General features: G+C 70.7%; 198 protein-coding genes, 5 tRNA genes, 3 pseudogenes and 1 riboswitch (1 of these 207 cut by a window edge). Of the genes and pseudogenes, 113 read left to right on the top strand and 93 right to left on the bottom strand.

The window, feature by feature from the left end; all coding sequences use genetic code 11:
* Together ABH927_RS09660 and cutA are read left to right on the top strand one after the other, a co-directional pair.
* Nucleotides 1-152, top strand: partial view of a (2Fe-2S)-binding protein gene (locus ABH927_RS09660; protein WP_370020012.1) — the final stretch only. 328 nt of this gene lie to the left of the window's left edge; 152 of the gene's 480 nt are visible here — the last part of the coding sequence; the start codon falls outside the window, past its left edge; the stop codon is at nt 150-152.
* Nucleotides 149-2,563: an aerobic carbon-monoxide dehydrogenase large subunit gene (gene cutA, locus ABH927_RS09655; RefSeq protein ID WP_370020010.1), complete on the top strand. Its 2,415-nt coding sequence runs from the start codon at nt 149-151 to the stop codon at nt 2,561-2,563. Before ABH927_RS09660 ends, cutA begins: the two co-directional genes overlap by 4 nt.
* 3 nt (nt 2,564-2,566) lie before the next feature.
* On the opposite strand, the gene ABH927_RS09650 is transcribed toward cutA, so the two are convergent.
* From ABH927_RS09650 to ABH927_RS09635, 4 genes are all read right to left on the bottom strand, one after another.
* On the bottom strand, nt 2,567-2,845 hold the full coding sequence (locus ABH927_RS09650) for a hypothetical protein (RefSeq protein WP_370020008.1): 279 nt from the start codon (nt 2,843-2,845) through the stop codon (nt 2,567-2,569).
* Nucleotides 2,842-3,084 carry a DUF6364 family protein gene (locus ABH927_RS09645; RefSeq protein ID WP_370020006.1) on the bottom strand — a complete coding sequence of 81 codons (243 nt, stop codon included), beginning with the start codon at nt 3,082-3,084 and terminating at the stop codon, nt 2,842-2,844. Before ABH927_RS09645 ends, ABH927_RS09650 begins: the two co-directional genes overlap by 4 nt.
* A 93-nt stretch (nt 3,085-3,177) precedes the next feature.
* The gene (gene cydB, locus ABH927_RS09640; RefSeq protein WP_370020004.1) at nt 3,178-4,113 is read right to left on the bottom strand and encodes a cytochrome d ubiquinol oxidase subunit II; all 936 of its coding nucleotides are present in this window, start codon (nt 4,111-4,113) and stop codon (nt 3,178-3,180) included.
* An 11-nt stretch (nt 4,114-4,124) separates the two neighbouring features.
* Nucleotides 4,125-5,588: a cytochrome ubiquinol oxidase subunit I gene (locus ABH927_RS09635; protein WP_370020002.1), complete on the bottom strand. Its 1,464-nt coding sequence runs from the start codon at nt 5,586-5,588 to the stop codon at nt 4,125-4,127.
* 564 nt (nt 5,589-6,152) lie between these two features.
* Here ABH927_RS09635 and ABH927_RS09630 point away from each other — a divergent pair.
* Entirely contained in the window at nt 6,153-6,812 is a 660-nt protein-coding gene (locus ABH927_RS09630) for a carbon monoxide dehydrogenase subunit G (RefSeq protein WP_370020001.1), read from the top strand.
* 25 nt (nt 6,813-6,837) lie between these two features.
* Nucleotides 6,838-7,740, top strand: a complete 903-nt coding sequence (locus ABH927_RS09625; protein ID WP_370019999.1) for a hypothetical protein — start codon at nt 6,838-6,840, stop codon at nt 7,738-7,740.
* A gap of 52 nt (nt 7,741-7,792) precedes the next feature.
* Here the strand turns inward: ABH927_RS09625 and ABH927_RS09620 are convergent, their stop codons facing one another.
* Nucleotides 7,793-8,512 (bottom strand): thymidine kinase, encoded by a 720-nt coding sequence (locus ABH927_RS09620; protein ID WP_370019997.1) that lies wholly within the window; start codon nt 8,510-8,512, stop codon nt 7,793-7,795.
* Between the two features lie 160 nt (nt 8,513-8,672).
* Here ABH927_RS09620 and ABH927_RS09615 point away from each other — a divergent pair, with 160 nt between their 5' ends.
* Both ABH927_RS09615 and ABH927_RS09610 read left to right on the top strand, forming a co-directional pair.
* The gene (locus tag ABH927_RS09615; protein ID WP_370019996.1) at nt 8,673-10,715 is read left to right on the top strand and encodes a hydantoinase/oxoprolinase family protein; all 2,043 of its coding nucleotides are present in this window, start codon (nt 8,673-8,675) and stop codon (nt 10,713-10,715) included.
* 26 nt (nt 10,716-10,741) lie between these two features.
* Nucleotides 10,742-12,565, top strand: coding sequence for a hydantoinase B/oxoprolinase family protein (locus tag ABH927_RS09610; protein ID WP_370019994.1), 1,824 nt, complete (start codon nt 10,742-10,744; stop codon nt 12,563-12,565).
* A 276-nt stretch (nt 12,566-12,841) separates the two neighbouring features.
* Here ABH927_RS09610 and ABH927_RS09605 read toward each other — a convergent pair whose 3' ends face one another.
* On the bottom strand, nt 12,842-13,771 hold the full coding sequence (locus ABH927_RS09605; RefSeq protein ID WP_370019992.1) for a glycoside hydrolase family protein: 930 nt from the start codon (nt 13,769-13,771) through the stop codon (nt 12,842-12,844).
* A gap of 105 nt (nt 13,772-13,876) precedes the next feature.
* Between ABH927_RS09605 and ABH927_RS09600 the strand changes: the two genes are divergently transcribed.
* Nucleotides 13,877-14,950, top strand: coding sequence for a LuxR C-terminal-related transcriptional regulator (locus ABH927_RS09600; RefSeq protein ID WP_370019990.1), 1,074 nt, complete (start codon nt 13,877-13,879; stop codon nt 14,948-14,950).
* 45 nt (nt 14,951-14,995) lie between these two features.
* Here the strand turns inward: ABH927_RS09600 and ABH927_RS09595 are convergent, their stop codons facing one another.
* The gene (locus tag ABH927_RS09595) at nt 14,996-15,406 is read right to left on the bottom strand and encodes an ATP-binding protein (RefSeq protein ID WP_370019989.1); all 411 of its coding nucleotides are present in this window, start codon (nt 15,404-15,406) and stop codon (nt 14,996-14,998) included.
* 226 nt (nt 15,407-15,632) lie between these two features.
* Here ABH927_RS09595 and ABH927_RS09590 point away from each other — a divergent pair, with 226 nt between their 5' ends.
* A complete protein-coding gene (locus ABH927_RS09590; protein ID WP_370019987.1) occupies nt 15,633-16,970 on the top strand; it encodes a hypothetical protein in 1,338 nt (445 codons plus the stop codon).
* Nucleotides 16,971-17,068: 98 nt separating this feature from the next.
* Here the strand turns inward: ABH927_RS09590 and ABH927_RS09585 are convergent, their stop codons facing one another.
* Entirely contained in the window at nt 17,069-17,371 is a 303-nt protein-coding gene (locus ABH927_RS09585; RefSeq protein ID WP_370019986.1) for a hypothetical protein, read from the bottom strand.
* A 165-nt stretch (nt 17,372-17,536) separates the two neighbouring features.
* Between ABH927_RS09585 and ABH927_RS09580 the strand changes: the two genes are divergently transcribed.
* Entirely contained in the window at nt 17,537-17,953 is a 417-nt protein-coding gene (locus ABH927_RS09580) for a hypothetical protein (RefSeq protein WP_370019984.1), read from the top strand.
* 1 nt (nt 17,954) lies between these two features.
* Here the strand turns inward: ABH927_RS09580 and ABH927_RS09575 are convergent, their stop codons facing one another.
* Nucleotides 17,955-19,970, bottom strand: coding sequence for a DUF6571 family protein (locus ABH927_RS09575; protein ID WP_370019982.1), 2,016 nt, complete (start codon nt 19,968-19,970; stop codon nt 17,955-17,957).
* 437 nt (nt 19,971-20,407) lie between these two features.
* Here ABH927_RS09575 and ABH927_RS09570 point away from each other — a divergent pair, with 437 nt between their 5' ends.
* Together ABH927_RS09570 and ABH927_RS09565 are read left to right on the top strand one after the other, a co-directional pair.
* The gene (locus ABH927_RS09570) at nt 20,408-21,562 is read left to right on the top strand and encodes a CaiB/BaiF CoA transferase family protein (RefSeq protein ID WP_370019981.1); all 1,155 of its coding nucleotides are present in this window, start codon (nt 20,408-20,410) and stop codon (nt 21,560-21,562) included.
* On the top strand, nt 21,559-23,079 hold the full coding sequence (locus tag ABH927_RS09565) for a carboxyl transferase domain-containing protein (RefSeq protein ID WP_370019979.1): 1,521 nt from the start codon (nt 21,559-21,561) through the stop codon (nt 23,077-23,079). The genes ABH927_RS09570 and ABH927_RS09565 overlap by 4 nt, the downstream gene beginning before the upstream one ends.
* On the opposite strand, the gene ABH927_RS09560 is transcribed toward ABH927_RS09565, so the two are convergent.
* From ABH927_RS09560 to ABH927_RS09545, 4 genes are read right to left on the bottom strand one after another with little or no spacing between them, the layout of a single operon-like run.
* On the bottom strand, nt 23,058-23,531 hold the full coding sequence (locus tag ABH927_RS09560) for a hypothetical protein (protein WP_370019978.1): 474 nt from the start codon (nt 23,529-23,531) through the stop codon (nt 23,058-23,060). The two genes, ABH927_RS09565 and ABH927_RS09560, sit on opposite strands and share 22 nt — an antisense overlap.
* A complete protein-coding gene (locus ABH927_RS09555) occupies nt 23,528-23,986 on the bottom strand; it encodes a hypothetical protein (RefSeq protein ID WP_261582035.1) in 459 nt (152 codons plus the stop codon). The genes ABH927_RS09560 and ABH927_RS09555 overlap by 4 nt, the downstream gene beginning before the upstream one ends.
* Before the next feature lie 10 nt (nt 23,987-23,996).
* Nucleotides 23,997-24,788, bottom strand: a complete 792-nt coding sequence (locus ABH927_RS09550) for a carbon-nitrogen hydrolase family protein (protein ID WP_370019977.1) — start codon at nt 24,786-24,788, stop codon at nt 23,997-23,999.
* Nucleotides 24,730-25,176 (bottom strand): DUF418 domain-containing protein, encoded by a 447-nt coding sequence (locus tag ABH927_RS09545; protein WP_370020229.1) that lies wholly within the window; start codon nt 25,174-25,176, stop codon nt 24,730-24,732. The genes ABH927_RS09550 and ABH927_RS09545 overlap by 59 nt, the downstream gene beginning before the upstream one ends.
* A 331-nt stretch (nt 25,177-25,507) precedes the next feature.
* On the opposite strand from ABH927_RS09545, the gene ABH927_RS09540 reads away from it, so the two are divergent.
* The 4 genes from ABH927_RS09540 to ABH927_RS09525 all read left to right on the top strand — a co-directional run bounded on the left by ABH927_RS09540 (nt 25,508) and on the right by ABH927_RS09525 (nt 27,682).
* Nucleotides 25,508-25,603: a pentapeptide repeat-containing protein gene (locus ABH927_RS09540; RefSeq protein WP_370019976.1), complete on the top strand. Its 96-nt coding sequence runs from the start codon at nt 25,508-25,510 to the stop codon at nt 25,601-25,603.
* Nucleotides 25,604-25,847: 244 nt separating this feature from the next.
* Entirely contained in the window at nt 25,848-27,032 is a 1,185-nt protein-coding gene (locus ABH927_RS09535; RefSeq protein ID WP_370019974.1) for a pyridoxal phosphate-dependent aminotransferase, read from the top strand.
* Nucleotides 27,033-27,110: 78 nt separating this feature from the next.
* Complete coding sequence (locus tag ABH927_RS09530) at nt 27,111-27,308, top strand: FitA-like ribbon-helix-helix domain-containing protein (protein WP_370019972.1); 198 nt, start codon at nt 27,111-27,113, stop codon at nt 27,306-27,308.
* Nucleotides 27,305-27,682, top strand: coding sequence for a type II toxin-antitoxin system death-on-curing family toxin (locus ABH927_RS09525; RefSeq protein ID WP_370019970.1), 378 nt, complete (start codon nt 27,305-27,307; stop codon nt 27,680-27,682). Before ABH927_RS09530 ends, ABH927_RS09525 begins: the two co-directional genes overlap by 4 nt.
* 37 nt (nt 27,683-27,719) lie before the next feature.
* Here ABH927_RS09525 and ABH927_RS09520 read toward each other — a convergent pair whose 3' ends face one another.
* The gene (locus ABH927_RS09520; protein ID WP_370019968.1) at nt 27,720-28,058 is read right to left on the bottom strand and encodes a hypothetical protein; all 339 of its coding nucleotides are present in this window, start codon (nt 28,056-28,058) and stop codon (nt 27,720-27,722) included.
* 134 nt (nt 28,059-28,192) lie between these two features.
* On the opposite strand from ABH927_RS09520, the gene ABH927_RS09515 reads away from it, so the two are divergent.
* The 9 genes from ABH927_RS09515 to ABH927_RS09475 all read left to right on the top strand — a co-directional run bounded on the left by ABH927_RS09515 (nt 28,193) and on the right by ABH927_RS09475 (nt 35,641).
* The gene (locus ABH927_RS09515) at nt 28,193-29,134 is read left to right on the top strand and encodes a carbamate kinase (protein ID WP_370019966.1); all 942 of its coding nucleotides are present in this window, start codon (nt 28,193-28,195) and stop codon (nt 29,132-29,134) included.
* Nucleotides 29,135-30,250 carry a ring-opening amidohydrolase gene (locus ABH927_RS09510; RefSeq protein WP_370019964.1) on the top strand — a complete coding sequence of 372 codons (1,116 nt, stop codon included), beginning with the start codon at nt 29,135-29,137 and terminating at the stop codon, nt 30,248-30,250. It abuts the gene before it with no gap.
* A 42-nt stretch (nt 30,251-30,292) separates the two neighbouring features.
* Complete coding sequence (locus ABH927_RS09505) at nt 30,293-30,850, top strand: SseB family protein (RefSeq protein ID WP_370019962.1); 558 nt, start codon at nt 30,293-30,295, stop codon at nt 30,848-30,850.
* Nucleotides 30,851-30,922: 72 nt separating this feature from the next.
* Nucleotides 30,923-31,606: an A24 family peptidase gene (locus ABH927_RS09500; protein ID WP_370019961.1), complete on the top strand. Its 684-nt coding sequence runs from the start codon at nt 30,923-30,925 to the stop codon at nt 31,604-31,606.
* 20 nt (nt 31,607-31,626) lie between these two features.
* Nucleotides 31,627-32,805 carry a chorismate synthase gene (gene aroC / locus ABH927_RS09495; protein WP_370019960.1) on the top strand — a complete coding sequence of 393 codons (1,179 nt, stop codon included), beginning with the start codon at nt 31,627-31,629 and terminating at the stop codon, nt 32,803-32,805.
* Nucleotides 32,806-32,807: 2 nt separating this feature from the next.
* Complete coding sequence (locus ABH927_RS09490; protein WP_370019958.1) at nt 32,808-33,329, top strand: shikimate kinase; 522 nt, start codon at nt 32,808-32,810, stop codon at nt 33,327-33,329.
* Complete coding sequence (gene aroB, locus ABH927_RS09485; RefSeq protein WP_370019957.1) at nt 33,326-34,402, top strand: 3-dehydroquinate synthase; 1,077 nt, start codon at nt 33,326-33,328, stop codon at nt 34,400-34,402. The genes ABH927_RS09490 and aroB overlap by 4 nt, the downstream gene beginning before the upstream one ends.
* Nucleotides 34,399-34,833 carry a type II 3-dehydroquinate dehydratase gene (aroQ, locus tag ABH927_RS09480; RefSeq protein WP_370019956.1) on the top strand — a complete coding sequence of 145 codons (435 nt, stop codon included), beginning with the start codon at nt 34,399-34,401 and terminating at the stop codon, nt 34,831-34,833. Before aroB ends, aroQ begins: the two co-directional genes overlap by 4 nt.
* A gap of 28 nt (nt 34,834-34,861) precedes the next feature.
* Nucleotides 34,862-35,641, top strand: coding sequence for an SGNH/GDSL hydrolase family protein (locus tag ABH927_RS09475; RefSeq protein ID WP_370019955.1), 780 nt, complete (start codon nt 34,862-34,864; stop codon nt 35,639-35,641).
* 7 nt (nt 35,642-35,648) lie between these two features.
* Here the strand turns inward: ABH927_RS09475 and ABH927_RS09470 are convergent, their stop codons facing one another.
* Entirely contained in the window at nt 35,649-37,622 is a 1,974-nt protein-coding gene (locus ABH927_RS09470) for an ATP-dependent DNA helicase (RefSeq protein WP_370019953.1), read from the bottom strand.
* Nucleotides 37,623-37,844: 222 nt separating this feature from the next.
* On the opposite strand from ABH927_RS09470, the gene ABH927_RS09465 reads away from it, so the two are divergent.
* The 4 genes from ABH927_RS09465 (at nt 37,845) to ABH927_RS09450 (ending at nt 42,533) form a co-directional block, all read left to right on the top strand.
* Entirely contained in the window at nt 37,845-39,029 is a 1,185-nt protein-coding gene (locus tag ABH927_RS09465; protein WP_370019952.1) for a hypothetical protein, read from the top strand.
* Nucleotides 39,030-39,089: 60 nt separating this feature from the next.
* Complete coding sequence (locus ABH927_RS09460) at nt 39,090-40,679, top strand: Na+/H+ antiporter (RefSeq protein ID WP_370020227.1); 1,590 nt, start codon at nt 39,090-39,092, stop codon at nt 40,677-40,679.
* Between the two features lie 417 nt (nt 40,680-41,096).
* Nucleotides 41,097-41,804, top strand: a complete 708-nt coding sequence (locus ABH927_RS09455) for a hypothetical protein (protein ID WP_370019950.1) — start codon at nt 41,097-41,099, stop codon at nt 41,802-41,804.
* Nucleotides 41,805-41,891: 87 nt separating this feature from the next.
* The gene (locus tag ABH927_RS09450; RefSeq protein ID WP_370019948.1) at nt 41,892-42,533 is read left to right on the top strand and encodes a hypothetical protein; all 642 of its coding nucleotides are present in this window, start codon (nt 41,892-41,894) and stop codon (nt 42,531-42,533) included.
* A 127-nt stretch (nt 42,534-42,660) separates the two neighbouring features.
* On the opposite strand, the gene ABH927_RS09445 is transcribed toward ABH927_RS09450, so the two are convergent.
* Complete coding sequence (locus ABH927_RS09445) at nt 42,661-42,918, bottom strand: UBP-type zinc finger domain-containing protein (RefSeq protein WP_370019946.1); 258 nt, start codon at nt 42,916-42,918, stop codon at nt 42,661-42,663.
* Between the two features lie 52 nt (nt 42,919-42,970).
* On the opposite strand from ABH927_RS09445, the gene ABH927_RS09440 reads away from it, so the two are divergent.
* From ABH927_RS09440 to ABH927_RS09430, 3 genes are read left to right on the top strand one after another with little or no spacing between them, the layout of a single operon-like run.
* Entirely contained in the window at nt 42,971-43,336 is a 366-nt protein-coding gene (locus ABH927_RS09440) for a hypothetical protein (protein ID WP_370019944.1), read from the top strand.
* A 60-nt stretch (nt 43,337-43,396) separates the two neighbouring features.
* Nucleotides 43,397-43,732, top strand: coding sequence for a YidH family protein (locus ABH927_RS09435; RefSeq protein ID WP_370019942.1), 336 nt, complete (start codon nt 43,397-43,399; stop codon nt 43,730-43,732).
* Between the two features lie 38 nt (nt 43,733-43,770).
* Nucleotides 43,771-44,088 carry a DUF202 domain-containing protein gene (locus ABH927_RS09430; RefSeq protein ID WP_370019940.1) on the top strand — a complete coding sequence of 106 codons (318 nt, stop codon included), beginning with the start codon at nt 43,771-43,773 and terminating at the stop codon, nt 44,086-44,088.
* Nucleotides 44,089-44,130: 42 nt separating this feature from the next.
* On the opposite strand, the gene ABH927_RS09425 is transcribed toward ABH927_RS09430, so the two are convergent.
* Nucleotides 44,131-45,243: a ferritin-like domain-containing protein gene (locus tag ABH927_RS09425; RefSeq protein ID WP_370019939.1), complete on the bottom strand. Its 1,113-nt coding sequence runs from the start codon at nt 45,241-45,243 to the stop codon at nt 44,131-44,133.
* Between the two features lie 89 nt (nt 45,244-45,332).
* Here ABH927_RS09425 and ABH927_RS09420 point away from each other — a divergent pair, with 89 nt between their 5' ends.
* On the top strand, nt 45,333-46,025 hold the full coding sequence (locus ABH927_RS09420; protein ID WP_370019937.1) for a TetR/AcrR family transcriptional regulator: 693 nt from the start codon (nt 45,333-45,335) through the stop codon (nt 46,023-46,025).
* Between the two features lie 45 nt (nt 46,026-46,070).
* Here ABH927_RS09420 and ABH927_RS09415 read toward each other — a convergent pair whose 3' ends face one another.
* Nucleotides 46,071-46,544, bottom strand: a complete 474-nt coding sequence (locus ABH927_RS09415; protein ID WP_370019935.1) for a lytic transglycosylase domain-containing protein — start codon at nt 46,542-46,544, stop codon at nt 46,071-46,073.
* 411 nt (nt 46,545-46,955) lie between these two features.
* On the opposite strand from ABH927_RS09415, the gene ABH927_RS09410 reads away from it, so the two are divergent.
* Nucleotides 46,956-47,444 (top strand): glutathione peroxidase, encoded by a 489-nt coding sequence (locus tag ABH927_RS09410; protein ID WP_370019933.1) that lies wholly within the window; start codon nt 46,956-46,958, stop codon nt 47,442-47,444.
* On the opposite strand, the gene ABH927_RS09405 is transcribed toward ABH927_RS09410, so the two are convergent.
* Nucleotides 47,434-48,429, bottom strand: a complete 996-nt coding sequence (locus ABH927_RS09405; protein ID WP_370019931.1) for a LacI family DNA-binding transcriptional regulator — start codon at nt 48,427-48,429, stop codon at nt 47,434-47,436. The two genes, ABH927_RS09410 and ABH927_RS09405, sit on opposite strands and share 11 nt — an antisense overlap.
* A 135-nt stretch (nt 48,430-48,564) precedes the next feature.
* On the opposite strand from ABH927_RS09405, the gene ABH927_RS09400 reads away from it, so the two are divergent.
* The gene (locus ABH927_RS09400; protein ID WP_370019929.1) at nt 48,565-49,785 is read left to right on the top strand and encodes an ABC transporter ATP-binding protein; all 1,221 of its coding nucleotides are present in this window, start codon (nt 48,565-48,567) and stop codon (nt 49,783-49,785) included.
* Between the two features lie 174 nt (nt 49,786-49,959).
* Here the strand turns inward: ABH927_RS09400 and ABH927_RS09395 are convergent, their stop codons facing one another.
* From ABH927_RS09395 to ABH927_RS09385, 3 genes and pseudogenes are all read right to left on the bottom strand, one after another.
* Nucleotides 49,960-51,114 carry a glycosyltransferase gene (locus tag ABH927_RS09395; protein ID WP_370019927.1) on the bottom strand — a complete coding sequence of 385 codons (1,155 nt, stop codon included), beginning with the start codon at nt 51,112-51,114 and terminating at the stop codon, nt 49,960-49,962.
* A gap of 70 nt (nt 51,115-51,184) precedes the next feature.
* Nucleotides 51,185-51,946: a class I SAM-dependent methyltransferase gene (locus ABH927_RS09390; protein WP_370020225.1), complete on the bottom strand. Its 762-nt coding sequence runs from the start codon at nt 51,944-51,946 to the stop codon at nt 51,185-51,187.
* Between the two features lie 24 nt (nt 51,947-51,970).
* A pseudogene (locus ABH927_RS09385) lies at nt 51,971-52,108 on the bottom strand (Trm112 family protein); the annotation flags it as partial.
* A 113-nt stretch (nt 52,109-52,221) separates the two neighbouring features.
* Here ABH927_RS09385 and ABH927_RS09380 point away from each other — a divergent pair.
* Nucleotides 52,222-53,481 carry a nucleotide sugar dehydrogenase gene (locus ABH927_RS09380; protein WP_370019926.1) on the top strand — a complete coding sequence of 420 codons (1,260 nt, stop codon included), beginning with the start codon at nt 52,222-52,224 and terminating at the stop codon, nt 53,479-53,481.
* A 2-nt stretch (nt 53,482-53,483) separates the two neighbouring features.
* Here ABH927_RS09380 and ABH927_RS09375 read toward each other — a convergent pair whose 3' ends face one another.
* The 3 genes from ABH927_RS09375 to ABH927_RS09365 all read right to left on the bottom strand — a co-directional run bounded on the left by ABH927_RS09375 (nt 53,484) and on the right by ABH927_RS09365 (nt 55,766).
* A complete protein-coding gene (locus ABH927_RS09375) occupies nt 53,484-54,236 on the bottom strand; it encodes an SDR family NAD(P)-dependent oxidoreductase (RefSeq protein WP_370019924.1) in 753 nt (250 codons plus the stop codon).
* Nucleotides 54,237-54,278: 42 nt separating this feature from the next.
* The gene (locus ABH927_RS09370) at nt 54,279-54,602 is read right to left on the bottom strand and encodes a carboxymuconolactone decarboxylase family protein (protein ID WP_370019922.1); all 324 of its coding nucleotides are present in this window, start codon (nt 54,600-54,602) and stop codon (nt 54,279-54,281) included.
* 162 nt (nt 54,603-54,764) lie between these two features.
* Nucleotides 54,765-55,766, bottom strand: coding sequence for a pirin family protein (locus ABH927_RS09365; protein WP_370019920.1), 1,002 nt, complete (start codon nt 55,764-55,766; stop codon nt 54,765-54,767).
* A 212-nt stretch (nt 55,767-55,978) separates the two neighbouring features.
* Here ABH927_RS09365 and ABH927_RS09360 point away from each other — a divergent pair, with 212 nt between their 5' ends.
* Together ABH927_RS09360 and ABH927_RS09355 are read left to right on the top strand one after the other, a co-directional pair.
* A complete protein-coding gene (locus ABH927_RS09360) occupies nt 55,979-56,668 on the top strand; it encodes a hypothetical protein (protein ID WP_370019919.1) in 690 nt (229 codons plus the stop codon).
* 13 nt (nt 56,669-56,681) lie between these two features.
* Complete coding sequence (locus ABH927_RS09355; RefSeq protein WP_370019917.1) at nt 56,682-59,675, top strand: AAA family ATPase; 2,994 nt, start codon at nt 56,682-56,684, stop codon at nt 59,673-59,675.
* On the opposite strand, the gene ABH927_RS09350 is transcribed toward ABH927_RS09355, so the two are convergent.
* From ABH927_RS09350 to ABH927_RS09340, 3 genes are read right to left on the bottom strand one after another with little or no spacing between them, the layout of a single operon-like run.
* Nucleotides 59,672-61,177: an aldehyde dehydrogenase family protein gene (locus ABH927_RS09350; RefSeq protein ID WP_370019915.1), complete on the bottom strand. Its 1,506-nt coding sequence runs from the start codon at nt 61,175-61,177 to the stop codon at nt 59,672-59,674. The genes ABH927_RS09355 and ABH927_RS09350 overlap by 4 nt on opposite strands.
* A gap of 37 nt (nt 61,178-61,214) precedes the next feature.
* Nucleotides 61,215-61,847, bottom strand: a complete 633-nt coding sequence (locus ABH927_RS09345) for a cupin domain-containing protein (RefSeq protein ID WP_370019913.1) — start codon at nt 61,845-61,847, stop codon at nt 61,215-61,217.
* On the bottom strand, nt 61,837-64,707 hold the full coding sequence (locus ABH927_RS09340; RefSeq protein WP_370019911.1) for a helix-turn-helix transcriptional regulator: 2,871 nt from the start codon (nt 64,705-64,707) through the stop codon (nt 61,837-61,839). The genes ABH927_RS09345 and ABH927_RS09340 overlap by 11 nt, the downstream gene beginning before the upstream one ends.
* Before the next feature lie 236 nt (nt 64,708-64,943).
* On the opposite strand from ABH927_RS09340, the gene ABH927_RS09335 reads away from it, so the two are divergent.
* Genes ABH927_RS09335 through ABH927_RS09305 form a run of 7 tightly spaced genes read left to right on the top strand, consistent with a single transcriptional unit; the run spans nt 64,944 to nt 74,519 of the window.
* Nucleotides 64,944-66,284, top strand: coding sequence for an SWIM zinc finger family protein (locus ABH927_RS09335; RefSeq protein WP_370019909.1), 1,341 nt, complete (start codon nt 64,944-64,946; stop codon nt 66,282-66,284).
* Nucleotides 66,281-67,621: a DUF5691 domain-containing protein gene (locus tag ABH927_RS09330; protein WP_370019907.1), complete on the top strand. Its 1,341-nt coding sequence runs from the start codon at nt 66,281-66,283 to the stop codon at nt 67,619-67,621. Before ABH927_RS09335 ends, ABH927_RS09330 begins: the two co-directional genes overlap by 4 nt.
* Before the next feature lie 50 nt (nt 67,622-67,671).
* Nucleotides 67,672-68,685 (top strand): AAA family ATPase, encoded by a 1,014-nt coding sequence (locus ABH927_RS09325; protein ID WP_370020223.1) that lies wholly within the window; start codon nt 67,672-67,674, stop codon nt 68,683-68,685.
* Complete coding sequence (locus ABH927_RS09320) at nt 68,675-70,999, top strand: DUF5682 family protein (protein ID WP_370019905.1); 2,325 nt, start codon at nt 68,675-68,677, stop codon at nt 70,997-70,999. Before ABH927_RS09325 ends, ABH927_RS09320 begins: the two co-directional genes overlap by 11 nt.
* Nucleotides 70,999-72,129 (top strand): VWA domain-containing protein, encoded by a 1,131-nt coding sequence (locus tag ABH927_RS09315; RefSeq protein WP_370019903.1) that lies wholly within the window; start codon nt 70,999-71,001, stop codon nt 72,127-72,129. The genes ABH927_RS09320 and ABH927_RS09315 overlap by 1 nt, the downstream gene beginning before the upstream one ends.
* A 10-nt stretch (nt 72,130-72,139) precedes the next feature.
* Nucleotides 72,140-73,507, top strand: coding sequence for an MFS transporter (locus ABH927_RS09310; RefSeq protein WP_370019901.1), 1,368 nt, complete (start codon nt 72,140-72,142; stop codon nt 73,505-73,507).
* A gap of 16 nt (nt 73,508-73,523) precedes the next feature.
* On the top strand, nt 73,524-74,519 hold the full coding sequence (locus ABH927_RS09305; RefSeq protein ID WP_370019899.1) for an enolase C-terminal domain-like protein: 996 nt from the start codon (nt 73,524-73,526) through the stop codon (nt 74,517-74,519).
* Between the two features lie 18 nt (nt 74,520-74,537).
* On the opposite strand, the gene ABH927_RS09300 is transcribed toward ABH927_RS09305, so the two are convergent.
* Both ABH927_RS09300 and ABH927_RS09295 read right to left on the bottom strand, forming a co-directional pair.
* On the bottom strand, nt 74,538-75,905 hold the full coding sequence (locus ABH927_RS09300) for an LCP family protein (protein ID WP_370019897.1): 1,368 nt from the start codon (nt 75,903-75,905) through the stop codon (nt 74,538-74,540).
* A gap of 123 nt (nt 75,906-76,028) precedes the next feature.
* Nucleotides 76,029-77,519, bottom strand: coding sequence for an alpha/beta hydrolase family protein (locus ABH927_RS09295; RefSeq protein ID WP_370019895.1), 1,491 nt, complete (start codon nt 77,517-77,519; stop codon nt 76,029-76,031).
* Nucleotides 77,520-77,634: 115 nt separating this feature from the next.
* Between ABH927_RS09295 and ABH927_RS09290 the strand changes: the two genes are divergently transcribed.
* Complete coding sequence (locus ABH927_RS09290; protein WP_370019893.1) at nt 77,635-78,762, top strand: exonuclease SbcCD subunit D; 1,128 nt, start codon at nt 77,635-77,637, stop codon at nt 78,760-78,762.
* The gene (locus ABH927_RS09285) at nt 78,759-82,190 is read left to right on the top strand and encodes an AAA family ATPase (protein ID WP_370019891.1); all 3,432 of its coding nucleotides are present in this window, start codon (nt 78,759-78,761) and stop codon (nt 82,188-82,190) included. The genes ABH927_RS09290 and ABH927_RS09285 overlap by 4 nt, the downstream gene beginning before the upstream one ends.
* Here ABH927_RS09285 and ABH927_RS09280 read toward each other — a convergent pair.
* On the bottom strand, nt 82,159-82,878 hold the full coding sequence (locus ABH927_RS09280) for a M50 family metallopeptidase (RefSeq protein WP_370020221.1): 720 nt from the start codon (nt 82,876-82,878) through the stop codon (nt 82,159-82,161). The genes ABH927_RS09285 and ABH927_RS09280 overlap by 32 nt on opposite strands.
* 74 nt (nt 82,879-82,952) lie before the next feature.
* Between ABH927_RS09280 and ABH927_RS09275 the strand changes: the two genes are divergently transcribed.
* From ABH927_RS09275 to ABH927_RS09260, 4 genes are all read left to right on the top strand, one after another.
* Nucleotides 82,953-84,023 (top strand): magnesium and cobalt transport protein CorA, encoded by a 1,071-nt coding sequence (locus ABH927_RS09275; RefSeq protein ID WP_370019889.1) that lies wholly within the window; start codon nt 82,953-82,955, stop codon nt 84,021-84,023.
* Nucleotides 84,024-84,344: 321 nt separating this feature from the next.
* Nucleotides 84,345-84,764, top strand: a complete 420-nt coding sequence (locus tag ABH927_RS09270) for a PadR family transcriptional regulator (RefSeq protein ID WP_370019888.1) — start codon at nt 84,345-84,347, stop codon at nt 84,762-84,764.
* Entirely contained in the window at nt 84,761-85,732 is a 972-nt protein-coding gene (locus tag ABH927_RS09265; protein WP_370019886.1) for an ATP-binding cassette domain-containing protein, read from the top strand. Before ABH927_RS09270 ends, ABH927_RS09265 begins: the two co-directional genes overlap by 4 nt.
* Before the next feature lie 5 nt (nt 85,733-85,737).
* A complete protein-coding gene (locus ABH927_RS09260; RefSeq protein WP_370019884.1) occupies nt 85,738-86,592 on the top strand; it encodes an ABC transporter permease in 855 nt (284 codons plus the stop codon).
* 66 nt (nt 86,593-86,658) lie between these two features.
* On the opposite strand, the gene ABH927_RS09255 is transcribed toward ABH927_RS09260, so the two are convergent.
* The gene (locus ABH927_RS09255; protein WP_370019882.1) at nt 86,659-87,732 is read right to left on the bottom strand and encodes a hypothetical protein; all 1,074 of its coding nucleotides are present in this window, start codon (nt 87,730-87,732) and stop codon (nt 86,659-86,661) included.
* A 230-nt stretch (nt 87,733-87,962) separates the two neighbouring features.
* On the opposite strand from ABH927_RS09255, the gene ABH927_RS09250 reads away from it, so the two are divergent.
* Nucleotides 87,963-90,176 (top strand): thiamine pyrophosphate-dependent enzyme, encoded by a 2,214-nt coding sequence (locus ABH927_RS09250; RefSeq protein WP_370019881.1) that lies wholly within the window; start codon nt 87,963-87,965, stop codon nt 90,174-90,176.
* 27 nt (nt 90,177-90,203) lie between these two features.
* On the opposite strand, the gene ABH927_RS09245 is transcribed toward ABH927_RS09250, so the two are convergent.
* Nucleotides 90,204-90,833 carry a TetR/AcrR family transcriptional regulator gene (locus ABH927_RS09245; RefSeq protein WP_370019879.1) on the bottom strand — a complete coding sequence of 210 codons (630 nt, stop codon included), beginning with the start codon at nt 90,831-90,833 and terminating at the stop codon, nt 90,204-90,206.
* Nucleotides 90,834-90,839: 6 nt separating this feature from the next.
* On the opposite strand from ABH927_RS09245, the gene ABH927_RS09240 reads away from it, so the two are divergent.
* The 4 genes from ABH927_RS09240 (at nt 90,840) to ABH927_RS09225 (ending at nt 96,641) form a co-directional block, all read left to right on the top strand.
* Nucleotides 90,840-92,441 (top strand): carboxyl transferase domain-containing protein, encoded by a 1,602-nt coding sequence (locus ABH927_RS09240; protein ID WP_370019877.1) that lies wholly within the window; start codon nt 90,840-90,842, stop codon nt 92,439-92,441.
* Nucleotides 92,442-92,553: 112 nt separating this feature from the next.
* On the top strand, nt 92,554-94,593 hold the full coding sequence (locus ABH927_RS09235; RefSeq protein WP_370019876.1) for a biotin carboxylase N-terminal domain-containing protein: 2,040 nt from the start codon (nt 92,554-92,556) through the stop codon (nt 94,591-94,593).
* Entirely contained in the window at nt 94,590-95,483 is an 894-nt protein-coding gene (locus ABH927_RS09230; protein ID WP_370019874.1) for a hydroxymethylglutaryl-CoA lyase, read from the top strand. The genes ABH927_RS09235 and ABH927_RS09230 overlap by 4 nt, the downstream gene beginning before the upstream one ends.
* Nucleotides 95,484-96,641 carry an acyl-CoA dehydrogenase family protein gene (locus ABH927_RS09225; protein WP_370019872.1) on the top strand — a complete coding sequence of 386 codons (1,158 nt, stop codon included), beginning with the start codon at nt 95,484-95,486 and terminating at the stop codon, nt 96,639-96,641. It begins immediately after the preceding gene.
* A 259-nt stretch (nt 96,642-96,900) separates the two neighbouring features.
* On the opposite strand, the pseudogene ABH927_RS09220 reads toward ABH927_RS09225, so the two are convergent.
* Nucleotides 96,901-97,383: pseudogene (locus ABH927_RS09220) on the bottom strand (short-chain dehydrogenase); the annotation flags it as partial.
* 378 nt (nt 97,384-97,761) lie between these two features.
* On the opposite strand from ABH927_RS09220, the gene ABH927_RS09215 reads away from it, so the two are divergent.
* Both ABH927_RS09215 and ABH927_RS09210 read left to right on the top strand, forming a co-directional pair.
* Nucleotides 97,762-98,907, top strand: a complete 1,146-nt coding sequence (locus ABH927_RS09215; RefSeq protein WP_370019871.1) for a hypothetical protein — start codon at nt 97,762-97,764, stop codon at nt 98,905-98,907.
* A gap of 324 nt (nt 98,908-99,231) precedes the next feature.
* Nucleotides 99,232-99,675, top strand: a complete 444-nt coding sequence (locus ABH927_RS09210) for a GNAT family N-acetyltransferase (protein ID WP_370019869.1) — start codon at nt 99,232-99,234, stop codon at nt 99,673-99,675.
* On the opposite strand, the gene ABH927_RS09205 is transcribed toward ABH927_RS09210, so the two are convergent.
* Both ABH927_RS09205 and ABH927_RS09200 read right to left on the bottom strand, forming a co-directional pair.
* Complete coding sequence (locus ABH927_RS09205) at nt 99,665-101,482, bottom strand: hypothetical protein (RefSeq protein WP_370019867.1); 1,818 nt, start codon at nt 101,480-101,482, stop codon at nt 99,665-99,667. The two genes, ABH927_RS09210 and ABH927_RS09205, sit on opposite strands and share 11 nt — an antisense overlap.
* Before the next feature lie 208 nt (nt 101,483-101,690).
* The gene (locus ABH927_RS09200) at nt 101,691-102,596 is read right to left on the bottom strand and encodes a pseudouridine-5'-phosphate glycosidase (RefSeq protein ID WP_370019865.1); all 906 of its coding nucleotides are present in this window, start codon (nt 102,594-102,596) and stop codon (nt 101,691-101,693) included.
* 184 nt (nt 102,597-102,780) lie between these two features.
* On the opposite strand from ABH927_RS09200, the gene ABH927_RS09195 reads away from it, so the two are divergent.
* On the top strand, nt 102,781-104,301 hold the full coding sequence (locus ABH927_RS09195) for a phytoene desaturase family protein (protein WP_370019864.1): 1,521 nt from the start codon (nt 102,781-102,783) through the stop codon (nt 104,299-104,301).
* A 64-nt stretch (nt 104,302-104,365) separates the two neighbouring features.
* Entirely contained in the window at nt 104,366-104,782 is a 417-nt protein-coding gene (locus tag ABH927_RS09190) for a ferritin-like domain-containing protein (RefSeq protein ID WP_370019863.1), read from the top strand.
* A 49-nt stretch (nt 104,783-104,831) separates the two neighbouring features.
* Here the strand turns inward: ABH927_RS09190 and ABH927_RS09185 are convergent, their stop codons facing one another.
* The 10 genes from ABH927_RS09185 to ABH927_RS09140 all read right to left on the bottom strand — a co-directional run bounded on the left by ABH927_RS09185 (nt 104,832) and on the right by ABH927_RS09140 (nt 116,805).
* Nucleotides 104,832-105,089, bottom strand: coding sequence for a hypothetical protein (locus ABH927_RS09185; RefSeq protein WP_370019861.1), 258 nt, complete (start codon nt 105,087-105,089; stop codon nt 104,832-104,834).
* A gap of 69 nt (nt 105,090-105,158) precedes the next feature.
* Nucleotides 105,159-106,010 (bottom strand): helix-turn-helix domain-containing protein, encoded by an 852-nt coding sequence (locus ABH927_RS09180; protein ID WP_370019860.1) that lies wholly within the window; start codon nt 106,008-106,010, stop codon nt 105,159-105,161.
* A 79-nt stretch (nt 106,011-106,089) separates the two neighbouring features.
* Nucleotides 106,090-106,296 carry a hypothetical protein gene (locus ABH927_RS09175; protein WP_370019859.1) on the bottom strand — a complete coding sequence of 69 codons (207 nt, stop codon included), beginning with the start codon at nt 106,294-106,296 and terminating at the stop codon, nt 106,090-106,092.
* A gap of 60 nt (nt 106,297-106,356) precedes the next feature.
* Nucleotides 106,357-108,315 (bottom strand): acyclic terpene utilization AtuA family protein, encoded by a 1,959-nt coding sequence (locus ABH927_RS09170; protein WP_370019858.1) that lies wholly within the window; start codon nt 108,313-108,315, stop codon nt 106,357-106,359.
* Nucleotides 108,312-109,097 (bottom strand): enoyl-CoA hydratase-related protein, encoded by a 786-nt coding sequence (locus ABH927_RS09165; RefSeq protein ID WP_370019856.1) that lies wholly within the window; start codon nt 109,095-109,097, stop codon nt 108,312-108,314. Before ABH927_RS09165 ends, ABH927_RS09170 begins: the two co-directional genes overlap by 4 nt.
* Nucleotides 109,094-111,217, bottom strand: coding sequence for a biotin carboxylase N-terminal domain-containing protein (locus tag ABH927_RS09160; RefSeq protein WP_370019855.1), 2,124 nt, complete (start codon nt 111,215-111,217; stop codon nt 109,094-109,096). Before ABH927_RS09160 ends, ABH927_RS09165 begins: the two co-directional genes overlap by 4 nt.
* A gap of 131 nt (nt 111,218-111,348) precedes the next feature.
* Nucleotides 111,349-112,944: an acyl-CoA carboxylase subunit beta gene (locus ABH927_RS09155; RefSeq protein ID WP_370019853.1), complete on the bottom strand. Its 1,596-nt coding sequence runs from the start codon at nt 112,942-112,944 to the stop codon at nt 111,349-111,351.
* Nucleotides 112,941-113,552, bottom strand: coding sequence for a TetR/AcrR family transcriptional regulator (locus ABH927_RS09150; protein ID WP_370019852.1), 612 nt, complete (start codon nt 113,550-113,552; stop codon nt 112,941-112,943). Before ABH927_RS09150 ends, ABH927_RS09155 begins: the two co-directional genes overlap by 4 nt.
* 19 nt (nt 113,553-113,571) lie before the next feature.
* The gene (locus ABH927_RS09145; protein WP_370019850.1) at nt 113,572-115,212 is read right to left on the bottom strand and encodes a serine/threonine-protein kinase; all 1,641 of its coding nucleotides are present in this window, start codon (nt 115,210-115,212) and stop codon (nt 113,572-113,574) included.
* 258 nt (nt 115,213-115,470) lie between these two features.
* Nucleotides 115,471-116,805 carry an FAD-binding oxidoreductase gene (locus ABH927_RS09140; RefSeq protein WP_370019848.1) on the bottom strand — a complete coding sequence of 445 codons (1,335 nt, stop codon included), beginning with the start codon at nt 116,803-116,805 and terminating at the stop codon, nt 115,471-115,473.
* Nucleotides 116,806-117,000: 195 nt separating this feature from the next.
* Here ABH927_RS09140 and ABH927_RS09135 point away from each other — a divergent pair, with 195 nt between their 5' ends.
* Nucleotides 117,001-119,751, top strand: coding sequence for an immune inhibitor A domain-containing protein (locus ABH927_RS09135; RefSeq protein WP_370019846.1), 2,751 nt, complete (start codon nt 117,001-117,003; stop codon nt 119,749-119,751).
* 97 nt (nt 119,752-119,848) lie between these two features.
* Entirely contained in the window at nt 119,849-120,778 is a 930-nt protein-coding gene (locus ABH927_RS09130; RefSeq protein ID WP_370019844.1) for a diacylglycerol kinase family protein, read from the top strand.
* Here ABH927_RS09130 and ABH927_RS09125 read toward each other — a convergent pair.
* Both ABH927_RS09125 and ABH927_RS09120 read right to left on the bottom strand, forming a co-directional pair.
* On the bottom strand, nt 120,741-121,562 hold the full coding sequence (locus tag ABH927_RS09125) for an SWIM zinc finger family protein (RefSeq protein ID WP_370019843.1): 822 nt from the start codon (nt 121,560-121,562) through the stop codon (nt 120,741-120,743). The genes ABH927_RS09130 and ABH927_RS09125 overlap by 38 nt on opposite strands.
* A complete protein-coding gene (locus tag ABH927_RS09120; protein ID WP_370019842.1) occupies nt 121,562-124,699 on the bottom strand; it encodes an SNF2-related protein in 3,138 nt (1,045 codons plus the stop codon). The genes ABH927_RS09125 and ABH927_RS09120 overlap by 1 nt, the downstream gene beginning before the upstream one ends.
* Before the next feature lie 181 nt (nt 124,700-124,880).
* On the opposite strand from ABH927_RS09120, the gene ABH927_RS09115 reads away from it, so the two are divergent.
* The 4 genes from ABH927_RS09115 to ABH927_RS09100 all read left to right on the top strand — a co-directional run bounded on the left by ABH927_RS09115 (nt 124,881) and on the right by ABH927_RS09100 (nt 127,510).
* Nucleotides 124,881-125,327 carry a phage holin family protein gene (locus ABH927_RS09115; protein ID WP_370019840.1) on the top strand — a complete coding sequence of 149 codons (447 nt, stop codon included), beginning with the start codon at nt 124,881-124,883 and terminating at the stop codon, nt 125,325-125,327.
* Complete coding sequence (locus tag ABH927_RS09110; RefSeq protein WP_370019839.1) at nt 125,324-125,875, top strand: DUF3618 domain-containing protein; 552 nt, start codon at nt 125,324-125,326, stop codon at nt 125,873-125,875. Before ABH927_RS09115 ends, ABH927_RS09110 begins: the two co-directional genes overlap by 4 nt.
* Before the next feature lie 20 nt (nt 125,876-125,895).
* Nucleotides 125,896-126,855 carry a YihY/virulence factor BrkB family protein gene (locus ABH927_RS09105; protein ID WP_370019837.1) on the top strand — a complete coding sequence of 320 codons (960 nt, stop codon included), beginning with the start codon at nt 125,896-125,898 and terminating at the stop codon, nt 126,853-126,855.
* A 70-nt stretch (nt 126,856-126,925) separates the two neighbouring features.
* Nucleotides 126,926-127,510, top strand: a complete 585-nt coding sequence (locus tag ABH927_RS09100) for a restriction endonuclease (protein ID WP_370019836.1) — start codon at nt 126,926-126,928, stop codon at nt 127,508-127,510.
* Here ABH927_RS09100 and ABH927_RS09095 read toward each other — a convergent pair whose 3' ends face one another.
* Nucleotides 127,511-131,431 (bottom strand): CHAT domain-containing protein, encoded by a 3,921-nt coding sequence (locus ABH927_RS09095; RefSeq protein ID WP_370019835.1) that lies wholly within the window; start codon nt 131,429-131,431, stop codon nt 127,511-127,513.
* A gap of 231 nt (nt 131,432-131,662) precedes the next feature.
* On the opposite strand from ABH927_RS09095, the gene ABH927_RS09090 reads away from it, so the two are divergent.
* The 4 genes from ABH927_RS09090 (at nt 131,663) to ABH927_RS09075 (ending at nt 134,091) form a co-directional block, all read left to right on the top strand.
* Complete coding sequence (locus ABH927_RS09090; RefSeq protein ID WP_370019833.1) at nt 131,663-132,013, top strand: acyl-CoA dehydrogenase family protein; 351 nt, start codon at nt 131,663-131,665, stop codon at nt 132,011-132,013.
* Entirely contained in the window at nt 131,983-132,300 is a 318-nt protein-coding gene (locus ABH927_RS09085; RefSeq protein ID WP_370019831.1) for an acyl-CoA dehydrogenase family protein, read from the top strand. Before ABH927_RS09090 ends, ABH927_RS09085 begins: the two co-directional genes overlap by 31 nt.
* Before the next feature lie 116 nt (nt 132,301-132,416).
* Complete coding sequence (locus ABH927_RS09080; protein WP_370019829.1) at nt 132,417-132,881, top strand: HIT family protein; 465 nt, start codon at nt 132,417-132,419, stop codon at nt 132,879-132,881.
* Between the two features lie 28 nt (nt 132,882-132,909).
* The gene (locus tag ABH927_RS09075; protein ID WP_370019827.1) at nt 132,910-134,091 is read left to right on the top strand and encodes a sensor histidine kinase; all 1,182 of its coding nucleotides are present in this window, start codon (nt 132,910-132,912) and stop codon (nt 134,089-134,091) included.
* A gap of 78 nt (nt 134,092-134,169) precedes the next feature.
* On the opposite strand, the gene ABH927_RS09070 is transcribed toward ABH927_RS09075, so the two are convergent.
* A complete protein-coding gene (locus ABH927_RS09070; protein ID WP_370019825.1) occupies nt 134,170-134,421 on the bottom strand; it encodes a hypothetical protein in 252 nt (83 codons plus the stop codon).
* Nucleotides 134,422-134,941: 520 nt separating this feature from the next.
* Between ABH927_RS09070 and ABH927_RS09065 the strand changes: the two genes are divergently transcribed.
* From ABH927_RS09065 to ABH927_RS09035, 7 genes are all read left to right on the top strand, one after another.
* Nucleotides 134,942-136,063 (top strand): hypothetical protein, encoded by a 1,122-nt coding sequence (locus tag ABH927_RS09065; RefSeq protein WP_370019823.1) that lies wholly within the window; start codon nt 134,942-134,944, stop codon nt 136,061-136,063.
* 327 nt (nt 136,064-136,390) lie between these two features.
* The gene (locus tag ABH927_RS09060) at nt 136,391-137,143 is read left to right on the top strand and encodes a LytR/AlgR family response regulator transcription factor (RefSeq protein WP_370019821.1); all 753 of its coding nucleotides are present in this window, start codon (nt 136,391-136,393) and stop codon (nt 137,141-137,143) included.
* 3 nt (nt 137,144-137,146) lie between these two features.
* On the top strand, nt 137,147-137,518 hold the full coding sequence (locus tag ABH927_RS09055; RefSeq protein ID WP_370019820.1) for a hypothetical protein: 372 nt from the start codon (nt 137,147-137,149) through the stop codon (nt 137,516-137,518).
* A 13-nt stretch (nt 137,519-137,531) separates the two neighbouring features.
* A complete protein-coding gene (locus ABH927_RS09050) occupies nt 137,532-139,007 on the top strand; it encodes a cation acetate symporter (RefSeq protein ID WP_370019818.1) in 1,476 nt (491 codons plus the stop codon).
* Between the two features lie 166 nt (nt 139,008-139,173).
* The gene (locus ABH927_RS09045) at nt 139,174-139,500 is read left to right on the top strand and encodes a DUF485 domain-containing protein (protein WP_370019817.1); all 327 of its coding nucleotides are present in this window, start codon (nt 139,174-139,176) and stop codon (nt 139,498-139,500) included.
* On the top strand, nt 139,497-141,107 hold the full coding sequence (locus ABH927_RS09040) for a cation acetate symporter (protein WP_370019816.1): 1,611 nt from the start codon (nt 139,497-139,499) through the stop codon (nt 141,105-141,107). Before ABH927_RS09045 ends, ABH927_RS09040 begins: the two co-directional genes overlap by 4 nt.
* A gap of 85 nt (nt 141,108-141,192) precedes the next feature.
* Nucleotides 141,193-141,747 carry a TetR/AcrR family transcriptional regulator gene (locus ABH927_RS09035; protein WP_370019814.1) on the top strand — a complete coding sequence of 185 codons (555 nt, stop codon included), beginning with the start codon at nt 141,193-141,195 and terminating at the stop codon, nt 141,745-141,747.
* On the opposite strand, the gene ABH927_RS09030 is transcribed toward ABH927_RS09035, so the two are convergent.
* From ABH927_RS09030 to polX, 4 genes are all read right to left on the bottom strand, one after another.
* Nucleotides 141,744-143,234, bottom strand: coding sequence for a wax ester/triacylglycerol synthase family O-acyltransferase (locus tag ABH927_RS09030; protein ID WP_370019812.1), 1,491 nt, complete (start codon nt 143,232-143,234; stop codon nt 141,744-141,746). The two genes, ABH927_RS09035 and ABH927_RS09030, sit on opposite strands and share 4 nt — an antisense overlap.
* A gap of 162 nt (nt 143,235-143,396) precedes the next feature.
* Nucleotides 143,397-144,515, bottom strand: coding sequence for a sulfite oxidase (locus ABH927_RS09025; protein ID WP_370019810.1), 1,119 nt, complete (start codon nt 144,513-144,515; stop codon nt 143,397-143,399).
* A gap of 62 nt (nt 144,516-144,577) precedes the next feature.
* Complete coding sequence (locus tag ABH927_RS09020) at nt 144,578-145,519, bottom strand: hypothetical protein (RefSeq protein ID WP_370019809.1); 942 nt, start codon at nt 145,517-145,519, stop codon at nt 144,578-144,580.
* A 122-nt stretch (nt 145,520-145,641) separates the two neighbouring features.
* The gene (gene polX, locus ABH927_RS09015; protein WP_370019808.1) at nt 145,642-147,330 is read right to left on the bottom strand and encodes a DNA polymerase/3'-5' exonuclease PolX; all 1,689 of its coding nucleotides are present in this window, start codon (nt 147,328-147,330) and stop codon (nt 145,642-145,644) included.
* 107 nt (nt 147,331-147,437) lie between these two features.
* On the opposite strand from polX, the gene ABH927_RS09010 reads away from it, so the two are divergent.
* On the top strand, nt 147,438-147,863 hold the full coding sequence (locus ABH927_RS09010; RefSeq protein WP_370019806.1) for a type II toxin-antitoxin system VapC family toxin: 426 nt from the start codon (nt 147,438-147,440) through the stop codon (nt 147,861-147,863).
* Between the two features lie 17 nt (nt 147,864-147,880).
* Here the strand turns inward: ABH927_RS09010 and ABH927_RS09005 are convergent, their stop codons facing one another.
* From ABH927_RS09005 to ABH927_RS08990, 4 genes are all read right to left on the bottom strand, one after another.
* The gene (locus ABH927_RS09005; RefSeq protein WP_370019804.1) at nt 147,881-149,254 is read right to left on the bottom strand and encodes a phenylacetate--CoA ligase family protein; all 1,374 of its coding nucleotides are present in this window, start codon (nt 149,252-149,254) and stop codon (nt 147,881-147,883) included.
* 33 nt (nt 149,255-149,287) lie between these two features.
* Nucleotides 149,288-149,458, bottom strand: coding sequence for a hypothetical protein (locus ABH927_RS09000; protein ID WP_370019802.1), 171 nt, complete (start codon nt 149,456-149,458; stop codon nt 149,288-149,290).
* A 5-nt stretch (nt 149,459-149,463) separates the two neighbouring features.
* Nucleotides 149,464-150,438 carry an aldo/keto reductase gene (locus ABH927_RS08995; protein ID WP_370019800.1) on the bottom strand — a complete coding sequence of 325 codons (975 nt, stop codon included), beginning with the start codon at nt 150,436-150,438 and terminating at the stop codon, nt 149,464-149,466.
* Nucleotides 150,439-150,746: 308 nt separating this feature from the next.
* Entirely contained in the window at nt 150,747-151,061 is a 315-nt protein-coding gene (locus ABH927_RS08990) for a hypothetical protein (protein ID WP_370019798.1), read from the bottom strand.
* A gap of 336 nt (nt 151,062-151,397) precedes the next feature.
* Here ABH927_RS08990 and ABH927_RS08985 point away from each other — a divergent pair, with 336 nt between their 5' ends.
* Nucleotides 151,398-152,318 (top strand): GNAT family N-acetyltransferase, encoded by a 921-nt coding sequence (locus tag ABH927_RS08985; protein ID WP_370019797.1) that lies wholly within the window; start codon nt 151,398-151,400, stop codon nt 152,316-152,318.
* 226 nt (nt 152,319-152,544) lie between these two features.
* Here ABH927_RS08985 and ABH927_RS08980 read toward each other — a convergent pair whose 3' ends face one another.
* The 9 genes from ABH927_RS08980 to ABH927_RS08940 form a co-directional block, all read right to left on the bottom strand.
* Nucleotides 152,545-154,236: a PHP domain-containing protein gene (locus ABH927_RS08980; protein ID WP_370019796.1), complete on the bottom strand. Its 1,692-nt coding sequence runs from the start codon at nt 154,234-154,236 to the stop codon at nt 152,545-152,547.
* Nucleotides 154,237-154,410: 174 nt separating this feature from the next.
* Nucleotides 154,411-155,409, bottom strand: a complete 999-nt coding sequence (locus ABH927_RS08975) for a Gfo/Idh/MocA family protein (protein ID WP_370019795.1) — start codon at nt 155,407-155,409, stop codon at nt 154,411-154,413.
* Nucleotides 155,406-156,569 (bottom strand): acyl-CoA dehydrogenase family protein, encoded by a 1,164-nt coding sequence (locus tag ABH927_RS08970; protein ID WP_370019793.1) that lies wholly within the window; start codon nt 156,567-156,569, stop codon nt 155,406-155,408. The genes ABH927_RS08975 and ABH927_RS08970 overlap by 4 nt, the downstream gene beginning before the upstream one ends.
* 2 nt (nt 156,570-156,571) lie before the next feature.
* Entirely contained in the window at nt 156,572-158,023 is a 1,452-nt protein-coding gene (locus ABH927_RS08965; RefSeq protein WP_370019791.1) for a CoA-transferase, read from the bottom strand.
* Between the two features lie 107 nt (nt 158,024-158,130).
* Entirely contained in the window at nt 158,131-159,120 is a 990-nt protein-coding gene (locus ABH927_RS08960) for a LacI family DNA-binding transcriptional regulator (RefSeq protein WP_370019789.1), read from the bottom strand.
* Nucleotides 159,121-159,139: 19 nt separating this feature from the next.
* Nucleotides 159,140-160,327, bottom strand: coding sequence for an ABC transporter substrate-binding protein (locus tag ABH927_RS08955; RefSeq protein WP_370019787.1), 1,188 nt, complete (start codon nt 160,325-160,327; stop codon nt 159,140-159,142).
* Nucleotides 160,327-161,262, bottom strand: coding sequence for an ABC transporter permease (locus ABH927_RS08950; protein ID WP_370019785.1), 936 nt, complete (start codon nt 161,260-161,262; stop codon nt 160,327-160,329). Before ABH927_RS08950 ends, ABH927_RS08955 begins: the two co-directional genes overlap by 1 nt.
* Nucleotides 161,259-162,167 (bottom strand): ABC transporter permease, encoded by a 909-nt coding sequence (locus ABH927_RS08945; protein WP_370019783.1) that lies wholly within the window; start codon nt 162,165-162,167, stop codon nt 161,259-161,261. Before ABH927_RS08945 ends, ABH927_RS08950 begins: the two co-directional genes overlap by 4 nt.
* A gap of 80 nt (nt 162,168-162,247) precedes the next feature.
* Entirely contained in the window at nt 162,248-163,714 is a 1,467-nt protein-coding gene (locus tag ABH927_RS08940; protein WP_370019781.1) for a sugar ABC transporter ATP-binding protein, read from the bottom strand.
* 238 nt (nt 163,715-163,952) lie between these two features.
* Here ABH927_RS08940 and ABH927_RS08935 point away from each other — a divergent pair, with 238 nt between their 5' ends.
* The 7 genes from ABH927_RS08935 to ABH927_RS08905 all read left to right on the top strand — a co-directional run bounded on the left by ABH927_RS08935 (nt 163,953) and on the right by ABH927_RS08905 (nt 170,995).
* On the top strand, nt 163,953-165,020 hold the full coding sequence (locus ABH927_RS08935) for a Gfo/Idh/MocA family protein (protein ID WP_370019779.1): 1,068 nt from the start codon (nt 163,953-163,955) through the stop codon (nt 165,018-165,020).
* Nucleotides 165,020-166,282 (top strand): ABC transporter substrate-binding protein, encoded by a 1,263-nt coding sequence (locus ABH927_RS08930; RefSeq protein WP_370019777.1) that lies wholly within the window; start codon nt 165,020-165,022, stop codon nt 166,280-166,282. Before ABH927_RS08935 ends, ABH927_RS08930 begins: the two co-directional genes overlap by 1 nt.
* Nucleotides 166,283-166,312: 30 nt before the next feature.
* Entirely contained in the window at nt 166,313-167,299 is a 987-nt protein-coding gene (locus ABH927_RS08925) for a carbohydrate ABC transporter permease (RefSeq protein WP_370019775.1), read from the top strand.
* Nucleotides 167,289-168,149, top strand: coding sequence for a carbohydrate ABC transporter permease (locus ABH927_RS08920; protein ID WP_370019773.1), 861 nt, complete (start codon nt 167,289-167,291; stop codon nt 168,147-168,149). The genes ABH927_RS08925 and ABH927_RS08920 overlap by 11 nt, the downstream gene beginning before the upstream one ends.
* A complete protein-coding gene (locus ABH927_RS08915) occupies nt 168,150-169,547 on the top strand; it encodes an aldehyde dehydrogenase family protein (protein WP_370019771.1) in 1,398 nt (465 codons plus the stop codon).
* Nucleotides 169,544-170,566, top strand: a complete 1,023-nt coding sequence (locus ABH927_RS08910) for an NAD(P)-dependent alcohol dehydrogenase (protein WP_370019769.1) — start codon at nt 169,544-169,546, stop codon at nt 170,564-170,566. The genes ABH927_RS08915 and ABH927_RS08910 overlap by 4 nt, the downstream gene beginning before the upstream one ends.
* A 66-nt stretch (nt 170,567-170,632) precedes the next feature.
* Nucleotides 170,633-170,995 (top strand): DUF2203 domain-containing protein, encoded by a 363-nt coding sequence (locus tag ABH927_RS08905; RefSeq protein ID WP_370019767.1) that lies wholly within the window; start codon nt 170,633-170,635, stop codon nt 170,993-170,995.
* Between the two features lie 166 nt (nt 170,996-171,161).
* Here ABH927_RS08905 and ABH927_RS08900 read toward each other — a convergent pair whose 3' ends face one another.
* Nucleotides 171,162-172,016: a sirohydrochlorin chelatase gene (locus ABH927_RS08900; protein WP_370019765.1), complete on the bottom strand. Its 855-nt coding sequence runs from the start codon at nt 172,014-172,016 to the stop codon at nt 171,162-171,164.
* Between the two features lie 191 nt (nt 172,017-172,207).
* On the opposite strand from ABH927_RS08900, the gene rbsK reads away from it, so the two are divergent.
* Entirely contained in the window at nt 172,208-173,092 is an 885-nt protein-coding gene (rbsK, locus tag ABH927_RS08895) for a ribokinase (RefSeq protein WP_370019763.1), read from the top strand.
* 163 nt (nt 173,093-173,255) lie between these two features.
* On the opposite strand, the gene ABH927_RS08890 is transcribed toward rbsK, so the two are convergent.
* Nucleotides 173,256-174,779, bottom strand: a complete 1,524-nt coding sequence (locus ABH927_RS08890) for an APC family permease (protein ID WP_370019762.1) — start codon at nt 174,777-174,779, stop codon at nt 173,256-173,258.
* Between the two features lie 341 nt (nt 174,780-175,120).
* Between ABH927_RS08890 and ABH927_RS08885 the strand changes: the two genes are divergently transcribed.
* The gene (locus tag ABH927_RS08885) at nt 175,121-176,122 is read left to right on the top strand and encodes a phosphotransferase enzyme family protein (protein ID WP_370019760.1); all 1,002 of its coding nucleotides are present in this window, start codon (nt 175,121-175,123) and stop codon (nt 176,120-176,122) included.
* Nucleotides 176,123-176,329: 207 nt separating this feature from the next.
* Here ABH927_RS08885 and ABH927_RS08880 read toward each other — a convergent pair whose 3' ends face one another.
* Nucleotides 176,330-178,981, bottom strand: coding sequence for a glycosyl hydrolase family 28 protein (locus ABH927_RS08880; protein WP_370019758.1), 2,652 nt, complete (start codon nt 178,979-178,981; stop codon nt 176,330-176,332).
* A 226-nt stretch (nt 178,982-179,207) separates the two neighbouring features.
* On the opposite strand from ABH927_RS08880, the gene ligD reads away from it, so the two are divergent.
* Nucleotides 179,208-180,386 (top strand): non-homologous end-joining DNA ligase, encoded by a 1,179-nt coding sequence (gene ligD, locus ABH927_RS08875; protein WP_370019756.1) that lies wholly within the window; start codon nt 179,208-179,210, stop codon nt 180,384-180,386.
* On the opposite strand, the gene ABH927_RS08870 is transcribed toward ligD, so the two are convergent.
* The 3 genes from ABH927_RS08870 to ABH927_RS08860 form a co-directional block, all read right to left on the bottom strand.
* A complete protein-coding gene (locus ABH927_RS08870; protein ID WP_370019754.1) occupies nt 180,362-182,668 on the bottom strand; it encodes an FAD-dependent oxidoreductase in 2,307 nt (768 codons plus the stop codon). The two genes, ligD and ABH927_RS08870, sit on opposite strands and share 25 nt — an antisense overlap.
* Before the next feature lie 13 nt (nt 182,669-182,681).
* Entirely contained in the window at nt 182,682-183,794 is a 1,113-nt protein-coding gene (locus tag ABH927_RS08865; protein ID WP_370019752.1) for an alpha/beta fold hydrolase, read from the bottom strand.
* 94 nt (nt 183,795-183,888) lie between these two features.
* Nucleotides 183,889-186,714, bottom strand: coding sequence for an AAA family ATPase (locus ABH927_RS08860; protein ID WP_370019750.1), 2,826 nt, complete (start codon nt 186,712-186,714; stop codon nt 183,889-183,891).
* A gap of 215 nt (nt 186,715-186,929) precedes the next feature.
* Between ABH927_RS08860 and ABH927_RS08855 the strand changes: the two genes are divergently transcribed.
* The 4 genes from ABH927_RS08855 (at nt 186,930) to ABH927_RS08840 (ending at nt 191,496) form a co-directional block, all read left to right on the top strand.
* A complete protein-coding gene (locus tag ABH927_RS08855) occupies nt 186,930-189,335 on the top strand; it encodes a molybdopterin oxidoreductase family protein (RefSeq protein WP_370019749.1) in 2,406 nt (801 codons plus the stop codon).
* A gap of 3 nt (nt 189,336-189,338) precedes the next feature.
* Complete coding sequence (locus ABH927_RS08850) at nt 189,339-189,797, top strand: hypothetical protein (protein WP_370019747.1); 459 nt, start codon at nt 189,339-189,341, stop codon at nt 189,795-189,797.
* Between the two features lie 283 nt (nt 189,798-190,080).
* On the top strand, nt 190,081-190,578 hold the full coding sequence (locus ABH927_RS08845) for a hypothetical protein (RefSeq protein WP_370019745.1): 498 nt from the start codon (nt 190,081-190,083) through the stop codon (nt 190,576-190,578).
* A 114-nt stretch (nt 190,579-190,692) separates the two neighbouring features.
* The gene (locus tag ABH927_RS08840) at nt 190,693-191,496 is read left to right on the top strand and encodes an MFS transporter (RefSeq protein ID WP_370019743.1); all 804 of its coding nucleotides are present in this window, start codon (nt 190,693-190,695) and stop codon (nt 191,494-191,496) included.
* Between the two features lie 385 nt (nt 191,497-191,881).
* On the opposite strand, the gene ABH927_RS08835 is transcribed toward ABH927_RS08840, so the two are convergent.
* The 4 genes from ABH927_RS08835 to ABH927_RS08820 all read right to left on the bottom strand — a co-directional run bounded on the left by ABH927_RS08835 (nt 191,882) and on the right by ABH927_RS08820 (nt 193,216).
* On the bottom strand, nt 191,882-192,670 hold the full coding sequence (locus ABH927_RS08835) for a class I SAM-dependent methyltransferase (RefSeq protein WP_370019742.1): 789 nt from the start codon (nt 192,668-192,670) through the stop codon (nt 191,882-191,884).
* Nucleotides 192,671-192,890: 220 nt separating this feature from the next.
* A tRNA-Val gene (locus tag ABH927_RS08830) sits at nt 192,891-192,962 on the bottom strand.
* Nucleotides 192,963-192,995: 33 nt separating this feature from the next.
* Nucleotides 192,996-193,067: transfer RNA gene (locus ABH927_RS08825), tRNA-Gly, on the bottom strand.
* Between the two features lie 78 nt (nt 193,068-193,145).
* Nucleotides 193,146-193,216, bottom strand: a tRNA-Cys gene (locus ABH927_RS08820).
* A gap of 236 nt (nt 193,217-193,452) precedes the next feature.
* Between ABH927_RS08820 and ABH927_RS08815 the strand changes: the two genes are divergently transcribed.
* Together ABH927_RS08815 and glmS are read left to right on the top strand one after the other, a co-directional pair.
* A complete protein-coding gene (locus ABH927_RS08815) occupies nt 193,453-193,671 on the top strand; it encodes a hypothetical protein (protein ID WP_370020220.1) in 219 nt (72 codons plus the stop codon).
* Between the two features lie 8 nt (nt 193,672-193,679).
* The gene (gene glmS / locus ABH927_RS08810) at nt 193,680-195,497 is read left to right on the top strand and encodes a glutamine--fructose-6-phosphate transaminase (isomerizing) (RefSeq protein ID WP_370019740.1); all 1,818 of its coding nucleotides are present in this window, start codon (nt 193,680-193,682) and stop codon (nt 195,495-195,497) included.
* A gap of 105 nt (nt 195,498-195,602) precedes the next feature.
* Here glmS and ABH927_RS08805 read toward each other — a convergent pair whose 3' ends face one another.
* A complete protein-coding gene (locus ABH927_RS08805; protein WP_370019738.1) occupies nt 195,603-196,025 on the bottom strand; it encodes a hypothetical protein in 423 nt (140 codons plus the stop codon).
* 191 nt (nt 196,026-196,216) lie between these two features.
* Here ABH927_RS08805 and ABH927_RS08800 point away from each other — a divergent pair, with 191 nt between their 5' ends.
* The 6 genes and pseudogenes from ABH927_RS08800 to ABH927_RS08775 all read left to right on the top strand — a co-directional run.
* A complete protein-coding gene (locus tag ABH927_RS08800; protein ID WP_370019736.1) occupies nt 196,217-197,911 on the top strand; it encodes a helix-turn-helix domain-containing protein in 1,695 nt (564 codons plus the stop codon).
* Between the two features lie 92 nt (nt 197,912-198,003).
* Nucleotides 198,004-198,969: a Bug family tripartite tricarboxylate transporter substrate binding protein gene (locus ABH927_RS08795; protein ID WP_370019735.1), complete on the top strand. Its 966-nt coding sequence runs from the start codon at nt 198,004-198,006 to the stop codon at nt 198,967-198,969.
* Nucleotides 198,970-199,013: 44 nt separating this feature from the next.
* Nucleotides 199,014-199,231, top strand: a riboswitch (cobalamin riboswitch).
* 118 nt (nt 199,232-199,349) lie between these two features.
* Nucleotides 199,350-201,578, top strand: coding sequence for a ribonucleoside-diphosphate reductase subunit alpha (locus ABH927_RS08790; protein WP_370019733.1), 2,229 nt, complete (start codon nt 199,350-199,352; stop codon nt 201,576-201,578).
* 273 nt (nt 201,579-201,851) lie between these two features.
* Nucleotides 201,852-202,850 (top strand): ribonucleotide-diphosphate reductase subunit beta, encoded by a 999-nt coding sequence (locus tag ABH927_RS08785; protein ID WP_370019731.1) that lies wholly within the window; start codon nt 201,852-201,854, stop codon nt 202,848-202,850.
* A 28-nt stretch (nt 202,851-202,878) separates the two neighbouring features.
* On the top strand, nt 202,879-204,000 hold the full coding sequence (locus tag ABH927_RS08780) for a mechanosensitive ion channel family protein (RefSeq protein ID WP_370019729.1): 1,122 nt from the start codon (nt 202,879-202,881) through the stop codon (nt 203,998-204,000).
* Nucleotides 203,991-204,140: pseudogene (locus tag ABH927_RS08775) on the top strand (IS5/IS1182 family transposase); the annotation flags it as partial. The gene ABH927_RS08780 and the pseudogene ABH927_RS08775, both read left to right, overlap by 10 nt.
* A gap of 90 nt (nt 204,141-204,230) precedes the next feature.
* Here ABH927_RS08775 and ABH927_RS08770 read toward each other — a convergent pair.
* Together ABH927_RS08770 and ABH927_RS08765 are read right to left on the bottom strand one after the other, a co-directional pair.
* Nucleotides 204,231-204,707, bottom strand: a complete 477-nt coding sequence (locus ABH927_RS08770) for an iron chaperone (RefSeq protein ID WP_370019727.1) — start codon at nt 204,705-204,707, stop codon at nt 204,231-204,233.
* 154 nt (nt 204,708-204,861) lie between these two features.
* Nucleotides 204,862-205,317 carry a carboxymuconolactone decarboxylase family protein gene (locus ABH927_RS08765; RefSeq protein WP_370019725.1) on the bottom strand — a complete coding sequence of 152 codons (456 nt, stop codon included), beginning with the start codon at nt 205,315-205,317 and terminating at the stop codon, nt 204,862-204,864.
* 182 nt (nt 205,318-205,499) lie between these two features.
* Here ABH927_RS08765 and ABH927_RS08760 point away from each other — a divergent pair, with 182 nt between their 5' ends.
* Nucleotides 205,500-207,977, top strand: a complete 2,478-nt coding sequence (locus tag ABH927_RS08760; RefSeq protein ID WP_370019723.1) for a tetratricopeptide repeat protein — start codon at nt 205,500-205,502, stop codon at nt 207,975-207,977.
* Nucleotides 207,978-208,028: 51 nt separating this feature from the next.
* Here ABH927_RS08760 and ABH927_RS08755 read toward each other — a convergent pair whose 3' ends face one another.
* Genes ABH927_RS08755 through ABH927_RS08745 form a run of 3 tightly spaced genes read right to left on the bottom strand, consistent with a single transcriptional unit; the run spans nt 208,029 to nt 211,387 of the window.
* On the bottom strand, nt 208,029-209,555 hold the full coding sequence (locus ABH927_RS08755; RefSeq protein ID WP_370019721.1) for a hypothetical protein: 1,527 nt from the start codon (nt 209,553-209,555) through the stop codon (nt 208,029-208,031).
* Nucleotides 209,556-209,570: 15 nt separating this feature from the next.
* Nucleotides 209,571-210,236, bottom strand: coding sequence for a hypothetical protein (locus tag ABH927_RS08750; protein ID WP_370019720.1), 666 nt, complete (start codon nt 210,234-210,236; stop codon nt 209,571-209,573).
* Between the two features lie 44 nt (nt 210,237-210,280).
* Nucleotides 210,281-211,387 carry a DUF5685 family protein gene (locus ABH927_RS08745; protein WP_370019719.1) on the bottom strand — a complete coding sequence of 369 codons (1,107 nt, stop codon included), beginning with the start codon at nt 211,385-211,387 and terminating at the stop codon, nt 210,281-210,283.
* Between the two features lie 72 nt (nt 211,388-211,459).
* Here ABH927_RS08745 and ABH927_RS08740 point away from each other — a divergent pair, with 72 nt between their 5' ends.
* Complete coding sequence (locus ABH927_RS08740) at nt 211,460-212,224, top strand: enoyl-CoA hydratase/isomerase family protein (protein ID WP_370019717.1); 765 nt, start codon at nt 211,460-211,462, stop codon at nt 212,222-212,224.
* 44 nt (nt 212,225-212,268) lie between these two features.
* A complete protein-coding gene (locus tag ABH927_RS08735) occupies nt 212,269-212,859 on the top strand; it encodes a hypothetical protein (protein ID WP_370019715.1) in 591 nt (196 codons plus the stop codon).
* Here the strand turns inward: ABH927_RS08735 and glgC are convergent.
* Nucleotides 212,846-214,105, bottom strand: a complete 1,260-nt coding sequence (gene glgC, locus ABH927_RS08730) for a glucose-1-phosphate adenylyltransferase (protein ID WP_370019713.1) — start codon at nt 214,103-214,105, stop codon at nt 212,846-212,848. The genes ABH927_RS08735 and glgC overlap by 14 nt on opposite strands.
* Nucleotides 214,106-214,142: 37 nt before the next feature.
* Between glgC and glgA the strand changes: the two genes are divergently transcribed.
* Nucleotides 214,143-215,318 carry a glycogen synthase gene (gene glgA / locus ABH927_RS08725; protein WP_370019711.1) on the top strand — a complete coding sequence of 392 codons (1,176 nt, stop codon included), beginning with the start codon at nt 214,143-214,145 and terminating at the stop codon, nt 215,316-215,318.
* On the opposite strand, the gene ABH927_RS08720 is transcribed toward glgA, so the two are convergent.
* A complete protein-coding gene (locus ABH927_RS08720; RefSeq protein WP_370019710.1) occupies nt 215,315-216,355 on the bottom strand; it encodes a zinc-dependent alcohol dehydrogenase family protein in 1,041 nt (346 codons plus the stop codon). The genes glgA and ABH927_RS08720 overlap by 4 nt on opposite strands.
* Before the next feature lie 80 nt (nt 216,356-216,435).
* Between ABH927_RS08720 and pgeF the strand changes: the two genes are divergently transcribed.
* From pgeF to ABH927_RS08690, 6 genes are all read left to right on the top strand, one after another.
* On the top strand, nt 216,436-217,122 hold the full coding sequence (pgeF, locus tag ABH927_RS08715) for a peptidoglycan editing factor PgeF (RefSeq protein WP_370020218.1): 687 nt from the start codon (nt 216,436-216,438) through the stop codon (nt 217,120-217,122).
* Between the two features lie 50 nt (nt 217,123-217,172).
* Nucleotides 217,173-218,264 carry a calcium/proton exchanger gene (gene cax / locus ABH927_RS08710; protein ID WP_370019708.1) on the top strand — a complete coding sequence of 364 codons (1,092 nt, stop codon included), beginning with the start codon at nt 217,173-217,175 and terminating at the stop codon, nt 218,262-218,264.
* A gap of 304 nt (nt 218,265-218,568) precedes the next feature.
* Nucleotides 218,569-219,324 (top strand): hypothetical protein, encoded by a 756-nt coding sequence (locus ABH927_RS08705; RefSeq protein WP_370019707.1) that lies wholly within the window; start codon nt 218,569-218,571, stop codon nt 219,322-219,324.
* A gap of 224 nt (nt 219,325-219,548) precedes the next feature.
* On the top strand, nt 219,549-220,541 hold the full coding sequence (locus tag ABH927_RS08700) for a YihY/virulence factor BrkB family protein (RefSeq protein WP_370019705.1): 993 nt from the start codon (nt 219,549-219,551) through the stop codon (nt 220,539-220,541).
* Nucleotides 220,538-221,287, top strand: coding sequence for a phosphatase PAP2 family protein (locus ABH927_RS08695; protein WP_370019704.1), 750 nt, complete (start codon nt 220,538-220,540; stop codon nt 221,285-221,287). Before ABH927_RS08700 ends, ABH927_RS08695 begins: the two co-directional genes overlap by 4 nt.
* On the top strand, nt 221,271-222,002 hold the full coding sequence (locus tag ABH927_RS08690; protein WP_370019703.1) for a phosphatase PAP2 family protein: 732 nt from the start codon (nt 221,271-221,273) through the stop codon (nt 222,000-222,002). The genes ABH927_RS08695 and ABH927_RS08690 overlap by 17 nt, the downstream gene beginning before the upstream one ends.
* A gap of 8 nt (nt 222,003-222,010) precedes the next feature.
* On the opposite strand, the gene ABH927_RS08685 is transcribed toward ABH927_RS08690, so the two are convergent.
* The 6 genes from ABH927_RS08685 to ABH927_RS08660 all read right to left on the bottom strand — a co-directional run bounded on the left by ABH927_RS08685 (nt 222,011) and on the right by ABH927_RS08660 (nt 224,702).
* Entirely contained in the window at nt 222,011-222,664 is a 654-nt protein-coding gene (locus ABH927_RS08685) for a hypothetical protein (protein ID WP_370019701.1), read from the bottom strand.
* Nucleotides 222,665-222,787: 123 nt separating this feature from the next.
* The gene (locus ABH927_RS08680) at nt 222,788-223,030 is read right to left on the bottom strand and encodes a DUF5302 domain-containing protein (RefSeq protein WP_370019700.1); all 243 of its coding nucleotides are present in this window, start codon (nt 223,028-223,030) and stop codon (nt 222,788-222,790) included.
* Between the two features lie 406 nt (nt 223,031-223,436).
* On the bottom strand, nt 223,437-223,712 hold the full coding sequence (locus tag ABH927_RS08675) for a hypothetical protein (RefSeq protein WP_370019698.1): 276 nt from the start codon (nt 223,710-223,712) through the stop codon (nt 223,437-223,439).
* 97 nt (nt 223,713-223,809) lie between these two features.
* Nucleotides 223,810-223,883, bottom strand: a tRNA-Cys gene (locus ABH927_RS08670).
* A 30-nt stretch (nt 223,884-223,913) separates the two neighbouring features.
* Nucleotides 223,914-223,985: transfer RNA gene (locus ABH927_RS08665), tRNA-Gly, on the bottom strand.
* Nucleotides 223,986-224,039: 54 nt separating this feature from the next.
* Nucleotides 224,040-224,702, bottom strand: a complete 663-nt coding sequence (locus ABH927_RS08660; protein WP_370019697.1) for an amino acid-binding protein — start codon at nt 224,700-224,702, stop codon at nt 224,040-224,042.
* A 92-nt stretch (nt 224,703-224,794) separates the two neighbouring features.
* On the opposite strand from ABH927_RS08660, the gene dusB reads away from it, so the two are divergent.
* A complete protein-coding gene (gene dusB / locus ABH927_RS08655) occupies nt 224,795-225,901 on the top strand; it encodes a tRNA dihydrouridine synthase DusB (protein ID WP_370019696.1) in 1,107 nt (368 codons plus the stop codon).
* Here the strand turns inward: dusB and ABH927_RS08650 are convergent.
* Nucleotides 225,898-228,387, bottom strand: a complete 2,490-nt coding sequence (locus tag ABH927_RS08650) for a DEAD/DEAH box helicase (protein ID WP_370020216.1) — start codon at nt 228,385-228,387, stop codon at nt 225,898-225,900. The genes dusB and ABH927_RS08650 overlap by 4 nt on opposite strands.
* Nucleotides 228,388-228,500: 113 nt before the next feature.
* Between ABH927_RS08650 and ABH927_RS08645 the strand changes: the two genes are divergently transcribed.
* The gene (locus ABH927_RS08645; protein WP_370019695.1) at nt 228,501-229,646 is read left to right on the top strand and encodes a sensor histidine kinase; all 1,146 of its coding nucleotides are present in this window, start codon (nt 228,501-228,503) and stop codon (nt 229,644-229,646) included.
* Here the strand turns inward: ABH927_RS08645 and ABH927_RS08640 are convergent.
* The gene (locus ABH927_RS08640; RefSeq protein WP_370020215.1) at nt 229,622-229,927 is read right to left on the bottom strand and encodes a hypothetical protein; all 306 of its coding nucleotides are present in this window, start codon (nt 229,925-229,927) and stop codon (nt 229,622-229,624) included. The genes ABH927_RS08645 and ABH927_RS08640 overlap by 25 nt on opposite strands.
* Here ABH927_RS08640 and ABH927_RS08635 point away from each other — a divergent pair.
* On the top strand, nt 229,823-230,527 hold the full coding sequence (locus tag ABH927_RS08635; protein WP_370020213.1) for an SDR family NAD(P)-dependent oxidoreductase: 705 nt from the start codon (nt 229,823-229,825) through the stop codon (nt 230,525-230,527). The genes ABH927_RS08640 and ABH927_RS08635 overlap by 105 nt on opposite strands.
* Nucleotides 230,528-230,686: the final 159 nt, after the last annotated feature.

Below are 230,686 nucleotides of genomic sequence, written 5' to 3'. Positions count from 1 at the left end.
CGGCCACGGCGTTCCTGCGGGACAACCCGGCGCCGGACGACGAGGAGGTGCTGGAGGCGATCTCGGGCAACCTCTGCCGGTGCACGGGCTACCAGAACATCATCAAGGCGGTCCACCGCGCCGCGGAGATCCAGGCCGAGGAGGCCGGATGAGCGAGCGAAGCGAACCGACGAGAGAGCACGTGACGGGGGTGTTCGGGGAGCGGGTCCAGCGGCGCGAGGACGCCCGGCTCATCACGGGCCGGGGGCGCTTCCTCGACGACCTGGGCGGGAACGCGCTGGCGGCGGCCTTCGTGAGGTCGCCGCACGCCCACGCGAGGATCAGGGACATCGACGTCGCCGCCGCCCTGGACGTGGACGGGCTCGTCGCCATCTACACGTGGGAGGACCTGCCGGGCGTCCTGGCCGAGCCGCTGCCGCTGCTGATCCCGCATCCCGCGCTCACGCACGGCCGGACGGCCTACCCGCTGGCGCGGGAGGTCGTGCGGCACGTCGGCGAGCCCGTCGTCATGGTCGTCGCCCGCGACCGCTATGTGGCCGAGGACGCCTGCTCGCTCATCGAGGTCGACTACGAGATCCTCAAGCCGGTCGTCGGCGTGGAGGAGGCGGCGCAGGCCGCGCACCTGGTCCATGAGGACGTGCCCGGCAACGTCGCGGCGCACATGGTGCAGGAGGTCCCGGCGCCGGACGGGCGGTCGGCCCGCGAGGCCATCGAGGCCGCTCCGCACACGCTCGCGTTCCGGCTGGACATCGAGCGCAGCGCCTGCACGCCCCTGGAGGGGAAGGGCGTCTACGCCCGCTGGGACGCCGACGACGAGTCGCTGCGGGTCTACTCCTCCACGCAGACGTCCACCAGCGTGCGGATGGCGATCGCGGCCAAGTTCGGGCTCCCGCTGCCCAAGGTGGAGGTCATCGCGCCCGACGTGGGCGGCGGCTTCGGCGTCAAGATCGTCCACCCCTGGCCGGAGGAGATCCTCGTCCCGTGGGCGGCCCGTCTGCTGGATCGCGAGATCAAGTGGACGGAGGACCGGCGCGAGCACTTCATCTCCTCGGCGCACGAGCGGGCCCAGGTGCAGTACGTCCGGGTGGGCTTCGACGACGACGGACGGGTCCTCGGCCTCGACGTCAACATCCTGCACGACAACGGCGCCTACACGCCGTACGGGATCATCGTGCCCATCGTCACCTCGACCCAGCTGCTCGGGCCGTACAAGATCGGCGCCTACCGGGTGGAGTTCTCCTCGATCTACACCAACACCGTGCAGGTCACGCCGTACCGCGGCGCGGGTCGCCCGCAGGGCGTGTTCTGCATGGAGCGGACGATGGACCGCATCGCGGCCCACCTCGGCCGGGACAGGACCGACGTGCGGGCGGCGAACTTCATCCAGCCGGACGAGTTCCCCTACGACCAGGGCATGACCTTCCAGGACGGCAGGCCGCTGATCTACGACAGCGGGGACTACCCCGAGTCGCTGCGGATGCTCAAGGAGCTGATCGGCTGGGACTCCTTCCCGGCCATGCGGGCCCAGGCGGCCGCCGAGGGGCGGACGATCGGCATCGGCGTCGGCTGCTATGTCGAGGGCACCGGAGTCGGGCCTTACGAGGGCGGCCACGTGCAGGTCACCTCCGACGGGCGGGTGCACGTCTCGACCGGCCTCACCTCGCAGGGGCAGGGCCACGAGACGGTCTTCGCCCAGATCGTCGCGACCGAGCTCGGCGTGCCGTTCGAGAAGGTGTCCGTCGTGACCGGCGACACGCGGCGGTTCGGGTACGCCGTAGGGACCTTCGCCTCGCGGGCGGCGGTCGTCAGCGGCAACGCCATCGCGCTCGCCTGCCGCAAGGTCAGGGAGAAGGCCCTGAGGATCGCGGCGGACGCGCTTGAGGCCGACCCGCGCGACCTGGAGATCACCGACGGCGTCGTCCACGTGGTCGGCGCGCCGTCGGCGTCGATCCCGCTCTCGACGATCGCGGTCCTGTCGAACCCCCTGCGATACGCGTTCGACGACGAGACGCGGCGGGCCACCCAGTTCGCCTCCTCGCCCTCGCCCGATCGGCCGCCGGTCGGCGAAGGAGAGGAGCCGGGCCTGGAGGGCAGGGACTACTACTCGCCGATCCGGTCGACCTTCGCCTCCGGCATGCACGCCGCGATAGTCGAGACCGACCCGCTGACCGCCGAGATCAAGATCCTCCGGTACGCCGTCGTGCACGACTGCGGCAAGCTCATCAACCCGATGATCGTCGAGGGGCAGATCCACGGGGGAGTGGCCCAGGGCGTCGGCGGCGCGCTCTACGAGAAGATGGTCTACGACCAGCACGGACAGCTGCTGAACGCCTCGTTCATGGACTTCCTGATGCCTTACGCCACCGAGGTGCCGCGGATCGAGACGGCCCACCTGGAGACGCCCTCACCGCTGAACCCGCTCGGGGTCAAGGGCGCGGGGGAGGCGGGGGTCATCCCGGTCTCCGCCGTCATCGCCGCCGCCATCGAGGACGCCGAGGGCATTCCCATCGACCGGATGCCCATCTCCCCCTCCGACCTCCACGCCCTCCGCCTCGCGCGGTGATATTCAGAATCCCAGCACAAGCCGGAGCCCGTCCAGCACAGTGCGGAACTCGGCGTCGCGGGCCTCGCCGGTCTTGCGGGTGAACTCCGCCTTGCTGACCACCGAGAGCAGCGCGCAGTGCGCCAAGCGGTCGCCCACTTTCGGCAAGGTCGCGGCGGTCAGCCCGATGTCGGGAATCAGAGGTACGACCGCGATGTCCTCGCGGACGTCGTATACCTCGGTCGCGCCGACGGCCAGGACGTGATACTCGCCGAGCGCCTGCCAGATTTCGCCACGCCTCACGCTGCGCCTTCCAACGCTCGCGCCAAGGCTGCGCGGCTCGCGGCCCGATGCTGGTCGAGCAGCTCCCGCATCCGCGGCTCCGCCGCCACCACGGCGGCCGCCTCGGCGGCGAGCGCCTCACGCTTCATCGTCCGGGTGACCCAGGCCGACAAGGAGAGCCCTTCGCGAGAGGCCGCCGCGCGGGCCTGCTCGACGACCGTCTCCTCCACCGAAAGCGTGATCTTCTTCGTGCGTTCCATACTGTCAGTATGGAACGTTGGTATGGCCTCTCTCAATGACATCCTCATGCGAGAAAGGTAGCCATTTCTTATGGCAGTTCTCAGTGGAAAGATCTAATGAACGGATATGTCCGAGACCGCTGAGGTCAGGCGCTTGCGGAAGACCCAGTAGGTCCAGGACTGGTAGGCGATGACGCCGGGCAGGGCGATGAGGCCGATCCACGTCAGGACGGTCAGGGTGTAGGGCGCCGACGCCGCCTCGGCGACCGTCAGGCCGGGCAGCGGAGCCGGCCACAGGGCGCCGAACAGCGCGGCGGTGGTCGCCGCGATGGCTGTCGCGGTCGCGGTGAACGCCATGCCCTCGCGCCGCCGCCAGACCAGCGCCACCCCGGCCGCCAGGGCCGACACGGCCACCAGCGCGGCGGCCCACATCCACGCCGACCCGTGGTCGGCCGGGATGGCGGACAGCGCCGCGATCGCCGCCGGGACCGCGCCCACCGAGGCCAGCAGGGCGGCCATGCGGGCGCGGGCGCGGACCGGCCCGGTGGTCTTGAGGGCCACGAAGACCGCGCCGTGGAGCACCGCCAGGGTCAGGGAGAGCGCGCCGCCCAGGATGGTCGCGAAGGCCGTGCCGTACAGCAGGTTGCCGAAGATCGCGCCCCACAGGAAGGCGGTCAGCACGCTGCCGGTCACGATCCCGGCGTCGCAGAGCGCCAGCTCCCTCCGGGAGGAGACCTTGCCGCGCCACTCCAGGCCGACACCGCGGACGATCAGACCGGCGACGATGAGGAAGAGCGGGAGGTAGAAGCTGCTCAGCAGGCCCGAGTACCAGGCCGGGAAGGCGGCGAACATCGCGCCCACGGCCGTGATCAGCCAGACCTCGTTGCCGTCCCAGACCGGGCCTATCGTGCCGATCACCTGCTTGCGGTCGGCCTCGTTCCGGGAGAGCAGCGGCATCAGCGCGCCCACGCCGAAGTCGAACCCCTCCAGCACGAAGTAGCCCGTCCAGAGGAACGCGATCACTGTGAACCAGAACGTCGTCAACGTCATCGGGGGGCTCCTCAGTACATGAGGGTGGGCGTGAGCCGCACCACGTCGGGGTCGGAGTGCACCGGCTCGGCCGGCGCGGGCTCGGGCCCGGCCTTGATGTGGCGGAGCATCAGCGCGCCCTCGGCCAGGGCCAGCACGCCGTACAGGACCGTGAAGGCGGCCAGGGTGATCGCCACCTCGGCGAGGCTGACGCCGGGCGACACGCTGGCCGCCGTCATCAGCTCACCCTGGACGGTCCACGGCTGGCGGCCGATCTCGCTGAGCAGCCAGCCCGCGATGATCGCGATCGTGGGAAGGGGGAGCGCCAGCACGCACAGGCGGGCGAACCAGCTCGGAACCGGCCTTTCCGTACGGCTCCCGCGACGCTTCTTCGGACGCCGAGTGAGCCACAGCCCGAGCACCGACAGGCCGACCGTGGCCATGCCGAAACCGACCATCACGCGGAACGACCAGAAGACGACCGGCAGGTTGGGGGTGTAGTCGGCGGGGCCGAAGGACGTGGCGTACCGCCGCTGGATGTCGTCGATGCCCTGGACCCGCGCGTCCGGGTCGTGCGCGGCCAGGATGCTGAGGAGGCCGGGGATCTCCACGCCGGGCACGGGGCTGAAGGGCGCGGCGGCGGTGTCGTGCCGCAGGCCCTCGGCCGCGGCCAGCTTCATCGGCTGCTGCTCGCGCAGGAGCTGCCCGGACAGGTCGCCGCTTCCGGCCACCACGACGCCCGCGATCGCCGTCATGACGAGCGCGCCGCGCAGGGCGGTCCGCCACATGCCGGGCGGCCGGCGAAGCGGCACGGTCGCGTCCGGGTCGGCCATGCCGGCGGGGACACGGCGGTGGGGCGTCAGCGGGAGCCCACGCTCGCGCAGGATCCGATAGCCGCTGACCGCGATCACGAAGCCGCCGGCCACCACGAAGGCCGCGGCGACCACGTGGGGGACCTGGGCGAGGGCCGTCGAGTTCGTCAGCACCGCCCACAGGTCGGTCATGCGGGCACGGCCGCCGACGACCTCGTATCCCACCGGATGCTTCATCCAGGCGTTGGCCGCGAGGATGAAGTACGCCGAGAGGTTGGACCCGATGACGGCGGCCCACAGGCAGGCGAGGTGCGCCTTCTTGGGCAGCCGGTCCCAGCCGAAGATCCACAGGCCGAGGAAGGTCGACTCCAGGAAGAACGCCAGCAGCGCCTCCATCGCCAGCGGCGCCCCGAAGACGTCGCCCACGAAGGTCGAGTACTCGCTCCAGTTCATGCCGAACTGGAACTCCTGCACGAGTCCGGTGACCACGCCCATGGCGAAGTTGATCAGGAAGAGCTTCCCGAAGAACTTGGTGAGCCGCAGGTAGTGATCTTTGCCCGTGCGGAGCCACGCGGTCTGCAGCCCGGCGACGAACACGCCGAGCCCGATCGTCAGGGGTACGAAAAGAAAGTGGTAAACGGTGGTGACCCCGAACTGCCACCGTGCCAGGTCCAACGCGTCCATGTCCCCCTCGCGGGTGCCGGAGCTCTACAGCGCGTAGTTCTACTTCCAGTAGTACTACGAGTTGTAGAGCAATGGGAGAGTGCGGTGCCGCGAGGGAGTGCGATTTCGGTCACAGGACGTCGTCGCGGAGCCGGGAAGCCCCCAGGTCCCCGGCTCGCGGCACCGGAGGTGCTCAAGCGTGCGGTGCTCAGAATGCGGGTCGAGCGGTCCCGGCCGCCAGGGACCGTCGCCCCGTCCCGCCGGGAGTGCCCTTCGCGAGCACGCCACCAATAGTGGGCGGATCTCATCGAATCTTCGTCCGTCGCTCGGCTGATTCCCCGGTACGCCGCGCGATTGACGGAGCGAGCACTCGACGTCCTCCGCGCAGGGCCCGTGTCCTTCCGCGCCGTGCCCGTGGGTGACGACGACATGACCCTGGAGGAGACCGTCGACCTGTTCTGAAGGGAGCGTCCGCCCGATGAACGGCTGTGGACTCTGCACGACCGCGACGGAAGCGGGAGGCAGATGTTGCCGTTCTCGCCGGTCTCCGTGATTGTCTAGTGTGCTCGGCATCGGAGGTGGCCCATGAAGGTCGTTGGCAGTGCGCTGCTCGGGGTGGAGCGCGATCGGGTCTGGAACGCCCTGCAGGACCCCGGCGTCCTGGTCCGGACGATCCCCGGCTGCGAGCGCCTGGAGGAGGTCGGGGACGACGTCTACAAAATGACGGTGACCGCCGGGGTCGCGTCGATCAAGGGCGTCTACCAGGGCGAGGTCGCGCTCGCCGACCCGGAGGAGCCCGAGCGGTTCGTGCTCAGGGCGCACGGGCAGGGCGCCCCGGGCACCGTCGAGGCCACCGTCCTCGTGCGGCTGAGTGAGGTGGACGGCGGCACCCGCGTGGATTACGACGCCGAGGCGGTCGTGGGCGGCATGATCGGCGGGGTGGGCCAGCGCATGCTCGGCTCGGTGGCCAAGAAGACGGCGGGCGAGTTCTTCTCCGCCGTCGAGCGGCATCTTCTCTCCGCCCCGGCGACGGCGGCCGGGGATCTGACTCCGGAGCTCGCCGGGCCCGCCGCCATTGACCAGGCCGCCCCTCAGGTCTTCGTCCGTCCCGGCGAGACGCTTACCCGTGTCCGGCAGGGCGTGCCGGCCTGGTCGCTGCTGGCCGCCTTCGGGATGGGCGCGGGCATCTCACTCGGCAGCGCCGTCATCGGCTGGGTCCTCGGACGCCAAAGGTCTCGCCGTTAGCGATCTAGCGGCGTACCTTGACCGTATGCGCGAGGCTCATGCGGAGGACGCTCGATCCCAGGCCAGACGGCTGATACGTGACCTTCTGGGCGAGGACCGGCCCACGGCGGCGAGGCTGCTCGGCCAGGCCCGTGCCGTACTGGGCGGTGACCGCGCGGAGCGCGCCGCCGGGCTGGCCCGCGAGGCTCCGCTGACGCGGCGGTCGTCCGAGCTGGCCGCCGTGGCCGCGCTGCACGTCGGGACGGCCGACCTCGGCGGCGAGTGGTGGACGAGGAGCCGGGGAGGGAAGCAGCCGCCGCCGGACGAGGTGCTCGCCACCGCCATGGCCGTCGAGCCGTGGAGCGACCTGACCGTGCTGGAGATGCTGGCCGCCTGGATCTCCGACGACGTGGCCGACGCGTTGTGGGGTCCCCCCGCCGGCTCGGCGGACCTGAACTCCTGGCAGGCCGAGGACCGCGTCGAGGTCCCCGGCGACGCGCGGGCCGGTGAGCGCCTGGTCGTGGCGTTCGATGCCGGGGGCCGCCTGGACGCCGTGGTCGTCGCCCGCGGGGACGGCCGGCTCGGGTCCAACCTCGACTTCGGCTCCCTGCGCTACTCCCGCCCCGCCGAGGCCCAGTGGAGCTGGGGCGTGGCCGCCGGGCTCGGCCCCCACCCGCTTCCGGGGGAGAACCCCGACCCCTACGCCGAGCCCGTGGACGCCGCCGTCTCCGCCGCCCTGCGCGACTGGGCCGTACGGCACGGCGCCACCGGGGAGATCGCCGGGCCGGATTGGGAGGTGCGCGGCGACGTGGTCGCCGCCGTGGAGCGGGTGGACTGGATGTGGCGCAGCGCCGAGTGGTTCGCCTGGTGGCGGGTGGCCGCCGCGCTGATCGACGGGGACGAGGAGCACCTCACCGCACGCCTCATGGACCTCGCCTCCGCTCCGTAACCGCCGGGGCCCGTAAGCGGCGGGTTCCGGCTTCTTTCCGGGTCTTTCCGGCTCAGGGCATGGACAGGAGCTGCGCCGGTTCCGAGGCGCCGAGGTCGCCGCTGCGGTGGTGGCGGCGGCACAGAACGCGGTAGTGCACCTCGGAACCGTCGGTGTCGGCGATCATGACCTGCTCACCGGTCCGCGCCATGACCCCGTTGACGACGCGGGCGTTCAGCCTGCCCTGGCGCCCGCACCAGCACAGCACCTCCACCTGCAGCCGGAGCACCTCGTCGGCCAGCTCGAACAGCCGCTGCGCCGCGGGGAACATCTGGGACCGGAAGTCCGAGGCGAGGCCGAAGGCGTAGACGTCCACGCCGTGGTCGTCGACCAGATCGGCGAGCTGCTCGATCTGCGCCACGGTGTAGAAGCACGCCTCGTCGCAGATGAGGTAGTCGATTTGGTCGTGGGCGCGGACCAGGTCGAGCAGGTTCAGCTCGTCCACGACCTCGATCGCGTCGAGGCCCAGGCCGATGCGGCTGGTGACCTGCGGCCCGCCCGAGCGGTCGTGCTTCGTGAGCACCAGACCGCGCCTGCCCTGACGGCCGTGGTTGTAGTTCATCTGGAGCGCCAGCGTGGATTTGCCGCAGTCCATGGGCCCGTGGAAGAACCGCAGCACGCCGTCCCGGCGGGGATGCGCGGGCGCGCCGAGCAAAGCATGGGACAAACCCACGGACACGGCGCTGGGCGTGGCGTCGGACAGGGCGTCGGACAGGGCGGGCGTTTCAGTCACGGCGGGTCAGCATACAGTTCGACCCCCTTGGTGACCTCGCGGACGGAATTCGGCGACCTTCGTCCGGGAGTGGGGAGCACCACACCTGCCGACTAATCACCGATACGTTGGCGAACGTTGCTGGTTCCGAGGACCGGAGGTGTTGAGTAGACACTGGAACATGCCCAACGTCCGCATCGGGGTCGACACCGGAGGCACGTTCACCGACGTTGTCCTGGTCGACGAGGAAACCGGTCAGATCATCACGACCAAGACTCCCTCGACACCTGCCAATCCGGCAGACGGTTTCATGGCAGGAGTTCACAAGGCGCTGGAGACGCACAGCGGCTCCCGTGACCTGGGCGGAGTGTCCGCGCTCGTCCACGGCACGACGGTCGCCACCAACCAGCTGCTCGAGGACCGGCCGGACGGCACGTCACACCTCGGCTTCGTCACCACCGAGGGCTTCGAGTTCATCCTGGAGATCGCCCGGCAGAGCGTCCCGGACGGCTACGGCAACTCCTACTTCTGGGTGAAGCCGCCGAGGATCGTCCCCGTGCACCGGGTGAAAACGGTCGGCGGGCGGCTCGACCACCTGGGGCAGGAGGTCCGGCCGTTCGACGAGGCCCAGGCCGTCGAGGCGGCGCGGTGGTTCCGGGCGCGGGGCGTCACCGCGATCGGCGTCTGCTTCCTGCACTCCTACGCCAATCCCGCCCACGAACTGCGCATGCGGGAGGTGCTCGAACGCGAGCATCCCGGCGCCGTCGTGTCGCTGTCGAGCGACGTGCTCCGGGAGTACCGCGAGTACGAGCGCTCGGTCACCACACTCGTGGACGCGGCCGTCAAGCCGATCATGCGGCGGTACATCGGCAACCTCTCCGACAGGCTCGGCCGCCAGTTCTCGGTCATGAAGAGCAACGGCGGCGTGCTGTCGGCCTCAGAGGTGGTCCACCAGCCGATCACCACGGTCCTGTCCGGACCGGCGGCGGGCGCGCTGGGGGCCGCGCTCATCTCGGGCACCGCCGGGCACCCGAGCGTGATCACCCTCGACGGCGGCGGCACCTCCACCGACGTCGCGGTGGTCGTCGACGGGGAGCCCTCGCTGACCACCGAGGGCAGCATCGGCCGCTACCCGTGCAAGATCCCGATGATCGACATCGTCACCGTGGGAGCGGGTGGCGGCTCGATCGCGTGGATCTCCCCGGAGGGGACGCTGAAGGTCGGCCCCCGGTCCGCCGGAGCCGACCCCGGGCCGCTCTGCTACGGCAGGGGCGGCACGGAGGTCACCGTGACCGACGCCCACGTGTTCCTCGGCCGCGTCCCACCGCACCTGCTGGGCGGCGAGATCCCGCTCGACGTCGCCGCCGCGCGGGCGGGCATCGAGGCGCTCGCGGGCAAGCTGGGCTTGACCCCGGAGCGCTGCGCCACCGGCATCCTGGAGATCAGCGCGTTCAACCAGTCGAACGCGATCCGCCAGATCACCGTCAAGCGCGGCCTCGACGTGCGGGACTTCCCGATGGTGGCGTTCGGCGGCTCGGGCCCGCTGCTGGTCTGCCGGCTGATCGACATCCTGGGCCTGCCCGCCGCGATCGTCCCGCCGAACCCTGGCAACGTCTCGGCGTTCGGCCTGCTCACGGTCGATGTGAAGAACGACTACGTCCGCACGCACGTCTCCCGCGACCCCTCGCTTGAGACCCTCGGGGAGATCTTCGCCGAGCTGGAGGGCCAGGCCGCCGCCGCGCTCGACCGTGAGGGCTTCACCGACCATGTCTACGCCCGGAGTGCCGACCTGCGTTATTACGGCCAGGCGTACGAGGTCCGGGTGCCCGCTCCGGCCGGCCCTCTGGACGGCGGGTGGCGGGCGGCCGTCCTCGACCGGTTCCACGAGGCCCACGAGAAGCTCTACGGGTACGGCTACCGCGACGATCCCCGCCACGCCGTCGAATGGGTGAACCTGCGGGTCTCCGGCATCGGCCCGATCACCCGTCCCTCGATCGCGCCCCTGCCGTACCAGGAGGTCGAGCCCAGCCCGGTGGCCAACCGCGACGTCTTCTACGAGCAGTGGGGGAGAACGGTGATCTACCGCCGGGGCGATCTCGGCGCGGGCGCCGTGGTCACCGGCCCGGCGGTCATCGAGGAGTACGGCTCGACCCTCCCCGTGCATCCCGGCTTCACGGCGACCGTGGACGACTACGGCAACCTCGTGGTGGTGAGCGACCTGTGACGCGGAGCGAGGTGGTGAGCAACCGAATGAGCACCGTTGATCCGGTTCTGGTGGAGATCGTGGAGGGGACGCTCGCGTCGGTCGAGATGGAGGTGGAGACCGCGATCGCCCGCACGGCCCGCTCTCCGATGATCCGCGACGCGCACGACTTCCGTGCCGGCATCCACGACGTACGGCTGCGCAAGCTGACGGGAAGGTCCTACTCGGCGCTGGTCCAGCCGATCGTGCGGGACTTCCCGATCGAGACGATGCGGCCGGGCGACGTCTTCTTCCACAACGACGTCTACCTGTCCGAGGGCGGGATCGGCCACCTGCCCGACCTGTGCGTCACCGTGCCGGTGTTCCATGGCGGCGAGGTGGTGGCCTTCGTCCAGGCGTTCGGTCACCACGACGACATCGGCGGCGCCGTACCGGGCTCGATGCCGTCGCACGCGCGCAGCGCCTTCGAGGAGGGACTGATGGTCCCTCCGATCAAGCTGTGGGACCAGGGCGTGCCGAACCGGGCCGCCTTGACGATCATGACACGCAACTCCCGGATGCCCGACTCACTGGCCGGAGACCTCGACGCGGAGTGCTCGGCCTGCCTGATGGGGGCGCGGAGGCTGGGCGAGCTCTTCGGCCGCTATGGGCGGGAGGCCGTCGAGGCCTGCTTCGACGCGATCATCTCCAAGACGACGGAGACCTTCCGGCGGGAGCTGCTCGCGAAGATCCCCGAGGGGGTCCACGTCTGGGAGGACTACGCCGAGCACGACGGCGTGGACGAGCCCCGGCTGCACGCCCAGCGGATCACGCTCACCGTGGACCACTCCGCCGACGCGCCGCTGACCATCGACTTCACCGGCACATCCCCGCAGGCCAAGGGGCCGATCAATCACGCGGGCGACTACGCCGACGGGGTCTTCCTGAAGAAGTGGCTCGCCCCGATCCTGCGCAACCTCGCCGACACCCCGGACCGGATGGCCGAGCTCGACGTCAACGAGGGCGTCGTCCCGCTGATCAGAATGGTCTTCCCGGAGAAGGGCACGCTGCTCACGCCCGTCTTCCCGGCGCCGACCAACGCCCGGACGTTCGTGATCCTGCGTCTTCTCGGCGTGCTGGCGGGCGTGCTGGCCAAGGCCACAGGGGGCCGCATGCCGGCCGACCAGGAGACCATCCGCTACACCGGCGTCTACGGCGAGTCGGACGACGGTCCGTACCTCATGCGCGAAGTCCTCGGCGGAGGCTCCGGCGGCCGCTGGTACGCCGACGGCGAGGACACCATCCATGTCGTGCCCGACTCGCGCAACATCCCGGTGGAGTTCGCCGAGGCCCGCTGGCCGTTCCGGGTCGAACGGCTCGGCCTGGCCGTCGACAGCGGCGGCCCGGGGCAGTTCCGGGGCGGGTTGGGTTACGACAAGCACATCCGGATGCTGCGCGACGCCTCGTTCATGTCCATCGCGGACCGGTCGATCCTGGCCTGCTGGGGTGTGAACGGCGGCCGGGCGGGCCGTCCCTTCCTCGTCACGGTGGACGGCGAGGAGATGGAGGGCCTGGTCGACGACTTCCCGGTGAGGGCCGGTGAGGTCGTCAGGGTGCGGACGACCGGGGGCGGCGGCTGGGGCTCGCCGTACGACCGCGACCCCGCGCTGGTGGCGGCCGACGTCCGCGACGGCAAGGTCTCGCCTGAGGCGGCGCGCGAGGCCTACGGCGTCGTCCTGTACGGCTCCCGCGACGACCTCCAGATCGACGTGGCCGCGACCGAGCGGCTGCGGGAGAGCCCGCGGCCCGCCGCGGAGGCGTTCTTCGACCGCGGCCCCGGATACCCGAAGCTCTCCGGCGGCCTGCCGTACGCCGAGGTCGACCGCGCCTAACTAGGGCCGGTCAGGCAACCGCCGCCGTGATCATGCAGGGTTTCCCGGGAAGCTCGGGGACGTGGGATTTCCCGGGTCGTGATCATGCATGGATTCCGCCGTACGCGGTCTGATCAGGGCCGACACTGTCTGTGATCATGCGCGAGCACCAGGTGCTGCTCTGTCGCGGGCATTCCCGCCACCGCACCGGTGTGCGGCGGCGGGTGACCCGCCGCCGCACACCCGGACTTCAGCGGTCCGTTTTCATGGCGTCTTCGGAGACTGTGTAGCCCACCTTTAGTCGCTGTAGCAGACGGTGTTGCTCCCGTAGACGGTGACGCCGTTCGGGCCGCTGGTGCTGACAGTCGTGGTGACGCAGTAAATGGTCTCGGTGTAGATGAAGTTGGATATCCCTCCGCCGCCTGAGAAGGGCGATCCCACGACGACGACGCCGTTGGGGTAGGTCGCACCGCCGCCACCGCCGCTGGGCGTGGGCACGCCCTTCGGCACGTCCTTGGGATCGCACACCGCGCCCTGTTGCATCAGGTTGGCGTCCCGAGTGGCCCGACCCTTGACCTGCGTCGCCCAGGTCGAGTTCTTCATCTCCAACCCGGCACGGTAGAAGTCGCCGACGTTCACGGCGCCGATCATGCGAGTGAACTGCCGGAACTTGCCCGGGCCCATGTTGTACATCATGTCGATCAGAACGACCTGCCTCGACGACGTCAGACGGTCGAAGTTGTAGATCACCGTCTTGACGTTCGCGATGGCGGCGTAGAAGTCGCCCTCGAACAGGGTGGTGATCTGGAGGGGAGTCAGGTTCTGGGTTCCGGCCCGGACCGCGGCGTAGTTGGCGCCGACACTCTGCAGGAGGGCCGGCGCGTCGGCGCGGTCGAGGTTGAAGCCGACGCCCACTGTGGGGTGACCCTTGCTGTCGGGGTATACGTGCGGATCGCCGGCGAGCCCATGGGTGCTCTCGTTGTTGGCGACGTACGCCTTCATCTCGAGGGGCGTGAGCTGCGGCCCCTGCTCGGCGGGGTCGGGCGCCTCGGGGTCGTAGCCCCCGCCACCGGGACTGCCGCCACTGCCGGGGACGGTGGCGCAGGGGTCGGTGGCGTAGGCGGGGGTGGAGGTGAGCGTGACGGTGGCGAAGGAAGACAGGGTGAGCGACACCGTGAGGAGCGCGGTGCCGAACAGCTTGCGCCGCAGGGTTCTGCGAGTGGTCATGAACTTCCCTTGTGCTTGGATGACCAGCACATGATCACTTCGCGGGAGGTGCCGTGATAACCCCAGATATCTGGGATATTCCGTGCATGCGGTTAGGCTGCCGCGGTGACATCCCGCCGGGAAGCGGAGCGCCGCGCGATCTCCGATCTCCAGGACTTGGCCAATGCCGGGCTGACCGCCTCAGACGTGTTCAGGCAGGCCGATCCGGTGCTGCGTGACCTGCTCGGATTCGACGCGGTGTGCTGGCACGCGAACGATCCCGCGACCGGCCTCGTCACGTCGGTGCTGACCGACGACCTGGAGCTGGACGACTTCCGCCAGGCGGTGCAGCTTGAGATCTGGGGCGACGACGTGGCGAGGTTCCCCGAGATCCGGCTCAGCGGCCGTGGCGCGGACACGCTGAGCCGTGCCACCGGCGGCGTTCTCCACCGCAGCCTCCGCTTCCGGGAGCAGATCGCCCCGGCGGGTTTCGGTGACGAGCTCCGTGCCGTGTTCGACGCCGGAGGCGGGATGTGGGGCTGCGCGGCGTTCATGCGGGCACCCGACCGGGGCCCGTACCGGCCGGGCGAACTGGCCCTGGCCCGGCGCGCCGCCCGGCACGTCGGGGTCGCGTTGCAGCGCAGCCAGCATCTGGAAGCGCAGGCCGCACAGAAGCCTCTCCCGCCCGCCGTGGTCCTGCTGGGGCCGGACAACCACCTGCTCAGCGCGGACGAACGGGCGGAAGGGCTGCTCGACGAGTTCGCCGACGACTCGACCGCCATCTTCAGCGTGCCGACGCCGTTCGTCATGGCGGCCGAGCAGGCCAGGGCCGCGGTGTCCGGCTCCCGGACCCCCGCTCCGCTGCGGGTGCGCGGGCGCGGCGGGCGATGGTTCGTGCTGCACGCCTCATTACTGAGGGGGCGGCCGGAGGGGCCCGCCGCGGTGGTGATCACCTCGGCCTCGCCCGCCGAGATCATGCCCGTCGTGTTCGCTTCCTACGGACTCACCCACCGGGAGCGCGAGGTCGCTCTGCGGGTCGTCCAGGGAAACGGCACCGGCGACATCGCCCAGGCGCTCTGCATGACGCCGCTGACCGTTCAGGATCACCTCAAGTCGATCTTCACGAAGGCCGGCGTGCGGAGCCGCCGCGAGTTCGTCGCCCAGCTTCTCGTGGTGCACCCCCCAGAGGTGTGGACCTGAATCTCAGGGCCCTGGGACCGGGACATCCCGCGTTGGACATGATCCCTATGGAGCGAGAGCGAACCACACGACGCAGTGCGGGCTTTCTTCGATGAACCCCCACTGGCTGGACAGGGCCCGGAGCAGACGAATGCCGCGTCCGTACTCCGCCAGGTCGTCACGAGGATGACCGCACACTGAGGGCAATGTCTCCGATCCCTCATCGATGACCTCGACTTGCACGCGGCCGTCCCGCTCGACGAGGACGACGGCCCCGATCGCGGCCGATCGGGTGTGGACCACGGCGTTGGTCATGGTCTCGGACAGCAACAGCACGGCGTCGTCGCGGCGTGGATGGCCGTCGAGCAGCTTCCGGACCCATCGCCGGGCCTTGCCGACCGACGCTTCGGTGGCCGGAAAGGTGGCTCTTTCGAGAAGCAGGATCTCCGGCACTGTGGTCATCGTGTCGTCGCGCATGGATTTCAGGTGTCCTTCTCGGAACGGCGGCTCAGAGCGGCGACATTAAGCGGAGGGGCATGTCCTCAGGCAGAGGGCCGGTGTGTCACGCCAGGTCGCGTTCCTGCCGCGTGCCTGTCGTCCCGGCGTCATAGAGGCGTCGTTGAGCGAAAGGCCAATCCTGGGAGCGCCGAGGCGTCTAATTTACCGAGGGTAACCATGGTGATTCGAGGAGTGAGTCGGATACGTGTCGAGCCAGCCGACGTTGTTGAAGGCGCTGCTGCTCAAGCGCCACCAGGAGACGCACAGGGCATTCTGCGCCGAGTACGACAAGGTGGCGCGGAGCATCGACCGGAGCCTCATTGGTTCGTCTCCCAGTCGCGAGGCGTTCGGCCGGTGGCTCAAAGGACACCTGAAGACCAAACCCCAGGCGCACCACTGCCGTGTCCTGGAGCGCATGTTCCCGGGCCATACCGTTGCGGAACTGCTCGCCCCGTATGACCCTGTGACCAAGGACTCCGGCGTTCCCCAGACGCGCCCCGAGCACCGGGAGGCGGCGACGAACAGGCGAGAAGTGTTCCACCTCGGCGCGGCGACCATGGCCGTAGGCCTGGCCGAAGCCGTCTGCCGCGGCCCTGACCTGCTTGAGCAGGTTCTGGACTCCGGCAGCGTCAGCGAAGCGCGGCTGCTGTTCCTGGAGGCGGAAGCCGACCGGCTCGGCCGGAAGGTGCCACCGGCCAGGTTGCTGCCCGAAGCCCTCACGCACATGGCCAGCGTCCGTGAGTTGCTGACACAGAGGCAGCCGATCGAAGCCCAACGCCGGTTGGCAAGAGTCGGCGCGAAGCTGTCAATCGTCGTGGGCGAGATCATGTTCTGCGCGAACCATTTCCCGCTTGCTCGCAGGTGGTACGCCGCTGCGGCGAGAGCAGCGGACGAGGCCGGAGACCGCTGCCTCGCCGATCTCACGCTGGCCAGCGCCGCTCTCATGCCCGCCTATTCGGGAGACCCTCGCGGCGTACTGGCTCTGGTCACGTCCCGGCTGGAGCAGGCCGTGGGTGCCACTCCAGCGATCGCGTGGATGTGGGGGCTCGCCGCAGTCGCGTACGCCTCCCTCGCTGACCGGACTGCTTTCGAACGTGCCATCAACAGGTCTCGCACCACCCTGGAGCGATGCCCGTCCGAAAGTGTGGTCCCGGGAATCTTGTCCTTTCAGCCAGAGAGGCAAGCCTTCTATGAAGCGCGCGGGCGAGCCGATCTCGGCGATCTGCATGGTACGGCCAAGGCGGTGGCCAGGACTCTGGAGGCGTCTCAGGCGGACGATTCCAACGACCCGGTGCTGGCACGGCTCGCGTACGCGAGCGCATTGGCCAAATCAGGCGACGTCGACGAGGCATGCGGAAACGCCATCGCCGCCATTCGAGGGGCACGCACCTTCCGTAGCATCACCGTCGTCATACGCGCTCACGAGTTCGATGCGTTGCTCGGGTCCGGCGGCGCGGCGACGCGCGACTGGCGAGAGGCGCTCGCCGAAGTTCGCGCACCCGACCCGGCAGCACTTTTCGCCCCGGCGGGCAGGACGGTGTGAGGTTCAGGGCGCGTAGTGAGAAGGACACGGAGGCTTGCTCCGCCGCCGCAGGGCCGCACCGGCCGGCCTGCAGGGCGCAATCCTGCTGGCCGACTGCGCTATCCCCAGCCGCTCATGGCGGAGGCGGCCGTCCGGGAGACCTTGGTAGGCGTGGCGCGAAGCTCGGCTTCCAGCTCTGCGAGCACGTGCTGGGCGGCCATCTTCATGCGGGCCCGGCGGCCGTTGAGCTCCTCGCCGAAGGCCCGGGCGGTCGGTCCTACCCACACGGCCTGGCCGCCGAACTGCGCGCATGCCGGGTCGAGCGCGGTCTCCAGCACATGAATGTGGGCACGCACGGCCGCGAGCGCCGTTTCCAGATCCCGATACCGGGGATTCGGCACCAGATCGTCGTTGACGGACAACGCAGGACTCCTGCTGCGGTGAAAGCCTTAATGGCCATGTGGATACTGGGGTGGCGCAGCGGTTCTCATTGAGATTATGTGGGCTGAAAGTGATTCCGGCCAGACGCGGAGGCGAAGACGATGCTCGGTCAGCCCAGTCCTGTACGGCTTCGCAGCACTCTAGCCGTGCTGGCGCTCGCTGCACTCGCCCTGACTGGCTGCACTTCCGACAAAGGCCCCACCGCTGCCCAAGCAGGTCAAACCCTCAAAAACCATATCCTCCAGCTACTCAAAGAGCGTAACGCCCAGGACATCACCATCACCGACCCCGGGGGCAGAAACATCCCCTGCCCAGACGGCAAAGCAAAACAGACTTTCGCCGCCACCGGCAAGGATCTTCCTCAACGGCGGCCAGATGTTCTGGTCGATTCCCTGGTCGGTGCATTGAAGCGGGTCGCGCCATACGAAATCGTGTCCGTCGCCGACCCCGGGGGATCTGTGCGGGTCCGGAACACGGCCGCTCAGACCATCCTGCTTCTCGGTTCGCCCGCCAATGGTCAGTACTCAGTCAGCGGTGAAACCCAATGTCTGGCGGCTGGCTGAATTAGTCCGGATACAAAGGCGCGCGGCGCGACGCCACATCTTTACGGCCGTCAAAGCTGTCGGCGAAGAAGCGGGAGAGATCGCCGATAGAGTTCTTGTCCGAGCCAAGGCCGTTAAGTGTGAACCACTGGTCCAGGGCTGCCATACCGCTCTCGCCGGACTGCAGAATGTCCGGGAAAGGGCGGAGTCGGCCGTTGCCGTCGGCGATGGCGACGCCGGGCGGGCAAGTCGCCAGGTATTCGCGGAGTGGGACCTTGGGAGTAAAACCGGCGTCCATCATGGCTTGGGTGATGGTGTGCTGGCGTCCCAGCGTTTCCAGGGTATTCGCACGATCCTCCTTGTCTTCTTCTGCCTCCGGTTCGTCCTTGTACGTGTCGTAGAAAGACCAGGTACTGCTCAACGCCGTCCAAAATATAGCACCGCCTGTGCCGGGAATGGCGAGGCCGGCCACGCCCAGCACGGTCCCGAAACCAAAACTCCACGCGCTGCGTGCGTCCTCCGCGGCCTCGTCTATGACTTTGCCGAGCGCTTTCGCAGCGCCCAGTTCGAGGCCGCGGACATTTCCGAGGGCGGCGAAGACGTCGTCCAAGCGGGTGGAATCCTGGCTCTTGATCATCGCAGGGACACCTTCGTTTATCAGGCGTCGGGCGAGGGTGCCCATGCCGTCCTGAAACGGTCTCCGGTTGGCGGGGCTGTCGGCGAAGGCCTTGATGAAGCGATAGGTGTCCGCCGGGCTGAGCCGGAAGACGGACTTCAAACCCAGAATGCGGCTGTTGACGACCTCGAACGCGCTTGGGAGGAGATGGTTGGCGTCGGCAAGGTTGGCGCCCTCGGTCATCTCCATTGCATAGGCCCCCGCGATTTCGGACAGATGGACTCGTGTCGGTTCGGCGATCGTGAATTCGTCAACTGCCGTGATGACGGTGAAGGCGAACCGAGCGGCGGCGTCGCCGTGTTCGCCGTCCCTTTCGTCATAGGCGCCCGAGGCGGAGGCGAGGAGCTTTCCGAACGCGTCGGCCGACGAGTCGTCCACTGACGCTCGGCTGCTCAGGTTCTTTAGAAAAAGCACCAGATCAGGCCGCCGGTCCACCTTGTCGTATGGCAGTGCGAGCGACAGGTGGAAGGCGTCGGCCAGTCTGTTTCTGACCAGGGGGCTGCCTCGTGTCACGAGGCTTACGGCCAGCCGTGCCGCGGCAGAATCGTGGGCGAGCGCGTTGAGATACGGCGTCAGCGACGCGCCTCTGAGCGTGTTCCCGGGCGTGAAGACACGCATGGCTACGAGTTGGGCGAGCCACTCGGTGGGGAATCGGCCTGCCGATATCAGATTTCCGATGCCCTCCACTTCGTCGGCATCCATCGCCTCATCCTTCACGGCTTTCTTGATCGCCCCGAAACCGGCTGCGGGTGAACTCCCGCTGACCGCAGTGCCGAACGCTCGGCTCACGGTCTCGATGGCTGACTGCACGCCCTCCTCCAGGCCACGCCGGAGCCTTTTTGGTAGCGCGAGGGTCCGCCGCAATCCCAGACCCGCGAAGAACGCGGCGGTGAATTCCGGGTCTTGGGTGTGCGCGGCCAGCGTTTCCACGATCTCCTGATACTTCTCGTCGAGGCCCGGGTCGAAGAAGGCGTCCGGATCGATTTCCTTGTACTTGTCCGCCAGGTCGGTGCCCAGGCGGCGGGCCTCTGCTGGGGGGAGGATCTTCTTCTCGTCGTACGGCACCAGTGCGCTCGCTGCCGCGGGGGTCCAGGTCGGGAGCTTCGCCATGTTGCGGGCGATCTGGGTACGGCGTCGCAGGTCAGGGAGGCGTTCGTCGATCCATTGTTCGACCTCGCCGATGGGGGCCAGGGAGGCCGCGGGGATGCCGTTGGCGGCGAACACGCGCCGGATCGACTCGGCGTGTTCGCCGATCATTTCCCGAGCGTGCTGCATCTGGGCGACGAAGCCGTCCATCAGACCCGGATCGATTCCCGTGAACTCCGGCGAAAGCGGTCCCGTCCCCGGCGGCACAGTTCCCATGCGTTATCGCCCCTCCGACGCCCCTGTTTGCCGGATCACCAACGTAACTCCCTACAGCCGTGCGTGCGGAGATACCGCTGGGTACCGTCCGCCTCCACCATCACGATTGGCTGTAATGCCTCGGGGTAGGCGTCGTAGGGACAAAGGAAACCAAAACGGGCGGTGAGTGGACAGATGGCTTCCATGGTTGAGCGAATCAAGGAGTTCTTCCGGAGCCCGCAGGGAAAGCGGGCCGTCGGCAGGGCCAGAACGATGGCCCGCGACCCGAGGAATCAGCAGAGGGTGCGGCAGTTTCTGGACCGGTGGCGCCGCCACGGGACCCCACACTAGCGGCCACAGGACCCACTACTAGGGAGGCGCCTCCCCGGTGGAAAGCGGGAGGGCCACCTGGCAGGCTTGCCGGTGAAGACCCGACCTATCGCCGGTGGAGGCCGACCTTGCAGGGACCTCTCAGTGACATCGTCGTTCTCGACCTGTCCCGGGCGCTCGCCGGGCCGCATGGGGCGCAGATGCTGGCCGACCTCGGCGCCCATGTCATCAAGGTGGAGCACCCATCGGGGGACGAGTCACGAGGGTGGGGCCCGCCGTTCGTCGGCCCTGATCACGATATTTCCACCTACTTTCTGGCGGCGAACCGCAACAAGCGGTCCATCACCGTCGACATGAAGTCGGACGAGGGCCGGGACCTCATCGAGCGGCTCGTACGGCAGAGCGACGTGCTGATCGAGAACTTCCGCACGGGTGTTCTCGACCGGCTGGGCTTGTCCACCGAGCGGCTGCACGAGCTGAATCCTCGCCTGGTCGTCCTGTCGATCACGGGGTTCGGCCACGACGGGCCCGAGGGCGGCAGGCCGGGTTACGACCAGATCGCCCAGGGCGAGGCCGGCCTGATGTCGCTCACCGGGCCGTCGCCAGACGAGCCGTACCGCGTGGGGGCCTCGATCGCCGACCTGCTCGCGGGCATCCACGGGGCGTACGGCGTCGTGGCGGCGCTCTACGAACGGGAGAGGACCGGCCGCGGAAAGGTCGTCAGGACGTCGCTGCTCGCCTCGGCCGTGGGCGTGCACTCCTACCACGGCACGGCCTGGACGGTCGGCGGCAAGGTGCCGAGGGCGGCCGGCAACCACCACGCCTCCATCGCGCCCTATGGGGCCTTCCGCTGCGCCGACGGAATGATCCAGATCGCCGTGGCCAACGAGGGTCAGTGGCGCAAGGTCGCCCACCTCTTGGACATCGACCCAGATATCCCGAAATATGCGACAAATGGGGAGAGATTCGCCCATCGGGAGGAGTTGATCTCCGACATGGAGAAGGCTCTGGCCCGACACGACCGGGCGCACTGGCTGGCCGCGCTCGGCGGTCTCGGCGTGCCCGCCGGGGCCATCCGGTCGATCGACGAGGTCTACGCCTGGGACCAGGTGCGTTCCCAGGGACTTGTGGTGACCGTGGATCACCCTGCCCTCGGCCCCATCGAACTGCCCGGCCCGCCCCTGCGCTTTGACGGCGATGTCCCCGCGAATCACACCGCGCCGCCCGCGCTGGGACAGGACAACGACGCCGTCCTCGACTGGCTGAGCGAGCGCGAACGATGACCCCGCGCCCGGACGCGCGGGCCCTCATCGGGCGGGTGCTCGACGCCCATTCCTGGAAGCCCTGGGACGAGCCGCCGGTCGACCGGGCCTCCCCGGGATCCGAGTACGCCGAAGAGCTGGCCGCCGCCCGGGCCAAGACCGGTTACGACGAGTCGGTGATCACGGGGGAGGGGACGCTCGCCGGACGCCGGGTCGCGGTCGTCGCCTGCGAGTTCTCGTTCCTCGCGGGGTCGATCGGGGTGGCGGCCGCCGAGCGCCTGACGCGAGCGGTCGAGCGGGCCACCGCCGAGGGGCTGCCCCTGCTCGCCGCCCCGGCCAGCGGCGGCACCCGCATGCAGGAAGGCGCGCTGGCCTTCACCCAGATGGTCAAGATCACCGCCGCGGTGGCGGCCCATCGCGCCGCGGGCCTGCCGTACGTCGTCTATCTGCGCCACCCGACCACGGGCGGAGTGTTCGCGTCGTGGGGCTCGCTCGGCCACGTGACGGCGGCGGAGCCGGACGCGCTGATCGGCTTCCTCGGGCCGAGGGTCTTCGAGGCGCTGCACGGCTACCCCTTCCCCAAAAGCGTGCAGGTCTCGGAGAACCTCTTCGCCCACGGCCTGGTCGACGCCGTCGTCTCCGCCGAGGACGCCAGAGAGATCGCCATCCGGGCGCTCGCCGTCCTCTGTGCTCCGAGAAGCCTGGCCCGCGAGCTTGCGGAGTCCGGGGGGAATCCGGATCGCGGTCCCGAGCCGGAGGAGGCCGACGCGACCGTCGAAGCGTGGGAGGCCATCACGCGCTCCCGCCGGGACGACCGCCCCGGCGTGCGGAGCCTGCTCAAGTTCGGCGCCTCCGACGTCACCCCGCTGAACGGCACCGGCACGGGCGAGAGCGACCCCGGTCTGCTGCTCGCCCTCGCCCGGTTCGGTACGGCTCCCGCCGTCGTTCTGGGCCAGGACCGGCGGCGGCAGCGGGCCGATGGGGCGCTCGGCCCGGCCGGGCTCCGGGTGGCGCGGCGCGGCATGCGGCTCGCGTCCGAGCTGGGCCTTCCCCTGGTGACCGTCATCGACACGGCCGGGGCGGCCCTGTCGAAGGCGGCCGAGGAGGGCGGCCTGGCCGCCGAGATCGCCCGTTCGCTGGCCGACCTGGTCATGCTCGACGCGCCGACCGTGTGCCTGCTGCTCGGTGAGGGGGCCGGCGGCGGGGCTCTCGCCCTGCTGCCCGCGGACCGGGTCGTCTGCGCGCAGCACGGCTGGCTGTCGCCGCTCCCGCCGGAGGGCGCCTCGGCGATCGTTTACCGTACGGTCGACTTCGCCCCGGAGATCGCCCGGTCCCAGGGCGTACGGGCGGCCGATCTGAAGCGGGACGGCATCGTGGACCGCATCGTCCCGGAGCGTCCCGACGCGGCCTACGAACCGGCCGCGTTCTGCCGGCGTGTGGCCGAGACGCTCGAATACGAGATCATGGGCCTGCTCGGCCGGGCCTCAGGCGAACGGCTCGCCGCCCGCTTCGCGCGTTACAGGTCGCTGGGCTCCTGATCGCGGGTGGTCGGGACCGGCACACGCTCGACCCGGATGGAATGGACCTCGTCGCGGGGCACCACGACCTCGTAGGCGCCGTGGTCGACGAGCCAGTAGCCGAGGGCCTCCGCCTTCATGCCGCTGTGGCCGGTGTAGGCGATGTGCAGCCCGCCCCCCTCGTCGTCCTTCCCGCCGTCCGAGCCTTCCCCGCCGTTGTCCCCGCCGTTGTCTTCGTCCAGCACGAGGCACGGCTCGCCGCCGAAGGCGCCCACGGTGCGCAGCAGCGTCAGCCACTCGAGGTCGTAACGGCTCACGCGGAGCCGCCAGTAGCCTCCCGCCTTCGTGAAGCCCTCGTCCGGGGACTCGCTGAAGAGGATGACGTCGTCGCTGTCGGGCCCGATGGCCGCGGCGTAGGTCTGGTCGCGGTAGCGGGCGATGAACCCCAGCCCCACCGGCTCGATGCCGGTCATGATGCCGGCCGCCAGGTCAGGCCGTCGTACCCGGCGAAGGGCCGCTCTCCGGCCTTCGTGAGATGGACGATCTCCGCGCCCGCCGGGATCGGCATGGGCATCGTGTGGAACTGGGGCACGACGTGCTCACGGGACGCGGTGAACCCGTTCCCGGTGAACGGCGGTGAATCGCTCCAATCCCCGCCCATGTGCGGGCCGTACGGGACGACATAGGTGTCGATGTCCCGCGCGAACCACCGCATGATGTACAGCTCGGGCACTTTGGCTGTCAGCTCCGATCCTTCGAACCCCAGGTCGAGCGCCTCGACGAGCGACCCGGGGGTGGTGAGACGGCCACAGTCCTGCACGCGGTAGACGTACCCCGAGATGATCGTCCGCTTGCCTGCGAGGTAGGGCACGAGCAGCCTCGGCGGGATCACCTTCTGCATCTGCGTCCTGCGTCCCGGCTCACTCATGGGGCCAAGTTTACGATCTGGTGACTCCAAGCCGTCGATGTTCCAGTGACGGAAGGGTCGTCCGCACGATTTCCGTGAGGCTGGAGTCGATCTCTCCGACCTGTACGGCAGGCCCGGGGCCGAGATCGTGCCGGACGACGCCCATGGGGTCGATGAGCATGCTGCGGCCCACGCCGAAACCGTCCTGGACGGCCGGGTTGGGCGCCTGGCCGACCGCGATCGTCCAGGTCGTGTTCTCGATCGCCCTGGCCTTGACCAGCGTCGCCCAGTGCTCCTCCTTCATCGGGCCGGAGCCCCAGGCCGCGATGACGGCGAACACGTCGGCCCCCTCGTCCACCAGCGCGCGCGCCAACTCGGGGAAGCGGACGTCGTAGCAGGTGATCAGCCCGACCCGGAGCCCGGCGAGCCGTACGACCGCCGGAGCGTCGCCGGGGGCGACGAGCTCGGACTCGCGGGCGCCGAACGAGTCGAACAGGTGGATCTTCCGATAGGCCGCGACCAGCTCGCCCGCCTCGTCGATGGCGACGGCCGTGTTGTGGACCCGGCCGCCCTCGGCGGGCTCGAAGACGCCCGCGATCACCGCGGTGCCGTGCTCCCGCGCCGCCTGCGCCAGCCCCGTCACGAACGGCCCGTCGAGGGGTTCGGCCGTCTCGATGACACCTCTGCCGAAGCGGGTGAGCGTGGCCTCCGGGAACACGGCGAGCCGCGCGCCCTCCGCACGCGCGAGGGCGTCACGAACGCTCTCAAGGTTCGTCTTCGGATCGTGGGCGACGGGGATCTGGCAGAGGGCTACGCGTGTCACGGGTCCCAGTCTGCCGGTTGCGGACCGGTTCCCACCAGGTGAGGCTCCGCCAGACCCATTCAAGGGGCCCGTAGCGGTAGCGGGCCAGCCACCACCGGCTGAACGCCGCCTGGGCCGCGAGCGCGACGGCGCTGAGGCCCACGATGGCGGCTCCCGTGTCGTCGGCGGCGAGCAGTGGCGTCGCCGCCAGGATGACCGCCGTGCTGGTCAGGTAGTTGGTCAACGCCATCCGGCCGAGCGCCTCGAAGATCGCGGTCTTCCGGGTGAACAACAGGAAGCCGGTGCCGTACGCGGCGGCGCCGCAGAGGGCGGCCGCCTGGTAGACCCCGCCGCTCGGCGGAGAGTGATTCCACCACCACGTCAGCACGATCGTCAGCGCCGCGCTCACCCCGAACGTGACCGGTCCGGCGAGTCGGTCCGCCCTGCCGTACCGGACCGTGGCCAGGCCGAGCAGGAACAGCGCGGCGATCAGCACGTACGGCTTGCCGGTGAGCAGGGCGGCGACCGTGGTCCCCGTCCCGAGGAGCAGCACCAGCGGCGCGGGAAGGAAGCTCGCCGGGAGGAGGACGGTCGCGCCCAGCAGGGCGTACGGCAGGAGCACGTCGCCGGGATAGAACGACCAGTGGGCGACGCCGAGCAGCGCGAGCACGGCGAGCCGCCTGAGCAGCACCAGCCGCGGACGCGCCGTCCGGGCCCGCGCCGACCGCGCGGCCGCCGATTTGAGGAACGCCGATTTGAGGAACGCCGATTTGAGGAACGCCGATCTGAGGAACAGCGCGAAGCCCATGCCGAAGAGGAACGAGAAGATCGGATAGAAGCGGCTCTGGAAGAGGTTCGTCATCACCCAGTCGATCTGGGTGGACTTCCGCTGCGCGAGCGTGTGCTGCCAGGTGTTGACCAGCATGATCCCGCAGATGGCCAGCCCGCGCAGGGCGTCGAGCGCCCGGATGCGGCCGACCGCGGGAGAGCCGTCCATGACGGCTATTCCATCAGGGCCCGTGCCGATCACCAAACCTCCACGCGCGGGCCCTGTCATACGGGCCGGATATGGTGGCCGCTGTGAGTGAGCCGCTGGTGGAACGGATGCGCGAGTTCGGCACGACCGTCTTCGCGACGATGACGAAGCTCGCCGTGGAGACCGGTTCGATCAACCTCGGCCAGGGCTTCCCGGACACCGACGGGCCGGAGCGGATGCTGGAGCGCGCCGTCGAGGCCATCCGGAGCGGGGCGAACCAGTACCCGCCGGGACCGGGCGTCCCCGAGCTCCGCCAGGCGGTGTCCGAGCACCGCAAGGAGTGGTACGGCCTGGCCTACGACGCCGACGGCGAGGTGCTCGTCACGGTCGGTGCCACCGAGGCCATCACGGCGACCGTCCTCGCCCTCTGCGAGCCGGGCGACGAGGTGATCGTCTTCGAGCCTTACTACGACTCCTACTCGGCCGCCATCGCGCTGGCCGGAGCCGTGCGGAAGCCGGTCACCCTGCGCGTCGACGACGGCCGGTTCACGTTCGACCCGGCCGAGCTGGCCGCCGCGGTCGGCCCCCGGAGCAGGGCGATCCTGGTGAACTCCCCGCACAACCCCACGGGGACCGTCTTCACCCGCGCGGAGCTGGAGGCCATCGCCGCGCTCTGCCGGGAGCGCGACCTCATCGCGATCACCGACGAGGTCTACGAGCATCTGACCTTCGACGACGTGGAGCACATCCCGCTCGCCACGCTGCCCGGCATGCGCGAGCGCACCGTGATGATCTCCTCGGCGGGCAAGACGCTCAGCGTGACCGGCTGGAAGACCGGCTGGATCTGCGCGCCGCCGTCGCTGGTGCGGGCCGTGCAGACGGTCAAGCAGTTCCTCACGTTCACCTCCGGCGCCCCCTGGCAGCTCGCCGTGGCGTACGGCCTGCGCGAGGAGATGGGCTGGGTGGCCGCGCAGCGGGCGGCACTGGAGGCCAAGCGCGACCGGCTCATGGCCGGTCTCGAGGCGGCCGGTTTCGACGTCCTCCGTCCTGCGGGCACCTACTTCGTCCAGACCGACATCCGGCCACTGGGCTTCTCGGACGGCCTCGACCTGTGCCTCCGGCTGCCCGAGCTCGCGGGCGTCGTCGCCATCCCGACGCAGGTCTTCTACGACCATCCCGCCCGTGGCAGCCATTTCGTCCGGTTCGCATTCTGCAAGAAGGACGACGTCATCGACGACGCCGTCACCCGACTCCACCGCCTGTCCGGCCTCGGCGGAAAAATCACCTGACGACTTACGGTGACTGACCTTGTACTTCTCGTCACTGGTATCACTCTGATACTAGTCGCGTAGTATGGAGGTATGGCCATGACGCTTCGCTTGAGTGACGAGCAGACTGAGGCCCTTCGCCGGCGCGCCGAGGAGGAAGGCCGTAGCATGCAGCAGGTCGTCCTCGCTGCCGTGGAGGAGTACCTTGCCCGGCACAGTGCCGACAAGGAGGTCCACCGGCTGGGAGTGGACGCGGTTCGCCGGTGGAAGCCCGTTCTCGACCGTCTCGCCCAGTGATCCGCTACCTGACGGTCGAGCAGGTTCTTGATCTGGCCGAGCTGGCCATCGAGGGAACCCCGCAGCTACGTGATTTGGGACTGCTCGACTCGGCCGTGCATCGTCCCCAGGCGCGGATGTTCGGCCATGAGGCGTACCCGGATCTCATCACTAAGGGCGCTGCGCTGCTGCACTCGCTGGCGGTCAACCACCCATTCCTCGACGGCAACAAGCGGGTGGCCTGGGTGTCCACCGTGGTGTTCCTCGCTTACAACGGCGTGGAGATGGACACGGACGATGACTCGGCCTATGACCTGGTGATCGCCGTCGCGTCGGGCAAGCTCGACGACGTGGGTGAGATCGCAGAGGTCCTGGCGACATTCGTGCGCGCCTGAGCCTCCTATCAGGCTGATCAGCCTGGTTCTGGTGGCGTCAGTCGCGGCGGTGGTGGAGGGCGCGGCTCAGCACGTAGGCCAGGTTGACGAACGCGACGACGCCGAAGACGAGGATGAGGCCGACAGTGCCGCCGCCCTGGGTGATTGTGACAGCCGACAGGGGGACGGACAGCGCCAGCGAGCCGAGCCCGAGGGCCATCTGCGCCCAGTCGAGCGGCGGACGCCTGTTCCTCTGTACGGCCAGCCGCGAGTCGATCACGGCGTTGACCCGGTCGACGAGGGACTCGGCGAGCTCAAGCTCGTACTGGGGGCCGAGTTCGCGGTGGGCTGCGAAGGCCGCGCCGACTTCGTTGGGTTCCAGCTTCTCGGGGGGCACGTCCCCGATTCTGCCGCCAATCGGCCCGGTATGGACACATCCGCCGAACCGAGGGGAAGGCTTGCCGAAGTATGGGTGGCTGATAGGCGACATTCGCCAATGAAGGGCCGGGACCCTGTGGATAGTTTCGCGATGTGGGCGGACGCGTACTGATCGCATTGGGCGGCAACGCCATGACGGCTCCGGACGGGAGCGCGTCGCCGGCCGACCAGCGGCGTGCCATCGGGCGGGCCATGACCCATGTCGCGAGCCTCATCAGGGCCGGGCACGAGGTGATGCTCACCCACGGCAACGGCCCGCAGGTCGGGAACATTCTTCTGAAGAACCAGCTGGCCGCCCATGTGCTGGCGCCCGTCCCGCTGGACTGGTGCGTCGCCCAGACGCAGGGCACGCTCGGCACCCTCATCATGAACGCCCTGGAGCGGGCGCTGGCGCCCGAGCCCGTGCGGGTCGCCACCGTCGTGACGCGGACGCTCGTCGATCCGGACGATCCCGCGTTCCGCGAGCCGGTGAAGCCCATCGGGCAGTACTTCGGGGAGGACGAGGCCCGCCGGTTCGAGCGCCACGGCCAGACCTGGCGTCGGTTCGAGCGCGGCTGGCGCCGGGTGGTCGCCTCCCCGTGGCCGGTCGAGATTCTCGACGCGCCCGCCGCGATCGCCCTCATGGAGGCCGGGTACACCGTGGTCGCCGCCGGAGGCGGGGGAGTGCCCGTCGTCCGGGCGGAGGACGGCACGCTGAGCGGGGTCGAGGCCGTCATCGACAAGGACCTGGCGGCAGCCGCGCTCGCGAGAGCCGTACAGGCGACCGAGCTGGTGATCGCGACCGACGTGCCGCACGCGCTCGTCGGGTACGGCACGGCCGCCGCCCGGCCGATCGAGGAGATCACCGTGGCCGAGCTGCGGGTGCTGCAGGCGGCGGGCCACTTCGCGAGCGGCAGCATGGGCCCCAAGGTCGAGGCGGCGCTGCGCTTCGCCGAAGACGGCGGAAACAGAGCCGTGATCACCTCGCTGGAGCACATCGGCGAGGCGCTATCAGGAAATATCGGTACAAGGGTGTCCAGAGGGGTGGAGAGATAGATGCCGTATCCGATCGAGGTGCGGAAGGTCGCCATCGAGAGCGTCACGGACGCGTCCGGGCTCGCGCGGCTGATCGACGACGGAGTGATCGAGGCCGACCGCGTGCTCGCGGTGATCGGCAAGACCGAGGGCAACGGCGGCGTGAACGACTACACGCGGATCCTCGCCGACCGGGCGTTCCGCGAGGTCCTTGTGGCCAAGGGCACCCGGACGGAGGAGGAGGTCAAGCAGGTGCCCCTCGTCTGGTCCGGCGGCACCGACGGCGTGCTGAGCCCGCACGCCACGATCTTCGCCACCCTCGACCCGGCGAAGGCCGTACAGACCGACGAGCCGCGGGTGAGCGTCGGCGTGGCGATGAGCGAGGTGATCCTCCCCGAGGACATCGGGCGACCGGCGATGGTGGAGAAGGTCGCCGCCGGGGTGCTGGAGGCCATGAAGATCGCCGGCATCGACGACCCGGCCGACGTCCACTACGTGCAGACCAAGACGCCGCTGCTCACGCTGTCCACGATCACCGACGCCAAGGAGCGCGGCCAGACCGTCGTCACCGAGGACACGCTCAAGTCGATGGACATCTCCAACTCCACGACCGCCCTGGGAGTCGCCGTGGCGCTCGGGGAGATCGAGATGCCGTCGGCCGAGCAGATCCACAAGGACCTGTCGCTCTACTCGTCGGTGGCCTCGTGTTCGAGTGGCGTCGAGCTCGACCGGGCCCAGATCGTGGTGGTCGGCAACGTCCGGGGGATCGGCGGCCGCTACCGGGCCGGCCACTCGATCATGAAGGACGCCCTGGACGCCGACGGCATCTGGGAGGCGATCCGCGACGCGGGCATCGAGCTGCCCGAGCGCCCCCATCCGAGCGACCTCGGCGACCGGCTGGTCAACGTGTTCATGAAGTGCGAGGCCGACCCCTCGGGGCGGGTCCGCGGGCGCCGCAACATCATGCTCGACGACTCCGACGTCCACTGGCACCGGCAGATCAAGGCCACCGTGGGCGGCGTCGCGGCCGGCGTGACCGGCGACCCGGCGGTGTTCGTGTCGGTGGCGGCCGTTCACCAGGGCCCCTCCGGCGGCGGCCCCGTCATCGCTATCGCCGACCTCTCCCCCCGTGCATGATCACGCGGGATTGGGGTGGGGCACCGGGTAGGCTCGTGGAACGTGCCCGCGATTCCACAGCCTCTGCGCCCTGATGACGACGGCGGCGTCGACACCGCCGTGGGGTCGGCCCTGTCGGCCTTCCACGCCGGTACGGCCACCGCCGCCGACGTGCTGACGGCCCTCGGCCAGGCCAGGCTCCTGGTGCCCGTGGTCGCGCTCCTCACCGAGTCCGAGGTGGGCGAGCACGGGCTCAAGCAGGAGAAGGAGAGCGAGATGGCGCTCCCCAAGCTCGTCGGCAAGGACGGGCGGGAGGCCGTTCTCGCCTTCACCGGCGTGGAGCCGATGCGGATGTGGCGCCCCGACGCCCGGCCCGTCCAGGCCACGGGCCCCCAGGTCTGCCAGGCGGCCAAGCACGAGCGGGCCGCGGCCGTGGTGATCGACGTGGCCGGGCCGATCCCGTTCGTGATCGAGGGGGGCATGCTGCAGGCCCTCGCGACGGTCGAGGAGGCCAAGCGCGACGCCTCGGCCCTCGACCGGCTGGCGGAAGCCGTACCGGACCTGACGGTGGCGCGCCTGCGGGAGCGCCCCCGGCGCTGGTGGGACAGGCGGCGTCGCTGACCCCTGCGGCGACGGTTCGCTAACACCACCGCGATGGTCAGGTGAGGGCGCCACCGCCGCTAGGGTCTGCGCGTGGCCCTCCTCCTAGCCGTGATCCTCGGTTTGATCGCGGGATCGTACGTCCGTGAGCTCGCGGGTGGTTTCGGAATCGACCCGGAAGACACCCGTAAGGAGGCCAGAGAGGCGTACGCGCACGCGATCCGGATCGTGCCCGTGCCCCGCCCGCCGTACCTGATAGAAGCCGCCACCGCCATCGCCGCCGGGCTCGTGACCTGGGGGCTGCACAGCCACTGGTCTCAGAGCGACGGGCCGCACAACGGCTGGCTGCTGGCGGCCTGGCTCTACGCGGCGGTCGCGGGCGTGACGCTCGCGGTGATCGACTGGCGGACCTGGCGGCTCCCCGACGCGATCGTCGTGCCGTCGTACCCGATCGTCCTGGCCCTCCTCGCGCCCTCGGGGCATCTCCTGGGCGCGGTGACGGCCGGGTGCGCCATCGGGGGCGTGTACGCGCTGCTGTGGTTCGGGCGTCCGGCGGCGCTCGGCTTCGGCGACGTCAAGCTCGCCGGGCTCATCGGCCTGCTCACGGGCGCGCTGGGAGTCGAGGCCGCGCTGGTCGCCGGGCTCGGCGGCCACTTCCTCGGCGCTCTGTACGCCGTCGGCCTCTTGATCACCAAGCGGGCGACCCGGAAGAGCGAGTTCCCGTTCGGGCCGTTCATGCTCGTGGCGGCCCTCGTGGCGGTGCTCGTGCACGCCTGACACATGGAAGACTTGTCACCATGTTGCGTTGGTTGACCGCCGGGGAGTCCCATGGCCCCGAGCTCCTCGCGATCCTGGAAGGCCTGCCCGCGGGCGTGGAGGTGACCACCGCCCAGCTCGACGAGGCCCTGCGCCGCCGTCGCCTCGGTTACGGCCGCGGCGCGCGGATGAAGTTCGAGCAGGACGTGGTGACGATCTCCGGTGGCGTACGGCACGGCCGCACCCTCGGCTCGCCCGTCGCCATCCGCATCGGCAACACCGAATGGCCCAAGTGGGAGACGGTGATGGCCGCCGACCCGGTGGACCCCGCCATCCTGGAGGGGCAGGCCCGCAACGCCCCCAGGTCGCGGCCCCGGCCCGGCCACGCGGATCTGGCCGGCATGCAGAAGTACGGCTTCGACGACGCGCGGCCGGTGCTCGACCGGGCCAGCGCCCGGGAGACCGCCGCCCGCGTGGCGCTCGGCCAGGTCGCCCGGAGCTTCCTCAAGCAGGCCCTCGGCGTCGACATCGTGAGCCATGTCGTCTCCATCGGCGAGGCCACGGCCCCGAGTGACGTGCTCCCCGGCCCCGGCGGCATGGCGGCGGTGGACGCCGACCCGGTGCGCTGCGTGGACCCGGCGGCGAGCGCGGCCATGGTCGCCGAGATCGACAAGGCCCACAAGGACGGCGACACGCTCGGCGGGGTCGTCGAGGTCGTCGCGTACGGCCTGCCGCCCGGCCTCGGCAGCTACACCCATTGGGACCGGCGGCTGGATTCCCGCCTCGCCGGCGCGCTGATGGGCATCCAGGCCATCAAGGGCGTGGCGGTCGGCGACGGGTTCGAGACGGCCCGCCGCCCCGGCTCCCGGGCTCACGACGAGATCGAGAACACGCCCGAGGGCGTCCGCAGGATCACCAACCGGGCCGGCGGCGTCGAGGGAGGCATGACCAACGGCGAGCCGCTGCGGGTCAGCGCGGCGATGAAGCCGATCTCCACCGTGCCCCGCGCGCTCGCCACCGTCGACGTCCTGACGGGGGAGGCCGCCAAGGCCCACCACGAGCGTTCGGACGTCTGCGCGGTGCCGGCCGCCGCGATCGTCGCCGAGGCGATGGTCGCGCTGGTGCTGGCCGACGCGGTGATCGAGAAGTTCGGCGGTGACTCCGTCGAGGAGGTCGCGCGCAACCTGTCCGGTTACCTCTCCTCCCTGGTGATCAAGTGATCGTGAACTCGGCATCTCAGGGGTCTGAACGGCCCGCCGCGGTCCTCATCGGCCCGCCGGGCTCCGGCAAGTCGACGATCGGCCATCTGCTCGCCGAGCGGCTCGGCGTGTCCTTCCGCGACACCGACGCCGACGTCGAGGCCGTCGCCGGAAAGCCCGTGAGCGACGTGTTCGTCGAGGACGGGGAGGCCAGGTTCCGCGAGCTGGAGGCGGAAGCCGTACGGGCCGCGCTGGAGAGCCACGGCGGCGTGCTGTCGCTGGGCGGCGGCGCGATCCTGTACGAGCCCACTCAGGAGCTGCTCGCCGGCCACCGGGTCGTCTACCTGCAGGTCGGGCTCGACCAGGCGGTCAGGCGGGTCGGGCTCGCCTCCGCGAGGCCGCTGCTCGTGCTCAACCCGCGCAGCCAGCTCAGGAAGCTGATGGAGGAGCGCCGCCCGGTGTACGAGCGGCTGGCCGTGATCACGGTCAGCACCGACGACCGGGAGCCCGCCGACATCGTGGACCAGATCGCGGTGGAGCTATGACGGCGACGCGCATCACCGTGCGGGGCGACAGCCCCTATGACGTCGTGGTCGGCACCGGCGTGCTGGGCGAGCTGCCGGGCCTGCTGAGCGCCGGGGTGCGGACCGTGGCCGTGATCCACCCGGCGAGCCTGCCCGAGATCGCCCGGCCGGTGTGCGGGGTGCTGGAGACGGCGGGCTACGAGGTGATCTCCCTGCCCGTGCCCGACGGCGAGGAGGCCAAGACGGTCCACGTCGCGGCCGAGTTGTGGTCGGCGCTCGGGCGGTACGGCGTGACCAGGTCGGACGCGGTCGTCGGCGTCGGCGGGGGAGCCACCACTGACCTGGCCGGGTTCGTGGCCGCGACCTGGCTGCGCGGCGTCCAGGTGGTGCAGGTCCCGACGACGCTGCTGGCCATGGTCGACGCGGCCGTCGGCGGCAAGACCGGCATCAACACCCCCGAGGGCAAGAACCTCGTCGGCTCGTTCCACCCGCCGAAGGGCGTCCTGTGCGACCTCGCCACGCTGGTGAGCGTGCCCCGCGAGGACTACGTCGCCGGGCTCGCGGAGATCATCAAGGGCGGTTTCATCGCCGACCCGACGATCCTCATGCTGATCGAGGACGACCCGGCCGCAGCCTGCACGCCGGAGGGTGAGCACACCCGCGAGCTGATCGAGCGGAAGATCCGCGTCAAGGCCGACGTCGTGGGGGCCGACCTGCGCGAGAGCGGCCTGCGGGAGATCCTCAACTACGGCCACACGCTGGCCCACGCGATCGAGCGGGTGGAGGACTACCGCATCAGGCACGGCGAGGCCGTGGCGATCGGCCTGGTCTACGCCGCCGAGCTGTCCCGCCTCGACGGCCGGATCGGCCGGGACATCGTCGACCGGACGCGCTCCATCCTGACGTCGGTCGGCCTGCCCACGGCGTACCGCCGGGAGGCGTGGCCCGCGCTCCGTGACCACATGCGGGTCGACAAGAAGAGCCGGGGCGCCACGCTGCGCTTCGTGGTGCTGGACGACATCGCCAAAGTGTCCCGCCTCGAGAACCCCGCCGAGGAGCTGCTCGAGGCCGCCTACCAGGAGGTCGGCCGATGAGGCCCGTTCTCGTCCTCAACGGGCCCAACCTCGGGCGGCTCGGCGTCCGGGAGCCCGACGTCTACGGCGCGCAGACGTTCGAGGACCTGGCGGCGCTGTGCCGCGAGACCGGCCGGGAGCTGGGCCTGTCCGTTGAGGTCAGGCAGACCGACGACGAGGCCGAGCTGGTCGGCTGGATCCACGAGGCGGCCGACGCCCGGACGCCCGTCGTGCTCAACCCGGCCGCGTTCACGCACTACTCCTACGCGCTGCGCGACGCCATCGCGCAGCGGACGGCGCCCCTGATCGAGGTGCACATCTCCAACCCGAACGCCCGGGAGGAGTTCCGCCACACCTCGGTCGTGGCGGCCGTCGCGACGGGCACCATAGCCGGGTTCGGCATGCGGTCCTACGAGCTGGCACTGCGGGCCATCGCGGATACTGGTCAGTAATCAGTAAAAGCGGAGCAAGGCAGGGCTCATGGGATACACGTCGTACGTCGCGGTTGGGGACAGTTTCACCGAAGGTCTCAATGATCCGGTCGTGAACGGCCCGGCGGTTGGAGAGGTCCCGCGGTACCGGGGATGGGCCGACCGGGTCGCGGAGCGGCTGGCCCAGTTGGAGCCGGAGTTCCGGTACGCGAATCTGGCGGTGCGCGGCAAGCTGATCGACCAGATCGCCGAGGAGCAGGTGCCCCGCGCGGTCGAGCTGAAGCCCGACCTGATCAGTTTCTGCGCGGGAGGCAACGACCTGCTGCGGCCGGGCAGCGACCCCGACCGGATGGCCAAGAAGCTGGCGGGAGCCGTACGGCAGTTGCGGAGCACCGGAGCGGACGTCGTGCTGTTCACCGGCATGGACCCGCGCGACACCCCGATCATGCGCAGGGTGCGGGGCAAGTTCGCCATCTTCTTCATGCACGTCCGCTCGATCTCCGACCTGTACGGTTGCCACCTCGTGGACATCTGGTCGATGCAGAGCCTGCGGGACTGGCGGGCGTGGAGCGAGGACCGGCTGCACCTCAACGCGGACGGCCACCGCCTCGTCGCGGCGAGGATGCTCGACGTGCTGGCCGTGCCGTCCGACGACGACTGGCGGATGGCGTGGCCGCCCCGTGAGCGGGTGGACCCGAGGATCAAGCGCCGCGAGGACGCGCAATGGCTGCGCGAGCACCTCGGCCCGTGGATCGGCCGCCGCATCCGGGGCCGGTCCTCCGGCGACGGCCTCGATCCCAAGCGCCCGGACCTCACCCGCCTGCCGTGAGGCGCCCTTACGCGTCAGCTGTGAGACGTCGCAGGGCGTCGCGGACCTTGGCGGGGTCGGTGGTGCGCCAGAACGGCGGGAGGGAGCTCACCAGGAACCCGCCGTAGCGAGCCGTCGCGAGCCGGGGGTCGAGGACGGCCACCACGCCCCGGTCGTTCATCGACCGCAGCAGGCGGCCTGCGCCCTGGGCCAGGAGCAGCGCGGCGTGGGTGGCGGCGACGGTCATGAAGCCGTTGCCGCCGGTGGCCGCGACATGCCGCTGCCGCGCCGAGGCCAGTGGGTCGTCGGGACGCGGGAACGGGATCCGATCGATGATCACGAGCGTCAGCGACGGCCCGGGAACGTCGACGCCCTGCCAGAGCGACAGCGTGCCGAACAGGCACGTGGCCGGGTCGGCGGCGAACTGCTTCACGAGCTGTGAGGTGGAGTCGTCGCCCTGGCAGAGCAGGGGCACGTCCAGCCGCTCCCGCAGCGCCTCGGTGGCGGCCTTGGCGGCCCGCATCGAGGAGAACAGGCCCAGCGTGCGCCCGCCCGCCGCCTCGATCAGCTCGATGATCTCGGTCAGATACGCCTCGGGGAGGCCGTCGCGGCCCGGCTGCGGCAGATGCTTGGCCACGTAGAGGATCCCGCTGCGCGGGTGGTCGAACGGCGAGCCGACGTCGAGACCTGTCCATTCCTCGCGGCCGAGCCCCCACTGCCGGGCCAGGCCGTCGAACGAGCCGCCGAGCGCCAGCGTGGCGCTGGTCAGGACGACCGTGCGGTCCCCGAAGAGCTTGTCGCGGAGCATGCCGCCCACCGACAGCGGCGCGACCCGGAGGGTCGGCGGGATGCGCCCGCGCCCCTCCTCCAGCCACACGACCTCCGCCCGGTCGGCTTCGGACGCGGCGCCGAACGCGTCGAGCATGCGCTGGGCCGTGTCGTGCACCTCGTCGAGCATCGTGAACGCGGCCTTCCGCAGGCCGGCGTTCTCGGGATCTTCCTTGTCCTTGTTGCGGGGGCCGAGCGCGGTGACGCACGCGAAGGCGGCGTCCCGCACCAGCGCGAGAGTGAGCCCCAGCGACTGGGGCAGGTCGTCGATCCGGCCGGCCGGGGCCGCGGCGAGCAGGGCCTTCAGGTCCTCGCCGGCCTCCTGCAGCCGGTCGGCCACCCCCTGCTCGATCAGCCTCCCGGCGCGGCGGACGGCGATGCCCACGGTGCTCTCCGACAGCTCGCCGGTGACCACCGAGGTCACCCTGTCGACCAGTTCGTGCGCCTCGTCCACGATGACGACGTCGTGCTCCGGGAGGACCGCGAAGTCCTCCATGGCGTCGATGGCCAGCAGAGCGTGGTTGGTGACCACGACGTCGGCCTCTCCCGCGCGCTCCCGGGCCAGCTCGGCGAAGCACTCGGCGCCGCTCGGGCACCGCTGCGCGCCGAGACACTCCCTGGCGGTCACGGAGAACTGCCGCCACGCCTGCTCGTTGACGCCGGGGACCAGCTCGTCGCGGTCGCCCGTCTCGGTCTCGTTGGCCCACTCCTGGATCCGCTGGACCATCCGGCCGGTGGCGCTCACCTCGCGGGGGTCGAAGAGCTGGTCGTCCTCGTCGTCGGGCATCCCGGCGCCCATCTTGTAGCGGCACAGGTAGTTGCGGCGGCCCTTGAGGATCGCGAACGCCGGCCGGCTTGGCAGCGCGCCTTCCAGCGCGTCGGCGAGCCGGGGCAGGTCGCGGTCCACGAGCTGGCGCTGGAGCGCGATCGTCGCGGTGGAGACCACGATGGCGTTGCCGGTCTCGGCGGCGTGCCTGACCGCGGGCACCAGATAGGCGAGCGACTTGCCCGTGCCGGTGCCGGCCTGGACCGCGAGATGCTCGTCGCTCTCCACGGCCTGCTGCACCGCCTGGGCCATCTTGACCTGGCCCGGGCGCTCACTGCCCCCCAGCTCCGCCACCACGGTGGTGAGCAGTTCTTCGACGGGCGGAAGGTCGGGACGGTCCTTGGGCACGGGAGAACGCTACCCGCTGCCGCCGACATTCGGTGCGTGACCGGATTGACACATCCTGGCGTTCCAGGAGCCGGATTCGATCCCGCATGGCAGACTAGGGCTCACGCGCTCAAGGTCAACGGTGATCTACCGAGTGAGGTCAAGAAGGACGAAACGAACGTTTCGGTAGGGTTCCCGAGGTCGAGTGGACGGATAAGGGCAGGTAAAGGCACTATGTCTGCCATGTCGGAAGTTGTCCCATTGCCATCGTTCGGTGAGGTGTTCTTCGACGCCCGAGGGCAGGACCGGGTTCTCCGGGTCACCTGGCACGAGGGCACTCTGGTGCTGAGCCTGTGGCGGGGCGAGATGTGCACGGCCAGTTTCCGGATGCCGATGGGCGACGTGGAGCGCCTCATCGACACCCTCGACGAGGGCTTCGCCGAGGCGGGCGGCCAGTACGCCGAGGACGACGCGGGAACGGGACCGTTCCCGATGCCGGACACCGGCGAGCCCGGCGTCCGGGATCAGGCGCCCGACTACCAGGACTATCCCGACCAGTCCGACTACCCGGACTATCCGGAATACCCGGACTACCCCGGCACGGGCCAGTATGCCAGGCCCGCCCCGGCGGCGCTGGGGCCCAACGACGTGCTGGTCGCCCGGGGCGCTCCCTCCCGGGACCGGCTGGTCGCCGCCAACCACGAGCCGCCGCCCGCCGAGCCGGTGTACCAGTTCCCCTCGCCGATCCCCGGACGGCCCGCCTACCAGTTCGACCCGGAAGAGCCGGCGTACGCGCAGGAACCGGCCTACCCCCAGCAGCCCGCATACACCGGGGACCCGGCGTATCAGCAGGACCCGCAGTATCTGCAGGACCCGCAGTATCTGCAGGACCCGCAGTATCTGCAGGACCCGCAGTATCTGCGGGAACCGCAGTATCAGCAGGACCTTCAGTATCAGCAGGACCCGGCGCAGGACCTCGGGTACCAGCAGGAGCCGTCGTACCAGCGCGAGCCGGCCTACCAGCAGCAACCGGCCTACCAGCAGCAACCGGCGTACGGGCAGGAGCCGGCGTACGCGCAGGAGCGGGCGCGGGCCTACCCTCAGGAGCCGGGCTACCCTCAGGAACCGGCCTATCAGCAGGAGCCGGCCTACTCGAACGACCCCGCCTACGAGCACGACGCCGCCTACTCGAACGACCCTGGGGCGTATCAGCAGGAGCCGGCGTATCCGCCGCAGCCCGGCGTGGTCGACGTCGACCCGAACGACCCTCTCGGCCTCGGTCAGGTCCGGCCGTACGTTCCGGAGCCGATCTACACGACGGGGGAGCGGCTGCGGCCGGATCAGCACTCAGATCATCACTCGGACCAGCCCGCAGATCACCGCACCGGACGCCGGTCGGAACACCGGGAGGACCAGCGCGGCTGGTAGCCATAGGGATGCACGTGGCCGGTCATCAGCGGTCCCAGCCATAAGTACGCTCGTCGATTGATGGACACCTCGACGGCATTGCAGTTTCTTTTCCTCCCGGCGGGCGCGCTCGCGGTGGCCGCCTTCGCGAGATGGCGAGGGTGGTCGGCGCCCCTGCTGCTGGTCCTCGCCGGGCTGGTGGCCTCCTACGTGCCCGGCATGCCCAGCTACGAGCTGGACCCGCAGGTCGTCTTGTCGATCTTCCTGCCGCCGATGCTCTACTCGGCCGCGCTCGACAGTTCCTACCTGCGGTTACGTGACGCCAAACGGCCGGTGGGCCTGCTGGCCGTCGGGCTCGTCCTGGTCAACACGATCGTGATCGGCTTCGTCGCGCACGCCCTGATCCCGCACCTCCCGCTCGCCGCGGCGTTCGCGCTCGGCGCGATCGTGGCCCCCACCGACGCCGTGTCCGCCGTCGCCGTCGGCCGCAAGCTGGGCCTGCCGAGGCGCGCGATCACCATCCTGATCGGGGAGGGGCTGTTCAACGACGCCACCGCGCTCACCGCCTACCGGGTCGCGGTCGGCGCGGTCCTCGGCACCGCGGTCAGCCTGGTCGACGCCGGGACGCAGTTCCTCTTCGCCGCCGGCGGCGGCATCGTCATCGGCCTCGCCCTGGCGTACGTCACGGGGCTGCTGCTGCGGCGGCTCACCGACCCGCTGATCGCCAACGGGGTCTCGCTGCTCGTGCCGTACGCCGCCTACATCGCGGCCGAGGCGGTCCACGCCTCCGGCGTGATCTCCGTCGTGATCGTCGGGATCTACCTGGGCCACCAGCTCAGCCGCACGTCGTACGGCACGCGGCTGCTGTCGAGCGCCGTCTGGCAGGTCGTCGACCTCGTGCTCGAGTCGATCGTGTTCGCCCTCATCGGCCTGCAGGTGCGCCCGATCATCGTGGGCCTGCACGGCGAGGACCCCGGACGGGTCGCCGTCTACGCGGTCGCCCTCTTCCTGGTCGCCGTGGGGGTCCGGGCCTTCTGGGTGCCGCTCGCCAGCTACGTCCCGCGGATGCTCTCCAAGAGGATCCGCGAGCGCGAGCCGAAGAAGCCGCCGTGGCGGAGCTCCATGCTGGTGAGCTGGGCGGGGATGCGCGGCGTCGTCTCGCTGGCCGCCGCCTTCGGACTCCCGGAGGACTTCCCCGAGCGCAACCTCCTGCTTTTTCTCACCTTCGCCGTCGTGATCGGGACCCTGGTCGTCCAGGGCCTGTCGTTCCCGTGGCTGATCAGGAAGCTGGGCGTCTCCACCGAGAAGGAGGAGTACGCCGACGATCTCGCCGAGGCCGCCGCCCAGCAGGCGGCGGCCGCGGCCGCGGTGGCACGGCTCGACGAGCTGGTCGCCGACGGCGTCCTCGACGTGCACGAGGAGGTCGTCCAGCGGCTGCGCGACCGATCCGAGCGGAGGGCGCTGCACGCCTGGGAGCGGCTCGGCGGCGGCACCGGCCCGGACGGGGAGGAGACCCCCGGGACCATCTACCGCCGCCTCCGCAGGGAGATGCTTGCGGCCGAGCGTGACGTGTTCGTACGGCTCCGCGACGAGCGGCGGATCGACGACGAGGTCCTCCACCGGGTGATGCAGGAGCTCGACTTCGAGGAGGCCACCCTGGAGCGCGGCTAGGGAGCCGGCCAGCCACGCCGTGATCATGCAGGGTTTCCCGGGAAGCTCGGGGACGTGGGGTTCCCCGGGGCGTGATCATGCATGGATTCCGCCGTACGCGGTCTGATCAGTGTCGGCACTGTTTGTGATCATGCGGTGTCCGTCCGTCGGGCGCGCCCTCGTCATGCGTGATCACGCTGCGCAAAGCGCCAGGTAAGACGGTGCGTGCGGGAACACGTGCATGATCACGCCGCACAAAGCGCCAGGGAGGACGGTGTGTGCGGGAGCATGTGCATGATCACGCGGCAAGGGCGGGGGTCGGGTCAAGCTCGCCGCCGCCATGGCGCAGCGCCAGGAGCCCCAGCCCGGCAACTCCAATGAGGCGCCCTTCTAACCGGCGCACACATGTCGTCGGTGGGAGTCACTAGGGTCACCACCATGCGAAGCAGCTATCTATCCTGGGCCGCGGCAGTGGAGTTGTTCGAGCGGCGGGGCCTTCCCAGAGAGACCTACGGGAACCTGTACGAGGAGCAGTACATCCTGCACTCCGGCAGCGCCTCGATCACCGGGGAGCTCTCCCTCAACGAGCACGAGAACCGCTCTCCGTGGCGCTACGACACGCCGGAGGGGGCGACGGGCTACATCGTGGACGGTGATCTGAGCGTCGAAGGCAACATCGTCAACGACGACGACGGAGCCGCCGCGCTGGTGGTCCTGGGAGATCTGCGCGCCGCCAACATCATCCTGGAGGGGGATGCCAAGCTCCTGGTGCGAGGCGACGTCGAGGTCGAGACCTTCGTGGGCAACTGGACCGACAAACTCGTGATGATCCACGGTGATCTGCGCGCGGCGGTGACGATCTTCTGGAACGAGTTCTACCCCGACCTGATCACCGGCACCCTCCGCGGCAGGGCGCTCGCCCCCCGCTATCTGGACTTCTCCGGCCTGGACATCGGCCGGCTGGAGGACCCCGCCCCCAGCACCCCACTCGCCGATCTCCTGGTGCCGGAAGTCCTCACGAACGGCGCTCCCGAGCCGGACGACTTCACCGAGATCGGGGTTCGCGCCGAACCGCTGCGCGAGCGTCTGCGCGGTGGTCTCCCCCTGATCCGGAACGGACGCACGGTCCCCACACTGTCCCCCTGAGCCGCGCAGCGGAGCTGAGGGTCGACGGGTCGGAGGAGTGTGGTGATCGCGGCGGAATGTCCGTGGCGGCTGTTAGCTTCTGGAGGCATGACTGAAGAGGCGGGGAGCGCGGAGCACGGAGCGGCGCTCGCGGAGCGGGTGGTCGAGACGGTACGGCGGGAGCCGGGTCGGTCGATGCTCAGCTACCAGCACGTCCCGTGGGTGGCGGGGACCTCCGGGCCGATGCCGGCGGACGCGCTGGCGGAGGCGGTCTTCCCCTCAGGCCGCCCGTTGCCGCCCAGCCTGCGGGCGTGGCTGGGGTTCGACACGAGCCTGCTGGAGCGCTTCGGGTGGTTCGCCCCCGGCGGGGGTTTCTCACCCCGGCCGCTGGACCGGCTCGTAGGCGAGGAGATGGGCGGCCATTGGGGTGAGTTCTTCGCGCCGCTGGCGGACCGGTTCGCCGAGTGCTTCCTGCTGCCCGGCGGATCGGACTCCCGCCGGGTCCTGGCGGTGGGCGAGCCGGACTCCCGGGGCGAGTACCCGGTGCTCGCCGTCGATGTGGACGACCTGCCGTTCGTGGGCCTGATGTACCCGGGCTTCGACGTCTACCTGGCCCACACGGCGGGGCTCGTCCACCGCGACTTCCCGTCCTATACGGCCCTGGCCGGGGACGCGGTGTACGGCCCCCGCATGCGCGAGCACTGCGCCCACTGGTTCGCGGGGGATGTCTGCGCGGAGTTTCCCTTCTGACCCACCCCGCGCGGCACCTCCCCTCGCGCAGCATTCAACCTCGCCCCGGCACCCCACCCGCGCCGCATATCACCCCGCGCAGCGGCCGACCGCTGGCGCCAGCGGTGCTGAGGAGTGTCAAGCACTCCTAGCCCAGCGTCTGGTCCACGTAGCACCAGCGCCACTCTTCACCCGGCTCGAACGAGCGGACGGCCGGATGCCCGATGTGCTGGTAGTGGCCGGTGGCGTGGCGGCCGGGTGAGGAGTCGCAGCACCCCACGTGGCCGCATTCGAGACACTTGCGCAGGTGGACCCAGCGCGTGCCGAGTTCGAGGCACTCCTCGCAGCCCTCCGGCGTGCGCGGCTCGGCCTCGACCGGGCTGAGCAGATGTTCACAGATACCCATGAGGCAGATGCTACGGCCCACGGCAAATCAGGAATTGGGTAGGGTTTCGGCCATGCGACTCCTCCCGCTCGCTGCCGTCGCGGCGGCCGCCGTCCTGCTGGCCTCCGGATGCTCCGCCGCCGACAAGGCGCAGTCGTGCGTCGAGGCGCCGAAACTGATCGGCGAGACGATCAGCAAGATCGGCGCGGTCGCCAACGACCCCGAGGCGATGCGGAAGGAGCTCTCCGACGGCGCGGCCAAGCTGGACGATCTCGCCCAGAAGGCGGGGGACACCACGCTGAAGCAGGCGCTCCAGGGCCTGGCCGACAGCTTCCAGAAGCTGAACGTCGACGACGCCAACGCGGCGGTGGACGCGGCGCAGAAGGTCGCCACCGACGGAGCCGCCTACCTGAAGCGCGTCAGCGAGGCGTGCCTCTGACCCCGGCCTGCCGCTAACCCGGCAAATCTAGGGGAAATGGGGCAAAATTACCCTGTTTTCATGCAAGGGAACGAGCCTGACCCGCGGTTCACATTGGCCAACGAGCGGACGTTCCTCACCTGGCTCAGCACGTCTCTGGCCCTCAGCGCGGGCGGCATCGCGATGGCCGTGGTGCCGGAGAGCGTCTTCGTGCCCTGGGTCCGCACGGCGCTCGCCCTGATCCTCGTGCTGCTGTCCGCGGTCGCCGCCGTCACGGCCTACCCTCGCTGGCGGCGCATCCAGCGGGCGCTCCGCCTGGACGAGCCGCTGCCGCCGCCCGCGCTCGCCCCGCTTTTCGGGTACGGCGTGGCCATGGTGGCGATCCTCGCGCTCGTCCTCATCCTCCTGTCGCCGTGAACCCAGAGCCGTGAGCCCAGAGCCGTGAGCACAGAACCATGAGTCCCGGCCTGCACAGCGAGCGGACCCGGCTGGCGTGGGTGCGCCTGGGCACCGTACTGGCCGCGGCGGGGCTCGGCGCGGCGGGGGTGGGGCTGCGTCACCACGCCGGCGAGGGGGTGACCGTGCTGTTCGCGTTCGCCGCGCTGAGCGGCGCGCTGCTCCTGCTGCGCACCGGGATCCGGTTCAGGCGGGTCGAGCGGGCGCTCCGGGACGGGCGCCCGCTGGACGACACGCTGGACGCGCGGGTGGCGTGGCTCGGCGTCCTTCTGCTGGTCGCCGGGGCGCTGTCGCTGGTCCTGACGCTGGCGTCCTGACGGGTTCGGCGGCAGGTTCAGGCAGCAGGGTCGGGCGGCGGGTCACTCGCCCGCGGAGCGGATCGTCTCGGCGACCTCGGCGTGCCGCTCGGCCTCCTCGAGCGCGAAGCGGTCGGCGTCGAGCTTGTCCGCGATGTCCTCGTCCTGCTTCATCAGCGCGTCGAGGTTCTGCCCTGCCATGTCCAGCACCCCCATGTCGGCGTAGGCCTTCTGGAGGCGGGGGCTCCACAGGCCGATGTCCTTGACGCAGGGGACGATCCGGCTGAAGAGCAGAGACCGGAACAGCTTCAGGTACTCGGACTGGTCGGTGGCCTTCATCACCTCGGCCGTCTCCTGCTTGGACAGGCCGAGGTGCTCCCAGCTCTCGCGGCCCCGGAGACGGTCACGCATGAGGTAGCAGCCCTCGATGACGAAGTCCTCCCGCTCGCGCAACTCGGTCTCCGACAGGCTGCCGTAGTAGTCGCGCAGGGCCATCCGGCCGAAGGCGACGTGCCTGGCCTCGTCCTGCATGACGTACGCCAGGATCTGCTTGGGCAGCGGCTTGCTGGTGATGTCGCGCATGACCCCGAAGGCGGCCAGCGCCAGGCCCTCGATCAGCACCTGCATCCCGAGGTACGGCATGTCCCAGCGGGAGTCGTTCAGCGTGCTGTCCAGGAGCGCCTTGAGGTGCTCGTTCATGGGGTATGCGAGCCCGATCTTCTCCTGGAGGAAGCGGGCGTAGGTCTCGGCGTGCCGCGCCTCGTCCATCGTCTGCGTGGCGGCGTAGAACTTGGAGTCCAGGTCGGGGACCGACTCGACGATGCGGGCCGAGCAGATCATCGCGCCCTGCTCGCCGTGCAGGAACTGGGAGAACTGCCAGGCCGCGCCGTGCAGCCGCACGTCTTTGCGCTGCTTGGCGCTCAGGCGCTCCCACAGCGGCGTGCCGTAGATCGCGATCGTCTGGTCCGGGACGCCCAGCACGTCGTACGGATCGACCTCGAGGTCCCAATCGATGCGCTTGACCGAGTCCCACTGCTTGTCCTTGCCCTTCTGGTAGAGGGCGAGCATGCGATCCCTGCCGTCGTCGTACTCCCAGGTGAACCTGGCGGCTCCGGTCATCTCCACGTCCCACGTGGAGAGCTCGGCGGGGATGGTGTAGAGCTCGTGCGTGGACAACTCGGGACCTCCTCGACGTACACCGTACGTATAGCGCGAGCGTGACACGTACGCTGTACGTCCGTCAACACGTGCGGGAGAATCGACCCATGCTCAGCCGGAACCGGATCGTCGCCGCCGCCATCGACCTCATCGAGCGTGAGGGCGCCGACGCGGTGTCCATGCGCCGGATCGCCAATGAGCTGAGCGTCGGCGTCATGTCGCTCTACAACCACGTCCCCAACAAGTCCGCGCTGCTCGACGCCATCGCCGAGACCGTGCTGTCGCAGATCGAGTTCACCGACGACCCGGCGGCGCACTGGACCGACCGGGTGCGGATCCAGGCCAGGGCCTTCCGGCAGATCGCCCACCACTACCCGCGCTCGACGATGGTCGTGGTCACCCGCCAGCTCCAGTCGACGGCCGGGTTGCTGCCCGTCGAGCGGGCCCTGTCCACGCTGCGCGGCGCCGGCTTCGACGGCCAGGAAGCGGTGCGGATGCTCCGCATGTTCATCGCGTACATCGTCGGCTCGTTGCTCCGCGAGGTCGGCGTCACCCCGACGTTCGCGCCCGTCCGGCCCGACATCAAGGTGGCAGAGGCCGACCCCGCCCTCTTCCCCGAGGTGAGCGCGCTCTCGCCCTTTCTGCTGTCGTGCGACCACGACGAGGAGTTCGAGTTCGGGCTGGAGCTGCTCGTCGAGGCCATGGCCGTACGGGCGGGCAAGAAGGCCGGCCAGACACCCGGCCAGACACCCGGCCAGACACCCGGCCAGAAGGCCGGGAAGAGGAGCGCCCGGGAGTGATCCCCCGGGCGCCCTCAGGAGTGTTCCCTTCCCCTGGGCACTCCGTCAGTACCAGTTGTGGGACTGGAAGTGGCCCCACGCTCCGCAGGGCGAGCCGTACCGCCCCTTGATGTACCGCAGACCCCATCGGATCTGGGTCTGCGGGTTGAACCGCCAGTCCCCGGCGACGTATCCCATCTTGCTGCCGGGCAGCGCCTGGGGAATCCCGTAGGCGCCCGAGCCCTGGTTGTAGGCCCGGTGGTCCCAGTTGCTCTCTCTGGTCCACAGGCTGTCCAGGCATTGGAACTGCTGGCCCGACCACGTGTGCCGGGTGACGAGGCGGAAGGCGTACGCCTTGCTGCGGATCTTCGCCGGTGCCTGCCGGGTCCTCCGGGCGGGCACCTGGACGCGCATCTTCCACACCCCGAGGTGCACGCCCTTGGCCTCCTCGGCCATCACGGGCGTTACACTCGCGCCGCCGATCGCCGTGAACGCGATCACGGCCGCGACTGCGTTGCGCAGAACACTGTTGCTGTCCAATTCGGTCCTTGTCGTCGGGTCGCGTGCGGAAAGCGGGCGCACGGGTGCGCCCACCGTTCGTCCCCGCCCATGGAGTGGGCGCGGCCGTCCGCTCGGCCCGCCGGATCCATGACAACTCCCGGCAGGCACCGCGACGGGTCCTTTAGGCGGATTGAAGTACGCCGACCCCGCTCCGGCGGATCACCCGCGACACGCTGGGGGCGGTTCTTTGCCGATCCCGTCCCGATCTCTGGACATACGGCGGGGGAGCGCTGAACCGGCACGGCCGCCGGGAGACCGGCGCACCGGCCGGTGATGACCATGAATTGGGGTTTGGCCCGGGGCGCTCCGTGACAGCAGGCGTTGACCTGGCGTTTTGCCGTCGCCGGACCGGCTCGCCGAGGATCGAATCATGTTCTGTAAAGTTCGGCCATGAGCATTCTGGAGATCCCGGTGAGCACGCTCGCCGGCGAGCAGACCACACTCGGCGCCCTGCTCGGCGGCCGGGCGGCGCTGGTGGTCAACGTGGCGTCGAGGTGCGGCCTCACGCCGCAGTACAGCGGCCTGGTGAGGCTGCAGGACACCTACGCGGACCGCGGCTTCACGGTCGTGGGCGTGCCGTGCAACCAGTTCATGGGACAGGAGCCCGGCTCCGCGGAGGAGATCCAGGAGTTCTGCTCCACGACGTACGGCGTGGACTTCCCCCTCCTGGAGAAGACCGAGGTCAACGGCGACGACCGGCACCCGCTCTACGCACGGCTGACCGAGCTACCCGACTCGGAGGGGGCCGCCGGTGACATCCAGTGGAACTTCGAGAAGTTCCTCGTGAACGCCGGCGGCGACGTGGTGGCGCGGTTCCGCCCCCGCGTCGATCCGGAGGCCCCTGAGGTCGTCGAGGCGATCGAGAAGGTCACCTCCTAGGCGCGCAGCTCGCCCGCACGACGAGCTCCGTCGGCAGGGTGACCGTCCTCGGGCGGCGCCCCTGCCGCAGGACCAGCTCGGCCGCGCGGTAGCCGACGTCCTGGGCCGGCTGGGCGATCACCGTCAGTGGTGGGGAGCACAGCTCGGCCCAGGGCACGTCGTCGAACATGATGAGCGACAGGTCCCTCGGGATCCGCACGTCGAGCTCGCGCGCGGCGAGCACGGCCGCCTCGCCCAGCATGTTGCCGCCGGCCAGCACGGCGGTCAGGTCCGGCCGGTGCTGCAGCAGCCCGGCCGCGGCGGCGTACGCCGAGTCGCGGCTGGCCCGCGCGTGGACCACGAGCCCCGGGTCCGCCGGCACGCCGAGCGACGTCAGCGTCTCCGTGAAGGCCGCGACCCGCTGCGACTGCCCGTGCCTGCCGAGGAACGCGATTCTCCGGTGGCCGAGGCCGACGAGATATTCCAGCGCGGTCCGGAGCCCGGCGCGGTCGTCGGCCACCACGCCCGGAACGTCGGCCCGGACCCGGCGGTCCGCGAAGACGACGTTCAGGCCCGCGCGCAGGGCGGGCGCCCACATCTCGCCGTCGCCCGACGGGACCGCGATGACCCGGTCCATGCTCTGCTCGATGAGCGTGCCGATCAGCTCGGCCTCCCGCTCGGGGTCGTCTCCGGTGACCCCGAGCGTCACCGGCTCGCCGTACGACCGGGCGCACGAGAGCACGCCGTCGGTCAGCCTGGCGTAGAAGCTGTCGGTGATGTCCGGGACCAGCAGCCCGATCCCGCCGGTCCGCTGCTGGCGCAGGTTGCGGCCCAGAGCGCTCGGCCGGTAGTCGAGCCGCGCCGCCGCGGCCAGGACCCGCTCCCGCGTCTCCGCGCTCGCCGACCCCCCCGACAGGACGCGGGACACGGTGGCGACCCCCACGCCGGCCGTCTCCGCCACGTCCTTGATGGTCGTACGGCGCTGCCCCGGCACGAAGTTGTTCATGGAAACGATTCCAGCACGTTCCAACGCCGATGCCAACAGAAGCTTGACAGTAGAGGGCAGTTCAGGTGAGATTCATGAAAACGTATCCACCTTCCCTGTTTAGGTTCCCCTGTTTCGGAAGCACGAAGGACTGGCATGGCTTCTATCGTTCTGAGCAACGTCGACAAGATCTACGCGGGTGGCGTGAAGGCCGTGAACGGCCTCAACCTGGAGATCAAGGACGGCGAGTTCATGGTGCTGGTCGGCCCGTCGGGGTGTGGTAAGTCCACCGCCCTGCGGATGATCGCCGGCCTGGAGGACATCAGCGGCGGCGAGATCTCCATCGGCGACCGGGTGGTCAACCACCTGCCCCCGAAGGACCGCGACATCGCGATGGTCTTCCAGAACTACGCGCTGTACCCGCACATGACGGTCGAGGAGAACCTCGCCTTCGGCCTCAAGCTCCGTAAGATGCCCAAGTCGGAGATCCAGAAGCGGGTCCAGGAGGCCGCCCGGATGCTCGGCCTGGAGCAGTACCTCAAGCGCAAGCCGGCCGCCCTCTCCGGTGGTCAGCGGCAGCGTGTCGCGATGGGCCGCGCCATCGTCCGCGAGCCGCAGGCGTTCCTCATGGACGAGCCGCTGTCGAACCTCGACGCCAAGCTCCGCGTCTCCATGCGCGCCTCGCTGAACCAGCTCCACGAGCGCCTCGGCGTCACGACGGTGTACGTCACCCACGACCAGGTCGAGGCCATGACCCTCGGCGACCGCGTGTGCGTCCTCCGCGACGGTCTCCTCCAGCAGGTCGACACCCCGCAGAACCTGTTCGACAGCCCGGTCAACCTGTTCGTGGCCGGCTTCATGGGCTCGCCGTCCATGAACTTCGCCTACGCCGAGCTCACCCGGGACGCGGGCGGCGCGGCGGTCGTCTTCGCGGGCTACAAGCTGCCCGTTCCGGACTCGACCTTCGCGGAGAAGCCGGGCCTCGACCGCTACATCGGCAAGAAGATCATCCTCGGCATCCGCCCGTCGGACTTCGAGGACTCCGTGGCCGCCAACGGCAACGCGGCCGGCTGGGTGCGCGTCCCGGTCCGCGCGAACGTCACCGAGGAGCTGGGCTCCGAGATCAACGTCCTGTTCACGATCGACGCCCCGCCGGTCGAGCACAAGGACACCGTGGCCGCGCAGAACGACGGTGACGAGGAGGAGACGACCCTCCCGCTGACCGGCGACAAGTCCCTGTGGACCGCCCGCGTCAACGCCCGCAGCCACGTCCGTCCCGGCCAGAACGTCGAGCTGGTCGTCGACACGCACAACCTGCACTTCTTCGACGTCGACTCGGGCCTGTCCATCGGCCACGAGGCCAACATCGGCCGCTGAGGAACGCGTTCGGACGGCGCTGACAGGCGCCAAGAGGCGCTGAGAGACGCTGAGAGACGCTGAAAAGGTCGTGTCAGTGGAGGCCCTCGCCCATTAGCGGCGGGGGCCTTCGCCTTCCCGGGGCGGGGCCCTCGCCGTCCTCACCTGTCGCTCAGCCCTCACCTGTCACTGCCCTCACCTGTTGCTGAGTTCGGACCGCGACGCGCCGCGCAGCGAACGGAAGAGGGCCTCGGTGTCGGCCACCAGGCGCTCGACGCCGAACGAGCGGGCCGTCCACTCGCGGGCCGACTCGCCCATGCGGTGGGCGAGCGCGGAGTCGGTCAGCAGCCGGACCGCGTGGCCGGCCAGCTCGTCCACGTCAGGGGCGGCCAGAAGGCCGGTGTACCCGTCGTGGACTATCTCCGGGACGCTCCCCACGCGCGTGGACACGACCGGCACGCCGGCCATGCCCGCCTCGATCAGCGCCAGCGGCGTGCCCTCGCTGTCGGAGGTGAGCACGACCACGTCGGCCGCGCCGTACACCGTCTCGACGTCTCTCCGCCAGCCCAGCAGCCGGAACGAGTCCCACATCGGCGGGATCTTCCGCTCCACCTCCTCCTTCTGCTCGCCGCTCCCGCAGACGAGGAACCGGCAGCCCGGCACCTGCCGCAGCACGGCGTTCGCCACTTCCAGGAACCTGTCCGGCCGCTTCGCCCTGGTGAGCGGCCCGACGTAGGCCACGACCGGCGCGTCGGCGGGGATGCCGAGGGCCGCGCGGGCGGCATCCCGGTCGGGCACCGGGCCGAGCCGGACGCCCGGCGGGATCACGACGTACTGCTCCGCGCTGCCGATCCCGGCCTCCAGGAGGTCGTCCCTGAGCCGCGCGCCGACCGTGACGAGCCGGTCGGCCGTGGCGGCGAGATAGCGCTCCGACCGCAGGTGGACCGACCGCCTGACCCCACGCCCGTCCAGCAGGTGGCCGTGGAACACGTGGATCCGCGCGGCGCCGACCCTGGACAGCCTGACGGCCATCCGTCCGAGCGCGCCCGCCTTGGTGGTCCTCGTCTGGACGATGTGCGGCCGGAACGCCCGCATGGCGCCGGCCAGCCGGTAGAGGGCGCGGAAGTCGTCGATGGGCCTGATGGACCGGCCGAGGCCGGGGACCCGGTGGACCGGGACCGTCGTGCCGCGCAACTGGAGGTGGTCGCCCTCACCGCCGTCGACGTAGCCGGTATACAGGCGGTGGTCGAACTCCTCGGCGCTGAGCCGCCCGCACAGCTCCGACACCTGCGTGGCGGGGCCGCCGACATTCATGCGGGCGATTTCCATGACGCGAATCCGACTGGTCACGTTCGAGAAGCTAACCCGCCACCTGATCGGTTCGTACGCACCGTGACGGCGGTGGGCGAAATGTTTCCGCCTACTTGGTGCCGCGGATGACGTACACGCCGAAGTGGCGGTCGATCGCGACCTCGCGCAGGGCGAGATCGCGGGTCCACCGCTCCAGCCGGCGGCGCGGCTGAGGACGCAGGTGGCGCGGTGAGAGCCACTCGAATGTGGTCACCACCGCCCAGCTCCGCGCGGTCTCCCCGTCCAGGTGGTCCAGGCCGGGGATCGCGCGGAGCGCCAGCAGCTTCGGCACGGCCCTCTCCACCAGGCCGTACAGCACGGCCGGGGGAAGGTGCCTGGTGATCGGCCGCAGCGGCCGCAGCGGGTGGGTGCGGGTGACGGCCGCCGCCCGCACGTCGACGCAGAACCGGCCCCCCGGCCGCAGGTACCGGAACAGGGTCTTGAAGGCCGCCTCCGCGTCGCCGCAGTGGTGGACGACCCCCCGGCAGAACACGAAGTCGAACGACTCCTCGGGAAGCGGCAGCTCGCCGAGGCCCGCCCGCACGAGCCGCAGGTTGGGGAAGTGGCCGTTCGAGGCGGCGTTGGCGTGGACGGCGCTGGTCGGCTCGACGGACGTCACCAGCGCGCCGGTCTCGCAGAGCACCTCGGTGAACCGCCCGGCGCCGCCGCCGTATTCGAGCACGGTGCCTCCGCGCAGGTCCGCGGTGGACCAGCCGCTCTGGTTCAGCAGCAGATCGCGGTTGATCGGCTGGCCGGAGCGCGAGTCGAGCTGCTCCAGGCGGCGGCGGTTCCAGCGGTAGCCGAACCCCTCGGCGTAGTCGGCCCGTGGCACGAATCGCGGAATGCCCCCGTCCACGGGGTACGACGCCCGGCACACGTCGCACCGGAGGCTGCCCCCCTGCTGGAGAGGGCCGCGGCAACGCGGGCAGCGCAGCACGGACCACCACGGAGCCGTGACGTCCGGACCACCCGTCACTCGTTCAGAAAGAGTCATCATCCCCCCGCAGGTACGGAGGTCATATTACGGAGCGTGACCGTCCCGGGATGGCAGCGTGGCGGGCGTGTCCTCACGCCGTCGCGGGGGCGGCGCTCCTACAGTCGTGGGGCATGGGGGAGAAGCTGGTCGTCGTCGGGCAGGGCCGTACGGGCCTGACCTTGGCGATGCGGGCCGTCGAGGCGGGGTTCCACGTCGTCGGGATCGACGCGGACGAGTGGCGGGTGAAGCGGCTGAGCGCGGGCGAGTCCTGCGTCGACGAGGTCGGCGACGGCGTGCTGGCGGCCGCGCACGGCTCGGGGAGATACGCCGCGAGCGCCGACTACGCCCGCGCGGAGGGGTTCGACGTCTGCGTGATCACCGAGCCGGTCGCGGTGCGCGACGGGGTGCCGGACCTCCGGCCCATCGGCTCGGCAGGGGAGGCGGTCGCGCCGCTGCTGCGGCCCGGCGCGACGGTGATCCTGGAGTCCACCACCTATCCCGGCACCACCGAGGAGCACCTGCGGGCCCTGCTGGAGGACGGCTCGGGTTTGCACGCGCCCGGCGACTTCTTCCTCGGCTACAGCCACCAGCGGATCGACCCGGGGAACGCCCGATGGCGTCTCGACAACACGCCGAAGGTCGTCTCGGGGATCGACGCGGCCTCGCTGGAGCGAATCACGGACTTCTACGGCCGGATCGTCCGCGAGGTGGTTCCCGTCTCCTCTCCCCGCGTGGCCGAGCTCTGCGCGCTCCTGGAGAGCGCCTTCAGGCAGGTGAACATCGCCCTCGTGAACGAGATGTCGATCTTCGCGGGGCAGCTCGGGATCGACATGTGGGAGGCCGTCGACGCGGCGTCGACCAAGCCGTTCGGCTTCATGCGGTTCACGCCGGGGCCCGGCGCGGGAGGGCAGTGCCCGCCGATCGACCCGTCGCAGGTGTCCTGGAACGTCAAGCGCGGCCCGGGGCGCACCTTCCGGTTCGCCGAGCTGGCCGGCGACGTCAACCGGTCCATGCCGGACCACGTCGTCAACCGGCTGGCGCTGGCGCTCAACCGGCGCCACCTCCCGCTCAGGGGCAGCCGCGTGCTCCTGATGGGGCTGTCCTACAAGAAGAACGTCGGCGACTGCCGCGAGTCCGCCTCGATCGAGATCGCCAAGAGCCTCCGCAAGCTCGGCGCGGACGTGCGGGCCGCCGACCCGCACGCCGACGACTTCCTGCTGCCGGTGGGGATCGAGCTGGTCGAGCCCACGAGCGGGGAGCTCGCGGCGGCGGACGCCGTCGTCGTGCTCACCGACCACGACTGCTTCGACTACGAGCTCGTCCAGCGCTCGGCCCGGTTCGTCTTCGACGCGCGCAACCGCTGCCACGGTCCCAACGTCGAGAAGCTCTAAACTCAGCGGCGGCCCAGGCGGGTGGACACGCGGCCCGCCAGGTTGCCCGGGACCAGCCTGCCCAGGCCCACGATCGCCTTGTAGCGCGCGGACGGGACGCTGACGCGCAGCCCGCGGGCCAGGTCGCGCATCGCCTCGTCGACGACCCGCTCCGCCGGCAGCCACAGGAAGCCGGGAATGCCGGAGGTGTCCATGTGCGCCCGCTCGTGGAACTCGGTCCGGACGAACCCCGGGCACAGGGCCATCACCCGCACGCCGGAACCGGCGATCTCGGCCGCCGCCGACTGGCTGAAGTTCACCACCCACGCCTTGGACGAGCTGTACGTGCCGCGCGTGAAGAACGCCGCCACCGACGCCACGTTGATCACGCCGCCGCGCCCCTTCGAGATCATGTACGGCAGGGCCGCCCGGGTCAGCCGCAGCACCGCCTCGCAGTGGACGCGCAGCATCCGGAGCTCGTCGGCCACGGGGACGTCGAGGAAGGCCCCGCGGTTGCCGAACCCGGCGTTGTTGACGAGCAGGTCCACTCCCGCCCGCAGCCGTTCCTCGACGGCTTCCAGCCCCTCGTCGGCGGACAGGTCGGCGGGCAGCGCCTCGGCCTCGACGCCGTACCGCTTGCGCAGCTCGGCGGCGGTGTCGGCGAGCCGCGCGTGGTCGCGGGCGACGAGGACGAGGGAGAAGCCGTCGGCGGCGAGGCGGCGCGCGAACGCCGCCCCGATCCCGGCCGTGGCCCCGGTGATGAGTGCGGTCGGCATGACCGCAGACTATCCAGTGCCCTCAGCGAGTGTCAGAACGACCTAGCCTCGCATGAACCGGTCGATGAGCTCCTCGACCTGGGCGTTGAGCTTGGCCCCGCGCGGCCAGCCGGCGTAGTGGGTCAGAAAGACGACGATCTCGCGGAGCTCCGCGGGGGTCAGCTCCCCGGTGCGCAGGGCGGCGTCGAGCTGGAGCTCGACCTCCTCCCGCATCCCCTCGCCGACGAGCAGACCGACCAGGAGCAGCCGCCGGTCCCTGACGGTCAGCGTCTCGCCGGACCAGACCTGGGCGAACATGTGCTCGACCGTGATCCCGAACTTCATCCCCCGGGCTCGACGGTCGAGATCATCGATGCTGTCGCTCATGCGGCACTCCACGTCCGTCGGCCCAGGTTTCCCGGTATTCCTGACATGCATAGACATGTCGCGTTCTAGGGCATTACGTGTTACACGCCCTCGTGGTCATGTGCGACCGCATTGTGTCAAGAAGACCGTTGCATGGACGTTGCAGCGGTTTGCCGATCTACCTCAGAGCGTCTCGTCGGCCGCCGTCCGGTGCGGGACGTGGTCCGCCGGAATGACGCCCATGCGGCCCGCCTGGAAGTCCTCGAAGGCCTGGACGATCTCCTCGCGGGTGTTCATGACGAACGGTCCGTACCGGGCGACGGGCTCCCGGATCGGCAGGCCGCCGAGCACGAGGACCTCCCAGCCCTGCCGCGAGGCCAGCGGCTGATTGTCGGCGGCCCGCATGGTCAGAGCCCCCGCGGTCTCCTTGTGACCGCCGAAGACGCCGAGCTGGCCCTCGTGGAGCGGCCGGTTGTCGGGGCCGACGTGGCCGTCGCCGCTGAGGACGTACACCATCGCGTTGAACTCGGCGGGCCACGGCAGGGTGAGCCGCGCGCCGGGCGCGACGGTCGCGTGCAGGTAGGTGATCGGCGTGTAGGTCACGCCGGGCCCCTCGTGGCCCGCGAGCGATCCCGCGATGACCCGGACGAGCGAGGACCCGTCGTCGCTGGTGAGCAGCTTGACGTCACGCCCCCGGATGTCCTGGTAGCGGGGCGGCGACCACTTCTGGGCGCGCGGCAGGTTCACCCAGAGCTGGACCCCGTGGAAGAGGCCGCCCCTGGCGACCAGCTCCGGCGGCGGCTGCTCGATGTGCTGCAATCCGCTTCCGGCGGTCATCCACTGGGTATCGCCATCCGAGATGAGCCCCCCGCCGCCGTGTGTGTCCCGATGCTGGAAGGCGCCATCCAAGATGTACGTGACGGTCTCGAACCCGCGGTGCGGGTGCCAGGGCGTTCCCTTGGCCTCGCCCGGGGCGTACTCCACCGCGCCCATGTGGTCGAGCAGGAGGAACGGGTCGGCGAGGGAGAGGTCCACTCCGGGGAAGGGACGCCGCACGGCGAAGCCCTCTCCCTCCAGGAAGTGCTGGGCGGTGACGACGCGCGCCACGGGCCGCCACACCGTCCCGGCGTCGGGCAGCTTGGGCAGGCGGTCCAGGGTCAGCGTGTCAGCGGTGACGGCGGGCATCAGGTCTCCTCTGTCGGATGTGTTCCGCGCAACAACTATTGATATCTCAACTATTCCACGCGACGCCAGGTGTGCCCGTGTAACAAGTAGGCCCATCCTTCGGCCAAGATTCGGTCTAGATTTCCGAGCCATCACCGAACTACCGTGATATGGAGCCGTCGAAAAACGGGCACTACTACCTCGTAGACCCGCAAAGCGGAGGTTGGGCCCAAGTGGAGAGATCGCGGGTATGGCCCGGGGTTGCGGCGGCGGCTGTGGCCGCCGCCTTGCTGTGCGGTTGCGCGCAGTCCGATTTCACCTATGTCCGCGACGACGACGGGGCCACCTACTTCAAGGTCCCCTCGGGCTGGCGGAAGGTCGACCAGAAGTCGCTCGACAGCGCGCTCTTCGGCGATATGGAGTCGGTGTCCGCGCAGGCGCAGAAGCAGGGCACCTGGATCGTGGCGTTCGACGCCCACTCCAAGCCGTCGGTCACCCACCTGCTGAGCGGGTCGGGCGACGACGACCAGCCGTTCGTGATCGCGAAGGTCAAGAAGCTCAGCGAGTCGGAGCAGAACCAGGTCTCGCTGAACGGGCTGCGCAACTCGATCCTGTACGTCGCTGTGTCGGACGACGTCCGCAAGCAGCTGGAATCCAGCGAGGTCTTCCCGCTCAAGGACTTCCAGCTGCTGGCCGACCAGGTGCTGCCCATTCAGGACGGGGTGCGCGGGGTGCGGAGCATCTTCAACTACCGGGTGCTCAACGCGGTGCAGACGTTCGACGAGACGGCCTACCTGTCCGCGGACGGCACGAAGATCTCCACCCTGCTCATCCGCTGCTCGGCCGCCTGCTACCGGAAGCGGGCCGGGGAAATCAACGTGATCGCGCAGTCCTTCAAGGTGAAGCGACTCCTCAACCAATGAAGGAGCTACGCATATGAGCACGGCCCTCCCACCGCAGCACCACCCCGAGGGGCTTCGCGAACCCGGGTCCGGTCCCGAGGACCGCGATCCGGTGACCCGTAAGCGGCTGGCCCTCTGGGACCGGACGAAGTTCCTCCTCCTGCTCGCCATCGCGTACGGCGTGCTGCTGTGGAACACCACCGCGACCTATCAGGGGATCATGTCGGCGCACGACGTGTTCGCGATCACCAACGAGGGCGCCTCGTGGATCCTCTGGCTGGCGGCCATCGAGCTGCTCCGGCAGGCGCACTTCCTGATCAGCGAGCGGTCGGCGGCCTACCACCGGTTCTGGACCCACAAGGTCTTCGGCGGCTTCAACCGCTGGTCGCACCGGCGGTTCAACGACTGGAACCGGTACCGCCTCGCGCGGGCGATCAAGTGGCTCGTGTGGATCGTCGTCATCGCGCTCGTACTGGCCAAGCTGCAGAAGACGTCGCCCCTCGAAGCGCTGTTCAACGTGCCCGCCACGGTCTGGGGATACCTCCCCACGTTCCTCCAGATCGTGATGATCATGCTGATCGGCGTGCTGCAGTTCGTGGCGATCTTCTGGTTCCTGTCGCGCGGCGGCGTCGACGTCTACTTCCCGGACGACATCAAGACCCGCTTCTCGGACGTGTGGGGACAGGACCACGTGATCGAGCGGGTCAAGGAGAACATCGTCTTCCTGGAGAAGCCCGACGAGATCGAGGCCAAGGGCGGCTACGTGCCCAGCGGCATCCTGCTGTGGGGGCCGCCCGGCACCGGCAAGACCCTGATGGCCGAGGCGGTGGCGGGCTCGACCGGCAAGCCGTACGTCTTCGTGGACCCGGGCGCGTTCATCAACATGTTCTTCGGCGTCGGCGTGCTAAAGGTCAAGTCGCTCTTCCGCAAGCTTCGCAAGCTGGCCCTCCGCTACGGCGGCGTGATCGTCTTCTTCGACGAGGCCGACTCGCTCGGCAACCGCGGCGCGCTCGCGCAGGGCGGCCCCGGCGGCTGGGGCCGCGCCGTCCCCGCGCCGTTCGAGAACGCCGGCTGCAACGGCTTCGCCTACCTTGACCCGCACACCCGCCGCGTGCTCGGGCAGCGTTCGGCCGAGCCCGCCGAGCCGGCGCCCGTCTCGAAGACGGGCGTTTTCGTCAACCGCATCGTGTACGGCGCGGGCATGGGCGGCGGCGGTGGCGGCATGGGGACGCTGGAGTCGCTGCTCACCGAGATCTCCGGCCTGAAGAAGCCGCGCGGGTTCGTCAACCGGTACGTGCGGCGGCTCCTCGGCATGCGGCCCAAGCCGCCGCCGAAGTACCGCATCCTGATCATGATGGCGACCAACCTGCCGGAGGCCCTCGACGAGGCCCTGCTCCGGCCCGGCCGCATCGACCGCATCTACAAGGTCGGCTACCCGTCCAAGGCCGGCCGGATCCGGACGTACAAGGGCTACTTCGACAAGGTCCGGCACGAGCTGACCGACGAGCAGATCGACAAGCTCGCCACGATCACGCCGTACGCCACGGGCGCGACGATCAAGGACATGGTCAACGAGTCGCTGATCACCGCGATCCGGGACGGCCGCGAGGTCATCACCTGGTCCGACGTGATGCGGGCCAAGCGGCTCAAGCAGCTCGGCCCGCCCGAGGACGTCGAATACATCGAGCGCGAGCGGCACGCCGTGGCCGTGCACGAGGCGTGTCACGCGGTCGTGGCCTACCGCACCCGGCACCACCTGGAGATCGACCTCGCCACGATCGAGAAGGGCGCCGACTACCTCGGCATGGTGGCGAGCATCAAGCCCGAGGACCAGTTCACCCGGTGGAAGTCGGAGTACGAGGCCGACATCATGGTCTCGCTCGCCTCGCTCGCCGGCGAGCGGATGTTCTTCAGCGACGACAACTCGTCCGGCGTGTCCGGCGACCTCCAGTCGGCCACCATGCTGACCGGCCTGATGGAGGCCCACTGGGGCATGGGCATCGGCGTGGCCTCGCTGCCGGCGCTCCAGGATCTCGGTCTCCGCGAGGGTAAGGCGGCCCCGCTGCCCGGCGTCGGCGGCGGCGCCGGCTTCACCGGCACCCCCGTGGGCAAGCGCGACGAGATGGTGCCCGACATGCTCCCGGAGCGGATCGAGTTCAACCTCGCCCAGCTTCTGGAGAAGACCGCCGAACTGCTCAGGGAGAACCGGCGCGCCGTGCTGTCGGTCGCCCACGCCCTCGAACACCACAAGACGCTCAACGGCGACGACGTCGTCGCGGTCATCGAGGGCCGCCACGGGCCCCTCATCGACGGCACGATCTACAACGCCGACGAGTTCTACGAGGAGATCGAGGCCTACCACGTGGCCGCCGCGGAGGCCCACCGCGGCCACAGCGAGGTCCCGGTCGAGCTGCCGGTCCCCGCCTCCCGCGTGCTGGAACTGGAGCCGTCGGTCGTGGTCGCGCCCGCCGGCGGCCAGGCGCCCGTCTTCGCCCCGGCGCAGCCCCAAGGACTACACGCGCAGCCCCAAGGACTACACGCGCAGCCCCCGCCGCCGCACGTGCCGTCCCACGTGGGCAACGGGCACGTGGTCCACCAGCCGGACTTCGTCCCCTGGAACGGTGCGCCGCCCCCGCCGCCGTCCCCGCCCAGCATGGCGCCGCCCGCCGAGAAGAGGTCGTACGGCATGCTCTGGGCGCTCGTCGGCAGCGCCGTCGCCCTGGTGCTGTTCGTCCTGCTGGGCGTGGCGGTCATCGGAGGCGGCGGCGGTGGTGAGGACGCCGCGGCCGCGGCGCCGGGAATGTCGGCCGGCGTCGCGCTCCTTCTCGTCGTCGCGCTCATCGCGGTGATCGGCGGCATCGCCGTCGCGATCCTCGTCGTCCGCAGCCACCAGGCCGGTCGGAGGCAGGCAGAGGAGGCCAGGGACCGGGCGGCCGAGCGCGCCCAGCTCCTCGCGGCGGCCATGGACCCCGAGGTGGCCATGCGGCTGCTCGGCTACGACGGCCGCCGCGGCCCGGACAATCTTTAAAGGCGGAAGCCCAGGTCGGGCGTGATCTCGGCCACGTCCATCTGGGCCTTCTGGAGGCGGCCCGAGTAGTCCCAGTTCAGCGCCTGCCAGCGGGTGAACTGGTCGAGCACCCAGACCCCGCTCTGCCGGCTGCCGTTGCCCGACTTGCCGTTCCCGCCGAACGGCAGGTGGGCCTCGGCGCCCGACGTCGAGTTGTTGACGCTCACCATGCCCGCCGAGACCCCGGCCCGGAAGCGGAAGGCCGCCGCCGGGTCCGTCGTGTAGATCGACGACGACAGCCCGTATCCGGGCCTGTTGGCCAGCTCGATCGCCTCGTCGAGCGTGCGGAACGTCGTCACGCCGACGATCGGGCCGAACGTCTCCTCCAAGAAGAGCCGGTCATCGGCGCGCACGCCGTCGACGATCACAGGGTGGTAGTAGAGGCCGTCGCCGTCCATCCGGCCGGTCGGGCCGGGCAGCACGGTGTGGTGCGGCTCGATCCAGGTCAGGTAGTCCTCGTAGCGCTCGGCGAACTTGTGGTCGAGCAGCGGGCCGTACAGCACGTCGCCGTTCGGATCGCCGATCTTCGCGTTCCGTACGGCTTCCGCGAACCGGCTGAGGAACTCGTCGTGGACGTCCTCGTGCGCGATGACCGTGCCGAGCGACGTGCACCGCTGGCCGGCCGTACCGAACCCGGCGAACAGGGCGCCCTCGACGGCGAGGTCGAGGTCGGCGTCCGGCATGACGACCATCGGGTTCTTGCCGCCGAGCTCCAGGCACGGCGACTGGAGGTGGCGGCCGCACAGCTCGCCGATGGCCCGGCCGACGGCGCTGGAACCGGTGAAGCCGACCTTCTGCACGGTCCCCTCGGCCAGTGCGCGGTCGAGCCCCTCGTAGGTCCGCGGGCCGTCGGAGAAGACGATGTTGAGCACGCCGTCCGGCAGCCCGGCCGCCGCGAACAGCCGGTAGAGGGCGTGCGCCGAGGCCGCGGCGTACTCGGCGGGCTTCCATACCACCGCGTTGCCGCACAGGAGGGCCGGCACGAGGTACCACGAGGGGACCGCCACCGGGAAGTTGCCCGCCGTGATGATCGCCGCGACCCCGGCCGGGACGCGGAATGTGAACAGGCTCTTGTCCGGCATCTCCGACGGGACCGTCTGGCCGTAGAGGCGGCGACCCTCGCCGAGGAAGAAGTCGCAGGTGTCGACGATCTCCCGGACCTCGCCCAGCGCCTCGGCGTACGGCTTGCCGATCTCCTCGGTGACCAGCCTGGCCAGCGTCTCGGCGTTCGCCTCGACCAGCCGGCCGATCGACGCGATCACCCGGCCGCGCACCGGCGCCGGGACGCGCGCCCACTCCCGCTGCGCGGCGGCGGCCGTACGGCACGCGCCCGCGAACGTGTCCGCGTCGGCGAGGTGGACGGCCGCCACGGTCTCCGCGGGTCTCGCGGGGTTGATCGACTCGTACGGCACCCCTGAAGGCGCGTCCTTGCCGCCGATGACGGAAACGATCTGCCGAGTCACCGCTGACCTCCGAATGAATTGCTGCCTGGCGTCTCGATTACACAGTATTTTCGGTGGGCCCCTCCGTGGGACCGCCCACCGCGCGGAAGTCGGCGAAGTCGAAGCCGGGGGAGACCACGCAGCTCACCAGGACCGCCTCCGGACCCGCCGGCCGGGCGGACTGCCAGACCCCGGCCGAGACCAGAGCCTGCGGCACCTGGCCGTGTTCCACGCCGGGGCCGAGCGTGATCACCGACTCACGGCCGGGCGCGTCGCCGTCGCCGCCGAGGACCAGGGTGAGCGGGCCGCCCCGGTGCCACAGCCACACCTCGTCGCTGCGCACCACGTGCCAGACCGACTCCTCACCTGGGCCGAGCAGGAAGTAGATCCCGGTCGCGCTGTGCCGTACGCCGCCGTAGCCGGGCGGCTCGAACGTCACGGGGGAGCGCCACGTCTCCCGGAACCAGCCGCCCTCCGGATGCGGCAGCAGGTCGAGCGCCTCGGCCACGGGCGGCCGCTCCTCGATCGACACGAACGCGCCCGACACGTCACGGCGGACGAACCGCTTCCTGCCGTCCTCCAACGCGATGACCGGCTCGGGGCCGGTGAAGGCCCGGCCCGCCACCTCCAGCGCCTCGGCCTCGCTCCGGGCCTCGACGGACGGCCCGTCCGGATACGCGTCAAGCGTCATCAGCCGCATGTAACCCCTCCTGATGGGCGATCGCCGCGGCCTGCGTGCGGGTCGCCACGCCCAGCTTGGCCAGAATGTTCGAGACGTGCACGCTGACGGTCTTCCGCGAGATGAAGAGCAGCTCGCCGATCCTCCGGTTCGGCAGGCCCGCTGCGACATGCGTGAGCACCTCCCGCTCCCGGCTGGTGAGGCCGCTCAGCACGCCGGCGACGGCGCCGTCCACGAACCGGGCCCGGCGCCCCAGCTCGTCCAGGGCCGCCCGGAACGGCTCCGCCTCCAGCTCGCCGGCCACCTTCGCCGCCTTGATCCACTCCGTGTGGGCCGCCTCGCGGTCACCCGCTTCGAGCAGGGCCTCCGCCAGCCGCCAGCGCGACCGGGCCTGCTCGTAGACGAAGCCGAAACCGAAGGCGTCCGTGGCCTTCCGCCACACCTCCGGGTCCGCCGTGCCGCGCGCCCGCTGCCACTCGGCCTCGGCACGGGCCAGCCACGCGCGCCCCTCGGGGCCGAGCTCGGCGCGCGGGCCGGACGGGCCGTTGGCCGCCGCCCAGCGGGCCCTCTCCAGCAGGTCGCCGCCCTCCCGCCGCCGGTCGTGCCGCTGGTCGTGCCCCTGGTCGGCGAGGGCCCACAGGCCGGTGGCGGCGATCCGGATCACGCCAGGGTCGAACGGCTCCAGCACGTCCAGGATCGCGGTGACGTGGTCGAGGGCCGTGGCGGGATCGCCGCGCCAGAGGGCCTGCTCGGCGGCCATGCCGCGGGCCATGTAGGCCACCAGCTCGTCGGACAGGAAGGGAGAGAGCCACTTCAGCCGCTCGTCCGCCATCGGCCGTCCTCTGCCGACCTCGACGAACAGCGCGAACGACGACAGGCGGGCCTCGGCCTTGGCGCCGACCCGGATGCCGAACTCGGCCCCCAGCCGCTCCGCCGTGCCCCAGTCGCCCTTCGCGTAGTGGACCAGGTAGTAGAGGAACCGCAGGTCCGTGCCGTAGGTGCTCCAGGTGAGGCCGGTCTCGCGGGCCAGCCGTACGCCCTCTCCCGCCGTCCGGGCCGCCGCCTCCAGATGCCCCTGCTCGTACTGCAGGCGCGCGTGGTTGAAGTGCGCCCGCATGTCGATGGACAGGTCGCCCGACGGCTGCCGGGTGGCGCGGGCCAGAAGCTCCTGGGCGTGCTCGGCGGAGCCCGTGGCCTCCTCGAACAGCGCCAGCGAGACCAGCGCGCTCGTCTCCGCGTCCCTCGCGCCGGTCGCCCGGGCGACCTCCAGCGCGCGGGTGGCCACCGCGGTCGCCTCCTCGACGCGGTAGTTCCACCACAGGGCCCGCGCCTGGGTGGCGAGGGCCCTGGCCAGCAGGGGGCTCTCCGGCGCGAGCTCCACGGCCTCCTGGGCGGCCGCCGTCATCCCCGGCCCGTCGTCGTCCGCGTCCGCGAGGTAGTAGGCCAGCCGCTCGTCGGTCTCCGCGATGAGGAGCGGATCGCCGGCCAGCTTGCGCAGCCGCCTGAGCTGGGATATCGCCCGGTGGTAGTCGCCGCTCTCGGCGGCCGCCGCGGAGCTCGCCAGAGCCAGCCGCGCTCTCGGCTCGCCGGCCAGTTCCTCGGCCGCCGGCACCTGGTCCCACACTTCGAGCGCCCGCTCGAAATGCCGGTGCGCCTCGGCGGGCGCGCCCAGCTCGACCGCCAGCCGGGCCGCCTCCACCGAGGCCCTGAGGGCGCCGGGCAGGTCGTGGCTCGCCAGGTAGTGGTGGGCCAGCTCGGCGGGCGAGCCGCCGCGCGCGGCCAGCAGTTCGGCGAACGCGGCGTGCAGCCGGGTCCGCTCGCCGGGAAGCAGATCGTCGTAGACCGCCTCCTGTAGCAGCGCGTGCCGGAAGGCGTAGCCGTCCGTGCTCGTCGTCAGCAGCCCGCGGGACACGATCTCGCGCAGCGCGTCCTCCAGGGGGAGGTCGCTGAGGCGCGTGGCGTCCCGGAGCAGGTCGTGGCCCATCCGGCGGCCCGCCACGGCCGCGACCCGCAGCACCTGCCGGGGCGTGTCCGGCAGCGCCTCCACGCGGGCGAGCAGGAGATCCGCCAGCGTGCCCGGGACGCGCTCGCAGTCGGCCGACGCGGCCAGTAACTCCTCGGCGAAGAACGGGTTGCCCCCGGCGCGCTCCACCACCCCGCCGATCACCCCGCCGATCACGCCGCCGTCGGTCTCGCTGAGCGTGGACAGGTATTCGGCCATCTCGTGGTTCGCCAGCGGGGCCAGCTCGACGGCGGTGACGAGCGGAAGCCGGTTCAGCTCGGCCAGGACCGGGCGCAGCGGGTGGCGCCGGTGCAGGTCGTCGGTCCGGTAGGTCCCCACGAGGAAGACCCGCTCGCGCTGCAGCATGCGGGTGAGGAAGACGAGCAGGTCACGCGTGGAGCGGTCGGCCCAGTGCAGGTCCTCGAAGACGAACAGCACCGGGCAGTCGCCGGCCACTTCCGACAGCATGTCGAGCGCCGAGCCGAACAGCCGCTGCTGCGTGAGCGCGCCGGTCGCCGCCTCGGCATGTCCCGAGTCGCCGCCAGGCAGCAGGCGCTGCAGCACCGGCCTCGCGCTCACCGCCGCACCGATGGGGTTGCCCGAAGCGGCCGCCGCGCCGCGCAGGGCGTCCGCGAGCGGCAGGTACGGCAGGGCGTCGCCGAGCTCGGCGCACTGGCCCACCAGCGTGACGAACCCCCGCCGCTGGGCGTGGTGGCACAGCTCCGTGACGAGCCGGGTCTTGCCGATCCCGGCGTCCCCGCCCACGAGCGCCACCCCGGCGAGCCCCTCGGCGGCGGCGTCCAGCACGCCCAGGAGCCGATCCAGCTCTCCCGAACGCCCGATCAAAGCCTTCTGGGTCGTTCGCGCCATCACGCTCGTGAGTATTCCACGCACCCCCGACACTTCCGGCGACGCTGGTTCCAGCGCCGGGGGTGTGGACGTCGTCAGCCACACGACCGGTGTTGGCAGCGGCCAACGAAGCGGGGGTCAACAGGGATGCTGCCCACGGCGAGCGTGGTGAGGGAGTCCACCGCATGGGGATCGGTCGCCGGCCCGGCGACGCGTCCCCGGCGGATTTGTCGGAGGGGCTGGCTAGTGTGCGGCGCGTGATCGAACGTTGGAGCCGGGATCAGGTGCTCGCGCTGGCACCTGACGCGGCGTCGCGGAAGGCGGCCTCGGGCGTCAGCGCGCCCGCGAAGTGGTCGGGCGCGGGGGCGCTGCCCGACGTTGTCTGGGGCGAGTGCGCGGGCAGCGGCGCGAAGCCGTACCGGGCGTGCGTGGACCTTTCCGAGCCGGCCTACAAGTGCAGCTGCCCGAGTCGGAAGTTCCCTTGCAAGCATGCCCTCGGCCTGCTGCTCCTGTGGTCCTCGGACGGCGTGGCGGTCGCCGATGGGCCCGTGGACTGGGTGGCCGACTGGCTGGACCAGCGGCGTCTCCGGGTGGACCGACAGGCGGCGAAGGAGGCACAGGCATCCGAGGCGGCCTCGGGAGGGGCGGGGTCTTCGGGGGGAGTAGGGGCCTCAGGCGGGGTGGGCAGGTCCTCGGGTGTCGCCGCGCAGCGGGAGAGCAGGGTCACGGCGGGGTTGTCCGAGCTGGAGCGGTGGCTGTCCGACCAGATCGCGCACGGGATCGCGGGCGCCCGGCAGACCGGCCTCGCGGACTGGGACGACCTGGCCAAGCGGCTGGTCGACGCGCAGGCGCCCGGAGTGGCGGGCGCGGTGACCCGCCTGTCCCGCGTGCTGCGCGAGGAGGACTGGCCGGGTCTGCTGCTGGAGGAGTACGCGCTGATCCACCTGCTGGCCGTGGCGCATCGCCGTACGGCGGAGCTGCCCGGCGAGCTCGGGGAGACGGTCAGGGCGCGGGTCGGTTTCCCGGTCGCCAGGGAAGGCGTACTGGCGTCGCCGACGGTGCGCGACCGCTGGGACGTGATCGGCGGCCGGGACGAGGAGCAGGACCGGCTCGTCGCCCGCCGCGTCTGGCTGATGGGCCGGGAGACCGGACGTCCCGCGCTCGTGCTGTCGTTCGCGCCCATCGGCCAGGCCCTGGACGCCTCCCTCGTGACGGGCACGACCATCGACGCGGACCTCGCGTTCTACCCGGGGTCGGCCCCGCTGCGAGCCCTGGTGGCCGAGCGGCACGGCCTCGTGAGCGCGGGCCCGCCGCCGGGGACGGAGATCTCCCGGCTTCCCGGCCGGATCGCCGAGGCGCTGGCGGGCGACCCCTGGGCGGACTCCTGGCCCGTGGTCCTCGCCGACGCCGTCCCCACCCGGGAGAGCCTCCTCGACCAGGAGGGGAGCGGGCTGCCGTTGCATCCGGAGGGCGGCGTTCCCTGGCGGCTGCTGGCCGTTTCCGGCGGACGTCCGGTGACGGTGGCCGCCGAGTGGACGCCGCGGGGGCTGCGCCCGCTCACGGTCTGGAACGAGGAAGGTCAGGTGGTGAGGCTGTGAGCAGGTCATGGGAGGAGCTGGTGTCCACCGCTCTGGTGGGCGCCGAGCGCCGTGCCGTACCGCCGGCCGGTCTGCTGGAGGAGGCCGCCGTGTGCGTGACGCGGAGGCGGGCAGGGTGGCGGCCGCGCAGGGGCCGGCCGCTGCCTTCCGCCTCCGCCGAGACGCGGCCGCTCGCGTCCCGGGCGGCGGGCGACCGGCTGGCCCGGATGCTCATGGGCGAGCAGGCCCGGCTGCTGCCGGAGTGGCTGGAGATCGCGGCGGCGGGCGGCGTGCGGGTTCCCGCCGCGCTGATTCCCGATCTCCTCGACCATGGGGTGCGGGACCGCTCGATCCGTTCCCACCTGGGTCTGCTGACCGGTTCCCGGGGCCGCTGGCTGGCGGAGCTCAACCCCGCCTGGTCCTATCTCCTCGCGGAGCCTGCCCTCGTGCCGCCCGCCGAGACGTGGGAGTTCGGGACGAGCGGCGACAGGCGGGCGTTCCTGGCGGCGCTGCGCGCCACGGCGCCCGCCCGTGCCCGCGAGCTGCTCGAACAGGGCTGGAGCGGGGAGACGCCGGAGGGCCGGGCCGCGTTCGTGGCCGTCCTCTCCGACGGCCTGACCATGGACGACGAGCCGTTCCTCGAAGCGGCCCTCGACGACCGCCGCCGGGAGGTGCGGCAGACCGCCGCCGACCTGCTCACCCGGCTGCCCGATTCCCGGCTGGCCCGCCGGATGGCCGAGCGGGCAGCCCGCTGCCTCGTCCGGGGGAGGGCGGAGCCGCCCGGGGCGTGCGACAGCACGATGGAGCGCGACGGCGTCCGGGCCAGGCCGCCCGCCGGGATGGCGCAGCGCGGCTGGTGGCTCCAGCAGGTCGTGGCCCACACGCCGCTCGCCTTCTGGCCGGATCACCTGGGCCTCCCGGTCGATGAGATCACCCGGATGAGGATCGGTGACTGGGAGAGGGAGGTCCGCATGGGCTGGACCCGGGCGGCGATCCTGCAACGCGACGCCGAGTGGGCGCGTGCGCTGTTCGAGGTGGAACCGCTGACCGACCTGCTGGCCGTGCTGCCGCCGGGGGAGCAGTCCGACCGGGCGGCCGAGCTGGTCAGGCGGCAGCCGGTCGACGGACAAATGATCATGATGCTGGGCGGCGTGGCCCGGCCATGGGGCCCGCGCCTGGCGCAAGCCGCACTGCGGAAGATCGTCGAGACCTCCGGCGCCCAGCCGTGGAACGCCGGCGAGCTGATCAGGCTGGCCGGTGAGCGGCTCGACCCCGCGGTGCACGCGCACGTCCACGACGTGCCCGACCTGGCCGCCACCCTGCTTTTCCGTTATGAGATGTCGAAGGAGCTTTCGTGACGACCGTCCTGCGCCCCCACGCGGAAGACCAGTACGCCGACGAGCTGGCGATGCTGGCGAAGAGCGACGACCGGCCCCGGCCGCCGGGCTGGCGGCTGTCGCCGTGGGCGGTGACGACGTACCTTCTCGGGGACGGCGACCAGATCACCCCGAAGTATGTCGGCCCCCGAAGGATCGTCGAGGTGGCGGTGGCCACCCTGGCGACCGACCGGGCGCTGCTCCTGCTCGGCGTGCCCGGCACGGCCAAGACGTGGCTGTCGGAGCATCTCGCGGCCGCGATCAGCGGCGATTCCACCCTGCTGGTCCAGGGAACGGCGGGTACGGCGGAGGAGGCGATCCGCTACGGGTGGAACTACGCCCGCCTGCTGTCGGAGGGCCCGTCCCGGCAGGCGCTGACCCCGAGCCCGGTGATGCGGGCCATGGCCGAGGGACGGCTGACGCGGGTGGAGGAGCTCACCCGGATGCCCTCGGACGTGCAGGACGCCCTGATCACGATCCTGTCGGAGAAGACGCTGCCGATCCCCGAGCTGAACGAGGAGGTCCAGGCGGCCAAGGGCTTCAACGTCATCGCGACCGCCAACGACCGCGACAGGGGCGTCAACGACCTGTCCAGCGCGCTGCGCAGGCGGTTCAACACCGTCGTGCTGCCCGTCCCGGCGAGCGCCGAGGAGGAGGTCGAGATCGTCTCCCGGCGGGTGGCCCAGCTCGGCCGTTCTCTGGAGCTTCCCGACACCCCGGCCGGGCTGGAGGAGATCCGCCGGGTGGTCACGGTCTTCCGCGAGCTGCGCTCCGGGGTGACCGCCGATGGGCGGACCAAGGTCAAGTCGCCCAGCGGCACTCTGAGCACGGCGGAGGCGATCTCGGTCGTGACCAGCGGGATCGCCCTCGCCGCCCATTTTGGCGACGGGGTGCTGCGCCCCTCCGACATCGCGGGCGGGATCGTCGGCGCGGTGATCCAGGATCCGGTGTCCGACCGCGTCGTCTGGCAGGAGTACTTGGAGGCCGTGGTCCGCGACCGTGAGGACTGGCGGGAGTTCTATCGGGCCTGCCGCGATGCGGGCTGACGCCGTGACGACGATCCGGACAGCGATCCAGCCGGTGGTCCAGACGGCGATCCTGGGCGTCCGGCATCACGGGCCCGGCTCGGCGAGAGCCGTACGAGCCGAGCTGGAACGGCTCAAGCCTGACGTCGTGCTCATCGAGGGCCCGCCGGAGGCCGACGCGCTGGTCGCCCTCGCCGCCGACCCCGGCATGGAGCCGCCCGTCGCCCTGCTGGCACACGCCCAGGGCAAGGCCGCCTTCTGGCCGTTCGCGGTGTTCTCGCCAGAATGGCAGGCGATCACCTACGCGCTCCGGGCCGGGATCGAGGTCCGCTTCTGCGACCTGCCGGCGGCCCACAGCCTGGCCATGGAGATCGAGGCGGAGACCGCGAACGCGGGCCGCGACCCGATCGGCGAGCTGGCTGAGGCGGCCGGATACGACGACCCCGAGCGCTGGTGGGAGGACGTCGTCGAGCACCAGGCGTCCAGGCGCCAGGCCACCGAGCCCGGGGCCACCGAGCCCGAGGCCACCGAGCTCGAAGTCGCCGAGCTCGAAGTCGCCATCCACGAGGTTGCCGAGCGGGCGATCGGCGGGCATTGGGGCGGGAGCGGCGTTCTTCAGGTGGTGGCCGAGGCGATGGCGGCCGTTCGCGAGGGCCACGTCCCGGACGGCACGGAGGCGCGGCGCGAGGCCCACATGCGTAAGACGCTGAGAAAGGCGATGAAGGACGGCTTCGAGACCATCGCCGTGGTGTGCGGCGCCTGGCACGTCCCCGCGCTGACGACCCTGCCCCCGGCCGCCGAGGACGAGCGGCTGCTCCGCGGCATGCCCAAGGTGAAGGCCGGCATGACCTGGGTGCCGTGGACGCACGGACGGCTCTCCGCGCGGAGCGGCTACGGCGCGGGGATCACGTCCCCGGGCTGGTACGACCACCTGTTCGCCGCGCCGGACCGCCCGATCGAGCGCTGGCTGGCCAGGGCCGCGGCGGTCCTGCGAGAGGAGGGCCTGCCGGTCTCCTCCGCCCACGTGATCGAGTCCGTCCGGCTGGCCGAGGGCCTGGCCGCCTTGCGCGGGAGGCCGCTCGCGGGGCTGTCGGAGGTGACCGAGGCGGCCAGGGCGGTGCTGTGCGAGGGCGACGACCTCCCGGTCGAGTTGATCCAGCGCCGCATGGTCGTCGGGGAGCGGCTCGGCCACGTGCCCGACTCGACCCCGATGGTCCCTCTGCAGCGGCATCTGCGGGAGGAGCAGCGGCGGCTCAGGCTCAAGCCCGAGGCCCTCGCCCGTGAGCACGATCTCGACCTTCGCAAACCCCTCGACCTGGACCGCAGCCGCCTCCTGCATCGGCTCGGCCTGATCGGCGTGCCGTGGGGAACCCGGCGGGAAACCCGGGGGAAGGGGACGTTCAAGGAGTCGTGGACGCTGGAGTGGCGGCCCGAGTTCGACGTGGCCCTCATCGAGGCGGCCCCCTGGGGGATCACCGTCGACGCCGCCGCGACCGGCCGCGCCCGCGAGCTGGCGGCCGGGCCGGACGTGTCGCTCGCGGACCTGACCTCGCTGGTCGAGCGGTGCCTGCTGGCAGGCCTGTCCGACGCCCTGCCCGACGTCCTCCAGGCGATCAAGGACAGGGCGGCCCTCGACAGCCAGGTGACCCACCTGATGGCGGCCCTTCCCGCGCTCGTCCGCGCCCAGCGGTACGGCGACGTGCGGGGCACCGGAGGGCTCGGCGCGATCACCGACTCCCTGCTGGCGCGGATCTGCGCCGGCCTGGTGCCCGCGTTGACCGGGCTCGACGACGACTCGGCCCGCGAGATGGTGGCGCTGATCGACGGCGTCCACACCGCGGCCGGGCTGCTGGAGGGCGACCTCTGGCTCGCGACGCTCACGGGCGTTCCCGGCCGGGCCGGCGTGCCGGGGCTGATCGAGGGCCGCGTCGTGCGGATCCTTTTCGACGCCGACATCGCCGACATCGTGGACGACGTCGCCGCCCGCATGGCGCGGTCGATGTCCCTCGGCAACCCGCCGGCCCGCGCCGCCTCGTGGATGGAGGGCTTCCTGTCCGGGGGCGGCCTGCTGCTCGTCCACGACAGCCGCCTGCTGGCCACCGTGGACGACTGGCTCACCAGGCTGTCCCCGGAGGCGTTCGTGGACGTGCTGCCGCTGCTCAGGCGTACGTTCGGGGCCTTCCCGCCGCCCGAGCGGCGCATGATCGGAGACCGTGTCCGGTCAGGTACGGCCGCCGCCGCGCCCCAGGTGGACGACTACGACGACGAGCAGGCGGCGGCAGCCGTACGGACCGTTCTGGAAATCCTGGGGCTGGAAACCGTGGGGAGGGCGTGATGGACGAGAGGGCCCGCCGGTGGCGGCTGGTGCTCGGCGGCGCGGCCGAGGGCGCCCTGGACGGCGGCCTGGAGGGCGCCGACGCCGGCATGGACGCCGCGCTGGCGGCGCTCTACGAGAGAGGGGCGGGCCTCGGGGCTTCCGCGCCGAGGGTGGCGAGGTGGCTCGGGGACATCAGGGAGTATTTCCCGTCCACCGTGGTCCAGGTCATGCAGAAGGACGCGATCGAGCGGCTCAACCTGACCCGCCTGCTGCTCGAGCCGGAGATGCTCGACGCGGTCGAGCCCGACGTCCACCTGGTCGGCACGCTGCTGTCGCTCAACCGGGTGATGCCGGAGAAGGCCCGCGAGTCCGCCAGGGCCGTGGTCCGCCGGGTCGTCTCGGAGCTGGAGGCGAAGCTCGCCAGGCGGACCCGCGCCGCCGTCACCGGCGCGCTCGACCGGTCGGCCAGGACGCACCGGCCGAGGCGGGCCGCCGACATCGACTGGAACCGCACGATCCGGGCGAACCTGAAGAACTACCTGCCCGAGCGGAACACGGTCGTCCCCTCCCGGCTGGTGGGATACGGCCGCAGGCAGCAGACCGTACAGCGAGAGGTCGTCCTGTGCGTCGACCAGAGCGGGTCGATGGCCGCGTCGGTCGTCTACGCCGGGGTGTTCGGCGCCGTGCTCGCCTCGATGCGGTCGCTCAGGACGTCGCTCGTGGTCTTCGACACGGCCGTCGTCGACCTCACCGACCAGCTCCACGACCCGGTGGAGGTGCTGTTCGGCACCCAGCTCGGCGGCGGCACGGACATCAACCGGGCCCTCGCCTACTGCCAGGGCCTGATCACCCGGCCCGCGGACACGATCTTCCTGCTGATCAGCGACCTCTACGAGGGCGGTGTGCGGGAGGAGATGCTGCGCAGGATGGCGGCCATGACCGCGGCCGGAGTCCAGGTGATCGTGCTGCTCGCGCTGTCCGACGAGGGCACGCCGCAGTACGACCACGACAACGCGGCGGCGCTCGCCGCGATGGGGATCCCGGCCTTCGCTTGCACGCCGGACGCGTTTCCCGAGCTCATGGCGGCCGCGATCGAGCGCAGGTCCTACGACCAAGGTCCGATGGCGTCCCCATCTCGCATTCCGTAAGGTCCGTAACGTGACTTCAGTAGTGACCGCACCTCCTCCCGTCTTCGCGCGGCGTTACCGTGCCATGAGCGTCGGCATGGTGGCCCTCATCCTGCTCCTCGCGTTCGAGTACCTGGCCGTGGCGACCGCCATGCCGGTCGTCGGCCGAGAGCTGAACGGCTACCACCTGTACGGCCTGGCGTTCAGCGGGGGGCTGGCGGCGACCGTGATCGCCACGGTGGTGGGCGGCCGCTGGAGTGACGCGAGGGGGCCGCGCGCCCCACTCTGGACCGGGATCGCGGGCTTCATCGCGGGGCTGGCGGTGGCCGGGGCGGCCCCCACGATGGAGGTCTTCCTGGCGGGCAGGTTCCTCCAGGGCCTCGGCGGCGGCCTGTTCAACGTCGCCCTGTACGTCCTGGTCGCGCAGGTGTACCCGGCCGAGATGCACCCCCGAGTGTTCTCCCTGCTCGCCGCCGCCTGGGTGCTGCCCTCCGTGGTCGGCCCGGCGATCGCCGGGTTCGTCGCGCAGAACCTGAGCTGGCGGTGGGTCTTCCTGGCCGTGCCGGTCCTCGCCGCCCCGGCCGCGTTCGTCCTGTGGCGCGGCCTCCCCGGCGGCGAGCCGCAGGTCCGGGAGGCCATGGGCCGCGCCTTCCTGCCGAGGCTCGCCTGGGGCGCCATGGCCGCGGCCGGGGCCGCCCTCCTCCAGTACGGCAGCGGCACGACCGGCACGGGGCTGCCACTGGTGATCGCCGGCCTGGCCGTCCTCGCCTTCGCGCTGCCCCGGCTGCTCCCCTCCGGAACGCTGCGCGCCGCACGCGGGCTGCCGACGGTGGTCGCCCTCCGCGGCCTGGCCGCCGGGGCGTTCTTCGCCGCCGAGGTGTTCGTGCCGCTGACCCTCACGCGGGTGCGCGGCCTCGACCCGGCGCAGGCGGGGGTCGCGCTCACCGGCGGCGCCCTGGCGTGGTCGCTCGGCTCGTGGATCCAGGGGCGCGGGCGCTTCGGCCGGGTGCCGGTGCTCCGCGCGGGCACGACGATGATCGCGGCCGGGATCACGATCACCGCGCTGACCGTGTTCCATCAGGTGCCCGTGCTCGTGGCCTTCGGGGGATGGGTCCTTGCCGGGCTGGGCATGGGCATGGTCTACCCGACGCTGTCCGTGCTGGTCCTGGAGCTGTCGGCCCCCGGCGAGGAGGGCAGGAACAGCGCCTCCCTCGGCATCGGGGAGTCGGTGTTCTCCATCGTCGCGGTCGCGATCACGGGCGCGCTGTTCGCCGGGTTCGACGGGAGGACGCCGGTCTACCTCCTGTGCTTCGCCCTGCTCGTGGTCATGGCAGGGACGGGCACTCTCATCGCAGGGCGTTTTGAGCACGCCCGCCGAGCGGGCACCATGGAGGTCTAGCCGAGGGGGATTCACATTGCCGCGCGTCCGGGAGCTCGAAGTCTTCAGACTGACCCTGCCGTACGGCAGGCGTCCTGAGAGCGTCCTGGTCAAGGTCACCGACTACGGCGGCATGGTCGGCTGGGGCGAGGTCGTCGAGCCGCACCACGGCCACGCGCTGGAGCAGTCCCTGCCCGCCCTGATCGGCGTCGACTGGGAGCACCCCTCCGAACTGGGGGAGATCCCCGGCGGAACGGCCGGTGACATGGCCTGCTGGGACCTGTGGGGGCGGATGACCGGCGTCCCTCTGTCCCACGCGCTGGGCGGGAGCCGTACGTCCCTGATCGCGACCGTGCGCCTGTCCGCGGACCGGTCCCTGGAGAGCATGGTGGCCCGGGTCAACCGGCACGTCTGCGCGGGCTACGCGCACGTCACCATCGACGTGCACCCCGGATGGGACGTCGAGCCGCTCAGGGCCGTCCGCGCCGCCTATCCGGGCCTGGCCATCGCGGTGGACGGGCACCGCGGCTACACCGACATCGCCCAGCTCGAAGCCCTCGACTCCTACGACGTGGTGGCCATCGAGCGGCCGTTCAAGGACCTGCTGACCAGTGCCGACCTCCAGGATCGCGTCTCGGCGGCCGTGGCCGTCGAGGTGGACTCGGTGGCCGAGCTGGACGAGGCGGTCGCCGTTCACGCGGGCAGTGCGCTGCTGCTGCGCCCCGCCCGGTTCGGCTCGCTCGGCGCCGTACGGCTCGCCCACGACCGGGCCGTCGAGGCGGGCTGGGACATCGTCTGCGCGGGCGGCCTCGGCGCGGGGCTGGCCCGGGCGGCGACCGTCGCCGTGGCGAGCCTGCCCGGCTGCACGCTGCCGAGCGACGTGGCGGAGCCCCCGCAGAGCGCCCAGGTCGTCGTCCCGCCGGTCGGCGCGTCGGGCGGCGTGGTCGCCGTGCCCCTCACCCAGCCCGGTCTCGGCCACACGGTGGACGAGGCGCGGGTGCGCCGCCTCGCCCGCGAGTCGTTCCACGTCTGACAGGTCTAAGCGGTTCGCTCAGACGGCGCCGCAGCCCTCGTCGATGGGGGAGAACACGGGTTGAGGCGTGGGCGAGAGCCGGTGCCGCCGGTGTGCGGGGGACGCCGAGCGCCGGATCGCCTTGGCGGTCAGCAGGCGGATCCGCTCCCAGTCCGGGCTGGCCGTGCTGATCAGCGGCGGCACGAACTGGAGGCTGGTCACCTCGGCGTGCTTGACCTTCCACGCCAGCGGCACGAGGTGCTCCAGCATGGGCCGGGGGACGTCGGTCTGGAAGATCTTCCGCATGACCGCGGCCATCTCGGTGAACCGGCTGAGCACGGTCGCCGGGTCGGCCTGGTCCAGCAGCGCGTTGAAGACGCACCGCTGCCGCCGCATCCGGTTGTAGTCGTCGCTGCCGGTGCGGGACCGGGCGTACCACAGCGCGTCGGCGCCGCTCAGCCTGCGGGTGCCGGCCGGCACCACGCCCTCGCCGTACTTCCCGAACACGATGTCCCGGTCCACCGTCAGGACCAGCCCGCCCAGAGCGTCGACGATCTTGGCGAAGCCCCAGATGTTGACCAGCGCGTACCAGTCGATCCGGATGCCCAGGATGTAGCCGATCGTCTCCTTCAGCGTCTCCGGGCCCATGTGCCTGCGCCCGCCGAAGAGCTCGGGATGGTCGTCGGCGTACTGCCACACGGAGAACAGCAGGTCCTCCCGCCAGCCGGGCTTGGACTCCGGGAGCTGGAACCCGTAAGGAAAGCGCACCGCCATGGGGCTCCCCGGCGGGAACAGCACGTGCTCCAGGTTGCGCGGCAGGCCCAGCAGCACGGTGTTCCCCGTGTGCACGTCCACGCTCGCCACGTTGATGCTGTCGGTCCGCACGCCGATCCGGTTGTCGCCCCAGTCGCCGCCGAGCATCAGGACGTTGACCCGGTCGCGGCCCGTCCAGGGGTCGCCCGCCTCGCCCGGCCCGCCCCGCATCCCGGCGGCGGGCTCGGCGAACACCGTGTCGATCGTCCGCTGCGAGACGGCGACGTACTGCGCGGCCAGGGCGAACGGCACGGCGACCGTGACCGCCAGTGCCCCGCAGACGAGGCCGGTGACGACCTGCCCCGCCCGCGTCAGCGTCCCCGGCCGCAGGACCACGAAGGAGTGGATGACCAGGGAGAACCACGCCACGGCGCAGGCGGCGGCGGCCACGGTGATCTGGGTGAGCCAGTTGAGCGCGCGTCCCGCGAGCCCGGCGTCCGCGTTCGCGATCACCACCGCCGCGCAGCCGGCGACGACGAGGTAGCCGCCCAGCAGGGCGTACCCCGTGCGCTTCCAGCCGGCCCGCAGGTGGGCGGCGCCGGGCGCCACCGCGGACAGCGCCACCCAGCCGATCAGCGCGGCGGCTCTCCTCATCGACGCGGCGGTCGACACACCACAGGAACCCACCTAGCCCATTGAAGCGGCGGAGGGCCGGGAAACCCGTCGCCTCACGAGTCGAGACCGGCATTTGAACCAGCATTTAGACGGGGCTTGCCCCTACCAGGGAAAGGTGAACAGCCCGTAGTACGCGGCCGTGATCAGGAGCAGGCCCGTGCCGCCCAGGACGCCGGCCAGGATGTTCTTCTGCCAGCGGGTCGGCTCCCAGCCGTCGCGCAGGCCGCTCACGACCGCGGCCGCCGCGGCGACCTCCTGCGCGAGCATCGCGATCGCCAGCAGCCGCACGACGAGCCATCCGGCCTGTACGGCAGGCCACGCCCCGGCCTGGTTCACCGAGAACAGCACGATGAGCGTGATGAACGCCAGCACGGCGGCCAGCTCGCCGAGGCCGGTCCAGGCCATGCGGCGCAGGCGGCGGCGGATGGCCGGCCACAGGTCGATGTTCGTCTGGAGCCGCAGGTCGCGGCCGCGCAGCCGGATGACCATCTCCGTGACCGGCGCGGCGACGTAGCCCACGGCGGCCAGCGAGAGGGTGAGCCACAGTGTCGTGCTTCCGCCGTACCAGGGAGCGGCCGGCACGTCGCTCGCCTCGAACCGCTGCACGGGCGTCGCGCCTGCGATCGGCACGGCGGGCCTGGCCGTGCCGGGAAGGCGGGTGATCCAGTTGGCCAGGGTCGGCAGGTAGCCGGGGACGAACCCGCCGCCGTTCCCGCGCATCGCGTGGTCGGCCCCCGCCAGGAACCGGATCGTGTAGGCGGGGTTGCCGCCCTCCCTCAGGGCCGTGGTCAGCGTCTCGGTGCTCTCCACGAAGGGGATCGACGGGTCGTTCGTGCCGTACAGCGCCAGAACCGGCTGCTTGACGGCCCGCAGGGCGGGGACGCCGTCGTAGCGCAGGAAGTCGAACCCGACCCCGCCCATGGCACGGGTGAGCAGGTCGCGCACTCCGCCCGGAGCGTGCAGGCGCAGCAGTTGCTCGTTGAGCGCCCAGGCGACCTGGCGCAGGGGCGAGACGTTCGGCGACGAGACCAGCACCACGAACGCCGCCTCGGCGCTGTGGGCGGCGATCGGGACGACCCAGCCGCCCTCGCTGACCCCCCAGATGCCCGCCCGCGCCGGATCGACGTCGGGCCGCTGCCGGAGCACCCGCAGCATCCGCAGGGCGTCGTCGGCCAGCAGGGAGAAGTCGCGGCTGCGGAAGGAGTAGCCCACCGTGCGCTTGTCGTAGGCCATGGTCACGATCCCGGCCTTCGCCAGCCACTCGGACTGGACGGTGAACTCCGACCCCCTGCTCGACCCCGAGCCCTGCACGAACACCATCGCCGGATGCCTGCCCGGCGACATGGGCGACCTGATCGTGGCCGACAGCGTCTCGCCGCGCGCCGCGACCTTGACGGTCTCCGTCCGGACCCGCGCCGTGGTGGCGACGTGCCGGATCTCACCGGCGGGCTGGGCGGGCAGCGAGCGGAACTCCGGGGACGCGTACAGCGGTGGCGGATCGAAGGCGGGCGGAGAGAGCGCATAGCCCAGCACCGCCAGCACGACCATCAGCACGCCGGCGACGACTCCCAGCGTGCCCCGGCCCAATTTCATGAGGCCGCTCCCCGGTGGATCAACCAACACCGAAACCAGGCTAAGTCATTACCCGATCTCCGGAGGTGGCGGAGGAGGCCACATTTGTCGGAGGGACCTGTTAGCTTCCTGCGACATGCGCGTATTGCACAGCTCCGACTGGCATCTCGGCCGGTCCTTCCACCGGGAGAGCCTGCTGAGCGCCCAGGCGGCGTTCGTCGACCATCTGGTCGAGACGGCACGGGCGGAGCGGGTCGACGTCGTGCTGGTCGCGGGCGACGTCTACGACCGCGCGCTGCCGTCCGTCGACGCGGTGGCCCTGTGCGACGAGGCGCTCGCCAGGCTCAAGGCGCTGGGCGTGCACACCGTGCTGATCAGCGGCAACCACGACTCGGCCGTACGGCTCGGCTTCGGCGCCGACCTCATGGAGCTGGTGCACCTGCGGACCGACCCGGCGCGGGCCTGGGATCCGGTGGTCATCGGCGACGCGGCCTTCTATGGCATCCCCTATCTGGAGCCCGAGCTGGTCAGGGGTCCCTGGGAGCTGGCCGAGCGCAGCCACACCGCCGCCATCTCGCACGCGATGGACCGGATCCGGGCCCACCGGCCGGGGGGCGGGGCGCGGCGCAAGGTCGTGCTGGCCCACGCGTTCGTCACCGGTGGGGAGGCGAGCGACAGCGAGCGGGACATCAGCGTCGGAGGGGTCGCCCACGTGCCGCTGAGCGCCTTCGCGGGCGCCGACTACGTGGCGCTCGGCCACCTGCACGGACGCCAGACGATGAGCGAGACCATCCGCTACTCGGGCTCCCCGATCGCCTACTCCTTCTCCGAGGCGAACCACACCAAGGGCTCGTGGCTGGTCGATCTCGACGCCGGCCGAGAGGATGCCGCGCAGGTCGCCTTCGTCCCCGCGCCGGTTCCCCGTCCCGTCGGCAGGCTGCGGGGCCGCCTCGACGACCTGCTATCGGACGAGAGGTTCGCCGACCGCGAACAGCACTGGCTCCAGGTGACGCTCACCGACCCGGTCCGGCCCCGTGAGGCCATGAAGCGGCTCCGCGGGCGCTTCCCGCACGCGCTGGCCCTCTCCTTCGAGCCGGACGGCACGGCGGCCCCCCCGGCGCGCTCCGCCCGGATCGCCGGGCGGGCCGAGTTCGACGTGGCGCTCGACTTCGTGCGGGGGGTGCGCGGTGAGCCCGCCGACGAGGACGAGCGACGCCTGCTCGCCGAGGCCGTCGAAGCCTGCCGGATCAAGGAGGTTTCGTGAGACTGCATCGGATGCGGCTGGTCGCGTTCGGGTCCTTCCCGGGGACGGAGGAGGTCGACTTCGACGCGCTCGGCGAGGCCGGCCTGTTCCTGATCCACGGGCCGACGGGCGCGGGCAAGACCACCGTGCTCGACGCGGTCTGCTACGCGCTGTACGGCCGGGTGCCCGGCCAGCGGGACAGCGTCCGGAGCCTGCGCTGCGACCACGCGCCGCCCGGCCGGGGACCGTCCGTCGTGCTGGAGATCACGATCAGGGAGAGGCGGTTCCGGATCACCCGGTCGCCCGCCTGGACGCGGCCCAAGCGCAAGGGCACCGGCACGGTCGAGGAGAAGGCCAAGGTCCTCGTGGAGGAGTTCACCGGGGAGTGGACCGCCCGCACCACCCGCAGTGACGAGGCCGGTCACCTGATCGGTGAGCTGATGGGCATGAACGCCGACCAGTTCTGGCAGGTGGCCATGCTGCCCCAGGGCGAGTTCGCGCGGTTCCTGCGGGCCGACGGCGACGACCGGCGCAAGCTGCTGGAGAGGCTCTTCTCGGTCAAGCTCTTCACCGACGTCGAGAAATGGCTCGCCGAGCGCCGCACCGTGACCGGCCGCGAGCGGCAGGAGCTCCGGCAGAGGGTCGATTCGGTCGTCGACCGCATGAGGGGCGCCGCTGGAGACGAGCTGCCGGTGCCGGACGACGAGCCGGAGGCCGTGCTCACCCTCGCTGGCGCCGCCCTCGACCGGGCCGCCGAGGCCTGTACGGCGAGCCAGGCCGTGCTTCGCTCGGCGCGATCCCGGCTCAAGGAGGGCCAGGCGCTCGCGGAGCGGCAGGCGCGGCACGCCGCCGCCCTCGCCCGGCGCGACGAGCTCGACCGGGCGGCGGAGGAGCGGTCGGACCTCGAGGCGATCCTCGACGAGGCGGCGCGGGCCGATCGGGTGCTCCCGCTGATCCGCCAGGTCGAGCAGCGGGCCGAGGCGGCCGCCAAGGCCAGGCGGCTGGCCGCCGACGCCGTCAGCCGGGCCCTGCCGGGCCAGGAGGGGCACTGGGGGCAGGAGGAGCAGACAGAGCAGGAGCAGGCAGAGCACGGGCAGGAAGAAGGGCCGCGGGGCGCGGAGTGGTGGTGGGAGGAGCGGCTGGCCGAGCTGGAGCGGCGGCGCCGCGACCAGATCGCCCAGGTCCGGCAGCTCCTCCCGGAGGAGTCCCGCCTGAACGACGTGCGGGCCGAGCTCGCCGCCGCGGGCCGGGCGCTGTCCGGCCTCGCCGATCAGGAAACGCGGCTCGCCGGGCGGCTCGCCGTGCTGCCCGGAGAGCGCCAAGAGGCCGAGAGCCTACTCGTGGACGCGCGGCTCGCCGCGGCGAGCATCCCCGGCCTGGCCGCGGCCCGTGACCTCGCCGTCCGCCTCCGCGAGGTCACCCGCGAGGCCGAGCGGGCGGAACGGGCGGAGGCCGAGTCGGCCCGCCGTGAGGTGGAGGCCCTCGCCGCCAGGGACGCGCTGCCCCGGCTGCTCGACGCCGCGCGGGCGCGGCTCAAGGCTCTGCTGGCCGAGGCGGCGCGGATCCCCGCGCTGGAGGCCGCCTGCCAGATCGCCCGGGACCGGCTGGACGCCGCCGTCCTTCGCGACGCGCTGGCGGGCGAGCTGGAGTCGGCCGAGAGGGACCGGCGCGGGGCGATCGACCGGGCGCAGGACGCCCGCGACCGGCTCCAGGAGGTCCGGCGCGCCCGCATCGAGGGCATGGCCGCCGAGCTGGCGGCGTCCCTCGTCGCGGGGGAGCCCTGCGTGGTGTGCGGGTCGGCGGACCATCCCGCCCCCGCCCAGGCCTCCAGCGCCGCCTTCACGGAGCAGGACGAGCAGGCCGCTCATGATCACTTCGAGGTCGCCCGGCAGATCCGCGAGGAGACGGAGGCCCGGGTGGCCGGGCTGTCGTCACGGCTCGGCGACGTGACGGCCCGAGCTGGAGGGTTGCCCGCCGGCGAGGCCCGCGCCGCGCTGTCGGAGACCGAGGCCGAGCTGGCCCGGCTGCGCGAGGTCGCGGCGGGGGAGCCGGATGCCGTCGCCGAGGTGGCACGGCTCACCGCCGACCTCGACGCGGCCCGTGACCAGACCGAAGAGGCCGGTCGCCTGGTCGCCGAGAGCCGGGCCCGCCTGGCCGGGCTCCTGGCCGAGCGGGAGCGCCTCGCGGGCGACGCGGGGGATCCGGCCGACGCGGAGCGGAGCCTGCGGCGGGCGGAGGAGAGGGCGGCGCGCGAGCCCGGCCTCGTCCGGGCCGCCGCCCGGCTGACGGCCGAGCTGGAGGAGCTGACCGGACGGGCCCGCCAGATCGAGATCGAGGCGGCCCAGACCCGGGCGCGCCGGGAGCGGCTCGCGGCCGACGAGGACAGGCTGACCGCCCTGGTCGACGAGGCCCGGGGGAACGACCCCTCCCTCGCCGCCCGCCTGGACCGGCTCCTCGACGAGGCCGAGCTGATCCGGGACGCGGCGGAGGCGACGCGGACGGCGGCCACGGCCGACCGCGAGCACGAGGAGGCCCTGGAGCGGGCCGCCGACGCCGCGGCCGAGGCGGGCTTCCCCGGCCCGGGCCGTGCCGGTCTGGATCGGGCCGGCGCGGCCGTCCGCTCGGCGGCCGACCGGGAGGCGATGGCCGGGCGGCTCCGGTTCCTCGACGCCGAGCGGGTGACGGCCGACCGGCTCCTGGCCGATCCCGAGCTGGCCGCCGCGGCCGCCGAACCGGTTCCCGACCTGCCCGAGCTGGAGCTGGACCACGACCGGGCCGAGCGGGAGCACACCACGCGCACCTCCGCACGCGACCGGGCGCGGGACAGGCTGGACCAGCTGGGCGGGCTCGCCGCCGAGCTGAGTGCGGCCGTCCGGCGTTACCGCCCCGCCGAGGAGCGGCATCGTCTCGCCCGGCGGCTCGCGGAGCTGACGGGCGGCACCTCCACGGACAACGAGTGGCACATGCGGCTGTCGTCGTTCGTCCTCGGCGAGCGGCTCCGCCAGGTCGTGGAGGCCGCCAACGAGCGCCTCGACCACATGTCCGCCGGGCGCTACCGGCTCCAGCACGACATGCGCAAGGCCGCGGGCGACCGGGCCAGGTCGGGAGGCGGGCTCGGGCTGCGGGTGCTCGACGGCTGGACCGGGGTGGACCGCGACCCGGCCAGCCTGTCCGGCGGCGAGAGCTTCATCACCTCGCTCGCCCTGGCGCTGGGGCTCGCCGACGTCGTGACGACCGAGGCGGGCGGCGCCGAGATCGGCACCCTCTTCGTGGACGAGGGGTTCAGCACGCTCGACGACGAGACGCTCGACGACGTGCTCGACATCCTCGACGGCCTGCGCGAGGGAGGCAGGGCCGTCGGCATCGTCAGCCACGTGGCGGAGCTCCGCGTCCGGATCCCCGCCCAGCTCAAGGTCGTCAAGGGACGTTCAGGGTCAACACTTCTCTGACCAGCAGATAGCCGCCGGCGGCGAGCGCGGCGGCCGAGACGAGGAGGAACAGCAGGACCCAGAGGGTGCCGGGGATCCGGGTCAGGCGGGCGAGCTGGTCGGCGTCGGAGTCGGGCGCCCGGCCGCGGCGGCGCTTGGTCTGCAGCTCCAGGATCGGCCGGACGCCTCCGACCAGCAGGAACCACACCGCCAGGTAGGCCGAGACGGCCTGGATGGCGGGCGGCGCGAAGTAGGACAGCGCGAAGACGGCGCCCCCCACGACGAGCAGCGTTACCGCGCCGAAGAGGTTGCGGATCATCAGCAGCATGCAGACGAGGAACGCGAGCACGGTCCACAGCAGGAGCGCGATGTAGCCGGCGGCCACGAGCCAGGCGGCGCCCATCCCGATCAGCGACGGCGCGACGTATCCGGCGGCCGCCGTCGCGATCATGCCGAGGCCGGTGGGGTTGCCCTTGGTGAGCGTCACGCCCGAAGTGTCCGAGTGGAGCCGGATGCCGCGGAGCTTCCTCCGGGTCAGCACGGCCGCCAGCGCGTGCCCGCCCTCGTGGGCGATCGTGATCAGCCCCCGGGAGATGTGCCACGCGGGTGGGTACGCGACGATCGCGAGCGCGGCGCACCCGGACAGGACGATCAGCCACAGCGGTGGCGGGACCTGGGTCGAGGTCAGCTCGTTCCAGAGCGCTTTCAGGGGGTTCACCTCCTACTGGCAGGCTCTACCTTCTATGTGTGGCTGAGCGGCGTATGCGTGGACTGCGTGGACTGATGAGGACCAAGCCTGAGCAGGCTCCCGAGCACTCCATGGACCCCCGGAGGAGCGACGACGAATCGATCAAGCAGAGCGTCATCGACAACGCGGTCTACGTCAACGGCCGGCGGGTGGACTCCCCGCTGTCGCTTGGCGGCGCGATCGCCTCGTTGCGCTCCCGGCCCGGGGCCATGGCGTGGATCGGACTCTACCGCCCGGACGAGTCGGAGCTGATCAAGGCCGCCGAGGAGTTCGGCCTGCACGAGCTCGCGATCGAGGACGCCATCGTGGCCCACCAGAGGCCGAAGGCCGACCGTTACGGCAGCACGCTGTTCGTCGTGCTGAGGGCCGCCCAATATCTCGACAAGCCGGAGAAGGTCGAGTTCGGCGAGCTGCACGTCTTCATCGGACCGGACTTCGTCCTCACCGTACGGCACAGCGAGGCGCCCGACCTGTCGAAGGTGCGCCGCCGGATGGAATCGGACCCCGACCTGCTCCGCCAGGGCCCGCAGGCCGTGCTGTACGCGATCCTCGACGTGGTGGTGGACGGCTACGCGCCGGTCGTCGCGGGCCTGCAGAACGACATCGACGAGATCGAGGTGCAGGTCTTCGGCGGGGACCCGGCCGCGCCGCGCCGCATCTACGCCCTGTCCCGTGAGGTCATCGAGTTCCAGCGGGCGACGAGCCCGCTGGTGGGCATGCTCGACGGGTTCATCGCCGCGTCGCCGAAGTACGGCGTGGACGCGGAGCTGCAGAGCTACCTTCGGGACGTGTCCGACCACGCCATCACCGTGACGGAGCGCGTGTCAGGTTTCCGTCAGATGCTGCAGGACATCCTGATCGTCAACGCGACCCTGGTCAGCCAGGCGCAGAACAAGGAGATGGCCGCGCAGGGCGACGAGGTCAAGAAGATCTCGGCCTGGGCGGCCATCCTGTTCGCCCCGACCCTGGTCGGCACGATCTACGGGATGAACTTCGACCACATGCCCGAGCTGCACTGGGCCCTGGGCTACCCGCTGGCGATCGTGCTCATGGGGGTCGTCTGCGGCACGCTCTACTTGGTCTTCAAACGCCGCGACTGGCTCTGAAAGCGCGGCCCGCTCGGATAAGCGGCCCTAAACGACCTTGCGTCTGCCAACTATCTAGATATATCTTTCACGTATCTCGATAGTTGGGGGATCAGCATGCACGAGCACATGCACGAAGGGATGGACGAGGACATTCGCGGAGACATTCGCGGAGACATTCACGGCGACATCCATGGGGATCCCCGTGGGGACGTCTGGATGGTCCACGCGCCGTTCCCCCCGCGGGCCCCCTTCCCGCCACCGCCGATACCTTCACTGCCTCCCCTGCCGCCGGTCCCGCCGTCGCCGCCGCACTTCTCCCCACGGGTACGGCGGGGCGACGTGAGGGTGGCGCTGCTGGCGCTGCTCAGCGAGGAGCCGCGGAACGGCTACCAGATGATCGAGGAGATCTCCCGGCGCAGCGGCGGCATCTGGCGGCCGAGCCCGGGCTCGGTCTACCCGGCGCTCCAGCAACTGGAGGACGAGGGGCTGGTCAGGGGTGAGGAGTCGGGCGGGAGCCGGACGTACCGGCTGACGGAGGAGGGGCGCCGGCACGCGGACGCGAGCGCCGAGCCCTGGGCGGAGGTGGCGCGCAGCCTCCCCGAGGACAGGCACGAACTGCGCATGCTCTGGGGGCAGCTCGGCGAGGCGTTCGTCCACCTCACCCACGTGGCGGACGACCGGCAGGTGGCCGAGACCAAGAAGCTGCTCAAGGAAACCCGGAAGACGATGTTCAGAATTCTTGCGGAGGATGGCGGATGAATGCCGCGGTAGCCGTACGCGGGCTGAAGAAGACGTACGGCAAGGTCGAGGCCGTGAAGGGCGTCGACTTCGAGGTCTCCCCGGGCGAGGTGTTCGGCTTCCTGGGGCCGAACGGCGCGGGCAAGACGACCACGATCAGCATGCTGTGCACGCTGATCAATCCGACGGGCGGCTCGGCCACGGTCGCCGGGCACGACGTCGTGACCGAGCGGGACCAGGTCCGCCAGAACATCGGCCTGGTCTTCCAGGACCCCACCCTGGACGGCTACCTCACGGCCGAGCAGAACCTCCGCTTCCACGCCGAGCTGTACGGCGTGCCGAAGGAGGTGCTCGGCGACCGGATGAGGCAGGTCCTGGAGATGGTGGCGCTCTGGGACCGCAAGGACAGCAAGGTCATGACGTTCTCGGGTGGCATGAAGCGGCGGCTGGAGATCGCCCGCGGCCTGCTGCACTCGCCGCGCGTGTTGTTCCTGGACGAGCCCACGGTCGGCCTGGACCCGCAGACCAGGTCCGCCATCTGGGGATATATCAACAAGCTGCGGCACATGGAGGACATCACGATCTTCATGACGACGCACTACATGGAAGAGGCCGAGTTCTGCGACCGGATCGCGATCATCGACCACGGCCGGATCGTGGTGATCGACTCTCCGGAGGCGCTCAAGGCGAGCGTCGGCAAGGACCGGGTCCAAATCCAGACGGGTGACGACGAGAGCGCGATCGCGCTGCTCAAGGACCGGTTCGGCCTCGACGCCGCCGTCCGGGACGGTCAGGTCACCTTCGCCGTCGCGTCCGGCGAGGAGTTCGTGCCGCGACTGTTCGCCGACCTCGGCCTGCCGATCCGGTCGGTCAGCGTGTCGCGCCCGTCGCTCGACGACGTGTTCATGTCCTACACCGGCTCCACGATCCGCGACGCCGAGTCCGGCACGGGGAACGAGTGGATGCGCGCCATGGCCAGGGGAAGGTGACACCGATGGCGACCGAAGTGGTCAGGGTGAGCGTGCCGCGTGCGAGCGGATCGCACAACGCCCGCGCGGTCAAGGTGGTGCTCCACCGCGAGATGCTGCGGTTCGTCAACGACCGCACGCGCATGGTGTCCATGCTGATCCAGCCGATCCTGTGGCTGTTCGTCATGGGCACCGGCCTGGGCTCGCTGGTGCGGGGCTCGATCCCCGGCATCGACTACCGCACGTTCATGTACCCGGGCATGATCTCCATGACGGTGATCATGACGGCGATGTTCTCGGCCGGATCGATCGTCTGGGACCGCGAGTTCGGCTTCCTGCGCGAGATGCTCGTCGCCCCCGTGAGCCGGGGCGCGATCGTGATCGGCAAGTGCCTCGGCGGCGCCATGGTCGCGACCGCCCAGGGCGTCATCATCCTCGCCCTCGCGGGCCTGGTCGGCGTGCCGTACTCGCCGAGCCTGATCGTCACCCTGCTGGCCGAGATGTTCCTCGCGGCGTTCACGATCACGGCGTTCGGCGTGCTGCTGGCCGCCCGGATGAAGAACATGCAGTCGTTCTTCGGGGTCATGCAGATGGCCATCATGCCGATGATGTTCCTGTCGGGCGCGATGTTCCCGCTGGCGAACCTGCCGTCGTGGCTGCACGTGCTGACCACGATCAACCCGCTGACCTACGCGGTCGACCCGATGCGCCGGGCGGTGTTCGGCCATCTGGACGTCCCCCCGCAGGTCGACGCGGTGCTCAACCCGGGCATCACCTGGTTCGGCTGGCACCTGACGGTCGGCGTCGAGCTCGGCCTGGTGGCGGCCATCGGCGGCGTGCTGCTGAGCATCGCGATCGCCCAGTTCCGCCGCACCGAATAGCCGGACGAGACAAGCGAAACGGCCCGGGGCGAGAACGCCCCGGGCCGTCCAGTCGCGATCAAGCGTCTAGTGCTTGACCCTGACCCAGTCCCAACTGCTGGAGGAGCCGTCGGCCTCGTCGTTCCCGTGGAAGACGACCTTCCAGTAGCCGGACTTCCAGGCCCTGCTCTTGGTGTAGAAGCTGCCCGAACCGTTGGTCCAGGTGGTCTTCACGTACTTCCAGTGGCCGTGCTTGGTCTTGAACCACAGGGTGACCTTGGCGTCGCCGTAGCCTTCCCAGCCCTCGTCCCAGACCTGGAGCTTGCCCCTGAAGTACAGGAACCGGCCGTGCTTCACCGGCTCAGGAGCGGCGTCGAACCTGATGACGCGGCTCTCGAAGCTCGGCTCCGGCTCGTGCGGCGGCGGCTTCGGCGCCGAGACCACGTCGACCTGGTCGGTCTCGCTCTGCGTGCCCAGCGACTCGTCCTTGACCCCGTCGAACTCGGCCTTCCACCAGCCGGTCTTCCAGGCCTTGACGCCGACGGCGAACTCGCCCTTCCAGTTCGTGTAGTCGTAGGCGACCCGCTTGTAGGAGGAGGCGCCCGCCTCCCTGAAGGAGATGTACACCTTCTGGTCGCCGTAGCCGTGCCAGCCCTTGGAGCCGTTGATCAGGAGCCGGCCCGACAGCGTCAGGACGTTACCGGCCTTGATCGGCTCGGGGGCCGCTCCGAAACCGGCGATGTCCGTCTCCCAGATCTGGATGACCTTGAAGCCGGCGGACTTCGAGTCGGGCGTGGAGCCCGCGACGCCGTTGGCGTCGAACCGGACGGTCCAGTCGCCCGGCTTCTCGTCCCGCGTGAACTTGAGCGTCAGCGTCCACGTGTTCTTGTCCGCCGAGACGGACGTCGGGTTGAACGGAGTGGCGACGCTGGGCCCGGGGGGAGTGAGGTAGAACTTCCCGCTCTCCGTCTTCTCCGTGGTGGCGGTGAACGTCACGTTCGTGCCGCCGCTGCTCGCCACCCTGATCGGATTGTCGCTGACGGTCAGCGACTTGATCACGGGATTGTCGACGGATGTCGCGGATGCGCTCGCTGGTGCGGCCACCAGCGCCGCGCCGCCTATCGCCACGGCGGCGATGACGGCTTGGATGCGTTTCAACATCTCGGGTGAACCTTCCTTCCCCGTTGGTTGAACGCGGCTTGAGGGTGCCACGTCATTCCTTACTAGTAGACGAACGAAACGGGTGGATGGTTGTGACCTCTTACGGTTCGTCACCGATTTGTGTCAAAGAACACTCAAGGGAGCCTCAAGAGAAGCTCGATCCGCAACCAGAGACAACGGACTGGTCACTCTGCGGGACGGAGCGTGCATCCTGCGACATAATCGGGCTTGTGGTGCGGGACGCTGTGGAGACGCATTTCGCCGAGGTCGTCGGCGCGCTGACGCCGGGACCCGCCAGGGATCCGGGCCTTCCGGTGCGGGAGGGCACGACCCTGACGGGCGCGCGGTGCCGCGAGCTCTTCGCCGTCCAGCTCGGCAGCCGCCTGCTCGACGTGGCCGCCCGCGTCCTGCGCGAGCGGAACGAGGGCTTCTACACGATCGGGTCCTCGGGGCACGAGGGAAACGCGGCGGTGGCCGCCGCGCTCCGCGTGACCGATCCGGCGCTTCTGCACTACCGCTCCGGGGCCTTCTACCTCGCCCGCTCCGCCCAGGCCGGGCGGCTGGCCGAGGAGGGGCTGCGTGACGTGCTCCTCGGGCTGGCCGCGGCGGTGGAGGAGCCCATCGCCGGCGGCCGGCACAAGGTCTTCGGCCATCACGACCTGGCGGTGATCCCGCAGACCTCCACGATCGCGAGCCACCTGCCGCGCGCCGTTGGGGTCGGCTTCGCCATCGAGCGCGCCAGGACTCTCGGGGTTCCGTCGAAGTGGCCGGCGGACGCCATCGCCGTGTGCAGCTTCGGCGACGCCTCCGTCAACCACGCCTCCGCGCTGAGCGGGCTCAACACCGCCGCGTACAGCCGGTTCCGCGGGCTCCAGCTCCCCGTGCTGTTCGTCTGCGAGGACAACGGCATCGGGATCAGTGTGAAGACGCCCCCCGGCTGGGTGGAGCAGGGCAGGAACCCGCAGCTCGAATACTTCTCGGCCGACGGCTGCGATCTGGCCGACGTCCACGACGTGGCCCGCCGGGCGGCCGACCACGTGCGGTCCACCCGCACCCCGGCATTCCTTCACCTGCGGACCGTACGGCTGATGGGGCACGCGGGCTCCGATGTCGAGATCGCCTACCGGACCCGCAAGGACATCGCCCTCGACCTCGAACGCGACCCCCTCGTCCGTACGGCACGGCTGCTCGTCGAGGGCGGCCTGATCACGCCCGACGAGCTGCTGTCCCGCTACGAGGCCGAGCGTGAGCACGTGATGAAGCTCGCGATGGAGTGCACCCGGCGGCCCCGGCTCACCTCCGCCCACGACGTCATGGCGCCACTCGCGCCGCGCCGCCCCGGCCAGGTGGCCGTCGAGGCCGCCCGCGTGGCGCCCGCCCAGGCACGGGAGCGGGCGTTCGCCACGCTGCCGGAGCTGGAGGGCAAGCTCACGCTCGCCCAGTCGATCAACCGGACCCTCGCCGACGTGATGGCGCTCGACCCCGGCGTCGTGCTGTTCGGTGAGGACGTGGCCCGCAAGGGCGGCGTGTACGGCGTGACCCGCGGGCTGCTGCGGAGGTTCGGCGCGGAGCGGATCTTCGACACGCTGCTGGACGAGCAGGCCATCCTCGGCCTCGCGCTCGGCGCGGGCGTGTCGGGGCTGCTGCCGGTGCCGGAGGTGCAGTATCTGGCCTACCTGCACAACGCGCTCGACCAGATCCGCGGGGAGGCCGCCACACTGCAGTTCTTCTCGCAGGGGGCGTTCCGCAACCCTATGGTGCTGCGGGTCGCCTCCTACGCGTACCAGAAGGGCTTCGGCGGGCATTTCCACAACGACAACTCGATCGCCGCGCTGCGCGACATCCCGGGCGTGGTGGTCGCCTCGCCCTCGCGGCCCGACGACGCCGCCTCCATGCTGCGCACCTGCCTGGCCGCCGCCCGGGCCGACGGCACCGTCTCCGTGTTCCTGGAGCCGATCGCGCTCTATCACACCCGTGACCTGTTCGACGAGGGCGACGGCGGCTGGCTGGCGCCGTACGCGCCGCCCGCCCGGTGGGCGGAGACGCACGTCCCGATCGGCCGGGCCCGCTCGTACGGCGACGGCCGCGACCTCACCATCGTCACCTTCGGCAACGGCGTCCGGATGAGCCTGCGGGCGGCGGTCAAGCTCACGGCCGAGGAGAAGGGCTGCCGGGTCCTCGACCTGCGGTGGCTCTCCCCACTGCCCGTGGAGGACCTGCTGCGGGCGGCCGAGCTGACCGGCCGGGTCCTGATCGCCGATGAGACCCGCCGGGCCGGCGGTGTGTCCGAGAGCGTGATGGCCGCCCTGCTCGACAGCGGCTTCTCCGGCCCGATCGCCCGGGTGACCTCGCAGGACAGTTTCATCCCGCTGGGTCAGGCGGCGGACACCGTGCTGCTGTCCGAGGCCGACATCGAGCAGGCCGCCCGCAAGCTGCTCAAGTAGCACACCCGGCCAGGTCGGCGCGGCTCCTCAGGTGAGCGCGGCGATGGCGGCCCTCGCCATCTCGCGCAGCAACGCGGTCATGGCCTCCGGCCTGAGCTCGCCGGCGCTGCGGGGAGTCGAGTTGAGCAGGCCGAAGACGGCGTGGGTGGCCGCCCGCAGCCGCGCGGGCGGGCACGACGGGTGCAACTCGGTGAGCACCGTCACCCACTCCTCCACGTAGAGGCGCTGGAGCCGCCGGATCGCGCGGCGGGACGGCTCCGGCACGTTGTCGAGCTCCCGCTCGTGCACGCGGATGAGCGCCGGGTAGCTCAGGGCGAACTCGATGTGCCCCAGCAGCAGCGCGTCGAGCGCCGCCTCGGCCGTGGCGGGGTCGGCCGTGGTCGCGAGCCTGGCGCCCTGCTCGCGCAGCCGCTCGCTGATGTCGAGCAGCATCTCGCCGAGCAGCGCTTCCTTGCCGCTGAAGTGGCGGTACAGGGCGGGTCCCGAGATCCCCACGGCGGAGCCGATGTCCTCGATCGACACCCCGTGGAAGCCCCGCGCCGCGAAGAGAGCCGCCGCCGCGTCGAGGATCTCGGCGCGGCGATTTCGGGTAGGGGTCCGGGCGGTGGTGGTCACGGCACACCATAGTAGACGAAGCGAGTTAATGATGACTAACATCCGAGCATGGACGTGAGTGCCTGGCCGGTGCTGGAGAGCGCCTGCGACCCGGGCGGCGAGCCGTACAAGCGGAACGCCGAGGTGAACGAGCGCCTCGTGGCGGATCTGCGCGAGCGGCTGGCGGCCGCCGCCAGGGGCGGGCCCGAGCGGGCCAGGGAGAGGCACGTCGAGCGCGGGAAGCTGCTGCCGAGGGACCGGGTGGACACGCTGCTCGACCCGGGGGGCCGGTTCCTGGAGCTCTCCCCGCTCGCCGCGACCGGCCTCTACGACGACGAGGCCCCCGCCGCGGGGATCATCACCGGCATCGGGCGGGTCTCCGGCAGGGAGTGCGTGGTGGTCGCCAACGACGCCACGGTGAAGGGTGGCACGTACTACCCGATCACGGTCAAGAAGCACCTGCGGGCTCAGGAGGTCGCGCTTCACAACAACCTGCCGTGCGTCTACCTGGTCGACTCGGGCGGGGCGTTCCTTCCCAAGCAGGACGAGGTCTTCCCCGATCGGGAGCACTTCGGGCGGATCTTCTACAACCAGGCCACGATGTCGGCGCGGGGCATCCCGCAGATCGCGGCCGTGCTCGGGTCGTGCACGGCGGGGGGCGCCTACGTCCCCGCGATGAGCGACGAGGCCGTGATCGTCCGCGGTCAGGGCACGATCTTCCTGGGCGGCCCTCCGCTGGTGAAGGCGGCGACGGGCGAGACCGTCACCGCGGAGGAGCTGGGCGGCGGCGAGGTCCACGCCCGCGTCAGCGGCGTCACCGACCACCTCGCCGAGGACGACGCGCACGCCCTGAAGATCGTCAGGGACATCGTCGCCACGCTCGGCCCGCGGCAGCCCCGGCCCTGGGACGTCGCGCCCGCCGAGCCGCCGGCCTTCGACCCGCGCGAGCTGTACGGGATCGTCCCGGAGGACACGCGCACGCCGTACGACGTGCGCGAGGTCATCGCCCGCGTCGCCGACGGCAGCCGGTTCCTGGAGTTCAAGGCGGAGTACGGCCCGACGCTCGTCACCGGGTTCGCGAGGATCCACGGCCACCCGGTGGGGATCGTGGCCAACAACGGCATCCTGTTCAGCGAGTCGGCCCTGAAGGGCGCCCACTTCATCGAGCTGTGCGACCGGCGGAGCATCCCGCTGGTCTTCCTGCAGAACATCAGCGGCTTCATGGTCGGCAAGGCGTACGAGGCCGGGGGGATCGCCAAGCACGGCGCGAAGATGGTCACGGCCGTCGCCTGCGCCCGGGTGCCGAAGTTCACCGTGATCATCGGCGGCTCGTTCGGCGCGGGGAACTACGCCATGGCGGGGCGGGCGTACTCGCCGCGCTTCCTGTGGATGTGGCCGAACGCCCGCATCTCGGTCATGGGCGGAGAGCAGGCCGCGACCGTGCTGTCCACCGTGGGCAACGCGGACTCGGCGCGGACTCGGCGCCAATCGGATGCCGACGAGATCCGGGCGCGGTACGAGCACCAGGGCAACCCCTACTACTCGACGGCCCGGATCTGGGACGACGGCGTCATCGACCCGGCGGACACCCGGACCGTCCTCGGCCTGGCGCTCGGCGCGGCCGCCAACGCCCCCCTCGACCCCGTCGGCTACGGCGTCTTCCGGATGTGAGCGTGCATGATCACGAAAGGCGTATCCGCTGGTGGCGGTGCATGCGGGGGAACCCGCGCATGGTCACGAACCGTGTCGGCGCAGGTCGTCGTGCGGGTCGGGGAAGGTGTGCATGATCACGCGGAGAAGGGGTGAGGGGGTGTTCGGGAGTGTGCTGATCGCCAATCGGGGGGAGATCGCCGTCCGGATCATCCGGACGCTCCGGGCCATGGGCATCAGGTCCGTCGCCGTCCACAGCGACGCCGACCGGGACGCGCCGCACGTCCGCGCGGCCGACCTGGCCGTACGGCTCCCGCGCGGCTACCTCGACATGGACGGGGTCATCGAGGCCGCCCGGCTCGCCGGGGCCGGGGCCGTACATCCCGGATACGGGTTCCTCGCGGAGAACGCGGAGTTCGCCCGGCGGTGCGCGGCGGCGGGGCTGGTGTTCGTCGGCCCCCCGCCGGAGGCGATCGAGGCCATGGGCGACAAGATCCGGGCCAAGGCGACAGTCGCCCGCGCCGGGGTGCCGGTGGTCCCGGGCGCGGCCGAGCCCGGCGACGACCTCCGCGCATGGGACGGCTTCCCCGCGCTGCTCAAGCCCTCGGCCGGCGGCGGCGGCAAGGGCATGCTGCTGGTGAGGTCGGCCGCCGAGCTGCCCGACGCGATCGAGTCGGCCCGCCGTACGGCTGTCGCGGCGTTCGGGGACGGCACGCTCCTCATCGAACGGTTCGTGGAGCGGCCCCGGCACATCGAGATCCAGATCATGGCCGACGCGTACGGCAACGCCGTCCATCTGGGGGAGCGCGAATGCAGCCTCCAGCGCCGCCACCAGAAGATCGTCGAGGAGGCGCCGTCGCCGCTGCTCGATCCCGCGACGCGGGATCGGATGGGCGCCGCGGCGGTCGAGGCCGCCCGGTCCGTCGGGTATGTCGGCGCGGGCACGGTCGAGTTCATCGTCTCCGGCCGCCCGGGAGCGCTGGAGTTCGGGCCGCTGGAGTTCTTCTTCATGGAGATGAACACCCGGCTGCAGGTCGAGCACGCGGTGACCGAGATGGTGACCGGCCTCGACCTCGTGGAGCTCCAGCTCAGGATCGCCGCCGGGGAGCCGCTGCCGTTCGGGCAGGACGGCGTGCGGCTGAGCGGCCACGCCGTCGAGGCGCGGGTGTACGCCGAGGACCCGTCGCGCGAGTTCCTCCCGACGGGAGGCCGCGTGCTGGCGCTGCGGGAACCGTCCTCGCCCGGCGTGCGGGTGGACTCTGTGCGGCTGGACTCTGTGCGGGTGGACTCGGGGCTGGCCGAGGGCCTGGTCGTGGGCAGCGACTACGACCCGATGCTGTCGAAGGTCATCGCCTGGGCCCCCGATCGGGTGGCCGCGCTGGCGGCCCTGGACCGGGCGCTGGCCTCGACCGCGATCCTCGGCGTGACCACGAACATCGCCTTCCTCCGCGCGCTGATCGCGCATCCCGAGGTCGTGGCCGGGCGGCTCGACACCGGGCTGGTCGAGCGGCATCTCGCCGATCTCGCCGGCGGGCCGCCGCCCGAGGACGTCCTGGCGGCGGCCGCGCTCGTCTTCCACGGCGAACAAGAAGGCGCACGGGAAAGGGCACGGGAAAGCGCACGGGAAGCGGGGTCCGGCGACCCGTGGGACGTCGCGGACGGATGGCGGATCGGGGAGCGGGCATGGACGGACTACCGGTACGCGAAGGTCCGCGGGCCCGCCGCCGACGCCGAGATCAAAGTTAATGAGCGTTCACTTGGCTCGGCCCGGCTGACCTGGACGGGCGACGGCGACGCCCTCGTCACCGTCGAGGGGATCACCCGGCGATACGCCGTGGCGAAGGACCGCGACACCGTCTGGCTGGCGAGGGACGGCCACGCCTGGCCGTTCGTCCGGCACGAGCCCGGCGACCCCGGCGACCGGCCGGGCGGCAGCCGTACGAGCGACGGCGTCGTCCGCAGCCCGATGCCCGGGACCGTGCTGGTCGTCAAGGCGGCGGAGGGCGACGAGGTCACCGCGGGTCAGCCGCTGCTGATCGTGGAGGCGATGAAGATGGAACACACCGTGACGGCCCCCGTCGACGGGGTGCTGGCCGAGCTGCGCGTGCGGGCCGGCCAGGCCGTCGAGCTCGACGCCGTGCTGGCGAGGGTGCTCGCGGAGGCGACGTCGTGAAAGTCACGATCTACGAGGTCGGGCCGAGGGACGGCCTGCAGAACGAGGACGTCACCCTGCCGGTCGAGGTCAAGAGGGAGCTCATCGAGCGGCTCGCCGAGGCCGGGCTGCGCACGATCGAGGCGACCAGCTTCGTCCACCCGAAGTGGGTGCCCCAGCTCGCCGACGCCGAGGAGCTCCTGGACGGGCTGCCGCGCGCCGACGGCGTCCGCTATCCGGTGCTCGTCCCGAACGAGCGGGGGCTGGACCGCGCGCTGGAACACGGGGTCACCGACATCGCGATCTTCGGCAGCGCGACCGAGAGCTTCGCCCAGCGCAACCTCAACAGGACCGTGGACTCCCAGTTCGACATGTTCGCGCCCGTCGTCGAGCGGGCCCTGGCGAACGGCCTGCGGGTCAGGGCGTACGTCTCGATGTGCTTCGCCGACCCCTGGGAGGGCCCGGTCGCGCCCGAGCAGGTGGTGAGCGTCGGCCGGAGGCTGCTCGACCTCGGCTGCTACGAGCTGTCGCTCGGGGACACGATCGGCATCGGAACCCCCCGGCACGTCGAGGCGCTGCTCGACGCCTTCCCGGCGGACGGCATCGGCCCGGAGAGGCTCGCCGTCCACTTCCACGACACGTACGGCCAAGCCCTCGCCAACACCCTCACCGCGCTGCGCAAGGGGGTGACCGTAGTGGACGCCTCGGCGGGCGGCATCGGCGGCTGCCCCTATGCCAGGAGCGCCACCGGCAACCTCGCCACCGAGGACCTCGTGTGGATGCTCGACGGTCTCGGCGTCGAGACCGGCGTGAACCTCCGATCACTGGTCGCCACCAGCCTGTGGCTGGCCGGGAAACTCGGCCGTCCGAGCCCGTCCCGGGTGGTCCAGGCCCTCGCGAAGGAGATGTAGATGCTGGGCGACGAGCACATCGAGCTGCGCAAGACCGTCGAGGAGTTCGCCCGCGAGGTGGTCGCCCCCGTGATCGGGGACTACTACGAGCGGTGCGAGTTCCCCTACGACATCGTCCGCAAGATGGGCGCGATGGGACTGTTCGGCCTGCCGATCCCCGAGGAGTACGGCGGCATGGGCGGCGACTACTTCGCCCTCTGCCTGGCCCTGGAGGAGCTCGCCCGGGTCGACTCCTCGGTCGCGATCACCCTGGAGGCGGCGGTCTCGCTGGGCGCGATGCCGATCCTCCGGTTCGGTACGGCGGAGCAGAAGGAGCGGTGGCTCCCGAAGATGGCCTCGGGGGAGACGCTCGGGGCCTTCGGCCTGACCGAGCCCGGCGGCGGCTCCGACGTGCCGGGCGGTATGCGGACCACGGCCGTTCTGGAGGGTGGGCTCGACGGCGGCGAATGGGTCATCAACGGGACCAAGGCGTTCATCACGAACTCCGGGACGGACATCACTGGTGTGGTGGGCGTGGCCGCGATCACGGGACGCGGCGGCGAGCGGCCGGAGATCTCCACGATCCTCGTGCCCTCCGGGACGCCGGGGTTCACGGTGTCCAGGAAATACTCCAAGGTCGGCTGGTCGGCCTCCGACACCCGCGAGCTGTCCTTCACCGACTGCCGCGTGCCGTCGGAGAACCTCCTCGGCGAGCGCGGCCGGGGATACGCCCAGTTCCTCCAGACTCTCGACGAGGGCCGCGTCGCCATCGCCGCCCTCTCGGTGGGCCTCGCCCAGGGCTGCGTGGACGAGTCCGTGCGCTACGCGAGGGATCGCCAGGCCTTCGGCCAGTCGATCGGGCGCTTCCAGGCCATCCAGTTCAAGATCGCCGACATGGAGGCCCGGGTTCACACGGCCAGGCTCGCGTACTACCACGCGGCCGAACGGATGCTGGCCGGCCTGCCGTTCAAGAAGGAGGCCGCGATCGCCAAGCTGGTCGCGTCGAACGCGGCGATGGACAACTCCCGCGACGCCACCCAGATCTTCGGCGGCTACGGCTTCATGAACGAGTTCCCCGTGGGCCGTTTCTACCGCGACGCCAAGATCCTGGAGATCGGCGAGGGCACCAGCGAGGTCCAGCGCATGCTCATCGCCCGCGAACTGGGATTGGGCGCTTAGCGCCGGCTCCCCATACGCGTCAGGACATATCGCCCGGCATCACCCGCGTCCTCGCTTACGGTGGCCTCGCGGATGCCCCTTCAGCGCCGGAGCCTTTCGCGCCGATGCCTTAAGCACCGGGGCCTTCTGCACTGAGGCCCCGGCACTCGTTCGCCGGAGCCCGGGCCTCAGGTGGCGCAGACATTGATGCCGTGACCAGCTAGGGTCCGGACTTCCATCTGCGGCCCCGGCGGACCGGCTTTGCTCACATGTACGGGGCTCATCGGTAACCTGCCACGTCGGCGGGTTTACCGGCGTCCTGGACCTCGACCATGTAGCGCCACGCGTCGGGCCGGCTTCCGTCCACATCGGTGAAGCCGTAGACACCGGCGAGTTGCCCGCTGGACAACGACTGCCCGTTCCATCGCGCCACCTCGGGGTCGGCGGCGAGTGCCGCGACCGCGCGCCCCACATATGCAGGCGATTCCGAGATGGCGAAATGCGGTTGCCTCTCCAGTGCGTCGCGCCAGTTCGCCTCCGTGACGCCGTACGCCTCCAGCATGATCTCCGAGCGCAACCAGCCCGGCGTCTGGGACACGGCCGTGGCGCCGTACGGCGCCAGCTCCTTGGATTGTGCGAACGCCAAGCCGTTCACCGAGGTCTTGGCCAGGTCGTAGAAGAGGGAGATGCGGTAATTCGTCGCGTTGTACTCCGCGGTGCCGTCAGTGACCTCGACGACCAGGCCACCAGGTTTCCGGATTAGCGTGTCCCTTTTGGCACGAATCCTTGCAGGGATGGGTGACAGAACCTCCAGTCTCTCGCCCGCACGGTCGGGGTGGGGGGTTATAGGCCTTACGTGCAGCACTTATAGATTTATCAGGATATGGCAGACATAAATGGCGATGCGCGAGAAATTTGGCATGGCTGAATATTCCCGCGACGGTCGGATATGTCGGCGCGCGGATTATCAATAATGCGGCAGTGGGATCTAAAGAGCCGCTGACCGCTGTTTGTGTCATGAATGGTGGGGCAACTAAGGAAACGCAGTGATCGACTGCGAAAGGTTGTCACCATGACATTTTGCCTGGCTGGTGTGTGACGGCGGAGTGTCCGGCAGTAATTCACTCAAGGGGGAAACGAAATGCCCAAGGCTCAGGGCCTCGTCGGGGTTCTCGTGATCAGCACCGCGCTGACCAGCGGTGCCGTCATCGCTGCGACCGCCACTTCCGCCGGTGCCACAACCGGCATGAGCGGCGTCCTCGGCCCCATGATGGCCATGCGGCCTGGCCCGCCGACGGGGAAGAATTCCAATAAGAACCGCCAGCACGGGCGCCAGCACGAGCGCCAGCGCCAATTCCTGCTGCGTGATGTCACCCTGGTGCTCACGCCGTTCCAGAAGTCGGAGACGGATTCCCGGTCGCTCCCGGCCAATCACCAGGCCACCGACTCGAAGGCGATTCCCTCGAACGACCAGTTCGCCATGGCCAACACGGAAGCGAAGCCGCAGCAGAGCGCTTCCGTCGAGCAGGAAACGGAGACGGCGACACGCCCGGAGACGGCGACGGACCCGGCGACGACCACCCCGCGGGACCCGGCGACGACCGACGTGACGACCGCCGTCTCGCCGAATCCGAGTACTGCGGGGACGGCCGTCGCTCCGAACCCCGCGGCGACCGACGCGACACCGACCGGGGCGACGCCGACCGGGGCGTCCACCCCCACGAGCACCGCCGGCACACTGGTCGGGGGCGGCCTCGGACTGTCGGCCGGCCTGGGAGTGTCCGCTGACCTCGGAGCCGCGGCGGGAATCGGAGCCGTGTCGGGCACGGCGGTCTCCGGGGGGGCCGACGCCTCGGCCGGTCTCGGAGTCTCGGCGGATGTAGGGGTCGCGGCGGACCTCGGAGTGGCGGCCGACCTTGGAGCGTCGGCCACCGGAGGCTCGGCGGGAACCGGAGCCGCGGGCACCGGAGCCGTGTCGGGCACGGGGGTCTCGGGCGGCGCCGACGCCTCGGCCGGTCTCGGAGTCTTGGCCGACCTTGGAGCGTCGGCCACCGGAGGCTCGGCGGGAACCGGAGCCGTCGGCACCGGAGTCGCGGCTAGCACCGGAGTCGCGGTGGGCACGGCGGTCTCGGGCGGCGCCGACGCCTCGGGCAGCTTGGCCGCGCAGCCGGGTCAGTCGACGGCGGCCACGGCTCCTCAGTGGGTCTGCGGGGGCGCCTTGCTTATCGTCCCCGTGGCCGCGCAGCTCTCTGTCGGGCTCGGGTTGGGGCTTAACGTCGCCGTCTGAACCCCAGCCGCGCGGGCCATGCCCCAAGCGGCGCGTGCGGCCATCCGTGGAGCCGCCCTTGAGACCATGGGATTCATCGATCCATGGGGTCAAGCCATCGATCCACACCATTGACGCGGCGGGATGGCCGCACGCCGACGCGGGGTGCCGGGTAAGTGCCGGGGCCCCGCGTTCGGCCTTGTCACATCTGAGGGGTCCGCGCCCAGCGACGGGGCGATCGAGTGGCCAGGGCGGGGCCGTACAGATCAGTGGACCCGGCCAGTGGAAGGGCGCGGGAAGTGGCGGGTTGGACGTGGGCGCCATTAGGACCCTAGAGTCCCTTTCATGAGCTCTGGTGATCTCCAGCTCCGGAAGGCCGAGAAGTCCGATGCGGACGAAATCTTCGGGCTTGCCCGCGAGTTCGCGCTGACGTTCCGGCCGGAACGGGCGGCCTTCGACGCGGCGTTCCCGCAGCTGCTGGAGAACGAGGACGCGCTGCTCCTGGTGGCCACCGTGGCAGGGACCGTCCGGGGCTACCTGCTGGGTTTCACGCACCTCACGCTCTTCGCCAACGGGCGGGTCGCCTGGGTGGAGGAGGCCATCATCGAGAACGCCTACCGCCGCCACGGCATCGGCCGCATGCTGCTGGAGGAGTTCGAGACCTGGGCCCGGTCCCGCGACGCGGGATACGTCGCCCTGGCGACCCGGCGCGCGGCGGAGTTCTACCGCGCCCTCGGGTACGACGTGTCGGCCACCTATTACCGGAAGCTGCTCGACGTCAAGAAGTGAGCTGGGCGTCGAGGCGATAGCCGTCCACGGTGACGTAGACGGAGTCACCCGGCCGCGCGTTCAGCCGCATCAGCACGGGCTGCAGCGAGTCGAACATCGGCTGCCGATCGCGCCAGATGAGGACCACCGCGTTGTCGCCCGGCCCGGTGACCGACAGCAGCGTGCCGGGCCGCATGCCGAGCTGCGCGGCGTACCCCTCGGGCACGGCCACCGGCTCGCCGCGCAGATGGCCGCTGGTCACGTCGATCCGCTGCCAGCGGCGCGGGTCCGAGGTGGGGCTGGGCGTGGTCCGCGGGTTGGGGACGAGGTGCGGCCGGGGGACGCCGCCGGTGAGCGCGTTGAGCGCCGCCAGGGCCGTGGCCGCGTCGGGCCCGTTGTTCGCCTGCGAGGGGATGGGAACCCCGCCCCGCTGGTGATGGTGGCCGTTCGCGCCCGGTGTGCGGCGGGGGAGCGGCTTGGCCCCCTCGGCCGCGGCCTGGTCCGGCCCCTGCGCGCCAGGCGGCGTCGCGGGGGGCATGGAGTCGAGCCAGGCCTTGGCGGAGTGCGCCCGGATGCCGAGCTGGCCGAGCAACTCGACGACGTCGGCGTCCGCCGGCTTGTTCGCCAGCAATTGCCGGGTCTTCTCGCGCAGCCCCGCGAGGTCGCCGACGACCAGCCAGCCGTCCTGGAGGCGGCGGTCGGGCATGAGCGTGACGAGGACCCGCCAGAGCGGCGTGCCGAGCGTGGGCACCTCGATCGGGTGGGACGGATCGGCGGCGATGAGCTGCTCCTGGGTGGCCGCCGCGCCGAGCCACTCGGTCAGCCCGAACAGATGGCCGGTGAGCGGCGCGGAGTCGGGGGAGCGCAGCCAGTTCAGCACCCGCTCCTCGGCGGCGCGCTGAGCATGGGAGAGCATGTCGCGGTCGACATTGAGGTCGTGGGCGAGTGTCCGCAGGCTGACGGGCTCGGCCGCGAACAGCCGCTGGGCGGCCACCGCCTTCGCCAGCGGGTCCCATCCCCGGAAGAGCCCGTCCACGACGCCCACCATCGGGTGCTGGTTCGGCGCGGGCTGCGCCACAGGCTGGGGCTCGGAGGGCTGGGCGACGGGCTGCTGAGGGAGCGGCTGCTGAGGCACCTGCCGCTGGGGGAGGGGCTGCTGGGGAATGGGCGGCTGCACGGGCTCGGGCTGTGCGGCCTCCGGCTGCCTCGGCACCAGTGGCTCGGGCTGCTCGGCGCGCGGCCCCGGCACCAGCGGCCCCGGCCCCGATACCAGCGGCCCCGGCACCGGCGGTTCCGGCCTCTGCGCGTCCGGCCGCTGAATGTCGGGTCGCTGTGAATCCTGTGCAGGGGGAGCCGTCCCAGGTGCGGCCGCCGCCTGTTCCACGCGCTGTGCCTGCGACTGCTGCAGGAGGTGCCCGAAGATCTCCCGGAAGATTGTGGACAGGACCACCTCAGGGGACGCCGCCGCTGTGGGCGACTGGAGGTCGCAGGGCGTGAGGCGGCGCAGCCGGTACCAGCCGCCGATCCCGTTGACCACGGCCCGGGCGGGCTCGGGCCAGCCGGGAAGCGCCGGGTCGACCGTGTGGACCTGGAGCGCCGGAAGCAGGTCGGTGAGGGGCAGGTGGTCCCATCGGCCCACCGCGAGCCGGGCGAGCCGCTCGCAGAGCCAGTCAACTCCGGTCGCGTCCAGGGCGCGTCCGAGCGCCACGGAGGCCCACCAGCCGCCGGGCAGGCGAGGGTCGGCCAGCATCTCGGCCACCTGCTGAGGACGGCTCCAGCGCAGCGCCGGAACCAGGTCGCTCAGACAGATCGTTGACTCGGCGTCCATCGGTGAGACCGCACCCTCCTGAGAGTGACGGATGTTGCTGTTGGTGCAGCTTACGCCGCAAGCTATCAATTGGTGTCAATAGGGTAAAGATCCCAGGCCTCGGCAGGGGGCAGGCGCCCAGGTGGGCGGCCCAGGAGACATTTTTTTCCGCTTTTTCGTCCTCCCGAGAGCCGCCGGACCCGACGCCGCCCACCGGCCCGCCTCCCGGCTACTTCTCCTGGACCCAGGATGCCGCGATCTCGGCGGCGAGACGGGTGTTTCCTCTGACGGCGGCCAGATTCGCCTCCAGCGACGCGCCCCCGGTGCCGTTGACCAGGTATTCCAGCAGGAACGGCGTGATGGCCTGGCCGGTCACGCCCTGGGCCTCGGCGGCCTGGAGCGCCTCGGCCAGCACCCTGTCGTGCAGGGCGGGGTCGAGCTGCTCGGTCATGGGCACCGGGTTGGCGACGATCAGCGCCGTCTCGGGGCCGCCGAGCGCGTCCTGAGCGCGCATGATCCCGGCCGCCTCGCGCGGGCTCTCGATGCGCCAGTCGACCGGCTCGCCCGAGCTGTGCAGGTAGAAGCCGGGGAAGTGGTCCGTACGGTAGCCGACGACCGTGACCTGCCGGGTCTCCAGCCGTTGCAGCGTCGCCGGCACGTCCAAAATCGACTTCACGCCCGCGCAGACGACCGTGATCCTCGTACGGCTGAGCGTGTCGAGGTCCGCCGACTCGTCCTGGACGGTGGTCCAGTCGCGGTGGACGCCTCCGAGCCCTCCGGTCGCGAACACCCGGACGCCGGCCCTGGCCGCCAGGAACGAGGTGGCGGACACGGTCGTCGCGCCGCTCAGCCCGAGGGCCGAGGCGGGCGCGAGGTCGCGGAAGCCGAGCTTGCGCAGGCCCGGCTCGGTCGCGATCCGGTCCAGGCCGGCCTTGTCGAGGCCGATACGCGGGACGCCGTCGAGGACCGCGATCGTGGCCGGTACGGCTCCCGCCCGCCGGACGATCTCCTCCAGTTCCAGGGCCACCTGGAGGTTGCGGGGCTGTGGCAGCCCGTGGGAGATGATGGTGGACTCCAGGGCCACGACCGGCCTGCCGCCGGCGAGGGCGTCGGCGACCTCATCGGATGTGCGCATAACTCTCCTGTGTGGGGTTGACGGAAGATGTCCGCTTCGGGATATTGTGCCCGCCATGGTGTCATTTGAGGTGCTTGAGCCCCCGCCAGCCCCCTTCTCGTGATCATGCACGGCTTCCCGGACTACACCGTCGGCCTGCGGCTCCCTCATTTATGATCATGCATTGTCTCGGGAGAGCACTCTCATGCCTCAGTCGCGCTACGACGTCGTGATCGCCGGCGCCGGGCACAACGGCCTGGTCGCCGCCGCCTACCTGGCGAAGGCCGGGCGCCGGGTGCTCGTCCTCGAACGGCTCGACCACGTCGGCGGCCTCGCCGTCTCCGTCCAGCCCTTCGCCGGCGTCGACGCCCGGCTGTCCCGCTACTCCTATCTGGTCAGCCTGCTTCCCGCCAAAATCGTCAAGGACCTCGGCCTCGGGCTGGAGTTGCGCCATCGCCGCTTCGCCTCCTACACCCCCGTCGGGGACACCGGGCTGCTCGTCGACAACGGCGACGCCGGCCGCACCGCCGCCTCGTTCGCCGCGGTGACCGGAGGCCGGAAGGATTTCGACGCCTGGGAGCGCTTCTACGCGATGACCGCCCACGTCGCCCGCCGCGTCGCTCCCACGCTCCTCGAACCCCTCAGGGACCGTACGGCGCTGCGCGACATCGTGGGGGATGACGAGGCGTGGCGTGACCTCTTCGAACGGCCCATCGGCCAGGCCGTGGACGAGCGGTTCGCCGACGACACGGTCCGAGGGGTCGTGCTGACCGACGCGCTCATCGGCACCTTCGCCGACCCGGCGGCCGACCTGCTGGCCAACCGGTGCTTCCTCTACCACGTCATCGGCGACGGCACCGGGGACTGGAACGTCCCAGTCGGCGGTATGGGCGCGGTCACCTCCGGCCTCGCCGAGATCGCCGTACGGCACGGCGCCGAGATCCGCACCGGCACCGAGGTGCTGGCGATCGATCCCGCCGGCGGCGAGGTGACCTTCACCGACGGCGCCGAACACGTCGTGACGGGCGACCGGGTGCTGGCCAACCTGCCGCCCGCGGTGCTCGCCCGGCTGCTCGGCGAGCCCGCGGAGGCTCCGGAGGGCGCCCAACTCAAGATCAATATGGTGTTGTCGCGGCTGCCCCGCCTGAAGGATCCTTCGGTGGACCCGGCGGAGGCGTTCAGCGGCACGTTCCACATCAACGAGGGCCGCGACCGGCTCGCCGCCGCCTACGCTCAGGCGTCCGCCGGCCGGATCCCCGATCTGCCGCCCGCCGAGGTCTACTGCCATTCGCTCACCGACCCGTCGATCCTCGGGCCGTCGCTGCGGGAGTCCGGCGCGCACACCATGACGCTGTTCGGATTGCACATGCCGGCCCGGCTCTTCGGGGATCCGGAGGCCAAACGGGAGGCGCTGCGCCGTACGATCGCGTCGATCGACGGCGTCCTCGCCGAGCCGATCGAGGGCTGCCTCCTGCGCGCCCCTTCGGGGGAACTGTGCCTGGAGGCCAAGACGCCCGCCGACCTGGAGAGGGAGGCCGGGCTGCCGGGCGGGCACATCTTCCACCGCGACCTGTCCTGGCCGTTCGCCGAGTCCCTGGAGGACGGGCCGTGGGGCGTCGAGACGGAGCACGAGCGGATCCTGCTCTGCGGGGCGGGCGCACGGCGCGGCGGCGGGGTAAGCGGAATCCCGGGCCACAACGCCGCGATGGCCGTTCTGGACGGCTGAGCGCGTTCGGGGGCCACGCCCGGGGGTACTACGAGAAGCCTGCCGAAGCGAAAGGGTGATCATCATGGATCAGCAGGCTTTCATCGCCCTACTGAACGAGGACCTGGAGAGCGAGTATCGCTCGATCGTGCAGTACGTCCAGCACGCGGCGACGATCAAGGGCGCGGAGTACCTGTCGATCATCGAGGAGCTGAAGAAGCACCTGGGCCAGGAGCTGACCCACGCGACCACGCTCGCCGAGCAGATCGACTTCCTCGGCGGAGTTCCCAGCGTGAAGGTGCCGGAGGTGCCGGTCGCGACCGACGGCGCGGCGGCGCTCCAGCTCGACCTGGACCTGGAGCTGGAGCAGTTGCACCGCTACCGGGAGCGGGTCGAGCAGGCCAAGGAGCTGGGGCTGCTCGACGTGGGTGAGGCGCTGCGGCCGCTGCTCCAGCAGACGCAGGACCACGTCATGGATCTGCAGACGGCGCTCGGAAAGTAACGAAGCCTGTAACGGGCGCTCGGAAGGGGCGCTCGGAGGGTGACGGCGGTCAGGCGGGGAGAGCGGCCATGAGGTAGGCCAGCCGGTCGGCGGCGTCCTGGACGCTCTCCACCGTCCCCAGCCGGTAGCCCCACGAGGTGACGAACGCGCCGTCGTCGGAGCAGGTGACCGTCTCGCTCAGGGTCTCGCTGAAGCGGTTGCGGACCTGGACTCTGGGAGGGCTGCCGCCCATCACTCGAACCGAGAGGTCGATGTGCCGGCGCGTGGCGGAGGCGAGCTCCTGGATGCCGGAAACCGTGTCGACCATCGCCCGTCACCTCCCGTTCAGAGGCCAGGATTGCATGCCGCCGGAGCGCTGTTCAAGCAATTGCCGCGATCAGCCGGGCGATTGTCTCCCGTAGTCGTCGAGGACGCGGACGATCACCGCCCTGGCCGCGTCGCCGTAGGCCGCCACTTCACAGAACTCCTCGAACGCCTGGGCGTAGAAGGCCACGTCGTCGGGGTCGCGGAGCACCAGGTCCTTGGTCCTGGTCGCCACCCCCACCATGGAGTCGTTGTAGATCCAGAAGGCGTTCACCAGCGCGGCGGGCAGGGGCGCCTCGAAGGGGACGATTCCGAACTCGACGTTGGGCAGCGTCGTGACGGCCAGTAACCGGTCCAGCTGGCCGCGCATGACGTCGGACGGCGCGAGCCGGTAGCGCAGCACGGACTCCGGCATGATGAACCGGAACCGGCGGGATGGGTCGTACAGGATCTCCTGCCGCTGCATCCGGACCCGGATCGCGGCGTCGATGTCGTCGGTCGTCTCGTACAGCCGGCGGACCTTGCTGAAGATGTGCCGGGCGTACTCGGCGGTCTGGAGCAGCCCGATGACCACGCCCGGCTCGAACACCCGGAACAGCTTCGTCCGTGACTCCAGGTCCCGGATGTCCTCCTGGAGTGCGGCGAGGCCGCTCTTGTGCCGCTGCCGCCACGAGTCCTGCTGCTCCAGCAGCCCGACCGTCTGCGCGATCAGACCGTCGACCGTCTCGGGGCCGGCCCGAACGGCCTGGGTCCACACGACCACGTCGTCCTCGGTCGCGGTCTGCCGGGCGTTCTCGATGCGGGAGACCTTGGACGGCTGCCAGCCGAGCCGCTCGGCGAGGTCTTTCCCGGACAGGTGAGCGTTCTCCCGTAACTGCCGCAGCTGGGCCCCGAGGTCGATGCGGGCCTGCTGGAAACTACTCACTGCTACCTCCGGCCGTGGTGCGCGCTCAAAGGTAGACGAGCAGGCATGGATCAAACCATAGGGAAGTCCCTAATCGTAATCAGTCGAGCACACGCCTGGCGATCTCGACGAGGAGCTCCCGTGGCACCTCGACGGCGGTCTCGCCGTCGAGCACGTGCAGCAGGTCGGCCTTGGCCTGGATGTCGACCAGCTCCAGGCCCTGCACGACGATCGTGCCGCGATCGGTCTCGTAGAGGGAGGGGCATGCCCCAGCCTCCGAGGTCGAGCCCAGAAACCGCAGTCGCATCGCTGTCCCTTTCCATAGCAATTGCGCGCAATGGTAGGGGCACTCCGGCACTCATGTTTCTCATGTGGTGCGATCGCGTGAAATATCGTCAGAAAAGACTGGAATAGGCACCGGAACCGCACGCAACCGCTCCCCGAGGGCCTTCGCCTGGGCGTCGAGGAGCGGGCTGGCGGCCACTCCTCTGCCCAGTAGCCCGTGGACGACGAAGTTCAGCGCGAGCAGATTCGGCAGGGGGAACCGCTCGATCACCAGGTCGCCGGTCTCGGGCAGCAGCTCGCGCAGCCGGTCGGCCGTGAGGAACGCGGCCAGCCAGGCGTACTGCTCCGCCGTACGGACCCAGACGCCCACGTTGGCGTTGCCGCCCTTGTCGCCGGACCGGGCGCCCGCGACCGTCCCGAGCGGCAGCACCCGCCCGGCCGCCGGGTCCCCCGTAACAGCCGGGTCCCGCGTGAAAGCCAGGTCCCCCGTGAAAGCCGGATCGCCGCTGCCGGCTTGGTCGGACGAGTACGCCGGAGGCTCGTGTGGCTCCGGGACCCCGGGACCGGCCGGGGCGGTGGCGGGCGCCACCTCGATCCGCTCGCCGTTCACGGTCACCACGGCCTGTACGGCTCTCGCGTCCACGAGCGACGGCCAGTAGACACCGTAGGGCGAGGCGTCGCCCGGGGGAGTCAGGCCGTAGAACCCCGGATAGCCGGCGAGCCCGGTCTCCACGACGGCCGAGGAGAACGCCCGCCCGGCCTTCCGCCGGTCGGCGTCCATCACGGTGATCCGCAGCAGCGCCGTCCCACCCGATCCCGCCGTCTCTGGCCCACTGGGCCCGCCGTGCCGCGCAGTCTGGGGTCCCGGCGTCTGAGGTCCCGGCGTCTGGGGTCCTGCCGTCTGGCCCGGCCCGGCCGTTTCCGGTCGCGCCCTGTCGTCGGGCCGCGCCGTTTCGGGCGCGGCCGTCTCGCCAAGCCGGGCCGTTCCCAGTGGCGTCAGCTCCACGTGGACCTGGTCGAAGGAGTCCCTCGGCACGCGGGCCCAGATCGCCTCCTCGGCGACCCGCGCCTTCGCCTCGATGTCGAGGCCGGTGAGCACGAGCGTCATCGTGTTCCGGTAGCCGCCGAGGTAGTTGACGGCGACCTTCAGCGTGTCCGGCGGGGGCTCTCCGCGCACGCCGGAGACGCGCACGCGGTCGGGGCCCTCCTGCTCCAGCCGGATGGTGTCGAACCGGGCCGTCACGTCGGGCCCCAGATAGCGCGGCGAGCCGATCTCGTAGAGGAGCTGGGCCGTGACCGTGCCGACCGACACCAGCCCGCCCGTGCCGGGATGCTTGGTGATCACGCTCGACCCGTCGCCGTGCAGCTCGGCGATCGGGAAGCCGCAGTGCGCGAGGTCGGGCACCTCGCGGAAGAACGCGTAGTTGCCGCCGGTCGCCTGGCAGCCGCACTCGATGACGTGCCCGGCCACCACCGAGCCTGCCAGGGCGTCGAGGTCGCCGGCCTGCCAGCCGTACCGCCAGATGCCGGGGCCCGTCACCAGTGCGGCGTCGGTCACCCGGCCGGTGACCACGACGTCGGCGCCGTGCTCAAGCGCCACCGCGATCGGCCGTCCGCCGAGGTAGGCGTTGGCGGTGAGCGGCGCGGCGTCCAGCGTCTCGCCGGTGTCCAGGTTGACCGGCGGCGTGGTGAGAGGCATCAGGTCGTCGCCGGTCACGTGGGCGACGCTCGCCCGCAGCCCGAGACGGTCCGCCAGCTCCGACACCGCGCCCGCGCAGGCCACCGGGTCGAGCCCGCCGGCATTGGAGACGATCTTGATACCGCGGTCGAGGCACGTGCCGAGGACCTGCTCCATCTGGGTGAGGAAGGTCGTGGCGTAGCCGGGGCGGCCCTTCAGCCGGTTCCCCGCGAGGATCAGCATGGTCAGCTCGGCCAGCCAGTCGCCGGTCAGCACGTCGATGGGGCCGCCCTCGACCATCTCGCGGGCCGCCGACAGGCGGTCGCCGTAGAAGCCGCTGCAGTTGGCGACGCGCAGCGTCATGACGCGTCGCCCCAGGTTGTTCCCAAGACCGCGCCCCAGGCGGGGGGCCGCTTCTCCATGAAGGCGCGGATGCCCTCCTGACCCTCCTCGGAGGTGAAGCGCTGGGCCGACAGGGCCGCCATCTGGCGCAGGCCCTCCTCGACCGGCATCGCCGGCACCTCGCGGACGAGCCGCTTGGTGATCGCGAGCGCCTCGGGGCCGCCGCGGAGCAGCATGCCGGTGTAGTGCGCGACGGTGGCGTCGAGGTCCTCGTCCGGCACGGCGCGCGTCAGCAGGCCGATCTCCGCGGCCCGCCGGGCGGTGAAGACCTCGCCCGTCAGGAAATACTCCGCCGCCGCACGAGGGTCGAGCCGCCGCAGGCAGGTCACCGCGATCATCGCGGGGACCACGCCCAGCCGCACCTCCGTGAACGCGAACGACGCCGTCTCGGGGGCGATGGCGAAGTCACACGCCGCCACCAGGCCGAGGCCGCCCGCGCGGGCCGTGCCGTTCAGCCGGCAGACCACCGGCTTCGGGCTCTCCCAGATGAGGCTGAGGATGTCGGGGAAGGCGGTGGTGACCTGTGCGGCCTTCGGCTCCTTGAGGTCCGCCCCGGCGCAGAAGACCGGGCCGGCGCCGGTCAGCACGATCACCCGCACGCCGGACTCGCCCAGCGCCCAGGTCAGCGCCTCGTCCAGCTCCCGGAGGAGCCCGGCGGACAGCGCGTTCCGGTTGTGCGGCGAGTCGAGCGTGATCGTCGCGACGCCCCCCGCCTTCGCGTGCCGCACGAGTCGCCCGGTCATTCGTCGCTCCCCGTTCCCTCGGCTCCCTCGACGGCCACCCCTTCGATGACTGCGCCCTCGATCGCTGGGCCTTCGGCGACTGTGCCCCCGACCACCGCGCCCCCGACCGCTGTGCCCCCGATGACCGCTGAGGCCTCGATCACGGCCAGTACGGCTCCCGCCTCGACCTGCCGGCCCGGCGTGACGTTCAGGGCGGACACCGCCCCCGACGCGGAGGACACGATCTGATGTTCCATCTTCATCGCCTCAAGCACGACGACCGGCTGCCCGGCGGCCACCGTGTCCCCCTGCTTGACCTCCACCCGCAGGACCGTGCCCGGCATGGGGGCCAGCAGCGATCCCGGCACGACCTGCTCCACCGGCTCCGGCAGCCGGTCGACCGGCGTGAGCCGCACGGGGCCGAGCGGCGAGTCGACGTGGACTGCCCCCGGGTAGCCCGGGTAGGCCGCCACCTCGAACGCCCGCCGGACGCCCCTGGTCTCCAGCACCACGAGGTCCGGCGCGGACGACACGAGCGTCACACCGTCGAAGCCCTCGCCGGAGACCTCGCCGGAGACCTCCCCGGAAAGCTCCCCGGAAAGCTCGGCCGACAGGCCGTCGCGGGTGAGCCGGTAGCCGATCTCCAGGAGGTTGCCGCCCTCGGTCCGGAAGGCCGTCCGCTGTGGCTGGGAGACGACGTTGCGCCAGCCGCTGGGCAGCCCCGCGAGGACGCGGGCTCCGGCGCGGTTCGCCGCGGCCCCCGCCAGCGCCGCCGCGAGCGCGGACAGCCGTACGGCGTCCGCCCCGGCGAGTGGGTCCGTCGCCGCGTGGCGGTCCAGGAAACCCGTGTCGAGGGCTCCCGACAGGAACTCCGGGTGCCGCAGCACGGTCACCAGCAGGTCGCGGTTGGTCGTGAGCCCGTGAATCCTGGCCCCCGCGAGCGCGGTGGCCAGCCTGCGCGCGGCCTCGGCGCGGGTCTCCCCGAAGGAGATGACCTTGGCCAGCAGGGGGTCGTAGTGGACGCCGACCTCGTCTCCGGAGACCATGCCGGAGTCGAGCCGCAGGCGGCCGCCCAGCGCGAACTCGCCGTCCACGCCGGGGATCTCGAAGCGGCGCAGGACGCCGCTCTGCGGACGCCACCCCTGGGCGGGGTCCTCGGCGTAGAGGCGGACCTCGATCGCGTGGCCGACCGGGCTCGGCGGCAGCGCGGCGAGCTGGGCGCCCTCGGCGATCTCCAGCTGGAGCCTGACCAGGTCGACCCCGTAGACCAGCTCGGTCACCGGGTGCTCGACCTGGAGCCGGGTGTTCATCTCCAGGAAGAAGAAGCCGCTCTCCCCGAGCAGGAACTCGACGGTCCCCGCTCCCACATAGCCGATGGCCCGGGAGGCCCTGATCGCGGCGTCGGACAGCTCCCTGCGCAGCTCGGGGGAGACGGCGGGAGAGGGGGCCTCCTCCACGACCTTCTGGTGGCGGCGCTGGATCGAGCACTCGCGCTCGCCGAGAGCCCAGACGGTGCCGTGGGCGTCGGCGAGGATCTGCACCTCGATGTGCCGGGCGCCCTCCAGCAGCGGCTCGGCGAACACGGTCCCGTCGGCGAAGGCGGACAGCGCCTCACGCCGGGCCGACTCGACGGCGTCCGCCAGCTCGGCGGCGTCGCGGACGATCCGCATGCCCCGCCCGCCTCCCCCGGCCGACGCCTTGATGAGGAGGGGCAGGGGCAGGTCCGGAGACTCGCCGGGGGCGACCGCGGCGCTCGGGAGGACAGGGACCCCGGCCTCGGCCATCAGCGCCTTGGCCTCGATCTTGGACCCCATGGCCGCGATGGCCTCGGGGGAGGGCCCGATCCAGGTCAGGCCCGCGTCCAGGACCGCCCGGGCGAAGCCGGCGTTCTCCGATAGGAAGCCGTAGCCGGGATGCACCGCGTCGGCGCCCGCCTGCCGGGCCGCCTCGACGATCCTCGCGGGGTCGAGGTACGCCCGGGGAGGGCCGAGCCGTACGGCATGGTCGGCCTCGGCCACGTGGAGCGCGGACGCGTCGGCGTCGGTGAAGACGGCGACGGTCTCGACGCCCAGCTCGCGGCAGGTGCGGAACACCCGCCGGGCGATCTCTCCCCGGTTGGCCACCAGCAGCCGCCGGATCATCCCTCACCTCCGGCGTGATCATGCAGAGATTCCCGCGCCTCGCCGCTGACCTGCGACAACCTGGTTCGTGATCGTGCGCGGATTCCCATGCATCCGCGCCGACCAGGCAAGACATCATTCGTGATCATGCATCACATCCGGAAGACGCCGTAGCCCGCGGGCTCCGCCACGGGCGCGTTGCCGATCGCCGACAGGCAGAGCCCGAGGACGGTGCGGGTGTCGCGAGGGTCGATCACGCCGTCGTCGTAGAGCCTGCCGGACAGGAAGTACGGCAGAGACTCGGCCTCGATCTGCGCCTCCACCATCTGCCGCATCGCCGCGTCGGCCTCCTCGTCGTAGACCTGGCCGCGCGACTCTGCGGCGGCCCGGCCCACGATCGAGAGGACTCCCGCGAGCTGGGCCGGCCCCATGACGGCCGACTTGGCGCTCGGCCAGGCGAACAGGAACCGGGGGTCGTAGGCCCGCCCGCACATGCCGTAGTTGCCCGCGCCGTACGACGCGCCCATGACGATCGTGAGGTGCGGGACCGTCGAGTTGGACACCGCGTTGATCATCATGGCGCCGTGCTTGATGATCCCGCTCTGCTCGTAGTCCTTGCCGACCATGTAGCCGGTCGTGTTCTGCAGGAAGACCAGCGGCGTCCGTGACTGGTTCGCGAGCTGGATGAACTGCGCGGCCTTCTGCGCCTCCTCGCTGAACAGCACGCCGCGGGCGTTGGCGAGGATCCCGATCGGGTGGCCGTGGATCGCCGCCCAGCCGGTCACCAGGCTCGACCCGTAGAGCGGCTTGAACTCGTCGAAGTCGCTGCCGTCCACGACCCTGGCGATGACCTCGCGCGGGTCGAAGGGGATCTTCAGATCCTCCGGCACGATCCCGAGCAGGTCGTCCTCGTCATAGAGCGGCACGGTGGCCGCCAGGGGAGCGGGGCCGGGCTTGCGCCGCCCGAGCCGCCTGACGATCTGGCGGCCGGTCCTGAGCGCGTCGTGCTCGTCGGCGGCCAGGTAGTCGGCGAGGCCGGAGGTCCGGGCGTGCATCTCGGCACCGCCGAGCGACTCGTCGTCGGCCTCCTCGCCGGTCGCCATCTTGACCAGCGGCGGCCCGCCGAGGAACACCTTCGCCTGCTCCTTGACCATCACCACGTAGTCGCTCATGCCCGGCACGTACGCCCCGCCCGCGGTCGAGTTGCCGAAGACCAGCGCGACGGTCGGAATCCCGGCGGCGGACAGGCGGGTCAGATCCCGGAAGATCTGGCCGCCCGGGATGAAGATCTCCTTCTGCGTCGGCAGGTCGGCTCCGCCCGACTCCACCAGGTTGACGTACGGCATGCGGTTGCGGAGCGCGATGTCCGCGGCGCGGAGGGTCTTGCGCAGGGTCCACGGGTTGGAGGCCCCGCCCCTGACGGTCGGGTCGTTCGCGGTGATCACGCACTCGACGCCCTCGATCACGCCTATCCCGGTGACCACGCTCGCGCCCACCGGGAAGTCGGTGCCCCAGGCCGCCAGCGGCGACAGCTCCAGGAAGGGCGAGTCCGGGTCGACGAGCAGCTCGATCCGCTCGCGGGCGAGCAGCTTGCCGCGCGCGCGGTGCCGGTCGACGTACTTCGGGCCGCCCCCGGCGACGGCCTTGGCGTGCTCGGCGTCCAGGTCGGCGAGCTTGGCCAGCATGGCCTCCCGGCGTGCGGCGTACTCGGGGCCGGAGGTGTCCAGCCTGCTTCTGAAGACGGTCATCGAGGCGCCTCCGTGAGGTGGATGGCCCGCGCCCAGAGAGTGGTGAGCAGGCGCACCGCGGTCTCCTCGTCGGCGCGCTCCCCGAGGTCGAGCCAGACGCGGGCGAAGTGCTCGACCATGCCCCCCAGCATGATCGCGGTCAGGCGGGGGTCGAGCGACGGATCGGCCAGGCCCTCCTCCTGGAGCCGCCGCAGACCGTCCGCGCCACGCCGGACGAACACCTCCCGCAGCTCCAGCAGCAGGTCGCGGAAGCTCTCGTCGGAGGTGGCCGCCTGCTCCAGCATGCGGACCAGGCGCGAGTTGCTCGCCCAGGCGCGCAGGTAGAGCCGGTTGGCCGCCTCGATCCTGGCGTACGGGTCGCCGGGCACGGCGGGGCCGACCACGCTGGCGGAGAACATCTCGCCGACGACCGCCCCCGCCACCTCGCGGAACAGGGACTCCTTGGAGTCGAAGTACGTGTAGAAGGTGCCGTGCGAGACCCCCGCCCGCCCGCACACGTCGTCGACCCGCACGCTGTCGTACGGCTGCTCCTCGAACGCCTCGCGTCCCGCTTTGATCAGGGCGGCCCGCGTGCGAAGCCCGCGCCCTGTAACGGACTTGACGATCACGTCAGTTACTCTAGCGGGCCTACCCGCAGTGAGACCAGGCGCTCTTCCAGGTCGCCGCGCCGTACCCGCCGCCCCAGATGACGCACTTGCCCGCCGCGGCGAGCCGGAGCGGCCCCGCGTAGACGGTGTACGCGCCCCACTGGCTCGCGCTCGCCCCGCCCTTGACCTGGAGGACGGCCCCCATCTTGATCTTCCCGGGGACGACGTACTTCGACAGGGTGATCACGCAGTTCTTCCCCGTCGCCGCGTTGTAGAGCAAGTACGTCGTGGCCGCCCCGGCCCAGCCATGCGCGTCGACGACCTTGAACCCGGAACCGCAGACGCCGGTCGCCGTGTAGGGATTGGGCTTCGGCGTCGGCTTAGGGGTGGGAGTCGGCGTCGGCTTAGGGGTAGGAGTCGGCGTGGGTTTCGGGCTCGGTTTGGGCGTCGGCTTCGGTGACGGCGTGGGCGTCGGCTTGGGAGTCGGTTTCGGGGTGGGAGACGCTTTGGGAGACGTGGACGGCGCGGACGGCGTGGCCGTCGGAGTCGGGGTACGGCTCGGCTTGGGCGACGGGCTCCGCTCGGGTCTGCGGGAGTGGCCCGGCGAGGGATCCCCGGCGCGGCTGGGCCGGGGCCGGTGGGTCTTCGGCGTCGTCTGCGCGCCGGCGGCGGCCTGCGCGGCGCCGGGCGTGGCGCCGCCTGTGATGCCGCCCTGCGCGGCGGCTGGCTGGGCCCTGCCCGACTGGGAGGCCACCACGGCCGTGGCGGTGAGGGCGAGCGCCACGGCGGCCGCCCCCGCGGCCGCCGCCACCGGCATCCGCCGGTTCGACCTCTTCTGTGGCGCGCTCTTCGGCGCGGGTGGCGCAGCGGGCGCGGGCCTGCGCGCGGGCGCCGTGGGCTGCCCCGTCAGGCGGGCGACCAGCTCGTCCGCGGATGGGCGGAGGGCCGGATCCTTGGCCAGGCAGGCGGCCACGACCTCGCGGAGCGGCGATGTCAGGCCGCTGAGATCCGGCTCGGAGTTGAGGATGCGGTTGATCACGGTGGGGATCGAGTCGGCCCCGAACGCGGGCCGGCCGGACGCCGCGAACGCGATGGTGACGCCCCACGCGAAGACGTCGGCCGCTCCGGTGACCTCTCCGCCGGACAGGAGTTCGGGGGCGAAGTAGGACGGTGTGCCCATCGTCGTGCCGGTGGCGGTCGCCTGCGGGGAGTCGAGGGCCTTGGCCACGCCGAAGTCGATGACGACCGGCCCTTCGGGGCCCATCAGGACGTTGGCGGGCTTGAAGTCGCGGTGGGTGATCCCGGCCCGGTGGATGGCGGCGAGCGCGGTGGCCGTGCTGATCGCGAGCCGTTCGAGGGCGGCGCCCCTGCGGGGGCCCTCCCGGTCGACGAGCTGCCGGAGCGAGGGCCCGGGGACGTACTCGCTGACGATGTAGGGCTGGTTGCCTTGGAGATCGGCGTAGAGCACGGGCGCCGTGCAGAAGGGGGCCACCCGCTGGGCGAGCGCGACCTCGCGGAGGAACCGGCTCCTGGCCTCCTGGTCGGCCGTGAGCCTCGTGTGCAGCAGCTTGACGGCCACCCGCTCGCCGTTGGGCCCGCGCCCGAGGTAGACGACGCCCTGGCCGCCCTCGCCGAGCCGTTCCAGCAGTTCGAACGGCCCCAGCCGGACCGGATCCTCCACCGTGACCCCGTCTCCCCGAAATGTCGCGACAATTGAGGAAGAACGGTATCAGTGGCACCACGCCGCACGCGGCTGTACGGCTCGCGCGGCCCAGACAACGCCAGGCCGTACAGGAGTGGTCAGCAGTGCATGATCACGCATCGGATTTCCCGAGGTGAAGACGCTCGGCAGGAACCTGCGCATGATCACGTGCGGGGTTGGGCGAGGTCGGGACGCCGGACGGGGAACCTGTGCATGATCACGCCGGTCACGGCGGGGTTAGATGGCCTTGCCGGGGTTCAGGATGTTGAGCGGGTCGAAGACCTGCTTGATGCCGTGGTGCAGTTCGGTGACCAGCGGCCCGGCCTCGAGGCCGAGCCAGCGGCGCTTCAGCAGGCCCACGCCGTGCTCGCCCGTCAGCGTCCCGCCGAGGTCGAGGGCCGCCCGGAACACCTCGTCGGCGGCGGCCCAGACCTCCGGCGGAGGCTCGGCCAGCCCGCGGTCGAAGATGAACACCGGATGCAGGTTGCCGTCCCCTGCGTGGGCGATGGTCGCGATCGTCACGCCGTGCCGGGCCGCCGCGGCCTCGACGGCCGAGATCATGTCCGGCAGCACCGACCGGGGCACGCAGACGTCCTCGACGAGGCACTGTCCCAGGCGCTCCTTGGCCTGGTAGGCGAGCCGCCGGACGCCGATCAGCTCGGCGGCCTCCTCGGGCGTCGACGCCTCGGCGACGAACGACGCCGCGCCGCACAGGGCGGCGATCTCGTCGGGTGAGCCCTCGGACTGGGCGATGAGCATGGCCCTGGTCTCCGGCTCCAGACCGATGTTCTTCCAGTCGTCGATGGCCTCGAGGGTGGTGCGGTCCATCAGTTCGAGCAGCGAGGGCTGACAGCCCGCCGCGATGATCGCCGACACCGCGGCGGCGGCGTCGCGGAGCGAGGTGAACTCGGCGGCGACCGTGGCGACCTGCCGGGGCACCCGGCGAAGCCGCAGGGTGGCCGCGGTGATCACCCCGAGTGTGCCCTCCGAGCCGACGAACAGGCCCGTCAGGTCGTATCCGGTGACGCCCTTCATGGTCCGCCGCCCGGTGTTGAGGATCCGGCCGTCGGCGAGCACGACCTCCAGGCCCAGCGTGGAGTCGCGGGTCACGCCGTACTTCACGCAGCGCAGGCCGCCCGCGTTGGTCGCGAGGTTGCCGCCGATCGTCGAGATCTCGTAGGACGACGGGTCCGGGGCGTACATCAGCCCGTGCTCGCGGGCCGCGCGGTCGAGGTCGGCGGTGATCACTCCCGGCTCGGCGACCGCGATCTCGTCCTGCGGCGACAGCTCGCGGATCTCCGCCATCCTGATCAGCGACAGGATCAGGCAGCCGTCGGTGGCGGTGGCCCCGCCCGCGAGACCCGTCCCCGCCCCCCTCGGGACCACCGGAACCCGGTGCTCGCTCGCCCAGCGCAGCGTCGCGACCACGTCGTCCCTCGACTCCGCGAGGACGACGCCGAGCGCCTTTCCCGGCTCGACGAACGTCCGGTCCCGCGCGTAGGACTCGATCACGTCGGGGTCGGTCAGCACCCGCCCCTCGGGCAGCGCGCCGAGCAGGTCCTTCAGGTTCACATCTGGACTGTACGGCCAGGCCGCAAGCGGGTGGTAACCGTACGTTGAGGAGCTTTCCGGCATACATCACGTTTTGACAACCATCAGTGGGCGGTCTTTACCTTTCCTTTACATGCTCTTTAATGTCGCGCCTGCGCGCGCATCTCGGCGCGTCCTCGCATGGCGTCCGGAGAACCCGGGCGGGGAAGGATCTGGTTGTCCAGGAAACTGCGGCGTCTCGTCGCGATCGTGCCGGTCGTCGGCCTGGTGGCGGGAGGCCTCGCCACCGCCGCGAGCGCGACCACCCCGGGGGCGTCCTACCAGCCCTCGGCGAAGGACCACTACATCAACTTCGCGCCCCCGCGTGTGCAGGGCGACGTCACCACCTACAACGAGGAGGTGCAGGCCAAGGGGGCGCGGCGGACCGCCGAGGTGGCGACCGCGATCGACCACAAGTTCGCCGCCGGCAACCCCGTGGCCGCGCGTGAGCTGGTCAAGCACGAGAAGCAGGCCCTCAGGACAGGCAAGAACCCCTTCGACTTCATCTACAAGAAGGCGGGGACCACCAAGACGGCCAAGCTTCTCACCCTGCTGGTCGAGTTCAACGACAAGGCGAACGACGACTTCTCCGGCTGGTCGCACCCCCGGACGATCGACGACGTCGACGACTGCGTGACCGAGCCGGCCGGCACCAAGCTGAACGGCCCCGTGCACAACACCATCCCGAGCCCGGCCACCGTGGCGGGCGGCGGGAAGGACAACAACTCGATGTGGGTGGCCGACTTCAACACGGCCCACTACAACAACATGCTCTACACCTCCAAGGGGATCACCACCCGGGTCCGCCCGGACCTGACCGACCCCCGGGACGGCAGGAAGGGCATCGACATCTCCGGCTCCACCATGAAGAACATGTACGAGGAGCTGTCGAAGGGCGCCTACACCGTCACCGGCCAGGCGGTCGGCTGGCTCAAGGTCCCGCACTCCGAGGCGTGGTACGGCGCGGGCAAGTGCGGCACCTACCCGCAGGAGATGGCCGGCCACCCGGACAACCCGCGCGGCGCGGCCCAGCTCCCGATCGACGCGGTGAACGCCCTGGCGGCGCAGAACCCGTCGTTCCCGTGGGCCGACTACGACAAGGAAGACACCGGCGACGCAGACGGCGACGGCAACTACGACGAGCCCGACGGCGTCGTCGACCACCTCGTGCTGATCCACGCGGGTGAGGACAAGTCCGGCGGCGGCGGAGCGCAGGGGACGTTCGCCCTCTGGGCCCACTCCAGCGACGTGACCGGCGGCTACACCGTGCCGGGCACGAGCGTGAAGATCTCGAACTACATCCTCCAGCCGGAGGACGCCGGCGTGGGCGTGTTCGCCCACGAGTACGGCCACGACCTCGGCCTGCCGGACCTCTACGACACCACCGGCGCGGGCGACTCGGACGTGGACTTCTGGGACCTCATGTCCAGCGGCTCCCACTCCGGGCCCATCTTCCAGTCGCTGCCGACCCACATGGGCCTGTGGGACAAGTGGGTGCTCGGCTGGGCCAACCCCAAGATCGTGAACCCCGGTGACGCCGCGAAGCTCGTGGCGATCGGCCAGACCTCCCGCACGCCCAAGGGCACCGAGGACGGCCTCCGGATCAACCTGCCGGACAAGCACGTCGTCCTGTCCACCCCGCACAGCGGCTCCAACCTGTGGTGGTCCAACGACGACCAGAACTGGGCCGACACCCGGCTGACCCGCACGCTCGACGTGCCCGCCGGGGCGGACGAGAAGTTCTGGTGGTGGAGCGACTGGAGCATCGAGCAGGACTGGGACTACGGCTTCGCCGAGGTCTCCGCCGACGGCGGCGCCACCTGGACCGAGCAGAAGGTCTACAAGGAGGACGGCACCCTCGCCTCCACCGGTGACGACTACACCGACCCCAACGGCCGCCTGGTCGACTACGGTCACAAGAAGTACGGCGTCACCGGCGAGAGCGGCGGCTGGTCGCACCTCTACGCCGACCTCACCCCGTTCGCCGGCAAGTCCGTGCGGTTCCGCCTGCGGTACGCCACGGACGCCGGGACCGTCGGCCGCGGCTGGTTCAACGACGACTTCTCGCTCACCAACGGCGGCACGCCGGTGTGGAGCGACGACGTCGAGGGCGGCGCCAACGGGTGGACCGCCACGAAGGGCACCTTCACCGACACATCCGGCGCCGGTTTCGTCATCCACCCGGGCCAGACCCAGGCCGCCCAGTACTACCTGGCGGAGTGGCGCAACTTCGACGGCTTCGACAAGGGCCTGCAGTACGCCTACGACACGACCTACCTGCGCGACGGCGCCTGGAAGGTCGAGAAGATCAAGTACAACGCGCCCGGCCTCCTCGTCTGGTACCGCGACACCGCGCGCGGCACCAACAACGTCGCCGACAGCACCTTCGACCTGCCGTCCGTGGGGCCGAAGGGCCAGCTCCTCCTCGTGGACTCGCACTTCGACCCGCTCCGCCGTACGGGCGAGGCGGCCGCGAAGGACCCGTCCGTTCTGAAGAACCTGGCCTCCCGCCCGCAGTCGTCCAACGCGGCGTTCAACTTCGCCGGCACCTACCCGTTCAAGGAGTGCCTCGAGGGCGAGCCGTTCACGGAGTACTGCACGTCGTTCGGCAAGCTGCCCGCGGTGTCGACCTTCACCGACGCCAAGGGCTGGTACCCGGGTCTCGAGGTCCGGGACGGCAGGCTGTTCTACCGGCTGCGCGACGCCTCCACGGTCGTGCCGTCCAAGGACAACCAGCCCTACACCACGCGGGTCGTCCACGCCGACGGCTCCCCGGCCACCGAGCTGTACGGCACGGACATCGGCAGCGTCCTCGGCACCGGCAACCCGGGTGACGAGGGCAAGCAGCTGGGCGTCCAGCTCAAGCTGATCAGCCCGCTGCCCGGCAACCTGGGCGTCCTCGTCCAGGTCACCCCAGCGAAGAAGTAGGGCCAGGAAGTAAGCACGTCAACGTGCCCGGCGGTCGCCGCGACCGCCGGGCACGACCATGCGCGCGGCATCCGGCGCGCCCGCCTAGCATGTGATCATGCGAAGCAAGGCGGACCACACGGCGGCGATCCACGACAGGCGGCGGGCCGCCGTGGTGGTCAACACCCGGTCGCGCCGGGGTCGCCGCCACTACGCCGACGTCTTACGGCTGCTCCGCGCCGACGGTTTCGACCTGACCGGGATCCACCAGGTCACGGACCCCCGCCTGCTGCGGGAGACCCTGCTCCGCGCGCTCTCGGGCGAGCCGGACCTCCTCGTCGTGGGCGGCGGGGACGGCACGCTGAGCAGCTCGATCAGGCACGTCGCCGGCCGGGACGTCGCCCTCGGCGTGCTCCCGCTCGGGACCACCAACAACTTCGCCCGCAGCCTGGGCCTGCCGCTCGGCCTGCCCGGCGCGATCCGCGTGTTCACCGCGGGCAAGGTCGCCGACATCGACCTCGGCCTGTGCGGCGACCGTCCCTTCGCCAACCTCGCGAGCTTCGGCGTCTCCGTCGAGGTCGCCGGGACCGTCCGCCCCTGGCTCAAACGGCTGCTCGGCAGGGCCGCCTACCCGCTGACCGCCATGACGATCCTCCCGGGCCACCGGCCGTTCCGCGCGTACATCACCGTGGACGGCAGGCGCCACGAGCTGCTCACCCACCAGCTCAATATCGCCAACGGCCGCTTCCACGGCGGCTGGCAGATCGCCAGGGACGCCGGCATCGACAACCACAGCCTCGTCGCCTACCAGCTCGGCTCGGGCAAGCGGCTGAGGCTGGTCGGCGAGACCCTCGTGCGGGCCACCACGGGCCGGTGGCGCAGCCTCGCGGGCGGCCCGTTCCTCACCGGCCGGGAGATGCTGCTGGAGACCGACCCCCCGATGGCCGCCGACATCGACGGCGAGGTGCGGCTGCGCACCCCACTGGTGATCAAGACCATCCCGAACGGCGTCAGGGTGATGGTTCCCCAGCACTTCGTGGATCAGTGAGGCTTCGTGGATCAGTGAGGGCTCGCGGATCGCTGAGGCGCCGGTACGCGGGGCGCAGCAGGTCGAGGATCGGGATGTGCCTCACCTTGACCGGCGGCGGGTCGAGCGTCCGCAGCAGCAGTTCCGGCGGAGCCGACGCCTGCGACGCCTGGCTCCTCAGCCGGGCCAGCGAGGTGCCCGGCTCGTAGAAGTCGGCCAGCCGCTCGGCGAACGGCGCATCCTCCGTGTTCTGGCCGGCGACCTCCCGGAGGTCGTCGAGCAGGGTGTCCTTGGCCATCCCGCGCCAGGCCAGCACGAGGAACGGGTCGTCGTCGAACCGCTCGGCGAGCAGGTACAGCACCGCCGACAGGTGCTTGCACGGGAAGCCCCAGTCGGGGCAGGAGCATTCCATCTCCAGGCCCTGCTCGCCGGGGAACAACGGCAGGCCGCACTCGCGGAACACGTCCTCGATCTCGCGGGGCATCTCCCCGGCCAGCAGCTTGGCCCGGTAGAGCGCCTGGGCGGCCAGCGCGTCCGTCAGCCGCTCCCAGTCGGCCGCGCCGTACGCCGCGATCTCGATCACCACGTCGTACGGCTCGGGCCGCGACCCCTGCACGCGCGACCTGACGAGCCCGGGCGCGATGTCGAGATCGAGCACGTTTCCCGCGCGGGCGTAGGAGCGCCCACGGCTCAACCGGCCCTTGTCGCAGATGCTCTCCAGGATGTCGATGAACCGCCGCGACCACCACCGCTCGCCCATGGTCCCGCGCCTGCCGCGTGCCCTGAGACCTTCCAGGGGTTCCATCAGCTCACCGCCTCGGGGGAGAGGCGGAACAGTTCGCGCAGCTCCGCGGTCGACAGGGTGGCGATCCAGTCCTCCCCGGTGCCGACGACGCTCTCGGCCAGCGCCTTCTTGCGCTCGATCATCTCGTCGATCCGCTCCTCCAGCGTGCCCACGCAGATGAACTTCCTGACCTGCACGTTCTTGGTCTGCCCGATCCGGAACGCCCGGTCGGTCGCCTGGTTCTCCACGGCCGGGTTCCACCACCGGTCCACGTGGACGACGTGATTGGCCGCCGTCAGGTTCAGCCCGGTGCCCGCGGCCTTGAGCGACAGGAGGAACACCATCGGCTCGTCGTCGCTCTGGAACCGCTCGACCAGCGCGTCGCGCCGCGCCTTCGGCAGCCCGCCGTGCAGCCAGAGCACCGGCCGGTCCAGATGCGCCGCGAGGTACGGCTGGAGCATCGTCCCGAACTCGGCGTACTGCGTGAAGACCAGCGCCTTGTCGCCCTCGGCGACGATCTCCTCGGCCAGCTCCTCCAGCCGGGCCAGCTTGCCGGAGCGGCCGGGCAGCCGCGAGCCGTCCTTGAGGAGGTGGGCCGGGTGGTTGCACACCTGCTTGAGCTTGGTCATGGCGGCCAGCACGTTGCCGTGCCGTTCGATGCCCTCGCTGTCTTCGATGCGGCCCAGCATGTCCTCCACGACGGCCTGATAGAGGGTGGCCTGCTCCGGGGTGAGGGTGCACCAGACCTTCATCTCCATCTTGTCCGGCAGATCGGAGATGATCGTCTTGTCGGTCTTGAGCCTTCGCAGCACGAACGGCCCGGTGGCCCGGCGGAGCGCCGCGGTCGCCGTCTCGTCGCCCTGCCGCTCGATCGGCTCCTGATAGCGCTCACGGAACGTCCTCGCCGAGCCGAGCAGGCCGGGATTGCAGAACTCCATGATCGACCACAGCTCGGCCAGGTGGTTCTCGACCGGCGTGCCGGTCAGCGCGAGCCTCGTCCGCGCCGGGATCGACCGTACGGCCTGCGCCTGCCTGGCCGCGCTGTTCTTGATCGCCTGAGCCTCGTCGCAGACGACCCGGCCCCAGGGGAACCCGGCGAGGACCTCCCGGTCGCGCAGCGCCGTGCCGTACGTCGTGAGGACCAGGTCGGCCCGGCCCACCCGCTCGGCGAGCTCCTCGTCGCGCAGCCGCGCCGCCCCGTGATGCAGGTACACGTCGAGCGACGGGGCGAACCTCGCCGCCTCCTTCTGCCAGTTGCTGAGCAGCGACATCGGGCATACCAGCAACGTCGCCCCCGGCGCGGCATGTCCGTTTTGTTCGTTTAGCAACAAAGATAGAGTTTGGGCGGTTTTACCGAGTCCCATATCATCCGCAAGTATCCCTCCGAGTCCGATTTCGGACATGAAGGTGAGCCAGGACAGGCCGCGCTCCTGGTAGGGGCGCAGGGTGCCGTGGAAGCCGTCCGGGGTGGCGACCGGCTGGAGGCGGCGATCCACCTCGCCGGACAGCAGGTCGCCGAGCAGGCCGTCGGCGTCGACCTCCACCATGGGCAGGTCGTCGTCTCCGCCGTGGACGACCTCCTGGATGACCTCGCCGACCGTCATCTCGCCCGCACGGCGCCGCTCCACGGCCTTCAGCGCGGCGCTGAGCTGCCGGTCGTCGAGCTCGACCCACTGCCCCCGCACGCGGACGAGGGGCACCTTGAGCCGGGCCAGCTCGGCGAGCTCCTCCTCTGTGATCGTCTCGTCGCCGACCGCCAGGTCGACGCGGAAGTTCACGAGCTGGCCGAGCCCGAAGCCCTGATCGGCTGCGGCTCCCGGGCCCTGCTTCTTCGACCTCGTGGTCAGCTTGAGCCCGAGCCGCGTCCTGCCCGCCCAGGCGGGGAGCTGGACACCGAACCCGGCCGCCTGGAGCAGGGGAGCGGCGTGGCGGAGGAAGTAGAAGGCCTCCGCCATGTCCAGCTCGACCGCCGCCGGCCGTACGCCGCGCAGGGCGTCCTCCACCCTCGGGTAGAGGCGGGCCGCCCGGCCGAGGCCCGCGAGCAGGGTCTCCTCCGGCCGGCCGCTGAGACCCGGCACGGCCTCACCCGCCCAGATCAGCGAAGCGGGCAGATAGAGGCTGGGGTCCTCGGTGGACTGGACGGCGAACTCCACCTCCCAGGGCGCGTCGTCCTTCGTGGGCTCCCTGAGGCGGAAGCTCACCCGGAACGGGCCATGGGACCGCTGCGCCTGCGTGAACCACTGCTCCAGCGGCCTGACCAGCTCGTCGGCCTCCTTCGGCGACACGCCGGGAAGCGCGGCGCTCTCCGCGGTGAGGGCGACCATCCAACGGTCGGCCAGCGGGCTCCGGGCGCCCGGGCGGTGCCCGAGGAGCAGCCGCTCGGGGAGCGCCCGCCGTACCGCCGCGTCGGCGAGCCCGACCAGGGCGTCGCCGAGCACGTGCGCTGAGGGGCGCTCCTCTCCGGCGGCCCGGCAGACCGGGGGCATCGCGGTCGCGAGCTCCCGGAAGCGGGCGGCGTCGGCGCCGGTCAGCACCGGCAGCCAGCGGGCCGCGTAGCCGTCCTCCTCGGTGACGAGCTGGGGCAGCACCCGGCCCCGCCGTACGAGGTCGCGGGCATTGGCGGCGACGACGGCGAGGTAGCGCAGGGAGGCTCCGGGAACCGGCGCGCCGTCGAGGGACTCGCCCGGCTCGTACGCGGCCGCCGGCAAGTGGGCGATCTCGTCCACGGCGTCGAGCAGGCCGAGCGCGGCGGGCGGCTCGACCAGCAGCACGGGCATGAGCCAGCGGCCGATCGCGGGAGCGCGGGCCTTGACGCTCACTCCCGACTCCGGCGAGGGCAGGGGGCTCTTCGCCGAACCGGGGAGCAGCATGGTCAGCTCGGACTCGGCCGCCTTGCCGGAGACCGCGGCCCCGGCGTCTCCCCAGGACGACAGCTCGGCCGCGATGCCGGTCGCGGACGCCGCGAAGGGATGCGGGCGCGCCTTGGAGGCACCCCGCGCCTTGGAAGCACTCGGAGACCTGGCGGCGCTCGGAGACTTGGGGGCGCCCGGGGACTTCGAAAGGCTCTGGGGCTCCGAACGGCTCGCGGACACGAGCGAGGAGTCCTCGGCCCAGACCGCCAGCCTGCCGCCGACCCAGGTTCCGTGGACCACCAGCACCGCTGCCCCCTTTCGCCACCGAAACCGTAGCAGCGCGGCCGCACTTCCTTCTTCCCATCTTTGCCGGGAGCCGGTGAGAACTCCGCCGTATCGTGACATTCCTATGTTCACCGTCCCGACACGGGTGGTTAGGGCTCTCGCCTGGGGGTAGTCGCTTCCCAACCTGGAAGGGAGGCCGGCCATGACCAATCAGGCGACCAATCAGGCGACCAATCAGGCGACCAATCGGGTGCCCGATCAGGTGGAAACGCTGTCCACCGGCGAACTCGTCCGGCGTCTGTCCGAGGACGTCTCCCGCCTCGTCAGAGACGAGCTGCGGCTGGCACGCCTGGAGATGACGGAGAAGGGCAAGCGCGCGGGAGTCGGCGCCGGGATGCTCGGCGGCGCGGGCGTCGTGGCCCTCTACGGCGGGGGCTCTCTCGTGGCCGCGGCGATCATCGCGCTGGCGATGGTGCTGCCCGCGTGGGCGAGCGCCCTGATCGTGGGCGCCGCGCTGCTGCTCGTGGCCGGGGTGGTCGGCCTGGTCGGCAAGCGCCAGGTGTCCAGGGCGACCCCGCCGACTCCCGACAAGGCGATCCAGAGCTTCAAGACCGATATCGACGTGGTGAAGGAGAGAGCGCGGAGATGAGCGAGACCGATCCCGCACGTGACGCCCGGCCGGGTGCCGGCAGCGTGGGGGTCCACAGACAGGACGTCACCGACCCGGTGACGGAGGCCGAGTCGCTGAACGCGGTGCCCCAGCGCCAGACGGCGGCGGCCGGCTCGCCCGACCCCGCACATCCGGCCGACTCCGCCGACGAGCTGACCGAAGTCCGGCAGGACATCGCCCGGACGCGCGACGACCTCGGCGACACCATCGACGCCCTGGCCGCCAAGGCCGACGTCAAGGGCAGGGCACACGACAAAATAGAGGGGACCAAGAACATGGTGAAGGAGAAGGCCGCGGAGGTGGCGGAGCGGGTCCGCGAGGCCACGCCGGACACGGTGAAGGACAACGTGAAGGACGCGGCCGACAAGGTCGCCGAGCGGGTCCGCGACGTCACGCCGGACACCGTGAAGGACGCGGCCGACAGGGTAGCGGAGCAGGCCAGGCGGCGTCCCGCCGTGGCCGTCGCCGTCGGCGCGGTGGCGCTCCTCGTCGTGCGGAAGCTGCTGCGGAGGAAGAGGAGCCGATAGGCGGGCCGGGACGACGACAGATGGCCGACCATAAGGACGACAAGGGGCCGGTCGAGCGGCTGTCACGCCGCGACTGGCTGGGGGCGCTCAAGCGCACCGCCCGGGAGTTCAAGAACGACAACATCCCGGACTGGGCCGCGGCCCTGACCTACTACGCCGTTCTGTCGATCTTCCCCGGGCTCATCGTGCTGGTCTCGATCGTGGGCCTGCTGGGCCCCGGCGCCGTCGAGGGCCTGCTGGGCAACATCAAGGGGCTGACACCGGGGCCGGTTCAGCAGATGCTGTCGACCGGCCTCGGCAATGTCAGCAAGAACCAGGGGACCGCCGGGGTGTTCGCCATCGGCGGTCTCCTGCTCGCCCTCTGGGCGGCCTCCGGCTACATCGCGGCGTTCATCCGCGCGACCAACGCCATCTTCGACATCCCGGAGGGCCGGCCGTTCTGGAAGGTCACGCCGCTGCGGGTCCTGCTCACGCTGGTGCTGGTGATCCTGATGGCGGCCGCCGCGGTGGCGGTCACCCTCACCGGGCGGCTGTCGGAGATCGTGGGGAGGCTCCTCGGGCTCGGCAGCGTCGCGGTGACGGCCTGGAACATCGCGAAGTGGCCGGTGCTGGTCATCCTGGCGGCCGGGATGATCACCCTACTGTTCTACGCCGCCCCCAACGTCCGGCAGCCGGGCGTCCGCTGGCTGACGCCGGGCAGCCTGACCTCCGTCGTGCTGTGGATGGTCGTGTCGGCCGGGTTCGGGCTGTACGTGGCGAGGTTCGGCTCCTACAACAAGACGTACGGCACGCTCGCGGCGGTCGTGGTGTTCCTCGTGTGGCTCTGGCTGTCGAACATCGCGATCCTCATCGGGGCGGAGTTCGACGCCGAGCTCCAGCGGGGACGGAAGATCGTGGAGGAGGGGTCCGCGACGGAGCCGTTCGTCGAGCCGCGAGACCAGCCCAAGGACACGGAGAACGACGGTCTGAGTCAGACCTGACGGCCTCGATCCCCTGGCATCCGGTACTCTCTCGCCTGCTGGCATCGGATCTATGAGGAGTAGATGCCGGGTGACAACGGAGTACGGCGTCGACCGCTGGCCGGCGTTCGACCTGAGCCCCGCCGAGTACGAGCGCGCGGTCGCCGAGCTGGTAGAGGTGGCCGGTCATGAGGTGACGGCCTGGGACGTCCGGCATCTCGATCCGGTCGAGGGCGTGGACGGCACCTACGTCATCGACGTCACTGTCCGGTTCCGGCTTCTCGGCGCCGATTTCCTCGTGTTGTTCGAGTGCAAGCGCCATGCCTCTCCAGTCAAGCGCGAGCACGTGCAGGTGCTCAAGGACAAGTTGCGTTCGACGGGCGCGCACAAAGGGGTCGTGGTCGCGGCAGGCGGGTTTCAGAGCGGGGCGCTGGAGTACGCGAGAGTCCACAGGATCGCGTGCGTGCGGCTGCTCGACGGCGCCTGGACATACGAGGTACGCGCTCCCGATGCTGCTGTCGCCCCGCGGCCGACTGGACGCTACGTCGCCTATGCCCAGAAGCTGACGAACAAGGGCTTCAGCTGCACGAGGCTCGGCGACCGGCGCGATGACGTGCTCGAACACGTCTTCAAGGAGGGCCCGGCAGGTCAGCGCGTACAGACCGGTCCGAGCTAGTCATCCGATGTGCTCGTCTTGGCCGTCATCCGGCGTCTGACGCATGGCGAGGTACATGAGGAGGATGCCGGCGCTCGCGTCGTCCAAGCCCTCGAACAGGCTCGGGTCGTGATCGCCGTCGGCGGCCCGGCGTATCGCGCCGACCAGCGCGGCTCGCTCGCTGTGGTAGTCCGCCAGGGCTTCCCGGGTGATCTCCGCATTCCTCCGGGGACGGGCCACGGTCGTGTCGAACAGCTCGTCGCGGTCCCTCTCGTCCGGGACCAGGGATCGCAGCACGAGGCCCAGCCGCACGCCTGGCATCTGCTCAACCGTTTCGAGGAGTTCTTCAAGCGTCCGAGGACACAGATCCGCGCCGGACTCGATCAGCTCCGGCAGGTTGACGATCGTGGCGCCGTCCGGGGCATGCGCTGTGGCGGCGCGTATCATGATCGCCGCCAGCCGGTGGTGGAGACAGACCCGTGCGGGCTGTCCGTTGGCGGCGAGGTAGTGGGCCACGGCGTCGTGGCTCTCGGCCAGGGCGTTAGGGCTGGAACTCTCGTAGGAGTACCGCAGCGCGGCCTGGGCCATGGCGAGAGCGTCGTCCGCCCTGCCGAGCGCGGCCCGCACCTCCGCCCGCAGCCGGAACACCTCGCCGAGCAGGGGGATGTCGTCGGCGTCCTCGAAGACGGCCTGGATGTCCCGGAGCACGTCCTCCGCCTCGCCGGCGCGGCCGAGCCGCAGGAGCACCGTGGCGTAGTTGAGCTTCAACCGCGCCCACTCGTGCTCCGAGGCGCCCCTGCGCAGGTGCAGCTTTTCGATCCGCTCACAGATGTCCAGGGCGAGGTGCCAGTCCTTGGCACTGGCGGCCGCTTTGAGCACGGTGCTGAGGACCACCTCGCGGACGCTCACCGGCGTGACGCGCTCGGGCACCCCGGCGTCTTCGGGCAGCCTGTCGACCAGTTCGGCCAGGGCGAACGCCCGCTCGGCCGCCACGTCGTGCCGGCCCATCTCCTGCAGGATGGTCACTTCGAGGCACTCGTCGGCCGCTCGCGTCCACGGACCGAATCCGGCAAGGTCGTTCAACCCCCTCAGGGCCTCCGTCAGTTCGAGCGCGTCCTCGAGGTCGCCGTTGTCGAGGTACAGCGACGCGCAATCGGCCGCCGCGACCGAGGCGACACCGTACTGCTTGCTCTCGACGCTGCTCTGGATGATGTCGATGAAGATCTGCGCGGCCGCCTGCGGGTCACTCCTCGACAGGAGTTTGGCGTAGAGGCTCATCACGGCGGGCCGCCCGAGGGCGTCGTCGTGGTGCTCGAGCATGCGGCGCAGGTAGCCCAGCGCCCGGTTGGTGGTCTCCGGGTCCACGACGCGGTCGGTGGCCGTCTCCAGCATGACGGTCGCCTCTCGCCAATGTCCGCGGCGCAGCAGGTACGGCGTGGCCGCCAGACCGGACCAGACGATCGCCGAGCCCGAGCCGCCCCGGCTCTCCTCGGTGTGCGCGTGGTCGTTCAGCCACTGCAAGAAGGAGATCATCGCCTCGTCGGCGAGCGTGCGGAACTCCGCGTCGGTCCTCGCGCGAATCGCCTCGCCCACGCCGGGGTTCAGCCGGTAGACCTCCGATGCGGTCGAGCCGTCGGCGTCGAACGGCTCGGCCTCCACCGGTCCGGCCTCCACCAGTCCGACCTCCACCAGTCCGACCTCCACCAGGGCGGCGGACATCAACGGCTCCAGGGCACGCTCCAGAGGGGGCGCCTCCACGTCGTACAGCGTCTTCCAGACCAGCCACCACACCTTGGAGACGATCCACGGCTGGCGCTCGGCCTCCTCGATGTGCGCGAGGAGTTTGACCAGGGTGCCCGCGGGTGTGGGCAGACCCGAGAGCGTGGTGTCGGCCCACGTGGCGAGCAGCCGCATGAACTGGCCGCCGTCGAGGGCGCTGTCGCCGGTGGTGAAGAACGCGGTGACCGGCGCGTCCCGGCCCGCCGCCTCCGCCGCGGCCAGCGCGTCGGCGAGCCTGCCGGGCTCGGCCGCGGCGGCGTCGGCGAGTTCGAGCAGCTTCGGATGTCCCTGGGCCATGTTCAGCACCCGCCGGACCAGCTGCAGGCCGGTGCCGGATCGGGCGGTGGTGCGCTCGGCGGTCGGCTCGTCGTGCAGCAGCGCGCCCAGGTGCGGCAGCTCGCGGGCGAGCAGCACCGACTCGGCGATCGAGAGCGAGTGCGTCGGCAGGACCACCACGAGGTCGGGATCGAGCTCGGTGGGCATGACCCGGCTGGTCAGCACCACCCGGGACAGCCCGCCGTGGCCGATCAGGCACTCGATCAGCATGCCCCACATCGGGTCGCGCCAGGACGCGTCGTCGGACAGCAGCGTGTCGACGTTGTCCAGGACCAGCAGCACCGCTTCCTCCCGCAGCACCGCGGCCAGCCTCGGCAGGAATCTCTGGAGCTCCGCCACGCTGCCCACCGCGTCCATCATCGGGATGCCGAGCTGGGTTTCCAGAGCGGTGGCGAAGCTGACCAGGGCCTGGCCGAAGTCGTCCGGCTGCTCGGGGGCCTGCCACCAGGCCAGCCCGCCGAACCGGCCCCTGTGCTGGTGGGCCAGCTCCAGCGCGCACGCGGACTTGCCCACGCCCACCATGCCGACGAACAGCACGCCGCTGCGGCCGCTTTCGGCGGCCAGCGCCGTGCTGGCCTCCACCAGGGCCTGCGTGCGGCCGACGAACCGCTCCGGCTCCGGTGGAAACCACGCCATCCGCTCGGCGTATGGGTCGAGGACCGCACGCCCGGGCGGGGGCGCGACCCGCAAGCCGACGGCGCCGGCGCCGACCAGCATCGGAGTCCCCATCGACGCGGCGGGCACCGCGGCCGTGGGGCGGGAGCCCACCGCCTTGTGCAGCGCGAGTGCCACCGCGCGGTCGACCGGCTGGCCCGCGCCGAACAGCCGCGGGTACAGCTCCTCCGCGAGAGCGACCGCGAAGCCGTCCGCGACCGGGTAGCGCATCGCCAGCGCCGTCACGCCCAGCTGCTCGACCAGGCCGCGGGCCAGGCCGACCTGGTCGCCTGACGCCCCCTCGCCTGACGTTCCCTCGTCCGGCGCGACCTGCTCGGCGAGCTCGTCGAACCCGAGGGTGCGCAGCGTGCTCGCGGCCTGCGGGGCGCCGGACTGGCACGCCGAGAGCACGGCCAGCTTCAGCCGGTCTCGCGCGGGCGCCAGCAGCTCGATGAGCTCGTCGGTGGAGACGGGATCGGGTTCGCCGTCGGCCTGCTCCAGCAGCAGCACACCGATGTCGCCGTGTCCGGAGACATGCAGAACATCCCAGCCCGGATACTCCTCGACGGCCTCAGCGAGCCGTTCCCGTGTCACGCCGTACTGCAGGACCCGCAGCTCGATCGCCTTGCGTGACTTGGCGGCGATGGTCCGCACGGTCTTGGCGAGCTCGTAACGCTCCCGGCGCAGCGCGAGCACCGACGAACGCGCCGGCATCGAGAACAGCGCCAGGATTCGTAAACTCCCGGCCACGTCATCCTTGTTCCCGGGGACGCCGAGGCTCGCGGGCTCATAGACGAGACTTATCTGCTTGCGCGCCAATGGAACACCGTTGACCCTGGCCAGTTCCAACGGTCTTGACAGCAGGAACTCCGCACCGTGGGGGACGATGACCCGCACCGTTCCAGAGAGCCTGGCCAAGAGCGCCTCACCGAACACGTGCTCACTGATCCACGTGCTCACCCGATCGACGGCCTCCGTCTCCGACCCGACAGGGTCGTGCGGCAAGCGGTGCCGGTCGAGATGCTCGATCAGGTCGCAGAACGCCTCGTACTCGGCGGTGCCGACGTCCAGCTCCACTCGATGGTCGGCCAAGATCAGCCCGGACTCCTCACTGAGCACCCACCGCCATCCGCTGGGCCCGGCCACCTCCACCGCCCGAAGCACCTGTGTCACGCTGACTCCCTCACCCGAGGACGCTCATAAACTCGGGGCTCGCCGAATTCCGGAAGAATATTCTCATTGAGTGCCGTATTAACCCGCGGTCAAACCGTATCCATGACCCGTGGCGTGGGTGAACGGTTTCCCCTTGGGCGGTGCGACTAACGTTGGCATTAGTTCGACGGCGAATTGCGTCTTCGGCTCGCCCGTGAACACGCGGGCCGCGACCGGCCTTCGGGAGGCGGGATGGACTTCGAGCTGAACGAGGACCAGCGGCTCTTCCAGCGGACGCTGCGGGAGTTCGTCGAAAGGGACATCGTGCCGGTGGTCTCAGAGTGGGAGCGCGCCGGACGCTACCCCGCCGAGATCGTCGAGCGGTTCCGGCAGCTGGGGCTGTTCGGCATCACGGTCCCCGAGAGGTACGGCGGGCTCGATCTCGACCGGGTGTCGTTCGCCCTGGTCTTCGAGGAGATCGCCCGCGGTTGGATGGGCGTGGCGGGAATCCTGGGCTCGCACTCGCCGGCGACCTGGATGATCGCCGAGCGATCCGGCTCAAGCTGGCCGACATGGCGACGGAGATCCAGGCCGCCCGGCTGATGACCTACTGGGCGGCCGTGCGGTCGGAGTCGTGGGCCGTGACGAGCGAGGCCGCGATGGCCAAGTATTTCGCCTCGGAGGTCGCGATGAGGGCCACGACCGAGGCGATGCGCGTCCACGGCGGCCACGGCTACTCGCAGGAGTTCGTGGTCGAGCGCCTCTACCGCGACGCCCCCTTGATGGTGATCGGCGAGGGTACCAACGACATCCAGCGCCTGATCATCGCCAAGTCCCTCATCCAAGGCACCACCACCCTCGGCTGGCAAACCCCCCACAACCCCGCGTGATCATGCACCACTTCCCGGAAATGCCACCTGAGCTGCGACAACCCTTGCCGTGATCATGCACGAGTTCCTGAGCGCGTCGCCTGACCTGGGCGGACCCTGTTCGTGATCATGCACTGGTGGGGGACAATACGGAGATGATCGCCGCAGGGACGCGCCTGGCCGGATGCCTGTTCTGTGACATCGCCGCGGGGGACAGGCCCGCATACATGGTGCTGTCCGACGAGGTCGCGGCCGCGTTCCTGGACACGCGGCCGGTCTTCAAGGGGCACGTCCTCGTCGTGCCGCACGCCCACGTGGAGACCCTGCCCGACCTGCCGCACGAGACGGTCGGCCCCTTCTTTGAACGGGTCCAGGCCGTTGCCCGCGCGGTCGAGGAAGGCGTGGACGCGGCCGGCACCTTCGTGGCGATCAACAACCGGATCAGCCAGAGCGTCCCGCACCTGCACGTCCACGTCGTGCCGCGCAACCGCAAGGACGGCCTGCGCGGCTTCTTCTGGCCGCGCGTGAAGTACGCCGACGACGCGGAAATCGAGGACTACACGGCCCGCGTCCGCGACGCGCTCAAGAAATCTACAACGTAAAGGCGTCGGCACGGTAGGCTCCGGCGACGTGGAACCGCTCGTCGCCGCGCTCGTCGTCATCGTCCTCATCGGCGTGCCGGCCGTGGTGCTGTGGCGGGTCCTCCGCGGCCGCCGCGACCTCGGGAGCAGCCCGGCCGAGCGGGCCACGTTCGAGACCCTGCACACCGCCTCGCTCGCGGCGCCGCCGCTGCGGGCAGGGCTCACCCAGGCGGGAGCGCTGAAGTCGTCGCGGCATCTGCGGGAGCTGCTCGGCTCGCCCGCGATCGCCATCACCAACGGCGAGGAGCTGCTGGTCTACGACGGCGCGGGGGACCACCACGCACACGAGGCGTTCGAGCACGCCGCCGAGACCCTGAAGGACGGCCGCACGCAGGTGCTGGCGCTCGCCTGCGGCCTTCCCGAGTGCCCCGTACGGCACGCCGTGGTGGTGCCGCTCACCACCGACGACCGCGTGGTCGGGTCGCTCGCGGCGTACGGCGACCACGCCTCGGCCGGGCTGGTCCGGGCCGCGCAGGAGGTGGCCCGCTGGGTCGACTCGCAGCTTGAGCTGGCCGAGCTCGACCGGTCGCGAACGATGCTCATGGAGGCCGAGGTCCGGGCGCTGCGGGCGCAGATCTCGCCGCACTTCATCTACAACTCGCTCACCACGATCGCGTCCTTCGTCCGGACCGATCCCGAGCAGGCCCGCGAGCTGCTGCTGGAGTTCGCCGACTTCACGCGTTATTCCTTCCGGCGGCACGGTGACTTCACGACGCTGGCGGAGGAGCTCCGGTCGATCGACCGCTACCTCACCCTCGAACGCGCCCGGTTCGGCGACCAGTTACAGGTCACGCTGCGCATCGCCCCCGAGGTGCTGGCGGTGGCCGTGCCGTTCCTGTGCCTCCAGCCCCTCGTCGAGAACGCCGTACGGCACGGCCTGGAGGGCAAGCCCGGCGTGGGCCGGATCACGATCATCGCCGAGGACGCGGGAGCCGAGTGCGCGATCACGGTCGAGGACGACGGCATCGGCATGGACCCCGAACGGCTGCGGCGCGTCCTCGCGGGGGAGGACCGCTCGGGGGCGGGCGGCGTCGGCCTGGCCAACGTGGACGAGCGCCTCCGCCAGGTCTACGGCGACGAGTACGGCCTGGTGGTCGAGACCGGCCTGGATGCCGGCACCAAGGTCACCCTCCGCGTCCCCAAATACCACCCCGGCGTCTCCGCCAACTGAAACCCGTAAAGACACGCTGAAGCGATTACGGAACGCGTCCTTCCGCACGACGGGTCGACGACCTGCGGATATACCGCGTCAGGCGCGTTCAGGAAGGCCGGATCCGGGATCAGCGTCAGCTTCTGCCGGCCGGGGGCACCGCTTACCGTGGTGTCGATTTTTCCGGGAGTTGTAGTCATGCGTGAGGTTGAGTGTCGCCGACGAAATGGTCTCCCCGGTGAGCGCGGGCCCGTCGAAGTCGATGAACGACCGCGCCACCTCGCCGAACGCGTCCGCGACATAGAGCAACGTCGACCCGCCGTAGGAGGAGTTCGGGGCTCTGTTGGTCACATAGGTGTCGGTTCCCGGCCACAGATTGGAGGGACAGAAGCTCTCAAATTTGCGAGACTGTAGCAGAGCAGCACCTTAAGAGCAATTATTCGAAGAAAACGTGTAGGAACTATATCAGCGAAAAGGACATGGAAAAATACAAAGACTCGGGTTTTAATCCGTCAAGCCTAGTCGGAGGTATGCTCACACTATGTGCCATTGGGGGGCCGGCAGCTCCCTGGTGCGATGCCACGGCCGGATTGCTGGCTATTCTGACGGGCGCCGGATCGAATGAAGACGCCATCAAGGATGCGATGAACAACAGTTGGAAACTGCACGCCGAAAATGGCTTAACAGTCCAAACCGTCACTTATAGCTGCCTTGACTGGGAATGCGTGGACAACCTCCACAATGGTCGCTACTCCGGGCTCTGTATGCCTCCGCCGCACAGGACCAAGTGCACAAAACCGACTGAATACGTTATCGATATAAGGACGACCTTTGGCCCTCTGTAACCTGAAGCTGAAAGGCGATCGGTCCGATGGCCGAAGATAAACAGCGTAGAGTTGTGGTGCGTAAACGCCTCCGTACCGCGTTGCTCGGCGGCCCGACTCTTGCTGCGGCGGTTGTTATTGGCCTTGCCGTACTTGTCTTCACCGCCATATTGACTATGCAGGCAACCATGCATGTCTCTCCGGTCGAGGGACGGACATGGGAAATGGGTGCCGCTGATGCCCGTATCCGGGACCTTGGATACTCTGGTAACGTTACGCAGGACTATTCTGTTCTTGCGGAGATCCGCGGCATATCGCCAGGCCATCAGCGAACATTCTACTCTGCTCAAGAGATTAATGCCTTACTTCCGCAAGGTAGTAGAGTAGTCCCCTTTCCTATTAGCCTTACGGGATGGCGAGAGGAATTCGGGGAACTGGATCTGCGGGACCCGTTAACCCGTGGGATGTACCCTCTGATCAGCGGCAGATATCCGCAGGCCGATGGTGAACTTGTCGTTAAGGAAAGGGTCGCCAACCAGGTTCGTTCAGAGATAGCAAGTTTTGACCCTGAAAGCAAATGGAGTCGCCTTGTCGTTGTTGGGGTGACCGCTGATATCGTCTGGAGGGATAGTCCGGACGTCATTGCCTTTCCGGGTACTGGTGTAGTCAATACATCGAGCTCTGGGAGTGTAATGGATTGGCTCGTAGACACGCCAGGTCCGGTAACTTGGGGGCAGGTAAAAAACCTTAATAGCCGAGGCCTCTATGTGCTGTCCCGGGCAGTTATCACCAATCCACGAGCGGATAACATCGACGTTGGTCAGGGCCGCTTGTCTGATCTGATGCATCCGGATTCATCCGGATGGCTTGTCTGCTGCTTGTTGGTAAATTTTGTTATTGTGTATCCGGTTGTCGCAGTGGCCTTCGCCTATCGGACGTTCCGGCATCGAAAGCTTGGGTTGCTGGCGACGCTGGCCGCAGTTCCCGTCGGCGTTGGACTCGGTCTCACAATTGGAGCCTGGGTGCTACTCCGATTTTCGGATTCAGTTCCGGGCCCCTATGAGATTCCCTTAATGCCGGTTCTGGCCGCAGCGGGCATCAGTGTTGCGATCGCCTTATTGGCTATTCCGACGGCATTTCGGATGATCAACTTTGTTGATCATCGATAGGCAGGGCCTCGGCATAGTGGCGTGATGTCCGTTTAGCGGATCCGGCAGGCGAGCGTTGACGCCCAGGACGCCGACATGTGAAACAGGCATGATCTGAGCGATCTGAAGCTCGTCGAGGGCGAATACCGCCAGATCCACTCTGTGCGCGCGGGGGAGTCGGCGACGATCATCGAACCGTTCACGGTCTGATCGACCCCGCCATGCTGGTGCGCCGCCGGCGGGGCTGACCGGAGCTCACCCCTCACCGTGACCCGGTTGTGATGGCGGGAGGCGTTGACTTCCGGCCGTGCGGGTCAGCACCCTCAGGGGTGGTGAGAGGGGTGATCGGTGAGCGGCCTGCGGGTCTTGGCGGTGGACGACGAGCAGCCCGCCCTGGAGGACCTGGCGTACCTGCTGAGGGCTGACGCGCGGATCGGCGACGTCCTGACCGCCCGTGACGGGGCGGCGGCGCTCAAGCTGCTCGACCGGGCGATGGCCGACGGACGGCCGATGGACGCCGTCTTCCTCGACATCCGCATGCGCGGCCTGGACGGCGTGGTGCTCGGCCGGCTGCTCACCCAGTTCACCAGGCCGCCGAAGGTGGTCTTCGTGACGGCCTACGAGGATCACGCGGTCGACGCGTTCGAGCTCAAGGCCGAGGACTACCTGCTCAAGCCGGTCAGGCCGGAGCGGCTCGCCGAGGCGATCAGGCGCGTGTGCGGCAGCCGTACCGAATCGGAGGCCGGGCCGCAGGCGGACACGATCCCGGTCGAGCTGGGCGGCGTGACCAGGTTCGTGGCGAGCACCGAGGTTCGGTACGTCGAGGCCCAGGGCGACTACGCCCGGCTGCACACCGCGACGGGGAGCCATCTGGTCCGCATCCCGCTGGCCGCGCTGGAGGAGCGCTGGGCGTCGGCGGGGTTCCTCCGGGTCCACCGCAGCCACCTGGTCGCGGTCAAGCACATCGACGAGCTGCACATCGACTCCGGCAGATGCGTCGTCCGCGTCGGTGAGACCGAGATCCCGGTCAGCCGCCGCCACACCCGCGAGCTGCGCGACCTCCTGGTCCGCCGGGCCCGCAAAGCGAAGCGGGAGGGGTAGGCGATGACGGGCAAGCCGCGCAGGGTCGTGGTGACCAGCCCGCGCACGGCCGCCGCCCGCAGGCCGCGCCACCCGCTGACGCGCGAAATAGACGAGCAGACGCGGCTCGGCGAGGTCTACATGCGGTCTCTGGTGAGGACCCAGTTCCGCCTCGGCCTGTTCGTCTGCACTGTGCTGGCGTGCGTGGTCGGCGGGCTGCCGCTGCTTTTCCTCCTGGTCCCGGAACTCCGGGCGGTGCGATTGGCTGGCCTGCCGCTGCCGTGGGTGGTGCTCGCCGGTGTGATCTATCCCGCTTTCGTCGTGGGGGCCTGGCTGTACGTACGGCAGGCCGAGCGGAACGAGCGGGACTTCGCCGACCTGGTCGAGCGCCGGTGAGCTGGGAGACCTCGTGAGCGGGATCGTCGCCGTCGTTCTCGTGATGCTGGCGGCCCTCCTGATCGGGGCGTTCGGGATCAGGATGTCGCGCACGACGTCGGACTTCTACGTCGCGTCCCGGACGGTGTCGCCCCTGTGGAACGCCTCGGCGATCGGCGGGGAGTATCTCTCGGCGGCGTCCTTCCTCGGCATCGCCGGGCTCATCCTGACCTACGGCGCGGACATGCTGTGGCTCCCGGTCGGCTGGACGGGCGGCTATCTCGTGCTGCTCGTGCTGGTGTCCGCGCCGCTGCGGCGCTCGGGGGCCTACACGCTGCCCGACTTCGCGGAGGCCCGGCTGGAGTCGATGGCCGTGCGCCGGATGTCGAGCGTGCTGGTCGTGCTGATCGGCTGGCTGTACCTGATGCCGCAGTTCCAGAGCGCCGGGCTGGTGTTCCGTACGATCACGGGCGCTCCGACCTGGGCCGGGGGGCTGCTGGTCGCGGGGGTGGTCGCGGTCAACGTGCTGTCGGGCGGGATGCGGTCGATCACGTTCGTCCAGGCGTTCCAGTACTGGCTGAAGCTCACCGCGCTCGCCGTGCCGCTGGTGTTCATGCTGGCCGCGTGGCGCTCGGGCGGCTCGCCGGGGCTCCGGACGGGCGATCCGTGGGCGCTGCCGCTGCACGGCCGGGAGCACCCGCTCTACGAGACGTACTCGCTCATCCTGGCCACGTTCCTCGGCACGATGGGCCTGCCGCACGTGCTGGTCCGCTTCTACACGAACCCGGACGGCCGGGCGGCCCGCCGTACGACCCTGGTGGTCCTGACCCTGCTGGGCGCGTTCTACCTGATGCCGGCGATCTACGGGTTCCTCGGGCGGGTGTACGGCCTTCCGGCCACCGACACGGTGGTGCTGACGCTGCCCGGACGGCTGGTCGGCGGGATCGCCGGGGAGCTGCTGACCGCGCTCGTGACGGCCGGGGCGTTCGCGGCGTTCCTGTCCACGTCGTCGGGGCTGACGGTCTCGGTCGCCGGGGTGATCGCCCAGGACATCCTGCGCGGCGGGGTGCGCTCGTTCCGGGTCGCCACGGCGGTCGCGGTGGTCGTGCCGTTCGCGCTGGCGGGGATGGCGCGGTCGCTGCCGGTCGCCAACGTGGTCGGGCTGGCGTTCGCGGTGGCGGCGTCGTCGTTCTGCCCGCTGCTCGTGCTAGGCATCTGGTGGCGCAGGCTGACCACGGCCGGGGCTCTGTCGGGGCTGCTCATCGGGGGTGGGCTGGCCTGCGCGGCGGTCCTGGCGACCATCGTCGGCGGGCCGTACACGGGGTGGACCGAGGCCCTGCTGGCGCAGCCGGCGGCCTGGACGGTGCCGGTGTCGTTCACCGTCATGGTGGTGGTGTCGCTGCTCACGCCGTCGCGGGTGCCGCGCGGTGTGGCCCGGACGATGGTGCGCCTGCACACCCCGGAGACGCTGAACGTCGACCGCGGCGACTGGCATCCCCGCTCGATCTGAGGGGGCCGGAGACCGTTGGGCGCACGCAACCGACCTTTCGCCGCATGCCCAGCCCAGGTGGCCGAGCGACCGGTACGGCTGGGCGACGCGGCGGCGTCCGGGTCTCGATGGGAACGGCCCGCGCTCCTACGTTGAGGTGATCCAGATCACTGTCGAAGGAGGGCACGTGACCGTTCAGCACGACTCGTCGGTCTACGAAGAGATACAGGCCAGCGACCAGTTCCAGGAGCTGCGCCGCCGGTACCGTTCCTGGGCCTTCCCGATGACCGTCGCGTTCCTCGCCTGGTACCTGCTGTACGTGGTGCTGTCCGGCTTCGCCCGTGGCTTCATGGGCACCAAGCTCTTCGGCAACATCAACGTCGCCCTGGTCTTCGGCCTCCTCCAGTTCGTGTCCACGTTCCTGATCGCCTGGGCGTACTCCCGGCACGCCGCGAGCAAGCTCGATCCGCTCGCCGACGAGCTTCGCGACAAGGTGGAGGAGAAGACCAAGTGAAGCACGAGACCCTGTCCACCATCCTCTTCCTGGTCTTCGTCGCAGGCACGCTGGGGATCACCTTCTGGGCGAGCCGCCACACGAAGGACGCGACCGACTTCTACGCGGGCGGCCGCTCGTTCAGCGGCGTGCAGAACGGCCTGGCGATCGGCGGCGACTACATGTCGGCGGCGTCGTTCCTCGGCATCGCGGGCATCATCGCCCTGTCGGGCTACGACGGGTTCCTCTATTCGATCGGATTCCTCGTCGCGTGGCTGGTGGCGCTGCTGCTGGTCGCGGAGCTGATGCGGAACTCCGGCAAATACACGATGGCCGACGTGCTCGCCTTCCGGATGAGCCCTCGCCCGGTCCGCACGGCCGCCGGTGTCTCCACGATCACGGTGAGCATCTTCTACCTGCTCGCGCAGATGGTCGGCGCGGGCGCCCTGGTCGGACTGCTGCTCGGCATCAAGTCGGACTCCGGCAAGATGTGGACGATCGTCGCCGTCGGCCTGCTCATGGTGATCTACGTCGTGATCGGCGGCATGAAGGGCACCACCTGGGTGCAGATCGTCAAGGCCGTCATGCTGATGACCGGCGCCGCCCTGGTGACGCTGCTCGTCCTCGGCAAGTTCGGGTTCAACGTGTCGAAACTCCTCGGCGACGCGGCGGCGCAGAGCGGCAAGGGCGGCGCGTTCCTCAACTCCGGGCTCAAGTACGGCACGGAGGCGCAGGGAATCGCCGGGAAGATCGACCTGATCAGCCTGGGGCTTGCTCTCGTGCTCGGCACGGCGGGCCTGCCGCACATCCTGATCCGCTTCTACACCGTGCCCACCGCGAAGGACGCCCGCAAGTCGGTCATGTGGGGCATCGGCATCATCGGCGTCTTCTACCTGCTGACCCTGGTCCTGGGCTTCGGCGCGGCGGCCATCGTCGGGTCCAAGAAGATCTCCACGGCCAACGCGGCGGGCAACACCGCCGCGCCGCAGCTCGCGGAGGAGATCGGGAGGCAGATCTTCGGCGACGTCGGCGGCACGATCCTGCTCGCGGTCATCGCCGCGGTCGCGTTCGCCACGATCCTCGCCGTGGTCGCCGGCCTGACGCTCGCCTCCTCGTCGAGCTTCGCGCACGACCTGTACGCCCACGTGTTCAAGCGGGGGAACGTCACCGACAAGGAGGAGGTGCTGGTCGCCCGCCTGTCCGCGTTCGTCATCGGCGCGGTCGCGATCGTCCTCGGCATCCTCGCCCAGTCGCTCAATGTGGCCTTCCTCGTGGCGCTCGCGTTCGCGGTCGCCGCGTCGGGCAACCTCCCGGCGATCCTCTACAGCCTGTTCTGGAAGCGGTTCAACACGGCCGGCGCGGTGTCGGCGATCTACGGTGGCCTGATCTCCGCCGTCGTCCTGGTCATCTTCTCGCCGGTCGTCTCCGGCTCGAAGACGGCCATGTTCCCCGACGTGGACTTCCACTGGTTCCCGCTGTCGAACCCCGGCATCGTGTCGATCCCGCTCGGCTTCCTGTTCGGCTACCTCGGCACCGTCCTCAGCAAGGAGTACAACGCGGAGAAGTACGCCGAGATCGAGGTCCGCTCGCTCACCGGCGTCGGGGCGGAGAAGGCCGTCCAGCACTGATTCCTGCCGCAAGCCCCCACACCGAAGGGTGCCCTGTCCGTGGCGTCATGGTGTGGGGGTGCCAGGTATGGCTATCGTCGTGCCCGTGAACAGGAGGTTGCCGGACGGCGACGCGCGGACCCGGATCCTCGACGCGGCCGAGGAGCTGTTCGCGGGCGGCGGGTACGACGCGACGCCGACCGCGAGGATCGCCGAGCTGGCCGGCGTTCCGAAGGGCCTGGTCTTCCACTACTTCCCCCGCAAGATCGACGTGCTGATCTCGCTGGTCGACGAGCGGACGGTCGTGACCGAGGAGGACGTCGAGGCCGTGCCGGGCGACGCCGCGGGCACGCTGTCGAAGCTGGCGCAGATGCTCCCGCTCCGGGCCTCTCCGGCGATGCGGCGCATCCTGTTCCGGGAGGCCGACACCCACCGCTCGGTCCGGGAGCGGCTGGGCCGCCTCAATAGCGAGATCATCCGGCGGGCCAGGTTCGCGCTGGAGCTGGCCCTGCCGGGCAGCCGTGGCGACGCGGCGCGGCTGGAGGCCGCGGCGGCCACGTTCGCCGCCGTTCTCCTCTACCAGGAGAGCCTGTGCCTGCTCACCGGCCACCACATCGACCCCGACGCGGTCGCCGAGCTGATCGCCCACGCGCTCGGTTAGGCGGGAACCTTAATGGGAGCGTCGGCGCTCTCGTCCTCGTCCTCGTGCTCGACGAGCGCGGTCAGCTCCTCCATCGCCTCATGGAGGTGACCGATGACGCTCCACACGTCCGGCACCCGCGAGGGGCAGGCGACGATGCCGAAGTCGAGCCGCCCGTCGTAGGACACGCACGTGATGCTGATGCCGCCCGTCAGGTCGGTCACGACGGACATCGGGTGGTAGGACAGCATCCGCGCGCCGCACATGTACAGCGGGACGGGCGGGCCGGGCACGTTCGAGACGATCAGGTTGACCCCCGCCCCGGCCAGGCCCGCCAGGCGGAACAGCGCCGGCGTCGCCAGCGCGGAGAAGGCCGAGGGGAACATCGCGCACACGTCGCTCATCCAGGTCCTGCGGGAGACCGCGAAGCGCCGCTTCGCGGCCGCCATGGTCGAGCGGACGACCGTCAGCCGCTCCCTCGGGCAGGCCACGTCGGTCGCCATCGGAGTGATCATGGCCGATATCTGGTTGCCGATCCCGCCGCCCCCGCCCGCCGTACGGACCGCGACGGGGACCGCCGCGACGAGGGGACGGCCGGGCAGCGCGTCATGCGCCGTCAGCCAGCGGCGCAGCGCCGAGGAGCACAGGGTCATGACGACATCGTTGCGGCTCATCCCGAAGGCTCGGGCGACGCTTTTGACCTCGCTCATCGGGATGGACCCGAAGGAGAAGACCCGCTCGCCCGAGACCGGCCCGTTGAACGGTGTCCGCGGCGCGATGATCGACGGCAGCGCGGGCAGCGGCCGGGAGTCGCCGCCCATACGGCGGGTCAGCCCGGCCACGAGACGGGCGCCCGGCAGGGCCGAGACGACCGGCATCGCGTCGAGGTCGGCGGCGGCGCGGGCCATCGAGCGCAGCGTCTGGACGGGCTGGGCGACCGACCGGGTGACCGCTCCCGCGAGCATCGGCAGCAGGCCCGGCCCGCGCTCGCGCGTGATCTCCGCCGTGGCCTCCACCAAGCGCGGCTCGGGGGAGGGGTCGAAGAGCGAGGTGAGGATCTCCGATCCGGACACGCCGTCGATGGCGCAGTGGTGGACCTTGGCGTAGAGGGCGACCCGGCCGTTCGCGAGGCCGTGGATCAGGTGCATCTCCCAGAGGGGGCGCGTCCGGTCGAGCCGCCGCGCGTGGATCCGCGCCACGTGCGCGGCGAGTTGCCGCTCGTCGCCGGGAGCCGGAAGGGTCGCCTCGCGCACGTGATGGTCGAGGTCGATATCGAGGTCGTCCACCCAGTACGGCCGGTCGAGGCCGAACGGCAGCCCCGCCAGCCGCATCCGCAGGGGAGGGGCAAGGTGGATGCGCTCGCGCAGCAGGTTGATCAGGCACTGGCGGGTCACGGTGCCGGACGGAGCCGAGGCCGGGTCGAGGATCGCCACCCCGGCGACGTGGGCCGCCGTCGTGGCCGACTCGACACCGAGGAATTGCGCGTCGAGTGCCGTCAGCTGGCGCATGGCCGTCCCCCCTTGCTAGCTCCGGAGTGTAACCATCATCACGGCACAGAGTTACCGGGACATTTCGCGGGAATCTCCGGAAGGTTCCTTCAGCACGACACGGCCCCGCTCACACCTGTCCGCGAAACGCCCGCCCAGCTGACTGCCGGAGGACATTCCCGCTCAGGGCACGACGGTAACGGGATGATCGACGATCCCGCCGAAGAGATAACCCATGGTGTTGTACGGCGTGCGCAAAGGCTGATCTGCGCCGGTGTCGTCGACGGCCCTGGCCCTCAGCGCGTACGGCCCGGCCTCGGCGGGCGACCACTCGACCTCCCACAGCGCCCAGCCGCCGGCGGGGCCGTCCTGCCGGATGCGGGCGGGCCGCCACGACCTGCCGTGGTCGGTGCTGACCTCCACCCGGACGATCCGGCCGGTGCCCGACCAGGACCTGCCGTACAGGACGTGCGCCCGGCCCGCCTGGAATGTCGCGTTCCAGGGAAGCTCGAAGGCGCTTTTGACCACCTGAGTCGTCAGCGGCTCGCTGCCCAGACGGTAAGTCTCCGTGCTCCAGGGGGAGGGCAGCGGCGCCGTGGAGACCTCGATGTCGCCCAGCCACTTGATGGACGCGATCCCGATCCAGCCGGGGACCACGAGGCGGGCGGGGAAGCCATGGTCGGGCGGCAGCGGCTCGCCGTTCATCTCGTAGGCGACCAGCACGTCGTCGAGGGCCTTCGCGACGGGGATCGGGCGGCGGACGTGGCCGAGGTTCACGCCGTTGTCCACGTATTCGGGGTCGAGGCCGGTGGGGAGGACGTCCACGGCGTCGCCGGAGATCCCGGCGAGGTCCAGGAGGGTGGACAGCGGCACGCCGCGCCAGCGGGCGACGCCGATGCCGCCGAGCCGCCAGGGCGTGCCGGACGCGCGGCGCCCCTGCTGGGACGCGAAGAACGACCGCCCGTTGCCCGCGCACTCGATCGCGCACTCGAGGGTCGTCGCGGGGAGGGCGAGCAGGTCGTCGTAGGTGAAGGAGCGGGGAGCGCGCAGGCCCGTGCCGTGCAGGCGCAGCCGCCAGGTCGAGGCGTCGATGAGGGGTGTGCAGGTGTGGTTGCGGACGAAGAACCGGTCGTTGGGGACGTGGTAGCTCTGGCCCCGCATGGCCTCCCAGCGGGTCTCGGCGCAGGACCCGTGCACCACGAACAGCTCCGGGGGCAGAGGTTTGACTATGGGGGACAGCGCGCCCTCGGCGAGAGGGGTGATGTCCCCCAAGGTACAGAGGACGTGCCTGCTCGTGTCCACGCGGACCACCTCCCGGTATTACCTACTAGGAAACCATTTAATAGCGGGTGAGGTGCACAGCGCTACGACGGGGCCTCACTGGATGACCGCCCCCGGGTGAACAGGAGGAACCCGTACACGAACATCGCCGCCACAGCGCCCACGGCGAGCCAGTAACCGGGCAGCAGGATCGGTCCGCCGCTGAGGGGGATGAGCAGCGACCGGGGGAATTCCGCCGCCGCCCCCATCGCCAGCCCGCCGGCGACCCCCCGAGACGCGAATCCCCCCGCGACCGCGAGCACCACAACGGCCCCGACAGCAATGGCGAGATCTGCGAAGTCCTGGTACACGTCCTGCTCGTAGCGGAACATCACGCAGCAGTCCAGGAATCCGGGGCCGTCCAGTCCTGTAACCGGGATGCGTACCCACGGAAGCCAGTCGGCGGCGAGGTAGACCAGCGGCAGCGCACCGGCGGCGATCGTGCGGTGACGGCCCTTCACCTGAGCGAAGCGCCCTTGCCGATGCCACGCGACAACCCCGAGGACGAGCGTCACACGCCCGATCGCCCCGGCCAACTGAAATGGAGTGAGCTCGTTCACAGCCACGGGAGAAGGCGGCCCGAGGTACAGCAGGGCGCTCACGAAGAGCCCGACGGCGTAGGGGCCGAGGAAGAGGCCTGTACCCGCCGCGGCGGTCCGCCTGAACTGGAGCAGCACTGCGGCGATGACAATGGGGGCCATGGACAGCGCCAAAACGGCGAGATCGAAAGGTCCGAACTGCGTCACCGGAGCCAGCATCGACTGCCCGGCGATTTGAAGGCCGAGGACGACGAGCATCGACACGGAGACGACCCGGTCGGCGATCCTGCGCGGGCGGGGTGGCGCCTCCGCGACGGCCGGAGGCGGAAGGACGGCCGGAGGCGGAAGGACGGCCGGAGCGCGAGCGGGCTCCGGGGGTGACGCGTCACAGACGGGGCAGGCGGTCCAGCCGGGAACGGTGTCCCGGCCACAGTGGGTGCAGAGCACGATGCCTCATCGATCTCGGGGGGAGCAGGCAGAGTACCCCCGAAGATCGACGACACGGTAGGCCGGCGGGTTTCGGCGGGCCCGCAGGACCGGTTTGGTGGTGCCCCGCTGAGAGGGCTCGGTTATGACCTGCGGAGGAAGGCGAGGAGGCGGTCGAGGGGCCAGGTGTTGACGACATCGTCTGTCGTGAGCCACGCCCGCTGCGCGATGCCCACGCCGAACCTCTGGTGGGCCAGGTGCGGGATGGCGTGCGAGTCGCTGTCGATCGAGAACTTCACGCCGTGGTGGCGCGCGAGCCGTACGAGATCGGACGGCAGGTCGGCGCGGTCGGGATAGGAGTCGATCTCCATGATGGTGCCGGTGCGGCCGGCGGCGCGGAAGACCGCGTCCCAGTCGGCGTCGACGGGCGGCCGCTTGCCGATCTTGCGGGTGGTCGGATGGCCGATGATGTGGACGTCCGGGTTCTCGCAGGCCGCGATGAATCGGCGCGTCATCTCGTCTCGCGACTGCGTGAAGTGCGAGTGGACCGAGGCGACGCAGACGTCGAAGCCTCGCAGCACGTCCCCGGGCCAGTCCACGGCGCCGTCGGGGGCGATGTTGAGCTCGGTGCCGTGCAGCAACCGCATGTCCGGATATTTCGCCTGAAGATCGGCGAGCTGTCCGCGCTGCTCCAGGGCCTTCTCCAGCGTCATCCGCTGCATGGCCAGGTCGGGCGCGTGGTCCGTCACCGCGTAGTAGGAGTAGCCGCGCCGCGCGGCGGCGGCGACCATATCCTCCAGCGACGCGATCCCGTCGGTCAGGTCGGTGTGCGTGTGCAGGTCACCCTTGATGTCGCCGAGCTCGATCAGGCGGGGCAGCTCGTCGCGCAGAGCGGCCCGGACCTCGCCGCCGTCCTCCCGGAGCGCCGGCGGCACCCACGCCATGCCCAGCGCGTGGTAGATGTCCTCTTCGCTCTGGGCGGCGATGACCCGGTCGTCGCCGTCGAACAGGCCGTACTCCGACAGCTTCCAGCCCTTCTTGACCGCCATCTCCCTGATGCGGACGTTGTGCTCCTTGCTGCCGGTGAAGTAGACGAGCGCCGCGCCCCACGACTCGGCGGGGACCACGCGCAGGTCGACCTGCATGCCTCGGTCGGTCCGCACCGACGTCTTCCGCTCGCCCCGCGCGATGACCTCCGCGACGTACGGCTGGCCGACGAAGATCTCCATCAGCTCGACCGGGCCGACGGCGAGGATGTCGATGTCGCCGATCGTCTCGCGCATCCTGCGCAGCGACCCGGCGTACGCGATCTTGTCGGCGGGCAGCGAGGCGATGACGCGCTCGGCGAGGTCCATCGCCACGCCGAGGTGCACGCGCCGCCCCGACTGCTCCATCTGCTCGATGCCCTTGAGGAGGTTCTCCTCGGTCCTCGCTCCGAACCCCTTGAGGCCCGACAGCCGCCCCGCCCTGATCGCCTCGGCGAGGGCCACGGGGGAGTCGATGCCGAGCTCCTGGAACAGGAACAGCGCCTTCTTGGGGCCGAGCGTGGGGATCCTGGTCAGCCTGCGCACGCCTTCGGGCACCCGGCCGCGCAGGTCGTCGAGCTGGCGGAAGCTCCCTCTGGCCAGGAACTCCTCGACCTTCTTGGCGATCGCCTCGCCCACGCCGGGGATCTTCCGGACGTCGGTCTGCCGGAGGTCGTCGGGGAACCCCGCGATCGCCTTGGCCGCCTTCTGGTAGCTCCGCACGCGGAACGCGTCGCCGCCCGTCAGCGCGAACAGATCCGCGTACTCCTCCAGCGCCGCCGCGGCCTCATCATTCGCCCGTCCCATGCGAATCAGCGTACGGCCTGCCACTGACACTACGCCCGTCACAGCATGTGGACCTGCTAGACGGCTACGATGGATCTAGACAGGCTGGACAGGAGACCATGCCATGAGTGGGTGGCAGGTCCAGGCTGCTCGACACGAACGTGGTTTCCGAAACGCGAAAGCGAAATGGGAGCGCCCAGGTCAAGGACTGGATCGGCGCGGCCCACGGGCCGTTGCTCTATCTCAGCAGCCTGACCGTCGGCGAGATCCGCTGGGGAGTAGAACTCCGCAGGCGCAGTGATCCCGCGCAAGCGACGGCGCTGGAACGCTGGCTCTATGGCCTTCATCGGCGGTTTCGTGATCGGATCATCCCTGTCACCTCCGAGGTCACTGAGGAATGGGGGCGGCTGAACGCGATACGCACGCTGCCGACGGTGGACGGTCTCCTCGCCGCGACGGCCAGAGTGAACGGCTGGACCCTGGTCAGCCGGAACGTCAAGGACTTCGCCGGCACAGGGGTTTCCGTGGTGAATCCATTCGAACTGATCCGTTGACGCCGATCGGCTGACGGTCAGGGTCGGGTGTAGCGGTGCTTGACGCCGGGCGGGAAGTGCTGGGGGTCGCCGGTGTTCTTGAGCCGCACGACGGGCCGCTGCTTGGCCGGCGGGACGTAGTTGGCGAACTCGCTGTTCAGCCGGAGCAGATGGGTGACGACGGACTCGCCGATCCGCTCCGCCAGCTCGGGTGAGGCGGTCGTTCCCGGGGCCAGTTCCACGGTGATCTGGAGACGGCGGTCGCGGTCGGCGTCCTCGGTGACCTCCAGGACGAACTTGCCGGTCACCGAGTCGCTCACCGACGGCTGCTCCAGTCCGACCGAGACGTTCTCCGGATAGACGTTGGCGCCGTAGTAGGACACGGTGAAGTGGCTGCGGCCGAAGACGTGGACGAACGGCAGGTCCGGGCCCTCCACCGACGGACGGAAGCCGTGGCCGGCGAGGAAGGCCAGCATGTCATCGTGGCTCGTCACGCCGCCCTCGTCGGCGATGTGGTAGCGGATGAGCGGCACGCCGTTGTCCCCGGTGAACAGCAGCGTGCCGTCGACTTCCTCGAAGAAGCGGACCCTCGGGTCGTACTGCACCAGGGTGGGCAGACGAGGGTCGCCGAACAGTTCCCTCGCGACGTCCGGACGCCCGGCGAGGAATCGGCGGATGTCGATGGACAGCGGGGTCTCGTTTCCGAGGACACCCGCGTCGGCCGTGCCGTACAGCGAGGCGGTGGCGAAGCGGGGGTCGGTCATCCCGGTGCGCCGCGCCATCAGGCCGCGCCACTCCTCGCTGAAGACCTCTCCGGCCATGACGAGCTTGACGTCGTAGGACGCCCAGGGGACGCCGCCGGCGTCGACGACGTCCTTGAGGAACGGCGGGTAGCCGAGCAGGACCACCTGATCGAAATGCGGCGCGAGCTGGGGGACGACCCGCTGGATCTCCGCCGGGTTGTTGCCCGGCGCCACGGCGGTGACGGGGTATCCACGGGCGGCGAGGTGGCGGCAGCAGGCCAGGGTGAACAGCCCGCCGACCCAGGTGCCGAGGGCGAAGCACACCACGGCCAGGGTCCGGCGCTCGCGTGCGCCGAAGGCGTCGAAGACCTGCGCGAACCGCTCGGCGATGACGATCTCGTCGGCGGCCGAGCGGGGCCAGAACGACGGCTCCCCGGTGGATCCGGACGAGACGGCGATCATGTCGCCGATCCTTCCGTCGCGGCACAGGCCGGGCAGCGCGTACCGGCGGGTGTAGGTGTCCTTGGTGGTCAGCGGCAGGCCGGCGAAGTCGTCAAAGGTCCGGATCGTGCCCGGATCGACGTCGTGAGCCCTGAGGAACTCGGCGTACGCCGGCACGGTCCGCGCCACCCGCTGGAACAGCTCGACGACCTCGTCACGTGGATCCACGCGCCGACCCTAACGCACGCGCGGGAGGCGGCCTCACACCCTGGAGAACGGCTCGGCGTAGGCGGACGGGCCACGGGAAGCCGGGTCCTGGAAGACCCGCACCTGGAAATGCGGACCCCATTCGACCACCGGGGGCGTGACGCCGTGCTCCTCGGCGCGGCGGAAGCCGAACCGCGGCCTGTCCGCCGGCGTCGAGGCGGGCAACTGATTCAGAACTGCTGCGGCCGGGCCTGGTAGGGCTCCTCGAGGAAGGCGATCTCCTTCTCCGACAGCGTGAGGTCGACCGCGGCGAGCGCGTCGTCCACGTGGTGTCCCTTGGTCGCGCCGATGATCGGGGCGACGACGCCGGGGCGGCTCAGCAGCCAGGCGAGGGCCACCGTCGCGGGCTTCGTCCCCCGCTCGGCGGCCGTCTGCGCCACCCGCTCCAGGATCGTCGCGTCGCCCGGCCCGCCGTAGAGCTGCTGCTGACGCGCGGCGTCGCCGGTCTGGCGGGTGGTGTCGGCGGGCGCTCCGGCGCGGGCGAGGAGGCCGCGAGCGAGCGGGCTCCACGGGATGAGGCCGACGCCCTGGTCCACGCAGAGCGGGACCATCTCCCGCTCCTCCTCCCGGTGGAGGAGGTTGTAGTGGTTCTGCATCGAGACGAAGCGCGTCCAGTGGTTGAGGTCGGCGACGTGCTGGGCCTTGGCGAACTGCCAGGCCCACATGCTGGAGGCGCCGATGTAGCGGGCCTTCCCGGAGCGGACCACGTCGTGCAGCGCCTCCATCGTCTCCTCGATCGGCGTCTCGCCGTCCCAGCGGTGGATCTGGTAGAGGTCCACGTAGTCGGTGCCGAGCCGGGTGAGGGAGGCGTCGATCGCCGAGAGGATGTGCTTGCGGGACAGGCCGTAGTCGTTCTTGCCGCCGCCCATCGGGAAGTAGACCTTCGTGGCCAGCACGTAGTCGTCGCGCCGGGGGAAGATCTTGCGCAGCAGGCTGCCGGTGATCTCCTCGCTGACGCCGGCCGAGTACACGTCGGCGGTGTCGAAGAACGTCACGCCGCCGTCGGCGGCCTTGCGCACAATGGGCTCCGCCTGGTCCTCGGCGAGCACCCAGCCGCCCCACTTGTCGGGCTCGCCGTAGCTCATCATGCCCAGGCAGATCCTGCTGATCTTCAAACCGGTAGTGCCAAGCCGTCCGTATTCCATACGGATCACTCTATTTCGGGCGGCGACTGGAGGTGCGGGCTCCCCGCACTTCCGGGGAGCCGTTCAGACCGGCTTCACCGAACGTACGGAGGCTCGATTGGAGATCCATCGCGTACGGCGTGAGCACATCGCGGATGTCCAGCCACGATCGGTCCGGAGCGTCGTACACAACGTGCTCGAACAAATCGCCATTTTCTTCAACTAAGTGCCGGGAGACGCTGACCGACCTCGCCTTCGATGGCCGAGAAATATCGGCACTCCCGGACGGCGGAACTCGGGCTCCCGGGATCCGGGAGCCCGGTTGGCTTCTACTGAATCTCGCAGACCAGCGAGTCGTAGGCGCCGCGGGAGGCGCTGAGAACGACGCCTGTCGTGAGGTAGTCACAGGCCTGGTAAGGGCTGCCCGATCCGGCGTACTGGTTGCCGTTGCCTCCGTAGCACTGGATCGAGCCCCGATCGAAGCCGATCCACGCGAAGGAGCTGACCTGGGCGTGGCAGTATTCGCCAATGGACGTGGGGCCGAAGGTGACGTTGGTCGAGGCCTGCGCGGGGGAAGTGCTGGCGAGTGCCGCAGCGCAGGCCAGGACCGCGCCGCCGGTGAGGGCGAGGACGCGTCGGAGCATGGATGCCTCCAGGGGGTTGGGAGGGGCGACGACGTGGTGACGGGAGGTTCCCCCGCACGACTGTCCGACGGGCGGTGCAGCGCGTCACCGTACGCAGGGGGCGAGTGATGTGAGGTTGAGGCGGATGATCAGCAGTATTCAATAGGAAACTTTCCTAAGCAATACCCCTTTGTTTCGGCCGGGTGACGGCCGCGCTTCCCGGCGGGAAGGGAGGCTGTCCGGAGCTGAGCCTGCGACCGCCTGCCTTGTGGCGTCCGCCGGTAGGTGAGCGCGGAACCCGACCGCTCCCAATCGGTCGTCAAGTCGCCGCCAAGTGGGGCGCCGTACAAACGGTGCGTGAACGAATTCGACATCAGGCGGCCGTTGATCGGCGACGCCCCGGCGATCCACGAGCTGGTCGCCGAGCACGACATCGCGGTGACCGGCAAGCCGGACTGGACGCTGGAGGACATCGCCGACACCCTCGGCGAGCTGGATCTGGCCGACGACAGCTGGCTGGTCCACGACGGCGACCGGCTGCTCGGGTGGGCATGGGCCCGCCGCAAGGGCGCGAGCGACAACGTGGACGTCGACGTGCACGCCAGGGACGCCCGAGCCGGCGACTGGCTCTGGGACACGGTCATCGAGCGGGCCGCCGAGCTCGGCCGGGCCGCCGGTCACGAGCAGTCCCGGGTGGACATCGGCATCTACGCGGAGGACACGGCCATGCGGACGGCCGCCAAGGCGCGCGGGTTCGACGCGGCCACGAGCTTCCACCGCATGCGGATCGACCACCAGGGGGCCGAGCCGGTGTTCCTGCCGGGCGTGACCGTCGAGACCGGTTCGCCGGACCACGACGAGCTGCTCCGTACGGCCCATCGGATCCAGCAGGAGGGGTTCGCCGAGCACTTCGGGTTCGTCGCCAGGACGTACGAGGAGTGGGCCGGCGAGATGGAGGCCTCCAGCGCCAACGACTGGGGTCAGCTGCTGGTGGCCCGGGTCCACGGCGAGCCGGCGGCGATGCTGCTCGGGACCAACCATTTCGTGCCGGACGAGAACTGCGGCTATGTCCGCACGCTGGCCGTGCTGCCGCGCTTCCGGGGGAAGGGACTCGGCCGGTTCCTGCTCAGACGGGCCTTCGCGGCGGACGAGAGGCGGGGGCGGGCCGGCACGATCCTGCACGTGGACTCCAACAACACCACCCCCGCGCTCGACCTCTACCTCTCGGTCGGCATGCGCCCGGTGCTCGCCATCGACGTGTGGCGCAAGCTGGCCTAGCGCCTAGCGCCTTCGCAGGAGGGGGAGGGCGCAGACGCCGGCGACGAGCGACGTGGCGGCGAGCCCCGCCTCCGGCCAGGTCATCGGCGTGGCGGCGTTCGGCACGCTGTTCCTGAGCCTCACGCGCCATCACGGTCAGCTGCCGCAGATGCACCCCGGTCGACGAGGAGAGCCGGGAGCGCGCCGGGTGGCTCAAGGCCCACCCCGGCGCGTCCCCGGGCCACCCTCACACCACGTCGATGAAGATCGGGTTGGTGTAGAACCAGGTGTCGGCCCACGGGTCCCCGTCGCCGGGCGTGTGGGCGATCGGGCCGTGCGGGTCGATGTCGCGGCCCAGCAGACCGGGGCCGCCCCGCCGCCCGTCGCTGCCGCGCAGCCGCACGTAGCCCGGCTCCGAGAACTGACCGAGCGGGATCCGCAGGGTGTAGGTCCCCGTCTTGCCGCTGACGTCGACCGTACGGACCACCCGCGTGCCGGGCGCCCGCCAGGTGTCGCGGTCGGCGGCGGGGCCGCGGACGGCGCCGCGGATCACGTCGACATGGGCCAGCTTCGGCACCTCGCCGTGGTAGTTCGGCCGGGACGCCGTAGTGACGGTGACCTCCAGGGTCAGCGGCCACCCCCGGCGGGCGCGGAGGCGACCGCCCAGCGTGGCGCCGCGACCGTGCCCGCCGGGGCCGGTGAGCCTGACGTCGATGCCGTCGACGAGCTGGCCGTGGTCGACCCACACCCGCCCGGCCCGCAGGCCCGCCATGACCTCCAGGTAGCCGTACTTCGTCACGCCCACATGAGTACGGCTGAACTGGCCCGGCCAGAAGTCGCTGCCCGGCTGCGGTGTGCCCGTTTCGACCGGGTCGGGCAGCTTGCCGGTGTTGTCGAAGTTCTGCCCGGCCGGCCAGTCGCCGTTGCGCAGGGTGTCGTAGACGGTCCGGTGGTTGTCGGAGTTGGAGGTGACGGAGAACAGCCTGCCCTCCGACAGCAGCGCGTCCCACAGGCCGCCCACCGTGGCGGTCATCCAGTCGAACCCGCCGTAGGTCACGTACGCCTCGGCCGGATAGCCCGCCCACGACTGGGCGGACGGCTTGTTCTCGTACTCGCCGCGGATGCTGTTCGCGCCCCGCCAGCCCGGCAGCGCGGCGCCCTGGGAGCCCGGCGCGCCCTCCATGCCGATCATGATCTCCGGGTCGGCGTCGCGCCACGCCCTCATCTCGTGCGGGGAGTCGATGCCGAGCCGGGACGGGTGGTTGGCCAGCACGAGCACGTCGTCGATGTAGCCGGCCCGCTTCCGCTCGGCCAGCCACTTGATGCCTTCGACCGCCAGCGCCTCGTTGCCCGGTGTGTCCGGGTGGCCCGTCGAGCCCTCGGTGCGCTTGTTCAGCTTGCCGTCGTAGGCGAGCTCGAACTGGCGGAGGACCTCCGCCTCGTTCTGGCCGGGGGCGATGATCACGCTGGCGTGCTCGGCCGCCGGGATGTACCACTCCAGGCCCTGGAAGACGAGCATGCGGGGGTTCTCCGCCCGCGCCTTCAGCACCTCCGCGTGCTCGGCGAGCGCGCCACCGGCATTCGCGTGGCCGAAGTTGCTGTGCTCGGTGAACACCATCCAGTCGAGGCCGAACTGCGCCGCCCGCATCGCGAGCTGGGAGAAGGTGTACTTCGCGTCATGGCTGTAGACGGTGTGCACGTGGTGGTCGCCGACGAGGTAGACCAGATCCGGGTCGTCCCCTCCCGGCGCGGGCTCGGCCGCCGCGCCGACGGCTCCGGCGCCCAGCGTTCCGGCGACCGAGGCGGCGGCGAACCCCGCGCCGAACAGCCCAGCCCGGCGGAGCAGCCCGCGGCGCGAGACGCCCTGGGCGTCCAGCCCCTCCTCCGGCACCTCGGGATCCGCCCACGCCGGCAGCGGGTGCCGCCTGTCCTCATTCATCGCCTGCCCCATTTCTCGTTCCTTCGGGGGTGGACGCTAGTAGTGGCAGATGGCCTGAAAGTGATTAAGGACCGTCCGGAACTTGAAGGATGGGGTGGAGCGGGGCCGTCCTTCCCGCTCACCGGCGGCGCGTGGGCGCTTCCGCCGCGAGCGGGAGTACGGCGACGGCGCAGGTCAGATCGTCTCCCAGGAGTTCGAGACGACCGATCGGTAGAGAGCGGCGACCACGCGCTGCGTGAGGAGCGCCGATTCGCCCGAGGCCAGCGGTTCACGGCCCTCGGCGAAGCTCTCGATGGCGTCCTTGATGACCGACCGGTGCCACTCCACGGGCATGCCCGTCGGGTCGGTCGCCGTGGTGGCGTTCGTCCCAGAGGCGACGACCTCCATGCTGATGTCCTGATAGAGGTCGAGAGCCGCGCCGTGCTGTACGGCGGTGCCCTTGGTGCCGGTCAGCCACAGCTCCTCCTCCCTGCCGGGGAAGGCCGCGGTGGTGGCGTGCACCGTGATCACGAAGTCGCCGTAGTCGAGAATGCCGCCGAACACGTCCTCCGCCTCGAGCTTGTGCGCGGGGCTCCGGCTGCCGCTGGCGACAACCCGGCGGGGCATCCCGAGGACCCACAGCACCAGGTCGAGGGAGTGGATGCCCTGCACCATGAGCGCGCCGCCGCCGTCGCGCTCGAACGTCCCGCGGCCGGGGTCGTCATAGTAGGACTGCTCGCGCCACCAGGGCACGTGCAGGAAGCCGCCGGTGATCTGGCCGAGCGTCCCCTGGCGGACCAGGTCGTGCAGGGCCCGGCCGCCCGGCTTGGCCCGGTGCTGGAAGCAGACGGCCAGCCCGATGCCGGCCTCCCGGGCGATGCGCACCAGATCGATCGCCTGGTCGTTGTTGGCGCCTAAAGGTTTCTCACAGAGCAGGTCCACCTTCCTGGCGGCGGCCTCGGTGACGACCTCAAGATGGGTGTTGGTCGGGGAGGCGACGATGGCGAAGTCCACCCCGGCGTCGAGCGCCTCGCTCGCGGGCCAGCATCGCTTCGCGCCGGGGAAGACGAACTGCACGTTCCTGGCCCGGTCCTCCCGGCGCGTCACCACGGTGACCACCTCGTGGCCCAGCTCGTGCAGTGCCAGCACATGGGGCCGGGAGGCGAACCCGGCGCCGATCAGGGCGACCCTCATGGGGTGCCTCCTCGCGTGTCCATGAGCCAGCGGCTGATGATCAGACGCTGGATCTCGCTCGTACCCTCGTAGATTGTGGTGATCCGGGCGTCCCTGTACAGCCGTTCCGGCAAGTAGCCCTGAATGTAACCTGAGCCGCCGAAGACCTGGACGGCCATGTCGGCATGCCGTACGCACGCCTCGGAGGCGTACAGCTTGGCCATCGAGCAGGCCGCGGCGGCGTCCTCCTGTCCCTGGTCGAGGCGCCGGGCGGCGTCCTCGGCGAGCAGGAAGGCGGCGCGGTATTCGGCCGCCGCGTCGGCGATGGGGAAGGCCACCCCCTGGTTCGCGCCGATCGGCCGGCCGAAGGCGGTGCGGGTCTCGGCCTGCTCGGCGGCGGCCGTGATGGCGGCCCGGCTGATGCCGAGCGACAGCCCTGAGATGCCCAGGCGTCCCCGCGCGAGCACCGAGGTCATCAGCGTGAACCCCTCGCCGAGGCCGCCGAGCAGCGCGCCGGCCGGCAGCCGCACCGAGTCGAAGGCGAGGCCGCCGACCTGGCTGGCCCGCTGGCCCATCTTGTGCTCCCGATACGTACGGCTGACGCCGTTGGCGTCGAGATCGACGAGGAAGACCGAATAGGAGTCGCCGGTCCTGGCGAGGACCGTGGCGAAGTCGGCCACCGGCGCGTTGTGGATGAAGACCTTCTCGCCGTCGAGGATCCAGCCGTCCCCGTCGGGCCGGGCCCTGGTGGAGACGCCGCGCAGGTCGGATCCCGCACCCGCCTCGGTCAGCGCGTACGCGCAGAAGCGGTCGGCGCGGAGCAGGGGCCCCAGGAACTCGCGCTGCTGGCCGGGGGTGCCGTGCTTGGTGAGCAGCGTGCCGACCAGCTCGACGAGGCCGCACTGGTCGGCGACCGAGGCGTAGCCGAAGCTGAGCCCCTCCATGACGTGGAGGTAGTCGAGCGCCCGGCCTCCCGCGCCGCCCAGTTCCTCGGGCACGGTGATGCCGAAGAGCCCGGCCTTGGCCATCTCGCGGTAGATCTCGGCGGGGAACCGCGGCGACGCGTCCAGGTCGGCGGCGACCGGGATCACCTGCTTGGCGGTGAAGTCGCGAACCAGTTGCCGCACCGGCCGGTTGTCGTCCCCGGCGGCCGACAGCTCGAGCCCGGGAGGAAGTGGCATGGTCACCTCATAGGTCGTACATCGTGGATGATGGGACGAAAGCCCATGAAAGGGAGAATGTCGCGCTCGATGGTGAGGCCCTCGGCGATCTCGATGAGCTCGACCCCCGCGGGCGTGAGGCGGAAGACCGCGCGCTCGGTGACGTAGACCGCCTCGCGGCCCTCGGCGAGCGCGAAGGGGCCGGAGTAGGTCACCTCGTCCACCTTCGGGACGAGCTTGCGCACGGCGCCGTTCTTGGCGGTGAACGTGCCGCAGAACACGGCCTTGCGGGCGTTCTGCGAGATGTCGACGAACCCGCCGGGGCCGATGATCTGCGAGCCGAACCGGCTCACGTTGACCGATCCGGTCTCGTCCAGCTGGGCCATGCCGAGACAGCACACGTCCAGCAGGCCCCCGGAGAAAAGGTCGAACTGGGTGGTCGAGGCCACCCTCGCCGACGCGCCGCGTGCCACGCCGAACAGGTTGCCCGTCTCCGGCACGCCGTCGAACAGGCCCTGCTCGATGGCGAGGGTGACTCCCGGCAGCCTGCCCTGCTCCGCGAGGACGTCGACGACCTGCGCGGACATGCCGAAGCCCACGTTCAGCACGGCGCCGTCAGGGACTTCGAGCGCGGCCCTGCGGGCGACCGCCGCCCGGACCGGGTCGGCCAGGGCGGGCGTCACCTCGCCGCCGGCCGGCCCGCACAGCGCCGGGTCGTACTCGGAGGCGTAGGTCTGCCACTGGTCCGGCGCGGGGACGACCACGTCGACCAGCGCGGCCGGGATCACCACGTCACGCGGGTCGAGCGGCTCGCCGCGCAGGCGCTTGACCTGGGCGACGACGAGGCCGCCACCGGCCCGGGCCGCCTGGGCGAGTGCGAGCGCGTCGAGCACCGCGGCCTCCTCGCCGCAGCCGATGTTGCCCCGCGGGTCGGCCTCGGTGCCGCGGATCAGCGCGACGTCGACCCGCATTGGCCGGTAGTGGAGGAACTCCTCGCCGTCGAGCCGCACCAGCGAGATGAGCTCCTCCTCGGCCGCGGCGTTGAACCTGCCGCCGCCGAGACGCGGGTCGGCGAAGGTGTGCAGCCCGGTCCTCGTGACGAGGCCGGGCCGCCGCGCGCCGACCTCACGCATCATCAGGCTGATGGCCCCGGCGGGCCAGGAGTACGCCTCGATGCGCCCGGCCGCGGCCAGCTCGATCATCTTCGGCGCCCAGGTCCAGTGGCCGCCGACGACCCGCTTGACCAGGCCCTCGTGGGCGAGCGCGTTGAGCCCGCGGTTCTCGCGGTCGCCGAGCCCGAAGGCGTGCACGACGGTGAGCCCGCGCGGGCCGCCGGAGTCGAGAAACCGGTCCTCGACGGCGGCGATCAGGGCGTGCGGCTCCAGGACACCGCCGCCGGAGCCGGTGAGCGCGATCGTCGCGCCGTCCGGGATCCGGGCGGCCGCCTCTGCGGCGGTCATCACCTCGGGGGGCATGTAACCGGTTTCTCCTCGTTATCAGTTCGTTCTGTACGGCCTCCGCCGCACTGTGCTAGCCGTCCTTCTCCGGGCCGTGGAGGGTTGCTCCGAGGGGCTGTTGAGGCTTACTTCGGGGGGGCCGTGGAGGCGCGGATCACCGGTTGGGTGGTGAGCATGGTGCGCGCGCCCGGCCGGTCGCCGTGCAGCAGACCGGCGGTCATCCGCCAGGTCGCGCGGCCGATGTCCTCCTGCGGGCTGTGAACGGTGGTCAGCGCCGGGGAGGTGAACCGGGCGAAGGGGATGTCGTCGAACCCGGTTACCGAGATGTCGCCGGGAACCGAGACGCCGTGCTCGTTGAGGCCGGCGATCAGCCCGATCGCGGTCAGGTCGTTGTGGGCGAGCACTGCCGTGCAGCCCGTGGCCAGCACTCGTTCCGCCGAGGCCCGGCCGTTCTCCATGGTGCCGCCCGCCCGGATCGGGGTCACGGTGACGCCCGGCACCCGCAGGGACCGCATCGCCCGCCACCGCTCCTTCTCCTGCCACGACCGGACCGGCCCCTGCAGGTAGACCAGGTGGCGGTGGCCGAGCTCGACCGTGTGCATGGCCAGCTGGCGCATCGGGGTGAAGTTGTCGAGCAGGACGCTCGACAGGCCCAGCTCGTCGATCTGGCGGTTGACCACCATGATCGGCTTGCCCTGGAGGCCCAGCTCCTTCAGCACCTCCGAGCCACAACGCGGGGACAGCATGATGAGCCCGTCGGACCGGCCGAGCAGGCTCATCCCGAGCGCGGGCTCGGCCGCCAGGCTCTCGTCGGAGTCGGCCACGATGAGGCGGTAGCCGTCCCGGTCGGCCTCGTGGAGCATGTTCTTGATCAGCGCGTAGAAGTACGGGTTGGCCAGGTTCGGAACCAGGACGCCCACCACGCGGGTGCGGCCGCTCGCCAGGCTCTGGGCCACCGCGTGCGGCGTGTAGCCCAGGCGGCGGGCGGCGTCGAGCACCCGCGCGGTCAGCTCCTCCGACACCGAGCTCGACTGGGCGAAGACCCGGGAAACGGTCGCCACCGACACGCCCGCGCTGTGCGCGACGTGCCTGATCGTGACCCGCTCGGTGCTCACTTCGTGCTCCTCGATCCGATTACTTCCCGCCCCAGGTCTGCGGGAAGCCGGGCATGTCCTGGCAACCACAGGTGGGGTAGAAAAGCGGGGGCATGTTGGGCGTGACGTACTGTGCCAGGTTCTGGTCGGTGATCACCGGCTCGGGCAGCACCCACTCCTTGGGCACCTGCTCGCCCGACAGGATGTCGGTCGCCGCGATGACGGCGGTCCGCCACTGGTAGACCGGATAGGTCGCGGCCATAGCCGTGAGCTTGTCCTTCTGCCACAGCGCGAGGAAGTCCTGCTGGTCCTCCCCGTTGATCGGCGGCACGGGCTTGCCGGCGTCCTGGAAGGCCTCGACCGCCGCGACCGTGGTGGCGCCCGCGTCCATCCAGACGCCGTCGAGGTCGCCGAACCGCTGGAGGTAGTCCGACACGATGGTCTTCACCTTGGCGGGGTCGCCGTCGGTGAACTCGGCGCCCACGACGTTCGCACCGGCCTGCTGGAAGGTCAGCCTCGCGGCCTCCCAGCGGTTCTCCAGGACGTCCACGCCGGGCAGGATCCGCAGGGCGAGGACCTTGCCGCCCTTCGGCATCTTGGACGCGATGAACTCCGCGGAGTCGGCGCCGAAGGCGTAGCCGCCGATGGGGTGGACGAAGCTCACCGGGCAGTCCGTGGTGACCCCGCGGTCGAAGACGACGACCGGCACGCCGCTCTGGCACGCCTTCTCGACGGCGGGCGTGAGGGCCGCGGTCGTGTTCGGCGAGATGATCATCGCGTCGCACTTCTTGCCGAGCAGGTCGGAGATGTCGGAGATCTGCTTGTCGTCCTTGCCCTCGGCGTCGACGACCGTGAACTCCCCGATCTCCTTGTGGAGCTTGACCTCCTCCTTCATCGTCGTCAGGCCGGTGACCCGCCAGGGGTTGCCGACGCCGGCGTTGGAGAAGCACACGTGCCAGGGGCCCGGCTTCTTGAACTTCGCCGTGTCGGCCATCTGCGGCTCGATGGCCTGCAGCCACGGCTTCGACGGGTCGCCGGCCGGGGTGGCCTTCCGCCACGCGAGCTGCTTGTCGTACGCGGCCTGGTCGAAGAACTGGGAGGTCGGCTGGGCCGACGCCGTCGTGGCGGCGGCGCTCGACGCGGGAGGGCCTCCGGCGGGCCGGGTGGTGCTGCAGGCCGTGAGCGATAACACGGCCACCGCCAGCAGGGCGGCGAGTCTGTTCGGCATCACTGTTCCTTACGCAGGCGGTAGGCGGCGAAGGCCGCCGCCAGAATGATCAGGACACCCTGGACGGTGTCCCGGAGGGGCTTCTCCAGGCCCAGGAGGTTGAGAAGGGTGAACAGGCACTGGAGGGTGAGCGCGCCGGCGACCGCTCCGCCGGCGGTCCCACGCCCGCCGCCGAGCACGGCGCCGCCGAGGACGACCGCGGAGATTGCCTGGAATTCGTAACCCGCGCCCGCCTCTTTGGACAGGCCCGCGAAGCCGGCGAGCAGGATCGCCGCGACGACGGCCGAGAGCCCGGAGATGACGAAGGCGATGATGCGCATCCGTGCCACGGGGACGCCGGAGAGAGCGGCGGCCCGGGTGCCGCCGCCCGTGGCCAGCGCCAGGTGCCCGAACCGCGACCGGTGCAGCAGCAGCCACGCGACGGCGACGACCACGGCCGTCACGGCCACGGCGTAGCCCGTCTCGCGGCCGTACTGCCGGAACTCGGGAGCCAGGGATCCGGTCGGGGAGCCGCCGGTCCACAGGAACACCGCGCCGTTCAGCACGAGCATCATGCCGAGCGTCGTGATGAACGACGGCACCCGCAGGAGGGTCGTCACGAGGCCGTTGACCAGCCCTACCCCCGCGCCGAGCAGCGCCAGCAGCCCGATGACCGGCCAGGTGAGGGCGGGGTCGCCCGCGGACACCTTGGCCGCGACCACGACGCAGGTGGTGATCAGCGCGCCGGCGGACAGGTCGAACTCGCCCGTGACGATCACGAAGAGCTGCCCGGCCGTCAGGACGATCAGCGGAGCGGACCGCTTCAGGAAGGTCAGCAGTGACACGGGCTCGGCGAACGACGGGTTCCGCCAGATGATCACCGCGGTGACGATGAGCAGCACCAGCCAGATCGCCGGGACGCGCCGCCACGCTCCCGTAACAGGCATTCCCGTCATCGGCGACCACCCCGATAGGCGTACAGGGCGACGGCGCCCACGATGATCAGGCCGCGGACCAGCGTGCGGAGGAACGGATCGGCCTGGAACTGGTTGAACACCGAGTCGACGACCGCGAGGATGAGCACCGCCGCGACCGTGCCCAGCAGCCGCCCCCGCCCGCCGGTGAGGGCCGTCCCGCCGAGAACCACGGCCGCGATCGACTCCAGGTCGTATCCGCCGTCGGGCCCGACCCACGGCGCGCCCGCGCCGAGGCGGCTGGCGAGGAAAACGCCGCTCGCCGCCGTGCAGAGGGCGCACAGCACGTGCGCGGAGACCAGTACGCGGCCCGACCGGATGCCCGACATGCGGGCCGACTCCGGGTCGCCGCCCACCGCGTAGAGGTGGTGCCCGAACGGCGTCCGGTGCAGGAGGAACCACGCGACCGCGACGACCGCCACGAGCATCACCACCGACACCGGGATCCCGGCCACCAGGTCGTAGCCGAGGGCCTGGAACTCCTCCGGCACGGCCCCGGCGAAGTTGTCGAACGTCGCGTTGAGCAGACCGCGCAGCACGAGCGAGACGCCGAGGGTGGCGATGAAGGGGTTGACCTTGAGCCGCGTGATCACCAGCCCGTTGGCGAGGCCCACGGCCACGCCGAGCAGCAGTGCGGTGAGCACCCCCGGCACGATGAGCCCGGTCTGGCCGGCCATCACGACCGAGCAGGCCATGGCGGACAGGCTCACGACGTAGGCCACCGAGAGGTCCAGCGACCCCGCGAGGACCACGACGGTCTGCCCGACCGCGACCAGCCCGAGCGCGACCGAGCGGAGGGCGATGTTGCGCAGGTTGTCCGCGGTGCCGAAGTCGCCGCCCCGGGTGCCGGCCGCGACCCAGGCGACCACGAAGACCAGTGCCAACACCAGCCAAACCGGAAGGCTGGTGCCCTCCGCCCGGCGTCTGAGAGAGGTGGCGGAGAGGGGGAGGCCGGAGGGGGATGCGTTCACGCGGCCCTCGCCCCCTGGGCGAGCAGCATGATCTCCTCTTCCGGCGTCCCGGCGGGCAGTTCGCCCGCCACCGCGCCGTCGCGCATGACCACGATCCGGTCGCTCATCCCGATCACCTCGGGCAGCTCCGACGAGATCATCAGTACGGCGGCGCCCCGGTCGGCCAGCTCTCGGATCACCTCGTGGATGCCGGCCTTGGCGCCGATGTCGATGCCGCGGGTCGGCTCGTCCAGCACGTAGACCGTGGCCTCGGTGGCCAGCCACTTGGCCAGCACGACCTTCTGCTGGTTGCCGCCCGACAGCAGCCGGGACTCGCGGCGCAGGGCCCCGGGCCGCAGCCCGACCTGGTCCGCGATCCCCTCCAGCGCGGACCTCGCCAGGCCGCGGCCGAGCGCGCGGGTGGCGAGCCGGGCGTTGTCCGCCCCCCGCAACCCGAGGACCAGGCCCTCGGCCTTGCGATCGGCCGTCAGGTAGGCCAGGCCCGCGCGGATGGCGGCGCGCGGCGAGCCGATCCGCGTCTGACGGCCGTCGATCTCCAGGTCGCCGCCCGTGAGGGGCGTCACGCCGAACAGCGCCCGGGCGAGCTGGGTGCGGCCCGAGCCCTCCAGCCCCGCCAGGCCGACGATCTCTCCGGCGCGGACCTCCAGGTCGACGCCGTGGACCCCGGACGCCCGGGCGCCGCGGAGCGAGAGCCGCACCGGACCGGCCTCGGACGAGCGGCGCTCGGGGTAGTAGTGGGACATCTCCCGGCCCACCATGAGGCGGGCGAGGTCCTCCGGGCCGGTCTCCGCGACCGGCATGGTCGCCACCCGGCGGCCGTCCTTCAGCACGGTGACCCGGTCCGCCAGCTCGAACACCTCGGCCAGCCGGTGGGAGATGTAGAGCACCGAGCGGCCCTGGGAGGCCAGCCTGCGGACCTGAGCGAAGAGCGCGGCCACGTCGGCGGGGGGCAGCGCGGCCGTGGGCTCGTCCATGACCAGGATGCGCGGATCGTAGGAGAGCGCCTTGGCGATCTCGACGGTCTGCTGCCGCGCGACGGTGAGGTGCCGGGCGAGCCGCTTCGGGTCGATGCCCTCGCCGCCGATGCTCGCGAGCAGCTCGGCCGCCCGGCGCTCCATGGCCGCGCGGTCCACCAGCACGCCGGCGCGGCGTGGCTCGCGCCCGAGCGAGATGTTCTCGGCGACGGTCCGGTCGGGAAGCAGGGTGAACTCCTGGTAGATGACGCTGATGCCTTCGGCGAGCGCCTGCCGTGGATGAGTGAAACGCGCTTCGCGGCCGTCAAGGAGAATGCGGCCGCCGTCTTGCTGGTGGACGCCGGACAGCACCTTCATGAGGGTCGACTTGCCCGCGCCGTTTTCCCCGACAATGGCGTGGATCTCGCCCGAACGGCATTCCAGGGACACCTCGTCCAGCACGGTGGTGCCGAAGAAGCGCTTGGTGATGCCCTCCATACAAAGGGTCATTCGGGACTCCTGGGCGTGAAAGGATCAGCCTCCGTCGGCAAGCGCTTTCCACCCAGGGGCCACCTTGCTGTGAAACCGGTTACTTGTCAAGGTGGTCACCTTTGTTGATCACATGCCGATATTTCTTGACATGCTTGTTCTGTCGGGAGTACAAACCCTCTACCGCGTCGCTTGTAACCGCTTTCTCCGCGGTCTGGCGCTTTCCGCCCCTCCCTGAAGCGTCACCAAGGAGATCGACATGCGACTGGTCGTGGTCGGTGTGGGTGCCAACGTCTGGCACATGCACCTTCCAGGTGTGGCCGCCATCGGCGGGTCCGTCGTGGGCGTCCACGATGTGGACACCGAGAAGGCCAAACGGGCGGCAGCCGAGCTGGGCTGTTCCGCCTTCGACGACTTGGACGAGCTGCTGGCGCAGCCCGCCGACGTCGCCGTCGTGCTGGCGCCGCATCGCCTGCACCACGATCTCGTGGTGCGGTGCCTGCGGGCCGGCCTACACGTCCTGGTCGAGAAGCCGATCGCGGTCACCGCGGCCGACGCCGACCAGATGTGCGCGGAGGCCGAGCGGGCGGACCGCCTGCTCGCCGTCGCGCTCCAGCAACGGGCCCGGCCGGAGGTGCGGCACGCCCAGCGGCTGATAGCGGAAGGTTTCCTCGGGGAGGTCCGCCGCGTCGAGCTGGTGTCGTCGTGGCCACGCCGGTCGTCCTACTTCGGCACCGCGCCGTGGCGCGGAACATGGGCGGGGGAGGGCGGGGGCGTGCTTGTCAACCAGGGTCAGCACGACCTGGACCTGCTGTGCCTGCTCGCCGGCCTCCCGGACCGCGTCACCGCGCGGACCCGGGTCGTCCAGCATCCCGTCCAGACCCAGGACACGGCGGCCGCGCTGCTCGAATGGACAGGTGGGGCGTACGGCACGCTCCACGTGACCACGGCGGCGGCCGACGAGGTCCAGCGCATCGAGCTGACGGGCACGGCGGGCCGCATGCGGCTCACCCCCGGCAGACTCGACCTCTGGCGTAGCGCCGTGGACTTCCGCGACTACGCGGCCGACCCCGGCGACCCCTACGCCGCGCCGTCGGAGGAGCGCCTCGAATCCGTGACCGGACGTCGTGGGACTCACACCGACCTCTACGAGAACCTCGACCGGGCACTCCGGGGCGAGGAGCCTCCGCTGGGGGCCGGCCGTTCGGCACTGGCGTCAGTGGAACTCGCCAACGCCATCCAGCTCTCCGCCGACGAGCGCGGAGAGGTTCACCTCCCGGTGGACCGGGATCAATACCGCCGCTTCCTTGAAAGGGAGACCTCATAATGAACTGGACCTGTCGCGCCGTCGCCGCGATCGCCGCTTTATCCGCTCTGACCGCGTGCGGAACCGGCGGATCCGGTGGTGACACACCAAAGCAGGACCAGGGGGGCAGTGACAAGGTCACCATCACCTGGTGGGACTACTTCGGCTACTCGCCGCAGTCCGACGCGGCGGTGAACGCGCTGATCAAGAAGTACGAGGACACCCACCCCGGCGTGGACATCCAGCGCACCGCGATCGGTTTCGCCGACTTCCGCACCAAGTTGCTCCAGGCCGCCGCGACGGGCAAGTTCCCCGACATCGCCGCCATCGACAACAGCGACGTGCCGGTCTTCGCCTCCCAGGGCGCGCTGGCGGACCTGACCAGCAAGATGTCCACGTGGGCGAGCAAGGACAAGTACCTTGACTTCGTCATCAAGAGCGTGCAGTTCGACAACAAGTTCTACGGCGTCCCGTTCCGGAGCAACACGACGGCGCTCTGGTACAACAAGGACCTGTTCAAGGCGGCCGGGCTCTCCACGCCCCCGCAGAACTGGGACGAGCTGCGCGCCGACGCCAAGAAGCTGACCGATTCCAAGCACTCCGGCATCTGCTTCTCCGCCGCGCCCACCGAGGAGGGCACCTTCACGTTCCTGCCGATGATCTGGCAGGCCGGCGGCGACGTCCCGACCCTCGGCGACCAGGCCAGCGTCGACGCGCTCACCTACGTGGACGCGCTGGTCAACAAGGACAAGAGCGCGCCGAAGTCCGTCCTTCAGTGGGGCCAGTCCGACGTGGGCGACCAGTTCGGCTCGGGCCTGTGCGCGATGATGTTCAACGGCCCGTGGGTGCTCGGCTCGGTCGAGAAGGGCAAGTTCGAGTGGGACGTCAGCCCGTGGCCCGCCGGCAAGGGCGGCACCGCCTCCCCGCTGGGCGGCGAGGTGTGGGCGGTCGGCAAGAACGCCAACGTCGACGCCGTCTGGAAGCTCACCGACTGGCTCGCCGACCCGGCGAACAGCCGTACGGAGATCTCCGAGGGTCTGAGCAGCATCCCGAACCGCAAGGACACCCTCGACGACCCGGCCTGGCTCTGGCACCCGATGGTGAAGGCGTTCGCCCAGCAGATGCCGTCCGCGCGGCCGCGCGGGGCCTACGGTCCGAAGTACGCCCAGATCTCCGAGGTCGTCTGGACCATGGAGCAGCAGGTCCTCTCCGGGGCGAAGAGCCCGCAGGACGCGGCCGCCGAGGCCAAGGGCAAGATCCAGCCCCTGCTCGGCACCTCATGAGATGGAACAACGCATGATGCGAAGCGATTCATGAAGCCGGGAACGACCTTCGTGAAGCACGACGCGTCCTTCGAGAAGGGCACGGCCCCCGCCAGGGCGGCCGTGCCCTCCCCGAAGAGAAGGGGCGCGGCGTTCCGCCGCGCCCTGACGCCGTACCTGTTCGTCCTGCCCGCCCTCGTCTACATGGCCGGGCTCCTGGCCTACCCCATGGTGCTCAACGTGCTGACGTCCTTCAAGGACGTCACCGCGGTCAACCTGCTCAGCGGCGACGGCCAGTGGGTCGGGCTGGAGAACTACCGGCAGGCGCTCGGCGACTCCCAGTTCGTCGACGCGGCCGTCCACTCGGTCATCTACGCGCTCGCGGCGGTGGCCCTGCAACTCCTGATCGGCCTGGCGCTCGCCCTGTTCTACGTCCGCTCCTTCCCGGGCGCGACGACGACCCGTTCGCTCTACCTCATCGGCTACGCGATCCCGATCGTCGTCTCCGCCGAGGTGTTCCGGTGGCTGCTCGACGGCAGGACCGGGTTCGTCAACTGGGTCTTCTCGCTGCTGGGGCTCCAGCACGAGCCGGTGTACTGGCTGGCCGACCGGACGTGGGCGCTGCCCGCCATCATCGGGATCCAGGTCTGGCTCGGCATCCCGTTCGCCATGGTCACGCTGCTGGCCGGGCTCACCGCCATCCCGCACTCGCTGCACGAGGCCGCGCAGATCGACGGCGCGACCGGCTGGCGGCGGTTCCGCCACATCACCGTGCCGCTGTTGCGGCCGACGTTCCTGGCGGCCGCGATCCTCAGCCTGATCTTCACGTTCAAGAACTTCGACCTGATCTGGATCGCCACGCAGGGCGGCCCGGCCAACGCCAGCGAGGTGCTCCCGACGCTCGCCTACAAGCTGGTGTTCCTCCAGTTCCTGTTCGGCAAGGGCGCGGCCGTGCTGAACGTGATCTTCCTGGTGCTGCTGGTGCTCTCGCTGCTCTACCTGGCCGCCCTTCGCAGGGAGGAGGATCATGCCGCCTAGCAGCCGGACCATGCAGGCAAGAGGGCCGGCCCGGCGGTCGGCCAGATGGTCGACCGTCGTCGGGATCGGCCTCGTCGCCGTCTACCTGTTCCCGATCTACTGGATGGTCACCGCGTCGGTGAAGACGCAGCCGGCGATCCGGGCGGTGCCGCCGCAGATCGTGCCCATCGACATCGACCTGTCGTCGTGGATGGACCGGGTGTTCGGCGACCCGCGGGTGCTCCGCTACATCTTCAACAGCTTCGTGGTGGCCACCGGCACGATGGTCCTGACCCTGGCGCTGGCCGCCCCCGCGGCGTACGCGCTGGCGAAGCTCCGGCTGCGGGGCAAGTCGCTGCTCATGACGCTCAGCCTCAGCAGCCTCATGTTCCCGGCCATCATGCTGGCCACGCCGCTGTTCGTGATCTTCGGCCGGCTGGGCCTCACCGACAGCTACATCGGGCTGATCCTCGCGGACACCACGCTCGCGTTGCCGTACGCGATCGTGCTGCTGCGGCCGACCTTCGCCCGCATCCCCAAGGAGTTCTCGGAGGCGGCCCGCATCGACGGGTGCTCGGAGTTCGGCGCGTTCCTGCGGGTCATCGTGCCGCTCGCGCGGCCGGGGCTGGCGACGGTCGCCGTGCTGGCCTTCCTGTGGGGCTGGGGCGACCTGGTGTTCGCGCTGACGCTGGCGACCGAGGACAGCATGCGCCCGGTGACCACGGGCCTGTGGGGCTTCTTCGGCGCCAACACCAGCGACTGGGGCGGTGCGATGGCGTTCTCCACGCTCGCCATGCTGCCTCCTTTGATCGTGTTCTTGTGGTCCCAGCGGCTCGTGGTCGCCGGGGTCACGGCAGGAGGAATCAAATAAATGAGAATCTCCGACGGCAGGCACTACATCGACGGCTCCTGGGTTCCCGGAGCGGCCACCGCGCCCGTGACCGAGAAGGCCACCGGCGCCGAGATCGGCACGTACGCCCTGGGTGACGCCTCCGACGTGGACAGGGCCGTGGCGGCCGCCGTACGGGCACAGCCCGCGTGGGCGGCGCTGCTGGGCGAGGAGCGCGCCGCGGTGCTTCGCCGCGCGGCGGCGATCCTGGAGCGGCGCGCCGGCGAGTTCGAAGAGATGCTGATGCGCGAGACCGGAGGGGTCCGCGGCAAGGCCAGGGGCGAGATCAACGCCGCGATCGGCAAGTTCCTGGAGTCGGCCTCGCTGGCCAGGCGCGCAGGCGGCGACCTGCTCCCGGCGTTCAAGCCGGGCAAGCTCATCCTGAACCAGCGCGTCCCGCTCGGCGTCGTCGCCGCGATCATCCCGTGGAACTTCCCGATCGTCCTCGCGCTGCGCCCCCTGGGCCCCGCGCTGGCGCTCGGCAACACGGTCGTGCTCAAGCCGGCCGAGCTCACCCCGATCGCGGGCGGCCAACTGCTCGTGGAGGTGCTGGAGGAGGCCGGAGCGCCCCCGGGCGTGATCAACCTCGTGACCGGCGACGGTCCCGACGCGGGCGAGCCGCTGGCGGCGCACCCCGATGTCGCGATGATCCACTTCACCGGCTCGACCGAGATCGGCCGCCTGATGGCGCGGATCGCCGCCCGCGACTTCAAGCGCACCAGTTTGGAGCTGGGCGGCGACAACGCGCTCGTCGTGCTGGACGACGCCGACGTCGAGGCCGCGGCCTCCTGCGGCGCGTGGGCCTCGTTCGAGTTCCAGGGCCAGACGTGCATCACGGCCGGCCGGCACATCGTCCACGAGTCGGTCGCCGAGGCGTACACGGACGCCCTCGTGGCCAAGGCCCGCGCGCTGACCGTGGGCGACCCGTTCGACGCCGGTGTGCGGCTCGGCCCCATGATCAGCGAGGGCCAGCGGGACCGGGTGGCCGACCTGGTGGCCCGGTCGGTGAAGATGGGCGCCCGGCTGGTCGAGGGCGGCACGCACGACGGCCTGTTCTACCGGCCGGCGGTGGTCACCGGAGTCACCCCGGACATGCCGCTGTTCACCGAGGAGACCTTCGGGCCGGTCGCCGCGATCACGGTCGTCTCGTCCGAGGAGGAGGCCCTGGAGCTGACCAACCAGTGCCCCGCACTGGTCAACTCGGTCTACACGGGCGACCTCATGCGCGGCCTCGCCTTCGCGGAGCGGGTCCGCTCCGGAATGGTCCACGTGAACGACGCGATGGGCCGCCCCACGGGCGAGGAGGACATCGACGAGTTCACCCAGCGCCGCTGGATCGGCATCCAGCGCGCCCCGCTGAGCTGGGATGTGTCGTCGTGAAGGCCGTGCAGGTCATCGAGTACCACACCCCGGTCCGCGTGACCGAGGTGCCGGAGCCGGTGGTCGCCCATCCTCTCGACGTGGTGGTGCGGATCGCCGGGGCCGGCATCTGCCGGACCGATCTGCACATCCTCGAAGGCGGGCTCGCCGACGCGTTCCATCCGGCCCTGCCGTACACGCTGGGGCACGAGAACGCCGGATACGTCGCCGAGGTCGGGTCGGCGGTGAGCTGGCTCGCCCCCGGCGACCCGGTGATCGTCCATCCCGCCGTCACCTGCGGGTTCTGTACGGCATGCCGGTCGGGCGACGACATGCGCTGCCCGACCTGGCGCTTCCCCGGCGTGGACGGCTGGGGCGGCGGCTACGCCGAGTACATGCTGACCAGCGCCCGCTCCCTGGTGAAGCTGCCCGAGGGCGCCGACCCCGCCGCGGTGGCCCCCCACGCGGACGCCGGGCTGACCGCGATCCACGCGGTCAAGCGGCTGGCGGCGCACCTGCGCCCGTACAGCGGCCCGGAGAGCACGGTCGCCGTGATCGGCTTCGGCGGCCTGGGGCACCTCGCGATCCAGTTGCTGCGGCTCTACACGACCGCGCGGGTGGTCGTCGTGGACAACAGCGCCGAGCGGCTCAGGTGGGCAGAGACGTACGGCCCCGACGCCGTCTTCGAGAGTGTGGCCGACATGGTCGCGCGAACGGGGGGCGTCGACGCGGTGCTCGACCTGGTGGGCGAGCACGACGTCCCTCAGGAGGCGCTGGCGGCCCTCCGCAAGGGCGGCGTGTACTCCATCGTCGGCTACGGCGGCGGGACGCACATCGACTTCCTCGACATGATCAACCGGGAGCTCACCGTGCTGGGCAACCAGATCGGCACCCACACCGAGCTGACCGAGCTGATGAATCTCGCGGCGCAAGACCGGATCCGGCTGGAGGTCCGCCGGTTCCCCCTTGAGGAGGTGGCCCACGCCCTGGACGAGGTGGCCGCCGGGCGCGTCCTCGGCAGGGCGGTGCTCGTCCCCTGATCGTCCCTTGATCATGGCAGCCGTCAATCACACTACGCACTGTCGCGACGCGATGGCGTCCGGGAGGTGGACAGGATCTTCACCGTAGACGAGGCCAAGGCACTGATGCCAACGGTGCTCGAACACGTCCGGGAGCTGGTGGCCGTCAGGGCCGACCTGGCCGAGCTCACCTATGACCTGAAACAGTCGGGGGTCTCCGCCATCGGCGGGCTCCCCGAGTCCAAGGCGCTCGAGGCCCGGATCGACGAGCTCCTCAGCTGGTTCGCCGCACAAGGCATGGAGATCAAGGGAACGGCGCCCTTGCTGATCGACTTCCCGTCCGTCCTCGACGGCGTCTCGGTCCGGCTCTGCTGGATCGAGGGGGAGACCGACCTGGGGTGGTACCACCGCAGCGAGCTCGGCTTCACAGCCCGCCGCCCACTCCCATAACCCCAGTTGCCGTGCATGATCACGCACCCCCTTCCCCGTGCGTGATCATGCACAGGCTCCCGCAGGACCATCCCCACCTGCGCCAACCCTCTGCGTGATCATGCACGGTTTCCTGTGAATGCTCGCTGAGCCGCGACGACCTCAGCGGTGATCATGCACCGCGCCCCTACTCCGCCAGGTCGTCGAAGTCCTCGAACCCTCCGAACGTCGCCCCGTAGCGCACGCACACCATCCGGGCGACGGCCTCATGGGCCCCCAGCGCCGCGGCGCAGCCCGCGCCGATGGCCTCCGCCGCGGCCGTGATCCGCTCCTGGTCGGTCTCCGGCCCGATGACGTAGGGCACCATGGCCAGCCGGTTGGCGCCGATCTTTCGCAGCCGCTCGGCCGCGTCCCGCACGGTCGGCACGCCGTCCAGCGCCGCCGGGACGACCGGAAGCGTCAGCCGGGCCGCCAGTAGCACGGCGGTCGCGTCGGCCCCCCGCGCGGCCTCGTCGCCGCCCGCGGTCGCGACGATGATCCCGTCGACCGGCGACGTGACGTTGAACAGCCGCATGCGGTCCGCGCGGGCGAGGCCCGCCTCCGACAGCCGGACGTGCAGCGCCTCCGCCAGCAGCGGATGCGGCCCCAGCGGTCCGGTGATCTTGACGGCCGCCTCGCTCTGCCTCACGGCGTCCCGTACGGCCCGCAGGACCCGCGGGTGGGGTCCGGTGACGAGGGGGACGACCACGGCGGCGGGGCCGGCGGTTGGGCGCTCCGCGGCGATGCCGGTGAACTCCTGGGTCAGGTCGGCGCCGCCGTCGCCGAGCGAGACGAGACGAAGGTCTATCTGGGGGTTGTCCAGCCGTACGATGGCGGCGACCTCGGCCGCCACCTCCTCGGCCTTGCCGGGCACCGCCAGGACCAGAGCGGGCGCGTCCGGCGGCAGGTTCGCCGGTAGCGGCCGTCGGTGGCGGCCGGTCCCGGGCCGGGAGGATCGCTCCCGGATTGGGAGCTTCGGCGGCTCCTCGTGACCTTCGTTCACACCGGCGGATTCTAGGGCGAATCTGCTCGAATAGCAGAACCAACGCGCGGCTTGTTGCCGAGGGGTGACCAGCGAGCCGTACGGCCCGCACACGGGGGCTGGGACATGGGTCGCCGGGCCGCACGGCAGGATCGGTGTCCGCGGCCCTGAACGGCGGGGCGCTCCAGTCTGGGCTCCAGGAAGGACGGCTCGTGATCTCGGTATTCGGCAGCGCCAACATGGACCTGGTGGCCTACGTCGCGACGGCTCCCCGGCCGGGGGAGACCGTGACGGGGCGGGCCTTCCGCACGATCCCCGGAGGCAAGGGGGCCAACCAGGCGATCGCCGCGGCGCGGGCCGGAGCGGAGGTCGCCTTCGTCGGCGCCGTGGGCGACGACGCCTTCGGGTCCGGCCTGCGCGCGGCGCTCGCCGGCTCGGGCGTGGACACCGGCCGCCTGCGGGTGGCGCCCGGACCGTCGGGAATCGCCCACATCGTCGTCCAGGACAGCGGAGCCAACTCGATCATCGTGGTGCCCGGGGCCAACGGCGCCGTGACCGGCCCCACCCCCGAGGACGCCGAGGTGATCGCGCGATCCGACGCCCTCCTGCTCCAACTCGAACTGCCGATGGAGGCCGTCGTGGCGGCCGCGCGGGCGGCCGCGGTGGCCGGGGTCCCGGTGGTCCTCACCCCGGCGCCCGTCGTGCCGCTCCCGGGCGAGCTGCTCGACGCGGTGGGCCTCATCGTGCCCAACGAGCACGAGGCGGCCGCGATCACCGGCCTGGCGGCCCCTGACGCGGCCCTGGAGGCCCTCCTGGACCGGGTCCCGGAGGCCGTCATCACCCTGGGGTCCAAGGGCGCGCTGTATGGCTCCCGCGACGGCACCCGCCTCTGGGCGCCCGCCGTACCGGTGAAGGCCGTGGACACCACGGCGGCGGGGGACACTTTTGCCGGGGCGCTCGCGGTCGCGAGGACCGAGGGGCTCTGCCCCGAGGACGCGCTCAGGTTCGCCTCCGCCGCCGCGGCGCTGTCGGTCCAGCGGGAAGGCGCGAGCACGTCCATGCCCCACCGCCCCGAGATCGACGCCGCCCTCGCGTGACCTAGTGCCCCTCCCGTCAATCTTTGCCCCGTCGCGTCGCCCGGGGCGGCACCTCGCCGCGTTGTCGTCGTCGGCCGTAGGCTCCGCTACGACCTCCTCCTCCGCCTTGCGATGCACCACCCTGGACACCGCTCCTTCCGGGCAAACCTTGCCGGTCGGGGCACTAGTCGCGCTCGACGGTGTCCTCGAGGACGATGCGGCCGATGATGTCGAACTTCAGCGGGTTCCTGACCTTCAGGTAGAGGGCCAGCCCGGCTCCGAGGGCGGCGAAGCCGAGCACGATCCACGGAATGAGCGTGAAGAACAGGCTCTTGGAGGCGTCGCCGGCCGCGGCCTCCTGGTTCTGGAAGAGCAGCAGGACCACGTAGATCATCGCGAGGCCGCCGGCGAGCGGAGCGAGGAGCGTGCGCCAGACGTTCGCCGTCTCCGGGTGCTTCTTCTTGACGTGGAAGTAGCCGATCACGGCGAACGAGCACAGCGACTGCACGATGAGGATGGCCAGCGTGCCGAGCACCGCGAGCAGCGTGTAGATGTGGATGTACGGGTCCATGCCGGCGAAGAAGAACGCGAGGACGATGACGACGGAGATCGCCGTCTGCGCGAACCCGGCGATGTGCGGGGAGCCGTGCCTGGCGTGCGTGGCCCCGAGCGTGCGGCCGGTGCCGGGGATCAGGTCCTCCCGGCCCAGCGCGTACAGGTAGCGCGAGGCGCAGTTGTGGAACGCCATCGAGCAGGCGAACGACCCGGTCAGGATCAGCACCTTGAAGAGGTCCACGGCCCACACTCCGACGAGTTCCCTGGTCGGGTTGAAGAAGATCCCGGCGAACTCCTTGGCGGCGATCTCCGGCGCCTTGACGCCGTTGGCCGCGACGACCATCCAGGAGACGAAGGTGTAGAACAGGCCGATGCCCACCACGGAGACCAGCGTCGCCCTGGGAACGATCCGCTTGGGGTCGCGCGACTCCTCGCCGTACATCGCGGTGGACTCGAAGCCGACCCACGACCAGAAGCACATGAACAGCCCGAGCCCGACCGCGCCCGCCGCGAGGCCGTTCGTCGTGAAGGCGTTCACCGGGTTGATGGACGAGACCATCAGCCCGTCCGGGCCGCCTCCGTGGAACAGCGTCACGGTAGCCGTGAGGCCGAGCATGAGGATCTCGGTGACGAGGAAGACGCCGAGCACCTTGGCGGTCAGGTTGATGTCGAAGTAGGTCAGCACGGCGTTGAGCGCGAGGCCGAGGAGCGCGAACCACAGCCAGTGGATGTCCACGTGCGCGAGGGTCTTGAACGTGTCGTTGGCCGAGTAGGCGAAGAACCCGATGATGGACGCTTCGAACACGACGTACGCCATGGTGGCGAGCAGGCCCGCCACCATGCCGACGACCTGGCCGAGGCCGTGCGAGATGTAGCCGTAGAACGCCCCGGCCGAGGTGATGTGCTTGGCCATCGCGACGTAGCCCACCGAGAAGATGGTCAGAACGATGGTCGCGAAGAGGTAGCCCGCCGGAGCCCCCAGGCCGTTGCCGAAGCCGACGGCGATGGGGACGTTGCCGGTCATGGCGGTGATCGGGGCGGCGGTGGCGACCGCCATGAAAATCACGCCGACGAGGCCGACGGCGTCCTTGCGGAGGCGGCTGACGCCCGGCGTCCCGGCGGGCGCGCCGACCTCTTGCTCAAAAGTGCTCAAAAAGATCCCTTACGGAGAAATCGGTCGATATAGCGATATCTCGCCTTGATGTGCGGAAATGGTGCCATTTGCTGGTTTGTCCGGGCAAGACCTGTGGTGTTTCGTAATCTTCACCACGCAAACCGCACGGTCCGGTCGGACCTCAGTCCTGAGCGACGCTAAGGACGAGCTCGCTTGGTGTGCCGCCGGACGCGCGCGCCGCGCAATCGTCGCTTCCGGCGTCGCCGCTCCTTCGGTAAAGTCCGGGGCGGTGATCCGAACACGTGGAGCAGTGCTCGCCCGGCATGAGCACCTCTTCCCCCTGGTCTTGGACGGCCTCGCGCCCCACTGAAGGAGGACGCATGGAGGTCCACGACCTGTCCGGGGGAGCCGGCGTGCTCGCCCGCGTGGAGGAAGCCGCCCGCCGCGCCCTGCGGCGGTACGACCTCTCGCCGCATGCCGCCGTGACGCTGATCAGCGTGTCGGAGAACGCCACCTTCGCGGTCGAGGACTCGGGCTCCCGCACGATCCTGCGGGTTCACCGCCTCGGCTACCACACGCTCGACGCCATCGTCTCCGAACTCGACTGGCTGGAGGCGCTGCGCGCGGAGGCGGGGATCAGGACCCCCGCGGTGATTCCCGCCCGCGACGGGTCGAGGGTGGTCACCGTGGAGGATCCGGGGGCCGAGCGACGCGCCTGCGTGATGTTCGAGTTCCTCCCCGGCGGTGAGCCCGCCGAGGACCGGCTCGCCGAGCACTTCGAGCCGCTCGGCGCGCTCACCGCGCGCATGCACCGGCACGCCCGCGAATGGGCCCGCCCGTCCGCGTTCACCCGGTTCCACTGGGACTGCGACGCCGCCTTCGGCCCGATCGCCCGGTGGGGGAGGTGGCAGGACGGGGCCGGTGTGGACAAGGAGGCCCATGCCGTACTGACCCGGCTGGAGGCGGCGTTGCGCGACCGGCTGGGGCGGTTCGGCAAGGGGCGGGAGCGGTACGGCCTGATCCACGCCGACCTGCGCCTGGCCAACCTGCTCGTGGACGGCCAGGCCGGCACGAGCGTCATCGACTTCGACGACTGCGGCCTGGGGTGGTACCTCTACGATTTCGGCGCGGCCGTCAGCTTCATCGAACACCATCCCCAGGTGCCCCAGATGATCGACTCCTGGCTCCGCGGCTACCGGACCGTCCTGGATCTACCGAAGGACGACGAGGACGAGATCTGGACCTTCGTCATGTTCCGCCGCCTCCTGCTGGTCGCCTGGATCGGCTCCCACACGGGGGTGGAGTTCGCCCGCGAGCTCGGCGCCGGATACACCCGGGGCGCCTGCGAGCTGGCCGAGCGCTATCTCAGTGGATCACTCTGATGGTTCGCTGGCATGATCACGACTGGTGTTTTCGCAGGTCATTGCCTGTATCCGGGAATCCGTGCATGATCACGGCCGGTGTTTGGGCAGGTGGATCGGCCTTCGCGGGAACCCGTGCCTGATCACGCCGGAGGGGGGGTCCCCGGCCCGGGGGGAGCTTGCGGACGGGGGAGGGGATTCCGCCCGGGCCGGGGGGTGGTGACTGGGTTAGATCTCCAGGTAATCCAGGTTGGGGCCGCTGGTGGCCGTGCTGCCGGTGGCCCGGATGACGTTGGCGCCCGCGTTCAGCGGGACCGTGACGGTCGCGGTCTGCCAGGTCGTCCACGCGCCGGTGGGCGAGAAGGTCAGGGTGCCCGCGGTGGTGCCGTTGACCGTGATGGTCATCGGACGGTCGGCGGTGGTGCCGTTGGCGAAGCGGAACTTCAGCGTCGCCGTGCCCGCCGCGTCGGCGTTGGCGGTCCACTCGACGTAGCTGCCCGCGACATTGTCCAGGTTGACGAAGCCGGTGCCGCTGAAGCCCGCCCAGTTGGACTCCACGACGCCCTGCGAGATCGTCGCGTTCTCCGCCTCGTAGCGGGTGCCCGCCGGCGGCGGGTCGTTGGCCGGAACCAGGCCGGCGTCATCGGTGATCAGGACGCGGTCCAGCTTGGCGCCGTCCTCCCGGTAGGCGACGGTGAGGGTGTGAGAGCCGGCCGAGAGGCTTGCGGTGATCGGCGCGTCCGAGGACGCGTCGTTGGTGACCGGCGCCCAGTGCCACGCCGCGCCCGTGGTGATGTCGTTCCAGTTCACCCAGGATCCGCCGTCGACCCTGACCCAGAAGGAGTCATCGGTGTTGGCGGGCGCGATGACCCGGCCCCAGAACCGGTAGGTCCCGGCGGCCGAGACGCTGAACGGGATCACCGTCGAGCCGTTCGAGGGCGCGGAGCCGGTGCTGTTGTTCCCCGGCGCGACCGTGACGTACTGGCCGCCCCACGCGGCCGCGTCGCTCGCCACCTGCATGGGCGCGGTGACCGTGCCGCTCTCCGCCTCGGCCGTGACGGTGGTGCCGCCACCGCCGGAGGTGCCGACGGTGAGCCCGGCGGTCGCGGTGTGCGTCTGCGAGGAGGCGGTTCCGGTGACGGTGAGCGTGGAGGAGCCGTCCGGCGTGGACGCCGCCGTGGCGACCGTCAGCGTCGAACTGCTCCCCGGCGTCACGGGGTTCGGGCTGAAGGTCGCCGTCGCGCCGGCCGGAAGCCCGCTCGCGCTCAGCGTGATCGGGCCGGGGGAGCCGGACACCGTGGACGTGTTGACCGTGTACGTGGCGCTCGACCCGGCGGTGACGGTCTGGCTCGACGGGGTGACACCCAGCGAGAAGTCGGCCGAGGTCGGGCAGCTCTCCGTGGAGCTGGTGTTGCTGATCCGCAGGGCTCCGCCGGCGGTGTTGGCGCTGTCGGCCACGCAGTATCCGGTGACGGACTGGAAGCCCATGTCGTGCGGGCTGCTGGTGCCCCGCTCGGCCGTGAAGTGGTTGAACTTGATCGAGCTCCCGGTGTTGGCGATGATCGCGGGACGGCCGTCGTTGGACGCGAACTCCACCGAGCTGTCATTGAACGTGATGTTGTTGGCGTTGTGGATGTAGAACCCGTAGGCCGGCCGGGTGCCGATGCTGTTCGGGTTGTAGTTGTTCGGGTCGTTGGACGGCACACCGGTCGACATCGTGCCGTTGCCGCCGGGCACGGTCAGGTGGACGTTGGTGAAGGTGACGTCGCTGATCCGGTTGGACCCCGACTCGCCCCACAGCGTCGGGCTGAACGACGGGCTGGCGCCGGTGCCGGTCACGTTCTCGTAGGTGATGTTGCTGATGCGGCCCACGCCCGGACTGTTCCCGCATCGTTTCCGTGTGCCGACCTTCTGCATGATCGGCGACCTGACCCCGGTCATGGTGATGTCGTGGTAGTGGACGTCGGTGATGACCGCGCCGTCCATGGACACCAGGCCGAGGCCCGACTTCTGCGCGCCGGTGATGTTGATCCGGGAGAACTGGTAGTCGGTGAAGTCGCCGCAGGTCTCCGAGCCGAACATCAGCGCGTTGCAGCACTGCGCCGACAGGTGGGAGTCGGTGACCGTCACGTGCCCGTTCGGCAGCTTGGCCCCGAGCGCGTAGTCGCTCTTGAACACGAGAGCGTCGTCGTTGGCCGCGATGTCGGCGTTGGTGACGGTGACGTTCTGCGCGCTGATGACGTTCCAGCCGTCGCGGTCACTGGCGGTGTCGATCCGCAGGTGGTCCGACGTGATGTTGTTGCAGTTGTTGGTGAGGATCGCGAAGTGCCCGCCCCGCCGGAACTTGACCCCGTTGAGGGTCAGGCCGTCACACCTGGTCAGCGAGAGGATCTTGTCGGCCTCGCCGGAGGAGGGGTTGCCCGTGATGAGGTTGCCGCCGCCGTCGATCGTGCCCGATCCGGTGAACCCGATGTTCGTGAGGCGGTCGCCGTAGATCATCGCGTTGTGGAAGTGGCTGTGCCCGTAGTCCTGGTAGGCGTCGTACGGGTTGGACTCGGGGGCGTCGTAGGTCTTCGCGCTCGACCCCATGATCGTGGAGCCCGAGTCGAGCTGGATCGTGACGTTGCTCTTCAGGTGGATCGTGTTACTGGACTTGTAGGTCCCCGACGGGAACTGCACGATGCCGCCGCCCGCGCTGTTGGCCGCGGTGATCGCCTTGTTGATGGCGGCGGTGTCGTTGGTCGAGCCGTTGCCCGCCGCGCCGTAGTCGCGGACGTTGAACGTGGCCGCGGCCGAGGCCGGGTTCACCGCCACCGCCGGGGCGGCGAGGACGACGAGCGCGGTAAGCCACGCCCATCCCTTTAACGCGCGTCGTAACACAGGAAGTCTCCGTTCCGAGCGGCCGGTTGTCGCCATCACCGGCCTTGCCAGGTGCTGTGAGAACTGCCATGCGTCCACGCGCGCATCACCGCGACCTGCGCGGCTCGCTCAGATTAGGCCCGATAGATCCGATGAGTCAACCCAGTCAAGTGGCGGGAACACGCTGCTGAATTACGGTCGGACGTAATACCTCCGACCTATTTACGTCCAGGCGTATCGTGGCGGCATGACGCTGGAGGCCGACGGCAGGGAAGTGCGGATCACCAACCCTGACAGGGTGGTCTTCCCGCGCACCGGGCACACCAAGGGCGATCTCGTCGCCTACTACCGGGCCGTCGCCGAGGGGGCGCTGCGCGGAGTGGACGGCCGGCCGGTCATCCTCAAGCGCTTCGTCCACGGGGTGGACCAGGAGGCGTTCTTCCAGAAGCGGGCCCCGTCGAAGCGGCCCGCCTGGATCGAGGTCGCCGAGCTGAGCTACCCCTCCGGCCGCACGGCCGACGAGGTGGTGATCCGCGATGTCGCCGCCCTCCTCTGGACGGTGAACCTCGGCTGCGTCGACCTGAACCCGCATCCCGTCCGCGCCGGGGACCTCGACCACCCCGACGAGCTGCGGATCGACCTCGACCCGGTGCCCGGCGTCGAGTGGGACCAGATCGTCGGCGTCGCGTCCGTGGCCAGGGACGTGCTGGAGCGGCACGGGCTGACCGCCTGGCCCAAGACGTCCGGCTCCCGCGGCTTCCACGTCTACGCCCGGATCGAGCCGCGCTGGACGTTCCGCGACGTACGGCGGGCCGCCGAGGCCGTGGCCCGCGAGGTCGAGCGCCGCGCGCCCGGGATCGCCACCAGCCGGTGGTGGAAGGAGGAGCGCCAGGGCGTCTTCGTGGACTACAACCAGAACGCCCGGGACCGCACGGTCGCCTCTGCCTACTCCGTACGGCCCACCGGCCTGGTCTCCACGCCGCTCACGTGGGACGAGGCGGAGCGCCGCCGTCCCGATGAGTTCACGATGGACACCGTGCCGGAGCGGTACGCCGAGATCGGGGACCCCTGGGCGGCCATGGAGGACGAGGCGGGCTCGCTGGAGGCCCTGCTGGAGCTGGCCGATTCACAGGAGCCGCGACCCCGGGCGCCCAAGGGGGAGGGACGGCGCAAGCCCGTCATGCCGCTGATCGAGATCGCCCGCGCCGAGACGCGGGACGAGGCCATGGCGGGGTTCGAGCGGTGGAAGACCCGGCATCCCGAGGTGGCGGGGCGGCTGGAACCGGCCGACGTCCTGGTCGACTCGATGCGCGGTCGCAGCTCCGCGTGGACGCGGATCCGGGTGAACCTCCAGCACGTCCCCGAGGCCGAACGCCCGGCCCAGGAGCCCCTCGAAGTCGACTACGACCCCTGGCGCGGCCGGTAGACCTCCCACAGCTCGCCGAGGAAGAACCGGCAGAACCGGGCGAGGGCGGCGGCGCCGTCCGGGCCGGCCGTACGGAAGGTCGTCAGCGTCTTCGCGAGGTCGGACGGCAGGATGCGCAGCGTCCCCTCGGCGATCACCTTCTCCTCCGCCTCCTCCGCGCCCTCCTCGACGTGCCCCTCCAGCAGCCGGGCGTGCAACGTGGAGGTGTCCAGCCACAGCCGCGTCGGGGGCCCGTGGTGGACGTCCTTCCACCCCGCGAGGGTGAGCGGCCGGTCGTCCCCATCCCGGAAATGCAGCCGGTAGCGCATCTCCCTGCGGCCGGGCGACCCTCCCGGCGAGAAGAGGTTGAACCAGCCCCGCGCGACCGGACGCCGGCCCCCGCAGATCGCGGCGTCGATCCATCCCTCGGCCCGTGCCTCGTGCTCGGGCTCGGAGAGGAAGCGGTGGACGTCGTCGGCCGTGATGGTGAGCCGGAACGCGAAGTCGCCGCCGAGCAGGCCCCGCATCTCCTCGACGAACCACAGGGATGTGCGGTCCCCGGGAGCGCACGCCGAGTCGACGGCGGACACAGGGCCGGACACAGGGGCGGACACAGGGGCGGACACAGGGGCGGACACAGGGGCGGACCGAGCGGTGGATTCCCGGTTCTCCAGCATGCGGGTGCACATCCGGTCGGCCAGCGCGGCGATCGTGAGCGCCGGGTTGGCGCCCGCCGGGCCGGGCAGGGCCGCGCCGTCGGCGATGTACAGGCCGGGGAAGCCGAAGACCTCGCCGTAGGCGTCGCACACGCCCTCACCGGAGTGGCGGCCCATCGGCGTCCCGCCCAGCGGATGCACGGTCATGACCCTCTTCCGCCGCCACGACGGGCTGTCGGCGTAGTCCGCCCCCAGCACGTGGCTGATCCGCCGCATGGTGGCGCGCAGCCGGTCGAAGTACTCCTCGCTGGTCCCGGCGTTCCACACCACGTCGAGGCGCCCGTCGCGCAGCCGCAGCTCCCCGTCCGGGACGTCCCTGCCCATGCCGAGCAGCGGCAGCGAGCTGCCCGACAGCTCGCCCCTGCCCATCAGCCCGGCCATCTCCGCCGACAGGTTGGTGTCGTGCGTCAGCAGGCCGCGCAGCCGTTCGAGCACGAACCTCGCCGCCCGGCCGAGCTCGCTCCCCAGGTCGGCGCCCTCGACGAGGTAGTCGACGAACGCGGGGTAGCCGCCCTCCTCGATGTAGGCCCCCCGGCCGTCGGCGCCGTCCGGCAGCCGGATCGCGCTCGTGATGACCGGCCCCCGGCTGGCGTTGATGGGCCGGGTCCGGGTGCGGTCCCTGGCCCTGAGCAGGAACGCGAGCAGGTCGCCGTTCCCCGAGAACCGCGTCCCGAGCGTCTCGCTGAGGCCGGGGAACGCCTCCCGGTTGCGCAGCAGCAGGTGCGACGTTCCGTACGTCCCGGCCGCGAGGACGAGGCGGTCGCAGCTGATCGTGTGCGGGCCCGTCCGCCTCGGCCCGGGGGGCATGTGCTCCACGTAGTCGACGTCGTAGCCCCCGCCCACGTTCGGCCGGATGGCCCGCACCTCGTGCAGCGTGCGCAGGTCCGCGCCACCGCGCCGGGCCGCCGCCAGGTAGGTGTGGTCCAGGCTGTTCTTCGCGCCGTCGTTGCAGCCGATGTCGCACTCCCCGCACAACCGGCACGTACGGCGGGGCACGCCGTGCGCGCTGCCGTACTCGGGATCGGCGATCGGCAGGCCCAGGCCGGGCTCCGCTCCGGGGGACGGCGCGAAGCTGATCGCCAGCGGCGGCAGCCGCCAGTCCAGCCCGAGCTCGGCGGCGGCGTCCCGCATCGCGAGCGTCTTGAGGGTGTCGCCGTAGGCCGGCCGGTCCAGCGGGTACGGCGAGACGCCGATCATGCGCTCGACCGCGTCGTAGTGCGGATCGAGGTCGGCGCGCCCGACCGGCCACGATTCGTAGCCGCCGCCCGGCATGGCCTCCTCGTGGACGAACCACTCCTCGTCCTTGCGGAGCAGCACGTTCGCGTAGATGAGCGAGCCCCCGCCGAGGCCGCTCGACACCACGGAGTCGCAGTCGCGGAAGCTCCAGACGTCGAACATGCCGTACAGGCCCTCGTCCGGGTCCCAGAAGGCCTGGCCGAGCTGGGCGGGGCCGCGCGGGAACGAGCCCGGCGCGTACGGCCTGCCCCGCTCCAGCACCACCACGGACAGCCCGGCCTCGGCGAGCCGGTAGGCCGTCACCGCGCCGCCGAACCCCGAGCCGACCACGACCACGTCGACGTGTTCCATGTCCCCGCCGTTCTCAGTGCCGCTTGAGGAAGTCGAGGATGTGCGGGAACACGTCCAGGTGGGCGTCCTTGCCGATCAGCGGGTCGATGTGCCCGTAACCCGGAAGGACCCGCAGCTCGTGCAGCCCCGGCGCGGCCTTCCACATGACCTCGTGGCAGAAGATGTTCGAGTCGGTGAAGACGTCGTTGCGGTCGCCCGTCATGTAGAGGATCGGCGTGCCGACATCGGCGGCGTTCGCGAGATAGTCGTCCGGCAGGGCGGCGTGCCGCGGCTCGCCCGGGTCGAACTTCACCACCCGCCCGGCCGCGACCATCTTGCGGACGTGCCGGTAGTAGTTCACGTCGCAGGCGCCGTTCAGGTCGGCCAGCCTCTCATGGACATGGGTCTCCGGCCGCAGGTTGCCGTGCCGGTACATCGCGGGCCTGCCGCTGCCCCACATGAAGCTCTGCATGTGGCAGGCCGCCTCGCCGCACTCCGGGTGGAACAGCGAGACGGCCCGCGCCAGCAGCCACCGCCGGGTGAGCGGCGGCGCGTCCCTGAACCGCGGGTCCAGGTACGGCAGGCCCGTGCCGTACTCCAGCAGCGCGGGTCCGGCGGCTAGCTTGAGCCTGGCCCAGCGGCTCACCCGGGGCGTCAGCCCCACGCTGTTGGCGACCAGGCTGGCGATCCCGTCGACCGCGCCGGAGAACAGGCTCATGTGGAATGACACCGACCCCAGGCAGTGGGCCACCACGTGAATCCGCCGCGCCCCCACGTGGCGGCGGAGTTCACGCAGTGCTGCCGGGTGGTCGTACTGGGCGATGTCGTCCAGCGTGTGCCTGCGTGTCTCGACGTTGTACGGGAACCGGTTGCTCATCCGGAAATCGAGCGCCCACACGTCGCCGAACCCGCTGTCGTGCAGGAACCTGACCAGGTTGACGTGCTCCGGCATGATGAACATGTCGCTCGACGAGGTCAGGCCGTGGACGAGCAGCACGACGTCGTCCGGCGACCCCACCGCCGGAAAGCCGGCCCGGCGGAACCGGGTCAGCGTCAGTCCGAGCTCGTCCTCGGTGGCGAACGGATGGACCGACACCTCGGCTTCCCGCACGCCGTCGAGCGTGAACCGGGGTATTCGGTGTTCCATCTGATCGCCCTCCCGGGGCTAACGATCCCAATACCTCCGGTGGCGGCACCATCGTGGAAAACTCGTACATGTCCCGCCGTGTACCGCCGCTCCTTCAGTCACGGCGGTTGAGCGCGGTCGCCACGCCCACCCGGGAGGAGACCTCCAGTTTGGCGAAGATGCGGGACAGGTGCGTCTCGACAGTCCGCACACTCAGGAACAGCCGCTGCGCGACCTGCTGGTTCGTCAGGCCGTCCGCGACCAGCAGGGCCACCTCCATCTCGCGGGGCGACAGCCCGAGCCGCGAGGCGTCCCCGCCGGCGGTCACCCGGACGCCGAGGCGGCGAAGCGCGCGCTCGGCCTGCGTCTTGAGGTTGCCCGCCCCGCACGTGCCGAAGACGTCGGCGGCGGCCTTGAGCCGCTCCCTGGCCCGCGCCTTGTCGGCCGCCTCCTGGTGGGCCAGCCCGGCGACGAGCAGCGCCCGGCCCGCGTCGAGCCGCCGATCGGCGGCGGCCAGCAGCTCGGCCGCCTCGGCGGCGGCCGCCGCCGCTGACGCGGGCTCCTTGGCGCGCAGCGCGTGGGCCCGGGCGAGCGGCACGAGCCCGGCGAAGGCGGGCAGCGCCGGGTCGTCGAGCTGGACCGCCCGCGCCGCCCACGCCATCGACTCGACCGTGTGGCCACGCGCCGCCGCGACCTGCGCCAGCGTCTCGCACGACAGCAGGAGCGTCGCCCGGTCCAGCCGCGGCGATTCGAACCCGTTGCACGCGTCGAGCACGGCGTCCGCGCCCTCCTCCAGCCGCCCGGCGTTGATCAGTGCCTGGCCCCTGGCGTAGCGGGCGATGGCCTCCCAGACCTCGCCCCCGCCGACTCCGCGCTGGACCGCCTCGTTCCCCGCGCCGATCGCCGTGTCGTCGTCGCCCGCCCATGACGCGGCGAGGCAGACCTGGGTGAGCGCGAAGACGAGCTGCTGGCCGGAGTCGAGCAACCGCGCGCCCTCGACGGACTCCTCCGCGGTGACCATCGCCGCGTCCAGCCGTCCCATCGTCACCAGCGTCCTGGCCCTGCCCGCGAGGAGGTTGGTCAGGATGTAGCTCTGGCCGGTCGAGCGGGCCACGGCCGCCGCACGGTCGAAGTGCCGGAGGGCGTCGCCGTACCGGCCGAGGCTGCTTTCCGCCCAGCACAGCCACGCGATGGCGTCGAGCCACTCGGAGAGATGGTCGTCGGGCGCCGTGTTGATCAGCCGGTCGGCCCTCTCGGCGTAGCGGAGCGCCTCGGCCGTCCGCCCGGCGGCGAAGGCCGGCATGGGCCGCAGCGCGGCCACCGCCACCTCGAGGCCGGGCTCCCAGTCCTCGGCCGTGTCCGGCATCAGGTCGAGCACCGCCTGGGCCGCCCGGAAGTCGACCCGCATCATGCTCTCGGCGACCAGCCGCATCCGCAGCGGCACCGCGGCCGCGGCCCGGGGGTTCGGCATGCGGCTCAGCTCGTCCAGCAGGAGCGCGCGGGCCTCGTGCGGACGGTCGAGCTGCCGCTCCATCAGCGCGCACAGCCGCGCCGCCCGTGCCCGGCGGGGGTAGTCGTCCTCCGGGAGCAGGCGCAGCAGCTCCCGGGCGGTGTCGCGCCCGTCCGCCAGCCTGCCGCTGACGCCCTGCGCCCAGCTCAGCTCCATTAGCAGGGCCAGGCGCTCCTCCCGCGTCGCGGCGTCGCCGGGCATCAGGCGCAGCGCCGCCTGCAGCCAGTGGGCCGAGGTCGCGGGCGCGTGCGTGGTGACCGCGCGGGCCGCCGTGACCAGCACCCCGACGGCGTCCAGGTCGCCGAAGGACCCGGAGTGCTCGACGTGGTGCGCCCGCGCGGTGGCCGGAGCGCCGAGCCGCGCCAGGTGGGCCGCGATCCGGGCGTGGGCCGCCAGCCGCCAGCCCGCCGCCGCCGACTCGTAGGCGGCCCGCCGTACGAGCGGGTGGCGGAACCGGAACCGGCCTCCGCTCGCCCGGACGATGTCGCGCTCCACCAGCTCGTCGAGCGCCGCCAGCGCGGTCGTGGCGGGCACCTCTGCGGCGACGGCGGCCATGGAGGGCTCGAACTCGTCGGCCGCCACCGCCGCGGCCTGCGCGACGAGCAGGGCGTCGGGGGAGAGGTCGCCCAGCTCGACCTGGAGCGCGGCGAGCACCGTGGGCGGCAGCTCAGCCACGTCCGTGTGGCCCATCCGCGCCAGGGCCTCGAGGTAGAACGGGTTTCCCGCGCTCGCCTCGTAGAGCGCCCGGCTCCGGGTGCGGCTGACGCTCGGCCCGAGGAACTCCTCGACCTCGGCCGGGCCGAGCGGTCCGACGACGACCTCGTGGCCGCGCGTGGCGGCCGTCGTGGTGAGCGTGGCCAGCCGCGGCGGGGCCTGGGCCGGGCGGTAGGCGGCCGCCACGAGCACCGGCCTCGCCGGCGGGTGCCGGATGATGTGGTCGAGGAACTCCATCGAGCTGTCGTCGGCCCAGTGGACGTCATCGAGGATCAGCACGAGCCCCGACGGCCCGGCGAGCAGGTCCACCATCTGCCGCAACGCGCGGTAGAGCCGGTAGCGGACCAGGCCGCTGCGGTCGGCGCCGGGACGCTCCTCCCCGGTCGCCAGCGCGGGGAAGACACCGGCCAGCAGGCCCGCCTGCGCGGCTCCGACCGCGTCGGCGATGTCCTCACGCCGCGCGTCGAGGTGGTCGTCGAGCGCGTCGACCAGCGCGCTGAACGGCATGACCTGCTCGAACTCGGCGGCGCGGCCCCACAGCGCGGTGAAGCCCCGCTCGCCGGCCATCGTCACCAGCTCGCCGAGGAGCCGGGTCTTGCCGGCTCCCGGGTCGCCGACCAGCGTGACGAACTGGAAGCCGTCTCGGAGGCTCGCGGTGAGGGCGTTCCCCAGCGCGGACAGCGCGTTCTGCCGTCCTACGAGAGGCGTGGAACCCACACTGACGCCCTCACTCAGCCGCGCCTACATCCATCTACATCCATCGGTAAACGTACTTTACAGATCAAGCGCCGTACATGAGGCGGACAAAGGCATCAACTCGCCATGGAAAGTATCCGAAAAGAAACCCGTCAGTTCGGTCGCCTTCCGTGCCCGGAGGCGCGCCGCGGGGTACGGGGAGCGTCGTGCACATCATGTGACCGGGGAGGTGCCAGGTGCCGGACCCGATCGCCGACCCCTGGGGGCGGCGCACGCCGTACGGACCTCCCGGCGGGGTGGAACGGCTGGCCGCGGCCTTGCCGGGACGCCTCCGGGACGCGCTGCCCGCCGAGCTCGGCCTCGGCAGTCCCTGGCCCGTGAGAGTGGACACGTTACTGGACGACGGCCTCACCGAGGCCGACGCCGACGCGTGGGCGCAGGGCGTCTCCTTCCTGCACTCCGGAGGCGACGCGCTCGACTTCGCGGTCAGGGACGGCCGCGTCGTGGGGTTGCGCGGCCGGGCCGCCGACCGGGTCAACCATGGCAGGCTCGACCCCAAGGAGACCTGCGGCCGCTGGGAACGAGCCCGGCTGACCCGCCCACTGGTCAGGGAGGGCGGCGAGCTGGTGGAGACCGACTGGGACACCGCCATGGGGCGGGTCGTCGCCCGCTCGAAGGAGCTGCTCGAAGCGCCCGGCGGCTGGGGCCGGTTCGGCTTCTACACCAGCGGGCGGCTGTTCCTCGAGGAGCACTACACCCTCGCCGTCCTGGCGAGGGCCGGGATCGGCACGCCGCACCTGGACGGCAACACCCGCGTCTGCGCGGCGACCGCGGCCGCCGCGCTCAAAGCCAGCTTCGGGGCCGACGGGCAGCCCGGCTCCTTCACGGACGTCGACCACTGCGACGCGATCGCGCTGTGGGGCCACAACGTGGCCGACACCCACACGGTGTTGTGGGAGCGGATGCTCGACCGCCGCCACGGGCCGCGGCCGCCCGCGATGATCGCCGTCGATCCGGACGACACTCCGGTGGCCCGGGAGGCCGACGTGCACCTCGCCGTCCGTCCCGGCACGAACGTGGCGCTGATGAACGCCCTCCTCCACGAGCTGATCGCGAACAACTGGTACGACGCCGCCTACGTCGGGAACCACACCGTCGGCTTCGCGGAGCTGTGCCGGGTCGTGGAGGCCTATCCCGCCAAGCGGGCCGCCGACATCTGCGCCGTCCCCGCGGGGCTGATCGAGCAGGCCGCCGAGATCCTCGGCTCGTGCGAGCGGCTGGTGTCGAGCGTGCTGCGGGGCTTCTACCAGTCCAACCAGGCGACCGCCGCGGCCTGCCAGGTTAACAACCTCCACCTGCTGCGCGGCATGCTCGGCCGGCCGGGGGCCGGCGTCTTCCAGATGGCGGGGCAGCCGTCCGCGCACAACGCGCGGGAGACCGGCACGGGGGGCGACCTCCCCGGAATGCGCAACTGGGAGAACCCCGAGCACGTGCGCGACCTCGCGGCGCTCTGGAACGTCGACCCCCTCGCGGGGCCGCCCACCCACGCCCTGCAGATCTTCCGGTACGCCGAGGAGGGCTCGATCAAGCTGCTGTGGATCGCGGCGGCCGACCCGGCGGTCTCGCTCCCGCACCTCGACCGGGTCCGCCGGACCCTCGCTGGGGAGGAGTTGTTCGTCGTCGTCCAGGACCTGTTCCTGACCGAGACCGCGCGGCTCGCCGACGTTGTGCTCCCGGCCGCGACGTGGGGGGAGAAGCTCGGCACCCTCACCGGCGCCGACCGCACGGTGCACATCTGCGAGAAAGCCGTGGAGCCGCCCGGCGACGCCCGCTCCGACCTCGACATCTTCCTCGACTACGCCCGCCGGATGGACTTCCGCGACCGGGACGGCGCACCGCTGATCCGATGGCACGACCCCGAGTCGGCTTTCGAGGCGTGGAAGGCCTGCTCGAAGGGCCGCCCGTGCGACTACACCGGCATCACCTACGACCGGCTGCGCGGCGGCAGCGGCATCCAGTGGCCCTGCACGCCGTCGACGCCGCACGGCACCGAGCGCCTGTACGCCGGGGGACGGTTCGCCACGGACCCGTCCGAGTGCCAGACGTACGGGTACGACCTGGCCACGGGCGCCGAGTGGGGGGTGGAACGCTACCGCGCGAAGGACCCGCGCGGCCGCGCCTTCCTCCACGCGGCCGACTACCGGCCCTCCGCGGAGGTGACGGGGGAGGGCTATCCGCTGCTGTTCGTCACCGGCCGGCCCGTCTGCCGGTTCCCGTCCCCGGCGCCCGAGCCCGGCCACGCGGACCGGGAGCCCTGGGTGGAGGTGAACCCCCAAGACGCCGCCGCGCTGGCCATCGGCGACGGCGACCTCGTCCGGGTGGAGTCGCGGCACTCGGCCCTGGAGGCGCCCGCCCGTGTGCGCGGAACGCGGCCCGGCGTCGTCTTCATGCCGTTTCACTCTGACACGGCGCGGGCCGCGGACGAGCTGACGGTCACGGGCTGGGACCCGGTCTCCAAACAGCCGATCTTCAACGTCGCCGCCGTCCGGGTCACGAAGGTGTCCGGCGCGGGCGACGGGGCAGGGGGCGTGGCGGAGGACCTCGGGTCCCTCAAGGGCTCCGAACGGCTAGAGGAGGTGTGACCGATGCACCTCGCCCACTACCTGCGGCTGCTCCACCGTTCCGAGAACGCGCTGGCCGAGGCGTTCCGCGAGATCAGGCGCGGCCACCCGCACGAGCCCGACATGTACGGCGTCTGCGAGCGCCTGGCCGTACAGTGCGGGGAGCAGGCGAGGCGGCTGGAGCCGTTCGTCCGGCGTTACTCGGCCGGAGCCTCCGAGGAGCCCGAGCGGCTGCACTCCGCGCTCTTCTCCGGCACGCGGCCAGGCTGTCTCGGGCTGCTGCGCGACCTGCACGACGTCTACCTCCTGGCGACCGAATGCGAGATCGCCTGGTCGATCGTCGCGCAGGGGGCACAGGGCGCCCGGGACGAGGAACTGCTGGAGGTCGTGCGCCACTGCGGGGGCGACACCGCCGTCCAGTTGCTGTGGCTTCGCACCAGAATGAGACACGCCGCCCCACAGGCTCTTGTCGTCGCCTCTTGATATGGTGCGTGGCCTTAAGTCTTGATCACTACGAAGGCCTCCCCCACCGTGCCTCCCGCATCCGCGCCTCCCCCACCGCCGCCCCTGCCTCCCGCACGGGGGCGCCAGCCGTACCCGCTGTTCTGGTGGTGGCTCGCGGCCGGCCTGACGACATGGAGTCTCGTCGACGACCGTCGTCGGCGTCCTCGACCCGGCGCGCGAGTGGTCGGCTCCCGGGGAGCACACATCGGAGAGTTCCGGCGAAGGGACCCTCGGCCTGGAATGGTCGGACCGTTCGACGCTCGTGTTCCGAGGCAGCGCGGGCCGCGGGCACCTGCCAGGGCTGCTGTCCCTCGACACCAGGAGCGCCGCCGGGAGCCTCCTGCCGCGCGAGCCGTACCTCTCGGCGAAGGACCTCGCGATCGATGGCGCCCTGCTGACCCCCGGCGCGGACCTGGCGATCGTCGTCGATGGCGATGAATTCCAGCCGTACGACCAGAGAGTGATCGTCTACGGCGTCGGCGCGAGGAAGCCGCTCGGTACGGCTTTCGCGTCCGGCTGCGGATCCGTCGCCTCCGTCGCGCTTGATTCCTCAGGGCGGCACCTGCTGGTGGGCACGCACAGCGACGTCGCGGAATGCGGGAACGCCTCGCCGGACCGACTGATTCGCGTCGATCTCCCCGCCGGGCTCGACGGCGTGAAGGTCGTGCCTGCGCGCTACCCCGGCGACCTGCCCGACCTGCGGTTACCGCAGCGGGCGGTCTGGCACGGGGAGCGCCCGGTATCCGGGCTCGCCTGGTAGCGAACAGCCGTTGTGCCACCCGGCGAGGGGCGCCTACGGTGTCGCGGGGAAGATCTCTCCACGGGGAACGGAGGCCGGTTGGCGGACGACACGGCAGAGGGAACCTCCCGGTCCTTGTGGGGGAATCGCGGCTTCACCCTGTTCCTGGGCGCCCAGACGCTCTCGGTCGTGGGCGACTCCTTCTCGGCGGCGTTCGGCCCCGCCGCCGCGATCGCGATAGACGCGGGAAGCTTCGCCGTCTCCGCCATCGGCCTCTGCTTCGTCCGCCCGCGCGCGAGGGTCACGCCGGCCGCACCTGCGACGGCGTGGCGGGACTTCCTGGTGGGCGCGCGGTTCCTGTGGCGGCATCCGGTCCTGCGGGCCCTGACCGTGCTGCTGTCGTTCCTCACCTTCGTCACCTACGGCCTGCCGGACGTGCTGATCTACCACCTCAAGCATGACCTCGGGCAGCCCGACAACGTCGCCGGATATGTGCTCGCGGTGGCGACGACCGGGACCGTCGCGGCCGCCCTCCTCATAACGCCGGTCCGTAAGACGTTCGGGTTCGGCATGGCCTGGATCGGGTCCTACGCGCTGTGCGGGCTCGCCGTCTTCTTCCTCGGGCTCGCCCCGAACGTCCCCATGGTCGCGGTGCTTGCGACGGCCTACCTCTTCTCGACGGGCGCGGCCGGGATCTCCTCCATGTCCTTACGGCAGGAGGTCACCCCCGACCACCTGCTGGGACGGGTCACGTCGGCGTTCTGGACCGTCCACTCGGCCCTCGGGCCGCTCGGCGCGGCACTGCTCACCTGGGCGGCCAGTCGCTACGGTGTCGCGGCCGTGTGCACGGTCGCCGGGGTCGGTTGCCTGGCCATCGCCCTGTCCGCCACGGCGACCCCCGTCCGCCGCCCCCGCCCCGAACTCCCCGACCCCGCCTGAAGTTCGCGTCGATGGGAGCGCTTAAGCGTCGTCCCCGACTCGGTCGAGGATGAGGGTGGCTGCGGCCGGTGGCAGAAGTGCGGACCACACGACGGTGCCCGGTGGCAGGAGTACCTGGCGGTGTGGGCCGAGTTGCGCGGCCGGGATATGGCCGAGGGCGTGGTCAGGACGACCCGCCGCCGGACGAGCCGGAGCCTGGCCGAGATGATCGGTGATGCGGTCGCCGGAGGGCCGGAAATTTGGACGTCACGCGTGACCTGGGCCGTCAGGTCAGCGCCCGCCTGAGCTCGTAGCCCGGACTGGAACGTACGAGGCCAACTGCTGGTGAATGACGCACTCCCCGGCGGGAGGAAGGGACGCTGATGCCGCACTGGCTCAAAGGTCTTCACGTACGTGCCGTGGTCAGCAGGTGGCCGAAGCCGAGCTGAGCGGGGTCGTTCTCGGTACGGCGGGCCACGTCGAGTAGCAGGGTGCGTCGTGCGGGGTCGTCGAGCCAGTCCTCGGCGTACAGGGCGAAGACTCCTTCGAGGGCGTATTGCGTGGCGCCGGGCAGTCCGGTGTCGGCGAACTCGCCGAGGACTTCCTGGGGGTCGTGGAAGTAGGCGGTGGTGAACCCGATGTCGCCGTTGTCGGGCAGGACGCCGGTGCGGGCCGCCTGGTCGGCCGCCTGCCGTACCTGCTCATCCTGGTAGAGGCCCAGGCGGATCATGTCGTGGACGGCGGCCCAGCGGGCGATGGTGGCGGCGATGACGAGCCCGCCCGGACGTACCGCCCGCCGGGCCTCGGTCAGCGCGGTGATCCGGTCGGCACGGTCGATCAGGTGGTAGAGCGGGCCGAGCAGCAGGACGACGTCGACTGAGGAGTCCGGGACGTCGAGGCGCCGGGCGTCACCGAGCCGGGCCGTGACGCCGGGCAGCCGGGAAGCCTGCTCGACGTGGAGTGGGATCGGATCGATCAGCTCGACCTGATGACCGGTGGCGGCCAGCCATTCCGCGTGGATGCCGCTGCCGCCGCCCACGTCCAGGATTTGCGCGGGGGCGGGCGGCAGGAGGCGGCGGAGTACGTCCTGGGTGCGCCAGAACTCCAGCCTGTTCCTGCCGCTCCGGAGGCGGCCGTCCTCACGGCCCTGGAGGTAGTAGTCGAGGATCTCCGGCGCGAATCTGTTGGATGGCATCGACGTCATGGTCGAATCCTGGACATATCGCATAAGGAGATCAATCGGATAAGTGCCGGACCTGCTGCAGGCGCTCACCCCGGAGGCGCGCAGGCGAGACTCGACCGCGCCTTGCGGAACCTGATCGAGCGGGACAAGCCGGTCTGACCGTTTTCCTAGGACGTCCATGGTCGACCTGGAAAGCAGAAAGTCCCAGATCGCTGACCTGGGACTTCTTGAGTGGACGATACTGGGATTGAACCAGTGACCTCTTCCGTGTCAGGGAAGCGCTCTCCCGCTGAGCTAATCGTCCGTGCCTGCTGCATCGTGGCTTGATGCGACCGCGAGCGGAAGACGGGATTCGAACCCGCGACCCTCACCTTGGCAAGGTGATGCTCTACCACTGAGCCACTTCCGCGTTGTCGTCCGGGTGAATCCCCGGCGACGCATGACTTACTTTAGCGGATCCGGCGGTGTGCCCGCGCCGGTCCGTCAGAGGTGGAGACGGGATTTGAACCCGTGTACGCGGCTTTGCAGGCCGCTGCCTCGCCTCTCGGCCACTCCACCAGGCGCTCGACCACTCTAGCGGTCCCTCGGTCGGCCCGGGGCAACGAGCAGACCAAGATCCGCTCCGGAAGGACGTGTCCTTCCATACCCGGGGGTGGCATCACTTCGCGACTGATCCTGCCCGAATACGGGCAGGAAACTTGATAGTCGGCATCTGCGCTGCGTTAGGGTCCTGCTCTGTGTCCACGGCACGGCATCCCTTCGAGGATCTGATCGGTCATCTCACCAGGACCACCATGCTCGGCCCCGGTGAGGCGGCACGTGTGGTCGCCGACGTTCTGGCGTATTTCGGCGAGCCCGTCGACGAGTACGTGCGGCGGCGCCATGGCGAGCTCAAGTTGAGGGGGTTCACCAACGACGAGATCTTTCCAAGGATCTCCGCCGAGCTTTCGGGAAGGCGTGTCGCGGCACCGGAGCTGTCCCTGCGCCAGCTCCGCCGGATTGTTTACGGATAGGAGCGGATATGTGCGGAATCGTCGCTTACGTCGGGCCACAGGACGCGGCGCCCATCCTGCTCGAAGGACTCCAGCGCCTTGAGTACCGCGGCTACGACTCGGCGGGCCTCGCCGTCGTCAACTCCAAGAGCCTGAGGACGCGCAAGGTCAAGGGCCGGGTGGCCGACCTGGCGGCAGCCGTACCGTCCCGGTTCAAGGGCACGCTCGGCATCGGGCACACCCGCTGGGCCACGCACGGGGCCCCGAGCGACGTCAACGCACACCCCCACCTCGACCACGAGCAGCGCATCGCGGTCGTCCACAACGGCATCATCGAGAACGCCGACGAGTTGCGCCGCCGCCTGGAGGCCGACGGGGTCGTCTTCGAGAGCGAGACCGACACCGAGGTCCTCTCCCACCTGATCGGGCGCACCGTCAAGGAGACCGAGTCGCTGGAGGAGGCGGTCCGCAGGGCGCTGAAGAGCGTCGTCGGCACGTACGGCATCGCGGTCGTGGACGCGCAGCGGCCCGGCGAGATCGTGGTCGCCCGCAACGGCAGCCCGATCGTCCTCGGGATCGGCGAGAAGGAGATGTTCGCGGCGTCCGACGTCGCCGCGCTGATCCGCTACACCCGGCAGGTCGTCCACCTGGAGGACGGCGAGCTCGCGGTCCTGAAGGCGGACGGCTTCCACACGTTCACGAGCGACGCGCGGGAGACCGCGAAGGAGCCGTTCACCGTCGACTGGGACGCCGGCCACTACGACAACGGCGGCTACGAGCACTATCTCCTCAAGGAGATCTCCGAGCAGCCCGACACGGTCGCCCGCACGCTGCGCGGCCGCATCGACGCCCGGTTCCACATCGCCCACCTCGGCGGGCTCAACATGGACCCGCGCGAGTCCCGCTCGTTCCGCCGCGTGAAGATCATCGGCTGCGGCTCGGCCTACTACTCGGGCCAGATCGGCGCCCAGCTCATCGAGGAGCTGGCCCGCATCCCCGCCGACGCGGAGCCGGCGTCGGAGTTCCGCTACCGCAGCCCGGTGGTCGAGCCCGACACCCTGTACGTCGCGATCAGCCAGTCGGGGGAGACCTACGACACGCTCGCGGCCGTCCAGGAGCTGAAGCGCAAGGGCGGCCGGGTGCTCGGCATCGTCAACACGGTCGGCAGCGCGATCGCCCGTGAGTGCGACGGCGGCGTCTACCTCCACGCGGGCCCCGAGGTGTCGGTCGCCTCGACGAAGGCGTTCACCTCGACCACGGTCGCGTTCGCGCTGCTCGCCCTCCACCTGGGCCGTGTCAGGGACCTGTCCCCTGCCGACGGCAGGCGGATCTGCGAGGGGCTGAGGAAGCTGCCCGAGCAGATCAAGGAGATCCTCACCCAGGAGGAGCAGATCAGGGCGCTCGCGATGAAGTACGCCGACGCGCCCGGCATGATGTTCGTCGGCAGGGTCAGGGGCTACCCGGTGGCCCGCGAGGGCGCCCAGAAGCTCAAGGAGATCTCGTACGTCCACGCCGAGGCGTATCCGGCGAGCGAGCTCAAGCACGGCCCGCTCGCGCTCATCAGCCCCGAGCTCCCGACGGTGGCGATCGTCCCGGACGACGAGCTGCTCGACAAGAACCTCACCACGCTCGGCGAGATCCGGGCCAGGCACGGGCGCATCCTGATGGTCGGGCACCGGACCGCCGACGCGGCCGACGACTGCGTCGTGATCCCGAAGAACGAGAGCGAGCTCGACCCGATCCTGCTCACGATCCCGCTGCAGCTCTTCGCCTACCACGCCGCCGTGGCGCTCGGCCGTGACGTCGACAGGCCGCGCAACCTGGCCAAGAGCGTCACCGTCGAGTGAGCCCGGGGTCCGGAAGGAGGTACGGCTCGCGCCGCGCCGGCGCGAGCCGTACCCCTAAGAGACCCCTAGGAGACCCCTAAGAGACCCCTGAAGGTCCCTAAGAGGTCATCCGCCGTAGCACTTGGGCCAGCCCAGCGCGTTGCGGGTGCAGTAGACGGTCCCGTTGTTGTTGATCCGCACGTAGGTGTGCCGGTTGTAGGTGTGGCCGTTGTGCTCGAAGCTCGTGCCGTCGAACGTGAACGCGTCGGTGTCCTTGAAGAGCCACCCGCACGAATCGGTCGAGTTGCTCCCGGACCGCACGTCGCAGGTGCCGCAGTGGGGGTACTGCCCTGGGTTGGCGAGAGGCGGGCACGAGCCGCCGGAGCGGTCGAACGACGCGGCCACGGCCGTGTGGCCAGAGCTGTTGTAGAGCTTCCCGCAGCCGAAGCTGTTGCAGTCGTCGGCGTGCGCGGTCGACGCGGTGAGGAACTGGAGCATGGCGAACAGCAGGCCGGCGCCCAGCAGGGCGGCGAGGCGAGTGCGGCGCATCGATCTGACTCCCTTAATGGCGTGATCTACGGTCCAGACTCTGGCCGACGCCTGCGCGCCCAACAAGGAGTCACGCCCGATCTGGGATGGGTGGGATGCCCGTCTCCGGGTTGACCGGCGTGTTCACCCGCTGTTCGGGACGCGCTGCCATACTTCCGCTGCGCGTCCGCAATCCCTGTGAGGAGGTTCCAGTGGCCGGATCGGGGGCAGCGCAAGAGTTCGCCCGCCTCCTTCGGAGACTGAAGGAGCGCAGCGGGCGCAGTTACGAGGACTTGGCCGGCGGGGCCTACGTCAGCGGCTCGACGCTCCACCGGTACTGCAACGGCCGCAGCGTGCCGCCCGACGCCGCGATCGTGGTCCGCATCGCCAGAGAGTGCGGGGCGAGCGCGAAGGAGCTCCAGGAGGTGATGGCCGCCTGGGCCGCCGCCGACACCGAGCGGCGCCGGGCACCCACCGTGGAGTCATCGCCGCCAACTGCCGTACCTGCGCCGCCGCCAAGTGCCGTACCGGCACCCGCACCGGCACTGGCACCGTCGCCGCCGTCCGCCGCTCCTGCGTCCAGGCCTCGCCGGATGCCGTGGGTGCGGCTGGCCGGCCTGCTCTTCACGCTCGTGTGGGTGGCGGCGAGCGCGTCCGCGGCCGGGCGAGGGCCGGACCACCGGCAGGTCTCCATGCCGCAGCGGGTCTCCGCGCCGCAGTGGATTTCCGGGCCGAGCTGGGTTCACGCGCCCACGCCGGTCGACCCGAGGATGTTCGGGGTCACCCTCAACTCGAACACCGGCACGATGCCCGGGTTCCGGATCGGGGCCGTGCGGTTCTGGGACAGCTCGACCCGATGGGCGGACATCCAGCCTCGTCGCGGCGAGTACGACTGGGCCACGCTCGACCGCCTGGTGGCGGGCGCGGACAAGGCCGGGCTGCCCCCGCTGTACGTGTTCGGCGCCGCTCCCGCGTGGGCCGCTCCGGGCGCTCCGCTCGGTCCCTACAGCGACGGCTCCCGCGCCGCCGGTCCGGACGACCTGGCCGACTGGGACGCGTTCGTACGGGCGGTGGCGACCCGGTACCGCGGGAGGATCGAGGCCTACGAGCTGTGGGTGCTGGCCAACGATCCCAGGTTCTACAACGGCTCGCCGCGGAGTCTCGTGGAGATGACCCGCCGGGCCGCCGGCATCATCAGGGAGGCCGACCCGCGGGCGGTCATCGTGTGCCCGGGGATGGGCCGCTTGTGGGAGGCGAAGGCGCGCGAGGCGCTGCGGAGCTTCGCGATGCTCGGCGGCTACCGGTACTGCGACGCCGCGGGCATCAAGCTGTTCCAGCGGCACCCGGCGGATCCCCCCGAGACGATGCTGGAGATCGTCCGGTTCGTGGATCGGGCCATGCACGAGGCCGGTGTGCACCGGCCCCTCTGGAACACCGGCACGACGTACGAGATCCCGCTCCAGGGATCGCTCGACAGCCAGGCGGCGGTCGACCACGCCGCCCGGTTCTACCTCGTCGGGCTCTACGGCGCGAACTACAACCTCCGCCGGATGTACTTCTACAACTGGGGCGGGACGAAGATCCCCATCGTGCTGCAGGCCGAGGGCGGCGCCCCCACCCGTGCCGCCCTGGCCGTCGAGCAACTGCAGCGCTGGCTGTCGGGGGCCCGGCTCCGCGCCTGCGGGCGAGGCCTGCCCATCGCGCTGCCCGAGAACGTCTGGCAGTGCGAGTTCACCATCGCGGGAGCCCGGGGAACGCGTCCCGCCGTCATCAGGTGGACCGACGCGGGCATGGCCGACACCGTCCCGCCGCCCGGCGCGACGAGCGTCCGCCACCTCGACGGCACGCTCACCAAGCCCGGAGACATGATCCGCATCACCGAGGAGCCGGTGCTGATCGAGTCCTGATCGGGGGTTCGAATCCCAAAGCCGGAAATATGGTCACATGGCGTAATTAGCCGTACTCTGTCCGTATCGGGAGCTTCTGGGGAGGTGCCGACGTGCGACGCCGGGCGGTTCTCGTGCTGGGGGCGGGCGTGGCGGCCCTCGCGGCCGGGTGCGGGACGGACGGCCCGCCGTCGCAGGGCGACATCTCCCTCGTCGTCCCGGGGTCCGCCGGGAACCTGTGCGACGGCTTCGCCCGCGAGCTGAAGGCGCTCATCGAGGGCCGCAAGTGGGCGCGCAGCGTGAACATCAGGAGCCGGCAGGGGGACGGCGGGAGTGGGACGCCGTCCGTCGCGCGGTTCGTCGCGGCGGGACGCCGAGGCGACCTGATGGTCGCGGATCCCGCCCTCATCGCCGTCGCGGCGATGGACCGCGCCCGGCCCTTCGCCGTCGGCGCCTCGCCCCTCGCCCGGCTGGCCGGTCAGTGGGAGGTGCTCGTCACCTCCCCGGACTCCCGATTCCGGACGTTCGACGACTTCGCCGCCGCCCTGCTCCGCGACCCGTCCGGGGCCAAGGTCGCGGGCGGGGCCCCGGGCGGGGCCGACCACCTGCTCTACGGTCTGACCGCCCAGGGGCTCGGCGTGGACCTGCGGCTGCTTCACTACACCTCCTTCGGAGACTGCTCTCAGGCGGTCGCCGCGATGCTGGACGGCCGGGCGACGATCGGGTTCGGCGGCCACGGGGACGTCGCCCGGCACATCGCGGCCGGACGGCTCCGGCCGCTGGCCGTCTCCTCGCCGGAGCGCCTGGCGGGGGTGGACGCGCCGACCCTGGTCGAGTCCGGGGTGCGCCTCATCTACGCCGACTGGTTCGGCCTGCTCGGCCCCGGCACGCTGGGAGACCGGGAGCGCGACGCGCTGCTCGATCTCTGCCGGGCCGTGGACGGCTCGCCCTCCTGGCGGCGGGCGTGCGCCCGTAACGGCTGGACGCCGATGTGCCTCGCCGGGGACGACTTCCGGCAGTGGCTCACCAGCGAGGCCGGCCGTACCAAGCGGGTCCTCGGCGATCTGGGGCTGCTGTGACGGACACAACCTGTAGGGGTTGTTGCGTCGCATGGCACTAGATGTAGGATCCACACGTTGCTGGTTCACCCCAGGGTGAGGCAAGAGGGAACCCGGTGGGAGTCCGGGACTGCCCCGCAGCGGTGAGCGGGAACGACCGCCGTCAACTGAGCACTGGGCGCGATGAGACGCGCCTGGGAAGCGACGGCCATTAGGACCGGCGGGCGAGAGCCGTACCGGATGCCCGCGAGTCCGAAGACCTGCCGGTGACGTGCGCGCGGACCTCGCGCGCACTCCGCCGGGCCTCGCGGGAGGGTCCGCCGCGGTACGGCACGGCGCCGCCGTGCGCGTGCCGAGGTGTGCCCGTCTCGCGATGCTCTTGAGTTCGCGAGGGAGAGCACGTGACACAGACGACGATCGCGGATCCGCGGCAGAGCCGGTGGCTGGCGATCGAGGAGGCGGCGGCCGGGGTCGTCACCGACCCGGAGAACTCCAAGGTCGCGGCGCGGCTGCTGGGGAGCCTGATCGCGGACGACGTGGCCGCGCACGGGGTGCGGAGCTTCTCGGAGTCGGTCGCCGCGACGCACGAGGCGGGGCTCCTGCACGACGGGATCGCCGGATTCGTGGCGGCCAACGCGGCGGAGCTCGACGCGCTGATCGATCCGGAGGCGGACGGCCGGTTCGAGTACTTCGGCCTGCGGACGGTCTACGACCGCTACCTGCTGCGGCACCCGATCACGCGCGGCGTGCTGGAGCGGCCCCAGCACTTCTTCCTGCGGGTGGCCTGCGGGCTGTCGTCCTCGGTGGGTGAGGCGTCGGTGGCTGAGGCGTCGGTGGGTGAGGCGGCGGTCGCGGAGGCGGCGGAGCTCTACCGCCTGATGTCCACGCTGACGTACCTGCCCAGCTCGCCCACGCTGTTCAACTCGGGCGCGCGCAGGCAGCAGCTCTCGTCGTGCTTCCTGCTCGACTCGCCGCGCGACGAGCTGGAGGGCATCTACGAGCGGTACGCCCAGGTGGCGCGGCTGTCGAAGTACGCGGGCGGGATCGGCGTCTCGTGGACCCGGGTCCGGTCGCGGGGCTCCCTCATCCGGGGCACGAACGGGCTCTCCAACGGCATCGTGCCGTGGCTGCGGACCCTGGACGCCTCGGTGGCGGCGGTGAACCAGGGCGGCCGCCGCAAGGGCGCGGCCTGCGTCTACCTGGAGACCTGGCACGCGGACATCGAGGAGTTCCTGGAGCTGCGGGACAACACGGGCGAGGACGCCCGGCGCACGCACAACCTCAACCTCGCCAACTGGGTGCCGGACGAGTTCATGCGCCGGGTCGAGGCCGACGGGGTGTGGTCATTGTTCGACCCCAAGGAGACGCCCGAGCTGACCGACCTGTGGGGCGCCGACTTCGACCGGAAATATCGCGAGCTGGAGGACTCCGGGCGGTTCGTGCGGCAGGTCTCCGCGCGGGCGCTGTACGCCCGGATGATGCGGACGCTCGCCCAGACCGGCAACGGCTGGATGACGTTCAAGGACGCCGCCAACCGCACCTCGAACCAGACCGCGCTGCCGCGCAACGTCATCCACCTGTCCAACCTCTGCACCGAGATCCTCGAGGTGACGAGCGACGCCGAGACCGCCGTCTGCAACCTCGGCTCGGTCAACCTCGCCGCTCACCTCGACGCGGGGGATCTCGATTGGACGCGGCTCCGCGCCACCGTGCGCACCGCCGTACGGTTCCTTGACCGGACGATCGACCTCGGCTTCTATCCCACGCCGGAGGCCGAGGCCGCCAACCGGAGGTGGCGCCCCGTCGGGCTCGGCGTGATGGGCCTGGCGGACGTGTTCTTCGCGCTGCGCCTGCCGTTCGACTCGCCGGAGGCGCTGGCGCTGTCGACGAGGATCGCCGAGGAGATCGCGCTCGCGGCGTACGGCACGTCGGCCGATCTGGCGGCGGAGCGGGGGCGCCATCCGTCGTACGAGGAGACCAGGGCCTCGGACGGCGTGCTCCACCTGGACCACTACCCGTGCTCGCCGTTGCATCCCGGCGAGTGGGCCGCGCTCCGGGCCAGGATCGCCGAGACCGGCCTGCGGAACTCGCTGATGATCGCTATCGCGCCCACGGCCACGATCGCGTCCATCGCCGGCTGCTACGAGTGCATCGAGCCGCAGGTGTCGAACGTCTTCAAGCGGGAGACTCTCTCCGGAGAGTTCCTCCAGGTCAACCGCTATCTCGTGCGTGACCTCCAGGCCCGGGGGCTGTGGACCCAGGCCATGCGCGACGCCATCAAGCGGGCGGACGGCTCCGTGCAGGACATCCCCGGCATCCCGCAGGAGCTCCGGGCGCTCTACCGGACCGCCTGGGAGCTGCCGCAGAAGGCGCTCATTGACCTGGCCGCGGCGCGGCAGCCGTACATCGACCAGGCGCAGTCGCTGAACCTCTTCATGGCCACCCCGACGATCGGCAAGCTCTCGTCGATGTACGCCTACGCGTGGCGGTCGGGCCTGAAGACGACCTATTACCTGCGTTCGCGCCCCGCGACGCGGATCGCCCAGACGACGGTGTCCGCCCCGGCGGTGGACGCCGAGGCGATCGCCTGCTCCCTCGAAAGCCCCGAGACCTGCGAAGCGTGCCAATAACTCCGCGTGATCATGCAGACATTCCCGCGAAGGCCGGCTGACCTGCGCCGACCGTGCGCGTGATCATGCACGCCTTCCCGTGAACGCCGGGTGCCCAGGGGGTGCGCCATTCGTGATCATGCAGCTGCCCGGCAGTGCATGATCGCGTACGGCACGTGCGCCGGTAGACCTGCATGGTCGGGACCCTCTGCATGATCACGATTGAGGTTGGCGCAGGTCATGCCGGATGCGCGGGAACCTGTGCATGATCACCACCAGAGGAAGGTGACAAAGATGATGTTGCTCGATCCGGGGATGGACCTGACCCTGCGGCCCATGCGGTATCCGGGGTTCTACGAGCGGTTCCGCGCGGCGATCCGGAACACGTGGACCGTGGAGGAGGTGGACCTCCACTCCGACCTGGCCGATCTGGCGAGGCTCGACGACGGCGAACGGCATCTGATCAACCGGCTCGTGGCGTTCTTCGCCACCGGTGACTCGATCGTGGCCAACAACCTCGTGCTGAACCTCTACCAGCACGTCAACGCCCCCGAGGCGCGGCTCTACCTCAGCAGGCAGCTGTTCGAGGAGGCGGTCCACGTCCAGTTCTACCTGACCCTCCTCGACACCTACCTGCCCGACCACGACGAGCGGGCCAAGGCGTTCGCCGCCGTGGAGCACATCCCCTCGATCCGGGACAAAGCCGAGTTCTGCTTCCGGTGGATCGACTCGATCAACGGGCTCGACCGCCTGGAGACCAGGGACGACCGGCGGCGGTTCCTGCTCAACCTGATCTGCTTCGCCGCCTGCATCGAGGGCCTGTTCTTCTACGGCGCCTTCGCCTACGTCTACTGGCTCCGCTCCCGCGGCCTCCTCGGGGGCCTGGCCACGGGGACCAACTGGGTGTTCCGCGACGAGTCCATGCACATGGAGTTCGCCTTCGACGTCGTGGACACCGTGCGGCGCGAGGAGCCCGGCCTCTTCGACGACGACCTCGGCAAGCAGGTCACCCTGATGATCGAGGAGGCGGTCGCCGCCGAGCTGGCCTTCGCCCGCGACCTCTGCGGCGACGGGCTGCACGGCATGAGCGCGGAGCAGATGCGGCAGTATCTCGAATACGTCGCCGACCAGCGGCTCGCCCGGCTCGGCCTGCCCATCCGGTACGGCACGGCCAACCCGTTCGCCTTCATGGAGCTCCAGGACGTCCAGGAGCTCGCGAACTTCTTCGAGCGCAGGGTCTCCGCCTACCAGGTGGCCGTCGAGGGGGACGTCAGCTTCGACGAGTCGTTCTAAAGCGCCTCAAGAGGGCAAAGGGAACACCATGACGACGAAGGGGGGCGCCGTCCTGTCGGCCGCGTGGAATTCGGAAGCCCTGTGGAATTCGGGAACCCTATGGAATTGGGGAGTCATGGCGATCGCCGTCGTCGCCGCGATCATCGTGGTGGAGCTGATCAGGCGAGCGCTGAAATCGCGACTCATCGGGGAGCGATGGGCGCTCGCCGGCCCGGTCGTGCGCCGGTGCACCTGGCCGGGGTTCGCCACGGCCGTGCTGGTGACCGCCAACGCCGTCTACACGCCCGACATGTCCCTTCCCGCGGCCCACGGCCTTCTCCAGCACCTGTTCACGCTGCTGCTGATCACCTGCGTGACGTGGCTCGTCATCCAGGCGGCCTACGCCGTCACCGACGTCGTCCTGGACCGCCTGCTGCACGTCCAGGGCGAGCGCAACCGCCGGGCCCGCCGGATCCGCACCCAGATCACCCTGGTCCGCCGGGTGTCGGCGGCCGTTGTGGTGATCGTCGCGCTGGGCGCCATGCTGTTCACCTTCCCTGAGGTGCGGGCCCTCGGGGCGGGGCTCCTGGCGTCCGCCGGGATCGCGGGAGTGGTGGCCGGTGTCGCGGCCCAGTCCACGCTGGGCAACATGCTGGCCGGGCTGCAGTTGGCCTTCAGCGACGCCATCCGCCTCGACGACGTGGTCGTCGTCGAGGACGAATGGGGCCGCATCGAGGAGCTGACCCTCACCTACGTGGCCCTCCGCCTGTGGGACGAGCGGCGGCTCATCCTCCCGGTGTCCTACTTCACCACCAACCCGTTCGAGAACTGGACACGGCACGAGACCCGGATCCTCGGCAGCGTCTACCTCCGAGTGGACTGGTCCGTTCCGGTCGAGGAACTGCGCACGGAGCTCTACCATGCTCTGCGGGCCAATCCGCTCTGGGACCAGAAGGACTGGACCCTCCAGGTCACCGACATCACACCGGCCGGGCTCGTCGAGCTGCGCGCGCTGATGAGTGCCGCGGACTCGCCGAGCGCCTGGGACCTGCGGTGCGACATCCGCGAGCACCTCGTCACGTTCATCCGCGAGAAGTACCCGGAGACCATCCCCCGGCTCCGCGTGGAGGACACGCGGAGCGCGGAGCCATCGTCCGCCCCCGGCCGCTGATCGTCCGCCGCGGCACCGAACATGGCTCCGGCCTGGGCAAACAGCGCCACGCTGCCGAGCAGACCTTCGCCCTGTTGCACGCCTTCCGGCGCCCGCGCATCCGCTCGGAAGTCCGCGCCGACATCCACGAAGCCTTCCTCATGCCTTCCTCAAGCTCGCCCGCGCCCTCAGCTGCGGGCGACGCCTCAACTCATCGCGTGAGGACCTCTTGGTCACGGCTAGTGCAGTCCTCAGCTCGCCGCTTGCTTCACGAGTGTGCCGATCCTCGCCTCGTCGTCGGCGGTCAACTCCGTCAGCGCGAAGGCGGTCGGCCACATGGTGCCGTCGTCGAGGTTCGCCGGGTCGTTGAAGCCGAGGGTCGCGTACCTCGCCTTGAACTTCTCCGCGCTTTGGAAGAAGCAGACGACCTTGCCGTCCTTGGCGTAGGCGGGCATCCCGTACCAGAGTTTCGGCGACAGGGCCGGCGCGCTGGCTTTGATGATGGCATGAAGCCGCTCGGCGATGACCCGGTCCGCTTCCGCCATCTCGGCGATCTTCGCGAGCACGTCGCGCTCTCCGTCGGCTTTGGTCGCGCGCGAGCCGCGGCGCGCGGCCGTCTTCAGCTCCTGGGCGTGCTCCTTCATCGCCGCTCGTTCTTCGTCGGTGAACCCGTCGAACTTCTTGTCAGCTGCGGTGGTGCTCTTGGCGGCCTTCCGCGTTTCGTTCATGGTGAAGATCTCCTTGTCTGCGAATCTTGGTAGGAACGACGGTTTCGCAAGGCGGCCGCCGTGGCGGCTGCTCTGGCTTCGCGGAGAGTCGCGGCGATGAGGCGAGCGGTCCCGGGCCACGGGTTCGAGCACGCTACCCGGGATCGCGCACCGCTCACCCCCATGCGCCGGCGATCTGCCGGGTGGTGGCGTTGAGCCGGTTGAACAGGTTGGTGACGCCGATCATCAGAACGATCGCGGCCAACTGCTTCTCCTCGAAATAGGTGGCGGCCCTGTCCCAGACCTCGTCGCTCACCGCGTCGGCACGGTCGGCCAGCCGTGTCGCGGCCTCGGCCAGCGCGAGCGCCGCCCGCTCCTCCTCGGTGAAGTACGGGGTCTCCCGCCAGGCGACGACCGTGGCCAGCCGCTCGTCGCTCACTCCGGCCTTACGAGCGGACTTGGTGCCCGCGTCGACGCAGGAACTGCAGCCGTTGATCTGGCTGACCCGCAGATGCACCAGCTCCAGCGTCTGACCGTCCACCCCACCGGCGTGCACGGCCTTGAAGAGCTCCTGGATGGGCTGCATCGCGCCGGGCAGGATGAAGGCCGGGTTCTGCATACGGGACTGCATCGTGGTTCTCCTCTTCCGGATCGACGCCCCGTCCCTCGGGGCGTGACTCCATAACAGCCGGACGGGCGTGCCATGACGACGGCGGTGGGACACCGTGGGACAGTTGAAACGGCTTTGGCCTGCGGCGATTCGTCCCGGTAAGTTTCTTCAGCGACGGGACAGAGAGGCAGGACACGGTGGTTGTGCGACAGCGGACGGCGAAGGCGGACCCCCAAGACGAACTGGCCGCCCGGCTGCGCCTGCTCCAGGAGCTGTCCGGGCGCGGCGTGCGGGCCCTCGCGCGGGACACGGGCCTCAGCTCGTCGTCGCTGTCGCGCTACCTCAGCGGCCAGTCGGTGCCGCCCTGGCCCGTGGTGATCGAACTCTGCCGCCTCGTCAAGCGTGACCCCCGCCCGCTGCACCCCCTGTGGGAACGGGCAACGAACCCCCTGCCGGCGCCCCCGAAGACGAGCCGTCAGGTTCAGCCCCCGTCGCCGCCCGCCGGCGCCTCACGCCCACCCCGCAACGATCTGCCGCGCGACGTGCCCGACTTCACTGGACGTGAGGCCCAGCTCGCCGCCGTCCTCGCCGCGGTGGACAGCAGCCGGGTGGTCGCCGTCGACGGCATGGCGGGCGTCGGCAAGACCTGTCTGGCGGTGCACGCCGCGCACCGGCTCGCCGCCGAATACCCGGACGCCCAGCTCTATCTGGACCTGCACGGGTTCACCGACGGGCGGGAACCGCTCGATCCCGATCCCGCGCTGCGGGCATTGCTCGCCGCGCTCGACGTCCCGTCAGAAAAGGTCCCACAGGAGGGTGGTGTCGAGCCGCTGGCCGCCTGCTGGCGGTCGGAACTGGCCGGCCGGCGGGCCGTCGTGGTCCTCGACAATGCCGCCGGCGCTGACCAGGTCCGCCTGCTGCTGCCCGGCGCAGGCCCCTCCGTCGCCCTGATCACCAGCCGCAACCGGTTGCTGGGCCTGGAGGAGGTGCCCCCGGTGTCGCTGGACGTGCTGACCCCGGAGGAGAGTGCGGAGCTGCTGGCCCGCGCCAGCGGCGATCCCAGCGGCCCCGACGGCCGGCTGGCCCGCGACCCGGAGTCCGCGGCCGAGGTGCTGCGGTTGTGCGGCCATCTGCCGCTGGCCCTGCGGCTGGCCGGGGCCCGGTTGCGGCACCGGCCGGGCTGGACCGTAGGCATCCTCGTCGAGCGTATGGCGGAGGGCGCGAGCGAGTTCGACACCGCGTTCGCCATGTCCGTACGGCAGCTGGACCGGGCCGAGCGCCGGTTGTTCCGGTTGCTGGGCCTGCTGTCCGGGTCGTCCTTCGACGAGTACGTGGCGGCGGCACTGGCGGACGTGCCGCTGCGCAGCGCCCGGGCGATGCTGGAGGACCTGCTCGACGCGCACCTCGTCGAGCAGCCGTCGGCTGGTCGCTACACGCTGCACGACCTGGTGCACCAGCACGCGCGTCGAGCCGCCGCGGAGCAGGATTCTCCGGCGGAGCGGGAGCAGGCGCTGGGCCGGGTGCTCGACTATTACGTGCACGCGGCGGCCGCCGCCGACGCCGCGATGCCGCACGTGTCCGGCAGCCGCGCGGCGTCCGCGGGCCGGCCCCCGGCCGAGCTGCCGCAGTTCACCGACAAGCATGCGGCCCTCGGCTGGTTCGTCACGGAGTACACGAACCTGATGGGCGCCTTCGAGGTGGCGGTCGCCACCGGAGCCGACGCGCACGCGTGCGAGCTGCCGCGATTCATGCGGGCGTTCTTCGCGCGGCGCTGCGGCACGACGCACCTCAACGTCCTCTTCGAGCGATCGCTGGCGGCCGCCCAGCGCCTGGGCGATCCGCGGCAACTGGCCGAGGCGCACAGCGACCTGGGCTTCGCCCGCTACAACGCGGGCCGGATGGCGGAGGCCGGCGCCGCGTACGAGGCGGCGGCCCCACTGGTATCCCAGGCCGGGGACACCCGCTCCGAGGCAGATCTGATCATGCGCCGTGGCTACCTGAGGTGGGACGAGGGCTATGTCGAGGAGCCACTCGACCTCTTCCGGCTGGCGGGGAAGCTGTACGCGGACGCCGGCTGCCCGATGGGCGCGGCCCATGCGACCGCCTACGAGGCTTGGGCGATGCTGCAACTGGGACACCGCGAGGAGGCGGCGCGGCTGGCCCGCGAGGTGCTGGACATCGCGCACGCCGACCCCGCATGGCCGGCCGCACTGACGGCTCGGATCACCCTTGGCATGGCCATCGCCCACGAGCGATCCGACGAGGCCGCAGAGCACCTGCACCAAGCCCTGGAACTCGCCCGCGAGGACGGCCACAAACACAACGAGGCGTGGTGTCTCAACTGCCTGGGCGTCGCCCTGCGCCAGATGGGCCACTACGAGGAGGCGCTGGCCAGCCACCGACAGGCGTTCACACTCCTGGATGAGCTGTTCGAGGAACACTGGAAGATTCACTTCCTCAACGGTTACGGCGAGACCTGCCGACTGGCCGGCCTGCCCGACGAGGCCTTGCGCTTGCACCGTCAGGCACTCGAGCTGGCCCCGAAGGTGGGCTACCGGCACAAGGAGGCACTGGCCCACGAGGGGATCGCGGCCGTGCTCGACGAGACGGACCCGGCTGCCGCCGCCGAGCACCGCGCGGCGGGGCAGGCCATCCGACAGGAGCTCGAACCAGGGGCCTGACGTGACCGGTCGCTCCCGCGGAGCATGTCAGGTCTGCGTTTCGCGGCGTTCTCATGACGAGCTGGCGGGCCGCAGGACCCGGGTGCCGCCCGCGATGAGGGCCGTCGCGAGGATCCACCCGGCGGCGATGAGCCCGTTGGCGAGCCACTGGGTCCAGCCGACGGGCTCCCAGGCGGCGCGCTGCTCGAACACGCTCACCGGCACGAGCAGGTCCAGCGTGTAGGTGAAGGCGTTGAAGTGCCGCGTCTCGTCGAGCCCGATCTGGTGGGGCTTCCAATGCGAGAAGACGCCGGTCCCGGCGGCCAGCAGCAGGCTCACCCAGAGCCCGGCCAGCCAGGGGCGGTAGCCGTACCCGACGACGACGTCGAGCAGCCGGCCCCACAGCCGCCCGGGAGGCTTCAACGTCCGCCGACGCGCCCGCTGCTTCGCCAGAAGCACCTTCCGCGCGTCCGACTCGTGCCCGATCCGCCGGTAGTAGGCCGCGAGCTGCTCGTACGGCTGGGGACGGTAGCCGTCCGGGTCGCGGCGCACCCAGCGCAGCCGGGCGGCCGTGGCCGCGGGCCCGCGCAGCGACTCGTAGGTCATCCCGTTGAGGTGCACGTGCTCCGGGTAGCGGTCGGGCTCGTCGAAGAGGACGCCGATGCGCGAGTAGCCGAGATTGACCTCCCCCTCGATGGAATCCGGGAGGAGGATGAGCTCGTCGACCTGCATGTGGCTGAGGTGCAGCGCCCGGCCGGAGGCCTTCAGCTCGGCGTGGTGGAAGGAGAGGACCCCCTCGATCCGGGCGCCGCGCAGCCGCACCGTCCCGGTCGCGGTGAAGCCCCCGCTGAACTCGGCGGCCGTGGCCTGCACGTGATCGGCGTGTACGGCATGCGACCCGGCGGCCGTGATGACCGCTTTCTGGAGGTAGATCCCGCTGTTGAATCGGGCGCCGACGAACCTCACCCCGCCCGTGCTGTGCATGCCGCGCAGGAACGCGCCACCGTCCACCGTCAGCCCGCCCGCCCAGATCGCGAAGAAGCCCCGCACTCCCGGCTCGCCGGGCTCGTCCGGCCCGTACGGCCTGGCCCGGCCGGGCAGGTCGGTCCCGGACCTGTTCGAGGGCTCCGCCAGCGGGCTGATCCTGGTGCGGGAGAGCCGGAGCTGGCCGGTGACGTGGGCGTTGTCCAGCCGGAGCCCCGCGCGGACCGTGGACCCGTCGAGGTCGAGCAGGCCGTCGATCGTGGCCCGGCCGGCCCGGAACCGGTAGATGTCGCAGTCGCGCAGGCGGACGCCCTTCGTGCGCGCGTCGTTGAGCGAGACGATGCCGGGCAGGTCGCAGCCGAGCAGGTGGAGCTTATGGGTGATCACGGCGTCGGACAGGTCCAGATCTCCGGCCACGCGGGCACCGGCGAGGCGGATGCCGGGCACGTGGCCGGGCGCCTCCTCGCGCACGCCCAGCAGCAGCGCGGCGATCACCTCGGACCGGACCACCCGGTGCCGGCTGTCCCGCAGGTCGACCCACGCCCCCAGCGGGTAGGCCTCCCACACCTTCCGCTCAGCCGGGTTGAGGCGCCAGAAAGGCCGTGATCTTCCCACGGCAGGACCTTAGCGTCAGATCGGGCGGATGGTCCCGCCGATCTGGTCGAAAAGCGGGTTCTTACCGGGAAGGTCCGTGCTCAGCGTGACGATGCATGTCTTGCCGTTGCCGGAGGGCACGTAGAACTGCGTGCCCTGCACCTTCGCCTGTTTCATCGGCAACGAGTATTTGATCCGGACGCCCTTGGCCCCGTTCAGCGGCACCTCGGCCGCCTCGGACACCTTCGCGTGCACCGACTCCAGCTGAGACTTCGCGACGTCGATCAGCGCCTGCGCCGACGCCCCGACGCTGGCCTGGCAGAACCCGTTGAGGTTGGTGGAGAACTGGTTACTCGACTCCTTCGCCGACTCCGGGTCCATCGCGTACACCGCCTTGTTGGCGGCGAGGGCCCTGAGACTGCCCTTCGCCTGTTCCAGGGCGGAGCCGGTGAGGCCGCTGTTCTCCAGGCCCTTCTCGATGTCGTCCTTGGCGAGGTCGACGGCCGTCCAGCTCGTCGGCACGGAGATGAGCACGCCGTTCAGCGCGCCGCCGATCTGCTTGAAACCGCTCGGCACGTTGCCCGGCGCGGTGGGCCGGGGATTGTCCGAGTCGCCGCCGCTCCCGCAGGCGGTGATCAGGCACACGGTCGTCAGACAGGCGGATGTCAGGCCCAGGACGGTGGTGATCGCGTGTCGGCGCACAGGGATGCCTCCTTCGCGTGGGAGCCTAACGCCGTCACGCCGGATCATGAGCCGCAATCGCAGCATCCGCAGTCGCAGTCACAGGAACAGCCGTCACAGGAACAGCAGTCGCCGGAACAGCAGTCGCCGGAACAGCAGTCGCAGCACCCGGCGTCACAGCCGCAGTCGGGGCAGTCGCACCCGTCGAGGTAGCAGCGCTCGCCCCACGGTTGGTCCCGGTGCCTGCTCCACGGCGGCCGGTAGACCCCGCACGTGAAGAACGTCGCCACGCCCGCCAGGACCTTCTCGGCCGCCCCCGGCGGGGCGGCGTGCTCGGCGAACGCGCGGCGGACGGCCCGCCGCGCCTCGTCCCGGAGCAGCGCCTCCACGAGGTGCCGCTCCGCCAGCTCCAGGTCGCGCACGGCCAGCTCCAGGCCGTGCAGCGCCTCGTCGCAGAGCCGCCGGGCCTCCTCCGGCGACGTGCCGGTCGCCACCAGCGGGTTGTAGGCCCCGCGCGCCCGGTCGTCCTCCAGGTCCTCCACCGCATCGAGGAGGTGCGCGATCCGCCCGAAATAGCGGCCCGCCTCGCGCAGGTTCTCGTTGTTGCGGGGCACGCCGGCCAGCGTCGCGGTATGGGCGAAGGCGGCCGCGGCCGCCGCCTCGGTCGGCTCGGTCAGTTCGAGCAGCGAGAGGCCGGGAGTGGCCTCCAGCACGGCCTGGCGGCCGGCGGCGGCGGTCAGCACGGCCGCGTCGAACCCGATGGAGCGCGCTCCCCGCTCCGCCGCGGACGTCCAGGAGGCGGCGACGCGCCGGAGCGGCGCTCCGGAGACGCGGCGGCCGGCCAGCCCGTCCCCGTCGGCCGCGTGGTCGCTGATCTTCCCGGCGGCCAGCGCCAGCGACACGACCGCCGCCAGCTGGGCGCCCTCCGAGGACACCACCTCGGCGGTCTTGAAGCCGCGCAGCGGGCAGGGCCCCGCCTTACGGCGCTCGGACCGGCGCGGGCTCTGCGCCTCGGCGAGGACGGACAGGACGAGCCCGTCGTAGTTGGTCGCCGTCCTGGCGAGCTGTCCGTGCCGGTCGCGCAGCGTGAGGCACAGCCCGCAGAGGTGGGCCCGCCACGCCTCGTGGACGGCAGGACAGGAGTGGGCGCACGGCCGGAGGATCCCGAACACCCGGCAAAGATTAGAACATCGGACCGTGGCCCCCGCCGGGGACGCCTTACCCGTAAGCCGGACAATCGAGGGATGAAAGTTACCGACGGGTTGGAACTGGCCATCGACGAGCACGTCGCGACGCTCACCCTCAACCGTCCCGAGAAGCGGAACGCCATGACGGCCGCGATGTGGCGGGCGATTCCGGGCGTGGTCGCGGACTTGGCCGCGAACCGGGCCGTCCGTGTCCTGGTCTTGACCGGAGCGGGCGGGACTTTCTCCGCTGGCGCCGATATTTCGGAAATAGCGGCGCTTAGTGATAACGGTGACGACACCGGGCTGACGGTCGCCGCCGAGCGTGCGCTGATCGAGTTTCCGAAACCCGCCATCGCGTCGATCGAGGGCTACTGCGTCGGCGGCGGATGCCAGCTCGCCCTCGCCTGCGATCTCCGCTTCGCCTCGTCGGCGGCCCGCTTCGGCATCACCCCGGCCAAGCTCGGAATCGTCTATCCGATCAGCTCCACGCGGCGGCTCGTGGAGATCGCCGGCCCCGCCGCCGCCAAGTATCTGATCTTCTCCGCCGAGCTCGTCGACGCAGGTCACGCATTACGGACGGGCCTGGTCGACGAGGTGCTCCCGCCGGAAAGGCTGCGCGACCGGGTGTACGGCTTCGCGGCCACGCTGGCCCTCCGGTCCCGCCTCACGCTGACCGCCGCCAAGGAGATCATCGACGGTCGCGCGGGGGAGGACGGCTTCCGTGCGTGGCAGCGGGAGGCAAGAGAGAGCGGCGAATTGGCCGAGGGTCTCAGCGCTTTCGGGGAGGGGCGTTCCCCCCGATTCTTTTGGGATGCAAAATAGGCATAAACGGGACTCGCAGTGGTAATGACCCTGTGAGGTGTGTGATGTCACAGAATCCATTCGCCAGGTTCGCCAGATGGCTCGGCCTTGACAGAAATCCGCTTCGCCGCCGGTGCGACCGGGTCGAGGCGGTGGTCCGGCTTGTCTCGGTGCTGGGCGTCATTATCGCGGTCGTGCTGGGCGTCGTCCTGGGCATCCGGGCGTACGGCGACGGCGTCAAGGCCGAGGCCAGACAGGCGCATGCCCGTCACCCGGTGAGCGCCACGCTCACTGAGAACGTGTCCGCGCCCCGGCTGTCGGCGGCCGGCTCCGCCATGGGGCACGCCCGTGCCGTATGGCGGGCCCCGGACGGCACCGAGCGGGCGGGCACCATCGAGGCCGTCGCGGCCAAGCGCGCGGGCGACGTCGTGACGGTGTGGATCGACGACCGCGGCGCGCTCACCCAGCGCCCGCAGGACCGGGAGACCACGATCGTCTCCGCCCTGACGGTCGGAACCGGCCTTCCGCTCGCCGCCGCCGCGTTCCTGGCGATGGTGGTCGTCGTGACCCGGACGATCAACCAGCGGCGCGCCCGCCGCGTCTGGGAGGCCCAGTGGACGGTGGTTGAGCCGATGTGGCGGATCAACGGTCGATGATCTCGTTCTTCCCGATGACGACGACGCCGCTTCTCGTCACCGCGAAGCGCTGCCGGTCGTAGTCGGGGTCGAAGCCGATCCGGGCGCCGTCGGGGATGACCACGTTCTTGTCGATGATCGCCCGCCGCACGACCGCGCCCCTGCCGACCTTGACGCAGCCCATCAGGACCGAGTCCTCGACGTGCGAGTGCGAGTGCAGCACGACGCCGGGGGAGAGGATCGACCGCAGGGCCGTACCACCGGAGACGATGACGCCCGGCGAGACCAGCGACTCCAGGGCGTGACCGATCCGGTCGCCCTCGTTGTGCACGAACTTGGCGGGTGGCAGCGGGTCGTGCCCCGTGTAGATGGGCCACCTGTCGTTGTAGAGGTTGAACACCGGGTGGACCGAGATGAGGTCCATGTGGGCGTCGTAGTAGGCGTCCAGCGTTCCCACGTCGCGCCAGTAGCCGCGGTCGCGCTCCGTCGAACCCGGCACGACGTTGTGCGCGAAGTCGTACACCTCGGCCCCGCCGCCCTTGACGAACATCGGGATGATGTTGCCGCCGAGGTCGTGCCTGCTGCTGGGGTCGAGGGCGTCCTCGCGCAGCGCCTCGATCAGCGCCTGGGTCTTGAAGACGTAGTTGCCCATCGACGCGAAGATCTGGTCCGGCGCGTCGGGGAGTCCGACGGCGTCCTTCGGCTTCTCGCGGAAGGCCACGATCCGGCGTCCGGACGGGTCGGTCTCGATCACGCCGAACTGGTCGGCCAGCCCCAGGGGCTGGCGGATCGCCGCGACCGTGACGTCCGCCCCCGAGTCGATGTGCTGGTCGACCATCTGCCGCGGGTCCATCCGGTAGATGTGGTCCGCGCCGAAGACGATCACATGGTCGGGCAGTTCGTCGTAGATCAGGTTCAGGTTCTGGAACAGCGCGTCGGCCGAACCCGAGAACCAGCGCGGCCCGAGCCGCTGCTGGGCCGGGACCGGCGTGACGTAGTTGCCGAGCATCGCCGACAGCCGCCAGGTGCGTGAGATGTGCCGGTCGAGGCTGTGGTTCTTGTACTGCGTCAGCACGACGATCTGCAGGTAATGGGCGTTCGCGAGGTTCGACAGCACGAAGTCGATGAGCCGGTAGATCCCTCCGAACGGCACAGCGGGCTTGGCCCGGTCCGCGGTCAGCGGCATCAGCCGCTTCCCCTCACCACCTGCGAGCACGATCGCCAGGACCTTCATAGGCAGGACCTTAACCCGCCAAACCGCCGCCAAACACCCGGGGCGGCGACAACAACCCTAAGCTCCTCCTATGCGTGTCGATCTGCTCAGCCGCGAGTATCCGCCCGAGGTGTACGGCGGAGCCGGAGTCCATGTCGAATATCTGGCGCGCGAGCTCCGCGGGCTTGCCGACGTGCGGGTGCGGTGCTTCGGCGCGCCACGCGACGAGACCGGCGTCCGGGCGTACCGCGTGCCCGGCGGCCTGGAGACCGCCAATGCCGCCCTTCAGGTGCTGGGAGTCGACCTGGAGATGGCCGCCGGATGCGAGGGCGCGGACGTCGTGCACAGCCACACCTGGTACGCCAATTTCGCAGGGCACGTCGCCAAGATGCTGTACGGCACGCCCCACGTGGTCACCACCCACAGCCTGGAGCCCCTTCGGCCGTGGAAAGCCGAGCAGCTCGGCGGGGGCTACACGCTGTCGTCGTGGGCGGAGCGGACGGCGCTCCAGTCGGCCGACGCGATCATCGCGGTGTCCGAGGGCATGCGCCGCGACGTGCTGACGGCATATCCCGAAATATCGCCCGACCGGGTGCGGGTGATCCACAACGGCATCGACACGGAGGAGTACGCCCCCGCGGAGAGCGCCGCCGCGCTGGCGCGGCACGGCATCGACCCGGCCACGCCGTACGTCGTCTTCGTGGGGCGCATCACCCGGCAGAAGGGGCTCGTCCATCTCCTGCACGCCGCCCGGTCGTTCGCCCCGGACGCGCAGCTCGTGCTGTGCGCGGGCGCGCCCGACACCCCCGAGATCGCCGAGGAGGTGACCGGCCTGGTCCGCGAGCTGTCGGCCACGCGCGAAGGGGTCATCTGGATCTCCGAGATGCTGCCCAGGCCGGAGGTCATCCAGATCCTCACCCATGCCACCGTCTTCGTCTGCCCGTCGGTGTACGAGCCGATGGGCATCGTGAACCTGGAGGCCATGGCCTGCGAGACGGCTGTCGTGGCGACCGCCACCGGCGGCATCCCCGAGGTCGTGGCCGACGGCTCCACGGGCCTGCTCGTGCCGATCGAACAGGGCCCCGACGGCGAGCCGTACGATCCCGAGGCATTCGCCGAAGGCATCGCCCATCGGGTCAACGCGCTGCTCGGTGATCCCGCGACGGCGTCCGCGATGGGCAAGGCGGGACGACGCCGGGCGATCGATCACTTCTCCTGGCAGCGCATCGCCGAGCGCACCCACGAGCTCTACGCCGCGGTCCTCTAGTCAGGTGTGATCATGGTGACTCCCGCCGGGCTGCCGGCGCGGGTGAGGGCCATCAGGGCGGCAGGCGCCTCCTCCAGGAGGATGGTGCGGGTGATGAGCAGGTCCGGGTGGAGCGTCCCGGCGGCGATCATCTCCAGCATCGGAGGATAGGCGTGGGCGGCCATGCCGTGGCTGCCGAGGACCTCCAGCTCGTGGGCGATCACCCGGCCCATCGGCAGGGCCGTACCGCCGGGAAGGAGCCCGACCTGGACGTGGCGGCCCCTCCTGCGGAGGCTCTCGATCGACGCCGCGCACGTCGCCGGACTGCCCAGCGCGTCGACCGAGACGTGCGCGCCGCCCGCCGTGATCTCACGGATCACGGTCGCCGCATCCGCTGAGTCCGGCCCGGCCTGGACGCACTCCGCCGCGCCGAACCGCCTCGCGAGGTCCAGCGCGCCGGGGGAGACGTCCACCGCGACCACCCGGGCCCCCGCGGCAGCCGCGATCATGACGGCCGACAGGCCGACACCGCCGCAGCCGTGCACGGCCAGCCAGTCTCCCGGCCTGACCCGCCCACGCGCGATCACAGCGCGGAAGGCCGTGGCGAACCTGCACCCGAGGCTCGCGGCCGTGGCGAACGCCATGCCGTCCGGCAGGCGCACGAGGTTCACGTCGGCGTGGTCGATCGCGACCCGCTCGGCGAACGACCCCCAGTGGGTGAACCCCGGCTGCGTCTGCCGCTCGCACACCTGGTGGTCACCCTTGACGCACTCCCGGCATCGCCCGCAGGCGCACACGAACGGCACCAGCACCCGATCGCCGGGCCGCCACCCCGTCACGCCGGGGCCCACGGAGTCCACGACGCCGGAGAGCTCATGTCCCGGCACGTGGGGGAACACTTGGATGTCGGCGTCGTGGCCCATCCAGCCGTGCCAGTCGCTGCGGCACAGGCCGGTGGCCTCCACCCTGATGACCGCCCCGTCCGGAGAGGCGACGGGATCCGCCACCCCGCGGACCTCGGGCTCCGCGCCGAACGCCTCGTACACCACCGCGCGCACCGACCGCCTCCTCGTCTCGCCCGCCCGCCACGCTATCCCCTTAGTACGCTGGTCCGGTGATTGCGATCGAGCGGGTCCGCATGGCCTTCACCGACCGGCACGGTGGCGTGAGCGCGGAGCCGTACGGCACGCGCAACCTGGGTGGTGCGGTGGGGGACGACCCGGCGGCGGTGGCGGAGAACCGGGCGAAGACGGCGGCCGAGCTGGGCCTCGACAGTGTGGTCTTCATGCGGCAGATCCACGGCGTGGACGTCGCCTACGTCACCGAGCCGTTCGCCGGTGAACCGCCCGCGCTCGACGCCGTCTTCACCGACCGGCCCGGCCTCGGGCTGGCGGTCCTCGTGGCCGACTGCGCTCCGGTCCTTGTGGCGGACCCTGTGGCGGGACTGGTGGGAGGCGCGCATTCCGGGCGGCCGGGCACCGAGGCGGGAGTCGTCCCGGCGCTGGTCGAGGCCATGGCGTCCCGGGGCGCCGAGCCCGCGCGAATGGTGGCCGTGATCGGCCCCGCCGCCTGCGGGCTCTGCTACGAGGTGCCCGGCGACCTGCGGGAGAGGGTCGCCGCCCGGGTCCCTGAGAGCCGGTCGACGACCCGGCAGGGCACCCCCGCCCTCGACATCAGGGCCGGGATCGCCGCCCAGCTGCGGCGGGCGGGAGTGACCGACATCCGGCACGACGGCCGCTGCACGATCGAGTCGCCGGACCTCTACTCCTACCGCCGGGAGCAGCGGACCGGCCGTTTCGCCGGATACGTCTGGCTCCAGAGCTGAAGAATCCCTGGGCTTTCCCTGGGAAGTCGTGACCCCTACGATCATGCGTCGTGGGATTCTCGCGAGCGGACTGGCGGCTGATCGTTCTCTGTGTGCTGGGCAGCGCCGGAGCGGGGGTGACCCGGTTCGCCGGCGGGGGGACGGTCCTGCCGTTCGTGCTCTCCGGCATCGCCCTGGCACTGCTGGCGAGCCTGGTCGGCCGTAGCGTCGAGGCGCTGGGCGACCGGCTGGGCGCGGGCGCCACCGGCGTGGTGCAGAGCGCGCTGGGCAACCTGCCCGAGCTCTTCGTGGTCTTGTTCGCGCTCCGCGACGGGCTCTACGAGGTGGCGAGCGCATCCATCGTGGGCTCGATCCTGGCCAACGTGCTGCTCGTCCTCGGACTGGCGTTCGTGGTCGGCGGGGTCAAGAACGGCCCGCAGCGGTTCGGCGCCGAGTCGGCTCGCACGATCACCATGCTGCTCGTGCTCGCCGTGTTCGCGCTGCTCATCCCGGCGCTGACGGCGGCACTGCACACTCCGGCGGCCGGACACGAGCGTGGGCTGTCCATCATCGTGTCGATCTTGCTGCTCGGCCTCTTCGCGGCGTCCTTGCCCGCGGCCATCCGCCGCAGGAAGTCCGCCGAGGCCGCGCCCACGGCCGAACCGGCCGTGGCCGCTTCGGCCGAGCCGGGTCACCACGGGCCGAGCTGGCCGCTCGGAGTCGCCCTCGGCATGCTCGCCGTCACCGGTGTCGGCGCCGCCTTCGTGTCCGAGTGGTTCGTCCACGCCCTGGAGCCCGCGATGGGCACGCTCGGCATCTCGCAGGCGTTCGCCGGCCTGGTCATCGTGGCCATCGCCGGCAACGCGGTCGAGAACGTCGTCGGCATCCAGTTCGCCGCGAAGAACCAGTCCGACTACGCGCTCTCCGTGATCCTGCAGAGCCCCCTGCAGATCGCCCTGGTCATCGCCCCGGCCCTGGTGCTGCTGTCGCCGCTCGTCGGGGCCTCGTTCACCCTGGTGCTCCCGCCGCTGCTGATCGCGGCTCTGATCATCGCCGTGCTGGTCGCGGTCCTCGTGGTGCTCGACGGCGAGTCGACCTGGCTGGAGGGCGCCACGCTCATCGTGCTCTACTGCGTGATCGCCGCCGCCTTCTGGTGGGGCTGACCTTCATCGCACGTGATCATGCACGGATTCCTGGTGACCGCACCCCAGCTGTGCGAACGCCGTACGTGATCATGCACCTGTGACGGGTCTGCATGATCACGAGCCTACTGTCCGCAGCTCACCATAGGTGCGGATGAAGGTGTGCATGATCACGCGGAATGCCGGACCAACGGCTTGCAGCGGGCTTGCATGGACGCGGGTAAGCGGCGGTCAAGAGACGTGCAGGCGGGCGGGCCTATCACTGAGACGCAAGCCCCGGACGGCAACGGCCAGGCCGGGAACGACTCGCACTCAGGAGCCCACGATGAAGCGCACGATCAAGCGCACCGTCCTCGGTCTGGCCGTCACCGCGATCGCCGCCGCGGCCGCCGCCGTCCCCGCCACGCTGATGGCCACACCGGCCTCCGCCACCACCGCCACGACCGCCACCACCGGGGACTTCGGCCCCGACACCTGCCTTCAGGGCTACGTCTGGCGGGAGGCGCGCCCGAGCGACCGCGTCTGCGTCACCCCGGCCACCCGGAACCAGACCGCCGCCGACAACAGCGTCAAGGCCAGCCGCTGGACCTCCGGCCCGTTCGGCCCGCACACCTGCGTGAACGGCTACGTCTGGCGTGAGGCGTTCGTGGGCGACGACGTCTGCGTCCTCCCCTCGGTCCGCAGCCAGGCCCTGGCGGACAACGCCAAGGCCGCCGACCGCAAGGTCCTGGCCCGCCTGTGGATCACCCGGTACACCGTGCCGCCGCACGACAACGGCGACGGCACGTCCACCAGCACCTCGGTCGACGACATCCCGCGGCTCAAGCTCAACGGCGACCACTACAACTTCGGCCAGGTCAAGCTCTACATCCGCTACACCACCGGACGGCTCTACTGGAGCGGCTCGGTGAACGCCTCGGCCCACGCCGGGTACGCCGCGGGCAGCTTCGGCAAGAAGACCGACGTCTTCGACTGCACGGCTCCCGGACGGCCCGCGAACGGCTACGCCCAGGCTTACGACGTCCTCTCCGGCCGCTGGTCGGCCCGCGTTCCGGTCCGTGTCGGCTGCGCCGTGCTCTGACCGCTCACACAAATCGAGGGACCGGTTCCACGGGGGCCGGTCCCTCGCCTTGTCGTCTCCTGGCCGGCCCGTTCCGGAACCGTAGGGACTCCAGCTTTCTGGTTCCGGTGTTCGAAGACGGTCCGACGGGGTAGCTGAGTGCCCACGCCAGAAGCCGTTGTGACCGCCGGCGCCTCCCCCTGGGCACCGGATGGCACCTATAGACGATCGAGGTGACGACTGACATGGGAACCGCGACGAAGGTGCCGGAGACCACAAGCATGAGCGGCGACGAGTTGTCGGCCGATGACGCGTACGCCTCGATAAGGCGCTACGGGGGGTGGCGCCTCGTCCGCGACGCGTTCGTCCGGTTCCGGTACGGCGACGGGGTGAGCAACGCCCGGGCGCTGGCGTTCCAGGTTTGCCTCTCGATCATCCCCGGTGCCATCGCGATCGTGGGTCTCAGCTCGGTGCTCCATCAGGAGCACATCGGGCGGGTCCTGGAGCTCACCTTGCGCCGCCTCACTCCCGGCGCGGGGTCGGAGGTGATCAGGGAGACACTCGACGGCAGTCATCGCAGCGCGGGCGCCGGGGGGAGCCTCGCCCTGTGGCTGGGTCTCCTGACCGCCCTCGTGTCGCTGACGACGGCCATGGCGCAGTTCGAGCGCGGAGCGAACCGGATCTACGGCATCGAGCGTGACCGCCCCTTCAAGCGCAAGTACGGCAGGGCGCTGCTGATGGCCGTGACGGCGGGCGTCTTCATGAGCGTCGGGTTCGTCATCATGGTCGGCGGCGGGGCCGTCGGGGAGGCCTTCGCCAGGGTGTACGGCTGGGGCCACACGGCCACGGCGACGTGGGGGCTCCTGCGATGGCCGGTCGGCTTCCTGCTCGCGGTGCTGTCGATCTCGGTGCTGTTCCGCTCGTCCCCCCGCCGGAAGCAGCCGGGCCACACGTGGCTCGCGGTCGGCGCGACGGTCGGAGTGCTGCTGTGGATGCTGTTCACCTGGCTGCTCGCGCGCTACACCGAGAGCAGCGGCACCTTCGGCGCGACGTACGGCCCGCTCACCGCCGTCATGGCCCTCCTGCTGTGGTCGTTCCTGAGCTCGGTGGCCCTGTTCCTGGGGCTGTCCTTCTCGGCCCAGCTCGAGGCCTGCCGGGCGGGTCAGACCGAGCCGGCCACTCCCGATCCCGGTCCTTCGGCCCAGGAGGAGCGGCAGCCCCTGGTGAGCCGCCGATGAGCTGGTTCCTGAGGCGGCTCGACCGCGACCACAAGCTTGGGCTGCGGCTCACCGTGGCGACCGGCGCCCTCGTGCTCATCGTGGTGCCCTTCACGCTGCTGCTGGTCCTCGTGAAATCGTCGTTCGGGCCGCTCAACAAGATCGACCAGGGCGCCGCCCACTCCCTGCACTCCTATGCCTACGCCCATCCCGGCTTCGCCCGCGCGATGGCGCTGATCAGCGATGTCTTCGCACCGCTCACCTGGCGGATCGCCGTGGGCGTGGCGGTCGCCTGGCTGCTGTACCGGAGGGCCACCCAGCTGGCGCTCTGGGCGGCCACCACGATCACCGTGGGCGGCCTGCTCGGCCTCGGCCTGAAGGTGGTCGTCGCCCGGGCCCGCCCCGACCTGCCCGATCCCGTGGCCATCGCGCCGGGCGCGTCGTTCCCCTCGGGACACACGGTGAACGCGATGCTCGGCACCGGGATCCTCCTGCTCCTCGCCCTTCCCATGCTGCGGGGCCGGGGACGGGTGGTCGCCTGGGTGCTGGCGCTCGTGATCCCCGCGGCGGTGGGATTCAGCCGGATCGCGCTGGGCGTCCACTGGGTCAGCGACGTGGTGGCCGGGCTGGCGCTCGCGGTGGCCGTCATCGCCGCCACCGCCGCGGCGTTCGAGACATGGCGCAGGGATCTGGGCCGCCGGCCCGTCGAACCGTACAAGGAAGGCGTCGAACCGGAAATGGGAGGGCGACTTGGCCACCGATATTGATCAGGCGACTGCGAGCGGCGCGGCGCGGCGCGCCGGGTTGGGGGAGATCGCCGGCGACGTCGCCCGGCGGATCCTCCTGCCGCTCGCGCTGATGGCCGTCGTGACGCTCGGCGTCGGGCTGCTGATCACCAAGGTCCTGGCGCACAGCGCGTTCATCGCGGGGGACGAGGCGGTCAGCCGGGAGATCGCGCAGGACCGCACGCCGTTCTGGAACGACGTCACGCACTACATGTCGATGCTGTCCGACACCCCCATCGTCATCGCGGCGACGGCCGTGCTGGTGATCCTCTTCCGGCTGGCCTTCCACCGCTGGCGGGAGTCGGTGTTCCTCGTGGCGGTCGTCTGCGCCCAGTCCGCGATCTTCCTGCTCGCGACCGTGTTCGCCCAGCGGCCCCGGCCGTACGTCAAGCACCTCGACCCGGCGCCCCCCACCTCCAGCTATCCGTCGGGGCACACGAGCGCCGCGGTGGCGTTCTACTGCGGGGTCGCGCTGGTGCTGACCCTTCACACGCACCGCCACAAGATTCTGAACGTCCTCTGGTGGGTGCTGGGTCTCGGCGCGGCGCTCGCGGTCCCCTTCGCGAGGCTCTACCGGGGGATGCACCACCTGAGCGACATCGGCTGGGGCTTCCTTCTCGGGGTCTTCTGCCTGATCGTGGTCGGCCACGCCGTACTCATCCGTCCCGTGACACGAGACGGCGCCACGGCGGCGTAGAAGGACGATCAGCGGATCGTGAGGCGGCAGGCGTCCGCCCAGCGGGCCGGGTCGACCGGCTGCGGGCGGACCAGGGCCGAGCAGTCGGCGATCGTCTCCGCGAGCAGGTCGCGCAGCAGCGGGTCCGGGTCGGCGACGCAGGCCTGGGCGATCCCGCGGACCGCGAGCTGCACCGCGTTCGGCGCGGCGTACCGGCGGAAGCCCTTGGCCGAGATCCGGACGCCGCGCCGGAACGCGTACGCCCACCGCGTCGCGTCGGGCACCTGCTCCAGCGCCCGGCGGCTGCGGTCTTCCAGGCTGCCGGGAGGCCGTCCCTCCAGTTCGGCGAGCACGTGCTCGGCCGAGAGGATCGACACCGCCATGGCGAGCTGCCGTTCGTGCGCCACGACCGGCAGCGCCATCGTCGCGCAGCGCAGGGCGATCCGGGCGTCCAGCCGCGGGTCGTCGCCGGTGAGCCCGATTACCGAGGGGATGAGCTCGGCGAGGCGCGGCCGGGCCGCGTCCGAGGTGTGGTCGTTGACCAGGCGTGCGAGCCCGGCCAGCAGCGGGTGGGTGCACGACGGGTGGTCGCTCCACCGTTCACCCGCGAGGTACGACGCGAACTCCATGAAGCACGCGCCCTTGCTGGAATTGCGGTGCTTACCGCGTGACAGCACCGGCATCGCTGGAGGTATGTCACCGTGCACGAGTCACTCCACCAGAATCGCCCACCATGTCTCTTTCCAGTGTGCGCTCGGCGGAGTTCGTTGAGAAGGTCTTCCCGCGCGGACTCCCGGGGTGCGGCGTCAGCCGCCGCTCTTGCGGCGGAACGAGCGGCGGCCGCCGGCCGCGCCCTGTGCGCCGTGGATCTTCGCGGAACCCTTGCCCTGCCCGCCCGCGTTCGCCTCGGCCTGCGTGCGCCGCTTGCGGTCCAGAGCCTCGCGGAACTTGCGCTTCAGCTCGTCCTCGGGGGCTTCCGCCTCGACTGTGGCTTCCGCCTCGACTGGGGACTCCGCCTCGGCCGCGGTTTCCGGCTCGGTGTCAGCCATGGGGACCTCCTGTGGGAACGAGCCGCCGCCCGGACCCAGCGCCCCGGCGGCGCGGTGTTCACTCTATCGCCACTTGAACCACTGGTCCGTGACGGCGGCCCCTCATGACCCTCGCCCGTGTTGCGGGGCAAAAATCATGAACTCAGGCTTTGCTTCCCTGGGGTGACCGCACCTTTTCCCGGCACCTAGCGTGTTGAGTAGGTCTGAACGCCGATTAGGCGTCATCCCGGGGACCGTTCGTTCCGACGCTCCGTAAGCCCAGGCATCGCCAGGGCATGATCATCGCCATACGGAGTGATCTCGCATGTTCAAGGAAGCTCTCGCCGCTGGCGCGATGGTGGCCTCTGCCCTCGTCGCTCCGGTGACCATGCCGGTCCAGCCCGCCAGTGCGGGCACCATGGCGCACTCAGTCAGCGCGGCGCCGCTGCAACCATGCCGAGGAGGAGACTGCAGGCGTCGACATCACCGGCATCACCACCGCCGGCACATGCAACAGCAGCAGCAGCAACAGCAGCAGCTGGGTGGCCGGCACCGTCACCGCAGGCACCTGGAGGAGCGGCTGGAACGCCGAGAACGACAGCAGCAGCAGCAACAGCAGCAACAGCAGCAGGGGGGCTTCGGGCAGCAGCAACAACAACAGCAGCAACAGCAGGGAGGCGGAGGACAGCAGCAGCAACAGCAACAGCAGCAGTGACAGTGAGACAGCTATAGCGCCGGATCGAACCCCGAGACAGACCATCGCCCCACGAGGAAATCTCCTCGTGGGGCGATCTTCGCATTGGAGGTGGAGACGGGATTTGAACCCGTGTACGCGGCTTTGCAGGCCGCTGCCTCGCCTCTCGGCCACTCCACCGAGCGAGGCCCCGGCACTCAGACCTCTCGGAGCGGAAGACGGGATTCGAACCCGCGACCCTCACCTTGGCAAGGTGATGCTCTACCACTGAGCCACTTCCGCGTCCGCCTCACGGCGACGTCGTCACTGTATCGGGTTTTTGGCACCAGTGCGTACTCATAACCGCTGGGCCGACATCTTCCTGAAGGCCCGGTCGGCCCCGCGTTCGATCGCGGGCAGCATCAGGAAGATCTCCAGAATGCGGGTGAGCCGGTGCACCTCGTTGCGATGGAAGCCGGGGCCCTCGGCCCTCGCCAGCATGATCGACAGCGCCAGTGGGGGCAGCGGAGCGGTGATCACGTGCAGGCCGGACGGGAGCGTCCCAGCGGTCGGGCGGGCCGGCGTGTCGTCGGGGAGCGGGACGTCGGCCGGCGCCCGCCAGCTCGAATAGACCACCGATCGGGGGAGCTTCTCGGTCGCGGCGGCCGCCCAGTCGGCGCTGAACAGCACCGGCATGGAGTCGATGAGCGTGGCGAGGGCGCGGTCGCCCGCCGTGGTGAGGAACTTGAGGATCTCCAGCTCGGGGTAGGTGCCGGGTGCCTCCCTGGTGGCCCAGATCCCGTCGATCCGGACGCCCTCGACGCTCTCCAGGGCGTGGACGAGATACTCCCGGGGAGCCGCGTCCGGCCAGTAGACGGTGAAGTCGTCCAGCGCCCGCCCGTCGCCCCGGTCGAGGACGATGACCTGGGTGATGTCCGCCCCGGCTGACCCGAGCGCGCGGGTGACCTGGCCAAGCGACCCTGGACGGTCCGGCAAGGCGATTCTCAGCCGCAGCAGCATGGTTACCTCCCCGAGCGCTAGAGTAACCGGACAAAAGCCCCACGTCCATGATCTTGTACGGCTCATGCCCCGCGGCAGGCGAAAATGGGCAGGTGAAAATCGGGACGTACGAGGTCTGGCCCCCTGTGGTGCTCGCGCCGATGGCGGGCATCACCAACATCGGTTTCCGCAGGCTGTGCCGGGAGCAGGGCGGCGGGCTGTTCGTCTCCGAGATGATCACCTCCAGGGCGCTGGTGGAGCGGGTGCCGCTGACCTTCCAGATGATCCGCTTCGGCGTGGAGGAGACGCCGCGGAGCATCCAGCTCTACGGGGTCGATCCCGTCATCATCGGCAAGGCGGCCAGGATGATCGCCGAAGAGGACCTGGCCGACCACATCGACCTCAACTTCGGCTGCCCGGTGCCCAAGGTCACCAGGAGGGGCGGCGGGTCGGCTCTGCCGTACAAGCGGAACCTGCTGCGCGCGATCCTCCGGGAGACCGTCCGGAACGCCGGGCCGCTGCCGGTGACGATGAAGATGCGCAAGGGCATCGACGACGACCATTTGACGTACCTGGACGCGGGCCGGATCGCCGTCGAGGAGGGCGTCGCCGCCGTCGCCCTGCACGCGCGCACGGCCATGCAGCACTACGGGGGCACCGCCGACTGGGACGCGATCAAGCGGCTCAGGGACGCCGTGCCGGAGATCCCGGTGCTCGGCAACGGCGACATCTGGAGCGCCGACGACGCGCTCCGCATGGTCGCGGAGACCGGCTGCGACGGCGTCGTCATCGGCCGGGGATGCCTGGGCCGTCCCTGGCTGTTCCGCGACCTGGACCTGGCCTTCGAGGGTACGGCGGAGCGGACCAGGCCCTCCCTGGGCGAGGTGAGCGCGATGATGGTCCGCCATGCCGAGCTGCTGTGCGAGGTCATCGGGAGCGAGCCGCACGGCCTGGCCGACTTCCGCAAGCACGTGGGGTGGTACCTGAAGGGGTTCGTGATCGGCGCGGAGACCCGGCGGGCCCTCACCACCGTCACGAGCCTGGCCGATCTCCGCGAGCGTGTCGCGGAGCTGGACCAGGACCAGCCGTGGCCCGCCGAGGCCGACGGCCCGCGCGGCAAGAGCGGTGAGCGCTCGAAGGTCGCCCTGCCGCACGGCTGGCTGGACGACCCGGACGAGATGGCCGCCCTCGACGCGGAGGATCCGACCTCCGGCGGCTAGAGACGGTTGAAGGCCGTGACGTGGAGGACGGCGGTGCCCTCCTCGTCGGAGGCGGCCAGGTCGACCTCGGCGCCGATCCCCCAGTCGTGGTCGCCGGCCGGGTCGTCGATGACCTGGCGGACCCGCCACAGCTCCTTCTCCTCCTCGATGAGCAGGAGCGCGGGGCCGCGGGCGGCGGGGCCGGTGCCGATCTCCTCGTGCTCGTCGTAGTACGCGTCGAGGGCGGCGGCCCAGTCCACGTCCGGGTAGAGCTCGACCAGCTCCTCCTCGCGGTCGAGGGCGGCCAGCTCCACCATGCGGAACATCGCGTTGCGGACGAGCACCCGGAAGGCGCGGGCATTGGCGGTGACCGGCCGGATGCGGGTCTCCAGCTCGTCGCGGGACTCCAGGGCCTCGGACGGGTTGGCCAGCTTCTCCCACTCGTCGATCAGGCTGGAGTCGACCTGGCGGACCAGCTCGCCGAGCCATTCGATGAGGTCGATCAGGTCGTCGCTCTTGAGATGCTCGGGGACCGTCTTGGACAGCGTGCGGTACGCGTCGGCCAGGTAGCGCAGCACCGTGCCCTCAGAGCGGGCCAGCTCGTAGAACTGGATGTACTCGGTGAAGGTCATGGCCCGCTCGTACATGTCGCGGACGATGGTCTTGGGGCTCACGACGTGGTCGCCGACCCACGGGTGCCCCTGCCGGTAGGTCTCGTACGCCCCGAACAGCAGATCGGCCAGCGGCATCGGGTACGTCACCTCGGCGAGAAGCTCCATCCGCTCCTCGTACTCGATCCCGTCGGCCTTCATCTGCGCGACGGCCTCGCCGCGCGCCTTGTTGAGCTGGGCGTGCAGGATCTGCCGGGGGTCGTCGAGCGTCGACTCGACGATCGAGACGATGTCCAGCGCGTACGTCGGGGACTCCGGGTTGAGCAGCTCGAACGTGGCGAGGGCGAACGTGGACAGCGCCTGGTTGAGCGCGAAGTCCTCCTGGAGGTCCACGGTCAGCCGCGCCCTGCGGCCGTGCTCGTCGGGCTCCTTGAGTGTCTCGACGATCCCTCCGGCGAGCAGCGACCGGTAGATCGCGATCGCGTGGCTGATGTGCCGGCGCTGGGCCTTGCGGTCCTCGTGGTTGTCGGTGAGCAGCCGCTTCATCGCCTGGAAGCAGTCGCCGGGCCGGTTGATGATCGACAGAAGCATGGCGTTGCTGACCTTGAACCGGGAGGTCAGCGGCTCCGGCTCGGCCGTCTGCAGCTTCTCGAACGTGTCCTCGCTCCAGCCGACGAAGCCCTCCGGCGGCTTCTTGCGGGCGTAGCCGCGGCGCCTCTTGGGATCGTCTCCGATCTTGGCCAGGGCCCGCTCGTTCTCGATGACGTGGTCGGGCGCCTGGCAGACGACGTAGCCGACCGTGTCGAAGCCCGCCCGCCCCGCCCGGCCCGCGATCTGGTGGAACTCCCGGGCGCGCAGCCGCCGCACCCGGTTGCCGTCGAACTTCGACAGCGCCGTGAACAGCACCGTGCGGATCGGGACGTTGACCCCGACGCCGAGCGTGTCCGTCCCGCAGATGACCTTCAGCAGCCCCGCCTGGGCCAGCCGCTCCACCAGGCGGCGGTATTTTGGCAGCATCCCGGCGTGGTGGACGCCGATGCCGTGCCGTACGAGCCGGGACAGGGCCCGGCCGAACCGCGTGGTGAACCGGAAGTTCCCGATGAGGGAGGCGATGGCCTCCTTCTCGGCCTTGGAGGCCATATTGATGCTCATCAGAGCCTGGGCCCGCTCCATCGCGGCCGCCTGGGTGAAGTGGACCACGTAGACCGGCGCCTGCTGGGTGGACAGCAGCTCCTCCAGCGTCTCGTGCAGCGGCGTCACCCGGTAGGAGTAGATCAGCGGCACCGGCCGCTCGGCGTTCTTGACCACCGCCGTCTGGCGGCCCGTCCGGCGGGTCAGGTCCTTCTCGAAGCGCTCGACGTCGCCGAGCGTCGCCGACATCAGCACGAACTGGGCCTGCGGTAGCTCCAGCAGCGGCACCTGCCACGCCCACCCGCGGTCGGGCTCGGCGTAGAAGTGGAACTCGTCCATGATCACGGTGCCGACGTCGGCGTCCGCGCCGTCCCGCAGGGCGATCTGGGCGAGGATCTCGGCGGTGCAGCAGATGATCGGCGCGTCCGAGTTGACCGAGGCGTCGCCGGTCATCATGCCGACGTTCTCCGTGCCGAAGATCGAGCACAGGTCGAAGAACTTCTCCGACACCAGGGCCTTGATGGGGGCGGTGTAGAAGCTCACCTCATCTCTGGCCAGCGCCGCGAAGTGCGCGCCGGCGGCGACGAGGCTCTTCCCCGAGCCCGTTGGCGTCGAAAGGATGACGTTGTTGCCGGAGACGACCTCGATCAGCGCCTCCTCCTGCGCCGGGTACAGCGTGAGCCCCCGCTCGGAGTTCCAGGCCACGAACGCCTCGAACAGCGAGTCGGGCTCGGAGTCAGTGGGGAGGTGCCGGATGAGGCTCATGCTTTCGCTCACCCCCCTATCCTGCCGAAGCGATCGGGGTGTTCGGACCGACGCGCGGGCGCATGGGCGTGGCGGTGCGAGAAGTGCCAGGTCAAAGCCACAGACTAGGTCTCATGGGGGAGATGCGGGCCCGGTTCGCCGAGCGGCCGGTGATCGTCGACGCGCTGCTCGCCTGCGCCGTGCTCGCCTATGCCATCCCGCCGGCGCTGACGGGCCGGCCGTTCTCCGGGCTTCTCTCCTGGTGGCCCGTGCCGCCCTGGGTCGCTGTCTGGGGCGCGGTCCTGTCCGCGGTCGCCGCGGCCCTCAGCATGCTGGTACGGCGGCGCACGGCATGGCCCTCGATCGTCGCCTCGCTCCTCTGTCTCGCCCTCACCGGCCAGGGAGTGGCGGTCACCGTCGCCGCCTACTCGATGACGGCCGAGGACACCGCCCGCCGGTGGCGGCTGACCGCGGCCGTCATGACCGCGGTCTACATCGTGCTCGATCACCTGAACCCGGGCCCGGACCGCCTCCTCGTCCTCAGCGCCGTGCGCGCCGTCACGCTGGTCTACCTGCCCGCGCTGATCGGGACATGGGTGCGGGGGTGCCGCACGACGCTGGCGGGGGTGTGGCAACGCGAGGAGCAGGCCGCGTCGCGGGAGCGCCGCCGTATCGCGGGGGAGATGCACGACACCGTGACGCACGCCGTCACCGTCATGGTGCTCAACGCGGGCCTCATCCAGGACACCCAGGACCTGGGCGAGATCCGGCGGCTCGCCAGGAGCATCGAGGACAAGGGCGTGCGGGCGCTGACGGAGCTCCGCGAGGTGCTTACGGTGCTGCGCCGCAGGGACATGCCCCCCTCCGCCGAAGGGCTGGAGGCGATCCCGCAGCTCGTGGCGGAGGGCAACGCGACCGGCCTCAAGTGCGGCCTCCATCTCGACGTCCCCGAGGGGACGGTCGCCAGGGAAGCCGCGCACGCCTGCTACCGGGTGGTCCAGGAAGGGCTCAACAACGTGCGCAAGCACGCTCCCGCGTCCGAGGTGCGGATCACCTGCGAGGCCCGCGACGACGTGGTGACGGTCGCGGTGGTGAACAGCGCCGAAGGGCGGCTCCGGCCGTACCCCGCCGCTCCCCGGATCGGGTCGGGTTACGGGCTGGTCGGCCTCAAGGAGCGGGTCAACCTCATCGGGGGCTGGCTCACCTCAGGGCCGACGCCGGAGGGAGGCTTCGCGCTGACCGCCCGCATCCCCTGTCACCCACCGGACGGTGAGCGATAGGCGCTGAGGGCCTTGAGCCTCCGGAGGGACTCCTGCGAGCGCGAGCCCGGCACCGGCGCGTAGATCACTAACCGCTGGTCGCGGTCCGGCACATGGAGCACCTGGCAGTCCACGTCTATCGGGCCGACGAGGGGATGGACGAGCCGCTTTCGCTGGTCCCTGCGGACCTCGACGTCGTGGGACGCCCACAGCTCCGCGAACGCGGGGCTGCACGCCAGCAGCTCGGCGGCCAGGTCCTTGATGCCCTTGTCGTCGGGATACCGCCCCGCCGCCGCGCGCAGGTCCCGGACCGCGGACCGGGCGAACCGGCCGCCGCCCGCCTGGGCGCCCGGTTCGTCCAGATCGACGTGACCTCGCCCGAGTCGGTGGCCGCCGCCAAGCGGATCGAGGAGGAGTACGGCACGCTCGACATCCTCGTCAACAACGCCGGCATCGCGCAGGGCGGCTCGACGCCGAGCCAGACACCGCTCGACATGACACGGACCGTCTACGAGACGAACGTCTTCGGCGTCATCGCGGTGACCAACGCCATGCTGCCCCTGCTGCGCAGGTCACCCGCCGCCAGGATCGTGAACGTGTCGAGCGAGCTGGGCTCGCTGGAGCTGGCTTCCAACCCCGAAAGCCCCTTCTACGGGCTCAACGGGATCGCCTACCAGTCGTCCAAGACCGCGCTCAACATGGTCACCGTGTGCTACGCCAAGGAGTTCACGGATATGAAGATCAACGCGTGCAATCCCGGATACTGCGCCACGGACCTCAACGCCCACTCCGGCTTCCGGACGGCGGAGCAGGGCGCCGCGATAGCCGTACGGCTGGCCCTCCTGGACGCGGACGGCCCCACCGGGGCGTTCCTCGGGGACGACGGCCCCTTGCCTTGGTAACCCCGCCCAAACCCACGTGATCATGCACTTCGCGCATGCTGTGTGATCACGAAGGTCTCATGGCCTCAACGCCGTTGCGTTTGGCTGTCTGCGGCTGAGTCAAGGGCCTTGAGGACGCGAACGGGACTTCTGGTAGATCAACTTGTGTCGAGCAAGGCG

The sequence above is a fragment of the Planotetraspora sp. GP83 genome, from assembly GCF_041262585.1.
In the GTDB taxonomy this organism is placed as follows: Bacteria; Actinomycetota; Actinomycetes; order Streptosporangiales; family Streptosporangiaceae; genus JAOEGB01.
The sequence above is the reverse complement of the archived record's forward strand: the minus strand, read 5'-3'. Positions and strand labels throughout refer to the sequence as shown.

What these genes read in the sequence shown, in the direction of transcription:
- glgA (WP_370019711.1), top strand. Translation starts at nt 214,143, where the DNA reads ATGCGTGTCGATCTGCTCAGCCGCGAGTATCCGCCCGAGGTGTACGGC.
- ABH927_RS08965 (WP_370019791.1), bottom strand. Translation starts at nt 158,023, where the DNA reads ATGCCCCCCGAGGTGATGACCGCCGCAGAGGCGGCCGCCCGGATCCCG.
- aroC (WP_370019960.1), top strand. Translation starts at nt 31,627, where the DNA reads ATGTTGCGTTGGTTGACCGCCGGGGAGTCCCATGGCCCCGAGCTCCTC.
- ABH927_RS09235 (WP_370019876.1), top strand. Translation starts at nt 92,554, where the DNA reads ATGATCACGCGGAGAAGGGGTGAGGGGGTGTTCGGGAGTGTGCTGATC.
- ABH927_RS09455 (WP_370019950.1), top strand. Translation starts at nt 41,097, where the DNA reads ATGCGAAGCAGCTATCTATCCTGGGCCGCGGCAGTGGAGTTGTTCGAG.
- ABH927_RS09295 (WP_370019895.1), bottom strand. Translation starts at nt 77,519, where the DNA reads ATGAAATTGGGCCGGGGCACGCTGGGAGTCGTCGCCGGCGTGCTGATG.
- ABH927_RS09290 (WP_370019893.1), top strand. Translation starts at nt 77,635, where the DNA reads ATGCGCGTATTGCACAGCTCCGACTGGCATCTCGGCCGGTCCTTCCAC.
- pgeF (WP_370020218.1), top strand. Translation starts at nt 216,436, where the DNA reads ATGGCCTTCACCGACCGGCACGGTGGCGTGAGCGCGGAGCCGTACGGC.
- ABH927_RS08990 (WP_370019798.1), bottom strand. Translation starts at nt 151,061, where the DNA reads ATGCTCCGACGCGTCCTCGCCCTCACCGGCGGCGCGGTCCTGGCCTGC.
- ABH927_RS09610 (WP_370019994.1), top strand. Translation starts at nt 10,742, where the DNA reads ATGAGCACCGTTGATCCGGTTCTGGTGGAGATCGTGGAGGGGACGCTC.
- ABH927_RS09410 (WP_370019933.1), top strand. Translation starts at nt 46,956, where the DNA reads ATGAGCATTCTGGAGATCCCGGTGAGCACGCTCGCCGGCGAGCAGACC.
- ABH927_RS08705 (WP_370019707.1), top strand. Translation starts at nt 218,569, where the DNA reads ATGAAGCGCACGATCAAGCGCACCGTCCTCGGTCTGGCCGTCACCGCG.
- ABH927_RS09085 (WP_370019831.1), top strand. Translation starts at nt 131,983, where the DNA reads ATGGCGACGGAGATCCAGGCCGCCCGGCTGATGACCTACTGGGCGGCC.
- ABH927_RS09405 (WP_370019931.1), bottom strand. Translation starts at nt 48,429, where the DNA reads ATGAACAACTTCGTGCCGGGGCAGCGCCGTACGACCATCAAGGACGTG.
- ABH927_RS08975 (WP_370019795.1), bottom strand. Translation starts at nt 155,409, where the DNA reads ATGAGGGTCGCCCTGATCGGCGCCGGGTTCGCCTCCCGGCCCCATGTG.
- ABH927_RS08680 (WP_370019700.1), bottom strand. Translation starts at nt 223,030, where the DNA reads ATGGCTGACACCGAGCCGGAAACCGCGGCCGAGGCGGAGTCCCCAGTC.
- ABH927_RS09340 (WP_370019911.1), bottom strand. Translation starts at nt 64,707, where the DNA reads ATGGCGCGAACGACCCAGAAGGCTTTGATCGGGCGTTCGGGAGAGCTG.
- ABH927_RS09645 (WP_370020006.1), bottom strand. Translation starts at nt 3,084, where the DNA reads ATGGAACGCACGAAGAAGATCACGCTTTCGGTGGAGGAGACGGTCGTC.
- ABH927_RS09325 (WP_370020223.1), top strand. Translation starts at nt 67,672, where the DNA reads ATGCTGGCGAAGAGCGACGACCGGCCCCGGCCGCCGGGCTGGCGGCTG.
- ABH927_RS09245 (WP_370019879.1), bottom strand. Translation starts at nt 90,833, where the DNA reads ATGTTAGTCATCATTAACTCGCTTCGTCTACTATGGTGTGCCGTGACC.
- ABH927_RS09460 (WP_370020227.1), top strand. Translation starts at nt 39,090, where the DNA reads ATGGACACCTCGACGGCATTGCAGTTTCTTTTCCTCCCGGCGGGCGCG.
- ABH927_RS09115 (WP_370019840.1), top strand. Translation starts at nt 124,881, where the DNA reads ATGACCAATCAGGCGACCAATCAGGCGACCAATCAGGCGACCAATCGG.
- ABH927_RS08940 (WP_370019781.1), bottom strand. Translation starts at nt 163,714, where the DNA reads ATGACCCTTTGTATGGAGGGCATCACCAAGCGCTTCTTCGGCACCACC.
- ABH927_RS08925 (WP_370019775.1), top strand. Translation starts at nt 166,313, where the DNA reads ATGAAGCCGGGAACGACCTTCGTGAAGCACGACGCGTCCTTCGAGAAG.
- ABH927_RS09200 (WP_370019865.1), bottom strand. Translation starts at nt 102,596, where the DNA reads ATGCGCACATCCGATGAGGTCGCCGACGCCCTCGCCGGCGGCAGGCCG.
- ABH927_RS08850 (WP_370019747.1), top strand. Translation starts at nt 189,339, where the DNA reads ATGCACCTCGCCCACTACCTGCGGCTGCTCCACCGTTCCGAGAACGCG.
- ABH927_RS08660 (WP_370019697.1), bottom strand. Translation starts at nt 224,702, where the DNA reads ATGCTGCTGCGGCTGAGAATCGCCTTGCCGGACCGTCCAGGGTCGCTT.
- ABH927_RS08930 (WP_370019777.1), top strand. Translation starts at nt 165,020, where the DNA reads ATGAACTGGACCTGTCGCGCCGTCGCCGCGATCGCCGCTTTATCCGCT.
- ABH927_RS08765 (WP_370019725.1), bottom strand. Translation starts at nt 205,317, where the DNA reads ATGCAGTCCCGTATGCAGAACCCGGCCTTCATCCTGCCCGGCGCGATG.
- ABH927_RS09210 (WP_370019869.1), top strand. Translation starts at nt 99,232, where the DNA reads ATGAGCTCTGGTGATCTCCAGCTCCGGAAGGCCGAGAAGTCCGATGCG.
- ABH927_RS09315 (WP_370019903.1), top strand. Translation starts at nt 70,999, where the DNA reads ATGGACGAGAGGGCCCGCCGGTGGCGGCTGGTGCTCGGCGGCGCGGCC.
- ABH927_RS08650 (WP_370020216.1), bottom strand. Translation starts at nt 228,387, where the DNA reads ATGAGCCTCATCCGGCACCTCCCCACTGACTCCGAGCCCGACTCGCTG.
- ABH927_RS09345 (WP_370019913.1), bottom strand. Translation starts at nt 61,847, where the DNA reads ATGACGCTTGACGCGTATCCGGACGGGCCGTCCGTCGAGGCCCGGAGC.
- ABH927_RS08685 (WP_370019701.1), bottom strand. Translation starts at nt 222,664, where the DNA reads ATGCCGGTGCTGTCACGCGGTAAGCACCGCAATTCCAGCAAGGGCGCG.
- ABH927_RS09255 (WP_370019882.1), bottom strand. Translation starts at nt 87,732, where the DNA reads ATGTTGAAACGCATCCAAGCCGTCATCGCCGCCGTGGCGATAGGCGGC.
- ABH927_RS09510 (WP_370019964.1), top strand. Translation starts at nt 29,135, where the DNA reads ATGCCGTATCCGATCGAGGTGCGGAAGGTCGCCATCGAGAGCGTCACG.
- ABH927_RS09445 (WP_370019946.1), bottom strand. Translation starts at nt 42,918, where the DNA reads ATGGGTATCTGTGAACATCTGCTCAGCCCGGTCGAGGCCGAGCCGCGC.
- ABH927_RS09450 (WP_370019948.1), top strand. Translation starts at nt 41,892, where the DNA reads ATGACTGAAGAGGCGGGGAGCGCGGAGCACGGAGCGGCGCTCGCGGAG.
- ABH927_RS09105 (WP_370019837.1), top strand. Translation starts at nt 125,896, where the DNA reads ATGGCCGACCATAAGGACGACAAGGGGCCGGTCGAGCGGCTGTCACGC.
- ABH927_RS09300 (WP_370019897.1), bottom strand. Translation starts at nt 75,905, where the DNA reads ATGAGGAGAGCCGCCGCGCTGATCGGCTGGGTGGCGCTGTCCGCGGTG.
- ABH927_RS09195 (WP_370019864.1), top strand. Translation starts at nt 102,781, where the DNA reads ATGCCTCAGTCGCGCTACGACGTCGTGATCGCCGGCGCCGGGCACAAC.
- ABH927_RS08780 (WP_370019729.1), top strand. Translation starts at nt 202,879, where the DNA reads ATGACGACGAAGGGGGGCGCCGTCCTGTCGGCCGCGTGGAATTCGGAA.
- ABH927_RS09375 (WP_370019924.1), bottom strand. Translation starts at nt 54,236, where the DNA reads ATGCCGACCGCACTCATCACCGGGGCCACGGCCGGGATCGGGGCGGCG.
- ABH927_RS08770 (WP_370019727.1), bottom strand. Translation starts at nt 204,707, where the DNA reads ATGAACGAAACGCGGAAGGCCGCCAAGAGCACCACCGCAGCTGACAAG.
- ABH927_RS09320 (WP_370019905.1), top strand. Translation starts at nt 68,675, where the DNA reads ATGCGGGCTGACGCCGTGACGACGATCCGGACAGCGATCCAGCCGGTG.
- ABH927_RS08740 (WP_370019717.1), top strand. Translation starts at nt 211,460, where the DNA reads ATGAAAGTTACCGACGGGTTGGAACTGGCCATCGACGAGCACGTCGCG.
- ABH927_RS09215 (WP_370019871.1), top strand. Translation starts at nt 97,762, where the DNA reads ATGCCCAAGGCTCAGGGCCTCGTCGGGGTTCTCGTGATCAGCACCGCG.
- ABH927_RS08955 (WP_370019787.1), bottom strand. Translation starts at nt 160,327, where the DNA reads ATGCCGAACAGACTCGCCGCCCTGCTGGCGGTGGCCGTGTTATCGCTC.
- ABH927_RS09370 (WP_370019922.1), bottom strand. Translation starts at nt 54,602, where the DNA reads ATGAGCGACAGCATCGATGATCTCGACCGTCGAGCCCGGGGGATGAAG.
- ABH927_RS09160 (WP_370019855.1), bottom strand. Translation starts at nt 111,217, where the DNA reads ATGATCCGGCGGCTGCTGGTGGCCAACCGGGGAGAGATCGCCCGGCGG.
- ABH927_RS08805 (WP_370019738.1), bottom strand. Translation starts at nt 196,025, where the DNA reads ATGCGCCGCACTCGCCTCGCCGCCCTGCTGGGCGCCGGCCTGCTGTTC.
- ABH927_RS09030 (WP_370019812.1), bottom strand. Translation starts at nt 143,234, where the DNA reads ATGCGCCAGCTGACGGCACTCGACGCGCAATTCCTCGGTGTCGAGTCG.
- ABH927_RS09560 (WP_370019978.1), bottom strand. Translation starts at nt 23,531, where the DNA reads ATGACCGGCATCGAGCCGGTGGGGCTGGGGTTCATCGCCCGCTACCGC.
- ABH927_RS09475 (WP_370019955.1), top strand. Translation starts at nt 34,862, where the DNA reads ATGGGATACACGTCGTACGTCGCGGTTGGGGACAGTTTCACCGAAGGT.
- aroB (WP_370019957.1), top strand. Translation starts at nt 33,326, where the DNA reads ATGACGGCGACGCGCATCACCGTGCGGGGCGACAGCCCCTATGACGTC.
- ABH927_RS08835 (WP_370019742.1), bottom strand. Translation starts at nt 192,670, where the DNA reads ATGCCATCCAACAGATTCGCGCCGGAGATCCTCGACTACTACCTCCAG.
- ABH927_RS09240 (WP_370019877.1), top strand. Translation starts at nt 90,840, where the DNA reads ATGGACGTGAGTGCCTGGCCGGTGCTGGAGAGCGCCTGCGACCCGGGC.
- ABH927_RS08935 (WP_370019779.1), top strand. Translation starts at nt 163,953, where the DNA reads ATGCGACTGGTCGTGGTCGGTGTGGGTGCCAACGTCTGGCACATGCAC.
- ABH927_RS09380 (WP_370019926.1), top strand. Translation starts at nt 52,222, where the DNA reads ATGGGGGAGAAGCTGGTCGTCGTCGGGCAGGGCCGTACGGGCCTGACC.
- ABH927_RS08700 (WP_370019705.1), top strand. Translation starts at nt 219,549, where the DNA reads ATGGGAACCGCGACGAAGGTGCCGGAGACCACAAGCATGAGCGGCGAC.
- ABH927_RS09265 (WP_370019886.1), top strand. Translation starts at nt 84,761, where the DNA reads ATGAATGCCGCGGTAGCCGTACGCGGGCTGAAGAAGACGTACGGCAAG.
- ABH927_RS08995 (WP_370019800.1), bottom strand. Translation starts at nt 150,438, where the DNA reads ATGGAATACGGACGGCTTGGCACTACCGGTTTGAAGATCAGCAGGATC.
- aroQ (WP_370019956.1), top strand. Translation starts at nt 34,399, where the DNA reads ATGAGGCCCGTTCTCGTCCTCAACGGGCCCAACCTCGGGCGGCTCGGC.
- ABH927_RS09465 (WP_370019952.1), top strand. Translation starts at nt 37,845, where the DNA reads ATGTCGGAAGTTGTCCCATTGCCATCGTTCGGTGAGGTGTTCTTCGAC.
- ABH927_RS09430 (WP_370019940.1), top strand. Translation starts at nt 43,771, where the DNA reads ATGAGTCCCGGCCTGCACAGCGAGCGGACCCGGCTGGCGTGGGTGCGC.
- ABH927_RS08735 (WP_370019715.1), top strand. Translation starts at nt 212,269, where the DNA reads ATGTCACAGAATCCATTCGCCAGGTTCGCCAGATGGCTCGGCCTTGAC.
- ABH927_RS08915 (WP_370019771.1), top strand. Translation starts at nt 168,150, where the DNA reads ATGAGAATCTCCGACGGCAGGCACTACATCGACGGCTCCTGGGTTCCC.
- cydB (WP_370020004.1), bottom strand. Translation starts at nt 4,113, where the DNA reads ATGACGTTGACGACGTTCTGGTTCACAGTGATCGCGTTCCTCTGGACG.
- ABH927_RS08920 (WP_370019773.1), top strand. Translation starts at nt 167,289, where the DNA reads ATGCCGCCTAGCAGCCGGACCATGCAGGCAAGAGGGCCGGCCCGGCGG.
- ABH927_RS09635 (WP_370020002.1), bottom strand. Translation starts at nt 5,588, where the DNA reads ATGGACGCGTTGGACCTGGCACGGTGGCAGTTCGGGGTCACCACCGTT.
- ABH927_RS09225 (WP_370019872.1), top strand. Translation starts at nt 95,484, where the DNA reads ATGCTGGGCGACGAGCACATCGAGCTGCGCAAGACCGTCGAGGAGTTC.
- ABH927_RS09355 (WP_370019917.1), top strand. Translation starts at nt 56,682, where the DNA reads ATGAGCACGGCCCTCCCACCGCAGCACCACCCCGAGGGGCTTCGCGAA.
- ABH927_RS08885 (WP_370019760.1), top strand. Translation starts at nt 175,121, where the DNA reads ATGGAGGTCCACGACCTGTCCGGGGGAGCCGGCGTGCTCGCCCGCGTG.
- ABH927_RS09575 (WP_370019982.1), bottom strand. Translation starts at nt 19,970, where the DNA reads ATGGGAACTGTGCCGCCGGGGACGGGACCGCTTTCGCCGGAGTTCACG.
- glmS (WP_370019740.1), top strand. Translation starts at nt 193,680, where the DNA reads ATGTGCGGAATCGTCGCTTACGTCGGGCCACAGGACGCGGCGCCCATC.
- ABH927_RS09170 (WP_370019858.1), bottom strand. Translation starts at nt 108,315, where the DNA reads ATGACGCTGCGCGTCGCCAACTGCAGCGGCTTCTACGGCGACCGCCTG.
- ABH927_RS09165 (WP_370019856.1), bottom strand. Translation starts at nt 109,097, where the DNA reads ATGACCGGGCGACTCGTGCGGCACGCGAAGGCGGGGGGCGTCGCGACG.
- ABH927_RS09055 (WP_370019820.1), top strand. Translation starts at nt 137,147, where the DNA reads ATGACGGGCAAGCCGCGCAGGGTCGTGGTGACCAGCCCGCGCACGGCC.
- ABH927_RS09605 (WP_370019992.1), bottom strand. Translation starts at nt 13,771, where the DNA reads ATGACCACTCGCAGAACCCTGCGGCGCAAGCTGTTCGGCACCGCGCTC.
- ABH927_RS09595 (WP_370019989.1), bottom strand. Translation starts at nt 15,406, where the DNA reads ATGCGCGACGACACGATGACCACAGTGCCGGAGATCCTGCTTCTCGAA.
- ABH927_RS08870 (WP_370019754.1), bottom strand. Translation starts at nt 182,668, where the DNA reads ATGGAACACGTCGACGTGGTCGTGGTCGGCTCGGGGTTCGGCGGCGCG.
- ABH927_RS09565 (WP_370019979.1), top strand. Translation starts at nt 21,559, where the DNA reads ATGACCCCGCGCCCGGACGCGCGGGCCCTCATCGGGCGGGTGCTCGAC.
- ABH927_RS08980 (WP_370019796.1), bottom strand. Translation starts at nt 154,236, where the DNA reads ATGAATGAGGACAGGCGGCACCCGCTGCCGGCGTGGGCGGATCCCGAG.
- ABH927_RS09090 (WP_370019833.1), top strand. Translation starts at nt 131,663, where the DNA reads ATGGACTTCGAGCTGAACGAGGACCAGCGGCTCTTCCAGCGGACGCTG.
- ABH927_RS08815 (WP_370020220.1), top strand. Translation starts at nt 193,453, where the DNA reads ATGCTCGGCCCCGGTGAGGCGGCACGTGTGGTCGCCGACGTTCTGGCG.
- ABH927_RS09205 (WP_370019867.1), bottom strand. Translation starts at nt 101,482, where the DNA reads ATGGACGCCGAGTCAACGATCTGTCTGAGCGACCTGGTTCCGGCGCTG.
- ABH927_RS09625 (WP_370019999.1), top strand. Translation starts at nt 6,838, where the DNA reads ATGCGCGAGGCTCATGCGGAGGACGCTCGATCCCAGGCCAGACGGCTG.
- ABH927_RS09365 (WP_370019920.1), bottom strand. Translation starts at nt 55,766, where the DNA reads ATGCCCGCCGTCACCGCTGACACGCTGACCCTGGACCGCCTGCCCAAG.
- ABH927_RS09530 (WP_370019972.1), top strand. Translation starts at nt 27,111, where the DNA reads ATGACGCTTCGCTTGAGTGACGAGCAGACTGAGGCCCTTCGCCGGCGC.
- ABH927_RS09400 (WP_370019929.1), top strand. Translation starts at nt 48,565, where the DNA reads ATGGCTTCTATCGTTCTGAGCAACGTCGACAAGATCTACGCGGGTGGC.
- ABH927_RS09630 (WP_370020001.1), top strand. Translation starts at nt 6,153, where the DNA reads ATGAAGGTCGTTGGCAGTGCGCTGCTCGGGGTGGAGCGCGATCGGGTC.
- ABH927_RS08785 (WP_370019731.1), top strand. Translation starts at nt 201,852, where the DNA reads ATGATGTTGCTCGATCCGGGGATGGACCTGACCCTGCGGCCCATGCGG.
- ABH927_RS09555 (WP_261582035.1), bottom strand. Translation starts at nt 23,986, where the DNA reads ATGAGTGAGCCGGGACGCAGGACGCAGATGCAGAAGGTGATCCCGCCG.
- polX (WP_370019808.1), bottom strand. Translation starts at nt 147,330, where the DNA reads ATGGGACGGGCGAATGATGAGGCCGCGGCGGCGCTGGAGGAGTACGCG.
- ABH927_RS09440 (WP_370019944.1), top strand. Translation starts at nt 42,971, where the DNA reads ATGCGACTCCTCCCGCTCGCTGCCGTCGCGGCGGCCGCCGTCCTGCTG.
- ABH927_RS09275 (WP_370019889.1), top strand. Translation starts at nt 82,953, where the DNA reads ATGAGGACCAAGCCTGAGCAGGCTCCCGAGCACTCCATGGACCCCCGG.
- ABH927_RS09420 (WP_370019937.1), top strand. Translation starts at nt 45,333, where the DNA reads ATGCTCAGCCGGAACCGGATCGTCGCCGCCGCCATCGACCTCATCGAG.
- cutA (WP_370020010.1), top strand. Translation starts at nt 149, where the DNA reads ATGAGCGAGCGAAGCGAACCGACGAGAGAGCACGTGACGGGGGTGTTC.
- ABH927_RS09155 (WP_370019853.1), bottom strand. Translation starts at nt 112,944, where the DNA reads ATGACCGTCTTCAGAAGCAGGCTGGACACCTCCGGCCCCGAGTACGCC.
- ABH927_RS09185 (WP_370019861.1), bottom strand. Translation starts at nt 105,089, where the DNA reads ATGGTCGACACGGTTTCCGGCATCCAGGAGCTCGCCTCCGCCACGCGC.
- ABH927_RS09435 (WP_370019942.1), top strand. Translation starts at nt 43,397, where the DNA reads ATGCAAGGGAACGAGCCTGACCCGCGGTTCACATTGGCCAACGAGCGG.
- ABH927_RS09175 (WP_370019859.1), bottom strand. Translation starts at nt 106,296, where the DNA reads ATGCGACTGCGGTTTCTGGGCTCGACCTCGGAGGCTGGGGCATGCCCC.
- ABH927_RS09125 (WP_370019843.1), bottom strand. Translation starts at nt 121,562, where the DNA reads ATGGAACCCCTGGAAGGTCTCAGGGCACGCGGCAGGCGCGGGACCATG.
- ABH927_RS08695 (WP_370019704.1), top strand. Translation starts at nt 220,538, where the DNA reads ATGAGCTGGTTCCTGAGGCGGCTCGACCGCGACCACAAGCTTGGGCTG.
- ABH927_RS08950 (WP_370019785.1), bottom strand. Translation starts at nt 161,262, where the DNA reads ATGACGGGAATGCCTGTTACGGGAGCGTGGCGGCGCGTCCCGGCGATC.
- ligD (WP_370019756.1), top strand. Translation starts at nt 179,208, where the DNA reads ATGACGCTGGAGGCCGACGGCAGGGAAGTGCGGATCACCAACCCTGAC.
- ABH927_RS09110 (WP_370019839.1), top strand. Translation starts at nt 125,324, where the DNA reads ATGAGCGAGACCGATCCCGCACGTGACGCCCGGCCGGGTGCCGGCAGC.
- ABH927_RS08970 (WP_370019793.1), bottom strand. Translation starts at nt 156,569, where the DNA reads ATGCCACTTCCTCCCGGGCTCGAGCTGTCGGCCGCCGGGGACGACAAC.
- ABH927_RS09260 (WP_370019884.1), top strand. Translation starts at nt 85,738, where the DNA reads ATGGCGACCGAAGTGGTCAGGGTGAGCGTGCCGCGTGCGAGCGGATCG.
- ABH927_RS09130 (WP_370019844.1), top strand. Translation starts at nt 119,849, where the DNA reads ATGCGAAGCAAGGCGGACCACACGGCGGCGATCCACGACAGGCGGCGG.
- ABH927_RS08645 (WP_370019695.1), top strand. Translation starts at nt 228,501, where the DNA reads ATGGGGGAGATGCGGGCCCGGTTCGCCGAGCGGCCGGTGATCGTCGAC.
- ABH927_RS09065 (WP_370019823.1), top strand. Translation starts at nt 134,942, where the DNA reads ATGGCCGAAGATAAACAGCGTAGAGTTGTGGTGCGTAAACGCCTCCGT.
- ABH927_RS09615 (WP_370019996.1), top strand. Translation starts at nt 8,673, where the DNA reads ATGCCCAACGTCCGCATCGGGGTCGACACCGGAGGCACGTTCACCGAC.
- ABH927_RS09190 (WP_370019863.1), top strand. Translation starts at nt 104,366, where the DNA reads ATGGATCAGCAGGCTTTCATCGCCCTACTGAACGAGGACCTGGAGAGC.
- ABH927_RS08865 (WP_370019752.1), bottom strand. Translation starts at nt 183,794, where the DNA reads ATGGAACACCGAATACCCCGGTTCACGCTCGACGGCGTGCGGGAAGCC.